The 197,250-nt window shown below is 67.8% G+C and carries 182 protein-coding genes, 1 rRNA gene and 2 pseudogenes (1 of these 185 only partly in view); 101 read left to right on the forward strand and 84 right to left on the reverse strand.

Annotated features, from left to right (window positions below; translation table 11 throughout):
• Positions 1–1,043, forward strand: partial view of a DUF2252 family protein gene (locus tag E1J61_RS17075; protein WP_133095395.1) — the 3' portion only. Its footprint begins 193 nt before the window's first position; 1,043 of the gene's 1,236 nt are visible here — the last part of the coding sequence; its start codon lies beyond the left edge, outside the window; it ends in the stop codon at positions 1,041–1,043.
• 223 nt (positions 1,044–1,266) lie between these two features.
• Complete coding sequence (locus E1J61_RS37835; RefSeq protein ID WP_205751607.1) at positions 1,267–1,644, forward strand: hypothetical protein; 378 nt, start codon at positions 1,267–1,269, stop codon at positions 1,642–1,644.
• 170 nt (positions 1,645–1,814) lie between these two features.
• Here E1J61_RS37835 and E1J61_RS17085 read toward each other — a convergent pair whose 3' ends face one another.
• From E1J61_RS17085 to gtdA, 5 genes are all read right to left on the reverse strand, one after another.
• Positions 1,815–3,158: an aromatic acid/H+ symport family MFS transporter gene (locus E1J61_RS17085; protein ID WP_133095223.1), complete on the reverse strand. Its 1,344-nt coding sequence runs from the start codon at positions 3,156–3,158 to the stop codon at positions 1,815–1,817.
• Between the two features lie 110 nt (positions 3,159–3,268).
• Positions 3,269–4,495 carry a 3-hydroxybenzoate 6-monooxygenase gene (locus E1J61_RS17090; RefSeq protein ID WP_133095224.1) on the reverse strand — a complete coding sequence of 409 codons (1,227 nt, stop codon included), beginning with the start codon at positions 4,493–4,495 and terminating at the stop codon, positions 3,269–3,271.
• 50 nt (positions 4,496–4,545) lie between these two features.
• A complete protein-coding gene (gene maiA / locus E1J61_RS17095) occupies positions 4,546–5,187 on the reverse strand; it encodes a maleylacetoacetate isomerase (protein WP_133095225.1) in 642 nt (213 codons plus the stop codon).
• Positions 5,188–5,222: 35 nt separating this feature from the next.
• Complete coding sequence (locus tag E1J61_RS17100; protein WP_133095226.1) at positions 5,223–5,921, reverse strand: fumarylacetoacetate hydrolase family protein; 699 nt, start codon at positions 5,919–5,921, stop codon at positions 5,223–5,225.
• A gap of 100 nt (positions 5,922–6,021) precedes the next feature.
• Positions 6,022–7,068 (reverse strand): gentisate 1,2-dioxygenase, encoded by a 1,047-nt coding sequence (gtdA, locus tag E1J61_RS17105; protein ID WP_133095227.1) that lies wholly within the window; start codon positions 7,066–7,068, stop codon positions 6,022–6,024.
• A 159-nt stretch (positions 7,069–7,227) separates the two neighbouring features.
• Between gtdA and E1J61_RS17110 the strand changes: the two genes are divergently transcribed.
• The 3 genes from E1J61_RS17110 (at position 7,228) to E1J61_RS17120 (ending at position 9,508) form a co-directional block, all read left to right on the forward strand.
• On the forward strand, positions 7,228–8,169 hold the full coding sequence (locus E1J61_RS17110; RefSeq protein ID WP_133095228.1) for a LysR family transcriptional regulator: 942 nt from the start codon (positions 7,228–7,230) through the stop codon (positions 8,167–8,169).
• 135 nt (positions 8,170–8,304) lie between these two features.
• Complete coding sequence (locus E1J61_RS17115; protein ID WP_133095229.1) at positions 8,305–8,493, forward strand: YjfB family protein; 189 nt, start codon at positions 8,305–8,307, stop codon at positions 8,491–8,493.
• 109 nt (positions 8,494–8,602) lie between these two features.
• Positions 8,603–9,508, forward strand: coding sequence for a YihY/virulence factor BrkB family protein (locus E1J61_RS17120; protein ID WP_133095230.1), 906 nt, complete (start codon positions 8,603–8,605; stop codon positions 9,506–9,508).
• 38 nt (positions 9,509–9,546) lie between these two features.
• Here E1J61_RS17120 and E1J61_RS17125 read toward each other — a convergent pair whose 3' ends face one another.
• Entirely contained in the window at positions 9,547–10,296 is a 750-nt protein-coding gene (locus E1J61_RS17125) for an SDR family oxidoreductase (protein ID WP_371704307.1), read from the reverse strand.
• 122 nt (positions 10,297–10,418) lie between these two features.
• Between E1J61_RS17125 and E1J61_RS17130 the strand changes: the two genes are divergently transcribed.
• Positions 10,419–11,318 carry a LysR family transcriptional regulator gene (locus E1J61_RS17130; protein WP_133095397.1) on the forward strand — a complete coding sequence of 300 codons (900 nt, stop codon included), beginning with the start codon at positions 10,419–10,421 and terminating at the stop codon, positions 11,316–11,318.
• A 29-nt stretch (positions 11,319–11,347) separates the two neighbouring features.
• Here the strand turns inward: E1J61_RS17130 and E1J61_RS17135 are convergent, their stop codons facing one another.
• From E1J61_RS17135 to E1J61_RS17150, 4 genes are read right to left on the reverse strand one after another with little or no spacing between them, the layout of a single operon-like run.
• On the reverse strand, positions 11,348–12,292 hold the full coding sequence (locus tag E1J61_RS17135; RefSeq protein WP_133095232.1) for a GTP-binding protein: 945 nt from the start codon (positions 12,290–12,292) through the stop codon (positions 11,348–11,350).
• A complete protein-coding gene (locus E1J61_RS17140) occupies positions 12,289–13,944 on the reverse strand; it encodes an amidohydrolase (protein ID WP_133095233.1) in 1,656 nt (551 codons plus the stop codon). The genes E1J61_RS17135 and E1J61_RS17140 overlap by 4 nt, the downstream gene beginning before the upstream one ends.
• A 24-nt stretch (positions 13,945–13,968) precedes the next feature.
• Positions 13,969–15,351 carry a sodium:solute symporter gene (locus tag E1J61_RS17145; protein ID WP_133095234.1) on the reverse strand — a complete coding sequence of 461 codons (1,383 nt, stop codon included), beginning with the start codon at positions 15,349–15,351 and terminating at the stop codon, positions 13,969–13,971.
• A 12-nt stretch (positions 15,352–15,363) separates the two neighbouring features.
• Positions 15,364–15,570 carry a DUF3311 domain-containing protein gene (locus tag E1J61_RS17150; protein WP_133095235.1) on the reverse strand — a complete coding sequence of 69 codons (207 nt, stop codon included), beginning with the start codon at positions 15,568–15,570 and terminating at the stop codon, positions 15,364–15,366.
• A gap of 153 nt (positions 15,571–15,723) precedes the next feature.
• Between E1J61_RS17150 and E1J61_RS17155 the strand changes: the two genes are divergently transcribed.
• Entirely contained in the window at positions 15,724–16,659 is a 936-nt protein-coding gene (locus tag E1J61_RS17155) for a LysR family transcriptional regulator (protein ID WP_133095236.1), read from the forward strand.
• 53 nt (positions 16,660–16,712) lie between these two features.
• A complete protein-coding gene (locus E1J61_RS17160; RefSeq protein ID WP_133095237.1) occupies positions 16,713–17,750 on the forward strand; it encodes a substrate-binding domain-containing protein in 1,038 nt (345 codons plus the stop codon).
• Between the two features lie 4 nt (positions 17,751–17,754).
• On the opposite strand, the gene E1J61_RS17165 is transcribed toward E1J61_RS17160, so the two are convergent.
• From E1J61_RS17165 to E1J61_RS17175, 3 genes are read right to left on the reverse strand one after another with little or no spacing between them, the layout of a single operon-like run.
• The gene (locus E1J61_RS17165; protein ID WP_116319688.1) at positions 17,755–18,462 is read right to left on the reverse strand and encodes a sulfite exporter TauE/SafE family protein; all 708 of its coding nucleotides are present in this window, start codon (positions 18,460–18,462) and stop codon (positions 17,755–17,757) included.
• A gap of 2 nt (positions 18,463–18,464) precedes the next feature.
• Positions 18,465–19,925: an amidohydrolase family protein gene (locus E1J61_RS17170; RefSeq protein ID WP_133095238.1), complete on the reverse strand. Its 1,461-nt coding sequence runs from the start codon at positions 19,923–19,925 to the stop codon at positions 18,465–18,467.
• A 19-nt stretch (positions 19,926–19,944) separates the two neighbouring features.
• Positions 19,945–21,294, reverse strand: a complete 1,350-nt coding sequence (locus E1J61_RS17175) for a uracil-xanthine permease family protein (protein ID WP_133095239.1) — start codon at positions 21,292–21,294, stop codon at positions 19,945–19,947.
• A 301-nt stretch (positions 21,295–21,595) separates the two neighbouring features.
• Between E1J61_RS17175 and E1J61_RS17180 the strand changes: the two genes are divergently transcribed.
• From E1J61_RS17180 to E1J61_RS17190, 3 genes and pseudogenes are all read left to right on the forward strand, one after another.
• The gene (locus tag E1J61_RS17180; protein ID WP_133095240.1) at positions 21,596–22,858 is read left to right on the forward strand and encodes a molybdopterin-dependent oxidoreductase; all 1,263 of its coding nucleotides are present in this window, start codon (positions 21,596–21,598) and stop codon (positions 22,856–22,858) included.
• Between the two features lie 10 nt (positions 22,859–22,868).
• Positions 22,869–23,525, forward strand: coding sequence for a c-type cytochrome (locus E1J61_RS17185; protein WP_133095241.1), 657 nt, complete (start codon positions 22,869–22,871; stop codon positions 23,523–23,525).
• Between the two features lie 78 nt (positions 23,526–23,603).
• A pseudogene (locus E1J61_RS17190) lies at positions 23,604–23,723 on the forward strand (SRPBCC domain-containing protein); the annotation flags it as partial.
• A gap of 41 nt (positions 23,724–23,764) precedes the next feature.
• Here the strand turns inward: E1J61_RS17190 and E1J61_RS17195 are convergent.
• Positions 23,765–24,601: a universal stress protein gene (locus tag E1J61_RS17195; RefSeq protein ID WP_133095242.1), complete on the reverse strand. Its 837-nt coding sequence runs from the start codon at positions 24,599–24,601 to the stop codon at positions 23,765–23,767.
• Positions 24,602–24,755: 154 nt separating this feature from the next.
• Positions 24,756–25,064 carry a hypothetical protein gene (locus E1J61_RS17200; RefSeq protein WP_133095243.1) on the reverse strand — a complete coding sequence of 103 codons (309 nt, stop codon included), beginning with the start codon at positions 25,062–25,064 and terminating at the stop codon, positions 24,756–24,758.
• 331 nt (positions 25,065–25,395) lie between these two features.
• On the opposite strand from E1J61_RS17200, the gene E1J61_RS17205 reads away from it, so the two are divergent.
• Together E1J61_RS17205 and E1J61_RS17210 are read left to right on the forward strand one after the other, a co-directional pair.
• Positions 25,396–25,812 carry a hypothetical protein gene (locus E1J61_RS17205; RefSeq protein ID WP_133095244.1) on the forward strand — a complete coding sequence of 139 codons (417 nt, stop codon included), beginning with the start codon at positions 25,396–25,398 and terminating at the stop codon, positions 25,810–25,812.
• 90 nt (positions 25,813–25,902) lie between these two features.
• On the forward strand, positions 25,903–26,127 hold the full coding sequence (locus tag E1J61_RS17210; RefSeq protein ID WP_133095245.1) for a DUF3820 family protein: 225 nt from the start codon (positions 25,903–25,905) through the stop codon (positions 26,125–26,127).
• Between the two features lie 11 nt (positions 26,128–26,138).
• Here the strand turns inward: E1J61_RS17210 and ggt are convergent, their stop codons facing one another.
• From ggt to E1J61_RS17245, 7 genes are all read right to left on the reverse strand, one after another.
• Positions 26,139–27,857 (reverse strand): gamma-glutamyltransferase, encoded by a 1,719-nt coding sequence (gene ggt / locus E1J61_RS17215; protein WP_133095398.1) that lies wholly within the window; start codon positions 27,855–27,857, stop codon positions 26,139–26,141.
• Between the two features lie 153 nt (positions 27,858–28,010).
• Entirely contained in the window at positions 28,011–28,547 is a 537-nt protein-coding gene (locus tag E1J61_RS17220; protein WP_133095246.1) for a DUF1097 domain-containing protein, read from the reverse strand.
• A gap of 38 nt (positions 28,548–28,585) precedes the next feature.
• The gene (locus E1J61_RS17225) at positions 28,586–29,854 is read right to left on the reverse strand and encodes an amidohydrolase family protein (RefSeq protein WP_133095247.1); all 1,269 of its coding nucleotides are present in this window, start codon (positions 29,852–29,854) and stop codon (positions 28,586–28,588) included.
• Positions 29,855–29,990: 136 nt separating this feature from the next.
• Entirely contained in the window at positions 29,991–30,659 is a 669-nt protein-coding gene (locus E1J61_RS17230) for a response regulator transcription factor (protein ID WP_133095248.1), read from the reverse strand.
• Positions 30,656–31,717, reverse strand: a complete 1,062-nt coding sequence (locus tag E1J61_RS17235; RefSeq protein WP_133095249.1) for a sensor histidine kinase — start codon at positions 31,715–31,717, stop codon at positions 30,656–30,658. Before E1J61_RS17235 ends, E1J61_RS17230 begins: the two co-directional genes overlap by 4 nt.
• A 223-nt stretch (positions 31,718–31,940) precedes the next feature.
• Positions 31,941–33,080, reverse strand: coding sequence for an acyl-CoA dehydrogenase family protein (locus E1J61_RS17240; protein ID WP_133095250.1), 1,140 nt, complete (start codon positions 33,078–33,080; stop codon positions 31,941–31,943).
• The gene (locus E1J61_RS17245) at positions 33,073–34,269 is read right to left on the reverse strand and encodes a CaiB/BaiF CoA-transferase family protein (RefSeq protein ID WP_133095251.1); all 1,197 of its coding nucleotides are present in this window, start codon (positions 34,267–34,269) and stop codon (positions 33,073–33,075) included. Before E1J61_RS17245 ends, E1J61_RS17240 begins: the two co-directional genes overlap by 8 nt.
• A 93-nt stretch (positions 34,270–34,362) precedes the next feature.
• Here E1J61_RS17245 and E1J61_RS17250 point away from each other — a divergent pair, with 93 nt between their 5' ends.
• From E1J61_RS17250 to E1J61_RS17260, 3 genes are read left to right on the forward strand one after another with little or no spacing between them, the layout of a single operon-like run.
• On the forward strand, positions 34,363–35,325 hold the full coding sequence (locus E1J61_RS17250) for a LysR substrate-binding domain-containing protein (RefSeq protein ID WP_133095252.1): 963 nt from the start codon (positions 34,363–34,365) through the stop codon (positions 35,323–35,325).
• Between the two features lie 54 nt (positions 35,326–35,379).
• On the forward strand, positions 35,380–36,183 hold the full coding sequence (locus tag E1J61_RS17255; RefSeq protein ID WP_133095253.1) for a BPL-N domain-containing protein: 804 nt from the start codon (positions 35,380–35,382) through the stop codon (positions 36,181–36,183).
• Positions 36,184–36,210: 27 nt separating this feature from the next.
• A complete protein-coding gene (locus E1J61_RS17260; protein WP_133095254.1) occupies positions 36,211–36,435 on the forward strand; it encodes a PIN domain-containing protein in 225 nt (74 codons plus the stop codon).
• Between the two features lie 10 nt (positions 36,436–36,445).
• Here E1J61_RS17260 and E1J61_RS17265 read toward each other — a convergent pair whose 3' ends face one another.
• The 5 genes from E1J61_RS17265 to E1J61_RS17285 form a co-directional block, all read right to left on the reverse strand.
• The gene (locus E1J61_RS17265; protein ID WP_133095255.1) at positions 36,446–37,519 is read right to left on the reverse strand and encodes a DUF2955 domain-containing protein; all 1,074 of its coding nucleotides are present in this window, start codon (positions 37,517–37,519) and stop codon (positions 36,446–36,448) included.
• Positions 37,509–38,672 carry an HlyD family secretion protein gene (locus tag E1J61_RS17270; protein WP_133095256.1) on the reverse strand — a complete coding sequence of 388 codons (1,164 nt, stop codon included), beginning with the start codon at positions 38,670–38,672 and terminating at the stop codon, positions 37,509–37,511. The genes E1J61_RS17265 and E1J61_RS17270 overlap by 11 nt, the downstream gene beginning before the upstream one ends.
• Positions 38,669–40,243 carry an efflux transporter outer membrane subunit gene (locus E1J61_RS17275; RefSeq protein WP_133095257.1) on the reverse strand — a complete coding sequence of 525 codons (1,575 nt, stop codon included), beginning with the start codon at positions 40,241–40,243 and terminating at the stop codon, positions 38,669–38,671. Before E1J61_RS17275 ends, E1J61_RS17270 begins: the two co-directional genes overlap by 4 nt.
• Before the next feature lie 18 nt (positions 40,244–40,261).
• On the reverse strand, positions 40,262–41,383 hold the full coding sequence (locus E1J61_RS17280) for an AI-2E family transporter (RefSeq protein ID WP_133095258.1): 1,122 nt from the start codon (positions 41,381–41,383) through the stop codon (positions 40,262–40,264).
• Positions 41,384–41,526: 143 nt separating this feature from the next.
• Positions 41,527–41,967 carry a bacterioferritin gene (locus E1J61_RS17285; protein WP_133095259.1) on the reverse strand — a complete coding sequence of 147 codons (441 nt, stop codon included), beginning with the start codon at positions 41,965–41,967 and terminating at the stop codon, positions 41,527–41,529.
• Between the two features lie 260 nt (positions 41,968–42,227).
• Here E1J61_RS17285 and E1J61_RS17290 point away from each other — a divergent pair, with 260 nt between their 5' ends.
• From E1J61_RS17290 to E1J61_RS17310, 5 genes are all read left to right on the forward strand, one after another.
• On the forward strand, positions 42,228–43,091 hold the full coding sequence (locus E1J61_RS17290) for an adenylate/guanylate cyclase domain-containing protein (RefSeq protein WP_133095260.1): 864 nt from the start codon (positions 42,228–42,230) through the stop codon (positions 43,089–43,091).
• Positions 43,092–43,290: 199 nt separating this feature from the next.
• Positions 43,291–43,746 (forward strand): Ohr family peroxiredoxin, encoded by a 456-nt coding sequence (locus E1J61_RS17295; RefSeq protein WP_133095261.1) that lies wholly within the window; start codon positions 43,291–43,293, stop codon positions 43,744–43,746.
• Between the two features lie 137 nt (positions 43,747–43,883).
• Positions 43,884–44,345 carry a MarR family winged helix-turn-helix transcriptional regulator gene (locus E1J61_RS17300; RefSeq protein WP_133095262.1) on the forward strand — a complete coding sequence of 154 codons (462 nt, stop codon included), beginning with the start codon at positions 43,884–43,886 and terminating at the stop codon, positions 44,343–44,345.
• Positions 44,346–44,382: 37 nt separating this feature from the next.
• Entirely contained in the window at positions 44,383–44,634 is a 252-nt protein-coding gene (locus tag E1J61_RS17305; protein WP_133095263.1) for a hypothetical protein, read from the forward strand.
• Between the two features lie 94 nt (positions 44,635–44,728).
• A complete protein-coding gene (locus tag E1J61_RS17310; protein WP_133095264.1) occupies positions 44,729–45,916 on the forward strand; it encodes an MFS transporter in 1,188 nt (395 codons plus the stop codon).
• 7 nt (positions 45,917–45,923) lie between these two features.
• Here the strand turns inward: E1J61_RS17310 and E1J61_RS17315 are convergent, their stop codons facing one another.
• Entirely contained in the window at positions 45,924–46,829 is a 906-nt protein-coding gene (locus E1J61_RS17315; protein ID WP_133095265.1) for a LysR family transcriptional regulator, read from the reverse strand.
• Between the two features lie 114 nt (positions 46,830–46,943).
• On the opposite strand from E1J61_RS17315, the gene E1J61_RS17320 reads away from it, so the two are divergent.
• A complete protein-coding gene (locus tag E1J61_RS17320) occupies positions 46,944–47,963 on the forward strand; it encodes an NAD-dependent epimerase/dehydratase family protein (protein WP_133095266.1) in 1,020 nt (339 codons plus the stop codon).
• On the opposite strand, the gene E1J61_RS17325 is transcribed toward E1J61_RS17320, so the two are convergent.
• From E1J61_RS17325 to E1J61_RS17335, 4 genes and pseudogenes are all read right to left on the reverse strand, one after another.
• Positions 47,917–48,945, reverse strand: coding sequence for a transporter (locus tag E1J61_RS17325; RefSeq protein ID WP_133095267.1), 1,029 nt, complete (start codon positions 48,943–48,945; stop codon positions 47,917–47,919). The genes E1J61_RS17320 and E1J61_RS17325 overlap by 47 nt on opposite strands.
• A gap of 138 nt (positions 48,946–49,083) precedes the next feature.
• A pseudogene (locus tag E1J61_RS38640) lies at positions 49,084–49,221 on the reverse strand (aminopeptidase P family protein); the annotation flags it as partial.
• Positions 49,222–49,443: 222 nt separating this feature from the next.
• On the reverse strand, positions 49,444–49,785 hold the full coding sequence (locus tag E1J61_RS17330; protein ID WP_133095268.1) for a hypothetical protein: 342 nt from the start codon (positions 49,783–49,785) through the stop codon (positions 49,444–49,446).
• 94 nt (positions 49,786–49,879) lie between these two features.
• The gene (locus E1J61_RS17335) at positions 49,880–53,455 is read right to left on the reverse strand and encodes an indolepyruvate ferredoxin oxidoreductase family protein (protein WP_133095269.1); all 3,576 of its coding nucleotides are present in this window, start codon (positions 53,453–53,455) and stop codon (positions 49,880–49,882) included.
• A gap of 114 nt (positions 53,456–53,569) precedes the next feature.
• Between E1J61_RS17335 and E1J61_RS17340 the strand changes: the two genes are divergently transcribed.
• Entirely contained in the window at positions 53,570–54,505 is a 936-nt protein-coding gene (locus E1J61_RS17340) for a LysR substrate-binding domain-containing protein (RefSeq protein WP_133095270.1), read from the forward strand.
• A gap of 35 nt (positions 54,506–54,540) precedes the next feature.
• On the opposite strand, the gene E1J61_RS17345 is transcribed toward E1J61_RS17340, so the two are convergent.
• Positions 54,541–54,951 carry a cupin domain-containing protein gene (locus E1J61_RS17345; protein ID WP_133095399.1) on the reverse strand — a complete coding sequence of 137 codons (411 nt, stop codon included), beginning with the start codon at positions 54,949–54,951 and terminating at the stop codon, positions 54,541–54,543.
• A gap of 282 nt (positions 54,952–55,233) precedes the next feature.
• Here E1J61_RS17345 and E1J61_RS17350 point away from each other — a divergent pair, with 282 nt between their 5' ends.
• Both E1J61_RS17350 and E1J61_RS17355 read left to right on the forward strand, forming a co-directional pair.
• On the forward strand, positions 55,234–55,686 hold the full coding sequence (locus tag E1J61_RS17350) for a cupin domain-containing protein (protein WP_133095271.1): 453 nt from the start codon (positions 55,234–55,236) through the stop codon (positions 55,684–55,686).
• Between the two features lie 583 nt (positions 55,687–56,269).
• Positions 56,270–57,121, forward strand: coding sequence for a MipA/OmpV family protein (locus tag E1J61_RS17355; protein ID WP_133095272.1), 852 nt, complete (start codon positions 56,270–56,272; stop codon positions 57,119–57,121).
• A 56-nt stretch (positions 57,122–57,177) separates the two neighbouring features.
• Here E1J61_RS17355 and E1J61_RS17360 read toward each other — a convergent pair whose 3' ends face one another.
• Both E1J61_RS17360 and E1J61_RS17365 read right to left on the reverse strand, forming a co-directional pair.
• On the reverse strand, positions 57,178–58,479 hold the full coding sequence (locus E1J61_RS17360; RefSeq protein ID WP_133095273.1) for a UDP-N-acetylglucosamine 1-carboxyvinyltransferase: 1,302 nt from the start codon (positions 58,477–58,479) through the stop codon (positions 57,178–57,180).
• Between the two features lie 182 nt (positions 58,480–58,661).
• The gene (locus E1J61_RS17365) at positions 58,662–59,723 is read right to left on the reverse strand and encodes a VWA domain-containing protein (protein WP_133095274.1); all 1,062 of its coding nucleotides are present in this window, start codon (positions 59,721–59,723) and stop codon (positions 58,662–58,664) included.
• A gap of 74 nt (positions 59,724–59,797) precedes the next feature.
• On the opposite strand from E1J61_RS17365, the gene E1J61_RS17370 reads away from it, so the two are divergent.
• From E1J61_RS17370 to E1J61_RS17405, 7 genes are all read left to right on the forward strand, one after another.
• Positions 59,798–60,721, forward strand: a complete 924-nt coding sequence (locus E1J61_RS17370) for a S1C family serine protease (protein WP_133095275.1) — start codon at positions 59,798–59,800, stop codon at positions 60,719–60,721.
• A 13-nt stretch (positions 60,722–60,734) separates the two neighbouring features.
• Positions 60,735–61,748, forward strand: coding sequence for a MoxR family ATPase (locus tag E1J61_RS17375; RefSeq protein ID WP_133095276.1), 1,014 nt, complete (start codon positions 60,735–60,737; stop codon positions 61,746–61,748).
• A complete protein-coding gene (locus tag E1J61_RS17380) occupies positions 61,726–62,724 on the forward strand; it encodes a DUF58 domain-containing protein (protein WP_133095277.1) in 999 nt (332 codons plus the stop codon). The genes E1J61_RS17375 and E1J61_RS17380 overlap by 23 nt, the downstream gene beginning before the upstream one ends.
• Complete coding sequence (locus E1J61_RS17385; protein WP_133095278.1) at positions 62,721–63,803, forward strand: VWA domain-containing protein; 1,083 nt, start codon at positions 62,721–62,723, stop codon at positions 63,801–63,803. Before E1J61_RS17380 ends, E1J61_RS17385 begins: the two co-directional genes overlap by 4 nt.
• 525 nt (positions 63,804–64,328) lie before the next feature.
• Positions 64,329–65,630, forward strand: a complete 1,302-nt coding sequence (locus E1J61_RS17395) for an MFS transporter (protein WP_133095279.1) — start codon at positions 64,329–64,331, stop codon at positions 65,628–65,630.
• Between the two features lie 2 nt (positions 65,631–65,632).
• Positions 65,633–66,865, forward strand: a complete 1,233-nt coding sequence (locus E1J61_RS17400; RefSeq protein WP_133095280.1) for an amidohydrolase family protein — start codon at positions 65,633–65,635, stop codon at positions 66,863–66,865.
• A 57-nt stretch (positions 66,866–66,922) separates the two neighbouring features.
• Positions 66,923–67,825: a LysR substrate-binding domain-containing protein gene (locus E1J61_RS17405; RefSeq protein ID WP_133095281.1), complete on the forward strand. Its 903-nt coding sequence runs from the start codon at positions 66,923–66,925 to the stop codon at positions 67,823–67,825.
• Here E1J61_RS17405 and E1J61_RS17410 read toward each other — a convergent pair.
• Together E1J61_RS17410 and E1J61_RS17415 are read right to left on the reverse strand one after the other, a co-directional pair.
• The gene (locus E1J61_RS17410; protein ID WP_133095282.1) at positions 67,822–69,051 is read right to left on the reverse strand and encodes a M20 aminoacylase family protein; all 1,230 of its coding nucleotides are present in this window, start codon (positions 69,049–69,051) and stop codon (positions 67,822–67,824) included. The two genes, E1J61_RS17405 and E1J61_RS17410, sit on opposite strands and share 4 nt — an antisense overlap.
• Before the next feature lie 8 nt (positions 69,052–69,059).
• Positions 69,060–70,064 carry a tripartite tricarboxylate transporter substrate binding protein gene (locus tag E1J61_RS17415; RefSeq protein WP_133095283.1) on the reverse strand — a complete coding sequence of 335 codons (1,005 nt, stop codon included), beginning with the start codon at positions 70,062–70,064 and terminating at the stop codon, positions 69,060–69,062.
• Positions 70,065–70,193: 129 nt separating this feature from the next.
• On the opposite strand from E1J61_RS17415, the gene E1J61_RS17420 reads away from it, so the two are divergent.
• Positions 70,194–71,105: a LysR family transcriptional regulator gene (locus E1J61_RS17420; RefSeq protein ID WP_133095284.1), complete on the forward strand. Its 912-nt coding sequence runs from the start codon at positions 70,194–70,196 to the stop codon at positions 71,103–71,105.
• Positions 71,106–71,140: 35 nt separating this feature from the next.
• Here E1J61_RS17420 and E1J61_RS17425 read toward each other — a convergent pair whose 3' ends face one another.
• Complete coding sequence (locus E1J61_RS17425; RefSeq protein WP_133095285.1) at positions 71,141–72,037, reverse strand: LysR family transcriptional regulator ArgP; 897 nt, start codon at positions 72,035–72,037, stop codon at positions 71,141–71,143.
• Between the two features lie 74 nt (positions 72,038–72,111).
• On the opposite strand from E1J61_RS17425, the gene E1J61_RS17430 reads away from it, so the two are divergent.
• Positions 72,112–72,762, forward strand: coding sequence for a LysE/ArgO family amino acid transporter (locus E1J61_RS17430; RefSeq protein WP_133095286.1), 651 nt, complete (start codon positions 72,112–72,114; stop codon positions 72,760–72,762).
• A gap of 52 nt (positions 72,763–72,814) precedes the next feature.
• On the opposite strand, the gene E1J61_RS17435 is transcribed toward E1J61_RS17430, so the two are convergent.
• The 5 genes from E1J61_RS17435 to E1J61_RS17455 form a co-directional block, all read right to left on the reverse strand.
• On the reverse strand, positions 72,815–73,837 hold the full coding sequence (locus E1J61_RS17435; RefSeq protein WP_133095287.1) for a transketolase family protein: 1,023 nt from the start codon (positions 73,835–73,837) through the stop codon (positions 72,815–72,817).
• On the reverse strand, positions 73,834–74,679 hold the full coding sequence (locus E1J61_RS17440) for a transketolase (protein ID WP_133095288.1): 846 nt from the start codon (positions 74,677–74,679) through the stop codon (positions 73,834–73,836). The genes E1J61_RS17435 and E1J61_RS17440 overlap by 4 nt, the downstream gene beginning before the upstream one ends.
• Positions 74,680–74,726: 47 nt before the next feature.
• Entirely contained in the window at positions 74,727–76,055 is a 1,329-nt protein-coding gene (locus E1J61_RS17445) for an MFS transporter (RefSeq protein WP_133095289.1), read from the reverse strand.
• Between the two features lie 83 nt (positions 76,056–76,138).
• A complete protein-coding gene (locus E1J61_RS17450) occupies positions 76,139–76,888 on the reverse strand; it encodes an SDR family NAD(P)-dependent oxidoreductase (protein ID WP_133095290.1) in 750 nt (249 codons plus the stop codon).
• A gap of 172 nt (positions 76,889–77,060) precedes the next feature.
• A complete protein-coding gene (locus tag E1J61_RS17455; RefSeq protein ID WP_133095291.1) occupies positions 77,061–77,948 on the reverse strand; it encodes a LysR substrate-binding domain-containing protein in 888 nt (295 codons plus the stop codon).
• A gap of 332 nt (positions 77,949–78,280) precedes the next feature.
• Between E1J61_RS17455 and phaP the strand changes: the two genes are divergently transcribed.
• Complete coding sequence (gene phaP, locus E1J61_RS17460; protein ID WP_165971493.1) at positions 78,281–78,676, forward strand: TIGR01841 family phasin; 396 nt, start codon at positions 78,281–78,283, stop codon at positions 78,674–78,676.
• A gap of 85 nt (positions 78,677–78,761) precedes the next feature.
• Positions 78,762–79,622, forward strand: a complete 861-nt coding sequence (locus tag E1J61_RS17465; protein WP_243736904.1) for a response regulator transcription factor — start codon at positions 78,762–78,764, stop codon at positions 79,620–79,622.
• Positions 79,623–79,683: 61 nt separating this feature from the next.
• Here E1J61_RS17465 and E1J61_RS17470 read toward each other — a convergent pair whose 3' ends face one another.
• A complete protein-coding gene (locus E1J61_RS17470) occupies positions 79,684–80,670 on the reverse strand; it encodes a tripartite tricarboxylate transporter substrate binding protein (RefSeq protein ID WP_133095294.1) in 987 nt (328 codons plus the stop codon).
• A 105-nt stretch (positions 80,671–80,775) separates the two neighbouring features.
• Positions 80,776–81,684: a LysR family transcriptional regulator gene (locus E1J61_RS17475; RefSeq protein ID WP_133095400.1), complete on the reverse strand. Its 909-nt coding sequence runs from the start codon at positions 81,682–81,684 to the stop codon at positions 80,776–80,778.
• 195 nt (positions 81,685–81,879) lie between these two features.
• Here E1J61_RS17475 and E1J61_RS17480 point away from each other — a divergent pair, with 195 nt between their 5' ends.
• A complete protein-coding gene (locus E1J61_RS17480) occupies positions 81,880–83,853 on the forward strand; it encodes an aconitase family protein (RefSeq protein WP_133095295.1) in 1,974 nt (657 codons plus the stop codon).
• A 47-nt stretch (positions 83,854–83,900) separates the two neighbouring features.
• On the opposite strand, the gene E1J61_RS17485 is transcribed toward E1J61_RS17480, so the two are convergent.
• The 4 genes from E1J61_RS17485 to E1J61_RS17500 all read right to left on the reverse strand — a co-directional run bounded on the left by E1J61_RS17485 (position 83,901) and on the right by E1J61_RS17500 (position 86,567).
• Positions 83,901–84,446, reverse strand: coding sequence for a hypothetical protein (locus tag E1J61_RS17485; RefSeq protein WP_133095296.1), 546 nt, complete (start codon positions 84,444–84,446; stop codon positions 83,901–83,903).
• A gap of 28 nt (positions 84,447–84,474) precedes the next feature.
• Complete coding sequence (locus tag E1J61_RS17490) at positions 84,475–85,299, reverse strand: DUF2092 domain-containing protein (protein ID WP_133095297.1); 825 nt, start codon at positions 85,297–85,299, stop codon at positions 84,475–84,477.
• 386 nt (positions 85,300–85,685) lie between these two features.
• A complete protein-coding gene (locus tag E1J61_RS17495) occupies positions 85,686–86,141 on the reverse strand; it encodes a carboxymuconolactone decarboxylase family protein (RefSeq protein ID WP_133095298.1) in 456 nt (151 codons plus the stop codon).
• Between the two features lie 9 nt (positions 86,142–86,150).
• Positions 86,151–86,567, reverse strand: coding sequence for a cupin domain-containing protein (locus E1J61_RS17500; protein WP_133095299.1), 417 nt, complete (start codon positions 86,565–86,567; stop codon positions 86,151–86,153).
• Between the two features lie 87 nt (positions 86,568–86,654).
• Here E1J61_RS17500 and E1J61_RS17505 point away from each other — a divergent pair, with 87 nt between their 5' ends.
• A complete protein-coding gene (locus E1J61_RS17505; RefSeq protein WP_133095300.1) occupies positions 86,655–88,070 on the forward strand; it encodes a PLP-dependent aminotransferase family protein in 1,416 nt (471 codons plus the stop codon).
• A 160-nt stretch (positions 88,071–88,230) separates the two neighbouring features.
• Here E1J61_RS17505 and E1J61_RS17510 read toward each other — a convergent pair whose 3' ends face one another.
• On the reverse strand, positions 88,231–89,736 hold the full coding sequence (locus E1J61_RS17510) for an HDOD domain-containing protein (protein WP_133095301.1): 1,506 nt from the start codon (positions 89,734–89,736) through the stop codon (positions 88,231–88,233).
• A 9-nt stretch (positions 89,737–89,745) separates the two neighbouring features.
• Positions 89,746–91,716: a bifunctional diguanylate cyclase/phosphodiesterase gene (locus E1J61_RS17515; protein ID WP_243736905.1), complete on the reverse strand. Its 1,971-nt coding sequence runs from the start codon at positions 91,714–91,716 to the stop codon at positions 89,746–89,748.
• Between the two features lie 167 nt (positions 91,717–91,883).
• On the opposite strand from E1J61_RS17515, the gene E1J61_RS17520 reads away from it, so the two are divergent.
• Positions 91,884–93,290: a 3-deoxy-D-arabino-heptulosonate 7-phosphate synthase gene (locus tag E1J61_RS17520; RefSeq protein WP_133095302.1), complete on the forward strand. Its 1,407-nt coding sequence runs from the start codon at positions 91,884–91,886 to the stop codon at positions 93,288–93,290.
• A gap of 24 nt (positions 93,291–93,314) precedes the next feature.
• On the opposite strand, the gene E1J61_RS17525 is transcribed toward E1J61_RS17520, so the two are convergent.
• From E1J61_RS17525 to E1J61_RS17540, 4 genes are all read right to left on the reverse strand, one after another.
• Entirely contained in the window at positions 93,315–95,681 is a 2,367-nt protein-coding gene (locus E1J61_RS17525; protein WP_133095303.1) for a DNA polymerase II, read from the reverse strand.
• A 45-nt stretch (positions 95,682–95,726) separates the two neighbouring features.
• On the reverse strand, positions 95,727–96,773 hold the full coding sequence (locus E1J61_RS17530) for a hypothetical protein (protein ID WP_133095304.1): 1,047 nt from the start codon (positions 96,771–96,773) through the stop codon (positions 95,727–95,729).
• Positions 96,774–96,830: 57 nt separating this feature from the next.
• Positions 96,831–98,018 (reverse strand): monovalent cation:proton antiporter-2 (CPA2) family protein, encoded by a 1,188-nt coding sequence (locus E1J61_RS17535; RefSeq protein WP_133095305.1) that lies wholly within the window; start codon positions 98,016–98,018, stop codon positions 96,831–96,833.
• Positions 98,019–98,310: 292 nt separating this feature from the next.
• The gene (locus tag E1J61_RS17540) at positions 98,311–99,522 is read right to left on the reverse strand and encodes an NAD(P)/FAD-dependent oxidoreductase (protein WP_133095306.1); all 1,212 of its coding nucleotides are present in this window, start codon (positions 99,520–99,522) and stop codon (positions 98,311–98,313) included.
• 305 nt (positions 99,523–99,827) lie between these two features.
• On the opposite strand from E1J61_RS17540, the gene E1J61_RS17545 reads away from it, so the two are divergent.
• The 5 genes from E1J61_RS17545 (at position 99,828) to E1J61_RS17565 (ending at position 103,918) form a co-directional block, all read left to right on the forward strand.
• Positions 99,828–100,412 (forward strand): TetR/AcrR family transcriptional regulator, encoded by a 585-nt coding sequence (locus E1J61_RS17545; protein ID WP_133095307.1) that lies wholly within the window; start codon positions 99,828–99,830, stop codon positions 100,410–100,412.
• A gap of 54 nt (positions 100,413–100,466) precedes the next feature.
• Entirely contained in the window at positions 100,467–100,688 is a 222-nt protein-coding gene (locus E1J61_RS17550) for a DUF2798 domain-containing protein (protein WP_133095308.1), read from the forward strand.
• Positions 100,689–100,718: 30 nt separating this feature from the next.
• Positions 100,719–101,684: an alpha/beta fold hydrolase gene (locus tag E1J61_RS17555; RefSeq protein ID WP_133095309.1), complete on the forward strand. Its 966-nt coding sequence runs from the start codon at positions 100,719–100,721 to the stop codon at positions 101,682–101,684.
• Positions 101,685–101,967: 283 nt separating this feature from the next.
• Entirely contained in the window at positions 101,968–103,296 is a 1,329-nt protein-coding gene (locus E1J61_RS17560; RefSeq protein ID WP_133095310.1) for an epoxide hydrolase family protein, read from the forward strand.
• A gap of 193 nt (positions 103,297–103,489) precedes the next feature.
• Entirely contained in the window at positions 103,490–103,918 is a 429-nt protein-coding gene (locus tag E1J61_RS17565) for a hypothetical protein (RefSeq protein ID WP_133095311.1), read from the forward strand.
• Positions 103,919–103,999: 81 nt separating this feature from the next.
• On the opposite strand, the gene E1J61_RS17570 is transcribed toward E1J61_RS17565, so the two are convergent.
• A complete protein-coding gene (locus tag E1J61_RS17570; RefSeq protein WP_133095312.1) occupies positions 104,000–104,380 on the reverse strand; it encodes a VOC family protein in 381 nt (126 codons plus the stop codon).
• Positions 104,381–104,685: 305 nt separating this feature from the next.
• On the opposite strand from E1J61_RS17570, the gene E1J61_RS17575 reads away from it, so the two are divergent.
• Positions 104,686–104,874 (forward strand): hypothetical protein, encoded by a 189-nt coding sequence (locus tag E1J61_RS17575; protein WP_133095313.1) that lies wholly within the window; start codon positions 104,686–104,688, stop codon positions 104,872–104,874.
• Positions 104,875–104,907: 33 nt separating this feature from the next.
• Here the strand turns inward: E1J61_RS17575 and E1J61_RS17580 are convergent, their stop codons facing one another.
• On the reverse strand, positions 104,908–108,171 hold the full coding sequence (locus tag E1J61_RS17580; RefSeq protein WP_133095314.1) for a bifunctional cytochrome P450/NADPH--P450 reductase: 3,264 nt from the start codon (positions 108,169–108,171) through the stop codon (positions 104,908–104,910).
• A 177-nt stretch (positions 108,172–108,348) separates the two neighbouring features.
• Here E1J61_RS17580 and E1J61_RS17585 point away from each other — a divergent pair, with 177 nt between their 5' ends.
• Positions 108,349–108,996 carry a TetR family transcriptional regulator gene (locus tag E1J61_RS17585; protein WP_133095315.1) on the forward strand — a complete coding sequence of 216 codons (648 nt, stop codon included), beginning with the start codon at positions 108,349–108,351 and terminating at the stop codon, positions 108,994–108,996.
• A gap of 21 nt (positions 108,997–109,017) precedes the next feature.
• On the opposite strand, the gene cyoD is transcribed toward E1J61_RS17585, so the two are convergent.
• The 4 genes from cyoD to cyoA form a co-directional block, all read right to left on the reverse strand.
• The gene (gene cyoD, locus E1J61_RS17590) at positions 109,018–109,443 is read right to left on the reverse strand and encodes a cytochrome o ubiquinol oxidase subunit IV (protein ID WP_133095316.1); all 426 of its coding nucleotides are present in this window, start codon (positions 109,441–109,443) and stop codon (positions 109,018–109,020) included.
• On the reverse strand, positions 109,440–110,096 hold the full coding sequence (gene cyoC / locus E1J61_RS17595; RefSeq protein WP_133095317.1) for a cytochrome o ubiquinol oxidase subunit III: 657 nt from the start codon (positions 110,094–110,096) through the stop codon (positions 109,440–109,442). Before cyoC ends, cyoD begins: the two co-directional genes overlap by 4 nt.
• Positions 110,089–112,092, reverse strand: coding sequence for a cytochrome o ubiquinol oxidase subunit I (gene cyoB, locus E1J61_RS17600; protein WP_133095318.1), 2,004 nt, complete (start codon positions 112,090–112,092; stop codon positions 110,089–110,091). Before cyoB ends, cyoC begins: the two co-directional genes overlap by 8 nt.
• 82 nt (positions 112,093–112,174) lie before the next feature.
• Positions 112,175–113,146 (reverse strand): ubiquinol oxidase subunit II, encoded by a 972-nt coding sequence (cyoA, locus tag E1J61_RS17605; RefSeq protein ID WP_243736906.1) that lies wholly within the window; start codon positions 113,144–113,146, stop codon positions 112,175–112,177.
• A 221-nt stretch (positions 113,147–113,367) separates the two neighbouring features.
• On the opposite strand from cyoA, the gene E1J61_RS17610 reads away from it, so the two are divergent.
• Entirely contained in the window at positions 113,368–114,687 is a 1,320-nt protein-coding gene (locus E1J61_RS17610) for an MFS transporter (RefSeq protein ID WP_133095319.1), read from the forward strand.
• Positions 114,688–115,165: 478 nt separating this feature from the next.
• On the opposite strand, the gene E1J61_RS17615 is transcribed toward E1J61_RS17610, so the two are convergent.
• The gene (locus E1J61_RS17615) at positions 115,166–116,116 is read right to left on the reverse strand and encodes a GlxA family transcriptional regulator (RefSeq protein ID WP_133095320.1); all 951 of its coding nucleotides are present in this window, start codon (positions 116,114–116,116) and stop codon (positions 115,166–115,168) included.
• Between the two features lie 397 nt (positions 116,117–116,513).
• Here E1J61_RS17615 and E1J61_RS17620 point away from each other — a divergent pair, with 397 nt between their 5' ends.
• Positions 116,514–116,864, forward strand: coding sequence for a hydroxyquinol 1,2-dioxygenase (locus E1J61_RS17620; RefSeq protein ID WP_133095321.1), 351 nt, complete (start codon positions 116,514–116,516; stop codon positions 116,862–116,864).
• Positions 116,865–116,952: 88 nt separating this feature from the next.
• On the opposite strand, the gene E1J61_RS17625 is transcribed toward E1J61_RS17620, so the two are convergent.
• The gene (locus E1J61_RS17625; RefSeq protein WP_133095403.1) at positions 116,953–117,861 is read right to left on the reverse strand and encodes a LysR family transcriptional regulator; all 909 of its coding nucleotides are present in this window, start codon (positions 117,859–117,861) and stop codon (positions 116,953–116,955) included.
• A gap of 148 nt (positions 117,862–118,009) precedes the next feature.
• Between E1J61_RS17625 and E1J61_RS17630 the strand changes: the two genes are divergently transcribed.
• The 4 genes from E1J61_RS17630 to E1J61_RS17645 all read left to right on the forward strand — a co-directional run bounded on the left by E1J61_RS17630 (position 118,010) and on the right by E1J61_RS17645 (position 122,030).
• Positions 118,010–119,191 carry a M20 aminoacylase family protein gene (locus tag E1J61_RS17630; protein WP_133095322.1) on the forward strand — a complete coding sequence of 394 codons (1,182 nt, stop codon included), beginning with the start codon at positions 118,010–118,012 and terminating at the stop codon, positions 119,189–119,191.
• Positions 119,192–119,215: 24 nt separating this feature from the next.
• Positions 119,216–120,223: a tripartite tricarboxylate transporter substrate binding protein gene (locus E1J61_RS17635; protein WP_133095323.1), complete on the forward strand. Its 1,008-nt coding sequence runs from the start codon at positions 119,216–119,218 to the stop codon at positions 120,221–120,223.
• A gap of 72 nt (positions 120,224–120,295) precedes the next feature.
• Positions 120,296–121,204, forward strand: coding sequence for a DMT family transporter (locus E1J61_RS17640; protein ID WP_133095324.1), 909 nt, complete (start codon positions 120,296–120,298; stop codon positions 121,202–121,204).
• 202 nt (positions 121,205–121,406) lie between these two features.
• On the forward strand, positions 121,407–122,030 hold the full coding sequence (locus E1J61_RS17645; protein WP_133095325.1) for a hypothetical protein: 624 nt from the start codon (positions 121,407–121,409) through the stop codon (positions 122,028–122,030).
• Between the two features lie 19 nt (positions 122,031–122,049).
• Here the strand turns inward: E1J61_RS17645 and E1J61_RS17650 are convergent, their stop codons facing one another.
• Both E1J61_RS17650 and E1J61_RS17655 read right to left on the reverse strand, forming a co-directional pair.
• A complete protein-coding gene (locus E1J61_RS17650) occupies positions 122,050–122,979 on the reverse strand; it encodes a glyoxylate/hydroxypyruvate reductase A (RefSeq protein WP_133095326.1) in 930 nt (309 codons plus the stop codon).
• 36 nt (positions 122,980–123,015) lie between these two features.
• On the reverse strand, positions 123,016–123,786 hold the full coding sequence (locus E1J61_RS17655) for a class II aldolase/adducin family protein (RefSeq protein ID WP_133095327.1): 771 nt from the start codon (positions 123,784–123,786) through the stop codon (positions 123,016–123,018).
• Between the two features lie 109 nt (positions 123,787–123,895).
• Here E1J61_RS17655 and E1J61_RS17660 point away from each other — a divergent pair, with 109 nt between their 5' ends.
• Entirely contained in the window at positions 123,896–124,600 is a 705-nt protein-coding gene (locus E1J61_RS17660) for a Crp/Fnr family transcriptional regulator (protein ID WP_133095328.1), read from the forward strand.
• A gap of 22 nt (positions 124,601–124,622) precedes the next feature.
• Here the strand turns inward: E1J61_RS17660 and E1J61_RS17665 are convergent, their stop codons facing one another.
• From E1J61_RS17665 to E1J61_RS17680, 4 genes are read right to left on the reverse strand one after another with little or no spacing between them, the layout of a single operon-like run.
• A complete protein-coding gene (locus E1J61_RS17665; protein ID WP_133095329.1) occupies positions 124,623–125,579 on the reverse strand; it encodes a tripartite tricarboxylate transporter substrate binding protein in 957 nt (318 codons plus the stop codon).
• Positions 125,580–125,626: 47 nt separating this feature from the next.
• Positions 125,627–126,781: a mandelate racemase/muconate lactonizing enzyme family protein gene (locus tag E1J61_RS17670; RefSeq protein ID WP_133095330.1), complete on the reverse strand. Its 1,155-nt coding sequence runs from the start codon at positions 126,779–126,781 to the stop codon at positions 125,627–125,629.
• 2 nt (positions 126,782–126,783) lie between these two features.
• Positions 126,784–127,665 (reverse strand): 2-hydroxy-3-oxopropionate reductase, encoded by an 882-nt coding sequence (glxR, locus tag E1J61_RS17675; RefSeq protein ID WP_133095331.1) that lies wholly within the window; start codon positions 127,663–127,665, stop codon positions 126,784–126,786.
• A 54-nt stretch (positions 127,666–127,719) separates the two neighbouring features.
• Entirely contained in the window at positions 127,720–128,526 is an 807-nt protein-coding gene (locus E1J61_RS17680; protein ID WP_133095332.1) for an HpcH/HpaI aldolase/citrate lyase family protein, read from the reverse strand.
• A gap of 350 nt (positions 128,527–128,876) precedes the next feature.
• On the opposite strand from E1J61_RS17680, the gene E1J61_RS17685 reads away from it, so the two are divergent.
• The 5 genes from E1J61_RS17685 (at position 128,877) to E1J61_RS17705 (ending at position 132,042) form a co-directional block, all read left to right on the forward strand.
• Entirely contained in the window at positions 128,877–129,152 is a 276-nt protein-coding gene (locus tag E1J61_RS17685) for a hypothetical protein (protein ID WP_133095333.1), read from the forward strand.
• A gap of 146 nt (positions 129,153–129,298) precedes the next feature.
• Positions 129,299–129,493, forward strand: coding sequence for a hypothetical protein (locus E1J61_RS17690; RefSeq protein ID WP_133095334.1), 195 nt, complete (start codon positions 129,299–129,301; stop codon positions 129,491–129,493).
• Between the two features lie 119 nt (positions 129,494–129,612).
• Positions 129,613–130,134, forward strand: a complete 522-nt coding sequence (locus E1J61_RS17695; protein WP_133095404.1) for a hypothetical protein — start codon at positions 129,613–129,615, stop codon at positions 130,132–130,134.
• 136 nt (positions 130,135–130,270) lie between these two features.
• Entirely contained in the window at positions 130,271–131,494 is a 1,224-nt protein-coding gene (serA, locus tag E1J61_RS17700; protein WP_133095335.1) for a phosphoglycerate dehydrogenase, read from the forward strand.
• A 188-nt stretch (positions 131,495–131,682) separates the two neighbouring features.
• Complete coding sequence (locus E1J61_RS17705; protein WP_133095336.1) at positions 131,683–132,042, forward strand: hypothetical protein; 360 nt, start codon at positions 131,683–131,685, stop codon at positions 132,040–132,042.
• A 38-nt stretch (positions 132,043–132,080) separates the two neighbouring features.
• Here E1J61_RS17705 and E1J61_RS17710 read toward each other — a convergent pair whose 3' ends face one another.
• Positions 132,081–133,076, reverse strand: coding sequence for a tripartite tricarboxylate transporter substrate binding protein (locus E1J61_RS17710; protein WP_133095337.1), 996 nt, complete (start codon positions 133,074–133,076; stop codon positions 132,081–132,083).
• Positions 133,077–133,484: 408 nt separating this feature from the next.
• Here E1J61_RS17710 and E1J61_RS38745 point away from each other — a divergent pair, with 408 nt between their 5' ends.
• The 15 genes from E1J61_RS38745 to ccmI all read left to right on the forward strand — a co-directional run bounded on the left by E1J61_RS38745 (position 133,485) and on the right by ccmI (position 147,494).
• Complete coding sequence (locus E1J61_RS38745) at positions 133,485–136,139, forward strand: LuxR C-terminal-related transcriptional regulator (RefSeq protein WP_305791058.1); 2,655 nt, start codon at positions 133,485–133,487, stop codon at positions 136,137–136,139.
• 137 nt (positions 136,140–136,276) lie between these two features.
• On the forward strand, positions 136,277–136,441 hold the full coding sequence (napE, locus tag E1J61_RS17720; protein ID WP_029044694.1) for a periplasmic nitrate reductase, NapE protein: 165 nt from the start codon (positions 136,277–136,279) through the stop codon (positions 136,439–136,441).
• Between the two features lie 86 nt (positions 136,442–136,527).
• The gene (locus tag E1J61_RS17725) at positions 136,528–136,854 is read left to right on the forward strand and encodes a chaperone NapD (RefSeq protein ID WP_133095339.1); all 327 of its coding nucleotides are present in this window, start codon (positions 136,528–136,530) and stop codon (positions 136,852–136,854) included.
• Positions 136,851–139,346 carry a periplasmic nitrate reductase subunit alpha gene (gene napA / locus E1J61_RS17730; RefSeq protein ID WP_133095340.1) on the forward strand — a complete coding sequence of 832 codons (2,496 nt, stop codon included), beginning with the start codon at positions 136,851–136,853 and terminating at the stop codon, positions 139,344–139,346. Before E1J61_RS17725 ends, napA begins: the two co-directional genes overlap by 4 nt.
• A gap of 26 nt (positions 139,347–139,372) precedes the next feature.
• Positions 139,373–139,903, forward strand: coding sequence for a nitrate reductase cytochrome c-type subunit (locus E1J61_RS17735; protein ID WP_133095341.1), 531 nt, complete (start codon positions 139,373–139,375; stop codon positions 139,901–139,903).
• A 58-nt stretch (positions 139,904–139,961) separates the two neighbouring features.
• Complete coding sequence (locus tag E1J61_RS17740; RefSeq protein ID WP_116319902.1) at positions 139,962–140,549, forward strand: cytochrome c3 family protein; 588 nt, start codon at positions 139,962–139,964, stop codon at positions 140,547–140,549.
• Between the two features lie 3 nt (positions 140,550–140,552).
• Positions 140,553–141,203 carry a cytochrome c biogenesis heme-transporting ATPase CcmA gene (ccmA, locus tag E1J61_RS17745; RefSeq protein WP_371704337.1) on the forward strand — a complete coding sequence of 217 codons (651 nt, stop codon included), beginning with the start codon at positions 140,553–140,555 and terminating at the stop codon, positions 141,201–141,203.
• The gene (gene ccmB, locus E1J61_RS17750; protein ID WP_133095342.1) at positions 141,200–141,877 is read left to right on the forward strand and encodes a heme exporter protein CcmB; all 678 of its coding nucleotides are present in this window, start codon (positions 141,200–141,202) and stop codon (positions 141,875–141,877) included. The genes ccmA and ccmB overlap by 4 nt, the downstream gene beginning before the upstream one ends.
• On the forward strand, positions 141,874–142,644 hold the full coding sequence (locus tag E1J61_RS17755; protein ID WP_133095343.1) for a heme ABC transporter permease: 771 nt from the start codon (positions 141,874–141,876) through the stop codon (positions 142,642–142,644). Before ccmB ends, E1J61_RS17755 begins: the two co-directional genes overlap by 4 nt.
• Positions 142,641–142,799, forward strand: a complete 159-nt coding sequence (ccmD, locus tag E1J61_RS17760; RefSeq protein WP_133095344.1) for a heme exporter protein CcmD — start codon at positions 142,641–142,643, stop codon at positions 142,797–142,799. Before E1J61_RS17755 ends, ccmD begins: the two co-directional genes overlap by 4 nt.
• Positions 142,796–143,266 (forward strand): cytochrome c maturation protein CcmE, encoded by a 471-nt coding sequence (gene ccmE, locus E1J61_RS17765; protein WP_133095345.1) that lies wholly within the window; start codon positions 142,796–142,798, stop codon positions 143,264–143,266. The genes ccmD and ccmE overlap by 4 nt, the downstream gene beginning before the upstream one ends.
• Entirely contained in the window at positions 143,263–145,299 is a 2,037-nt protein-coding gene (locus tag E1J61_RS17770; protein WP_133095346.1) for a heme lyase CcmF/NrfE family subunit, read from the forward strand. Before ccmE ends, E1J61_RS17770 begins: the two co-directional genes overlap by 4 nt.
• Complete coding sequence (locus E1J61_RS17775) at positions 145,296–145,838, forward strand: DsbE family thiol:disulfide interchange protein (RefSeq protein ID WP_133095347.1); 543 nt, start codon at positions 145,296–145,298, stop codon at positions 145,836–145,838. The genes E1J61_RS17770 and E1J61_RS17775 overlap by 4 nt, the downstream gene beginning before the upstream one ends.
• Positions 145,831–146,298: a cytochrome c-type biogenesis protein gene (locus E1J61_RS17780; RefSeq protein ID WP_133095348.1), complete on the forward strand. Its 468-nt coding sequence runs from the start codon at positions 145,831–145,833 to the stop codon at positions 146,296–146,298. The genes E1J61_RS17775 and E1J61_RS17780 overlap by 8 nt, the downstream gene beginning before the upstream one ends.
• Positions 146,295–147,494, forward strand: coding sequence for a c-type cytochrome biogenesis protein CcmI (ccmI, locus tag E1J61_RS17785; protein WP_133095349.1), 1,200 nt, complete (start codon positions 146,295–146,297; stop codon positions 147,492–147,494). Before E1J61_RS17780 ends, ccmI begins: the two co-directional genes overlap by 4 nt.
• A 3-nt stretch (positions 147,495–147,497) precedes the next feature.
• Here ccmI and E1J61_RS17790 read toward each other — a convergent pair whose 3' ends face one another.
• On the reverse strand, positions 147,498–148,454 hold the full coding sequence (locus E1J61_RS17790; protein ID WP_133095350.1) for an L-threonine 3-dehydrogenase: 957 nt from the start codon (positions 148,452–148,454) through the stop codon (positions 147,498–147,500).
• Complete coding sequence (gene kbl / locus E1J61_RS17795; protein WP_133095351.1) at positions 148,454–149,653, reverse strand: glycine C-acetyltransferase; 1,200 nt, start codon at positions 149,651–149,653, stop codon at positions 148,454–148,456. The genes E1J61_RS17790 and kbl overlap by 1 nt, the downstream gene beginning before the upstream one ends.
• A gap of 113 nt (positions 149,654–149,766) precedes the next feature.
• Between kbl and E1J61_RS17800 the strand changes: the two genes are divergently transcribed.
• Positions 149,767–150,363 (forward strand): helix-turn-helix domain-containing protein, encoded by a 597-nt coding sequence (locus tag E1J61_RS17800; protein WP_133095352.1) that lies wholly within the window; start codon positions 149,767–149,769, stop codon positions 150,361–150,363.
• 52 nt (positions 150,364–150,415) lie between these two features.
• Here E1J61_RS17800 and E1J61_RS17805 read toward each other — a convergent pair whose 3' ends face one another.
• From E1J61_RS17805 to E1J61_RS17840, 8 genes are all read right to left on the reverse strand, one after another.
• On the reverse strand, positions 150,416–151,582 hold the full coding sequence (locus E1J61_RS17805) for a 2Fe-2S iron-sulfur cluster-binding protein (protein WP_133095353.1): 1,167 nt from the start codon (positions 151,580–151,582) through the stop codon (positions 150,416–150,418).
• A gap of 10 nt (positions 151,583–151,592) precedes the next feature.
• A complete protein-coding gene (locus tag E1J61_RS17810) occupies positions 151,593–152,420 on the reverse strand; it encodes a xanthine dehydrogenase family protein subunit M (RefSeq protein WP_133095354.1) in 828 nt (275 codons plus the stop codon).
• Positions 152,421–152,423: 3 nt separating this feature from the next.
• Positions 152,424–154,823, reverse strand: a complete 2,400-nt coding sequence (locus E1J61_RS17815; protein ID WP_133095355.1) for a xanthine dehydrogenase family protein molybdopterin-binding subunit — start codon at positions 154,821–154,823, stop codon at positions 152,424–152,426.
• Between the two features lie 128 nt (positions 154,824–154,951).
• A complete protein-coding gene (locus tag E1J61_RS17820) occupies positions 154,952–155,578 on the reverse strand; it encodes an N-carbamoylsarcosine amidohydrolase (RefSeq protein ID WP_133095406.1) in 627 nt (208 codons plus the stop codon).
• On the reverse strand, positions 155,578–156,636 hold the full coding sequence (locus E1J61_RS17825; protein ID WP_133095356.1) for a 2,5-dihydroxypyridine 5,6-dioxygenase: 1,059 nt from the start codon (positions 156,634–156,636) through the stop codon (positions 155,578–155,580). Before E1J61_RS17825 ends, E1J61_RS17820 begins: the two co-directional genes overlap by 1 nt.
• Positions 156,627–157,481 carry an alpha/beta fold hydrolase gene (locus E1J61_RS17830; RefSeq protein ID WP_133095357.1) on the reverse strand — a complete coding sequence of 285 codons (855 nt, stop codon included), beginning with the start codon at positions 157,479–157,481 and terminating at the stop codon, positions 156,627–156,629. Before E1J61_RS17830 ends, E1J61_RS17825 begins: the two co-directional genes overlap by 10 nt.
• A gap of 9 nt (positions 157,482–157,490) precedes the next feature.
• Positions 157,491–158,243, reverse strand: coding sequence for an Asp/Glu racemase (locus E1J61_RS17835; RefSeq protein WP_133095358.1), 753 nt, complete (start codon positions 158,241–158,243; stop codon positions 157,491–157,493).
• Positions 158,244–158,263: 20 nt separating this feature from the next.
• Complete coding sequence (locus E1J61_RS17840) at positions 158,264–159,226, reverse strand: amidohydrolase family protein (protein ID WP_133095359.1); 963 nt, start codon at positions 159,224–159,226, stop codon at positions 158,264–158,266.
• Positions 159,227–159,676: 450 nt separating this feature from the next.
• Here E1J61_RS17840 and E1J61_RS17845 point away from each other — a divergent pair, with 450 nt between their 5' ends.
• The 10 genes from E1J61_RS17845 to E1J61_RS17890 all read left to right on the forward strand — a co-directional run bounded on the left by E1J61_RS17845 (position 159,677) and on the right by E1J61_RS17890 (position 169,666).
• On the forward strand, positions 159,677–161,293 hold the full coding sequence (locus tag E1J61_RS17845; RefSeq protein ID WP_133095360.1) for an MFS transporter: 1,617 nt from the start codon (positions 159,677–159,679) through the stop codon (positions 161,291–161,293).
• A 164-nt stretch (positions 161,294–161,457) separates the two neighbouring features.
• Entirely contained in the window at positions 161,458–162,675 is a 1,218-nt protein-coding gene (locus E1J61_RS17850; protein WP_133095361.1) for an ABC transporter substrate-binding protein, read from the forward strand.
• A gap of 8 nt (positions 162,676–162,683) precedes the next feature.
• Complete coding sequence (locus E1J61_RS17855) at positions 162,684–163,457, forward strand: ABC transporter ATP-binding protein (protein WP_133095362.1); 774 nt, start codon at positions 162,684–162,686, stop codon at positions 163,455–163,457.
• Positions 163,454–164,191, forward strand: coding sequence for an ABC transporter ATP-binding protein (locus E1J61_RS17860; protein WP_133095363.1), 738 nt, complete (start codon positions 163,454–163,456; stop codon positions 164,189–164,191). Before E1J61_RS17855 ends, E1J61_RS17860 begins: the two co-directional genes overlap by 4 nt.
• A 12-nt stretch (positions 164,192–164,203) precedes the next feature.
• The gene (locus tag E1J61_RS17865; RefSeq protein WP_133095364.1) at positions 164,204–165,088 is read left to right on the forward strand and encodes a branched-chain amino acid ABC transporter permease; all 885 of its coding nucleotides are present in this window, start codon (positions 164,204–164,206) and stop codon (positions 165,086–165,088) included.
• The gene (locus E1J61_RS17870; protein ID WP_243736907.1) at positions 165,085–166,131 is read left to right on the forward strand and encodes a branched-chain amino acid ABC transporter permease; all 1,047 of its coding nucleotides are present in this window, start codon (positions 165,085–165,087) and stop codon (positions 166,129–166,131) included. Before E1J61_RS17865 ends, E1J61_RS17870 begins: the two co-directional genes overlap by 4 nt.
• An 82-nt stretch (positions 166,132–166,213) precedes the next feature.
• Complete coding sequence (locus E1J61_RS17875) at positions 166,214–166,519, forward strand: non-heme iron oxygenase ferredoxin subunit (protein ID WP_133095365.1); 306 nt, start codon at positions 166,214–166,216, stop codon at positions 166,517–166,519.
• Between the two features lie 11 nt (positions 166,520–166,530).
• On the forward strand, positions 166,531–167,811 hold the full coding sequence (locus tag E1J61_RS17880) for an NAD(P)/FAD-dependent oxidoreductase (protein WP_133095366.1): 1,281 nt from the start codon (positions 166,531–166,533) through the stop codon (positions 167,809–167,811).
• Positions 167,812–167,823: 12 nt separating this feature from the next.
• Positions 167,824–169,113, forward strand: a complete 1,290-nt coding sequence (locus E1J61_RS17885) for an aromatic ring-hydroxylating dioxygenase subunit alpha (RefSeq protein WP_133095367.1) — start codon at positions 167,824–167,826, stop codon at positions 169,111–169,113.
• Positions 169,114–169,150: 37 nt separating this feature from the next.
• The gene (locus E1J61_RS17890) at positions 169,151–169,666 is read left to right on the forward strand and encodes a nuclear transport factor 2 family protein (RefSeq protein ID WP_207951223.1); all 516 of its coding nucleotides are present in this window, start codon (positions 169,151–169,153) and stop codon (positions 169,664–169,666) included.
• Positions 169,667–169,760: 94 nt separating this feature from the next.
• Here the strand turns inward: E1J61_RS17890 and E1J61_RS17895 are convergent, their stop codons facing one another.
• Positions 169,761–170,291 carry a MarR family winged helix-turn-helix transcriptional regulator gene (locus tag E1J61_RS17895; RefSeq protein ID WP_133095369.1) on the reverse strand — a complete coding sequence of 177 codons (531 nt, stop codon included), beginning with the start codon at positions 170,289–170,291 and terminating at the stop codon, positions 169,761–169,763.
• Between the two features lie 111 nt (positions 170,292–170,402).
• Entirely contained in the window at positions 170,403–171,074 is a 672-nt protein-coding gene (locus E1J61_RS17900; RefSeq protein ID WP_133095370.1) for an ankyrin repeat domain-containing protein, read from the reverse strand.
• A gap of 472 nt (positions 171,075–171,546) precedes the next feature.
• Between E1J61_RS17900 and E1J61_RS17905 the strand changes: the two genes are divergently transcribed.
• From E1J61_RS17905 to E1J61_RS17955, 11 genes are all read left to right on the forward strand, one after another.
• Positions 171,547–171,756, forward strand: a complete 210-nt coding sequence (locus tag E1J61_RS17905; protein WP_133095371.1) for a hypothetical protein — start codon at positions 171,547–171,549, stop codon at positions 171,754–171,756.
• Positions 171,757–171,790: 34 nt separating this feature from the next.
• On the forward strand, positions 171,791–172,483 hold the full coding sequence (locus E1J61_RS17910) for an intradiol ring-cleavage dioxygenase (RefSeq protein ID WP_133095372.1): 693 nt from the start codon (positions 171,791–171,793) through the stop codon (positions 172,481–172,483).
• Positions 172,484–172,868: 385 nt separating this feature from the next.
• On the forward strand, positions 172,869–173,912 hold the full coding sequence (locus E1J61_RS17915) for a TRAP transporter substrate-binding protein (RefSeq protein WP_133095408.1): 1,044 nt from the start codon (positions 172,869–172,871) through the stop codon (positions 173,910–173,912).
• 19 nt (positions 173,913–173,931) lie between these two features.
• Positions 173,932–174,558, forward strand: a complete 627-nt coding sequence (locus tag E1J61_RS17920; RefSeq protein ID WP_133095373.1) for a TRAP transporter small permease subunit — start codon at positions 173,932–173,934, stop codon at positions 174,556–174,558.
• Positions 174,555–176,471, forward strand: a complete 1,917-nt coding sequence (locus E1J61_RS17925) for a TRAP transporter large permease subunit (RefSeq protein ID WP_133095374.1) — start codon at positions 174,555–174,557, stop codon at positions 176,469–176,471. The genes E1J61_RS17920 and E1J61_RS17925 overlap by 4 nt, the downstream gene beginning before the upstream one ends.
• Before the next feature lie 37 nt (positions 176,472–176,508).
• Complete coding sequence (locus E1J61_RS17930; RefSeq protein ID WP_133095375.1) at positions 176,509–177,999, forward strand: MFS transporter; 1,491 nt, start codon at positions 176,509–176,511, stop codon at positions 177,997–177,999.
• Positions 178,000–178,529: 530 nt separating this feature from the next.
• Positions 178,530–179,933 carry an HlyD family secretion protein gene (locus E1J61_RS17935; RefSeq protein WP_133095376.1) on the forward strand — a complete coding sequence of 468 codons (1,404 nt, stop codon included), beginning with the start codon at positions 178,530–178,532 and terminating at the stop codon, positions 179,931–179,933.
• A gap of 44 nt (positions 179,934–179,977) precedes the next feature.
• On the forward strand, positions 179,978–181,339 hold the full coding sequence (locus E1J61_RS17940; RefSeq protein WP_243736908.1) for a hypothetical protein: 1,362 nt from the start codon (positions 179,978–179,980) through the stop codon (positions 181,337–181,339).
• Positions 181,340–181,341: 2 nt separating this feature from the next.
• Positions 181,342–183,303: a glycosyltransferase family 2 protein gene (locus tag E1J61_RS17945; RefSeq protein ID WP_133095377.1), complete on the forward strand. Its 1,962-nt coding sequence runs from the start codon at positions 181,342–181,344 to the stop codon at positions 183,301–183,303.
• Between the two features lie 38 nt (positions 183,304–183,341).
• Complete coding sequence (locus E1J61_RS17950; RefSeq protein WP_133095378.1) at positions 183,342–185,090, forward strand: efflux transporter outer membrane subunit; 1,749 nt, start codon at positions 183,342–183,344, stop codon at positions 185,088–185,090.
• Positions 185,091–185,359: 269 nt separating this feature from the next.
• Positions 185,360–186,172 (forward strand): EamA family transporter, encoded by an 813-nt coding sequence (locus E1J61_RS17955; protein WP_371704354.1) that lies wholly within the window; start codon positions 185,360–185,362, stop codon positions 186,170–186,172.
• Between the two features lie 14 nt (positions 186,173–186,186).
• On the opposite strand, the gene E1J61_RS17960 is transcribed toward E1J61_RS17955, so the two are convergent.
• Positions 186,187–186,786 (reverse strand): GNAT family N-acetyltransferase, encoded by a 600-nt coding sequence (locus tag E1J61_RS17960; RefSeq protein ID WP_133095380.1) that lies wholly within the window; start codon positions 186,784–186,786, stop codon positions 186,187–186,189.
• Between the two features lie 90 nt (positions 186,787–186,876).
• On the opposite strand from E1J61_RS17960, the gene E1J61_RS17965 reads away from it, so the two are divergent.
• From E1J61_RS17965 to E1J61_RS17990, 6 genes are all read left to right on the forward strand, one after another.
• A complete protein-coding gene (locus tag E1J61_RS17965; protein ID WP_133095410.1) occupies positions 186,877–187,347 on the forward strand; it encodes a helix-turn-helix domain-containing protein in 471 nt (156 codons plus the stop codon).
• Between the two features lie 334 nt (positions 187,348–187,681).
• Complete coding sequence (locus tag E1J61_RS17970; RefSeq protein WP_133095381.1) at positions 187,682–189,001, forward strand: NarK family nitrate/nitrite MFS transporter; 1,320 nt, start codon at positions 187,682–187,684, stop codon at positions 188,999–189,001.
• 107 nt (positions 189,002–189,108) lie between these two features.
• Positions 189,109–191,670 carry a nitrite reductase large subunit NirB gene (nirB, locus tag E1J61_RS17975; RefSeq protein ID WP_133095382.1) on the forward strand — a complete coding sequence of 854 codons (2,562 nt, stop codon included), beginning with the start codon at positions 189,109–189,111 and terminating at the stop codon, positions 191,668–191,670.
• Between the two features lie 26 nt (positions 191,671–191,696).
• Entirely contained in the window at positions 191,697–192,080 is a 384-nt protein-coding gene (gene nirD / locus E1J61_RS17980) for a nitrite reductase small subunit NirD (RefSeq protein ID WP_133095411.1), read from the forward strand.
• Positions 192,081–192,158: 78 nt separating this feature from the next.
• Positions 192,159–193,400, forward strand: a complete 1,242-nt coding sequence (locus tag E1J61_RS17985; protein WP_133095383.1) for an NAD(P)/FAD-dependent oxidoreductase — start codon at positions 192,159–192,161, stop codon at positions 193,398–193,400.
• A 40-nt stretch (positions 193,401–193,440) separates the two neighbouring features.
• The gene (locus E1J61_RS17990; protein ID WP_133095384.1) at positions 193,441–196,164 is read left to right on the forward strand and encodes a nitrate reductase; all 2,724 of its coding nucleotides are present in this window, start codon (positions 193,441–193,443) and stop codon (positions 196,162–196,164) included.
• 794 nt (positions 196,165–196,958) lie between these two features.
• On the opposite strand, the gene rrf is transcribed toward E1J61_RS17990, so the two are convergent.
• Positions 196,959–197,072: ribosomal RNA gene (gene rrf, locus E1J61_RS17995) — 5S ribosomal RNA — on the reverse strand.
• Between the last annotated feature and the right edge of the window lie 178 nt (positions 197,073–197,250).

Raw genomic sequence — 197,250 nt, forward strand, 5'->3', positions numbered from 1 at the left:
GCGGAGATTGCCACACCGGAAATCTCGGCCCAGTGGCCGCTGCTGACGGCAAAGTGGAGATCCAGATCCGCGATCTCGACCAGACTGTCATTGGCAATCCCATCCATGACGTGCTGAGACTGGCTTTGTCTCTCGCCACGGCGGCGCGCGGCTCCGATCTGCCGGGCATCACCATACTGCAGATGATGGAGGCGCTGGCCGAGGGCTATGAGAGTGCCTTCGGCCCTGGTGCGCAGCGCCAGGACATTAGCGAAATGCCCCCTTCGCTCAAGGTTACGGTAAGAAAAGCCTTGCACCGGACATCGCAGCAACTTGCCCGGGAGCGAATCCGTGATACCACTCCGGCAATACCGCTAGGCAGGCGATTCTGGCCCCTTGGCAGTGCGGAGCGCAAGGCACTGAAGGCGTTGTTTGAGCAAAGCAAGCTGGCCGCGCTGGCCACGTGCCTGAAAAGTCGTCTCAATGGATGCGACGTGTCTGTCCTGGACGCCGCGTACTGGGTGAAAGGCTGCAGTTCCCTTGGACGGCTGCGATATGCCGTATTGCTGGACGTCGACGGTGAGATGCTTGATGGGGACGATCTGTGCCTTATAGATATAAAGGAAGGCGTTTCAGCCGACGCGCCTCGGGTCAGGAATGCAGAGATGCCTCGCGACAACGCTGAACGTGTTGTTGCCGGCGCCGTTCATCTTTCGCCATTCCTTGGTACACGCATGTGCCCGGCACGGCTCCTGGAACGTTCGGTCGTTGTACGGGAGCTATTGCCTCAGGACCTGAAGCTCGACATGGAGCAGCTCGCACGCCGGGAGGCCATGGAAATCTCGCGTTATCTGGGCGCGGTCGTTGGAAAGGCCCACGCACGCCAGCTAGGGGCAGACGACAGGCGTGCGTGGCGAAAAGCGATGCATTCCGCCCGGTCGCGATCCACGAATATTCCGAACTGGCTGTGGAAGAGTGTGATTGAGCTGCTGGCAATTCATCAGATCGCCTATCTGGAACATTGCCGCCGGCATGCGAAAAGTTGTCTGCGGTCTTGGCCTTGAGTTCCGCTACTGTTGCTGCGGATCGCTATTTCGGCTGGGTCGCTGCGATCCCGGCCAGGATCGAAGATTGAGGACGAGGGGAAAAATGAACGCTTGGCTGTTGGCCGTGAGTCTGATTTGCCTCGCTGCATGTGACCACCGGCCCGCTGATCTAGCGCGATCCAGCGCAACAGGCTCCGCAGCATCAGCGGCGGCAGCGTCAGCCGAGGCACGTTCCCCTGCTGTGCTTGACTGGAATAAGTTCAAAGCCAAGGCTGGATTTGAAAAGGCCACTCCCGAAGAGCAAGTTCTTATCTGGGAAACCTACCGAGACCAGTTCTTGCCAGCCATTGCGGCCGACCAAGGCGTGGCCGTCGCTGAAATGAAACGCCGGTTCGACACTCACGTGCCCCGCCCGACGCAGGCCGAAGCCGGCGGTGAAAGTTTCTCAGGTTCCCGCTGCGCGCAGGACTGCTCTGGGCATGAAGCCGGCTACTACTGGGCGGCGGACAACGATATCTCAGATCCCAACGACTGCACCGGCGACTCCCAAACCTTTGTTGAGGGCTGCCAGGAGTATGTGGAGGAGCGCCGGGAGTCCAGCAGCAAGTCCGGGAATTGAATGCGCGTCTGCCAGCATCTGCTGGCGCGGCTGGAACCCCTGCCGTCATTGGCATCGGCACGAACTAACCATGCGCAAGCACGCTTCCTTTCGCCGGCGACGAGGTCTGCAATGCCACAGTCCGTCCCGCCAGACATGCCCCGGCACTATATTTAAGGACAGCAGCCAGGTCAGACCGCCAGCTTCCTCTCCGCCGCCCTTTCCCGCCTGACCACTCCCAGCGAGAACATCGACATCCCTGCCACCAGCGCCGGCACCCCGACCAGCACGAACAGCGCCGGCATCCCCAGCCCCATAGACAACATCGTCGCGCCGCCCACGGAACCCACCACGGAGCCAATGCGCCCGACCCCGTTGGCCCAGCTCACACCGGTCGCGCGGCAATCCGTCGGATAGAAACTGGCCGACAGCGCATTGGCACCCACCTGCGACCCGGAGATGCAGAACCCCGCCAGGAACACCGCAATGCCCGCGGCAACCGGCTCGGACGCAAAGCTGCCCACCGCCGCGATGCACACCGCTGCCAGCGAATAGCTGGAAGCGAGCACATAGTGCGGATTGATCCGGTCCATCAGCCAGCCCAGCGCGATCGCGCCCACGGTGCCGCCGACCTGGAACATGGTAGTGACCAGTGCCGCGGTGCGCAGCGAATGCCCGGTGCCGCGCAGCAGCGTCGGCAGCCAGCTCGACAGCAGGTAGATCACCAGCAGGCTCATGAAGAACGTCAGCCAGAACAGCAGCGTGCCGCGCAGCAGCTCGGGGCGGAACAGGTGCCGCACCGGCGAGGTGGTGGCGCGCTGCTCGCTGATTGCGAAGGTGGCGCTGCGCAGGTCTTCAAGCGGGGCGATCTTCTGCAGCGTGGCGACGATGCGCTCGCGCGACTTGCCGGTCATCACCAGGTAGCGCACCGATTCCGGCAGCATCCAGACCAGCGCCACCGCCAGCAGCAGCGGCAGCACGCCGCCGGCGACCAGCACCGAGCGCCAGCCGAAGGCGTCGATCAGCCCGGCCGAGGCCAGGCCGCCCAAGGCGGAGCCCAGCGTGAAGCCGCAGAACATGGTGGTGACCAGGAAGGAGCGGCGTTTGTCCGGGCAGAACTCGGAGGTCAGCGTGATCGCGTTGGGCATGGCGCCACCGAGGCCAAGCCCGGTCAGGAAACGCAGCAGCACCAGCGTCCACAGGTCTTGCGACCACGCCGAAGCCAGGCTGGCCGCGCCGAAGAACAGCACCGACAGCACCAGCACGCCCTTGCGGCCGAACCGATCGGCGAGCGGGCCGAACAGGAAAGCGCCGGCCATCAGGCCGCCGAGCCCGGCGCCGAACAGCGGCGCGAGCTGTGCCGGCGTCAGCTGCCATTCCGCGCGGATGGCGGGCGCGATAAAGCCGATCGCGGCGGTATCGAAGCCGTCGACGGCAACGATCAGGAAGCACAGTACGACGATGGTCACCTGGAACGCCGACAGGGGCTGGCGGTCGATGAACGCGGTGACGTTGAGCGGTTGGCTGGCAGGCATGGTGTCTCCTCCTTGTTGCCAGATTCAGGGCGAGAGAGGGCCGGCGGCTTCGTCGGCGGCCAGCTCGCTATCAGGGTTTTCAGCGCGGAAAGAAGGCCGCGTTCAGTGCTTTACAGCCAGGGTGTGGGGCTCAGGCATTTGTCGGCGCGCCAGCCGTGCAGCCATTGCAGCGCGTCGTAGAACTGCGCCTGCGTACGGCCGGTCCACAGGCTGTTGCGCACCAGGCGGTCGACGCCCTTGGCGTGGTAGACGCGGCCCATGTCGCGCGCGGCATAGAGCACGCGCGCGGTGCGCGGGATGCGGGCCTGCTCGTATAACTTGAAGGCCGCGGCGTAATCGCCATCCGCGGCTTTCACCGCGGCGCCCAGCGTCACGGCATCTTCCAGCGCCTGGCAGGCGCCCTGCGCCACGTACTGCGTCATCGGATGCGCGGCATCGCCAAGGATGGTGGCGCGGCCGAAGCTCCAGCGCTCGACCGGGTCGCGGTCGGCGGTGGCCCAGCGCTTCCATGAAGTCGGGCGGTCCAGCATCTGGTGCGGCAGCGGGTGGATGCCCTCGAAGTACGACAGCACTTCTTCCTTGCTGCCGTCGCGCACGCCCCAGCTTTCCTGTTCGCGGCTGTGGAAGGTCACCACCAGGTTGTATTGCTGGCCGCCGCGCAGCGGGTAGTGCACCAGGTGGCAGTGCGGGCCGGCCCACACCACCGGGGCGTTGACCTGCAGGTCCTGCGGCATGTTGGCCACGTCGACCACTGCGCGGTAGACCACGTGCCCGGTCACGCGCGCCTCGTCGCCGATCAGTGCCTGGCGGATCGCGGACTTGACGCCGTCGCAGCCGATCACCGCGTCGCCGCGGTGGTGCTCGCCATGCTGGTCGATCACGGTGACGCCGTGGTCGTCCTGCAGCAGTTGCTCGACCCGCGTGCTGGTGCGGAAGGTGATCAGCGGGTGGTCCTGCACCGCTTCCAGGATCGACAGGTGGATGTCGGCGCGATGGATCACCGCATACGGGTTGCCGAAGCGCTCGCGGTACGCCTGTCCGACATCGACCTGCGCGATGACGCTGGTGTCGATGGCGTCGCGCAGGCTCAGGTAGTCGGTAAAGACGGCGCGGCCGCGCGCGGCCTCGCCCACGCCGAGCGCATCGAGCGCGGCGAAGGCGTTGGCGGCCAGCTGGATGCCGGCGCCGATCTCGCCGATCTGCTCGGCCTGCTCCAGCAGTTCGATGCGGATGCCCTGGCGTGCCAGCGCCAGCGCCGCGGCCAGGCCGCCGATGCCGCCGCCGATGATGAGGACCTTGCCGGTCGCGTTATTGGTCGCGTTGAGGGTGCTGCTCATGTCTGTCTCCTGGCCTGCGCCGCTGGCGTCAGGCGGTGCTTAGGCGGTGCTTAGGCGGTGTAATCGGGCTGGCGCGCGGGCGCGGCCTGGGCAAAGGCGGGATGGACGCTGGCATGGGCGTAGACGGCCATCGCGCGCTCGTAGCGGCCGAGGTCGCAGCCCATGCGCAGCGCGTTGGCCACCTGCGGCACCAGCGAGACGTCGGCCAGTGTGGGCGCATCGCCGAAACACCAGCTGCCGTGGCCGTGGCGTGCCAGCAGCCGCTCCACCCCGGCCATGCCTTCGACGATCCAGTGGCGGTACCAGGCGTCCTTCTGCCCGGGCGTGACCTTCAGCGTGTCCTGCAGGTAGCGCAGCACGCGCAGGTTGTTGACCGGGTGGATATCGCAGCCGATCAGCATCGACAGCTCCAGCACGCGTGCGCGTTGCCCAGGATCCTGAGGCAGCAGGCGCGGCTCGGGATGGCGCGCGTCCAGGTAGTCGATGATCGCGAACGACTGGCCCAGCGTGAAGTCGCCATCGACCAACGCGGGCACGGAAGCGGACGGGTTGATACCATCGACATACTCCGCCTCACGGTGCTGGCCGGTGCGGATATTGACGCCGAGGTAGTCGTACGGCAGGCCCTTGAGCGCCAGCGCGATGCGTACGCGATAGGACGTCGAGCTGTTGAAGAAACTGTAGAGCTGCATGATCGGATTGCCTGTGTGCTGTGCGTGGCGTGAAGTCAGACCACGCGCACGGTCAATTCGCCCAGCCCGTCGACGCCGGTGACCATGGTGTCGCCGGCCTTGACCGCGCCCACGCCTTCGGGCGTGCCGGTGAAGATGACGTCGCCCGGTTCCAGGCGGAAGAATTGCGACAGGTAGGCCACGGTCTCGGCCACCGACCAGATCAGGTGGGCGACGGTGCTGCGCTGTTTGGTCTCGCCGTTGACCGTCAGCCACAGGCCGGCCTGCTGCGGGTGGCCGATGTCGCTGGCGCGGTGGATCGGGCCGACCGGCGCCGAGGCGTCGAAGGCCTTGCCGATTTCCCACGGGCGGCCCATCTCGCGCATCTTCATCTGCAGGTCGCGGCGGGTCATGTCGAGGCCGACGGCGTAGCCCCACACGTGATCGAGCGCCTGCTCGACCGGGATATCCGAGCCGCCCTTGCCGATCACGGCCACCAGCTCGGCCTCGTAGTGATAGTTCTGCGTCTGCGCGGGGTACGGCAGGTCGAGCGTGGTGCCGGCCTGCACCGGGACAATGGCGTCGGCCGGCTTGCAGAAGAAGAACGGCGGCTCGCGGTCGGGATCGAAGCCCATTTCGCGGGCGTGGGCGGCATAGTTGCGGCCCACGCAGTAGACGCGGCGCACGGCGAACTGGTCATCGCTGCCGGCAACGGGGATGGCAACGGTGGCGGGGGGCGTGAAGACGTAGGACATGGTCAAGGCTTCCAGGGATCTGTCGGGTGAGCGCCGGCACGGCGGTGCCGGCCGGCACCGCGCGCGGCGGCATTGGTCAGGGTAGTCGGGGTGGTCGGGTTCAGGTGCGCGATTCGCGCAGCAGGTTCAGCGCGGACAGCACCGGGCGGTCGGAATAGCTGAACAGCACGGCGTCTTCCAGCGCGCCGAGCTGCACCGGCGCCCACGACGGCGCCACGAACACGTCGCGCGGCTCGAACTGGAACTGCGCATCGCCGATGCGCACCGTACCGCGCCCTTCCACCACGCTGTACACGGTGGCGTCGGTGCTGCGGTAGGTCTTGCCCTGGAACCCCGCGGGCAGGTATTGCATGAAGGTGGCGATGGTCGGCATCGGCCAGCCGCCGGTGGCCGGGTTGACATAGCGCAGCTTGACGCCGTCCCAGGGATCGAGTTCGCCGTTGCGGTAGAGCTGGTCCAGCGCTTCGCGCGAACGGGCATACGGGTAGCTGAAGACAGGCGAAGTGGGATCGGTCACGCGGTGCCGCACCGGCACCATGTTGTGGCCGAAGCGGGCAAAGCTGTCGCCTTCGGCGCGGGTCACGGGCTGCTGCGACTCGGGGTAGTTCTCGGCAAAGCCGGCGTCGAACTGCTGCACCATCGGGATGTCCAGCCCATCGAGCCACACCACCGGCTCGCCGCCGTCTTCCACGGCAGGGTTGCCATGGTCATGCCAGGTCCACGACGGCGTGATGATGAAATCGCCGGGATGCATGGTGGTGCGCTCGCCGTTGACGGCGGTCCAGGCGCCCTTGCCTTCGACGATAAAGCGCAGCGCCGACTGCGTATGGCGGTGGCTGGGAGCGATCTCGCCCGGCAGGATCAGCTGCAGGCCCGCGTACAGCGTGGACGTGATGCTGGACTTGCCGGGGATGCCGGGATTCTCCAGCACCAGCACGCGGCGCACTGCTTCCTCGGCACTGATGACGCCGCCGGCCTGCATTACCAGCGGGCGGATCTGCGCGTACTTCCAGATGGCGGGAACGATCTGCGGGCGCGGCTGCGGCGGGACCAGGGCGTGCAGCGACTCCCACAGCGGGGTCATGTGGCTGCGGCCGATTTCTTCGTAGTAGGCCACGCGGGCCGGGTCTGGGGTGTGCTCGGACATGCTGTCTCCGTAACTTCGTACAGGGCGTTTTGAGAGCGCTTTAGGTGGGTGCCTGTATCACTGCGCACCGTCTGTGTGTTGTCGTTATACGCCGCGCCCTATAAGATTTGAAATGAAGTTTTCATCTTATCGATACGATTTACCGTATAGGTCACACCCATGGATTGGACCCAGAGACTGCGCCTGCGCAACCTGCAGATGCTGCTGAGCCTGGCCGAGACCGGCAATATGAGCCAGTCCGCCGCCATGCTGAACACCACCCAGCCCGGGCTTTCCAAGTGGCTGAAGGATCTCGAGGACGATATCGGCCTGCCGCTGTTCGAGCGCCAGGCGCGCGGCCTGCGGCCCACGCCCTACGGCGAGTCGCTGATCGAGCACGCGCGCCGGATCGAGGCCCAGCTCGACACCGCCCGCGACGACCTGCAGGCCATGCGCGACGGCGGCAGCGGGCTGGTGGTGGTGGGCACGTCCGGGGCCTCGGCGGCAGACACGGTGCCGCTGGCCGCGCTGCAATTGCTGCAGCAGATGCCGCGCGCCAGCGTGCGGCTGCTGGAAACCACCATGGACCGGCTGATGGGGCAGCTCGCGCGCAGCGAGCTGGACATCGTCGTGGGCCGTTCGGCGCCGGAGTTGCAGGATGCGCAGATGCGGACCGAATCGCTCTACATGGAGCCCATCCACTTCGTCGCCCGGCCACGGCACCCCCTGCTGCAGGGCGGCAAGGTGGCGTGGGAAGACCTGTACCGCCACCGCTGGGTGGTCTGGCCGCGCGGCACGCCGATCCGCAATGCGCTGGAAGGCGCGCTCGCCAGCGCCGGGCGCGCGCTGCCGGCGGACTGCGTCGAGAGCAATTCCACCGTGCTGAACCTGACCCTGTTCAACAACAGCGACATGGTCGGGCTGGCTTCGCACCGCACCGCGCGCCGGCTCGAAGAGCTGGGCGCGCTGCGCATCGTGCCGCTACGGCTGGCGGGGTTCGGCTCGGTGTCGATGTACTGGCGCGCGGACGGCGAGTCGCGCGCCGCCGTGGCGGCGATGCTGGATTGCCTGCGGCGGGCGGCGGGCGCGCAGCAGGTGCCGGCGGAGGCGCCGCTGGCGTAGGGGCGATAACCCATGGATAACCCATAGGAATGTCGCCCGTGCCCGCGGCGCTCAAGGTTGGGCGGCCGCGGCCGTCATTGGGTGTTGGCGGTCATCCCGCCGTCTCTCCCCACCTTCGCCAAGGAAACCCTCTTCATGGAAATCTCCAACGTTACCGCCGGCCTGGCTGGCGATCCGGGCGCCAATCCGGTCAGCCTGCTGATGCTGCGCAAGTCGCTGGACATGCAGGCACAAGGCGTGACTGCACTGCTGCAGGCCATGCCCCAGCCGGTCGCGGCCAGCAACCCGCCGCATCTGGGCCAGACCATCGACATCAAGGTCTGATTCCGCGCGGCGGCAAGCCGGCGCGGCGCGGGCGCCGCCGGCACCGCGGGCCGGGCACTCGGGCGCCCGCCGACGCATAATGTCGGCACCTGCCCTCTCGGTGCCCCCCATGCAGCTTCTCGACGCCCGCGTCCGCGACCTGCTCCGTCATCCGGGGCGCTTCATGTGGCGCACGCTGGTCCAGTTCCGCGCGAACCAGGGCCTGTTGCTGGCCGGAGCGGTGGCCTACTACGCGCTGCTGTCGATCGTGCCGCTGCTGATCCTGATGGTGATCGCGCTGTCGCATGTGATCGACCCGCAGCTGTTGCTGTCGACGCTGGCACGCTACCTCGAGTGGGTCGTGCCCGGACAGTCCCGCGCGCTGGTGCCCGAGCTGGCGTCGTTCCTGCGCACCCGCGCCACGGTCGGCTGGGTCTTGCTCGGCACGATGCTGTTCTTCAGTTCGCTGGCGTTCACCGTGCTGGAAAACGCCATGTCGGTGATCTTCGTCCATCGCGTCGCGATCCGGCGCCGGCATTTCCTGATCTCGGCGGTGCTGCCTTACTGCTATATCGCGGTGCTGAGCCTGGGGCTGCTGCTGGTGACGGTCGTCTCGGGCGGGCTGATCGCCATCGGCGAACGGCATGTGGAAGTACTGGGCCATGACTGGTCGCTCGACCGGCTTTCCACCACGCTCCTTTACCTGCTCGGTTTCCTGGGCGAGATCCTGATGCTGACCTCGATCTACATGGTGATGCCGGTCGGCCGGCTGTCCTTGCGGCATGCGCTGTGCGGCGCGGTGCTTGCCGCGGTGCTGTGGGAGATCTCGCGCCATGCGCTGGTGTGGTACTTCACCACGCTGTCGCAGGTGGGGCGGGTCTATGGCTCGCTCACCACGGCGATCGTGGTGCTGCTGAGCCTGGAGATCGCGGCGACGCTGCTGTTGCTCGGCGCGCAGGTGATCGCGGAATTCGAGCGCAGCGGCTGGGAGCGGCCGCCTGCTTCGGATGCTCCCACCGGCGAGTTCCATACCTGACGTGCGCCACGAGGATTGCAGGGGTGCGGCGCGGCGGCTTATGCGAATCCCCCGTTTGCGCGCAGCACCTGCCCGTTGATCCAGCCACCATCCTCGCCAGCAAGGAACGATACGACGCGACCGATATCCTCGGGCGTCCCGAGCCGTTCGAGCGGAGCGAGCCGCGCGATCTGGTCGATCTGCTGCGCACTCTTGCCATCGAGAAACAGCTCGGTGGCCACCGGTCCCGGCGCAACGGCATTGACGGTGATGCCGCGCCCGCGCAGCTCGTTGGCCAGTACGCGGACCAGCCCTTCCACGCCGGCCTTGGACGCAATGTACGGCCCATAGGACGGGAATGACCTGGCGATGACGCTGGTTGATACCGCAATGATCCGTCCACCCGCGCCGACGTTTTCGGCCGCCTGAGCCAGCACCAGGAACGTGCCGCGCAAGTTGGTCGCAATGACCTTGTCAAAGTCGGCCAGGCTGCCGGGCGCGATCGGTGCCAGCGGCATCACGCCGGCGCAGTTGGCGACCACGTCGATGCCGCCGAATGCCGCCTTTGTTTCCTCAAAAAGCCGGGCTACATCATCGGGGCTTCCGACATCGCCCCGGATCGCGATGGCCCGGCCACCGGCCGCTTCGATCGCCGCGACGGTGTCCCTGGCGTGCGCCACATGGCCGGCATAGCCGACCGCAACGGCAAAGCCGTCGGCCGCGAGACGCAGGGCCACGGCCCGGCCTATGCCGCGCGATCCGCCGGTGACAATGGCCGCTTTGTTGGTGTTCGTAGTCAGGGTGTTCATGGGAAGGCTCCAGGAGGGACAAGGCGACATGCCGTTGAAGCCAATTGTGGTTGTTCGCCTCTGCTAGATAAATGGTGCAGAATCGCCATATCAATTCAACCAGCCTCAACAATTGCCTTCCCGTGGACCGCTTCGATTCCCTGCAACTGTTCACCCGCATTGTCGAATTGGGCAGTTTCAGCCACGCTGCGGCGGCTCTCGATATGCCGCGCGCCACCGCCACCCATGCCATCAAGGCGCTCGAGACGCGGCTCGGGGTCCGGTTGCTCGAACGCACGACGCGGCAGGTCAGGCCGACGCTCGACGGCCAGGCGTTCTACGAGCGCTGCGTCCACCTGCTGGCTGAACTCGACGACGCCGAGTCGGCTCTGCAGCATGTGGCGGCGAATCCGCGTGGCGTCTTGCGTGTCGACATGCACGGTACCCACGCCACGCAGATCGTGCTGGCGCGCATCGACGAATTCCGCGCACGCTATCCGCGCATCGATCTGGTGGTATCCGGCGGCGACCGTCTGGTGGATCTTGTACGGGAAGGCGTCGATTGCGTCATCCGCGCGGGTACGCCACGAGACTCTTCACTGATTGCGCGGCGCCTGGCGCTCATGCCGCAGGTCGTGTGCGCCAGTCCGGCGTACCTGAAGGCGTTTGGCACCCCGCAACATCCCGACCAGCTCTCCCGGCACGAAGTCGTGAAATTCTTCTCGCGTAGCGGCGCGCCCGGCTATCCGGTGGAGCTGCACGTCAATGGGCAACTCCAGTCGTATTCACTGGCCGGATGGATGTCCGTCAACGATGCCGAGAACTATGTCGTGGCCGCCTTGCGCGGCTGCGGGCTGATCCAGGTGCCGCGTTTCCACGTCGACGACGCCTTGCGCGAAGGGCGGCTCGTGGAGGTCCTGAGCGACTGGCCCAGCCCGGACCTGCCGGTGTCGGCACTGTATCCGCATCACAGGCAACTGTCTCCGCGCGTGCGTGTGTTCGTCGACTGGCTGGTGGCTCTTTATGCGGAGACGTTTGGATAGTGTGAGTTCCATGCCTGAGCCCTTCTGCCTCAGGCCAGTGCCGACTCCATGCTGGCGGAAATGGCATCCGCTCCCGCGGCATCTAAGGCGCCGATGAAGACCATCGCAGATTCGCCAGCTTCGCCGTGCACCATCGGGCGTATCCGCATCCTGCCCCCGACCACGTGTACCTCGTGCAGCCGCGGATCGGCCGCCAGCCTGACCAGGCCCTTCGCACGCAGCAACCGCACGGGTAGCTTCAACAGTGCCTGGCGCAGCCGCGCCTTGTCGAAGGCGCGGCCGGTCTGGTAGGCAATGCTGCGGATGCCGGCATGTAGCGTAGGTCCGTGCCAGCCGGCATGCGACTGCAGCAAGCCGATGCCGGCCGGTGTCGGCATGGCTGCGTCGATAAAGACTGACAAAGGCAGGTCGCCATCGCACGCTTCCAGCACCGTGGCGCGCGGCGCAAGCGTACCGACGGTCCCGGTCGTTGCCGCAGCGCCACCGGCAGCGCACAGGTCGGTCTTGGTCAGCGCCACCACCGATGCTCCCGCGATCTGCTGCCGCACCATCTCGCCGACCAGCGGGTCGCCCAGGCTGTCATGCACGGCGGCGGCATCCACCGCCACCAGCACCGCGTTGAGCCGGAACGCCGGATCGAGCAGGCCGATCTGTGCGATGCGCTGCGGGTCCGACACACCGCTGGCCTCGATCACCAGCAGGTCGGGCCGCACGTCGCGGTCGGCGATTGCCAGCAAGGCCTCAGCCAGCCGGCCACCGATGGAACAGCACACGCAACCATTCTCCAGTTGGATCACATCGTCGCTGCGCGTTCGGATCAGCGCGGCGTCGATATTGATCTCGCCGAAGTCGTTCACCAGCACGGCAATGCGCAGCCCTTGCGCATTGGCCAGCAACCGGTTCAGCAGCGTGGTCTTGCCCGCGCCCAGGTAGCCGCCGACGACGGCCAGCGGGATCGGAGGCCGGGCGTTCATCGCGCAGGCGCCTGGAACACGCGGCCGCCCAGCACCGTGCCCCACACGCGCACATCCTTGAGTTGCGCAGGATCCACGGTGGCGGGATCGTCCTCCAGCACGGCAAAGTCGGCCAGCTTGCCAGGCGCGATGCTGCCGATGCGATGGTCGAGCCCGAGCGTGTAGGCCGCGCCCATCGTGACCGCATGGAGTGCGTCCGCCACCGTCAGCCGCTCGGCCTCGCCCATGTCGCGGCCCGAGGCGCTATGGCGCTGCACCGCGCACCAGGCGGTGAAGAGCGGGTTCAAAGGCGTGATCGGCGCATCGGAATGGATCGCGAACGGAATGCCGAGGCGCCGCGCGGTGCCCGCAGGGTTCATGCGCGCAGCGCGCTCCGGGCCCACGGTCTGCGTGGCATGGGCATCGCCCCAGTAGTACAGGTGGTTGGCGAAGAAGTTGATGCACAGCCCCAGGCGCTTCGCCCGCGCCAGCTGCGCCGCATCGGCAAGCTGGCAGTGCTGCAGCGTATGGCGATGGTCGGCGCGCGGATGGCGCGACAGCAGCGCTTCCAAGGTGTCGAGCACGACCTCGGTGGCTTCGTCGCCGTTGGTATGGATGTGCAGCGGCAGCCCGGCCAGGTGGAACGGCGCGAACGCGTCCAGCAGCTGCTCGGGCGGGATCAGCCACAGGCCGTTGGGCTGGCCGCCGGCGTAGCCGGGTGCGCGCAGCCGCGCGGTAAAGCCCTGGATCGAGCCATCGACGATGAACTTGACCGGGCCGAAGTGGAGCTTGTCGGAGCCGGCGGCGGCGGCCTGCTGAACGCGTGCCGGCCCGCCCCGCGCGTCGCGCTGCGGCGCGAACGCGGGCACGATGCGCAGCGGAAAGCCGTCATCCGACGTCACCGCATGCAGCGTTTCCAGGCCCCTGGCCGAGAGGTCGTTGACCAGGTCTGTCGCCGTGGTCACGCCGGCCAGTTGCGCCACACGCCCGAAGCGGCGCACCGCCTCCGCGTCCTCCGCCGCAGCCAGCGACAGGCCGCGCCCGATCACGCGCTGCACCGGGAACATCGCCGCGAACTCCTGCAGCTCGCCGGTGGGCTTGCCGCCCGCGTCCTTGTGCACGCCGTCGATGTCGGTGTCTTCATCGATGCCGGCCAATGCCAGCATCGCCGAATTGACATTCATCAGGTGCACGCTGGCATGCATCACCACGACTGGCCGCGTCGCCGATATGCGATCCAGCTCACGCACCGACAGCCGCGCGGTGCCGAAGTAGATGGGATCGAAACCCCACGCCAGCAGCGGCGAGTCGGGGTCTTGCAGCCTGCCGGCGGCATCGGCGAGGCGTTCGATGACTTCGTCCAGCCTGCGCAGCCCATGCCAAAGCCTGCCATCGGGATCGCGGCGGTCGAAGTAGCCGACATAGACCGCGTCCCACATCGCGCCTTCCATCAGGTGGCAGTGGCCTTCGATCATGCCGGGCATCAGTACCTTGTCGCGGAAAGTGTCGACCACCACCGCGTCAGGCCATGGCGTCATCTCCGCCGCGCCGCCGACCGCAAGGATCTGCCCGTCGCGTACCGCGACATGGGTCGCTTCCGGCTGAGCCACTTCCATCGTGAGGATCTTGCGCGCGACGAATACCTGCGTGCGCGCCGTGTCGTTGTGGGTCATCACTGGTTGCATGAGTCGTAAGGATCAGGCCGGCTGCACGCGCGCCAGGCGCGGCGTGTAGTTCGCCACCACGGTCACCAGCAGGTTGACCGCAAGGCTGACCAGGCCGAGGTTGATGCCGCCGAAATCGGCCTGCTGCGCGTACAGCGCGATCGCCAGCGCCTGCCCGCTAAGGATCCCGAGCGCAATCGCCATCGGCCGCACCTTCAGCGAGAACAGGATCACGATGACGCCGGGGAAGAACTGCGTCACGCCGTAGTAGGTGGTGTTGATCAGCGTCAGCATCAGGTTGGGCGTGGCCAGCGTCATCGCGATCGACAGCACCAGGTACACCACGATCACTACTTTGGCGCCCTGTTTCTGGCGCTGCTCGGGCATGCCCGGCAGCAGGTTGCGCGTAACGATCGGGCCAATCGCCAGGCAGATGCCGGCCAGCACCAGCAGCCCCGACAGCGCGGCGCCGGCCGTCACCAGCCCGAGCAGCCAGTCCGGCAGCAGCCGCACCGCCGCCGCGAAGAAGGCTTCATTGGGCGAGGCCAGCTGCAGGTTCTGGCTAATCGCGTAGTACGACGCGAGCACCAGGAACGGGTACATCAGCATGTACAGCGGCATCGCCACCTGCGTGCGGCGGATGGTGTTGGCGCTCTTGGCGGTGAAGAAGTTCTGCACCGCGAACGGCATCACGTAGAAGCCCAGCGCCTGGAACAGCATGGTGCTCATCGAGAAACGCAGCTGCGTGTCGTTCATCTGGTTGCTGACCTGCAGGCTGGCGGCATGGAAGACATCGCCCACGCCGGCCTTCCAGCCGACCGCAACGCCGGTGGCGACGATCGCCACCACCATCAGGATGTCTTTCAGGATGGCGATGTAGGCCGACGCACGCACGCCGGAGATGGCGATATAGGTGAAGGCCAGCGCCGCCGAGATCAGCACCAGGTATACGGGATCGAACTCCCAGCCCAGCCCCTTGAGCGCCGCCACCAGACCGGTGAACTGCAGCTGGCCCCACGGCAGCAGGAACAGGATGGAAGATCCGGCGACGATCAGCTCGAGCGCGCGGCTGCCGTAGTGGCCCTTGAACAGGTCAGGCAGCGTGATCGCGTTGTAGCGCGCGCCGGCTTGCCAGATCTTCGGCCCGAGGAAATAGCCGAGCGGGTAAGCCAGCAGGATGTACCCGAGGAACCAGACGCCATACGTCGGGCCCTTGGCATAGATGCCGCCGGGAAAGCCCACCATGGTGCCGATGCTGTAGATCTCGCCGGCCGCCAGGAAGAACACCAGGTAGGCGCCGAACTGCCGCGAGGCGACGAAGAAGTCATGCACGCTCTGTGCGCCGTGGCCCTGCTTCGAGCGGATGGCGAGATAGAGCGAGAAGACTATAAAGCCGAGGAATACCGCTGTGGTCATGGCTGCTCTCCCTCACGCTTCATGGGCCGCGTCGGCGGCATGGCGGTCGTACAGCAGCCAGCACGCTAGCATGCAGCCCGACGTCAGCACGAACCAGGCGAAGATCCAGGCATAGATAAAGGGCACGCCGAGCACGAAGCGCTCGACGGTCGCCACCCAGGGCAGCAGCCCGATGACGCCGATGAATGGCAGGCCGAGGCCGATAAACAGCTTGAGCATGATGTCTCCGGTTTCCGATGGACGGTGGATGGCGGGTGCCGTGTGTGCTGTCACCGGCCCGCTCTTGTGTTCCGGTCATCATAGGGAGCGCCGATGTATGATTCAAATGCAAATATCGAACCGCTCCCATAACCAACACGCATGGGATTCCGCATGGACACCCAGAAACTTCTGCACCTGCTCGCCATCGTCGAGCACGGCACCTTCTCCGAGGCCGCGCGCGCGGTCCACCTGACCCAGCCGGCGCTGAGCCGCAGCATCCGCGCGCTGGAGCACGAGCTGAAGGCGCCGCTGTTCGACCGCGGCGCTCGGCGCGCGCGCCTGACCGTGTTCGGCGAACTGGTGGCCGACCGCGCGCGCCGGATGCGGCTGGAGGAACGCCAGCTGCGCCGCGACCTGGAGCTGCTGCGCGGGGGCGAGGAAGGCTCGCTGACGATCGGCGTGGCGCCAGCGCCGGCCGCGCTGCTGCTGACGCCGTTCCTGATCCACATGGCGCAGGCGCATCCGCGCATCAAGGTGCGCACCGAGACCGGCGCCACCAACGCGCTGCTCGACGCGCTGCGGCGCGAGACCATCGACGCCATCGTCGGCGACGCTTATGTACTGCGCGCCGCCGACGATGTCGACATTGAACCTCTGGGCGAGTTGCCAGCCGGCCTCGTGTGCCGCGCCGGCCATCCGATCCTGCGCAAGCGCCGCATCGATATCGAGGCGATCCGGGCCTACCCGGTGGCGACCACCACGCTCAGCACCATCGTCAGCCGCCAGCTGGCCGAGCTATGGGGGCCCGAGGCCGCGCCCGACAAGCTCTTCACCCTGCACTGCGACAACCTCGACATGCTGCGCAGCGTGACACTGGCCACCGATACGCTGCTGTTCGGCGTGCTGTCGATCACGCGGCAGGAACGCGCCGCGGGCCTGATGGCGGAAGTGCAGATGCCCCCCGACCCGCGCCGCTGCGGCCGCTACGGCATCGCGCGCATGGCCGCGCGCTCGCTGTCGCCGGCGCTGGAGACGCTTTACGCCTTCACGCGCGAGCACTGGAAGGAATTGTCGTCGGCGCCGGCCAGGCAGGGCGCGCGCCGCTGACCTGCCCGTCACCGCTGATGTATGCTCCCGCTGATTCCCAGCTCAAACCCGGCATGACCGATTCCACGCCAGACCGCCCCCGCCGCCTCACCATTCACGACGTCGCCCGCGCCGCCGGCGTGTCGCTGACCACGGTCTCGCACGCGCTGAACGACCGCGGCGTGCTGGATCCCGCCACGCGCGCGCGGGTCAAGCGCATCGCGGCGGAACTGGGCTACCGGCCCAGCGTGCGCGCGCAGCGGCTGCAGTCGGGCCGCGCCAACTGCATCGCGCTGCTGTCGTCGATGCCGTTCGCGGTGGCGGGCGGGACGTCGCGGCTGGGCTTCATGATGGAAGTGGCGGCGATCGCGGCGGAAGCGGCGATGGGCCGCGGGCTTGGCGTGGTGCTGGTGCCGCCGCTGGAAGGCGCCAGCGGATTGCTCGATACGCTCGATATCGACGGCGCCATCGTGATCGAGCCGATTGCCGCCGATCCGCATATCGCGCGGCTGCGCGAGCGCGGCGTCAGTATCGTGTCGATCGGACGCGAGCCGCTGACCGAGACGCCGGTGCCCTGCGTCGACCTGCAATCGGCCGAAACCGCGCGCCTGCTGCTGGAACACCTGCACGGCCGCGGCCGCCGCCATATCGGCCTGATGATCGGCGCCGCGCCGCGGCAGTCATATGTGGAAACCGAGCGCGCCTATCGCGAGTTCACGCAGGCCGCCGGCCTGCCCTGCCATATCGTCAAGGCGCCCGAGGAACGCGGCGAAGCCGGCGGTGCCGATGCCTGCGCGCAGCTGCTGGCGCAGATGCCGCAGCTCGATGCGCTGTGCGCGCCGGTGGATGCGTTCGCGGTGGGCGCGATGGCCCACCTGCAAAGCCTGGGCAAGCGCGTGCCCGACGACGTGCTGGTGGCCACGCGCTACGACGGCATCCGCGCCCGCGGCGCGCAGCCGCCGCTCACCGCGGTCAACCTGCATCTGGAAAGGGTGGCGTCGCTGGCGGTGGAGCTGTTGTTTGCCCACCTGTCCGGCGACCGCAGCCGCACGGTGATCGCCGGGCCCGCTCCTGAACTGGTGATACGGGCCTCGTCTACGCCGGCTGCCTGACCATCTAGCCGCGCAGCAGCACCACCGCGCCCGACACCAGCGCGAACACCAGCACGCCGATGCGCAGCATGCGCTGGTTGATGCGCCGGTGCACCAGGTGGCTGGCCACCATGCCCACGCCCAGTACCGGCAGCAGGCCAGCGGCGTAGAACACCTGCTCCATGCCGAGCTTGCCGCTCAGCGCCAGCACCACCAGCGAAATCACCTCCCCCACCAGGAAGCACAGCGCCACGGTCGCGCGCAGCGTTGCCACGGGCGCGTGCTGGTAGGCCAGCGCCAGCGGCGGCCCGCCCACGCCGGTTGCGGTCTCGGTCACGCCGGTGATCAGCCCGGTCGAGGCAAACGTCAGCCGCCCCGGCGTAAAGGCCGGCGCCAGCAGCGACGCCAGCGCGGCGGCGATGGTGCTGCCGCCGACCAGCGCGTTGAGCCACGCCATCGGCATCGCCACCAGCACCCACAAGCCGCCGAAGGTGCCCGCCAGCCGCCCGGCGCTGATCCAGCCCGCGCCGCGCAGGTCGATGGCATGGCGCTCGCGCCAGGCCACGTAGGCGTTGAGCGGCAGCATCGCCAGCAGCAATGCCCCGGGCAGCATCGCCGGCGCGGCCAGCGCCAGCACCGGCACCACGATCAGCGCGAAACCCATGCCGGTCGCGCCCTGGATCAGCGCGCCGGTAAAGACCGCCACGCCGACGCTGAACCACGTCATGTCCATCGTCACGCTGCCTCGCCGGTTGCGACGCCGGCGGCATGGCGCGCGCGGTGCACGTCGGCCGCTTCGTGCAGCTTGCGGATCGGCGCGTTGGCGACGGTATCCGCGGCCATTGCGTGGATGGCCTGCATCAGCGCGCGCGCATCCCAGTCGGTGGGCCAGCCTTGCCACAGGCGCAGGCTGCCATCGACAAAGACCGCGCGGATCTGGTCGCGGTTGGCCAGCCGCACCAGTTCCCAGGTCAGGTCCCACGACGGCGCCAGCTCGGGCACGTCCAGGTCGACCAGCAGGAAGTCAGCGCGCTTGCCCGCGGCGATCTCGCCGGTCAGCGCGCCCAGTCCCGCGACCTCGGCAGCATCGTGCGTGGCCATGTCGACCCAGCGCCAGCCGGCGCCGCACGACGAATCTCCCACGCCGATGCCGAAGGCAAAGCGCTGCGCCGCTTCGGCGTAGTCGAGCAGGCGGAAAGCGTCGCTGCGGGTGCCGTCGGTGCCGAGGCCCAGGCGCACGCCGAAGGTCGCCATGGTTTCGGCGGGCGCTACCGCGTTGCCCTTCCAGGCGCTGGCCACGGGGTTGTAGGCCACCGCCGCGCCGGTATCGGCGAGCAGCCGGATCTCGTGCGGCGTCACCAGCGTGGCATGCGCCAGCAGCGCCGCCGGGCCCAGCGCGCCGACCGCGGCCAGGTGTTCGATGGGCCGGCGGCCGCAGGCGTTGAGCGAGCGCTCCACCGCCACCAGGTGCTCGTTGGCGTGGGTCTGGAAGATGCGGCCGGACTCGGCGCAGAGCTGGTAGACGTGGTGCAGCATCGCGTCGGAGGCCGCCTCGGGGATCGAGATTGCCAGCGACGGCGCCACCAGCGGGTCGCCGGCGTACTTGTCGAGGTGCGCGGCGGCGCGGCGCAGGATCGGCGCGGCGTCGAGCGTTTCGGCGCCCGGCTTGTCGTTGCAGATCAGGCCCAGCACGCAGCGCACGCCGGCATCGGTGACCGCGCGCGCGATCGCATCCAGCCCCGCGTCGCTGCGCGTGCCGGCATCGACCACGGTGGTAAAGCCGCCGCGCAGCGATTCCAGTGCGGCCAGCTTGGACGACAGGTACAGGTGCTCCGTCGTCAGGCTGCCCTCCAGCGGTACCCACACCCGGCGGAAAATCTCCGACGGCTCGCCGAACACCAGCGACTTGCCAAAGGACTGGGTCAGGTGATGGTGCGTGTCGATCATGCCCGGCATCAGCAGCATGCGCGGCAGCGGCAGGGTTTCCAGTTCCGGGAAGCGCGCCTTGACCTCATCGGCGCTGCCCACGGCCGTGAAGCGGCCCTCCTCCACCACCACCGCTTGCCCGCGCACTGCGCCCTGGCGCAGCAGCGTCCATTCCGGCAGCAGGATGCGGGGTTGCCTGAACAGGTCCGGCTGCAGGGCCGGCACATTTTCGCCGGGCCAGGCCGGCAGGGTTGCATCGTGTCGAGTCATTGCGATTCAGGAAGCGGGATCAATGCGTGGCGGCGGCATCGTCGCCGACCGCCGGGGCCGGTGCCGCGGCACGCAGGCCCGTGTGGAAAAACAGGAAGTTGAGCAGCGCGGCGGTGATGGCGCCCATCGCCACGCCGTTGCCGACCAGGATGCGCAGGTTGGCCGGCAGCCCGCCGTAGATGCCGGGCACCAGGATCGGCAGCAGGCCCACGGCCAGCGCCACCGCGACGACATACATGTTGGCGTGATGGCGCAGGTCGACCTTGCGCAGCATGTCGATGCCCATGGTGCCGACGATGCAGAACACCACCAGCCCGGTGCCGCCCACCACCGCCTCGGGGATCGCGCTGATCAGCGACGACACCGGCACCAGCAGCCCGAACACCACCAGGATCGCGCCCGACACCGCGGTGACGAAGCGCGAGCGCACGCCGGTGGCGCGCACGATGCCGATGTTCTCGCCGCTGGTGATGATCAGCGAGGTGCCGAACATCCCGCCCACCAGCGAGGTCAGGGCATCCGCACGGATGGTGCGCGGCACGTCGCGCTGCTGGTCCACCGGCTTGCCGACCGCGTCGCTGATCGCCAGCGTCTGGCCGGTGGCCTCCACCATCGAGATCACCGCGAACACCATCAGCGGGATCGCGGCCACCACGTCGAAGGTCGGCATGCCGAAGGGGAACGGCGTGGGCAGCGCAATCACCGGCGTCATCGACACATGGCCGACATGGAAGGCACCCGTCAGCACCGCCACCAGCGCGCCGCCCAGCAATCCGAGCAGGATCGCCAGCTGCGCGAGCATGCCCGTCAGCAGCCGCGACGCGGCGACCGTGCAGGCGATGGTGGCAAACGCCAGCAGCAGGTTGAGCGGATCGACCGTGGTGCCCGCTGCCGGATGGCCCGCGATGAGCCGTCCCGATACCTGCGCCAGGTTGATCGCCACCAGCAGCAGCATCGTTCCCACCACCACCGGCGGGAAATAGCGCAGGCAGCGCCGGAACACCGGCAGCACGCAGAAGTAGAAGACGCCGGTCAGGATCACCGCGCCGGCCGCGGTCTGCACGTCGGTCTGCTGCGCGATCAGGATGAACAGCACGATCGGCGCGCCGCCGGGCAGCATCACGAACGGCAGCCTGGCGCCGATGCCGCGCTTGCCGAGCGACTGCAGCAGCGTGCCCAGGCCGCAGATCACGAAGGTGGCGCTGAGCAGCTGCACCGCCAGCGCCGGCGGGAAGTTGAGCGCCTTGCTCATCAGGAACACGGACGCGATCGGCGACGCGGCCATGACAAGGACATGCTGGAGGCCGAAGACGAACAGGCGCCGCCATGGCAGCAGTTCGTCCACCGGCGCGGGGGCGGCGTGGGACATGAATAGGCTCCTCGTTTGGTGTACGGGCGTTGTGCGGTGGCCGGCGGCCAGCCGCTGCGTCTGTGCGCAGTTCGCCTCGGATAGTATGGATTTCCGCTAACAAAAACGTTTTTGTTAGTGTAGGGAAACGGAATCTGCGTTGCAAGCGGTTTCTCCGGCCGTCGCAGCGGTATTTCCCCTATATCGACTTAATCGATAAGCCCTAGCAGGAAAACCCGTTTCACAAGCTAACTGCCGTGAGGGCAAAGTGAGCGCCACAACGCATCGCGCACGCCCCCGCGAGCGCCAAGGAGACGCCCCCATGCGAGACAAAAACACGCCCGCCGGCCTTGCCGGCGCCCCCCAGCCTGGCCCCACCCGTCGCCGCTTCGTCCGCCATGCTGGCGGGCTCGCGCTGCTCGCCTCGCCGCTCGGCGCCCTAGCCGCAAAGGCGACCGACGGCGTCACGCTCGCCGACGGCCCGCGTCCGCTGGTGCGCTATCCGGGCAAGCGCCCGCTGGTGCGCGTCAGCACCCGCCCGCCGCACCTGGAAACGCCCTTCTCCACGTTCAACGAGGGGCCGATCACGGCCAACGACGCCTTCTTTGTGCGCTATCACCTGGCCAACATCCCGCTGTCGGTAGACCTGAACACTTACCGGCTGAGCGTGGGCGGCCATGTCGGCAAGCCGTTGCGGCTGTCGCTGGACGAGCTCAAGAAGCTGGCCGATCCCGTCGAGGTGGTGGCGGTGAACCAGTGCTCGGGCAACAGCCGCGGCTTCAGCGAGCCGCGCGTGTTCGGCGCGCAGCTGGCCAACGGCGCGATGGGCAATGCGCGCTGGACCGGCGTGCCGCTGCGCAAGGTGCTGGAGCATGCGGGCATCAAGGCTGGCGCCAAGGTGGTGACCTTCAACGGCATGGATACGCCGGTGCTGCCGAGCACGCCGGACTTCCGCAAGTCGCTCGATATCGCGCATGCGATGAACGGCGAGCCGCTGCTGGCCTGGGGCATGAACGGCGAAGACCTGCCGCTGCTCAACGGCTATCCGCTCAAGCTGGTGGTGCCGGGGTATTTCGGCACCTACTGGATCAAGCACCTGTCCGAGATCGAAGTCCTTGACCACCCGTTCGAGGGCCATGACGCGTTCTTCATGACCAAGGGCTACCGCGTGCCGGACAACGATTGCCAGTGCGTGGCCCCCGGTACGCCGGCCGCCAAGACGCGGCCGATCTCGACGCTGGCCGTGCGCAGCTTTATCACCAGCGTCGAAAACGGCGGCAGGCTGCCGGCCGGCCGTACCGTCGAGCTGAAGGGCATTGCCTTCGACGGCGGCTCGGGCATCCGCACGGTCGAGGTTTCCGTCGATGGCGGGCAGAACTGGCAGGCGGCGAAGCTCGGCGAGGACCTGGGCCGCTTCTCGTTCCGCGCGTGGCACTTGCCGGTGAAGTTCGCCCGCAAGGGCCCCGCGGTGCTGATGGTGCGCGCCACCAGCAACAAGGGCGAGACCCAGCCGGCCAAGGCCAACTGGAACCCCGCCGGCTACCGCCGCAATGTCATCGAAGCCACGCCGGTCACCATCGCCTGAGGAACGCGCCATGAAAGCAACCATCGCCCCCGCGCTGCTGGCGCTCGCCTTGCTCGGTGCCGGCCATGCCGGCGCCGCGCCGCAGGACATCAAGCTGCCGGCGGAAAACGTCAAGCTCAAGCCCGCCAGGCTGCCGGGCTACGGCATCGCCATGCAGAAATGCGCGATCTGCCATTCGGCCGACTACGTCTCCTACCAGCCGCCCGGGCTAAGCCTGGCGCAGTGGACCGCCGAGATGAAGAAGATGCAGCAGGCCTACGGCGCGCCGATCGACGATGCCGAAGTCGAGCAGCTCGGCGCCTACCTGGCCGTGGCCTATGGCTCGGCCAAGGCGAAGGATCCCGAGATCGTAGCGATCGCGCAGAAGGCCGGCAAGCCGGCTGCAGCGGCGCCTGCTCCCGGCGCCGCGGCCGCGAGCGTCGACGTGCAGGGGCTGCTGGCAAAGAATGCCTGCCTGAGCTGCCACAGCGTGACGCAGAAGGTGGTCGGACCAGCCTACCATGAGGTCGCCGTGCGCTACAAGAACGATGCGCAGGCCCAGGCGAAGCTCGAAACCAGCATCCGCGGCGGCAGCAGCGGCAAGTGGGGTGCGGTGCCGATGCCGCCGTTTGCCAGCCTGAAGCCGGAAGAAGTGCGCGCGCTGGCGGCATACGTGCGCCAGCAATAAATTTCCACCTGCCAACTCGCGCCCCGGCCATTGCCGGGGCGTTTGCATTTTTCTCCTTGCCAGACGCGCCGTCGCCACGAAGACGATGGCACGCGCTACACCGCGCGCGTGATGCATCCGGACGAAGCCACGCGCAAGCAGCATGAAGAGCTGGGCTTCCACGAGGGCTGGAATACCTGCATCACGCAGCTGAAGTGAGCCGGCAAGGAGGTTGCCGCAGGCGTGCGGCGGCGCGCGCTTCAGTGCGAGAACAGCACCGGCACGGTCATCGACTGCAGCAGCACGCGGGTCACGCCGCCGAGGACCAGTTCGCGCAGCCGGCCATGGCCGTAGGCGCCCATCACGATCAGGTCGGCGCCAAAGTCCGCGGCGCGCGACAGGATCAGCTCGCCAATGGTCAGGTCAGCGCCGCCGGGGCCGTGCTCGACTTCGACCGAGGCGCCCTGCCGCTCCAGCACCCGCTGCGCGTGGCTGACCGGCGTGGCATCGGCACGCAGCTCCTTGGCGGGGGTATGGGCGCCGAGCATGCGGACTTGCGCGCCAGCCAGCAGTGGTAGCGCGTCGTGCAGGGCGCGCGCGGCCTCGCGGCTGCCGTTCCAGGCCAGCAGCACGCGCGTGCCGATGGTGCTGAACTCGCCGGCGCACGGGACCACCAGCGTGGGCCGGCCGGATTCCAGCAGCAGCGCTTCCAGCAGCTGCCGGGCCACCGGGCCTTCGACGTTGTCGCCATCGTACTGGCCGGACACGATCAGCCCGGCCTCGCGCGCTTCGCGCAGCGCCAGCGTGACGGGGTCGCGATCGACCGCGCGCCAATCGGCCACGACCCCCAGTTCGCGGGTGGCGGCCTCGAAGGCGCAGTGCATGTCTTCGCGCTGCAGCCGGCGGCGTTCCTGGTCTTCGGCCAGGCAGCGCTGGGCATTGTCCATGCGGTAGGACCAGCCGGGGTCGGGCACGCGCCCCGCCAGCAAGCCGATCAGCGGGCAGCCGGCGGCGCTGGCGAGGCGGCCGGCAAGGTGCAGGCGGCGGGAGGACTGTGGATTGCCGTCCAGGTGGACCAGGATGCTGTCGTAGGCCATGATGCCCTCGCTTCGGTCTTGCTTGCATCCAGTCTAGGCCGCAAGACCGATTGGGCCTTGACCCGAGTCAAGGCGGCCGGAACCCGCGCTTAATCCGGCCGGCACGGAAAGCGACAAGAAACGGACGGCAGGCGCCATCTGCCACCAGCATCACTCAGTCGTCGTGGTCTTCGTGCCAGCGGCGCCATTCACGCTCGCGCCGCCTTTGTTCGCGCCATTCGCGCTCGCGCCACTTGCGCTCCCGCCATCGTTGTTCGCGCCAGTCGTCGTAATAGGCCGGCGCCACGACCACCGGCTGCGGCGGCGCCAGGTAGACCGGCGCCGGCTCGTAGTAGACCGGGGGCGGCGCCACGGCATAGCCGGGAATGCCGATGCCGATATCGACGTTGACGCGGGCCTGGGCGGTGCCCGGGCCCATGACTGCGATGCCTGCCAGAGCGCAGGCGGCCAGGATGCTTCGCATGGTGATGTCCTCCTGGCCGGCAATGTAACGGTGCGCCGCGGCGGCAGGTGTTCGCAGAAGGTTAGGCACGTAGCAACGTGTAACCGCACCGGCGCTTTTGCGGCGCTGGTGGCGGCCCGGCGCGCTGTCGCACTCCCCGTCGGGCAGCACGCGCACTTCGGGCTCAGGGGGGAGGGGCAAGCGGTGGCGCTGGCATCGCGCGCGTAATTAACCCGCTCACGCGTGCCTGGCAAGGCTGGTAAATCACCGTTGCAAAAACAAACAGAATGTCAGGTGCCTCGGCGCTAAAGTGGTCTTTCCCATGCCTGAAGGCTAATTTGGAGGTACACGCATGAAGCAACATCTGGCGAAATCCCTGTTGATGGCTGGCGCGATGGTCGCGTCCTACCCGCTGTTCGCACAGCAGGCCCAGCCCCTTCAACCGGCCCAGCCGATGCAAGCCACGCAACCGATGCAAGCCACCCAGCCGGCGCCGTCCGCGCAACCGATGCAAGCCATGCCGGCCGCCGCACCGTCCGCACAATCCGCACCATCCGCACCATCCGCCCAGGTCGCACAGGCCCCGGGCGCAGCCAGCCCGTACGCACCCGCAGGCCAGCCCGCGCAACCGGGCATGGCGCCGGCCCCGGTCGACCCGATGCAGGCAGCCGCACCTGCCGGCGCCGCCGATCCCGCCAGCATGAGCCTGGCCCCCGATGCGCTCGGCACCCGCCTGGGCCAGCGCAGCGGCTTCCTCGACGGCGCCTGACGCCAGTCCCCGCGCGCTAACGCGCGGACCGGTGGCGGACCGGCGGGCGCAAGCTGTGGTAGCGTAGCGCCCTGCCGATTTGACGCCACCATGACTCCGTTCGATTCCGACGCACTGAAGCGGCTGGTCAGCGTCGCCATGCCCTATGGCAAGCACAAGGGCACGGTGATTGCCGACCTGCCGGGCAACTACCTGAACTGGTTCGCCCGCGAAGGCTTCCCGCCAGGGGAGATTGGCGGGCTGCTGGCGCTGATGCACGAGCTCGACCACAACGGCCTGTCGCACCTGCTCAAGCCGTTGCGCGGGCGCGGCTAGCACCGCGCCGGCTACAGCCCCAGCGCGCGGCCGTCGCTGCGCGGGTCGTGCGCGCCGGCAAGCTGCCCTTTCGGTCCGATCCGGATCGCGCCCGGATGCCCGGCCAGCTGGCTCTGCGCCGGGATCGGGCTCAGCTGGTGGCCGCGCGCCGCCAGCTCACTGAACACCTGCCTGCCGGCGTCCTGCTCCAGCTTGAGGCTGTCGCGGCTGTCGGAGAAGGTCTTGCCCAGCAGGAAGCGCGGCCGGCCGAGCGCGGTCAGCGGGTCCATGCCGTAGTCGATCATCCGCGTCAGCACCGCCGCCAGCGTCTGCGGCTGTCCGTCGGCGCCCTGCGTGCCATATAGCAGCCGGGGGCGGCCGTCCTTGAGGTAGATGCCCGGGTTCAGCGTGTGGAAGGGCCGCTTGCCGCCCTGCAACACGTTGGGGCTGGCGGGATCGAGGCTGAACGATGCGCCGCGGTTGTGCCAGAGTACGCCCGTGTCGCCCACCACCACGCCGCTGCCCCAGTCGAAATACACCGTCTGCAGCATGCTGACGCAGCGGCCCTCGCGGTCGGCCGCGCCGATGTACACCGTATCGCCGGGCTGGTACACATGCGGCCACGGCATGGCCCGTGCCATGCGGATGCGTTGCGCCTGCGCATCGAGGTGCCGGCGCGACAGCAGCCGGTCCACCGGCACGTCGACGAAATCGGGATCGGCGACGTAGCGATTGCGATCCAGGAACGCCAGCTTCACGGCTTCGACCAGCAGGTGGTAGTAGTCGGCGCTGCCCTCGGGCACGGCCGACAGGTCGAAGCGGTCGAGGATCCCCATGATCTCCAGCGTCGTCACGCCCTGCGTGGGCGGACGCAGGCCCAGCAGTTCGCCGCCACGGTAGGCCACGCGCAGCGGCACTTCCTCGCGTGCCTGGCAGCGCGCCAGGTCATTGGCGCGCAACGGCGAGCCGGCCTGCGCCAGCCCTGCCGCAAGCCGGCCGGCGATGTCGCCCTCATAGAACTCCCGCCCGCCCTGCGTCGCCAGCCGCTCCAGCGTGCGCGCCAGTTCGGGCTGGCGGAACATTTCGCCCGGCTTCGGCATGCGCCCGTCGGGGGCGAACACGCGGCCGAAGCCGCCCCAGGCCGGCAGGTCCGCGGCGCGGAACTCCTGCCAGAAGCATTGCGACGGCGTGACCGGGAAGCCGTTGGCGGCGTACTCGGTGGCGCGCCCCAGCAGCGTCGACCATGACTGGGTACCGCCCCACTGGCTCTTGCCGAAGGCAAAGGCGCGGTCCCAGATCGCGACCGTCGCGGCCGCGGTCAGCGCGGCGCCCGGCCCGCGCAACGGGATGGCGCCGCTGTAGCCCGGCGTTTCGGCGGCGGCCTGCCCGATCCCGGAGAACGAGCGCACGTTGCCGTCGCGGTCGCTGGTCACCAGGAAGGCATCGCCGCCCAGACCGGTGAAATGCGGATAGGTCACGCTCAGCACCGCGCCGATCGCAATCGCTGCCTCGATCGCATTGCCGCCTGCCTTCAGCACTTCCAGTCCCGCCTGGCTGGCGAGCCCATGCGGGCTGGTGACCATGCCCGCATCCGAATGCGCCAGGACGCCGCGCGCCGCGGGCGCGGCGTCCTGCGCCGCCTCGGCGCTTGCGGGCGCCAGGATCGTGCTGCCCGCCAGCGCTGCTGAACTTGCCAGGAAAGCCCTGCGCGAGGTGCCGCCGCAGGGATCGACTTCAATCGTATGTTTCATGCCGCTGTTTTCCATGCCGCTGTTTTCCATGCCGCTGTTTTCCATGCCGCTGTGTTCCATGCCCTTGTGTTCCATGCCCGTTCCCCCGGAAAGACCGGCTGCCCCGTGCTGTCGCCGCGCGGGCAGCCGCGATGATGACGATGCGATGGCGGCTCAGGCTTCGCGCTTGTGCGCCTGCCACGACCGCTCGACCAGGCTTTCCGGCGCCGAGTAGCGCGCCTTGATCCAGGCATAGGCCGGGCCCATTGCATTCATGGCAATGACGGCACCCAGCGCGGTGACGGGATCGCCCGGCGTGGGCCCGAAGCCCCCGAACAGCGTGGCGAAGTACGAGGCAAAGCCGAAGAACATGCCGGGAATGAAACGCAGCGTGTAGAACACGCGCGCCAGGAACATCATGCCGGCGTTGAGCATGAACAGGATCACCATCTCCGCCGCGATCAGCGCCGGCCCCGAGTACTGCTCGGCGGCCTGCCGGAAGCACAGCACGATCACGAACGCGAACAGCGACCCCACCGGCAAGGTCGGCCAGATCTTCTTCAGGTTCTCCGGCGTGGGCCCGCCCATGGCAAAGGTGGCGGCCCAGCTGATAAAGATGGCCCACGGCGGCAGGTGCGACGCATGCGCGGCAATGGGAACGGTGGTGATGGCCAGCAGCGAGGCCACGACTTCGGCAGGCAGCTTCTTCATGATCGTCTCCTGGAAAGCCTTGAAAGGGTTGGGGCGGTTCAGTGCGCGCAGCAATGGTGCCGGCGGATGTCGCAGCGGTGCTGCGTCACCACCGTGATCCGCCCGCGCTTGACCACCCACAGGCGCGGCGGAATGTCGATCAGCGCGTCCGCCACCTTGAAGGTGTCGAGGATCACGATATCGGCCTGCCGGCCCACTTCCAGGCCATAGCTGTCCTGCAGCCCGATCGCGCGCGCGGCGTTGTGCGTGCCCATGCCGAGCACAGCGAGCTGGTGCTCCGGCACGCCGAACTGCGCCACGTGCGCGAGCATATTGCCGATCTGCAGCATGTCGGCCTTGCCGAACGGCGTGAAGGCATTGCGGATATTGTTGGACGAATACGCGACGTTGACCCCGCCGTGATGCAGCGCCTTCACCGGCGTCAGCCCGCGGCGCTGGTTCTGCGCGTCCTTGCGCCCGCCCAGGTACAGGTCGGTCGCGGGCAGGGTCACGATGCTGATGCCGGCGTCGCGCAATTGCGCCACCAGCGGCTCCAGCTGCGCCGTGTCGAGCGCGCCCAGGCTGGTCACATGGCCGAGCGAGACGCGGCCCTGGTAGCCGCATTCGATGGTCTTGCGCGCGATGTAGTCGACCGCGGCAAAGCGCTGGTCGGCGGTATCGTCGGCAAAGTCGGCATGCATGTCGACCGGCGCGTCATAGCGTTGCGCCAGCTCGAACACCATGTCGATATGGCGCACGGTATCGGCCCAGCTCAGTTCGTTGTAAGGGCAGCCGCCGACCACGTCGGCGCCCATGTCCATGGCCGCGATCATCAGCTCGCGCGTGCCCTGCGACTTCAGGATGCCCTCCTGCGGAAAGGCCACGATCTGCAGGTCGAGCAGGTCGTGGTACTCCGCCTTGAGCTCCAGCAGCGTCTCCACCCCGATCAGCCCCTGGATCAGGTCGACGTCTGGGTGGGCGCGGATCGCGACGGTGCCATGCCGGACCGCCATGTCCAGCACCTGGCGCGAGCGGTCGAGCACGTCGTGCCGCTGCTGCTTGCTTTTCAGGATGCCGGTGACGCGGATGGCCTCGTCCAGCGTGCCCAGCCGGGCGGGCAGCCGGCGATGCAGCAGCGCCTTGTCCAGGTGCAGGTGCGGTTCCACCAGGCCAGGGATGGCGGCGCGCCCGCCGGCTTCGATCACTTCGTGCGCCGGCGCGTCGATGCCGGGTTCGATGGCGGCAATGCGCCCGTCGCGGATGGCGATGTCGGTCAGGGGCGCGTCGTCGCGGACGCACGCATCCCGGATCAGCAGGTCCAGCTGCATGGCGTGTCTCCTCAGGTCTTGTCGTTCTGCCGGAGCCGCTGCCCCGTGACCTGAAGCGTAGGTGCCGGCGCGCGCCGGCTGCATCAGGATCGGCTGAATTCGACCTAAGGATCGGCCTAGCTGCGCCGCAGCAATGCTATGGGATAACGCTCGCCTCCCCGGGCTCGCCCGCTTCCGCCAGCAGACCGTGCCGGATGGCGTAGTGCACCAGCCCGGCGGTCGACGAAAGCTCCAGCTTGGCCAGGATGTTGGCCTTGTGCGTACTGACCGTCTTGCCGCTGAGCGACAGCGTCAGCGCGATCTCGTTGATGCCCTGCCCTTCGGCCAGCATCTGGAACACCTGCAGTTCGCGCGCGGTCAGCCGCGCATGCGGCAAGGCCGCCAGCGGCTGGCGCGCCTGCCCGATCAGCTTGTCGGCGATCGCGGCCGAGACCGCGGTGCCGCCGCGCGCCACCTTGCGGATCGCACTGATCAGCTGGTCCGATTCGACATTCTTGGTGAGATACCCGGCAGCGCCGGCGCGGATCGCCTGCACCGCGTACTGCGACTCGCGGTACATGCTCAGTACCAGCACGGGCAGCGCCGGATAGCTGGCCTGCAACTGCTGGATCAGCACGATGCCGCTGCGGCCCGGCATCGACATATCCAGCAGCAGCACGTCCGGCAGGCCGGCGCGCAGCAGCGCGAGCAGTTCGTTGCCGTCGGCGGCCTCGGCCACCACCTGCATGTCCGGCACGGTGGACAGGATCTTCTTCAGCCCGTCGCGGATGATGGTGTGGTCATCGGCCAGCAGGATGCGGATCATCTGCTGTCTCCGCTCGCAATACCGGCATCGCGCGGAACCAGCGCCTCGATGCGTGTGCCGCGGCCTTTCTCGCTGCTCACCACCAGCTTGCCGCCCAGCATCAGCGCGCGCTCGCGCATGCCGAGCAAACCCAGGCTGCGGCGGCGGCCGGTGACGGAAGTATCGATGCCGCAGCCATTGTCGGCGACCACCAGCCGCAGCATGCCGCCCGCCTCGGCCAGCTCGACGCGCACGCGATCGGCCTGGCCATGGCGGCAGGCATTGGTCAGCGCTTCCTGCGCGATCCGGAAGACCGCGGTGCTGACTTCCGCACCGAGGTCCGCCACCGGCTGGAGCGCCTTCTCGCAGGCAATGCCAGTGCGCTCCGACAATGACTCGACCAGCCACTCGATCGCCGAGGCCAGCCCCAGTTCGTCCAGCACCGGCGGGCGCAGGTCGGCCGCAATGCGCTGCACGGCTTCCACGGTCGAATCGGCGATCTCCTTGAGCATCTGCACATGCTTGCGGTACGCGTCGTCGGCAGCCGGGCCCTGCTGCGCCTCGATGTAACTAAGCCCCAGGCGCAGCGCCGTCAGCGACTGCCCCAGCTCATCGTGCAGCTCGCGCGAGATGCGGGTGCGTTCCGCCTCGCGCACGGATTGCAGGTGCGCGGACAGCTCGCGCAGCTGCGCGCGCGAGGCCAGCAGCTCCTGCTCGGAGCGCTTGCGGTCGGTGATATCGCGCGAGATCCCCACCGTGCCGATGACCTCGCCGCCCGGGTTGTGGATCGGCATCTTGATGGTGTCGAACCAGCGCACGCTGCCGTCCTTGCCATGCCGGCTTTCTTCGTAGCGGCGGCGCACGCCGCTGTCGACCACCGCCTTGTCGGTATCGAGGTAGACCTGGCCCCATTCCGCCGACCAGACCTGGTCCGGCGTGCTGCCCACGATCTCGGCCTCGGTCCGTCCGCATGCGGCCATGAACGCGTCATTGACCAGCACGTAGCGCGAGCCGGCATCCTTCAGCCAGGCCTGGTCCGGGATGTTGTTCAATATGGCGCGCTGCAGTTCGACATCCATGCCTCCCCCTTTGCAAGGCAGCCCTCCGCCCTGCCACTCCGGTCCTTCGGATTGATTCGGGACGCGCATGCATTCATGCCGATTGCGCATAAATTGCGCAATCGGCGCGCTGGCAAGCCCCGGCCCTCGCAGACTATAGCCAGCGGCGGGCGGCTGCGCCCTTGTCGTTTTCCTGAATGGGCGAGAGCAACGGATGCAGTCGGGGCGTCTTGCGGCGCACGCCCTACGCCAGCACCGCGCGCGCAATCACCGTGCGCTGGATCTCCGACGAGCCTTCGTAGATGCGCAGGATGCGCGCATCGCGCACCAGCCGCTCCAGCGGCATCTCGCGCGTGAAGCCGTAGCCGCCGTGGATCTGCAAGGCGGTATCGGTGACGAAGGCGACCGTCTCCGAGGCATAGAGCTTGGCCATCGATGCATGCTCGGTGAAGGGCTCGCCGTCGCGGCGCCGCACCGCGGCCTGCAGCGTCAGCAGCCAGGCGGCTTCGAGCCGCGTGCGCATGTCCGCGAACATCCACTGCAGGCCCTGCTTGCGCGCCAGCGGCTCGCCGCTGACCTGGCGCTGCCTGGCCCAGTCGACCGCGCACGCCAGCGCCGCTTCGCTGATGCCGAGGCTGGTGGCGGCCACGTCGAGGCGGCTGTTGTCGAGCACCTTCATCGCCGTGCGGAAGCCGCTGCCTTCCGCTCCCAGCCGGTTTGCCGCGGGAACGAAGCAGTCCAGCGCCACCTCGTGCGCCGGCGCGCCGCGGATGCCCATCAGCTTCTCGGCGGGCGCGACCTCCACGCCGGCGCTGTGCCGGTCCACCACGAAGGCGCTGATGCCGCGCGTGCCGGCCGCGGGATCGGTCTTGGCGTAGACGACGATAAAGTCCGCGGCGTCGGCGTTGGAGATGAAGTGCTTGACGCCGCGCAGGCGGTAGCCGTCGCTTTCGGGGGTGGCGCGCGTGGCCATGTCGGCGGGGTTGGAACCGGCGCGCGGCTCGGTCAGCGCGAACGCGCCAAGCTTGCGGCCGGCGGCGGCGTCGGGCAGGTAGCGTGCGCGCAGGCTGTCGTCGCCGCCGATCAGGATGGAGTCGGTGGCCAGGTAGTGCGCGCCGATCATCGACGAGGTCGACGCGCAGGCCTTCGCGACTTCGGCCAGCGACAGGATCAGCGCGACCGGCGAGGTCTCGGTCCCGCCCCAGCGTTCGGGCAGGTTCATGCCCATCAGGCCGAGCTCGGCAAGCTGCGGCACGTAGCGCGTGGTGGAGGTTTCGTCGCGATCCACCGCGGCGGCGTTCGGGGCCAGCTCGCTCTGCGCGAAGCGGCCGATCGCGTCGGCGATCTCCAGGTCTTCCGCTTCGACGCCCATTCGCTTATGCATGTTGCTTCTCCTTATTGAAATTACTGAAATCGTGCGCGGCCAGGATGGCCCCGGTGTGCTGGCCCAGCGCCGGCGCGGGCGTCACGCGGTTGGCGCCGTAGGCAGAGAACTTGACCGGCTGCGACGGCAGGCGCACCGTGCCGCCGTCCGTGCCGGGCACCTCGGTCAGCAGGCGGCGATGCGCCGCGTGCTCGCTTTCCAGCGCTTCCTTGACATTGCGGATCGGCGCGACCGGGATGCCGGCGGCGCCGAGCACGGCGTTCACCTCCGCCACCGTGCGCGTCGCCGACCAGTTCTCCAGCATGGCGCGCAGGTCGGACTCGAAGCGGCACCGCGTCTCGTCATCGGCAAAGCGCGGGTCGTGCGCCATCGCGGGCTGGCCGATGGCGTCGGCCAGCGCCTGGAACAGCTTGTTGTTCAGCACCGCCACCACGTAGAAGCCATCCGCGGCGCGATACGCGCCGAACGGCGCCGACGACGGATGGCGGTTGCCCACGCGCCGCGGCGCCAGCCCGGTGGCCGCGTAGCGCGCGACCAGCGTGGCGCTGAGGCTGAGCGTGGCATCGAACATCGACACATCGACATGCGTGCCGCGCCCCGTCTTCTCGCGCGCCAGCAGCGCGGCCAGCACGCCCCACGAGGCGAACAGGCCGCTGACGGCGTCGGACACGGCCTCGCCGAGCATGGTCGGCGCGCCGTCGGGCGCACCGGTGGCGTCCATCAGCCCGCACATCGCCTGCAGGATGATGTCGTAGGCCGGGCGGTGCGATTCCGGGCCGGTCTGGCCAAAGCCCGACACGCTGGCATAGACCAGCGGCGGGTTCAGTTCGCGCAGCGCGGCGTAACCGATGCCGAGCTTGTCCGCCACGCCGGGGCGGAAGTTTTCCACCACCACGTCGGCACCGCGGCACAGCGCGCGGGCGACAGCCAGGCCGTCGTCCGTCTTCAGGTCGATCACGATGCTCTGCTTGTTGCGGTTCATCGCCGAGAACAGGCCGCTCTTGCCGTCGGAGAAGGGACCGACCGCGCGATAGTCGTCGCCGCCGGGCGGCTCTACCTTGATGACTTCGGCGCCGAGGTCGCCGAGCAACGCGGTGCAATACGGGCCGGCGAGCACGCGCGAGAAATCGATCACGCGCAGGCCGGCTAGCGGGAGATCGGGCACATCAGGCAGGTTCGAATGCGTCATGGTCTTGCTCCTCAAGGGCTGGTGGGCCGATTCTGCGCAGCGCAGGCTATCAAGTAAAATATTGATTTCGAGTAGCACCTATAGGATTATTTAATGGCATCGCAGCCATCGCCTTCGCGCATCTCGCTGCGCCTGTTGCGCTACTTCGCCGCCACGGCGGAAACCGGCAGCACCGCCGCCGCCGCGCGGCTGCTCAATGTCTCGCAGCCTTCCATCTCGGTCGCCATCCGCGAGCTGGAAGCCTTGTTCGACGAAGCCCTGTTCGCCCGCGATGCGGGCACCAGGCTGGCGCTGACCCGCTTCGGGGCACGCAAGCTGGCGGAAGCGCGCCGGATCCTGGGCGCGGCAACGGCATTCGAGATCGACCAGCGCGGCGACGGCGACGCCGGCGAGGTGCGCATCGGCGTGTTCCGCACGCTGGCGCCGGCCTACCTGCCGGCGGTGCTGCGCGTGGCACGCGAGCGCTATCCCCGGCTCGCGGTGCGTTTTGTCGAAGGCGACCTGGCCCAGCTCGAAGACTGGCTGCACGGTGGCCAGATCGAGCTGGCGCTGACCTACGACGTGGGGCTGCCTGTCGAGATCGGCCGCGAAGTGCTGGCGGAACTGCGGCCCTACGGGCTGGTGCCGGCCGGCTCGAAGCTGGCCCGCGGCAAGGCCGCAATCTCGCTGCACGCGCTGGCGCGCGAGCCGCTGATCCTGATCGACCTGCCGCACAGCCGCGAATTCCTGATGGCGCCGTTCTGGCAATTCGGCCTGCAGCCGGAGGTGCGCTACCGCGCCACGTCGCTGGAACTGGCGCGCAGCATGGTGGCGAACGGGCTGGGTTCCGCGTTGCTGATCACGCAGGCGCCGGCCTCCGGCCAGTCGGCCAGCGTCGTGGAAAAGCCAATCCTCGAGGAAACCGTGCGCCAGCCGCTGGTGATCGCGCAGGCGGGTACCGGCCAGACGCGCGCGGCGGCGCTGCTGGCGGAATGCGTGCGCGAAGCCGTACGCGAAACGATGGCGGCGCGCGGCCCCAGGAAAGCCGGTACTGCGCCGTCGCGAAAACTAGGGTAGAAAGCAAGCGATAAGCGTTGCCTGTGCCACCCGCCCCCAACCGCCACGACCAGCATGTCCAAGCACAAGATCCTGACGTATGTCGACGCCGGCGCCTCCGACTGGACCGCCTGCCTGATGCGCACCATCGGCCACCAGCTGCAGGCCGGCGCCTACGAAATCCGCGCGGTCATGGCCGACGATATCCGCCACGACCCAACGCTGTTCGACGACGCGGTGATGTTCGTGATGCCGGGCGGCGCCGACCTGCCCTACTGCGCGGCGCTCAATGGCGCACCCAACGCGCGCATCCGCAGCTTTATCGAACGGGGCGGCGTCTACCTGGGCATCTGCGCCGGCGCCTACTACGCGTGCCGGGAGCTTGCTTTTCACGCCGGCACCTCGGGCGCGATCTGCGGCGCCCGCGAGTTGCGCTTTGTCGACGCGGTGGCGGTCGGCTCGCTGCCCGACCTCACCGGCGGACGCTTGTACGACGGCACGCCGCGCACCGCCGCGGCCGTGGAGATCCGCACCACCGATCACCTGACACCGACACCGGTCTCTCTCTACATGCACTACCACGGCGGCTGCATGTTCGATTTCGGGGGTGAGCCCGGCCCGGGTACGCAGGTGCTGGCGGTCTACACCGGCATGGCCGGCTCCCCGCCTGCGATCGTGTCCGCGCGCGTGGGCTACGGGCGCGCCATCCTGACGGGGGTCCACGTGGAGATTTCCGAGCGCGAGTGCAAGGACGCGCTGCGCGGCCACAGCGACATGGATGCCCACGTGCACGTGTGCCACCGGCTGGCCGAGACCGGCGAAACCCAGCTGGCGGTCTTCCGCCAGTTGCTGGCGCATGGCGGGCTGGCGCTGGGATAAGACTTTCTACGTGATGCCGCACTGAAGATGCTCGACGAGGAGTTTGCCGAGCGGGTGCTTCCGTTCGACGAGAACGCCGCCGTGCACTATGCCGCGCTCGTTTCACAGCGAGAGCGCAATGGTCGTCCGATCAGCATGGCAGATGCGCAGATTGCTGCCATTTGCAGGCATAACGGCGCCACGCTCGCCACGCGCAACGGAAAGGACTTCGAAGGGACCGGGATCGTTTTGGCCAACCCCTGGGTGGATTGATGCCGGGCATCTATTGCGACGACTGCGGTTGCCCTCTGCGCATCGCGCGCGGCTGGTCCAGCAGCTCGATCATCAGCCACGCGTACAGCGTGACGCCGATAAACAGCCCCATGCGCACGACAAAGGCGGTATAGACGTCCTTGCCGGCCGCGCTGTCCTGCACCGACTGCCCCAGCAGGATGACCAGCGTCACCAGCGTATTGAGCCAGAAGCCGGGCGCCTGGCGCGAGGGGCTGAGCCCATAGAGCTTGCGCGCCACCAGCAGCGCAAACAGCAGCATCCACAGGAAATACATCCACAGGTGCACGAACAGGCTGAGCGCGCCCCAGAATGCGATCGCCAGCAGGCCGCCGAGCAGCGTCGAGCCCAGCAGCTCGCGGCCCGCGTTGCGCGCAGAAGTGGTGCAGCTCTGCCGGCCCAGGCTGACCGCCTTCATGATGATCGGCATGTAGGTGGTGGGATCGGTCATCGTGAGCAGGAAGGCTGGCATCACCACCAGCGCCGCGCGCAGTGCGACCCACGCCGCCAGGTCGTCCGGCAGCGCGCTGGCCGGGGGCGCCGCCGGTGTGCCCGCGGGCTCGGGAAAAAGCCAATGCCCGAGCGCCAGCGCCAGCACCGCCAGCAGCAGCCCCTTGACCAGCGCGGCAATGACCGTCACGGCCAGGCCGAAGTCGAAGGTGCCGGCCGACGAGATCATGGTCAGGCCGACCACCAGGAAGGTCGACACCAGGTTGTTGCCGCCGCGCAAGCCGTAGCGGAATGCCAGGAACAGGCACAGGCCGGTCAGCAGCACGCCGCTGACCGGGTAGTGGCGCAGCAAGGGAATCAGCAGCAGGCCGCTGCCGGTGGTCAGCATCACCACCAGCGCCAGGCCCACGCCGGTCTTGAACGCCAGCGGACGGTTCATGCCGGCGAGCAGGAATATGGCCAGCACTGGCGCGAGCATCGGGATCGGCAGGCCCAGGCCGAAGCTGGCCGCCAGGCACCACGCGGTGCCGCCGGCCAGGCGCAGCGCGCGCCGTGCGCGCGGCGAGGGCGGCGGCCGCGATGCCGCCGGTACCGTCGCCGGGCTGTCAGTAGACATAGGACAGCCAGCTCATCAGGTACAGGAAGGCGCGGCCGAGCGGGTTGAGCGGATTGCCTTCCGTCGGAAACGCCATGACCTCCGCCTGCCCGCCCACGCGCACGCCGCGCAGCGACGACAACTGGCCGGGATCGAATTCCACCGTCACCGGGAAACGCTGGGCCGGGCGCAGCCAGTCGCGGCTGTTCTGCACCGTCGGCAGGCTGCCGGGCTGCGTGGGGGGGCCGCCGACACTGACACCATAGCCGACACTGCGCACGCGCCCGGTGAAGACCCGCCCCGGCAGCGAATCCAGCACGATCGCCACCGGCGTGCCGGGCACCACGTGGCCAAGGTTGTTCTCGGTCATCTCCGCGTTGATCCATACGTCGTGGATGGTGATCAGCGTCATCACCGGATTGCCCGCAGCGGCAAACTGGCCGGTCTCGGTGCGCAGATCGGTGACCAGCCCGGCCGAGCGCGCGCGCACGCTGGTATTGGCCAGGTCCAGCTCGGCCTTTTCCAGCGCGGCGGCGGCGCTGCGCAGCTTGGCGTTGTCTTCGGCGCTGCCGCCCTCCTGCTCGCGCGCGCGCTGGACCTCGGCGCGGGCCGCGGCCACCTGCGCGGTGGCTGCTTCCAGGCTGGCACGCGCGATCTCCAGCCGGCGCAGCGATATGGTGCCCTGGTCCTCGCGGTACAGGCGCTCCAGGCGTTCGCTGTCCTGGCGCGCCTTGACCTCGTTGGCGCGCGCTGCGCGCAGCGCCGCCTGCGCCGATTCGATGCCGGCGGTGCTGGCGCCGATCTGCCGGCGCGTCGACTCCAGGTCGGCGCGCGCGCGGTCGGCGGCGATCCGGTAGTGCTGCGGGTCGACCTCGAACAGCACCGTGCCGGCCGCCACGTCCTGGTTGTTGCGCACATGGACGCGGGTCACGCGCCCCGCCACCTCCGACGCCACCGGCACCACGAAGGCCTGCACGCGCGCCTGCTGGGTATAGGGCGTGAGCCGGTCGGCCAGCAGGTACCACACCAGGCTCACGGCGATCAGCACGAGCACCCAGCGAATGCCTTTCCTGGCCGGATCGGCGGTCGCTGCCGCGGCGGGCGGCGGCGGCGGCGGTGGCGGTGGCGATGCTGGCTCCGGCGGGACTGCTGCGGGCTGTGGCGTGTCGCTCATCGGGCCTCCGCGTTGGATACCTGCCGTGGTGTCGCCGGAACGCCCGCCCCCGCAGGCGCGGCCGGCCGCGCGGCTTCTTCGAACAGGTCGCCCCAGTTGGTGCGCTGCTGCATCTGCTGGCGCGTCGCCGGGTCGACCAGAGGCAGTTCGCTGTGCCAGCCGCCGCCCAGCGCCTTGTACAGCGCGATCAGGTTGCTCACGGCGCTGCTGCGGTTGAGCACGTAGGCATCCTGCTGGGCTGCCAGCGCCCGCTGCGCGTCCAGCACGCGCTGGAAGTCGGAATAGCCCTCGCGGTAGAGCGAGTTGGCCAGCGACAGCGAACGGTTGGCGGCGACCGTGCCTTCGCGCAGGATCTCTTCGCGCTCCAGCGACTTGAGCAGGCCGCTGGCGGCATCGTCGGCTTCGCGCGCGGCCTGCCGCACCGCGTCCTGGTAGGCCACGATCAGCTGCTGCAGGCGTGCGTCCTGCACCCGCACGTTGTTGCGGATGCGGCCATAGTCGAACACGTTCCAGCGCAGGCTGGGCCCGCCCACCAGCGCCAGCGTGTTGGGCGTGCCGGCCAGCGTGCTGGCGGACCAGACGATGCTGCCCAAGAGCGACAGCGACGGGTAGAGATCGGCCTCGGCCACGCCGATCAACGCCGACTGCGCCGCAATCTGCAGCTCCGCGGCGCGCACATCCGGACGGCGCACCAGCAGGCTGGCCGGCACGTCCTGCACCACGGCGCGGTCGAGCAGCGGGAGGGCCCCTTCCCGCTCCGCGAGTTCGGGCAGCTCCGGCAGCGCGCCGGGAGGGTGGCCCGCCAGCACCGCCAGCGCATTGCGCGTGCGCAGGATCTGGCCCTCGAACTCGGGGATGCTGCTGAGCGTGCCCAGGTACTGCGTCTTGGCTTGCTGCAGGTCGAGCTCGTCGGTCTCGCCGCTGCGGAACAGCCGCTCGGTGATTTCAAAGCTGCGCTGCTGCAGCCGGGCATTGTCGCGGGCGATGCGCAGCCGCGCCTCGGCGGTGCGCAGCGCGAAGTAGGTCTCGGCCACCTGGGCGCGCAGCAGCACCAGCACATCCTCGTGGTTGGCGCGCGCGGCAAAGTACGCGGCATCGGCCGATTCGATGGCGCGGCTGAAGCGCCCCCAGAAGTCCAGCTCCCAGCCGATGTCGAAGCCCGCGCTGAACTGCCAGAAGCGGCTGTTCTGCGGGTTGCGCCCGCCGGCCTGGCGGCTGGAGGTGTACAGCGCATCGGTGCTCACCTGCTGCAGCTGCGGGTAGCGGCCGCTCTGGGCGATGCCGAGCTGCGCGCGCGCTTCCATCACGCGCAGGCCGGCGATGCGCAGTCCTGCATTGTTGGCATCGGCCTCGGCGATCAGGCGCTCCAGCGTCGGGTCGCCGAATACCTGCCACCACTGCCCCAGGTCGGGCGCCGGGCGCCGTTCAGTCGCGCCCTGCAGCGCCGGGCTGTCCCATGAGGCCGTCCACGCCTCGCGCTGCGGCTGGAAGTCGGGGCCCACCCGCGCGCATGCGCCCAGGCACAGCACGCCGGCCAGCAGCATTCCGTTCGGCCGGTTGCGCACGGGCATGAGGCGAACCGGCCTGCACTATTCCGCGGTCTGCTCGATCGATTCGGGCACCGGCTGCGCAGGCTGCGGAGGCGGCTGGTCTTCAACCCACTGCCAGAACAGCCGGTAGGCCACGGCCAGCATCACGGGACCGATAAACAGCCCGATGACGCCGCCTGTCACCATCCCGCCCAGCGCGCCGATCAGCACCACCGGCATCGGCACGTCCACGCCGCGGCCGAGCATCAGCGGCTTGAGCACGTTGTCGGCCAGTCCCGCGATAAAGGTGTAGACGGCAAAAATCACGGTCCCCCCGGTGGCACCCTCGGCGGCAAAGACAAGGATGATCACCGGGACGGTGATCAGCGTCGCCGGCAACTGCATGATGCCGAGCAGCAGCACCGCCAGCGCCAGCAGGCCGGCACCGGGAATACCCTTGACCACGAAGGCAACGCCGATCAGCAGCATCTGGATGAAGGCGATGCCTACCACGCCCTGCGCCACCGCGCGGATGGTGGCGGTGCACAGCATGGCCAGCCGCGGGCCGCGCTCCGGGCCGAACACGCGCGAGGCGATCTGCCTGGCGCTGTGCGTCCCTTCCTCGCCATAGGCCATGATGATGCCGGCGATGATCAGCGCGAACAGCAGGACCAGCAGGGCCACGCCGACGCCGGCGAGCTTGCCCAGCAGCGCCAGGCTGACGCCCTTGAGTTGCGGCATCAGCTTTTCCATCACCGCTGTCATGTCGGTGGCAGCCTGCAGCCAGAAATCGTAGAGGCGCTGCCCGACGACCGGCCACGCGGCGACCGACTCCGCCGGCATCGGGATATGCACGCGGTCGTCCCGGACCATGGCGATGGCGTTCTCCACCGAATCGACCAGTGCCTGGCCCAGCAGGTAGGTCGGCACCAGGATGATGGCAAGGACCAGCACGACGATCAGCGTGGCGACACGCCCGTCATGCCCTCCCATGCGGGCGCGCAGCCTGACCTGCAGCGGGTATATGGTGACCGCCAGGATCACTGACCACAGCAGCAGGTCGACGAACGGATGGAAGATCTGGAAGCAGAAAACCGCCAGCACGGCGATCAGCCCGGCGCGGATCAGGACGTCAAGCAACCCGCGGGACAGCGCCTTCTCGGAAATGGGCGTGGGCAACATCGAGCGTCTCCCCGCGGTACAAGCCGCAAAGGTTCACATCGGTACGCCAGGCTTGTACTCAGCGCCGGCCGAAATCCAGTCTAGGCGAGCCCGGGGGCTCGGGCAACCTTTTCGTCACCCGGGCCACAAACCCGCCCATCAACTTAGGGCTGTCCGGGCTTGCGCAGCATCTTGTCGACCTCGCCGGCATGCAGTTCCTCCAGCTGGATCGACTCGCGCGCATATTCTTCCAGCGCCACCGAGCGGCCCTCGACCAGGGTCAGCAGCTGGCGGTACAGGTCCAGCGCCTGCCGCTCGGTCGCCAGCGATTCGCGCAGGATGGTGCCGATGTCGGTGGTGTGGCTGTCCAGCAGCGCCGCGATGCCGAGCGAGGGATACGCGCCCAGCGTGGTGATCCACTCCCCGGCCTGCTGCGCATGGAGCAACGATTCGTTGGCCTGTTCGCGCAGCCAGGACACTACGGGAATGCGGCCGAAGCCGAACACCAGGAAGGAATAGTGCGTATAGCGCACAACCCCGGCGAGTTCGGCTTCCAGTATCTGGTTCAGCACCCCGACGACCTTGTCTTTCTCGATTTCCGCCATGGCATCTTCCTCCCGCGATACAGAGACAAAACAGAGGGACAAACACAGGCTGATTCATTCTAGTCGGCGCCACGCCACACCTGAGGCTTTGCGCACCGGCGGCGAGCGCGTGCGGGCCAGCAATCCGCCAGTGGAATTCCTATCATGCAGACGTGGCGCGTGCCCGCAGCAGCCCGCGCTGCCCGCCCGGAAAACTGACAACTTCGCCGGTGATGCAAAAGGATCCAGGTTCGCCAGCCGACCAATGCGACGGCGCCGTGATGTTCGCGGACATCTGCGACAGCACGCGGCTTTACGACAAGGCCGGCGACGCGGTGGCACTCGCCGCCATCCGCCAATGCCTGGCGCTGATGAAGGCGCGCGCCGCGCTCGCGCAAGGGCGCGTGGTCAAGACCATCGGCGACGAAATCATGGTGCTGTTCCCCGCCGCCGATCACGCGATGCAGGCCGCACTCGACATGCAGGAGGGCGTGGCCGGGCTGGCACCGATCGCCGGCATAGCCTTGTCGATCCATATCGGTTTCCACCATGGCCCGATCCTGTCGGACGAAGGCGGCGACGTGTTCGGCGACACGGTCAACCTGGCCGCGCGGCTGGTCAAGCTGGCCTCGCGCGGACAGATCATCACCAGCAAGCATGCCGTGGAGCAGCTATCGGCACCGCTGCGGCAGATGACGCGCGCGCTGTATCCGATCCAGGTGCGCGGCAAGCTGCAGCTGATCGAGCTGTACGAGGCGATCTGGCAGCAGAACACCGAGCTGACCCTGGTCGCCCCGGTTGATGTCGCGGCGCGCCGCTCGCTGTTCCTGTCGCTGCGCTACCGCGACACGCTGTTCGAGATGGACGCCACCTCGGCGCCGCTGACCATCGGCCGCGACAGCACCATGAGCATCGTCATCCTCGACCGGCAGGTGTCGCGCTTCCAGGCGACTGTCGAGCCGCGCGGCGGCCGCTTCGTGCTGATCGACCGCAGTTCCAACGGCACCCATGTCCGCATCGACGGCGAAGACAGCCTGATGCTGCGCCGTGACGAGATCACGCTGCGGGGCCACGGCTGGATCACGTTCTCCGCACCCGGCGATGCCGGCCAGGAGGCGATCGAGTTCTTTGTCGAGGAAGACTGAGGCGGCTCCCGCACAGTTGCACGGTGGCGTGGAAATTCTCCTTGACTTCAGCCGGTCCGTATCCCATCATGCTTTCCATCGCATGCGATTGAAGCGTTTGCGATAGATCAGCGAGAGCTGATTGTTTTTCCCCATACATATCGTATGCGATGTAATCGCACAAGATATAAATACCACCTGACCGAAAGGAACCCCCGCCATGAGCAAGATCGACAAAGTCCTGGCCACCGGCAAGACCTACACCACCCTCAGCGCCGCCGGCAACACGCCCCGCGGGCATGACGGCACCGTCGACATGCGGCTGTCGTCGCCCGGCAGCGAAGCCAACCCCAACCATGTCTTCGATGGCAGCGATGCGCATCCCACCGCCGAGCGCCTGTTCGCGGCCGCGTGGTCGGCGTGCTACATCAGCGCGGTAGGCCTGGCGGCCAAGACGCACAAGCTGACCCTGCCGTCCGACCTGGCCGTCGAGATCGAGGTGGACCTGGGCCAGACCGGCCGCGAGTACCTGCTGCAGGCCCGCCTGAACGTGCGCATGCCCGGCGTGCCGCATGACGTGGCGACGGCGGTGGCCCATGCCGCTGACGAAATCTGCCCGTACTCCAAGGCCACGCGCGGCAACATCGACGTGGCGATCAACGTCATCACCGGCTGACGCAGCCGCGCGGCCCCGGTCCGTGCCTAAAAGGCACGGACCGGGGCCCATGGGTCGCATCCGGTTATCGCATCCCCGATACAATCGCATACGACCTATAATTTCCCGCAGCGTCATCCAGACACGGGAGCCAGACCATGAAAGCCACCGACAAGGCCGCCGCCGCGGACCCCAAGCTGTCCGATTTCCTCTGCTTCGCCGTCTATTCCGCCAACCTGGCGTTCGGCAAGGCGTACAAGCCCGTCCTCGAACAACTGGGGCTGACCTACACGCAATACATCACCATCGTGGCGTTGTGGGAGGAAGACAACCAGACCGTGGGCAGCCTGGGCGAGAAGCTTTTCCTGGAATCGAACACGCTGACGCCGATCCTGAAGAAGCTCGAAGCCATGGGATACGTGGAACGGCAGCGCGATCCCGAGGACGAGCGCCAGGTGCGGATCAGCCTGACCCGCACTGGCCGCCGCCTGCGCGAAAAGCGCCTCGAAGGCAGCCTGGCCGAAGCCACCGGCCTGGCGCCGGACGAATTCGCACGCCTGCAGAAGGCGGTGGCGACGCTGCGCAACAACCTGATCCGGTCGGTCAGGTCCGGCGACTGAAGGCGCCGGCCACCGCCCTGCATTACGAGCTACTGACATGAACCAGGCATCCACCCCGTACAGCCCGATCAGCTGCGAATTCCACGACCTGCTCGAAGCGCTGGCCACCGTGCGCCGGCCCGCCGTGATCCGCTATCGCGACCAGGATGGCGCGGCGCGGCAAGTGACGGCGACGATCACCGATATCTTCAGCCGCGAGCGGGTGGAGTTTGTCTCGCTCGGCACGGGCGAGGCGCTGCGGCTGGACCAGCTCGTCGAGGTCAACGGCGAGAAGCTCCGCGACTACTGAGCCCCGCTCCCGGCCCTACTCCCGGCCCTACCCCCGGCTTTACCCCCGTCCTTGCCCTATCCTTCCAGGGAATACACCGGGCAAGGTGGGCCGCATGCGCGCATTGATCTTCTGCTCCGTGCAGTTCCTGCTGGCGGTCACGTGGACCCTCTACGTGGCGTTCCTGCCGCAGCTCGCCACGCAGGCAGGCATCCCGCGCGCGCAGGTTGCGTGGATCCTGGTGATGGACCAGGTGATCTTCGTCGCCATGGACCTGGCGCTGGGCATCGCCGCCGACCGTGTCGCCAACGGCATGCGCCGGCTCGGCGGCTGGATCCTGGCGCTGTCGGTGGTTTCCGCGCTGGCGTTCGTGCTGCTGCCTTCGGCTTCCTCGCCGGTGCTGCTGCTTGCCCTGACCGCGTTGTGGGCCGCCACCTCTTCGGCCCTGCGCGCGCCGCCCATGGTGATCATCGCGCGGCGGCTGCAGGGATCGGCTTCGTCGTTCCTGGTGTTGGCGTCGCTGCTCGGCATCGGCCTGGCCGGCGCGGTGGCACCGGTGCTGACGGCGCGGCTGCGCGAGGCTTCGCCGTTGATCCCCTTTGCCGCGGCCAGCGCGGCACTGGTGGTGGCCGTGGTCGCGCTGCGCTGGGTTGAATTGCCGCCGGCAAGCCAACGGGCTGACGCGGCGCCGATTGCCAGTGCCGGCCCGCGGCGCCTGTGGCTGCTGTTCGCAGCGGTCTGGCTGCTCGCGCTGGGCTTCCAGGTCCACACCGCGATCAACTCCGGACCGGCCTACCTTCGCTTCGTTGCCAGCGCCGAGCTGGTGCGGGTGATGCCGGCGTTCTGGATCGGCTTCGCGCTGTGCGTGCTGCTGCCCGAGACACCATGGCTGCGGCGCTTTCCCGCCTGCGTGCTGCTGCTCGCCGCGTCGGTGCTGGGCGCGCTGGCCTTGTCCGGGTTCATTGCCGCCGCTTCGCTGCAGGCGGTGCTGGCCGCGCAATGCCTGGCCGGCGGCATGTGGGGAATCATGTTTGGCGCGGCGGCCAATGCCGCGCTCGATGCCGGGCGTGTGGGCCGCGAAGGCAGGCTCACCGGGCTGGTGTTTGCCGTGCTGGCCATCGCCGCTTTCCTGCGCATCGCCGCGGTGGCCTCCGGCGCCGCCAAGGGCGCGATACTGGCCAGCCTGATGCCGTGGGTGCCGGCGCTCGCATGGAGCGCGGGGGCGCTGCTGCTGGCGTTCTTCGTCGCGGCAAACCTGCCCTATCTCGCCACGCGCGCTCAGGTAGCAAGGCCACCGGCGTGATGCCGGACTAAGGCCCCATCGTCGCCGTTCCGGCGTAGTCGCGAAGTCCTGCGACCAGCGCGGCAAACGTCGCCGCGCAGCGCGCGCTGCCGCGCAAGTCCTCGTGCATCGCTACCCAGGTATCCATCGCCACCGAAAACTCGCTGCGCAACACCCTGACCAGCCCCGGGGCGCGCGCCGCGAGCGCGGCATGGCACACGCCGATGCCGAACCCGGCACGGATCGCGCCCAGCTGGGCCAGGTCGCTGTCGGCGCGAAAGGCCAGGCGCTGGCGCGAGAACGCCGGAAAGCGCTCAAGCAAGCGGCGGATGAACAGCGTCTCCCGGTCGAAGCCGATCATGGCAAACCCCGGCAGTTCCTCCAGCGACTGCGGCACGCCGTGCGCGGCCAGGTAGCGCTCATGCGCATGCAGCCCCAGTTCGATGCCGCCGACGCGCTGGGCCACGAGCGCATCCTGCTCGGGCCGGAACATCCGCACGGCGATATCGGCTTCGCGATGCAGCAGGTCGTCGACGCGGTTCGACAGCACCAGTTCGATCTCCAGCGCCGGGTGGGCTTCGCGCAGTGCGGCCAGGATCGGCGGCAGCACTTCGACGCCGACGACCTCGCTCGCCGACAGCCGCACCGTGCCGCGCACGCCGGCACCGTGCCCGCTGGCCGCGCGCCGCATGGCCGCGGCCGTGGCGGCGAGTCCGGCGGCATAGGGCCGCAGCGTGCGTGCGGCGTCGGTCGGGGCGAAGCCGTCGAAGGAGCGCGTGAAGAGCTTCAGGCCCAGCGCGGCCTCAAGACTGTCGATATGGCGGCCGACGGTCGGCTGCGTCAGGCCCATGGCGCGGCCGGCAGCCGACAGCGAGCCGGTTTCCAGCACGTGGAGGAAGGTGCGGTACCACTCCCAGTTCGGTTCGCCGGCCATGCCTATGCATTTTTGTTTAGCAACCAGCCGATTATAGGCAATTTTCTTTTTGCCGAGATGCCCGCAAACTGGCCTGCATCAGACCACGACAGCACCCATGCCAAGGAGATTCCCATGTCCAGGATCGCGCTGTTTGGCGCCGCCGGCGCCATTGGCCACAGCATCGCCGCCGCACTGGCAGGCCGGGGCCAGCCGTATCGCGTAGTCGGCCGCGACACGGCGCGCCTCCACCAGGCCTTCGGGGCCGACCCGCTCGCCGAGATCGTCGCGTGGGACCCCGATTCGCCGGCCTCCGTCCAGGCCGCGGCGAGCGGCATCGACACGCTGGTCTACATGGTCGGCGTCGACTACTGGCGCTTCGACCTGCACCCTGAACTGCTGCGCAAGACACTGGATGGCGCGCTCGCAGCGGGCGTCAGGCAATTCATCCTGATCGGCACCGTCTACCCCTACGGACGCGTCCAGGGCGGCAATCCGGTCAGCGAGGACCACCCGCGCGCGCCGCATACCTTCAAGGGCCGCATGCGCAAGGCGCAGGAAGACCTGCTGATGCAGGCCGACGCCGCCGGGCGCATCCGCGCCACGGTGCTGCGGCTGCCCGACTTCTACGGCCCGGGCGTGCAGGCCAGCCTGCTGCACCGCGCCGCGCAGGCTGCCGTATCCGGCGGCACCGCGGACATGATCGGGCCGATCGATGCGCCGCACGAGTTCGTCTATGTGCCGGACGTGGGGCCGGTGGTGGCGCGGCTGGCGGATACGCCCGCGGCCTTCGGCAGGATCTGGCACCTGGCCGGCGCCGGCGCCACGACACAGCGCGAACTGGTATTGGAGATGGAAAGGCAGACCGGCCGCCGGCTCAGGCTGCGCATCGCCGGCAAGGGCATGCTGCGCCTGCTCGGGCTGTTCAACCCGTTCATGCGCGAACTGGTCGAGATGCACTACCTGATGACCGATCCGCTGATCCTGGACGATGCCGCGCTGCAGCGGCTGATCGGGCCGATCCGCAAGACGCCCTACGCCGAGGGCATCCGGCAGACGCTGGCGGCATGCCAGCCTGGCCGGCACGCCGCCAACCTCGCCAACGTCGCTAACCTGCCTGCTTGCGAAACGCCCAGCGCCCCGCCAGCACAGTGAAGCTGGCCACCAGCGCCACCAGCACCCAGAAGCCGTGCGGATGCTCGGCCAGCGGGATGCCGCCCACGTTCATGCCAAAGAAGCCGGCCACGATATTGATCGGCAGCGCCAGCACGGTCACCAGCGTCAGCGTGAACAGCGTGCGGTTGGTCTGCTCGTTGAGCTTGGCGGCGATCTCTTCCTGCAGCAGCTTGATGCGTTCGACCAGCGCGGCAAGGTCGTTGAGCACCAGCGAGAACTCTTCGGTCGATTCGCGCAGCTCCTGCAGGTCGGCTTCCTGCAGCCACGCCGGCGGCCGGTTCAGCAGCCGGAACAGCGCGCCCGGCTCCGGCGCCAGCAGCCGTTGCAGCCGCACCAGGCCGCGCCGCATCGCGCCCAGATCGGCGCGGTTGCCCTGCAGCCGCTGCGACAGCAGCTGGTCCTCGATCTGGTCGACGTTCACGCCGGTCTCACGCACGATCTGCACCAGCACGTCGGCCTGGTCGCGCAGCAGGTGCACCATCAGGTCCGCCGGCGAGCGGAACGCCTCGCCGTGCCGCACCGCCTCGCGCAGCCGGTCCACCGAGCGCAGCGGCCGCGCCCGGGCCGTGACCAGCAGGCGGTGGTCAGCGTGGGCGCACATGGTCGAAATGTCCGTCGATGAGACGCCGAAGTTGTAGATCACATCGTTGACCACGGCCAGCAGCGCGGTGTCCAGACGCTCGATCCGCGTCGAGCGCGAGCCCTGGCGCAGCGCCTCGAAGTATTCGTCCGGCAGCCCCAGGTGCCCCTTCATCCAGCGTTCGCAGGCGCTGTGGGACAGGTTGAAATGCAGCCAGACGAAGGAGCGCTCGTGCGCGGCAGCCGGCGGCGCCTGCTGCAGCCAAGCCGCCGCGCCCCGCGAATCGATCTCGCGCATGGCCCCGCCGGGCGCGAACAGGAAACCGCTGACCAGGCCGACCGGGTCCGATCCATAGCCCGCCTCGACAATGCCCGCTTGCATGCCTGCTCCCTTCACATGGAATTTGCCTCGCGCGACGTTATCACGCCGCAATGACAGTGTCGGAAAATGAAGGCGCGGGTGGTCCCGGGTCTGGTCTGTGCGTTTGCGGCTTCCGGCGCCGCCCTGCCTTGCCGGGCCCTACAACACCGTCGCGTACTCCAGCGTCTTCGGCATCTTCACGATCACCTCGGGCACTTCCCCGACGATGACCGTGTCATCGAGCCGGAATCCGCCCAGCCCGTAGACGTACAGCCCCGGCTCCGACGAATACACCTCTAGTTGGCCAGCATCGCCACGCCGGTCAGGTCCTTCGACGGGTTGTACGGCAGCTTCGGATACAGGAAAGGATTGAAGGCAAGGTTGGGAGTGAATCCTGTGGAAGCCGAGCTAAATAACTTTCCCGCCGAAAGATAACGATGCGCAACTCGCCGGCATTTCTCCCCCGGCAGTGATCGCTGCGCTATTCATGCCGATGGTTCTTAAAACCCGATAGCCGGGTCAGCGCTGGCCGGCATCGAAGGCCTTCTGCCAGACATCGTGGTCTGGCGGATAGACCGCGTCGAAATGCTCGCGCAGCGCGGCGATCTCCTGCACGATCGCGAACGAAAAGCCCTGGCGGCCGCCGCGGTCGTCGAACTGCAGGCAGTTCAGGTAGTGCCGGCATCCGACCGCATCGAACCACTTGGCGGCGACGGTATTGACGATGCGGGGGAAAGCCCGCCCCAGCTCTACCGGACGGACCGCGTCGGGCAGCTCGGCCATCCAGCGGATGGTCTCGCGGCGCAGCGTCAGGTCATCGTCCGTGGCGGTCTTGCGGTGGAAGGCGGGGTCTTGCGTCAAGGGAGTCTCCGGGTGCAGCCGGGAGGATAGCCGATTGTGGCCGGACCATGCCAGGTCCGGCCAGCCCGGGCTTTTCCCGGTTGCACGCCGGCGCTCAGGCCGCGGCCCGGCGCGCCGCCCCGCGATACTCCGCCAGCAGTGCTTCGCGGCGCGCGGCCGCAGCCTGCATGCTGGCTTCCTTGACATGGCCGTAGCCGCGGATGTCGTCGGGCAACGTGGCCAGAGCCAGCGCGGTGTCGAGCTTGTCGGCGCCCAGCGAGGCGGCGAACTCGTCGACCATGGCCAGGTAGTCGGCCACCAGCGCGCGCTCGGCGCGACGCTCCGCGGTCTTGCCGAACACGTCGAACGCGGTGCCGCGCAGGCCTTTCAGGCGGGCCAGCAGGCGGAAGGCGGTCAGCGTGCGCGGGCCGAAGCGGCGCTTCACCGGATGGCCCTTGCTGTGGGTCTTGCCCGCATTCGTCAGCGTGGGCGGGGCCAGCCAGAAGTTGAGCTGGTAGTCGCGGCCGGGCTCGCCTTCGAACTGCGCGCGCAGCTTGTCGAGGAAGGCCGGATCGGCGTACAGGCGCGCCACCTCGTACTCGTCCTTGTACGCCATCAGCTTGGCCAGGTTGCGCGCCACCGCTTCGGTCAGCGGCAGCTTGCGGTCGGCGCCCAGCTTCTGCTCGGCGGCGCGGATACGCTCGACCGCTTCACGGTAGCGGCTGGCGTACGCGGCGTTCTGGTAGTCGGTCAGCATCGACTCGCGCTTGCGGATCAGCGTGTCGAGCGTCTGCGGCAACGCCACCACGTGGGCCGTCTGCGCGGGCGCATCCGGCAGCAGCGCCTTCACGGCAGCCTCGCCGTGGTGCGCGAGATACCGGCCCCATTCGAACGCCTGGCGGTTCTTGTCGACCGACACGCCGTTGAGTTCGATCGCGCGCAGCAGGCTGGCATGCTGCAGCGGGATCCAGCCTTTCTGCCAGGCAAAGCCGAGCAGCAGCGGGTTGGAGTAGATGGCATCGGCCAGCAGCGTCACGGCCCAGGCGCTGGCGTCGATAAACGCGCTGGCCTCGCCCACGCTGTTGCGCAGGTCCTGCTCGGCGCTGGCGCCGGGGAACTTCCACTTCGGGTTCTTGATGAACTCGGCGGTCGGGGTGTTGGCGCTGTTGACCACCGCAGCGGTCACGCCGTGCCGGGTCTTGGACAGCACCTCGGCCGAGGCCGAGACGATGGCGTCGCCGCCGATCACCAGCCGCGCGTCGCCGGTGGCGATACGCGTGGCATGCAGGTCATGCGGCGCCGGTGCGATCTGCACGTGGCTGATCACCGCCCCGCCCTTCTGCGCCAGGCCTGCCATGTCGAGCACGGTGACGCCCTTGCGCTCCAGGTGCGCGGCCATGCCGAGCAGGCCGCCGATGGTCACCACGCCGGTGCCGCCCACGCCCGTCACCAGCACGCCATACGGCCGTTCCAGCGCGGGAAGCGTTGGCATCGGCAGCGCCTCGAAATCGGCGCCGGCGCCCTTGCCGCCCGCCGCCGCGGGCTTGCGCACCTGCGCGCCCTCGGCGGTGACGAAGCTGGGGCAGAAGCCGTTGACGCAGGAGAAATCCTTGTTGCACGACGACTGGTTGATCCGGCGCTTGGTGCCCAGTTCGGTCTCCAGCGGTTCCACCGACAGGCAGTTGGACTTGGCCGAGCAGTCGCCGCAGCCTTCGCACACTGCGTCGTTGATAAAGGCGCGCCTGGCCGGATCGGGATACGTGCCGCGCTTGCGGCGGCGGCGCTTCTCGGTGGCGCAGGTCTGGTCGTAGATCAGGATGGTGACGCCCTCGGTGTCGCGCAGCTCCAGCTGCACGGCATCGAGCTGGTCGCGATGGAACACCGTCACGCCGGACGGCAGCATGCTGCCGTCACCGTACTTCTGCGGCTCGTCGGTGACGACGACCAGCTTCTTGGCGCCCTCGGCCAGCACCTGGTGGGCAATCTGCGGCACGGTCAGCACGCCGTCGATCGGCTGGCCGCCGGTCATCGCCACCGCGTCATTGAACAGGATCTTGTAGGTGATATTGGCCTTCGCCGCAATCGAGGCGCGGATCGCCAGCAGGCCCGAGTGGAAATACGTGCCGTCGCCCAGGTTGGCGAACACGTGCTTGTCGCCGGTGAAATGCATCTGGCCGGTCCACGCCACCCCTTCACCGCCCATCTGGCTGAAGGTGTCGGTATTGCGGTCCATCCACAAGGTCATGTAGTGGCAGCCGATGCCGGCCAGCGCGCGCGAGCCTTCCGGCACGCGCGTGGAGGTGTTGTGCGGGCAGCCCGAGCAGAACCAGGGCTTGCGCTCGGCCGAGATGCGCGGCTGCGCGGCCTCGCGCTCCTTGGCCTCGATCACCGCGACGCGCGCGGCGATGCGGGCGCGCACGGCTTCCGGCAGGTCGAAGCGCTCCAGGCGCCTGGCGATAGCCTTGGCGATCAGCGCCGGCGACAGCTCGTAGTGCGCCGGCAGCAGCCAGTTGCCGCGCGGCACCGACCATTCGCCGCCGTCGTTGCCGCGCTGGTCGAACTTGCCGAACACCTTGGGCCGCACGTCCTCGCGCCAGTTGTACAGCTCTTCCTTGAGCGCGTATTCCAGGATCTGGCGCTTCTCTTCCACCACCAGGATTTCTTCCAGGCCGGTGGCGAATTCACGGGCCCCGTGGGCCTCCAGCGGCCACACGCAGCCTACCTTGTAGACGCGGATGCCGATGCGGGCGCAGGTCTCGTCGTCGAGGCCGAGGTCGGCCAGCGCCTGGCGCACGTCCAGGTAAGCCTTGCCGGCGGTCATGATGCCGAAGCGCGCATTGGGCGAATCGAGCACCACGCGGTTCAGGCGGTTCGCGCGGACATAGGCGAGCGCCGCATACCACTTGTGGTCGAGCAGGCGCGCTTCCTGTTCCAGCGGGGTATCGGGCCAGCGGATATTGAGGCCGCCGGCCGGCATGGCAAAGTCTTGCGGCAGCACCACCTGCACGCGGTCGGGGTCGATCTCGACCGAGGCGGTCGACTCGACCACATCGGTGACGCACTTCATCGACACCCACAGGCCGGAATAGCGGCTCATGGCCCAGCCGTGCAGGCCGTAGTCGAGGTATTCCTGCACGTTGGCCGGATACAGCACCGGGATGCCGGCGGCCTGCAGCACGTGCTCGGACTGGTGCGCGACGGTGGAGGACTTGGCGGCATGGTCGTCGCCGGCCAGCAGCAGCACGCCGCCATGGCGCGACGAGCCGGCCGAATTGGCGTGCTTGAGCACGTCGATGGACCGGTCCACGCCCGGACCCTTGCCATACCACATCGAGAACACGCCATCGCGCGAGGCGTTGGGGAACAGGTTGACCTGCTGCGACCCCCACACCGCGGTGGCGGCAAGGTCTTCGTTGACGCCGGGCTGGAACACGACATCGTTGTCCGCCAGGTGTTTCTTGGCCTTCCACAGCGCCTGGTCGACACCGCCCAGCGGCGAGCCGCGGTAGCCGGAGATAAAGCCGGCCGTGTTCAGGCCGGCGGCGCGGTCGCGCGCCTTCTGCAGCATCGGCAGGCGGACCAGCGCCTGGACCCCGCTCATGTAGACGCGGCCTTTGTCCAGGGTGTACTTGTCGTCCAGGCTGGCGCTGGCGAGGGTGTCGAGGAGGGTGTGGGGTAGCGGTGCGTTCACGATGTCTCCGTGCTTATTCTGGTGTCCGGAGCAGTGTAGGAATCCCGCTGGTTATCGTAAAATCAAGAATTCCCACACCTGATATCTGCAAAACGGATATCCCCGGAGACATACATGGCCAAGGCGCGCGAGAGCTCGGAGAGACTTGCCAAGGAAATCACATTGCGGCAGTTCCGCTACTTTGTCGCGGCGGCGGAAACCGGGCAGTTCTCGATGGCGGCCACGGCCGAGCATGTGTCGCAGTCGGCGGTGACCAACGCCGTGCTGGCGCTGGAGCAGCGGCTGGCCGTGCGGCTGTTCGAGCGGCGCCCGCACGGCGTGACGCTGACGGCGGAAGGCCACCTGTTCTACCAGCATGCGCGCCAGATCCTGGATTCGGTCGAGGATGCGCTGCGCGAGCCGCGCTTCCAGGTGCACGGCCTGCAAGGCAGCGTGCGCCTGGCCGCCTCCTATACCGTGCTCGGCTACTTCCTGCCGGGTTTGCTGGCGCGCTTTCGCACCAACTACCCGGACATCGAGCTGGACCTGCTTGACATGGACCGGCCGGATATCGAGCGCGCCGTGCTGGCGGGCGAGATCGAGCTGGGGATCGCGCTGCTGTCCAACCTGGAACGGCCGCAGCGCTTCAAGCGCCACACGCTGATGCGCTCGCGCCGCCAGCTGTGGACCTCGGCCAGCCATCCGCTGCTGGACATCGAGCGCCCGTCGCTGCGCGACGTCGCGGCTTACCCGTACATCCTGATCACGGTCGACGAGGCCGAGGAATCGACCATGCGCTACTGGCGCAGCCTGCGGCTCTCGCCCAATATCGCCTTCCGCACCGGGTCGATGGAGGCACTGCGCGGGCTGGTCGCGCACGGTTTCGGCGTCACCGTGCTGTCCGACATGGTGTACCGGCCGTGGTCGCTGGAAGGCAAGCAGATCGAAGCCCGGCCCATCGCCAACGCGGTGCCGGACATGGAGGTCGGCATGCTGTGGCAGCCGGGACGCAAGCTGGGCAAGCCGGCCGACGCGCTGCGGGAGTTCCTGATCCACGCGTGCGGCAGCTGAGGGCTCGCCGGGCCGGTCGTCCTCACGGTTGCGCCCTACTTCACCGGCGTCAGTATCGGCGCCCCCTTGTTCTTCAGGAGCATTACCAGGAACTTCGCCGGCTGCGTCTTGCTGGCGTTGTGCCCCACCGAGTGGATATCGTCAGGGCCTTCGTGCCAGGTCTGGCCGGCGGTCAGCGTAACTTCCTTGCCGCCCCTGACGCCCATCACGATGGTTCCTTCCAGCACATAGATAAATCCATGCGCATCGTGGCGATGTACCGGGTCGGCACCCCCGGGCGGATATTCCACCATGATGATCTGCACCTCCTTGCCCGGGTATTGCGGCAAGGGCTCGGTCGTCAGCAGCGTGACCTTGGCTTCCGGGGGTGCCGCCACCGCCGGCTGCAGGGCCAGCAGTCCGCTGAGCACCAGCGCGACGATGCCGTATGGTCTGGCGCGCTTCATGCCGTTGAACAGCTCGTGCGATTGCTTGATGTTGTGGATGCGCTGCGGCATGGTATCTCCTGCTGGATGGGGACTGCGGTGCCTCGGCGGCGCCTGCAACAAAGCGTAGTTGGCTGGCATGGCCGCCGCCAGTGCATGCCGACCCAGGCCGGCACCGATGCGCATGGAGATCCACTAGGACAGCCCGTTTCCCGCGCCTAGAATAGGCTGACACCACGGCACCCCGGCGCGGGCGCCGCTGCCATTCCCGGATCCAGGTCCCGACAAACGGAGGCGCGCATCATGAAGCCAGAACCCTTTGTGGTAACGCCGGACGCCTATGCGCGCGCGCTCAACGTAGTTGGAGAGAAGATCACCGTGCTCGCCTCCAACGCCGCCACGCAGGGCTACGAGGTCTTCCTGCAGCAGGGCGACGAAGGCACCGGCCCACCGCCGCATTGCCATGACTGGGACGAATCGTTCTTCGTGACCCGCGGGACGATCGAGATCGGCTATGGCGGGCAGGCTTTCCAGGCGGTCGCCGGCACCTTTGTCCATGTGCCGGCGGGCACGGTCCACTACTTCCGTTTCGGCGCCGGGGGCGGCGAAATGGTTTCGGTCACCAGCCACAACGGCAACGCCTCGCGCCTGTTCACGCGGCTGGATGAGGAAATCGCGCCCGGCGCACCGGATTTCGACAAGCTGCTGGCCGTGGCGCAGGAATGTGGCGTGACCGTGCCGCCACCGGAGCACTGATGCCGCTGGCCCCGCTGCTACGTTGCACCGACCTTGGCCGCCCATCGCCGCTTGCATATGGTTCTGCGTACACCTTCATTCCCCTGCAGCCATGGCTCGACTATGGTGGAAGCGTTCCCCCGGGCATGCCAGTCACCGGGGGCCGCAAGGAGGGTTATGGACCTGCTCGACTGGATCACCGCCGTGGCAGCCGTGGTTCTGGTGTATGCCGCGTTGCGTCATCCGCTCTATCCGCCCGGCTGGAACGGCCGGAAAGACGACCGCTCGTGACGGGCCGCCGCTGGGCGGCCCTTTGTGATTTTGCTCATGCCACTGACAGTGTGTAGGGAATGAAGCCCTGACGCCGCCGCGCGAGTGGGTACGGCACTTGCGCCTGCGCTGGCACATCGGCCCGCAGAGGAGAGTTATCGTGCGCACACCTGCCAGTATTGCCAAACACCCGATTCCAGGATGGCTGGGCGGGAAGATGGTGCATGTGCATGGCGTCAGCGGGGTGACGCCTCCCGACCCGGTGCGCTGAAAAGGGCCGCACGGCCTGGCAGGCGTGTAAATTTTGCAGGGCGCGCAATCTCCCCGGTACGATATGCGGCGATGCAGGCGGTGCGGCGCGCTGGCGCTCGCCGCCGCGGCATTTGGCACGACCTGCGCGGCACAGGATCTCGATGAGGTAGAACGACCGCTTTGGGAAGTCGGGCTCGGCCTCGGCGGCATCACCGTGCCGCACTACCGTGGCTCGGACCAACGCGCCAGCCTGCTGTTTCCCGTGCCCTATTTCATCTACCGTGGCGAGCACCTGCGCGCCGACCGCAATGGCGTGCGCGGCAAGCTGTTCGACAGCGACCGCGTCGAACTCAACGTCAGCCTGGGACTTTCGCTGCCGGTGGAAAGCGGCGACGACGAAGCGCGCCGCGGCATGCCCGACCTGAAGACAGCGGTGGAAATCGGCCCCTCGCTGAACCTGACGCTATGGCATTCCGACTCGGACCGCACCCGCCTCGACCTGCGGCTGCCGGTGCGGCTGGCCCTGACAGTGGAATCCTCGCCCCGCTCGATCGGCTGGATCTTCTCGCCAAACCTGCATCTCGACATCGCCGACCTGGGCGGCTTCGCGGGCTGGAACCTGGGCGTCACGGCCGGGCCGCTGTTCGCCACCGCACGCTACAACCAGTACTTCTATGCCGTCGAGGCGCAGTTCGCGACCGCTACGCGGCCGGCCTACGCGGCCCATGGCGGCTACGCCGGCAGCATGGCGATGGCGACGCTGTCGCGCCGCTTCCGCCATGTCTGGCTGGGTGCCTTCATGCGCTATGACCGGCTGGACGGCGCCACCTTCGAGGACAGCCCGCTGGTCCGGCGCAAGGACGCGTTCGCGGCCGGCGTGGCACTGACCTGGATCTTCGGCGAATCTACGACGCGGGTTCCCAGCCGGGAATAGCGGGTAATAGCGCGGCGGGTAAGAGCACGGCAGGTAAAAGCGCGCGCGCACGACGATCATTCCTCGCTGGTCCACTCGACATGGACGCCGAGGCTGCGCAGGTTCTCGACAAAGCGCGGATGCGCGCGCCGGATCGGCGTGGCGTTGCGGATTTCCGAGCGGCCTTCGATGCTGGCCGCGACCATGAACAGCGCGATCGCGACGCGGATGATGTACGGGCTTTCCACCACCGCCGGCGTCAGCGGATTGCCGCCGAAGGTGATCAGCCGGTGCGGGTCCGACTGGAACACATGCGCGCCGAACTTCGACAGCTCGCCGGTCCAGCCGAGCGCGCCGTCGTAGATCTTGTTCCAGAACATCGCATTGCCCTGCGCACGCACGCCCAGCGCGATAAAGATCGGCAGCAGGTCGACCGGGAAATACGGCCACGGCGCGGCCTCGACCTTGGTCAGCACATTGCTGGTAAAAGGCGTCTGCACCTTCAGCGGTCCCTGCAGCAGCGCGCGCGACCAGCCGTCCTCGTGCACTACCTGCACGCCGAACTTGGCGAAGGTGCGGTCGATCAGCGGGAAGTTGCCCGGCGTGCTGTTGCGCACCACCACGTCGCCGCCGGTGATCGCGCCCAGCGCGAGGAAAGTGGTGATCTCGTGGAAATCTTCCTCGAAGGTGAACTCGCCCCCGCGCAGCCGGCCGCCGCCGCGCACGGTCAGCCGCGAGGTGCCGATGCCGTCGATGTCGGCGCCAATCATCTGCATGAAGCGGCAGAACTCCTGCACGTGCGGCTCGGACGCGGCATTGGTCAGCGTCGATTCGCCTTCGGCAGCGGCCGCGCACAGCACGAAGTTCTCGGTGGTGGTCACCGAGGCATAGTCGAGCCAGTGGTGCGTGGGCTTCAGCGGCTCGCCGCTGCGCACCAGCAGCGAGCCGCTGGCGCGCTCCACCGCGCCGCCGAACGAGCGGAAGATGTCGACGTGCGGGTCGATCTCGCGCACGCCCAGCGTGCAGCCCTTGACGTTGTCTTCCAGCCGCGCCACGCCGAAGCGGGCCAGCAGCGGCGGCACCAGCATGATCGACGAGCGCATTTCTTCCGGGAGCCGGTGCGTGGCTGCGTCGAAAGTGGTGTCGCGGTGGTGCAGGTCGAGCGTACCGGTGGCTTCATCGAGACGGACATCGCTGCCCAGCATGCGGAAAATATCGAGGATCTTGCGGACATCGGTGATGTCCGGCACGCCGTGCAGGCGCAGCGGCTGGTCGGTCAGCAGCGTGGCGCAAAGCACCGGCAGCACTGCATTCTTGTTGGCCGAAGGGATGATGCGGCCGCGCAGGGGCGTGCCACCGTGGACGATGAGATTGGACATGGGCGATGCGGTCGGGTGGCGGGAAAGGCAGATCCGGCAGATCCGGTAAAACAAGCGTCCGGCATTGTACTGCCCCAGCGCACCACACCGGCTCGTGCAGAGAAGCGCCGCTGATTCCGCAGGCTATGAAGTGACCGGTACGCCCGTCACCGCGTGATGCGGCCTGCGCCTGCCGGCGCCGGTCAGCGCCGGAACCACAGCAGCGACAGCCCGGATGCCAGCACCAGCAGCAGCACCGCTGCCGCCGACAACAGCGCACTCAGCTCGGTTTCCCGGCGCTCCAGCGCGAAACGGGCGCTGAGCTGGCGATAGACCCTGGTCAGGTCGGCGGCCGATCCTGCCTGGAAGTACTCGCCGCCCGTCAGCGTCGCCACCGCGCGCAGCGCCGGTTCGTCGAGCTGCATGAAGTACGCCAGGCTCGACTCCGGCACGCCGCCGCCCTGGGGCGAGCCGAAGCCCACGGTATAGACGCGCACGCCGCGCTCGGCCGCCATGCGCGCGGCATCGATCGGGTCCGGCCCGGTAGTGCGGCGGCCGTCGCTGAGCAGGATCACCGCGCCATGCCGGTATGCGCCGGGCTGCATCGGCTGGCGTTCCTGCCCGCGCTTGCGCGCGGCCTCCGCGGCGGCGGCCTCGTCGAGCGACGGCGGGCGGCCGAACGGGGTTGCGCTGTCGCTGAAGAGTATCGCCTCCAGGTCGATGCCGTCATCGGGAAACAGCACCGCCAGCGCCTGGATCAGCCCGCTGCCGGTGGCGGTGCCGCGTTGCAGCTGGACCCGATCGAGCGCGTCGAGCATATCCTGGCGATTGCTGGTCGGCGGCAGCACCACGGTCGCGGTGGCGGCAAAGGACACGATGCCGAGCCGCACGCTGGCCGGAAGTCCCACGACCAGGTCACGCGCGGCCTGCTGCGCCGCGGCGATGCGCGTGGGCGGCACATCGGTGGCCTCCATGCTGCGCGAGATGTCCATGGCCAGCACCAGCGTGATCGTGTCGGACGGCAGGGTGACGGTCGCGGTGGGCCGCGCGCACGCCAGCAGCGCCGCGCCCAGCGCGACCAGGAACAGCATTGGGGGGATGTGACGCCGCAGCCGTTGGCGCCGGCCCAGCGCGGCGCGGGGCAGCGCAAGGCTGGCATACAGCAGGGCGGATTTCTTGCGCCGCGCGAGCAGGTACAGGTAGGCAGCTGCCAGCACCGGGAGCGCCAGCAGCAACCAGAGCATCTGCGGCCAGAGAAACTGCATGCCCTGCTCCTTGGCGCGTGGTTAAGAGGATGGTACTGTATTTTTTAAGGCGGGACGGGACCTCGGGGGCAGCGATGAAACGGGTGACGATCTACGGGCTGGCCTCGGCGGCGGTGGTCGTGGTCATCGCGGCGGGCGCGGCCATCGCCTGGTGGTCGCAGCCGCCACCCCGCGTGCTCAAGCAGGCAGATATCGACGCCGCGGTGCTGCACACGCTGCGGACCAAAAGCCTGCCGTCGCGCACCGCCAGGGCAGCAGAGGCGGTGCGCGAATCGGTGGTCGAGATCCGCAGCTATACGCCGGCGGAGGATCCCGTGGAAGCGGCCTCCGTGCCGAAGGCGAAGCGTGATCCCCCTGCCACACGCCGCAAGTCGTCACCAGCCTCGCAACCTGCGCCACAGGACGAGCTGGCCAAACGCGAACCGCCCGACGGCAAGGACCCGGCCGGCGGCAAGCGCGAAGCGCGCCACATCGGCTCGGGCGTGGTCGTGACCGAAACCGGCATGGTGCTGACCAGCTACCACGTCGTCGCCGATGCCAAGCGGCTGGAGGTCAGGTTCCACGACGGCCACATGGCCGAAGCCACCGTGGTGCAGGCCATCCCCGAGAAAGACCTCGCCGTGCTCCGGCCCAAATCCATTCCCGACGACCTGCCGGCGGCGACACTCGGCTCCAGCCGTGATCTGGCGCCCGGCAGCGAAGTCGTGGCGGTCGGCTTCCCGTTCGGCATCGGCCCGTCGGTGTCGGCCGGCGTGGTCTCCGGGCTCGACCGCCATTTCGTCTCGCCCGACCGCAAGCAGAGCCTGGACAAGCTCATCCAGTTCGACGCGGCCGCCAACCCGGGCAACTCGGGCGGGCCGCTGGTGAACATGGACGGGGAAGTGGTCGGCATCGTCACTGCCATCCTCAACCCTAACCAGAGCGGCACTTTCCTCGGGATCGGCTTTGCCGTCACCATCGAGAGCGCCGGCGTTGCCATCGGATCTTCTCCTTTCTGAAACGTGGGGGCCTATGAACGACCAAGCCAGGGACGCTGCCGACAGCGCAGACTTGATGGAACGCCTGCTGTACGAGGTGAAGCGCGTGGTCGTGGGCCAAGACCACTTTCTCGAACGTGTGCTGGTGGCGATGCTTGCCGGCGGGCACCTGCTGGTCGAAGGGGTGCCGGGGCTGGCCAAGACGCTGACGGTCAACACGCTGGCGCGGACCATGAGCGGCACGTTCAAGCGCATCCAGTTCACGCCCGACCTGCTGCCCGCCGACCTGATCGGCACGCGCATGTATAACCAGGGCACCGGCGAGTTCTCCACCGTGCGCGGCCCGGTGTTCGCCAACCTGCTGCTGGCCGACGAGATCAACCGCGCGCCGGCCAAGGTGCAGAGCGCGCTGCTCGAGGTCATGCAGGAGAAGCAGGTCACCATCGCCGGCGAGACCCACCGCGTGCCGTCGCCCTTCCTGGTGATGGCCACGCAGAACCCGATCGAGACCGAGGGCACCTATCCGCTGCCCGAGGCGCAGGTCGACCGCTTCATGATGAAGGTGCTGGTGGGCTACCCGAGCGAGGAAGAAGAGGTCGTGATCGTCAACCGCGTCACCGGCCCGCGCATCAACGTGGGCGCGGTCGCCACGCCCGAGCACCTGGCCGAGCTGCAGGAGGCGTGCCGCAGGGTCTATGTCGATCCCGCGCTGATCCAGTACGCGGTGCGCGTGGTGGCGGCCACGCGCAAGCCCGGCAGCTACGGCGTGGAGGACATGGACCGCTATATTGCCTTCGGCGCCAGCCCGCGCGCCACCATCGGCCTGATCGAGGGTGCGCGCGCACTGGCCTTCCTGCGCGGCCGGCACTATGCGCTGCCGGAAGACGTTGCCGACCTGGTGCCCGACGTCCTGCGCCACCGCCTGGCGCTGTCTTACGAGGCCATGTCCGATGGCGTCACGGCCGACCATCTGGTCGGCCGCATCCTGCAGGCGCAGCCGGTCCCCGAGCGGCCGCTGGAATCCCATGTTCGGGCGGCTGAGCGCTAGGCGCCGCCGGGAGGCGGAGGCCGCGGCGCAGGTCTCCGCTGCCGCCAACGCGGCAGTGGCCGCGGTCGGGTCCAAGCAGACCGAGGCGCTGCTGCGACGGCTCGAATGGACCGTGGTGCGCCGCCTCGACGGGCTGCTGCAGGGCGACTACCGCACGCTGTTCCGCGGCTTCGGGCTGGACCTGGCCGACCTGCGCGAATACCGCCCCGGCGACGACGTGCGCCATATCGACTGGAACGTGACCGCGCGGCTGCAGACCCCGCACGTGCGCGAGTTCCAGGAAGACCGCGACGTCTCGGCGTGGTTCGTGCTGGACCTGAGCGGATCGGTCGAGTTCGGCTCGGGCGCGGTGCGCAAGCGCGACCTGCTCACCGACTTCACCACGGTGATGGCGCTGCTGCTGACGCGCTACGGCAACCGCGTCGGCGCCGTGCTCTATGGCGGCGCCACCGAAAAGGCCGCGACCGTGATCCCCGCGCGCTCGGGCCGGCGCCAGCTGCTGCACGTGCTCGACCGCATGCATGCCACGCCGGCGGCCTGCCCTGGCGAGACCCGACTGCGCGACCTGCTGGAGCAGGCACGCCTGGTTGCCAGGCGGCGCTCGGTGGTGTTCGTCGTGTCCGACTTCATCAGCGCGACCGGCTGGCAGGCGTCGCTCGGCATGCTGGCGCGGCGCCATGAAGTGGTGGCGGTGCGGCTGGTCGATCCGCTCGAACTGGCCCTGCCCGACCTGGGCCTGGTGGTGCTGCAGGATGCCGAGACCGCCGAGCAGATCTTCGTCGACACGCATGACCCGGCCTTCCGCAAGCGCTTCGCCGCCGCGGCCGAGGCGCGCGAGGCCGAGCTGCACAATGCCTTCGCGCGGGCCGGCGTGCAGTGCCTGACGCTGTCGACCTACGCCCGGCTGGACCTGGCGCTGCTGAGTTTCACGCGCCAGCGGCGCCACCGGCAAGGAACCGCCAGGGGTGCGGCATGACCGAAGCGATAACCCGCCTGCCCGTCTTCAGCTTCCTGTGGCCGAGCATGCTGTGGGGGCTCGCCACCGTGCTGGTGCTGGCGGGCGGCTACCTGTGGCTGGATGCGCGCCGCCGGCGCGCGACCGTGCACTACCCCGCGCTGAAGTCTGTCGGCGTGCCCGTCCGCGGCGGCGCGGGCTGGCGCCGCCATGTGGCACCAGCCCTGACGCTGCTGGCGCTGACCGCGCTGATCGTCGCCATCGCCCGGCCCCAGGCCCTGCTGACGCTGCCCTCGCGCATCAAGACCGTGATCCTGGTCATCGACCTGTCCGGAAGCATGCGCGCGAAGGACATCAAGCCCACCCGCATCCGCGCGGCGCAGCAGGCCGCCCGGGTCTTGCTGGAAGACCAGCCCGCGAGCGTCAGCGTCGGCGTGGTGGCGATGGCCGGCACCGCGGCCGTGGCGCAGGCCCCAAGCCGCAGCAAGGACGACGTGGCTGCCGCCATCGAGCGCCTGAAGCCGCAGGGCGGCACGGCGCTGGGCAATGGCCTGCTGATCGCGCTGACTGAGCTGCTGCCGCAGGCCACCAACGAGGCCGAACGCCTGATGAACGACGACAGCCCGCAGCCGAAGAAGCCGGCGGTCCCGGGCAGCGCCTCCTCGTCCCCCGACAGCGACACGGAGCCGGTCTCGCCCGGCTCGTACAGCGCGGGCGCGATCGTGGTGTTCTCCGACGGCGAGAGCAACGCCGGCCCGGGCGCGCTGCAGGCCGCGGAGCTGGCCGCCAACTACGGCGTGCGCGTCTATACCGTGGGCGTCGGCACCCCCGAGGGCGTGGTGCTGTCGGTCGACGGCATGTCGTCCCGCGTCAGGCTGGACGAGAAGGTCCTGAAGCAGGTCGCCAACGCAACCGGCGCCGAGTACTTCCGGCTGGAAGACACGGCCCAGCTGAAGAAGGTGTACAGCGCGCTCAACGCCAAGCTGGCCTTCGACAAGCGCGACCAGGTGGAGGTCACCGCGTTCTTCACCGCGCTGGGCGCGCTGCTGGCGGCGATGGCGGGGCTGCTGTCGCTGTGGTGGTTTGGCCGGGTGATGTAGTGCCGCGGCTTAGGCCAGGCGTTGCGCGCCGGGCGCTGTGTCAGGCGCTGAATCAGGAGCCTCCGGCGCCAGCGCCCGGCATGCCGCCGCGCGCGCCGCGTCGAATTCCTGCCGCGTGCGCGCCACCAGTTCTGCCACCGACTCCACCTGCGCGACACCCGACACCGAGTGCCCCGCGCTCCAGATATCGCGCCAGCATTTGATGCGGCGCCCCGGGCCGAGGCATGCGCGGAGCGCATGCCCTGTTGCCGGCATCAGGGCAAACCCTGATATCCGATGCCTTGCCCTTGCCGGCGGCGCGGCACAAGGCTTTGCGCCCCGCTGCCCGCCAGCCTTGGCCCGGCGCGGCTTTGCCGTGATCCCCCGCCCGCTTCGCCCGCCTCGCCATGCGCTGCGCGCATGCCTCCATGCGCAGATATCGTTTTTTTTATCATCGGGCCGACACCTATCATCGGCTTGCCTACCGATGCGCCCCGGCATCCCCGTAGCCCCTAGCCCCCGATCTGTCGCCTGGAGTGGAGTGACATGCAAGCCAGCCCAACCCTTGACCGCGTGAGCGCGCCGATCGGCGCCAGCCAGCGGCGCCGCGCCATCGTTGCCACCGTGATCGGCAACGGTCTCGAGTGGTTCGATTTCACCGTCTACAGCTTCTTCGCGGTCATCATCGCCCGGCTGTTCTTCCCCACCGGCGACGAACTGTCGTCGCTGCTGCTGGCCGTCGCCACCTTCGGCGTCGGCTTCTTCATGCGGCCGGTGGGCGGCATCATCATCGGCATCTATGCCGACCGCGTCGGCCGCAAGGCGGCGCTGTCGCTGACCATCCTGCTGATGGCGGTGGGCACCACGCTGATCGGCATCGCGCCGACCTACGATCAGGTGGGCCCGTTCGCGCCGATGCTGATCGTGCTCGCGCGCCTGCTGCAGGGCTTCTCCGCCGGCGGCGAAATGGGCGGCGCTACCGCCTTCCTGACCGAGTACGCACCCGAGCGCGAGCGTGCCTACTATTCCAGCTGGATCCAGGCCAGCATCGGCGTGGCCGTGCTGCTGGGCGCGGCGGTCGGCACCTTCGTCACCTCGTCGCTGCCGCCCGAGGCGCTGAACAGCTGGGGCTGGCGCCTGCCCTTCCTGATCGGCATGCTGATCGGCCCGGTGGGCTACTACATCCGCCATCACCTCGATGAGACGCCCACGTTCCAGCAGACCAAGGACAAGACCGATTCGCCGCTGAAGGAAGTGCTGCGCGACTACCCGCGCCAGACCGCCGCCAGCTTCTCGATGGTGATCCTGTGGACGGTGTGCACTTACGTGCTGCTGTTCTACATGCCGACCTACGCCGTCAAGGTGCTGAAGGTGCCGCAGTCGTCCGGCTTCGTCGCCGGCATGGTCGGCGGCATGGCGATCCTGGTGTTCGCGCCGCTGGTGGGCCGCCTGGCCGACCGCTTCGGCCGCCGCATCCTGCTGTCGGGCTCGGCCGCGCTGATCTTCGTGCTGGCCTGGCCGATGTACGTGTACATCAACCAGGTCCCGGGCCTGTTCTCGCTGCTGGTGTTCCAGCTAGTCTTCAGCGTGCTGATCGCCGGCTACACCGGCCCGATCCTGGCGGCCTTCTCCGAACTGTTCCCGGCCAAGGTGCTGTCGACCGGCCTGTCGGTCGCCTATAACCTGGCGGTCACCATCTTCGGCGGCTTTGCCTCCTTCATCATCACCTGGCTGATCGCCACCACGGGCAGCACCATGGCGCCCGCGTTCTACGTGATGATCGCCGCCGCCATCAGCTTCGCCGGCACGCTGCTGGTGCGCGAACCGGCCTATCTCCGCAAGCCATGACCATGAACCAGATCCTGTTGAAGGGCGGCAACGTCCTGGATCCCGCCCGCGGCACCGCGCTGCCGCGCGCCGATGTGCTGATCGAAGGCGAGCGCATCGTCGAAGTCTCCGCGCAAGGCATCGTGGCGCCGCATGCGCGGCAGATCGATGTCGCCGGCAAGACCGTGATGCCCGGCCTGATCGACTGCCACGTGCACGTGCTGGCGTCGCTGGCCAACCTGGGCCTGAACGCGGTGCAGCCCAACGTGCTGGTGGCCTTCCGCGCCATGCCGATCATGAAGGCGATGCTGGAGCGTGGCTTCACCACCGTGCGCGACGCCGGCGGCGCCGACTGGGGCCTGTCGCAGGCGGTCGCCACCGGGCTGATCCCAGGGCCGCGCATCTTCCCGTCCGGCAAGGCGCTGTCGCAGACCGGCGGGCATGGCGATTTCCGCCCGCGCGCCGACGTGCTCGAGCCCTGCTCGTGCGCCTTCCGTGCCGGCGCCATCGCGCGCGTCGCCGACGGTGTCGACGCGGTGCGCCTGGCCGTACGCGAAGAGATCCAGAAGGGCGCCACGCAGATCAAGATCATGGCGTCGGGCGGCGTGGCTTCGCCGACCGACCCGATCGGCAACACCCAGTACAGCGAGGACGAGATCCGCGCGATCGTGGCCGAGGCCGAAGCCGCGCAGACCTACGTGATGGCGCACGCCTACACCGGCCGCGCCATTACGCGGGCGATCCGCTGCGGCGTGCGCACCATCGAGCATGGCAACCTGGTCGATGCCGCGGCGGCGCGCGTGATGCGCGAGCACGGCGCCTTCGTGGTGCCGACGCTGGTCACCTACGACGCGCTGGCCCGCGACGGCGCGCGCCTGGGCCTGCCGCCGGAGTCGGTCGCCAAGATCGAGACCGTGCGCGAGGCCGGCCGCAACTCGCTGGCGATCTACGCCGAGGCTGGCGTGCCGATGGCCTTCGGCTCCGACCTGCTGGGCGAGATGCACCACTACCAGTCCGACGAGTTCCGCATCCGCGCCGAGCTGCTCGGCGCGCTCGAGACCATCCGCTCGGCCACCTCGATCGCCGCCGCGGTGCTGCAGCGCGAGGACGAGCTGGGCACGGTCAGGGCCGGCGCGCTGGCCGACCTGCTGGTGGTCGACGGCGACCCGCTGCAGGACATCGGCCTGCTGTGCGGCCAGGGCGAGCATATCTCGCTGGTCATGCAGGCCGGGCGCATCCACGCGCGGCAGGGGTGAGCCTTCCGGCTTTCCCTTAAGATGGGCGGCTGGTTCCCCGACCTCCGGCCGCCCCCCATGCGCATCTCCCCGCTTCCTCCCCTTCCCTGCCTGGTCGCCTTCGAGGCGGCCATGCGGCACGGCAACTTCACCCGCGCGGCCGCGGAACTGCACCTGACCCAGAGCGCTATCAGCCGGCAGGTGGCGCAGCTGGAACGCTTCCTCGGCAAGAAACTGTTCGAGCGCGGGCCGCGCGCGCTGAGCCTGACCGTCAGCGGCCAGCAATACGCCGAGCAGATCCAGCGCCTGCTGGTCGACTGCGCCGAAGCCACCGAAAGCGTGATGCGGCGCAAGGGCAGCACCGAGCTGACGGTGGCGGCGTCGTCGGGCGTGTCCACGCTGTGGGTTGCGCCGCGGCTGGCGCAGTTCCGCGCCGAGCATCCGGACGTGCAGGTGCGGTTGTTCGTCAGCGACGGGCTGGCGTCGCTGGTCGACACCAGTTTCGACGTGGCGCTGTACTACCTGCGCGAAGGCCCGCCGCAAGGGCTGGCCGCGCAGCGGCTCTACGACGAGGAAGTGATACCGGTATGCGCGCCCGGCTACCTGCGCGGCCGGCGGCTGGCCGTGGCCGACCTGCCGGCCGAGACGCTGCTGGTGCTGGAAGACGCGCAGCGCCAGTGGATGTCGTGGCCGGCGTGGCTGGCGCAGAACGGGCTGGGCAAGGCGCGCGTGCAGAATACGGTGGTGTCGAACGCCTACCCGATCCTGGTGCAGCTGGCGATCGAAGGCCACGGCATCGTGCTGGGCTGGCGCCACATGATCGACGGCTGCCTGAAGGACGGCCGGCTGGTACGCGCGTGCGAGGCCACCGCCACGCTCGGCGGCGGCTACTACGCGCTATGGCACCGCGACCGCGTGGAGACCTCGGTCGCGCGCACCTTCCGGCAATGGCTGGTGCAGCAGAGCGGCAGGCCGGCCTAGGCGTTCGCCGCGTTCGCCGCGTTCTCCATGTGCTCCACGTGCTCCGGCCACGGCTGGTCCACCAGGAAGCGCTCGCATAGCAGCGCCCAGTACGCCGCGCCAACCGGGATATTGCCGTCGTTGAAGTCGTAGCCGGGGTTGTGCACCATGCAGCCCCCCTCGGCCCCCTCGCCGTTGCCGATCCACAGGTAGCAGCCGGGCACCTCATCCAGCATGAAGGCGAAGTCCTCGCTCGCCGCGATCGGCGGCGCCTGGCAGTCGACGTGGCCGGGCCCCAGCAGCTCCAGCGCAACCTGGCCGGCAAGCGCCGTTTCCGCCGGCGTGTTGACCAGCACCGGGTAGCCGCGCGCGTAGTCGATCCGCGCCGTCACGCCATAGCTTTGCGCCTGCGCGAAGACCAGTGCGCGGATGCGCTGCTCGAGCTGGTCGCGCACGCGGCGGTCCAGCGCGCGCACGCTCAGGCGGAGCACGGCCTGCGCGGGAATGATGTTGGAGACGGTGCCGGCCTGGAACGCGCCCACCGTGACCACCGCCGTTTGCAGCGGGTCGACATTGCGCGCCACGATGGTCTGCAACGCCATCACGATCGAAGCGCCGGCCACGACCGGATCGGCCGCGTTGTGCGGGAACGCCGCATGGCCGCCGATGCCGGCGAGCGTGATGGTCACGCTGTCGGCCGAGGCCTGCGCCGCGCCCTGGCGCAGCAGCAACCGGCCCGGCGCCGTGCCGGGGACATTGTGCATGGCGAAGACGGCATCGCACGGGTACTTGTCGAACAACCCCGCTTCCATCATCCGCTTTGCCCCGCCCAGCCCCTCCTCCGCCGGCTGGAAGATCAGGTTCAGCGTGCCGCTGAAACTGCCGTGCCGCGCCAGATGCCTGGCGGCGCAAAGCAGCATGGCGGTATGCCCGTCGTGCCCGCACGCATGCATCACGCCGGGATGGCAGCTGGCATAGGGCAGCCCGGTGGCTTCGGCCATTGGCAGCGCGTCCATGTCGGCGCGGATGCCGAGACTGCGCCTGCCGCTGCCCCGCCGCAGCCGGCCAACGACGCCGGTAGTGCCGAGCCCGCGTTCCACCTCGTAGCCCCATTCGGCGAGCAGGCTGGCCACGATGTCGCTGGTGCGGTGTTCCTCGAAGCCGAGTTCCGGATGGCGATGGATATCGCGGCGGATGGCAACGAACGCTTCCGCGCTGTCCCGCAACGCTGACAGGAGGGGATGCATGGCGTCCTTCATTGCGGCTGCAGGCCGATGGCACGCGCGATGCCGCGGTACTGGTCGATGCTCTGCTGGTACGCCTTCTGGCTTTCCGCCAGCGATGCCGGACGGGATGCGGGCAGGTTCGCGGCATCCAGGCTGGCACGCACCGCCGGGTCGGCCAGCGTCTGCGCCAGCGCCTTGTGCAGCGCCTGCACGACCGGCTCGGCGGTGTCCTTCTTCACGAAGACACCGGCCCAGGTCGAGTAGTTGAAGCCGCGCAGCGCCTTGCTTTCATTGACGCTCGGCACGGACCTGACCGCGTCGAGCCGCGTCGGCGACAGCACCGCCAGCATCCTGACCTGGCCGGTGCGCATGCGCTCGATGTCGGGCTTGCCGAACGGCGAGATAAAGATATCGACGATGCCGCCCACCAGGTCCTGGATCACGGGCGCGCCGCCCTTGTAGGGCACGTGCGTCATCGGCGCGCCGAGGGTCTGCGACAGGTGCGCCCCGAGCAGGTGGTAGAGCGACCCGATGCCGACGCTGGCATACGTCAGCGGCTTGCCCGCCCGTGCTGCCTGCGCGGCATGGGCCGCGAGCTCATCGACATCCTTCACCGGCAGGTCCTTGCGCACCAGGATGGCCAGGTCGACCGCGCCGACCATGTGGACCAGCCGGAAGTCCTCGCTCTTGTACTTGATGGCCGCGTTCGCCAGCGGCGTCGTGATCAGTTCGCCGGGGCCGGCCTGCAGCAACAGGTGCCCGTCGGCCGGCGCATGCAGGACCTTCTGCGCGGCGATCGCGCCGCCGGCGCCGCCCAGGTTCTCGACGATGACCGGCTGGCCGAACTGCCGCCCCAGCGGCGCATTGAGGTTGCGGGCGACCACGTCCGACAGCCCTCCCGCCGGGAACGGCACCAGCAGCGTGACGGGCCGGTCGGGGTAGGCGTGGGCCGGCGCCAGGCCCACGCACAGCAGGCCGGCCACCGCGCCGCGCAGCAGCCGGCGGGCAATGTTCTGGAATCGGATTCGGGTCATGGCAGTCTCCTCGGCGCCTTGCGTCGCTTCGTGTGGGTGTTGTGCGACGGATCGTATCGGCCAGCCCGCTATGTGTCCAATGCATTACTCGTCTAAAATTTATTCATAAAACTCATCCACAAGGCATCGATGCACCTCAAACACCTGCGGCACCTGCTCATGGTCGCGGACGTGGAATCGTTCAGCCGCGCCGCGCAACGGCTGCACCTGACCCAGTCGGCGCTGAGCCGCAGCATCCAGGCGCTGGAGGACGAGCTTGGCGGCAAGCTCATCGACCGCCATGGCCGGCGCAATGTGCTGACCCCGCTGGGCGAACTGATCGCCGAGCGGGCCCGGCGCATGCTGTTCGAGGAAGCCGAGCTGCACCGCAGCGTCGAACTGTTCCACCGCCATCACCTCGGCGCCATCCGCGTCGGGCTGGGCGCTGGCCCCGGCGCGGTGCTGATGACGCCGTTCCTGCGCCACATGGCCATGCACCACCCCGGCATACAGGTGGCGGTGTCGCTCGGCACTTCCGACGCGCTGATGATCCAGCTGCGCCAGCGCACGCTGGACGCGGTCATCGTGGAGGTCACCAGCGTGGCGCCGGCCACCGACCTGCGCCACGAATTGCTGGCGCAGCTGCAGGGCCGCTTCATCTGCCGCGCGGGCCATCCGCTGCTGCTGCAGGCCGCCGCCGGCGAGGCCGTGACCTTCGACGATGTCATGCGCTATCCGCTGGCGTCGGCACCGCTGAGCCCGGAAGTCGCGCGCGGGCTGGTCAAGCGCTTCGGCCCGCGCGCCGATCCCGAGCATTGCCTGAGCCTGCGCTGCGAGAACGTGCGCAGCCTGGTCGAGGCCGTGCTGGTCTCGGACGCGATCCTGTTCAGCATCGTCGCGGCCGTGCGGACGGAAATCGCCGAGGGGAAGCTGTGCGAACTGGCGACCACGCCCGCGGTCGACGACGGCCCCCGCTACGCGTTCTTCACGCTGGCGGGCCGGACCGAGGCGCCGAGCATGGCGCTGTTCCGGCGTTTCGTGGACGAGCACCTGCACGACTGACCCCGGCACGCCGCCGGTGGCTTACCGCTGCCAAGTCAGGGCGCCAGCAACGCGGCGCGGCCGGCCGCCAGCACCTCGCGGCTCAGGCCGTCGAGCAGGCCGGACGCGGCGCGCGCGTATTGCCAGTGCAACGGCACGTCCAGCGGCGTGCCCGGCACCAGCTCGACCAGCGAGCCGTCGCCGAGATGCTGCGCGATCAGCGACTGCGGATGCAGCCCCCAGCCCATGCCGGCCAGCGCCGCAGTCACGAAGGCCTGCGAGGAAGGCAGCATGTGCCTGGGCAGATCAACATGCCGATGGCACAGCCGCCGCGCCCAGCGCACCTGCAGTTCATCCTTGGTGTTGAACAGCAGGCTGGGGGCCTTCGCCAGCGTGCCGGCTCCCACGCCGCCGGCAAAATGCTGCCGCACGAAGGCCGGGCTGGCGGCCGCCAGGTAGCGCATGGCCCCCAGCGGCTGGCTGTTGCAGCCTGCCGCCGGGCGCGCCGTCGCGGTCACGGCGGCCAGCACGGCGCCGCTGCGCAGCCACTCGGTGGTGTGATCCTGGTCGTCCACGGCGACTTCCATCAGTACGGGGCTGGCCGCGGCGAAGGCCGCGATGGCCGGCACGGCCCAGGTCGCAAGGCTGTCGGCATTCACCGCGATCGGCAGCGCGACGCGTGCGATGCCCTCCGGCGCCAGCGCCGGCAGCGCCCCCTGCAGATCCTGCTCGAGCAGCCGCACGCGGTCGACGTGCTGGCACAGCCTGCGGCCCGTCTCCGTCGCGCGGCAAGGCTGGTCGCGCACCACCAGCGCGCAACCCAGCCGCTCCTCCAGCAGCCGGACGCGCTGGGAAATGGCCGACGGCGTGACATGAAGCGCGCGCGCGGCACGCTCGAAGCTGCCTTCGCGTATCACGGCGGCCAGTGCGGAGAGGGCCGAATAGTCCAGCATCGCCTTAAGTTTTCCTAAACCAGATAAAGGAAAGATAGTTTGTCTTCATCTGCGCGGCCAGGCAAGCTGCCCCCATGATGACGCCGCTCGCCACTTCCTCCCTCTCCTTGTCTGTCTGGCTCCAGGGTATGGCCCTCAGCCTGGGCCTGATCGTCGCGATCGGCGCCCAGAACGCCTTCGTGCTGCGCCAGGGCCTGCGCCGCGAGCATGTCGGCAGCGTGGTGCTGTTCTGCGCCGTCGCGGATGCCCTGCTGATCGCAGCGGGGGTCATGGGCATGGCCCGGGCGCTGGGCGAGAACCCCGGCCTGGCGCGCGCGCTGGCGCTGGCCGGCGCCGCGTTCCTGGCGCTATACGGATGGCGAGCCCTGCAGCGCGCGCGCCAGTCGCACCAGCTGCGGGCGGCGGCAGGACAGGAGGGCCTCAGCCGCGGCGCCGCGCTGGCGCAGGCGGCTGCGTTCACGCTGCTCAATCCCCATGTCTATCTCGACACGGTGCTGCTGGTCGGCAGCATCGGCGCGCAGCAGCCGGCGGCGCTGCGCGGCTGGTTCGTGGCGGGCGCGAGTTCGGCCAGCCTGTTCTGGTTCGGGCTGCTGGGATTCGGGGCGCGCTGGCTGGCGCCGTGGTTCGCCTGGCCGTTGGCCTGGCGCGTGCTGGACGGGTTGATCGGCGTGACGATGTTCGTGCTGTCGGCACTGTTGCTGCATCACGCCGTTGCTGGAGTCTGAAGGTCATTCCCGCGGCAGCGGAAATGACCATGGGGGATGCGAAAGACGGCCGTCAGGCGATCCAGTCGCGGATCGATTGCGCCATCACGCCCGCCGAGATGCCATAGCGGTCGTGCAGCGTGGGCAGTGCGCCGGCATCGAGGAATGCGTCGGGCAACCCGACCTGCCGGAACGGCACCATGGTGCCCGCCTGCATCAGCGTGGCCGCGACCGCCTCGCCCAGGCCGCCGATCACCGTGTGGTTCTCGGCCACCACCACCAGGCGCCCTTGCCGCTTCGCTTCGCGCACGATGGTTTCGGTATCGAGCGGCTTGATGGTCGGCACGTGCAGCACCGCCACGCCGATGCGGTCCTTCTCCAGCGCCTTGGCCACCTCCAGCGCTCGCATGGTCATGATGCCCGACGAGATCACCAGCACCTCGGCGCCATCGCGCAGCAGCTTTGCCTTGCCGAGCTCGAACTTGTAGTCGTACTCGTCCAGCACCACCGGCACGTTGCCGCGCAGCAGGCGCGCGTACACCGGGCCGTTGTGCGCGGCAATGGCCGGCACCATCTGCTCGATGTCGATCGCGTCGCACGGGTCGATCACGGTCATGTTGGGCATGGCGCGCATCAGCGCCAGGTCCTCGGCGGCCTGGTGGCTGGGGCCGTAGCCGGTGGTCAGCCCGGGCAGCGCACAGACGATCTTCACGTCGAGGTTGTCCTCGGCGATGGTCTGGTGCATGAAGTCGTAGGCGCGGCGCGTGGCGAATACCGCGTAGGTGGTGACGAAGGGCCGTGCCCCTTCATGCGCGAAGCCGGCGGCGGCACCCATCAGCAGCTGTTCGGCCATGCCCATCTGGTAGTAGCGCTCGGGGAACGCCTGCGCAAAGATATGCAGGTCGGTGTACTTGCCCAGGTCGGCGGTCATGCCGATCACGTCCTGCTTCTGGCGCCCCAGTTCCACCAGCGCGTGGCCGAATGGCGCGGATCGGGTGGCCTGTCCTTCGCCGGCGATGGAGGCGATCATGGCCGAGGTCTTCAGCTTAGGCTTGGTGTTGGTGTTGGTGCTGGCGGTGGCGATGGTATTGCTCATGCTTGTCTCCCGGCTTCCAGGGCCTGCAGTGCGAGTTGCCATTCGTGGGCATCCACGCGGATAAAGTGGTTCTTCTCGCGCTGCTCGAGGAACGGCACGCCGCACCCCATGCGCGTATCGCAGATGATCATGCGCGGCTGCGCGCCGCTATGTTCGCGCGCCGCACGGAAGGCGGCAGCCACGGCGTCGATGTCGTTGCCGTCGACGCGCTGCGTGAACCAGCCGAATGCTTCCAGCTTCGGCACCAGCGGCTCGAACGCCATGATCTGCGTGGACGGGCCGTCGGCCTGCTGGTTGTTGACATCGACGATCGCGATCAGGTTATCCAGCTTCCAGTGCGCGGCGGACAGGATGCCTTCCCAGATCGCGCCCTCGTCCAGCTCGCCGTCGGAGAACAGCGTGTAGATGAAGTTGCCGGAGCCCTTGCGCCTGAGGCCCAGGCAGCGGCCCACGGCGATGGTCAGGCCCTGCCCCAGCGAGCCGCCGGACATTTCCATGCCGGGCGTGTAGCTGGCCATGCCCGACATCGGCAGGCGGCTGTCGTCGCTGCCATAGGTCTCCAGCTCTTCGGCGGGCAGGATGCCGGCCTCAAGCAGCGCCGCGTACAGCGCGATGGCGTAGTGGCCGTTCGACAGCAGGAAGCGGTCGCGCCCTTCCCATTCGGGATCTTCGGGGCGGTAGCGCATGGCGTCGAAGTAGGCCACGGCGAGCACGTCGGCGATATCGAGCGCCTGGCCGATATAGCCCTGGCCCTGGACTTCGCCCATCAGCAAGGCGTTGCGGCGGATGCGGTAGGCGCGTTCCCGCAAGGACACGGCCTTGTCGGTGGTTGCTTGTTGCATGGTGTCTCCAGCAATCGGTTCGATCAACAATTCAGGAAAGGAAGGCATCAGCGGTTCACGGACCGGCCCGGAACCAGCAGGACCAGCAAGGCGCCGAAGACCACGGTGGCCGAGATGAACACCAGCCCGGCGGTGGACTTGCCGGTCAGGTCATTGAGCCAGCCCACGATGGCGGGCGAGAAGAAGCCAGCCAGGTTGGCCACGCAGTTGACCGCGGCGATGCCCGCTGCGGCCGACATGCCGCCCAGCAGCGCGGTAGGCAACGCCCAGAACTGCGACGACGAGGCCAGGATGCCGGCGGCGGCGATGCACAGGCATACCAGCGATGCACTGACACTGCCCAGCAGCGGCAAGGTGGCAAACCCGGTGGCGGCGACCACCATCGGCACGATCAGGTGGAAGCGGCGCTCGCGGCGGCGGTCGGCGCTCATGCCCACCAGCGGCAGCGCCACGATCGCGCACAGATACGGCAGCGCGGTGTAGATGCCCACCCACAGCGGATCGGCGACGCCGGCCTTGCGGATGATGGTCGGCAGCCAGAAGGTCAGCCCGTACTGGCCCAGCACCACGCAGAAGTAGATCGCTGCCATCAGCCACAGGCGGCGGTCCGCCATGAACGAGCGGATCGACATGTGTTCCATCTTGTGCACGTTGTCGCCCTCGATATTGCGCTTGAGCAGGGCCTTCTCGGCGTCAGTCAGCCAGTGCGCGTGGTCGATGCCGTTGTCGAGGTAGAACAGGATGGCCACGCCCAGGCACAGCGAAGGCAGCGCTTCGATCAGGAACAGCCACTTCCAGCCGGCCAGGTCGCCCACGCCGTGGAAGGCATGCATGATCCAGCCCGACAGCGGCCCGCCCACGATGCCGGCCAGCGGGATCGCCATGAAGAACATCGACAATGCCTTGGCACGCCGCTCGGAGGGGAACCAGTACGTCATGTACAGGATCACGCCCGGCGCGAAGCCGGCCTCCGCCACGCCCAGCAGAAAGCGCAGCACGTAGAACTGGGTTGGCGTGGTGACAAAGGCGAAGCACGCCGAGATCACCGCCCACGTCAGCATGATGCGCGCCAGCCAGCGCTTGGCGCCGACCCGGTGCAAGATCACGTTGCTCGGCACTTCGAAGAGGAAGTAGCCGAGGAAGAAGATGCCGGCGCCGAGGCCGTAGATGGTTTCGCTGAACTGCAGGTCGCTCAGCATCTGCAGCTTGGCAAAGCCGACATTGACCCGGTCCAGGTAGGCGCCCAGATAGCAGAGCATCAGGAACGGGATCAGCCGCTTCACCACCTTGGCGTAGGTGCGGGTCTCGAAGGTGGCGGAATCGGCGTGCAGCGTCGCTTCGCCGCAGATGGGCGAAGCCGCGTATTTGGTCTTCATCGGTTGTCTCCTGCCTGGTGGCGCCGCGCTGCGGTGCCCCGGCTGTTGAAGGCTGCGCCTCTGTCGGGCGGCTTCACTTGAATTTAGTGGATCAGCATGCCGCCGTTGACGTCCAGCGTGATGCCGGTCAGGTAGGCGGACATGTCGCTCGCCAGGAACACGCAGGCGTTGGCCACGTCGGCCGCGTTGCCCAGCCGGCCCAGCGGGATGCCCTTGATGATGTCGGCGCGCATCTCGGGAGTGAGCTTGTCGCCGGTGATGTCGGTCTGGATCAGGCCCGGCGTGATCGAATTGACGCGGATGCTGTCGGGCCCGAACTCGCGCGCCATGGCGCGCGCCAGGCCCAGCACGCCGGCCTTGGCGGCGCTGTAGTGCGGCCCGCCGAAGATGCCGCCGCCACGCTGCGCCGACACTGACGACATGCACACGATGCTGCCGCGCTTCTGCTCGCGCATCTGCGGCAGCACCGCCTGCGACATGTACAGCGTGCCGCGCAGGTTCACGTCAAGCACGGCGTCGTAGTCGGTCGCCTGGATATCGAGCGTGCGCACCGGCTGGGTGATGCCGGCGTTATTGACGAGCGCGTCGATGCGACCGTAGCGCTGCAGCACGGTCTGCGCCGCGCGTTCGCAGGCGGCCTTGTCGGTCACGTCGCAGGCCAGGCCCAGGTGGCGGTCACCCAGCTCACCGGCGGCAGCCTGCGCGTCTTCGAGGCGCAGGTCCAGGATCACCACGGTGGCACCCTGCGCGGCGAAGGCCCTGGCGGTGGCCCTGCCGATGCCGCGCGGCGAGGCGGCGCCGGTGATGATGACTACGTTGTTCTCGACCAGCATCTTTGTCTCCTTGCAATTGGACTTGGGATGTGTCGAGTTTTGTCGCTGGCGGCCTGACGATCAACGCAGTCTGCCTCAGCTATTGCTGAGAAATTTTCAAACATCGGCAGACGGTCGCCTCGAAGCGCGCCGTCTCGTTCACTTCATCGGCCGCGCATGTGGCATCGCGCGTTCAGCGCGGCGCCGGCAACTGGCGGTCGAGCCAGGCCAGGAAGCGCGCCACACGCGGCAATCCGGCGTTCTGCGCCGGGCAGACCACGTGGTGGCTGCCCACCTCCAGCGCGTGGCTGTCGTCGAACACGGGCATCAGTGCGCCCTTGCGGATCTGCACCGATGCCAGCAGCGTGCTTTCCAGCGCCACGCCCAGGCCCAGTGCGGCGGTCTCCAGCGACATGTAGGAGCGGTCGAAGCTGAAGTCGAAGGTCTTGTGCGAAGCCGGCACGCCGAACCGCGCGAACCACTGTTGCCACTGCACCAGCGGCGTTTCGGAATAGATCAGCCGCTGCGCCAGCAGATCCTCGGGCGTACGGATCGGATGCTTTTCGAGATAGGCAGGAGAAGCCAGCGGCGCGATCGTCTCGCGCCGCAGCGTCTTCACCTGCAGGTCGCGCCAGTGCGCGTAGCCATGGCGGATATCGACATCGTAATAGCCGCTGGTGAACGATACGTCTTCATACGAGCACGACAGGTTGAGCTGGATATCGCCATTGTCGGCCTGGAACGATTCTAGCCGTGGCAGCAGCCACATCAGGCCGAAGCTCGGGCTCGAATGGACGCGCAGGATCTCGATATTGGCCGGGCTCGAGGCGCGTTCGGTAGCGCGGTTGAGATCGGCCAGCACGCCGGTGATATCGCGCAGGTACTGCTCGCCCACCGACGTCAGCGCCAGCCCGCGCCCTTGCCGGAAGAACAGCGGCTGGCCCAGGATCTCTTCCAGGTTGCTGAGCTGGTGGCTGACGGCGGAAGCGGTCAGGCCGAGTTCTTCAGCGGCGCGGCTGACGCTCTTGGTCCTGGCGACGCTTTCGAAAGCGATGATGGCCTTTACCGGGGGAATCCGCATGGCATGTCGAGGGGATGGAGTCGCAGCGATTCTACTTGCCGCTATGCCGATCGCCTCCGTCATTCGTCGCGCATTGCGGCTGTGTTCCGGAACGCGCCGGCCGAAATGCCAAACGAAAACGAAAAAACAAAATCGTACAGAAACGCTGAAGCCATCGGGGAATCCCCCTAGGCCTGCGGATCACATTGTTTAGAGTGCTTACTCTAAAATTGGGCGCGAATGATGCAACGCAGCACGCCGGGCGTCTTGTCCGACGCACTCCTCCGGTCGTGCGTTCACCCGCCAACCTGTCGTCGGGCACCATGCCCCGGCGGATCCAAGGAAACCATTGCATGCCCGATTTCGCGCCCGATCAGTTCGCTGCCAGTCACGGCAGCGGCTTCGCTGACTGCTTCGCCTACTCCAGCATCCTGTTTGCCGGCTTCCAGCGGATCGCCGAGCTGAACCTGCAGACCGCGCAGGCAGCCTTCGACGAAAGCCAGCAGCGGATGCAGGCGCTGCTGGCCAGCAGGGACCTGCGCAAGGTCCTCGACATGCAGAACGGCCTGACGCCCGTTGCCGCAGACAAGGCCTGCGCCTACACGCGGCAGCTGTATGAAATCGCGTCCGAAACGCAGGCCGGGCTTGCCCAGCTGGCGCAGGCCCGCTTCCAGCAAGCGGTCGAGCTTGCGCAATCCAGGCTGAGCCACGCCACCATGTCGCCAGTCGCAACGCGAGCCGCCGCATAAATCACGGCCGCCGGACGTACGATGCCGCATGCCGCTCCCTGCCGCGGCCGCGGCGCCGCGTCCGCGCGCAAGAGAGACATGTGCAATGAAGGTGCTGTTGATTGAATCCCACGCTTTGCTGCGGGTGGCGTTGCGCAGGACACTGGAAAACGTCGACGCCGTCGGCGAGCTCGTTACCGCCGACCCGGCTGAACTCGCGGGGCACTGCGCTGCCGGCGAAGGCATCACATTGGTCGTGCTGGGGCTGCCGGACGATCCGGAGGCTGCATGGCAGCTGCTGTGCCAGGTCGGCAGGATTTGGCCCGCGGCGCGGCTGCTGGTACTTTGCGACATCGCGCCCCGGAACTGGGTCGATGACAAGGTCACGGCGGGCGTCGTGGGTTGCCTGCCGAAATCGGTGCAGCCCGATGTGCTGGAAGCAGCGATCCGGCTGGTCGGCAGCGGCTACCAGGTCAGCCTGAGGCCGTTCAGCCGGCGGGCGGCGCTGGAACCGGATATGGCACCGGATACTGCGCCGGCATCGCACGATGGCATGCGCCAAGGCAGCGCCGGACGAAACGCGGAGCGCCGCGCCAAAGGCGCCTTCACTGCAAACGACGACACGGTGGCCGACGTCCGTTCGCCCGGCGAGGCCCACGCGCTCGGCCTCACGCCGCGCCAGTACGAAATCCTCGTACTGCTCGCACGCGGCTATCCCGCCAAGACCATCAGCCGGCAGCTGAACGTTTCAGTGGCGACGGTCAAGTGCCATTGCAACGCCCTTTACAAGGCGCTCGGCGTCCGCAGCAAGGGCGAAGCCGTCCATGTGGCGCTGCAACGCGATGCGCGTCTGGGACAGGCCCTGGCTCCCGGCCCTGGGCAACCGGCACCGAAGCCCGTGGCAAGCACAACCAAGCCGGTGCCGCGTGCGGCTGTCGCGGATCCGGAAGACTGCGCCGCGCTGTAGGGAGTGCAAAAGGAAAAGGACCCGCCGCAAGCGGCGGGCCCCCGGTGTCAGGCACGTTGCCTTAGTTCAGCGTCGCGCCCGCCTGCCTGACGATCCTCGCATGCTTGTCCAGCTCGCTGCGAAAGAACGGCACGGCCGCGTCGGCACCGGTGGCCGCCACGACCACGCCCTGCCCCGCCAGATGCACCTGCACGTCGCGCTCCTGCAGCGTGGCCTGGATCTTCGACTGCAACGCCGACACGTTCGCCTTCGACAGGCCCGCCGGGCCCACGATCGCCAGCCAGGCATCGAAGCTGTAGCGCGGCAGGCCCGACTCCGCCAGCGTCGGCACGTCCGGCAGAGCCGGCACGCGCTGGGCGGTCGACACGGCGATGGCCTTCAGCTTGCCGGCCTTCAGCAGCGGCAGCACCGCCTGCACCGTCAGGAAGCCGACCTGCACCTGGCCGCCGACAAGGTCCGTAGTGTAGTTACCCGCGCCCTTGTAAGGTACATGCCGGATATCGACCTTCGCTTCGCTGGCAAACAGTTGCCCGGCCAGATGCAGCACCGTGCCGTTGCCCGACGAGCCATAGTTGAGCTCGCCCGGCTTCGACTTGAGCAGCGCGACCAGTTCGCGGGTGGTTTGCGCGTTGACGGCAGGATTGACGACCAGCACCAGCGGCAGCGTGCCGATCACCGTGATCGGCGTGATGTCCTTGAGCGAGTCATAGGGCAGGCTCTTGTAGATAAACGGGTTGATCACGTGGTTCGACGAGATCAGGCCCAGCGTCGAGCCGTCTTTCGGCGCCCTGACGATCTGCTGCGTACCCGGCACGCCGCCGGCACCGGCAATATTCTCGATCACCACCGACTGGCCCAGGTGCTTGCCCAGCGGCTGGCTCAGCGCACGCGCCACGGCGTCGGCCTGCGATCCCGGCTGGGTTGGCACGATCAGCCTGACCGGCCTGGTTTCCTGGGCGTTGACCGCGCCAGGCAGGCCGCCCAGCATGGCCAGTGTGGTGATACCCGCAAGCGCATGGCACGCCCGCCGAAACAGCGTTGTCCGCATTCCTTGTCTCCGTTTATTGAAATCGCACCGTGGGCGGTGGCCTTGGGTCGGAGTGTAGGGCTGCGTCGCTGCGCGGCAGAGTGCTAATCCGCTGGACCGGCTATCTCAGCCCGGCATAGCCTCCGTGGTGCCTGGCTGGAGCGCGCGGATCATGGCCGCGATCGCGCGCAGCCGCGGCTGCTTGTAGGGCGCGTAGATCAGCAGCTGCCGCTCGCGCCACGGCTCGTCGAGCGGCACGCGCACAAAGCCGCGCGTGCCGGCATAGGCAGCGCCGGCACTGGCCGGCAGCACGGCGATGCCCAGGCCGGCCTCGACCATGCGGCATGCGGCTTCGAAGCTTGACACCGTCACGCTCTGGTTGAACGGCAGGCGCAGGTTCGCCGCCTGTTCGCGCAGCTCCTGGTCGAGCGCGCCGCCGGGCTGCACCACCACCAGCGGATGCTCCAGCACTTCGGCATAGCGGATGCGCTTGCGCCGCGCCAGCCGGTGCGACGACGGCAGCACGACATTGAGCGGATCGCTGGCGAACGGCCACGACTCCAGCCCAGCAGGCGTCTTGGCCTCGACGCCGATGCCGATGTCGACGCGGTCATCGAGGCAGGCGCGGATCGATTCGGCAGTGGAACGTTCGTACAGCGCGATCTCGACCAGCGGATGCGCCGCCTTGAACGCATGCAGCCGCTCCGGCAGGAAGCCGATGATGGCCGACGGACTGGCCGACACGCGCACCACGCCGGCCACCTGGTCGCCGAGATCCTGCACTTCGCGCGCGAAGCTGGCGATGTCCTCATTGAGCTTGCGGCCCAGTTCGAGCGCGCGGGCGCCAGCATCGGTCAGCACCACGCCGGCGGGCGAACGCACGAACAGCACCACCCCAAGGCTGCGCTCCAGTTCGGCGATGCGCCGGCTCAGCGCCGACTGCGCAATGTGTTCGGTCTCCGCCGCGCGCTTGATCGAGCCTTCGCGTGCCGCGGCCAGGAACAGCTGGATATTGACGGGGTCGATGCGGTGCATGGTCTTCAGGATGCCGGCGGCGAGCCGCGTGTCGCCGAATACTAACGCCTGCGCACATGCCTGCCGCATGCACCACGCCGAACACATGGGTTAACCCTGATATGCCACCCGCAGATAGCAGACATGCCGGATCAGCGCTTCGTGCCGGCGCGATGCAGCCAGTAAAGTGCGGCCAATATGCCACTGGAGACCCGCATGAGCGCCCAAGATTTCGCAGGCCGCATCCTGTTCCTCGCCGACTCGGCGGATGCCATGGCGCGCCAGCTGCAAGGCGAGGCCCTCACGCCTGAGCAAGCCGGGCCCCTGCGCGACGACGTGTCCACCGACGAGATCACGCCGGTGCCGATCCTGACGCACTATGACGACAAGCTCGGCCGCTACCCCTATACCGGCTACAAGGTCGGCGGCACCTGCCCGGTCGCGCCCGGCGCGATCCGCGAGGGCGGCTTCTCGGTGACGGTCGCGGGCAACCGCTACGGCAAGGGATCGTCGCGCGAGCATAGCCCGGCGGCAGAAAAGCTCGCCGGCATCCGGCTGGTGATCGCGCGCAGCTTCGAGCGCATCTACCGACAGAACGCCGACAACATCGGCCTGTTCACCTCGACCGACTTCGGCCTGCTAGCGCGCCTGCAGGCCGGCGAGCCGATCGCCGCGCAAGCGCTGGTGGCCGGGCGCGACGCGCTGGCCGCCGCCATCCTGCTGAGCGGCGGGCTGCTGAAGTTCGGCCGGCAATACCTGGGCAAGGTCGAACCGGCCGCCGCGACGCCGCCCGCGGCACCGCAAACCCTCTTTGAGAAGATCGTCCACCGCCACCTGCTGGCGACGCCCGTGACGCCGATATCCCTGGCGGGCCCGGAACCGGGCGACGGCATCTTCGTGCGCGCCGACTGGCGCTTTATCCACGAGTACTACACCGGCATGTGCGCCCACATGCTGCACGCCACGTTTGGCAGGCCGCTGCGGCTTGAGGATCCCGAGCGCATCGTGGTATTCGAGGACCATACCTCCTACGTCAATGAAAGCCCCGCGCATGTGCGTGGCGGGCTGGTCGACAACATTGCCCGGATGTGCGCGGCACAGCGGGAGTTCGTCGACGCCTACCAGCTGCGTTGCCACCGCACGCTCACAGAGGAAGCGTCCCGCACCGACGACGGCAGCCACGCCGCGGGCATCTCGCACGCGATGATGGCCGAGCGCTATGCACTGCCGGGACAGGTCGTGGTGGGCACCGACTCGCACACCCCGCATAGCGGCGCGCTGGGCTGCGTGGCCTTCGGCGTCGGCACGACCGACATGGCCAATGCGTTCGTGACGGGTGCGGTGCGCATGACCATGCCCGAGGGCATCCGCGTCGCGCTCCACGGGGCACTTGCGCCTGGCGTCACGGCCAAGGATGTGGTGCTGCACCTGCTGGCGCAGGCCGGGGTCAAGGCAGGCGCCGGGGTCGGCAAGGTGTTCGAGTTCACCGGTCCCGTCGTGCGCGCGATGTCCATCGACGAACGCGCCACGCTGACCAATATGTGCGCCGAGTTGGGCGGCTTCACCGGCATCGTCGCGCCGGATGCGCAGACGGTGCGATTCCTGAGGGAGCGCCGGGGCATCGATTTCGTGATCGAGCCGTGGATGCGCAGCGATGACGATGCCGCCTTCGCGGCCACCATCGAACTGGACTGCAGCACGCTCGGCCCGATGGTGGCCCGCCCCGGCGACCCCGGCAACGGCTTGCCGCTGGCCGCGCTGGACCGGCGCGTGCGCGTGGATATCGCCTACGGCGGCTCCTGCACTGCCGGCAAGCGCGAGGACTTCGACCTGTATCACGAGGTGCTGCACTGGGCGGTGCAGCGCGGCCTGCGGCTGCCGCCGCATGTCACGCTCTACCTGCAGTTCGGCACCACCGACGTCCGGGACTACTGCATCCGCCAGGGCTACATGGAAACGTTCCATGCGGTCGGCGCGCGCATCCTGCAGCCATCGTGCGGGGCGTGCGCCAACTGCGGCCCGGGTTCGTCGGAACGGGCCGGGCAAGTGACAGTGAGTTCGATCAACCGGAATTTCCCCGGGCGCTCGGGTCCCGGGCAGGTGTGGCTGGCCAGCCCGCCCACCGTGGCCGCCAGTGCGATGGCCGGCGAGCTGGTGTCATTCCATGACTTGCAGCGGCGCCATGGGTAAGCCCGCCGGGCCGGCGAGGTAGCCCGCCGGCGCGCCCAGGCCTGTCGTCAGTACGGCGGATTGACCACGACGTACTGCGCGCCCTGCGGCATGTACCAGGTACTGCCGCACTGCTGGTAGACCATGCCGCCGTAGTTGACCGGCACGCAGCTCGGCGGGACCGAGCGCACCATGGAACCCACCACCGCCGACGTCACGGCGACAGTGGCCGTGACCGCAGCGGCCGTCGCCACCGGGTGGTAATCGTTGTCCCAGCCGCAGCAGCCGCCATGACTGTCGACGTTCACGTTGACGTTACGGCTCGTATTGACGTTGACGTTGCGGTTGGCGTTGACGTTGTTGACGCTGGTGTTGCGGACGTTGTTGGTGCGCGCGTCGGCACGCTGGTTGTTCACCTGCCGCGCTTCGCGGTTGGCGCCGCCGGCAGCGGCGCGCTGGCCGCCGGCAGCGTGTCCACCGCCCGCGGCAGGTCCGCCACCGCCGCCATGCCCGCCGCCACCGCGGGCGGCCTCGGCCACCGGTGTCCAGCCGGAGGCCACCAGCACGAGCGCGGCCGAGCACACTGCGAGCGGCTTTGCGAATGTGTAGGTCATGGCAATGCTCCTTTTGTCCATGGTCCCGTTACCGGGTGGCCTTCAGTGGAACGAACTCCGCCTTCCTGGCGTCCTTGGGCGGCGTGAAGGCGAACGCCGAATTGCCGAACTTCGGATTGAGGTTCCACTTGTACAGCGTGACCGATTGCGGCCTGGCCTCGTCGGCCCGGTTGGTGATGACGAGCTTGCGCGGCAGCGGACGGTTGCCGCTGGCGATCCATATCTGCCAGTCGAGCTGCCCCTGGCGGAAGGCATAGTGGTCGCACAACTCGCCGCCGACGATGTCCTGGCCGGCGTTCATCGCCGATTCCATGTTGTCCAGCGGCGCCGCAGGCGTGCCCCACAGGAACAGGTCGGCCGACGGAATCTCCACGCCGAAGCGTTCTCGCAGCCGCTGCGCCAGCACGCCCAGGTTGTCGCTGAAGTTGACCTGCGAGTACGACTTCTGCGCGGGCGAATACAGCGTGACCTGCTTGCCGTCATAGATCAGGTCGCGCTGCGAGCGCGCGCTGCGCATCAGCGCGCGCAGCCGGTCCGGCCGCTGCACATCCAGGTCCGCCGTGGCGGTGTGCTGCAGTTTCTGGCCGTCCTGCAGCACCCGTTCACCAGACAGGTCGATAAAGACCTCGAACTGGCGCAGGGATTGCAGGTACTTGCCCATGTCGTTGAGCGCCTGGATCGTTGCAGGGTCGACTGCGTTCGGCTGGGGTTGCGCCTGTGCCTGCACGTTACCGGCCGGTCCCGCGGCGGATGCGGCCGATGACGCGGGCGTTGCGGGTGGCGGCGCGGGCGGCGTGCTGCTGCAGGCCGCCAGCGCGATGACAAGCAGGGTCAGGGCCGGTATGCGTGCCATGGTGAACTCCCAATTGACTGGACAATCGCCCGGCCGCATGCGGCTTCAGGCCGGAGATGGAGATGCTGGGGAATCTTCTATGACGGAAGGTGGGAAGTGAAGTGAATCTTTTTGTGGGAGCGGTAAGCCGTGTTGTAGTGGGGGTGCAGTGGGTCGTACCGGCGGGCGGATGGAAGCCGAGCCAGACTGGAATGCCGTGCAAGTCATTTCGGATTCACCCCAGGAACGAGGAGGCGGTCAAGAAAAGCGAAATTCTTCGTGCCAGGGCTGTTGCTGCTGACCAGGAAGCCGCCGAAGGAACTGCTGGCGGCAATCAGGAAAAAACGCGCCAGGACAGGCGCGTTTCCTGGCAACCGGCTCCGCTCGATACAGAGGGACGACAGGCCTCAGTCTTGCGCAGCCAGCGCGGAATCCGGTGCGCGGCGAAAGCTGATGGCAAGCCGGTTATAGGCATTCATCAGGCTGATCGCCATCGTGAGGTCAGCGAGTTCTTTCTCGCTGAACACCGCGGCCGCGGCCTTGAAGTCCTCCTCGGGCACATGTGTGTCCGCCACCAGGGTGACCGACTCAGCCCATGCGAGTGCGGCCTTCTCGCGGTCGCTGAACAACGGCCCTGCTTCATGCCAGGCTTGCACGAGCGCGAGCTTTGCAGGGGTGATGCCCTTCTTGATCAGGTCACGGGTATGCATGTCGAGGCAATAAGCGCACCCGTTGATCTGGCTCACGCGCAGATAGACCAGTTCGACGAGCACGTCTTCAAGGCCCGATTGCATGACATAGCCGTACACGCCGCCAAATGCCTTGACACCGCCCGGCGATGCTTTGGTGTAATCCAGTCTCATTTCAAACTCCTAGTTGTCGTTGATCGTCAGTTCCTTGTCGGCCGAGTCGACCACGAACACGGCCAGCAGCTTTGCCGGCTTTGTCTTGCTCGCGTTGCGGCTCACCGGATGGCGGGAGCCAGGCTCCTCGAAGAAGCTCTCCCCCGCCTTGTACACACGTTCCGGTTCGTCATTCACCTTGCTCGCGATGCTGCCCGAAACGACGTATGCATAGATGAACGACGATTTGGCATGGCTATGCGGCAGCGAAGCGCCACCCGGCGGATAGAAAACCTCCACGGCAATGAGCGACTTGCCTGGGATATTGGGAATCTCTTTCGAGAAGTTGGGCTTGACCGTGTCGCCCGCGCCGTGGGCCGAAGCGACCCCGGTAAAGGCCATGCCCGTAGCCGCCACCAGCGAGAGAAGAAAGCGTTGCAGTTTCATGTTTGGCTCCTTGGAGGCTAGAATCATGCGCTCCACCTGGTTCACAAAAAAGAACCAAAAACGCAATTTCTGAATGCACCAGAGGCGATGACGAAGATCCTGGGGCTGAAGCTGGACCGTGCGTCCAGGACTTCACTGGCGGAACAGATACGGCTGGGTATCACCGCTGCCATCGAGAGTGGCGTACTCGTTCCGGGCGCCAGATTGCCTTCGTGGATGGACCTCGCTGCCCAGCTTGGAGTGGCTCGAGGCACCGTCAAGACAGCGTACGAGCGGCTGACCGATGCGCAACTGGTGGTCTCGTCGCGCGCCGGCGGGACCAGGGTTTCCGACCATACCGCGGTCGCAAGGCCTGTCGCGGAACAGGCGCGCTCGGTCGAGTCGGATCTGCGCTCGGAGCTGTACCAGCACTTCCTGCCCGGTCCCGCGGTCTTTCAGATGGGCGTGCCGGCATCGGATTGCTTCCCTGCCACCTTGTTCGCGCGGCTGCGATCGCGTGCGGCACGTGACGAGGTGGAGGCGCCGGCGGCCTACCCGGATCCGCGCGGCGAGCATGAACTCCGGCGGGAAATCGCCGCACACCTGGCCTTGTCGCGAGGTATTGAATGTCAGCTCTCGCAGATCTTCATTACCACAGGCTTTTCGGGGGCGCTCGGTGTAACGCTGCGGGTGATTCAGGCCGAGGGCCGAAAAGCCTGGGTCGAGAACCCCGGATTTATGCCCAGTCGCAGGGCCATGTCACTTTCCCGGCTCACGACGGTTCCCGTTCCTGTGGACGAAGATGGCATCGACGTCAGCTATGGCGAAGAGCATGCACCGGATGCCGCGGTGGCCCTGGTCACCGCAGGGCAACAGGCGCCTCTGGGCCCGACACTGTCGCTCGGTCGTCGCGTGCAACTGCTCGAATGGGCAAGCCGCGCGGGTGCCTGGATCATCGAAGACGACTACCTTGGCGAACTCCAGCTGAGGCGCCGGGCGGCTCCCGCACTGGCATCGCAGGATCGGGCGGGACGGGTCATCCATATCGGGTCTTTCAGCAAGACGCTCAGCCCGACGCTGCGGCTCGGCTTCGTCGTCGTGCCGCCCGGCCTGGTATCGCGCTTCGATGAAGTCGTCGCCTGCCTTGCTTCCGCGCCCGGGCCGGCGGTGCAGATGGCGACGGCCGAGTTTATGCGCGATGGGCACTATATGCGGCATCTGCGTCGAATGAAACGCATTTACGCAGCCCGCAGCGATGCGCTTCTGGCGGCGCTCAGTGCCAGGGGATTCCAGGCCTATCCGGCAGGCCTTGCCGTAGTGGTGAGGCTGCCGGACGGCGCCGACGACAAGAGGATCGCCCGGGAAGCCTATGCCTACGGGCTGGCGCCCGCACCGTTATCGGGCTGGTACTGCTCTGCCTCCACGCAGCGGTCTGGCCTGCTTCTTGGTGTCGCGACAGCGATTGAACACCAGGTCCCGGCCGCCTGCGATCGCTTGCAACACCTGATCCGCAAGTTTTCGTAGGGCAAGGGCACTGGACCCGGCGCCGCGGCCTGGCCGCCTGGCTGGCGTGGCGGCTGCATTCCGTCTATGGCACGCCGTGGGGCGACGCCGCCTGGAACGGGCTGTTCCAGGCCATTTCCCGCGTGAGCGCGGCGCCGCCAGCCGCGCCTGCCCTGCCCGCCTATCGCGCCGGCGCCGACCGCAGGAAGCCGGCCGAAATCTCCGCCGCCAGCTGGACGATCGCGTCGGCCTCCTCCGCGCTCAGCGCACCGGTGAAGCGCGCGTCGCCCCAGTCGCCGCAGATCAGGGCCACGCAGCGATTGCGCACCCGCACCGGGATCAGCAGCAGCGCGCGGGCATCGGGCATGGCTTCGCGATACCAGCGCGGCACGCGGTGCGCGGCCTCCCTGTCAAAGGTGTCCTCGATCAGCAAAGGCCGGTCCGCCAGCGTGGCGAAGTGGAACACGTCCGGAACGAAGCCCTCTTCGAAGGACAGCTGGTCGAGCTTCTCGCGCATGCCCTCGCCAAAGCCGAGCCGCGCGCCGAAGCGCCTGGCCGATGGGTTGAGCAGCATCAGGAAGCAGCGCGAGAAGTTCAGCGCGCGCATTGCCGACTCCAGCGCAAAGGGCGCCAGCTCGGCAATGGACATCGCCCCGCCCTCCTGCCGGACTTCCGCGACGGCGCGCTGCAGCCTGGCCAGCGCATCGGCGGGCTTGCTGCCTTGCTGGCCGGCGTCGTCGCCGGCCTGGCTGGCGGCGTCCGTGGCTGCCATCGAGGTCGTCAGCGCCCTGGCCTGTGCCAGCGCCTGCCCGAGATGCGCCGGCTCCAGGCCGAGCCGTTGCGCCGCGGCCAACAACGGATTGGCGGCCTGCAGCGGACTGTCGGCGCGTAGGGAACTGTTGGCCCGAACAGGGCTTTCGGCCAATGGATCATCCTGCCCCGCCAGGATCGAAGCGGCCGCCTGCGACGACAGCCGGGCAACGGCGCCCAGCCAGCCGGCATGCGTCTCCGGCATGGCGCCTTCCGGCAACGGGGGCGCGCTCATGGCGCCGGCGATCAGCGGAGGCAGGCGCCATTTGACGGCAGCCGCCCGGGCGATCTCGCCGAGCGACACGCCCAGGACTTCGCGGCAGGCATCGTCCTCGCCGATCTGCGCGCCGGCCTGCTCGCCGGCCTCGCACATGGCGGCAATGCGGTCCCACGCCTCCGGCACATACAGGACCAGCAGCAGCCGGCTCACATGGTGCATCAGCGTGCAAACCACGGCCTCTTCCCCGTCGGCGATGCCGCGCGCTTCGGCCAGTGTCCGGGTGAATTCCGCCGCCACCATGGCCTGCTTGAGCGCTTGCGCGGCCCGTGGCCGGTTTTCCGGCATGGTCTGGAAAAAGTCGAGCACGCGCACGCCCAGCGTCAGGTGGATGACCGTATCCACCCCCAGCACCATGATCGCGCGCGAAACGGTGGTGACCTCGCCGCCGAACGACCGGTACATGGCGGAATTGGACAGCCGGATGATCTTCTGCGACAGGCTGAAGTCCGACAGGATGCTGCTGGCCATTTCGCCGACGTTCCGCTCCGCATCGAGCGAACTGAAGACATGATCGATGCAATACTGCAGCGTCGGGAAATCGCCCTGCTCGGCGAGCCTGGCCCATAGCTGGTCGAGGAATGCCTCCTGCTTATCCATGGCCATGCCTCACCGCGGCAACAAGGTCGGGGCGTCCAGGCGCCACCTGCCCGCGGCGAAAGCCGCCTCGAGGTCGGCGGGACTCATCGCGCGCCCATAGTGCCAGCCTTGCGCCATCTCGCAGCCCTGCGCGGCCAGCAGCTCGCGCTGGCATGCCGTCTCGACGCCTTCGGCGATTGCCGCCAGCCCAAGCTCGCGCGCCAGCGAGAGCACCGCATAGACGATGGTCTGCGCGTGCGGCGAGTCGGCCATGTCGGCGACGAAGCTGCGGTCGATCTTCAGTGCCGACAACGGAAACCGGCGCAGATACGACAGGCTGGAGTAGCCGGTGCCGAAATCGTCCACGGCAAAGCGGATGCCCAGCGCCCGCAATTCGGTCAGCACGCTGCCCGCCGCTTCGGGATCGATCATCAGCGCGCCTTCGGTAATTTCCAGCACCAGCCGGCCGGCGCTGACACCGGTATCGCGGATCGCGCTGCGCACCTGGTCGGCGAAGCCGGGATGGCTGAACTGTACCGGCGACACGTTGACCGACACGTAGCCGACCTGCGCACCCTTCGCATCCCACATGGCAAGCTGGGCGCAGGCGCAACGCAGCACCCAGGCGCCGAGATGATGGATCAGGCCGTTGTTTTCCGCGACCGGCACGAAAACCTCGGGAGACACGGCGCGGCCGGCCCGCTCCCATCGCATCAGCGCCTCGACCGCGCACAGGTTGCTGCCGTCGAGGCTGACGATGGGCTGGTACTGCAGCGACAATTCGCCGTGATGCACGGCCTCGAACAGGTCTTGCTCGATGCGGAACTGCTCGTTCAGCTTCTCGTCGAACTCCGGCGAATAGCGGAAACAGCGATTGCCGCCCAGCGCCTTCGCCTCGTACATGGCCCGGTCGGCGCGTCGCAGCAACTCGGCGTCGGAATCCTCGCCGCCGGTGGCGAAGGCCAGCCCGATGCTGGTGGTGACTCGGATCTGGCGCGCCGATAGCTGGAAGGGCTGCCGGCAAATCCGCATGACCTGGTCCAGGATGTCTGCGGCGGCCTCGTCGGTTGCGATGTCTTCCAGCAGCAGGACGAATTCATCGCCGCCCAGCCGCGCCACGGTGTCCGTCCCGCGCAGCACGCCGCGCAAACGGGCCGCCATTTCCTTCAGCAAGGCATCGCCGGCGCCATGCCCGAGGGAATCGTTGATCTTCTTGAACCCGTCCAGGTCCATCAGCGCGACAGCGAGCCGGTGTCCCGCCGGATGCTGCCCGGCCAGGTACTGTTCAATCCGGCCGCGAATGAGGTCGCGGTTGCCGATCCCGGTCAATGGATCGATCTGCGACTGTTCCGTCAGCTGCTGCAGCTTCTGCGTCCACGCCGTGACATCGGTCCCGAACAGCAGCAGCGACGCCTGCCCCGCCTCGTCGGCGTCGCGGCGGATCCGCATATCGAGATAGCGGCTTCCCGCCGAGGCATCCGTGAACCGGACGGTGGTCCGGCGGGCCTGGCCATCCAGCAGGCAGGCCTGCCACAGCGCGGCGGTGCGTTTGTATTCGCCCAGGGGAAGAATGTCGCGCATGGCCGCACGGGCCAGGTACTCGTACGGAAGGCCCAGCAGCGCCCCCGACGCACGGGTGGCGTGCAGGATCTGGCCGGTCGCGCTGACATGCAGGGCCAGTCCTTCCGACGCTTCCAGCAAGGCCCAACCGTGCCGCCCGGCGGGGGATGGCGGCGCGCGATCCGCCTCGTCGTCGCGGGCCCATTCCGCTTCGTCATTCGCCAGGACGGCGTCATACGTGAATGCGTGCATACGGTGAATCGACCCGCCCTGCCCGGCCACGCTGTCGCCGGGAATCGTTGTCATGCCGGGACCATGACGACAGGGCGCGTCAAGCCTGTCGGTACCCCGCACGGTATTTTGTAAAGGCCCGATTCTATTACGGCGCAAGGCGAATAAGGAAGCACACGAGCCGGGCTGTGGAAACGCCGCGACGCCCATGCGGCCAGCGGCGCTCGCGGCCGGATTGCCGGCAACGCGCCGTATGCCGAAAAACCGGATCTAACGTACAGTGAGCCGTCCCGGCGATGGACAAACCGTTGTGGATTGCCGAGACTTGACCAGGTCCGCGTGCGTCGCCCTTGATTACCCCTGTGCCGTCCTCTGCCATGCCACCGTTGCCCGCACCTTCCCTACTCGATGCAACGCTTCGCACCGTCGCGCGCCGCTACCGCCTGCCGGCCAGTGCCGCTGCAATTTCCGAACGGCAGTCGCCCAGCCCGGCCACCACGCTCGCGCTCGCGATCGAACAGGCGCGCGCCACCGTGGCACGAGGCGAAGCACCCGCCGCGGCACTGAAGGAACGCTTCATCGACGCGCTCGCGCAACTGATCCGCGAAGCGCTGCGCGCGGATGCGGGCGACCCGGTGTTCCTGGCCATGGTCATGCGGCACCGGGCGCCGCACGTGCGCGAGTACGCCTCGCTGTCCGCGGGCGCCGACCAGGACCGCCGCGAAATCCGGGCCGCCGTCAATGCGATCGCCCATCCGGGCCGGCAGCAACGCCTCGTGCCAGGTCCGTGGCGCGAGGCATTGGCCCGGCTCCACGCCTGCGCCGCCGCGTCATCGTGGTCCGCGCTGCACGATGCCGTGCGCAGCCTGGCCGATCTGCCGGAGATCGCGAACGGGGCCCCGGGCCTCGCCAGGCTGCTCGACAGTCCCGCGCTGAAGCGCTTGCAGCGTCTTGATGCGCTGGCGTCCGATGACCAGGTGCACCAGTACCAGCTGCTGTGGGAACGGCATGGCCCCCGCTCCGGCAGCGCCGGCGCCAGTGCGCAAGGCGTTGCCGCCCGCCAGCGGGGCGCTGCCACCGAAGCACAGACCGCACAGGCACTGGAGGCACTGGCGCAGCGACTCAATGAGGCCGAGCGAGCGAGCGCGTCATACCGCGTCGTGACCTCGATGCGCGTACCGGCTTCGATCCCCGCCGAGCATGAACGCGCCAAGACCGAATGGGATGCGGTCCTGCTCAGGCAGCTGCCGCCGATCGAGGAAATACCGGTTTGGGAGATCTGCCTGCTCGCGGAGGCCAAGGCCTCCGTCGATGCCGCCACTACCGACCTGCCCAAGCTGCTGCGCGGCTTGCGCTTGCTGGCGCATGCCGACAAGGACGCGGTCTATGCGTTCGAGACGCGGCAAGGAACGGTACGCCTCCATGGTGCCTCGCTGAGCGCGCTGCGCGCCGACGCGGCCGGCGTTGCCGGCACGGTGCTGTATTGCTGTGATGCGCCAGCCGAAGCCGGACCGCGCCTGCTCGGTGCCGCCAGCCGGATGCAGCTGCTGTCGGCGCACGCCAGCCTTGAATTCGCCAGCGCGCTGGCGCTCGCGCAAACTGCGCAAACCTCGGATACCGCGGATACCGCGGATATGGCCGTACTTGAGCCGGTCTGGCACCAGCTATTGGAATCGCCCCGCTGGCACAGCGTGCTCAACCAATATCCCACGCTGTGGCAAGTGCGCGAACTGATGGTCCATCCTGATGACCTGATGGCCGCGATAAACAGTATCCGCGACTGACGTGCCCGGGGCGGCAACGCTGCCCTACTGCGCAAACAACGTCATCTGCCCCGTCAGCAGCCGCTCGAAATCATCGTCCAGGAACGGCAGGATCGCGTCGGCAATCGGCTGCAGCTGCTTGCCGACGTAGTGGTCGTAGTCAATCGGGGCCGAACGGCACTCGAGCGGCTCCGGCCCTGCCATGGTCATCACATAGCTGATCCAGCCGCCCTGCTGGTACTGGCGCGGGCGCCCGTGGCGCTGGTTGTAATCATCGGCGATGCGGGCGGCCCGCACGTGCGGCGGCACGTTGCGCTGGTACTCCTCCAGCTTGCGCCGCAGCCGCTTGCGATAGACCAGCTGCGCGTCGAGCTCCCCCGCCAGCGTGCGGCGCACGATGTCGCGCACATAGTCCTGGTACGGCTCGCGGTTGAAGACCTTTTCATAAAGCGTCTGCTGGAACTGCTGCGCGAGCGGCGACCAGTCGGTGCGCACCGTCTCGAGCCCCTTGAACACCATCTCGACCGTGCCGTCTGGCCGCTCCACCTGGCCGGCGTAGCGCTTCTTGCTGCCAAGGTCGGTGCCGCGGATGGTCGGCATCAGGAAGCGGCGGAAGTGGGTCTCGAACTGCAGTTCAAGCGCGCTTTCCAGGCCATAGGTCTGCCACAGGTGGTCGCGCCACCAGTCGTTGACGTAGGCCACCAGGCTGCGGCCGATCTGCTGCGCATCGGCTTCGGTGCGCGCGCGGCGCAGCCACACGAACGTGGAATCGGTGTCGCCATAGATCACCTCGTAACCGCGTGCCTCGACCAGCGCGCGCGTCTGCCGCATGATCTCGTGCCCGCGCATGGTGATCGACGAGGCCAGCCGCGGATCGAAGAAACGGCACCCGCTTGACCCCAGCACGCCATAGAACGCATTCATGATGATCTTGAGCGCCTGCGCCAGCGGCTTGTTGCGGTCGCGCTTGGCCGCCTCGCGTCCCTGCCAGACCCGCGCGACGATCGCCGGCAGGCAGTGCTTCGTGCGCGAGAAGCGGGCGCCGCGAAAGCCGGGCACCGAGTCGGCATCGTCCGGATGCGCCAGTCCCTCGACCAGGCCGATGGGATCGATCAGAAAGGTGCGGATGATCGACGGATAGAGGCTCTTGTAGTCCAGCACCAGCACCGACTCATAGAGTCCCGGGCGCGAATCCATGACGAAGCCGCCGGGGCTTGCCTCCGGCGCCAGCTCGCCGAGGTTGGGCGCGACATAGCCCTGGCGGTGCATCAGCGGCATGTAGAGATGCGTGAAGGCCGCCACCGAACCGCCACTGCGGTCCGCCGCCAGCCCCGTGACCGTGGCGCGCTCCAGCAGGAACGACAACAGCTCCGTCTTTTCGAAGATGCGCGTCACCAGCTCGCAATCGCGCAGGTTATAGCGCGCCAGCGCCGGCTTGTCCTGCTCGAACATGCGGTCGATGGCATCCATGCGGTCGTACGGATTGTCGATCGCCTTGCCCTCGCCGAGCAGCGCCTGCGCCACCGATTCCAGGCTGAACGAAGGGAAGCTCCACGTGGCCGACCGCAGCGCCTCGATGCCATCGATGATCAGCCGGCCCGGCGCGCTGGCGAAATAGTGCTGCTGCGCGTTGTGCTCGCGCCATTCCATCTCCGCGCCGCCGCGGCCGAGGCGCAGCGGTAGCTGGAACCGCCGCGCATGCTCGACCAGCACGCGCAGGTCGAACTGGACCAGGTTCCAGCCGATGATCGCGTCGGGGTCGTGCCGGGCCAGCCACTGGTTCAGCTTCTCCAGCAACTCTGGCCGTGTCGCGCAGTATTCAAGGGAGAAATCGGCAGCGGCCGGCTCCTGCGGCGCAGCGCCCAGCATGTAGACCTGGCGCTGGCCGCAGCCTTCGAGCGCAATCGAATAAAGCTCGCCAAATGCATTGGTTTCGATATCGAGCGACACCTGCCGCAGCGTGGGCCGGTAGTCCGCCGCGGGTTTCAGCTGGGCGCTGCACAGCACGCCGTCGCTGTCCGGTTCGCCCTCGAACCAAACCGGCGCCGTGATGAAGCGCTCCATCAGGTAGCGCTCGGGCGGGCGGATATCGGCTTCATAAACGTCGATGCCGGCGTCGCGCAGCGAACGGCCGAGCTGGATCAGTTGCCGGTGCTGCTGGCAATACAGGCCCATGACCGTCCTGCCGCGAAAGTCCTGCAGCTTCAGCGGGCGCAACTCGACCTCGCGCTCGCGGCGTAGCAGCGCCTCGGCACGTTCGCGCTGTGCCTCGGGGATGAATGCGATCGACGGCTGATACGGCAGGCGCAGCCGGCGCGGCCCCTCGTCGGTGGCCAGCCAGACCTCGACCTCGGTGCCGGCCGGGGTATCGCGCCAATGCCGGGTAAGGATGAAACCCTGCTGGAGTGCCACGCTTAGGCCTTCTGTGATGAAACCATGATCGAGGCGATTTTAGCGTCACAGCATGCGAGCAGCCTCGTCGAGCAGCTGCATCGGCGACAGCATCCCGACGCGGGCCACGCACACCAGCGAGAAAGTGCGAACCAGCGGCGGATTCCCCGGAACCCGCGCGGTCATCAACTGGAGGTCCGCGCCGGGCCCGGCACTGCCCGGCGGCACGACGATGTTCATGGGGCTCAGCCGCACCGCCTCCCGCTCCACCGCGAAGCTGGCTTCGGCATGCGTCAGCACGTCGACCAGCGCCTGCAGCTGCCTGTCCGGCATGCCGGCCCGGCCGCCCGGTGCGTCAGGCGCTTCAGCTTCACTAAGGGCGGCGAGCGCGGCCTCGTTCTGTGCCACCTGCTCGCGCAGCCGCTCCGACTCGTCGGCTTGCGTGTCGGCGCTTTCGCCAAGCACGCTGCGCATGCCGACGCCCTGCTTCTCCAGCAGGTGCAGCCGCGTGGTCAGCAACGCCTGTTCGCGCTCGATGCGGTCGCGGCGGGTCGTGCCGCCGGCGACCTCGGCCAGTGCCTGCAACGCGAACTGGTCCAGCATGCGGCAGGCGATTTCCTCGCGCAGCGCCGCTTCGGTCGCTGCGCAGATCCTGACCCGGTGATCGACGAAGCTGACCGTGGTCTGGGGCACCTCCGTGCGCATCACATCGCCTTCCAGCGCCACGCCCAGCGTGCGGCGTTCCTGCTTTTCCATCCCGAGCACGCAATAGGCCTCGGTGGCGGACGCCGAGCCGCTGAAATAGTCGCGCAGGTCCGATGACCGGCTGAATACCGGCATGACGTCCTGGGCCGTGGCAAAGAAGGCATGGATGTACGGATCGCTGTTCCAGGTGGCTTCGCTTGCTGGCGAAGCCGGCGGCAAACCCGCCACGACATCGCGCACGTACCGGTCTGCGATGGCCAGCGCCGGGGCAAGCCGCTTGCGATAGCCGCCGACCAGCCGCACGTAAGGACAGAGCCGGGTCACGCGCTCCGCCAGCGCGGCGCGCTCCGCATCGCGCGCTCCATCAGAATGCTTGCCGCGACGGCGCAGCCAGTTGAGGACAGTCATCGCATGGCACCTCCATGGCGCGATCGGTTGGCTTGCGGCGCAGGCAAGCCCGGCAGGCTACTGGCCATCCGCTTCGGCCTGCCGCGGTGCCGCGCGAGTGCGGGGCAGCTTGCGGTGGGCGAGCAACAGCAGCGGTGTCGTCGCCATCGACAGCGCCACGACGACCGTGACGACGGAGAGCTGCTCGGCATCGATCAGGTTCGCCGCCTGCGCGGCGCCCATCACGACAAAGGCGAACTCACCGCCCTGCGACAGCAGGATGGCGAAGTAGACGCGATGCTGGCGCGGCATGCCGATCTGGTTCGCCAGGTACATCAGCGCGAGGAACTTGCCCACTACCAGCGCGACTACCAGCACCGCCACCAGCAGGGGCCTGTTGGCCAGCACCGAGAAATCGATCGACATGCCGACTGCGATAAAGAACAGGCCGAGCAGGATGCCCTTGAACGGGGCCATGTCCGATTCGATCTCGTGGCGGCATTCGGACCCGGCCAGCAACAGGCCGGCCAGGAAGGCGCCAAGCGACATCGACAGGTGGACCACATGCATCAGCAGCGCGATGCCGATGACCCACGCCAACGCAAAGATGGTAAAGATCTCGCGGGTGCCGCTGCGCTGGATCATGCGCAACACGTACTTGAGCACGAAGCGCCCGACGAGGACGACCGCCGCGATCATGGCCAGCGCCTTTGCCGCCGAAACCCACCCGCCCGACATGCCGTCGCCCGCCGCAACCGGCGCAAGCAGTGGCAACAGCGCGATCATCGGGATCGCGGCGATGTCCTGGAACAGCAGGATGCCGAAGCTGGATTGCCCGACCGGCGCCTCCATCAGCCGGTTCTGCTCCAGGATCGCGATCACCATCGCCGTGGAAGACAGCGACAGCGCGAAGCCGGCCGCCACGCCCACGCGCCACTGCACGCCGAAGACAATGAAGATTACCGCCAGCAGCGCCGCGCACAGCGCAACCTGGATCCCGCCGTAGCCGAAGATGGAGCGGCGCATTGCCCACAGCTTCTCGAAGTCCATTTCAATGCCGATGATGAACATCATCAGCACGATGCCCAGCTCGGACACGTCCAGGATCGAGTTGACGTCCGTGACCAGCCTCAGCCCCCAGGGGCCGATCACCGCGCCCGCAACCAGGTAGCCCAGCACGGAGCCAAAGCCGAAGCGCACCGACAGCGGCACGGCGATCAGCGCCGCGGCGAGGAAGATTACCGCGTCAACCAGCAGTTGTTCCACATTCCCCTCCCGAGGAGATGACGGGGCGATAGCCCGCGTCGTTTCGTGGTTCCCCGCTGCAAGTCGGGCACAGGCCGACCTTTGCGCGAGGTAACGGCTTGGATACGTATTACATCATCCACGGCGAAGTATAGGCCGGACGGCGCTCGCCGGATCGCGTTCCGCTATGCGCCCGGCGGCACACGCGGCTGTCCTGGCCGGTGTCACCGCTCAGTCCAGCCGGTCGAACAAGGGCTGAACCAATGCAAAGAGGGCGACCCACCGGATCGCCCTCTTCTCTTCCTGCGCCCCGTCAGGCGACAACGATCCGGCGCGGGTCAGCCAGCGCCAGCGCTTCGGCGCGGTCCGCGCTCGGCGGGTAGATCCACTCGGAATTGATCCGCGTCTTCAGCGCCTTGGCGACGCCTCCGGTCAGCTTGACTTGGCGGTTCCAGCCTTCCGTGTAGACAGCACCCCACGGCCCCAGGTCCAGGCAGGTCACATACTTCGGCTGGCTATACGGGATCAGCGTCTCACCCACGAGGTCCGCCGCCACGTTATGCCCTGCCGAACGGCCGAGGTTCATCGCATGCTGGCAGGACATTGCTGCAAAGTTGCCTTCGTCATCGGTCGCGGCGTAGGCGCAATCGCCGGTGGCGAACACCGACTCGACACCCTTTACCCTGAGATCGCGGTCGACGTGCAGCCGGCCAAGGCCATCGCGCTCGCCCGGAATCTGCGCGGTGAGCTCGCTGGCGCGGGCGCCGGCGGTCCAGATCACCGTATCCGCCTCGATGCGCTCGCCGTTCTCGAGGGTGACGCCGGTCGCATCGACGGCCGCGACGCCGGAGCCGAGCTTCCAGGTCACGCCCAGTTCGGTCAGCGCCTGCGTGATCACCGGCCGCGGCCCCGCGCCCAGGTCAGGTCCGACCTCGGCATTGCGCTCCACCATGATCACGTTCACGGCGGCGTCCTCGCCCAGGACTTCACGCAGGCGGGCCGGCATTTCCGCGGCAGTCTCGATGCCGGTGAAGCCGGCACCCGCGATCACCACGGTATTGCGACCGGCGCGCTCCGGGCGGCTGGCCAGCCCATGCAGATGCGATTCGAGCTCCGCGGCGTCGGCGATCTGGTCGACATTGAACGCATGCTGGTCCAGGCCGGGAATCTGCGGACGGAACAACCGGCTTCCCGCTGCGAGCACCAGGCGGTCATAGCCGACGCGCTGGCACGAGCCATCCCCACCGGCGGCCGCAATGCTCACTTCGCGGCTCGCGACGTCGATGTGTTCCACCTTGCCCCGGATAAACCGCACGCCCACGGCCTTGAAGATCTCCTGCAGCGGCGCCTTCATCCCGTTCGGGTTCTGCTCATAGAGACGCGGGCGGACGTGCAGTTCGGGTTCCGGTGCGACCAGCGCGATTTCCACGTCGGTGCGCCCGACCTGGTCAAGCAGACGGGCCGAAGCCAGTGCGCTCCACATGCCGGCAAAGCCGGCGCCAATGACAAGAATACGTTTCGACATCCTCAAGCTCCTGAATCAAACCTCGGTTTCATGTAACAGGGCCGGTGCGAGAAGCGACGACCCTTAACTACGATCATATGAGTCGTAGTTTAAATGCGCAAGATCTTTTTTCGCCGGTGACGCAAAGCGAACCCGCGCGCCGGGCTTGCGCTTTTGCGAACGATCCACTGAAACGGCGAAGGAGGAAGGGAGCGGGAAATGAGACTGGACTGCGCGTGTGTCGGCAAAGCCTTATGCGGCATGTACCCGCCTTCACATTGGCGCCTGTCCTTGACAAAAATACCGATTGGTATATTCTGGCCTGCATGAACAAAGCCGAACGCACCCGCCAGCTGATCGTCGAGAAGACAGCGCCCATTTTCAACACGAAGGGCTATGCCGGAACATCGCTGGCAGACATGACCGCGGCCACCGGCCTGACCAAGGGCAGTGTCTATGGCAACTTTGCCAACAAGGAAGAGGTAGCGCTGGCGGCATTCGACCACAATTGGAAGCAGGCGCAAGCCGCGGTTCGGGACCAGATGGCCACCAAAAGCACCAGCAAGGAAAAGCTGCTTGCCCTGACTGGCGTGTTGGGGAATCTTCCTGCGTGCTTCCCGAAGGGAGGATGCCCGCTGCTCAACACTGCGATTGAAGCCGACGACACCCACCCTGCCCTGCGCGACAAAGCCATGGAAGCGTTCCGGGGCTGGAAGGCGAATCTCGTCTCGGTCATCAAGGCCGGCATTGCCTCCAGCGAGTTCCGGAAGGACGTCAACCCCGAGGAGACTGCCATCACGCTGATCGCATTGATCGAAGGCGCGATCATGATCTCCCGGCTCACCGACAACGCGGCCTACAACCAGGCCGTCATGTCGGCGGTGAAGAAGACCGTCATCGATCTCACCTGATTTTTTTTGGGCAAAAATATACCAATCGGTATTTTTTACGGAAAGGAAGTAGCCATGAACGTGCAACTGAAACGGAAAGTCGCCTTCGCGCTGTCGATGGGTGTCGTGACGACGGGGATCATCTCGTTCGCCCTGCTTGCCCTCAACATGGGATTCTCGGAAGGCTTTGCGCTGACCTGGCTGCGCTCGTGGGGCATCGGCTATGTGATCGTGATCCCCGCGATCCTGCTGGTCGGGCCGCGCCTGCAAGCGCAGGTCGAGCGCTGGGTCCATTGATGCCGCATGCCGTTTCCACGAACTACTGACATGCCCAGACCCCTGCTGCAGCGGCTGCTTGCCTTCGTGTTCATCCTTGGCGCTGCCATGGCGTCGGCCATCGCCCATGCCGCCCCCGGCGCCAGGATGCCTGCGCCACAGCCCGAAATCGGATGGATCGAAATTGACGCGGACATTTCGCTGAGACGGATGGTCGTGCACCAGCCCGGCGCCAAGGGAACCGTCCTGTTCCTGCATGGATTCCCGGAAACGCTGTACGCATGGAAGGACATCGCCCAGTCGCTGGGCGACGAATTCGAAGTGCATGCCATCGACTGGCCTGGCTACGGGCTCTCATCGCGTCCAACTGCCGACAGGTTCTCCTATGCGCCCCGGGACTATGCCCGTGTCCTGCAGGCATACATCCGCAAGGCTGGCATCGACACGTCGCAGCTGGTCATCTACGCCACCGATATCGGCGCGCTGCCGGCATTGCTGCTCGCGCTCGAGGCGCCGGACATTGCAAGAGCGATCATCGTCGGCGACTTCGCCCCGTTCGACAGGCCGCAGTACATGTACGAAAGCCTGCAAAGCCTGAAATCGCAGCAGTCGGCCGAACTGGCTCGCGTCCAGCTGAACAAGAACCGCGACGATGTCCTCAGGAACGCCTACCGGCGCGGCCTGCCGGCACACGAGCAGTTCGACATCCCGCCAGAGCTCCAGGACGACATGGCGCGCGGATGGAGCCACGGCGCGATGACGTCTGCCGACGCCTTCTATCACTACTACTCGCACTTCACGCGGGACCAGGCGTACCTGGAGACGAACCTGCACCGGCTCAAGACACCGGTCAAGGTGGTCTGGGGCGAGAAGGACCTCTATATCCGGAAAGAAATGGGCATCGAATTCGCGCAGAAGGCGCATGCGGAATTCACCGTTCTGCCAGGCATCGGGCACTACCCGCATCTGCAGGATCCCCGTCGAACCGAGGCAGACGTTCGCGCCGCATTTCGTTGAATCGCATCAGCAGGCGGCACAAGTCAGCAGTCCGATCCAGTCCGCCTGCATCGCGCCGCCGGTACGGCCACCCCGGCGACGCTCGACTCCGCGTGGCAAACCAACTCTCACTCTGGACCATCCTGTTCCAAACCTGCCTCATGAACATGTCCCGACTTTTCCGCCCTGCCAATTGCCGGCGGCAGCCTGCCCATGCTGAACACGCAGCCCCATACCGATATCGAGCGCTGCTGGTACCCGCCAAGCCGTCCCGCCCGACGAACGCGCAATGAAAGAGCATTCCATGAACGCCAAATCGTCGAATAACGCCACCGACCCGTCGCGCCGGTCCCTATTGCTGGGCGGCGTGGCAAGTGCGGCGCTCTCGCTGTTTTCGTCACGCCTGGCTTTCGCCGCGCAGCCCGCGCCAGCGCGCGCCGTGGCGTCGGATGCGATCCGCCCGTTCCGCGCACGCATTCCGCAGCCGGCGCTGGACGATCTGCGCCGCCGCCTGATGGCGACGCGGTGGTCCGATCCGGAAACCGTCGCGGACCGGTCCCAGGGCGTGCAAGTCGACAAGCTGCGGCCGCTCGTGCGCTACTGGGCCACGGGGCATGACTGGCGCAAGGCCGAGGCAAGGCTGAATGCCTGGCCCCAGTTCGTGACGAACATAGACGGTGTGGACATCCACTTCATCCATGTTCGCTCGCGCCATGAGAACGCGCTGCCTCTGGTCATGACGCACGGCTGGCCCGGCTCCGTGTTCGAACTGCTCGACAGCATCCGCCCGTTGACGGATCCGACCGCTTACGGCGGCAGCGCGGCCGATGCGTTCCATCTCGTGATCCCATCGCTGCCGGGCTTCGGCTTTTCACAGAAGCCCAAGGACACCGGCTGGAATGCGGACCGCATCGCCCGCGCGTGGGACGTGCTGATGAAGCGGCTTGGCTATGCGCGTTACTTGTCGCAAGGCGGCGACTGGGGCGCGATCATCTCCGACGCACTTGGCCGCGCCGCGCCCGAAGGGCTGCTCGGCATCCACGTCAACCGAATCGAACGCGGCACGACGCTGCCGCCCGCGCTCGCCATGGCGCTGAAGACCGGCGAGCCCGCACCCTCTAACCTGAGCGCCGGGGAAAAGCAGGTGTTCGACGAGGCCAGGGATTTCCTGAACAAGGGATTCGGCTACGCCGCCCTGATGCAGACGCGTCCGCAGACCATCGGCATTGGCCTGGCCGATTCGCCGGTGGGGCTGGCGGCCTGGATCTATGACAAGCTGGCCGACTGGGTCTACACGCGCGGCGATCCCGAACGGGCGCTGGGCCGTGACGCGATCCTCGACAATATCTCGCTCTACTGGCTGACGAACACCGGCGAATCCAGCGCACGGATCTACTGGGAAACGAGCAACACACCGGCAAGGACCGGCCCCGTTACCGTTCCGGCGGCAGTGACAGTCTTTCCCGGCGAGGTCTACCGGCCACCGAAGGCCTGGCTGGCGCGGGCGTATCCCAACCTGGTCTATTACAACCAGGTCGCCAGGGGCGGTCACTTTGCGGCCTGGGAAGAGCCGGAGTTGTTCAGTGCGGAGGTCAGGTCGGCATTCCGGCCGTTGCGCCAGACAGCCCAATAGATCGGGATAGGCCGTGTCGTGACCTGGTCCTGTACTGCATTTATGCAGCCTGTGACTGTCCCGGCACGGACTGGCTTCTGGCCGCCCTCAGGCCCGGGATGGAGTCCTATGGTAAGGTTGGCAGCATGATTTCACGGACTTCGACTGGTGATGTATGGGGCGCATTTGTTTGGTGCCGGGAGAGTGATGCAGCGTGAGTGATGCGAAGCGGGAAACGCAGCGCACGCTGGCCGAGAAGGTTTCAACCAGCAGGGCCTTGCGCCTGAGCGTGCCGCCAGAGGCCAGGCCCGCGCCGGTCAACCGGAGGGACTGGCTGCGCCAGAGGAAAGAGCAATTGCAGGCTGCCCGCGCCGCCGCAAGGAAGAGGCGCGAACTGCTGAGGGCCGAAATCATGTCGGCCGTGCAGGATATTGCCCGCGAAGAGCGCGCAGCCGCGCGGCTGGAAGCCGAACGCCTGAAGGCGGAAACCAGGACCGCGCAGGCGTTCGCGCGCGAGGACGCGCGTGCCGCCGCCAAGTTCGAGCGCGGCCAGCCAGCCCGCCCGACGAACAAGCGAAAGACGCTTTCCAATGAGAAACGCAAGCTGGTCTCCTACGGCGACCTGTTGCGGATGCGCGGGTGATCGGGCAGAAGTTTCGACAGAGCGGAAGCGGGCTTCTCACCCATCGCAGTCCTGCTCATCCCGCGGGCTCTGCGGGATAGGCTACGTCAGCGCTCCGGGCTCCTGGCAAACCACTTCGATGTTGTGCCCGTCCGGGCCAATGACAAACGCTGCATAGTAGTTCGCGTGGTAGTGCGGGCGCAGGCCAGGCGCTCCATTGTCCTTGCCGCCCGCCTCCAGCGCCGCGCGATAGAAAGCATCGACCTGCTGGCGATTCTCGGCCGTGAATGCCAGGTGAAGATGCGCGGGCTTCTCCTCGGTCTGGAACAGGCACAATGAGGCCTTGCGCTTCGAGCTAAGCTCGACACCATACGTCGGCACCCCCTCCGAGACCACAGCAACACCGAGCGGTTCTAGTGCCTTGAGGAAGAACGCCTTGCTCGCTGCATAGTCGCTGACGCCGAACTTGACGTGGTCAAACATGAGTTCTCCTGCGGTCTGTGGGCCTGCGCGAGGATTCTAACCCTTCCATCCAGGGACTCAGTGCCGGCCAGGGCGCCCGCTTGCTGGCCGTGCCGGAGACGGGGAGCGAACACGCCGGTGTTGGTACTCCGCCCATCCCTGATCGCACCAGTGTACGGCGCCACCCAACACCGCATGGGATGCGCGCGCCGTCAGCATCACCCCCGAGCCGCTGGCATGTTGAAAGCTGCGCCAACCCCCGACAGGCACGATGATTGCGATTCCCGGTCAGAGCGCCCCGCTCGCCAATCCTTGGGAGAACTGCCATGAGTACCCTGATCATCCGCGACCTTGCCGGTTACCGCACCCTCGACACCAGCGCCATGTCTTCGATTCACGGCGGCATCTATCGCACGCCGCCGCAGATCCTGGCGTTCGAGCTCACCCATCTGCCGGCGACGCCGGATGGCCGTGTGCTTGGCACCGATGGCCAGTTGCATGTCCCTGTGATCTGACGGCTTTCGCCCGGGGGCGGGTACGTACGCTGGTCAGTTGAACACGTCCTGCCGATAACGCCCCGCCGCAACCAGCGCCGCGAGCCAGTCCGAAGCCGCCGCTTCCGTCATCCCGCCCTGCTCCGCGGCGATCCGGATCAGCGTTTGCCTGACCGCCGGCGCCATGTGCCGGCCGTCGCCGCAAACATAGAACACAGCGCCTGCGTTCAGCTGCGCCCAGACGTCCGCCTGCCGCTGCCAGAGCAAATCCTGCACGAAGCACGGGGCGCCATCGACGACCGAATACGCCGCATGGACTTCGGCCACGCCCTGCTCTTCCCAGCGCGCGACGTCGTCACGGTACAGCCAGTCGTGCGCAGGGTGCCGGCAGCCGTAGTACAGCTGCACCGGCCTCACCGCCTCCCCCGCGGCCTGCTGCGCCGCGCGTTCCTCCAGGAAGCCACGGAACGGCGCGATGCCCGTCCCGGGCCCGACCAGGATCATCGGTACGTCCGGCGCTTCGGGTGCGAACGGCGGATGGGGCGTGCGGATCGCGCCCGCTACCACCGCGCCCGGCGCCAGGCCCTGCAACCAGGTGGACGCGACGCCACGGAACAGGCCACGGCCAGACAGCGCCGGCGCGCAGACCGTGCCGACGGTGATGGTGGCCACATCCGGCGAGACCAGCGGCGACGACGCGATGGAGTAGAACCGTGGCCGCATCGGCACCGTGCAGGCGAGCAGGCCGGCCAAGGCCAGTCCGATCGCAGGGAACCGGTCGAGGATGTCGCCCAGGCCCAGCCTGCGCTGCACCACCTGTGCGGCATAGCCAGCCGCTTCATCGTCCGAGGCAAGCTGCTGCAGCGACTGCCGCGTGAACGGGCAAGGCGTTGCCTGTGCGAGGCTGCGCAGCGTCTGGCGAGACACCACGTCCTGCAGCTCCACGAAATGCGTCAGCAGCTGCCGCGCGGAGAGCGCCTCGCCAACCGGCAGCCCGCGCGCCGCCCCTGGCGCGGCGGACAAGGTGACGATGGCGTCCGGGTCGACATCGATCCGCTCGCAAATCGCCGTGACAGTTTCAGGCTGGTTCTGCGGATAGACGGCCAGGTGGTCGCCGGTGTGGTAGCGCACGCCTTCCGGCAAGCGCAGCCGGATGTCGCGCGTGGATGTCCGCGGCGCCTCGCGCGCGAAGTCCCACAGGCCGTCGGGATCGTTCACCAGTTCGGTGTTCGATAGCACAGTGAAGCCCTGCGCATTGGGCGGCAGCGTCGTCGCGCGGATCTCAGCCACGCCGCGCAGCTGTACCTGCACTGCTGGCACTTGCGGCAAGGCGCTGGCGGCGTCGCCGCCCTGCAGCGCCTGCCACAGCAACGCCAGCCAGCGTTCCGCGGCCTGGTCGAAGTCGCCGTTGCCATCGGCCTCGCCACGCGGCAGCAGTGGCGTGGCGCCGGCGCTGGCGAAGAATTCGAATACCCGGCGCGGGAAGGCCTGGTACGTAGGCCATTGCGAATTGCCGCAGCCCAGCACCGCAACGCGCAGGTCCGGTGCGCGGTAGTCGCTGGCTGCGCCGCTGTTGAGCAGGTCCTCGAAGCGGCGCGCCGAGTCCGGCGCACGGCCGTTGTAGGTGGCGGCAACGATGACGGCCAGGCCGCTGGCCGGCAACGCATCGGCAATCTCGTCGAGGTCGCGCAAGGTGGCGTCGAAGCCCGCTGCAAGCGCGCCGGCGTGGACCTGCTCGGCCAGTTCGCGCGCGGTGCCCAGGCTGGATCCGCACAGCACCGCAAGCGCCCGTCCCGCGCCCCGCACTTCCGCGCCAGCCGGCGGCGCCTGCTCTGCTCCGGCGACCGGCATGCCGACGATGCGCTCGTGCGGCCGGCGACGGCGCGCGCGCACGGTGAAGCCGTCAGGCTTGATCGTCAGCGTTTCCTTGATGCGGAACTGGTAGTCGTGCGCATCGGTGAACTGGAAATTGCGCAGCATCAGCGCCAGCGCCAGCTTGGCCTCGGTCAGCGCGAACTGGCGGCCGATGCAGGCGCGCTCGCCATTGCCGAACGGCATGTAGGCGTGGCGCGGCAGCCTGGCTTCGTTATCGGGCAGGAAGCGGTCGATGTCGAAGCGTTCGGGATCGGCCCAGACCCTGGGGTCGCGGTGCAGCGCGGTCAGCACGACGGACACGCGGCGGTCCTTGCGGATCAGGTAGCGGCCGCCGAGCAGCGTGTCCGCGTACGGCGCGACGGCGAAGGCGGGCGCGGTGGGCCACAGGCGCAGCGTTTCCTTGAGCACGCGGTCGAGCACCGGCAACCGCGCCAGGTCGGCATACACCGGCGCAGCGTCGCCGGGCAATACCGCATCCACCTCGGCATACGCCTGCGCCATCACGCCGGGATTGCGCAGCAGCTCGTACAGCGCGAAAGTCAGCAGCCCGCTGGTGGTCTCATGGCCGGCGATCAGGAAGGTGATGACCTGGTTGCGGATGTTCTCGTCGTCCAGGCGCTGGTCGGTGTCGGGATCGCGTGCTTCGAGCATCAGCCCGAGCAGGTCCATGGCGGTGCCCTGCCGCCCGCCTTCGTCGGCGGCGCGGCGGCGCCTGATCACGTCGTCGACCAGTTCGCGCATGAAGCGCGTGTCTTCGTCGAACTTGCGGTGCGCCGCGTGCATGAAGCGGTCCTGCAGGCCAAGGCGCGTGAGCCTGGACATCGCCTCTCCCAGCGCGCCGACCATGGCCTCGATAAACGGGTGCAGCTGCGCACTGGCGAACGAGTCGAAGTCATAGCCGAAGCCGGACAGCGCGATGGTGTCGAGCGTCAGCCGCGTCATGTCGTCGGCCACGGCGATATCAGCGTCGGGGCCCTGCCGGTCCCATTTATCGACCAGCCGGTTGGCCACGCGCAGCATCACCTCGAAATACCCCTTCATCGCGCGCTGGCTGAACGCCGGCATCAGGATGCGGTGCGCCTTGCCCCAGTTGGCCTCGTCGGTGTGCGCGGTGAACAGGCCGTCGCCGGCCATGCCGCGCAGGTAGGACAGCGGCGGGCCGATGTATTTGCGGAAACGCGCCGCATCGCACACCTCGGCCGCCAGCGCGACCGACGTCACGAACGGCACGCACCGTCCGGCGAAGTCCAGTTCGAAGATGCCGTCATGGTGGCGGCTGCGCGCCAGCAGGTGCTGCCCCACCGTGCCCGGCTTGATCTGCAGCAGGTTGCCGACCAGGGGCCAGCCGGGATCGCGCGGGATCGGCTCGGGCGCGGTCGGGGCGGCGGGATGCGCTGGCTGGGCAAGGGCTTCGGTGCCCGGTGACACGGTAGGCTGCGGCATGACTCGGGGGCGATCTGCGCTATTTGTAGTGAGGTCCGGGGGCCGGCGGGGCGATTGCCATCTGCCGCCGCTTCGTCTAACGTAGACAATTGTCTACACCCGGCGAAGGGTAGACAAGCGTAGACACCGTGTCAACGCAGCGTGTCGACCAAAAACCGAGCATCACTACTAATCCGCATGGAAGCCATTGCCGACGGCAAACGCCGCCTGATCGACGCCGCGCTGAAGCTGGCCGCCGCCAAGCGCAGCTTCGCGGCCCTGAAGCTGCGCGAAATCGCGCGCGAAGCCGACCTCAACCCCAATACCTTCTACCGGCATTTCCACGACATGGAAGACCTGGCGCTGACTGCAGTGGCCGAGGCCAGCGCCGAGTTGCGCCCGATGCTGCGCTCGGTGCGCTGGGCCGCGGCGCGCGACAACCCCAACGAGGTGGCCAGCCGCGCGTGCGAGGCGCTGTTCCTGTATGCCCGGCGTCACCCCGATGCGTTCGTGGTTGGCGTCTGCGGCATCACCGGCCCGCAGCCGGCGCTACGTGCGGCAATCCGCGCGGTGCTGCACGACATCGCCGCCGAGATGGCCGACGACATCGAGCGGCTCGAACTCTGTCCGCAGCTCTCGCGACCGCTCGTCGATGAATTCTGCGCCTATGTCGTGCCCCACCTGTTCCACCAGTGCGTCGACTACATCGAAGCCGACAGCGCCGGGCGCCGCCGGCTGATGGAGCGTTCGGTGCAGCTGTGCTGCTGGCTGCTGGTCGGGGCAGCGGGAGCCCACGCGGCGAAGCCGCGTACGCAAGGCCGCGCACAGAAGGCAGCGGCCCATTAGTTTGCAAGCGGGACTACGGGGCTACGGGGTCTTGGGCGGCACGATGGTCGCACCGGGCTCCACGGTGCGCTCGTGATGCATCTTGGGCATCATGTTGCTGTTCAGGTGGAACATCACCCACAGTGACCCGGTCAGCGTGATCACCACCAGCGTCAGCGTGAACATCAGCGACAGCATGTTCCATCCGCCTTCCGATTTGGCGTTCATGTGCAGGAAGTAGATCATGTGGACCACGATCTGCACCGCACCGATCAACAGGATGACGATGGCCGTGGTGCGGGATTTTTCGAACACTCCGCCCATCACCAGCCAGAACGGTATCGCGGTCAGGAAGACCGACAGCACGAAGCCGGTCAGGTAGCCGCCCAGCGTGGCGTGCGGCCCCACGTCTTCCTCGTGCTCGTGGCCATGCCCGTGGCCGTCCAGCGTCTCGTCGTGCGCGCTCATGGCAGGGCCCCCATCAGGTAGACGAAGGTAAAGACGCCGATCCACACGACGTCCAGGAAGTGCCAGAACATCGACAGGCACATCAGCCTGCGCTTGTTGGCGGTGATCAGCCCGTGCCGCGCCACCTGCGTCATCAGCACGACCAGCCAGATGATCCCGAAGGTCACGTGCAGCCCGTGCGTGCCGACCAGCGCGAAGAACGAGGTCAGGAACGCACTGCGCTGCGGGCCGGCGCCCTGGTGGATCAGGTGCGCGAACTCATACAGCTCGACCGCCAGGAAGGCCGCGCCGAAGACGCCGGTGATCGCCAGCCAGATCTGCGTGCCGGCGATCCGGTTCTGCTGCACCTGCAGCATGGCAAAGCCATAGGTGATCGACGACAACAGCAGGAAGGTGGTGTTCAGCGCCACCAGCGGCAGCTCGAACAGCTCGGCCCCGGTCGGCCCGCCCGCGTATTCGCGGCCCAGCACGCCATACCCCGCGAACAGGCACGCAAAGACCAGGCAGTCGCTCATCAGGTAGAGCCAGAACCCGAGCAGCGTGCCGTTCTGCGGGTGGTGCTCTTCGGTCAGGTGGAAGGTGAAGCCCCCCGGCGGCATGTCATCCGCCGCGGAGGTGCCGCTCACGTACTGGGGATAGGTGGTCTCAGCCATGGCCAGCCATCAGTTGTGTGCGCGCCGATTCGGTCCCGACCACCTGCTCGGCCGGAATGTAGTAGTCGCGCTTGTAGTTGAAGGTATGGATGATCGCGCCGATGATGATCGCCGCGAACGACGCCACCACCAGCCACCAGATGTGCCAGATCAGCGCGAAGCCGCACAGCGTGGACAGCCCCGCCAGCACGATGCCGGCCGCGGTGTTCTTCGGCATGTGGATGGGATTGAAGCCCTGCAGCGGCCGCTGGTAGCCGTTCTGCTTCATGTGCCACCAGGCATCGGTATCGTGCACCACCGGCGTGAAGGCAAAGTTGTATTGCGGCGGCGGCGACGAGGTGGACCACTCCAGCGTGCGGCCGTTCCACGGGTCGCCGGTCAGGTCGCGCAGCTCATCGCGGCGCAGGAAGCTGACCACCAGCTGGATGATGAAGCAGGCGATGCCGATGGCAACCAGCGCGGCGCCGAAGGCGGCGACCTGGAACCAGATCTGCAGCGACGGATCGTCGAAACGGTTCATCCGGCGCGTCACGCCAAGCAGCCCCAGCCAGTACAGCGGCATGAAGGCAAAGTAGAAGCCGGTCAGCCAGAACCAGAACGAGGCCTTGCCCCAGGACGAGACCAGGCGATAGCCGAATGCCTTGGGGAACCAGTAGTGGATGCCGGCCATCAGCCCGAACACCACGCCGCCGATGATCACGTTGTGGAAGTGGGCGATCAGGAACAGGCTGTTGTGCAGCGAGAAGTCCGCCGGCGGCACCGCCAGCAAGACCCCGGTCATGCCGCCAATGACAAAGGTGACCATGAAGCCGATGGTCCACAGCATCGGCGCCTCGAAGCGGATCTTGCCGTGGTACATCGTGAACAGCCAGTTGAAGATCTTGGCGCCGGTCGGGATCGAGATGATCATCGTCGTGATCCCGAAGAACGAATTGACGCTCGCGCCCGACCCCATGGTAAAGAAGTGGTGCAGCCACACCAGGTAGGACAGCACCGTGATCACCACCGTGGCGTAGACCATCGACGCATAGCCGAACAGGCGCTTGCGGCAGAACGTGGCGACCACTTCGGAGAAGATGCCGAACACCGGCAGCACCAGGATGTAGACCTCGGGGTGGCCCCAGATCCAGATCAGGTTGACGTACAGCATCGCGCTGCCGCCCTGGTCGGCGGTGAAGAAGTTGGTGCCGACGTAGCGGTCGAGCGACAGCAGCGCCAGCGCGGCGGTCAGCACCGGGAAAGCGGCGATGATCAGCACGTTGGTGCACAGCGCGGTCCAGGTGAAGATCGGCATGCGCATCAGCGTCATGCCTGGCGCGCGCATCTTGACGATAGTCACCAGCAGGTTGATGCCGGATAGCAATGTCCCGACCCCGGCCACCTGCAACGACCATATGTAGTAGTCGACGCCGACATCCGGACTGTGGATGATGCCGGACAGCGGCGGATACGCCAGCCAGCCGGTGCGCGCGAACTCGCCGAGGAACAGCGACATCATCACCAGGATGGCGCCGCCCGTGGTCATCCAGAAGCTGAAGTTGTTGAGGAACGGAAACGCGACGTCGCGCGCGCCGATCTGCAGCGGCATGACAAAGTTCATCAGCCCCGTGACCAGCGGCATGGCCACGAAGAAGATCATGATCACGCCGTGCGCGGTAAAGATCTGGTCGTAGTGGTGCGGCGGCAGGTAGCCTGCGTTGTCGCCGAAGGCGATGGCCTGCTGGATGCGCATCATGACCGCGTCGGCAAACCCCCGCAGCAGCATGATGATGCCCAGGATCACGTACATGATCCCGATCTTCTTGTGGTCGATGCTGGTGAACCACTCGCGCCAGAGATAGCCCCACAGGCCGTACTTGGTCACCGCGCCGACCAGCACCAGCCCGCCCAGCACCACCACAGCAAAGGTGCCGATCAGGATGGGCTCATGCAGCGGGATGGCTTCCCACGTCAGCCGTCCGAAGATCAAATTGGCGAGTTCCGAGCGCTCGGGCATGTTTGTCACCTGGGGCCTGAAGTAACCAACCGTGGCCGATGGTAGCTGGCCAGTACCGCTGGGAGAAAAGGGGATCCGCGCCTTACTGCAGCAGCAGCCGGCCCTCGTTGCGTGCAGTGCCGTCCGCGAACGCAGGCGCAACCGCCTGGGTGTTGCTCGCGGTGCAGATCTCGCGTGACGGGTCGAACTTGCCGCGGCTGCGGTCGAGTGCCATGGTGTCGGCCAAGCACCGGCCGCCGCCCACGCAGCGGTTCAGGATCAGGTCATAGAGGCCGGGCGCCACGCTGGCGTAGCGCTGCACCGGCACACGCTCGCTGGGCTGCGCGAGCTGCAGGTAGGCATCCGTCGACAAGCCCTGGCCCGAGGACTTGACCTGCTGGATCCAGCGGTCGAAGTCTTCGTTCGACAGCCCGTGGAACTTGAAGCGCATGTTGGTGAAACCCTCGCCGCTGTAGTTGGCCGACATGCCCTCGTATTCGCCGGGCTTGTTGATCACGGCGTGCAGCTTGGTTTCCATGCCGGGCATGGCGTAGACCATGCCGGCCAGCGACGGCACGAAGAATGCATTCATCACCGAGGTGGCGGTGATGTGGAAGGCAATGGGCCGGTCCACCGGCGCCGCGACCTCGTTGACCGTGGCGATGCCCTGCTCCGGATACAGGAACAGCCATTTCCAGTCCATCGCCACCACCTGCACCGGCAGCGGCTTGACGTCTGCGGTCACGGGCCGGCTGGCGTCGATGCGCGTGAGCGGTCGGTAGGGATCGAGCTGGTGGGTGCTGACCCAGGTCACCGCGCCGAGCGCGATGATGATCAGCAGCGGCGCGGCCCAGATCGCCAGTTCCAATACCGTGGAATGGTCCCAGTCCGGGTTGTAGGGCGCGTCGGTCGCGCTTTCACGGTAGCGCCACGCGAATGCCAGCGTGAGGATGATCACCGGCACGATGATCAGCAGCATCAGACCGGTGGCGATGATGATCAGGTCGCGCTGTCGCACGGCCATGTCGCCGGATGGCGAAAGCAGCACTGCATGACAGCCGGACAAGCACGCCATGATGACTACCGCGCCACATCCTTGCAGTAGTCTTCTCGGTACACGGGAATGCGGGACTGCAGTGTCGAAGTGGCCCATAGTCACAGAAGTGGCGTCTGAGGAATATCGGCATGCACCGATGAATCCACCTTTCGATTTTCTATGGCAGTTTAGGCGCTATTCTTGTGACTGTGCGAGTTTAAGTGCAGTATCGAAGCACTCCTGTCGAGAGGAGACTGACGATGGCCAGCCTGACCCACCAGCACCGAGCGTCGCCGACTGCACCTCCGGCCCCCGGCCACCATGATGTGGCACCTGCCGAAATCGCCACTGGCGTGGTGATCGGGCGGGCGTCGGAGTACTTCGATTTCTTCGTGTATGGCATTGCTTCCGTGCTTGTCTTCCCGGCGGTCTACTTTCCGTTCGCGAGCGAGCTGGCCGGGCTGCTGTACAGCTTCACGATCTTTTCCTTCGCGTTCATCGGGCGGCCGTTCGGCACCGCCCTGTTCATGCGCATCCAGCGGCGCTGGGGGCGCGGCATCAAGCTGACCGCATCGCTGTTCCTGCTTGGCACCGCCACGGTGGGCATTGCGTTCCTGCCGTCGTACGCATCGATCGGAGCCGCGTCGATCTACCTGCTGGCACTGTTCCGCTTCCTGCAGGGCATCGCCTTCGGCGGTTCATGGGACGGCCTGCCGTCGCTGCTGGCGCTGAACGCGCCGGAAGACAAGCGCGGCTGGTATGCAATGGTGGGCCAGCTTGGCGCGCCCTCCGGCTTTATCATCGCCGGCGCGCTGTTCCTGTTCCTGCATACCAGCCTGACCCCGCAGGAGTTTATCGAATGGGGCTGGCGCTATCCGTTCTACGTGGCCTTCGCCATCAATGTGGTGGCGCTGTTCGCGCGGCTGCGGCTGGTGGTCACGCACGAATACACGCGTTTGCTGGAAGAAGACGAACTGGAGCCGATCAGCACGCTACAGATGGTCAATGCCCAGGGCTTCAACATCTTCCTGGGCGCGTTCGCGGCGCTGGCCAGCTATGCGCTGTTCCACCTGGTCACGGTGTTCCCGCTGTCGTGGGCGGTGCTGCACCAGGAGCAGACGATTTCCGCGGTGCTGGCGGTGCAGATCGCGGGCGGCTTTATCGCGTTTATCGGCACGCTGATCTCGGGCTGGCTGGCGGACCGCATCGGCCGCCGCACGACGCTGGCGACGATGGCGGTGCTGATCGGTGTTTTCAGCCTGGTCACGCCGTGGCTGCTGGGTGGCGGCGCCACTGGCCAGAATATTTTCATCCTGGTCGGATTCGGCCTGCTGGGGCTGTCGTACGGGCAGGCGGCGGGCGTGGTGACTTCCAACTTCGAACCCCGCTTCCGCTACACGGGGGCCGCTCTGACCACGGATTTCGGCTGGTTGTTCGGCGCGGCGTTTGCGCCGCTGGTGGCGCTGGGGCTGTCGTCGCTGTTCGGGCTGGTGGCGGTCAGCCTGTACCTGCTGTCTGGCGTGATCAGCACGCTGGCGGCACTGCGCATCAGCCGGGCGCTGGGGACGCCGGAACTGTAAGGGGGCGCGCCCGGTACGCGCCCTTTTGAAAAAAGGGAAGGAAAAGAAATGAAGACGCCGGCGCTGCGCACGCGGTGACGAACCGCTGGCAGCGCCATGCGATTGCCAGCTCTGGATCAGCGCAGGCCGAAGAAGCTGAGCACCGCGAGGATGATGACAACCGCGCCAACTAGCCAGACGATATTCATGGCGGCTCCTTGGTGATGTCCGTAGGGACGTGGACGAGGTGACGGGCCGGATGGCTCACCTGCCCTTGTCCAGCAACAAGCGTGCCGTAGCTGCGCAAGCACTATTTCACGTTGCGCGGGCAGTATGCTGCGCCGGCGTGGGGGACGCGCCGCCAGCGCGCCAGGGGCCAGTGCAATGGCGTGAGGCGGTTATTACAAAATCGTTTCAACCGGCGTGACGGATGCGGCGCGGGCTCAAGAGCCACCCGTGGCCGCAGTTGTCAACGCGCCCGGCCTGACTGGCCCGAGCGCTACGCAGCCTGCGGCTCGACACCGCGCGCCAGGCGCCGGATCGCCTGCGGCGGCTGGCCATAGGCCCGCAGGAAGGCCCGCCGCATGCGCTCGCGGTCGCCGAATCCGGTATCCCGCGCCACCACATCGATGGCATGGCGCCCGCTCTCCATCATCAGCCTTGCTGCCTCGACGCGCAGGTGCTCGACCGCCTTCGCCGGCGTCTGGCCGGTCTCGTCCCGGAAAGCGCGCGCGAACTGCCGCGGGCTCAGGTGCGCCGCCTCCGCCAGCTGCTCCACTGAGAGTTCGCTTTGCAGGTTCTGCCGCGCAAAGTCCAGCGCGGCACGGATGCGGTCGGAGCGCGGCTCGAGGTCGAGCAATGCCGAGAATTGCGATTGCCCGCCGGCACGGCGGTGGTACACAACCAGCTTTTTCGCCACGTCGCGCGCGACCGCGCCGCCGGCGTCTTTCTCCACCAGCGCCAGCGCCAGGTCGATGCAGGCCGACATGCCGGCCGACGTCCACACCGGGCCGTCGATGATGAAGATCCGGTCCTCTTCCACGCCCACGTTGGGAAAGCGCCGCCGCAGCTGCTCCGCGTAGTACCAGTGCGTGGTGGCACGGCGGCCATCCAGCAGCCCGGCCTCCGCCAGGTTGAAGGCACCGGTGCAGGTGGCGCCGATGCGCCGCGAGGTACGCGCCGCACGCTGCAGGAACCTGACCAGCGCCGGCGGGGTGGGCGTGATGTCGTTGTCGCCGACCACCAGCACGGTGTCGAAGCGGCGCCTGCCGAATGGCTCGGTGCTGACGGCGAAGCCTCCGGAGCACATCACCGGTCCGCCCTGCTCCGAGAGCAGATGGACCTGGTACAGCGGCGTGCCGAGGGTCCGGTTGGTGAACTCCAGCACCGTTGTCACTGCCAGGTTCATCGCCTGGAAACCAGGGTACAGGGCGAGCGCTACGTGATGCATGATCGGCGTCCTTAAGTGGCAGGAAAGGTGGCATATTCAGTTTTGATGCCACGCCATTGTGCCCCCGATCACGGGATGGCGCGCGGCGGTCCGCTGCTCTCGGCTGAATTCAGGACTGCCAGCCATTCGAAGCCGCGCGCAGCGCACTTCCGCCGGACTCTCGCGTGGCGTGGACGCGGCTGAATGCCGCCCGCAAACGGCATCCCGGGCACGTGTTTGTACCGCTTTGTATCCGCCGCCAGCGTCGATACGAGTCCTGACAGAATCGCCTTAGACCCGCTACAGGGCAGATACACCGGTCTCCTTTAATGCTTCTCGTGGCCGGCGGCAAAGACAAAGCCCCGGCCGCGCAGATACGCAAACCCAGGCAGATCCACTGACATAAAGGAAACCGATCATGGCTACCCAATTCACCCAACGCATCATCTTCGCCATCGCCCTGGCCGCTGCCGCCGCCGGCGCACAAGCCGCACCGGGCGCACGCGACCCGTTCAGCGAAGGCGCACGCGCCGTCCAGGATGCACGCAGCCCGTTTGCCGATGGCGCGCGCAGCGTGCAGGACGCTCGCAGCCCGTTCACCGATGGCGCACGCGGCGTGCAAGACGCTCGCAGCCCGTTTGCCGATGGGGCACGCATCGTCGATCCGTACAGCGACGGCGCACGCACCCTTGCTGGCCTGGACCGCACCGGTCCGTCCGCCGATCCGGCGCGCTCGATCGATCCCTACCTGGACGGTGCGCACGCGTGAGGGCGCGGCATGCGCCGTCGCACATCAGTGCATGACAAGAGGGCAGGCTATCCGTTGCATCCGATGCAACGATGCCTGCCCTGCCCCTTCAGATCTGCGGGAACGCCTTCATCACGTGCCGCAGCATGCTGCCGGCCACCGGCGAAAGATGCCTGCCCGCCCGCGTGATGATATGGATGCGGCTATTGTTCAAAATCGGGTTGGCCAGCGGCAGCGACACCAGTTGCCTGAACTGCGCGCCCTTCAGCGGCACCGAGCGCGGCGTCAGGATGTAGCCGAGCCCCATCGCGGCAAACTCCCAAAGCACCTTGAATGAGTTGGTCACCAGCATCGGCTTCAGCGTGATGTGCTCGTCCAGCTCGGCCGCCTGCACGTGCTTGCGCACGCCGAACGATTCCGCCAGCGCCGCGCCCTGGTGCGCGGCCAGGTCCGCCAGCGTCAGCGCGCGCCGGCGCCGCGCGAGCGGATGGTCCTTGCGCACATGCACGCGGATCGGCGACAGCCGCGAATAGTGCGAGCGCAGCCGCACGTCGTCGGGCGGCTGGAAGGCGAAGCCGATATGCGCCAGGTCTTCCAGGATATGGCGGACGGTTTCGTCGGTGCCAGCCACCTGGATGCTGCAGGTGACGTCCGGGTGCTTGCTCAGGAAGCCTTGCAGCACCGGCTCCAGCACGAGGTCCACGAAGCCCTCGCCGAATACCAGCTCGACATGGCCGCGCTGGGCGTTCTTCAGGTTGTTGACCTCGGCCAGGAAGGTATCGTTCAGATCCTGCTGGCGCCGCGCGAACAGCGCCAGCAGGCGCCCCGCGTCGGTGGCGACCACGCCGCGCCCGCGCCGCTCCAGCAGCGTCAGGCCGGTGTCCTGCTCCAGCTTGGCCACGGCGCGGCTTACCACCGAGGGGTCCAGCTCGAGGACCTCGGCCGCGCCGCGCACCGTGCCGGTTTCAATGATCTGCAGCAGGCACATCGCCCGCTTGCGGTCCAGCACGTCATCCATCTTTGCTCCCCTTTGCGTGGTCATGCCCGGTCATGCCGGGCCGTTTTTGGATTGTTGCTATTTATACAACGTTTCTGCCACAACATTGTCATGGATGCCGCGACCAAGGGCGGAGAGAATAGGCCAAAGACCACGTACGCCGACAACCATGACCCAGTCCCCCACCGCCAGCCTGCGGCAGGCCGTCCAGGCCATCGCGCCCGAGTTTGTCCGGATCCGCCACCAGATCCACGCCCATCCCGAACTCGCCTTCGAGGAGCGACGCACCAGCGACCTGGTCGCTGAACAACTGGCGGCGTGGGGCTACGCGGTGCATCGGGGCCTGGGCACGACCGGGGTGGTCGGCACCCTGCGCAAGGGCGACGGCAGCAAGGCCATCGGCATCCGCGCCGACATGGACGCACTGCCGATCCAGGAGCAGACCGGCCTGGCCTACGCCAGCACCATCGCCGGCAAGATGCACGCGTGCGGCCATGACGGGCATACGGCGATCCTGCTGTGCGCGGCGAAATACCTGGCCGAGTCGGTCGATTTCAACGGCACGCTGAACCTGATCTTCCAGCCGGCCGAGGAAAACGAAGGCGGCGCGCTGCGCATGCTGGAGGATGGCCTGTTCGAGCGCTTCCCGTGCGACGAGGTCTACGCGCTGCATAACTCGCCGGGAATGCCGGTCGGCCAGATCGGCGTGATCGCCGGCCCGGCGATGGCATCGTTCGACCGCGCCACGGTCACGCTGCGCGGCCGCGGCGCGCATGGCGCCATGCCGCACCACGGCATCGACCCGATGCAATGCGCGGCCAGCATCGTGCTGGGCCTGCAGTCGATTGTCAGCCGCGAGATCGATGCGCTGAAGTCGGCGGTCATCACGGTGGGCTCGATCCAGGCCGGCAGCACCTACAACGTCGTGCCGGAAAGCGCGACGATCAAGATCGGCGTGCGCACGCTCGATCCCAAGGTACGCACGCTGGTGGAAACGCGCATCCGCGAATTCGTCACGACCCAGGCGCAAAGCTACCAGCTCCAGTCCGATGTGGTCTACGAACGCAAGTACCCGGTGCTGGTCAACCATGCCGCGCAGACTGAATACGCGCGCGAGGCCGCCATCCGGCTGGTGGGCGCTGACAACGTGGTCGAGCGCCCGCCGGTCATGGGCAGCGAAGACTTCGCCTACATGCTGGAACAGCGGCCCGGCGCCTATATCAGGCTCGGCAACGGCCTGGGCGAGGACGGCGGCTGCATGGTCCACAACCCCCTGTACGACTTCAATGACAAGGCCCTGCCCGTGGGCGCCGCATTCTGGGCGCACCTGGCGCAGGGCTACCTGGTTTGAGCATCGCTATTTTCGGGAGTCTTCATGCATTCACTGAACCGCCGCCGCTTCCTGCAACTGGCCGGCTGTGCCGCCGGCAGCTCGGCACTGGGCACACTACCCGCGCTTGCCGCTGAAAGCTTTCCCGCCCGGCCGCTGGCGCTGGTGGTGCCGTATCCGGCCGGCGGGGCCAGCGATACCTCGGCCCGGATCTTCGGCGAATCGATCGGCAAGAGCGTCAAACAGCAGGTCGTGGTCGAGAACTACGGCGGCGGCACCGGCCTGATCGGCGCCAACAAGGTACTGGCCGCACCGGCCGATGGCTACACCTTCTTCCACGGTTCGATCAATGAAGTGTTCCTGGCCCCGCTGCTGAACCCGGCCGCGCGCTACAAGCCGCAGGACTTCATGCTGGTCGCGCCGATCAGCGATGCCAATATCGTGCTGATGGCCAGGAACGGCCTGGCCGCCGACAGCCTGGACAAGTTCCTCGACCTGGCGAAGCAGAGCAAGGCCAAGCCGCTGACCTATGCGACCGTCGGCATCGACTCGATCTATCACCTGATGGGCGACGCGCTCGCCGCCAGGCTCGGCGCACCGGTGCTGCACGTGCCGTACAAGGGCGGCGCGCCGGCGCTGCAGGGCCTGGCGGGCGGCGAAGTCGACTTCGCCATCCTGCCCTACCAGTCGAGCTTCGACGCGATGCAGCAGCAGGGCCGGCTGCGGATCCTGACCAGCTTCTCCAGGGCGCTGCCGCCGGCGCTGAAGCACGTCCCGCTGATTTCGCAAAGCAAGCAGATCCCCGACTTCGAATACACCATCGGCGGCGGCTATTTCGTCAAGGCCGGCACGCCGGCGGACCGCGTCACGGTGCTGCGCAAGGCGATCGGCGAAGCGCTGGTCAAGCCGGATATCCTGGGCAAGCTGGAGGCGGAAGGTCGCACCGTCGCCAAGCCCATCGACAGCCAGGCGCAGGCGAACCAGGCGTTCGACCAGTACATGACGCGGGTCACGCAGCTGATCCGCAGCGTGGGGCGCAAGACCAACGCCTGATTTGCGGTCCCGCCGCTGCGGACCATGCCGGTGTTGGCGGATAATGCGCGATTCGCCAACACCGCCTTCGCCATGCAAGCAAGCCGCGCCGGCTCCGGACGCATCGACTGGACCACCCTGTTCCTGCTGACTTTCCCGCCGCTGAGCTGGGCGGGCAACGCCATCGTCGGCCGCCTTGCAGCGGGCACGGTGCCGCCGATCACGCTGAATTCCGTACGCTGGGTGCTGGCCGGCCTGCTGCTCGCGCCATTCGCCTGGCGCGGTTTGCTGGAGCATCGCGCGGCGCTGCGCCGGCACGCCGGCGTCATCATGGCCATGGGCGTGCTGTCCATCGGCAGCTATAACGCGCTGCAGTACCTGGCACTGACCACGTCGACGCCGATCAACGTGACGCTGATCGGTGCGTCCACGCCGCTGTTCCTGATCGTGATTGGCGCCCTGTGCTTCCGCGAGCGGGTCAAGCCACTGCAAGTGGCGGGCGCGCTGCTGTGCCTGGTCGGCGTGTCCTTCGTGCTGGTGCGCGGCGAGCCGGCACGGTTGGCCCAGCTCGACCTCGTGCCCGGCGACCTCTACATGCTGGCCGCCACCATCGCCTGGAGCGCCTATACCTGGCTGCTGCGCAAGCAACGGCCCGACGTACCGCTGCCGGTCCTGCTGTTTGCCCAGATCGTCGCCGGCGTACTGGCGAGCGCGCCGGTGACGGCATGGGAACTGATGGCCCAGGACCAGCCCCTGCCCTGGAACGGCAAGGTCGCCGCGATCCTGCTCTACGTGGCGACGATTCCTTCGCTGCTCGCCTACTTCGCCTGGGACCGCGCCATTGCCCGGGCTGGCGCGCAACTGCCGGTGTTTTTCATCACGCTGACACCGGTGTTCGCGGCGCTGCTGTCCACGCTGCTGCTGGGCGACTGGCCGCGCTGGTATCACGGGGTGGGGCTGGCGGCGATCGGGGCGGGGATCTGGCTGGCGCAGCGGCGGTAGGCGGCTGCGTGAAGATTACCCTGGCGGCTTGCCCAGGGCCTCACATCGATACCCGTCACCGCCATCGCCTGTCGCGGCCCGAGCCGGCGGGCGCACAGCGCTATTAATTGCAGGCCGCCGGCCTACAGGCGCGCTCGGGAAAGCCGTAGAATCCGCGGTGACCTATCGATCCCGCCACGCAAATCCGTCCAGCACCCTGAAGATGAAGAAAGCTTTCCCCCACTGCGCCGCCCTGATGGCCGCGTTTGCAGCATTGGCCGCGCATGCCGCCCCGCAGGCAGCGGCCACCGCCCCCACGACTACCGTCACCACCACCGCTGCCGCCTCCAATACCGCGGCACCACTGGGCCTGGAGCTTGGCAAGTCGACATGCGCACGGCTCGCCCCGGCGGAAAACCATGCCCGCACCGGCAAGTCCGAATGGGCCGGCGGCGATACGGTTGAGCTCAAGCGCCTGGAGCGCTTCCACCTCGCCGGCCTGACACGCGTGACGCTGAACTGCGACGCGCAGGATACGGTGGCACTGATCACGATGACCTTCGACCGTGCGGCGCTGGAAGACGTGCGGGGCAAGCTCGATGCGCGCTACGCGTCGCTGCGCAAGACCGAAGCCTCGGCGGAGAACGGCTATGCGGAATGGGCCGCGGCCAATGGCAGCCTGGAACTGCTGTACGGCCGAGACGGCAAGCACTTCACCGTGGCCTACTGGGCCCGCAACGCCAAGGCAAAGTACTTCTCCTACAGCGGTGCCGGCAGCAAGCCGGCCGCTGCGGCCGCTGCGGCTGCACCTGCAGCGCCGGCAGCGCCGCAGCCCGCGCCGCTGTAATGCAACGCGGGCGCTCCGCTCAGTAGCCGGCCCGCCGGTCGACCTGGTTCAGCAGCGGCCGCCCGTCGCGCGCGCGGCGCAGGTTTTCGATGCACTGCTGCGCGACCAGCTCGTACGACGGATCGGCGGCGATATGCGGCGTCGCCTCGATGCGCGGGTGGGTCCAGATCGGGTCGTCGACCGCCGGCGGCTCCTTGGCGAACACATCCAGCGCCGCGCCGGCAAGGTGGCCTTCGTCGATCAGCGCGAGCAGGTCGGCTTCGACCACATGCTCGCCGCGCCCCACGTTGATGAAGTAAGCGCCCTGCGGCAGCCGCGACAGCGTCTTGCGGTCGAGCATGCCGTTGGTCTGCGGCGTCAGTGGCAGCGTGCAGACCAGGATATCGGTCTGCGCCAGCATGGCGTCCAGCCCGTCGTCGCCGGTAAAGTCCGCCACGCCGGGCAGGTGCTTGGGGCTGCGGCTCCAGCCCGCCACCGGGAAGCCGATGGCCGCGAACATGCGCGCCACCTCGCTGCCGATCTCGCCCAGCCCAAGCACGCCCACGCGGCAGCGCGACAGCGCGCGCCCGCGATGGCGTTTCCATTCGCCGCGGCCCCGCTGCTCGGCATACACCCCCAGTTCGCGGGTATGGCGCAGCGCCATGGCCAGCACGAAGTGGGCGATGCCGGTCTGCTGGCCGGGATCGACGATGCGCGTGACCGGCATGTCCTGCGGCAGGTCCGGCGCGGCCAGCAGCTTGTCGACGCCGGCGGTCGCGGCGCAGACCAGCCGCAGCTTCGGGTAGGCGGGCAGCACGCCCGGCTTCAGGCCCCAGGCGATGATGGCCTCGACCTCTTCCGGCACGGCGGCTTCGCGGCCGTTCCAGATGGTGATGTCCGGCGCTTGCTCGCGCAGCAAGGCCGTGATGGGGACCGCCATGAACGACGGCAGGTGAACAAGAATGGCCATGGTCAGGTGTGGCTAAGTTGCGGCTCAGTTGCCGGCTCAGTTGCGATAGTCGGGGTTGATGCGATCCAGGCGGCGCAGCAAGCCGGGCCAGGCCAGGTTAGAGCCCTTGCCCTTGGTCGCCTGGCGCGCCTGCTGGCCCATGTTGGCGCTGGCGGCTTCGGGCACCATGGTCAGCGGCGTGCCGCCGCTCTGCGCCAGGATCTGGATGCGGCAGGCCGACTCCAGCGTGTACATGGTCAGGAAGGCATCGGACACGGTGCGCCCGCACGTCAGCAGTCCGTGGTTGCGCAGGATCATCTGCTTGCAGCGGCCGAGGTCGGCCACCAGCCGCGCCTTCTCGTCCTCGCGCAGCGCCACGCCTTCATAGTCGTGGTAGGCCAGCCCGGTCAGCGCGAACATCGATTGCTGCGAGATCGGCAGCAGGCCCGCCTGCTGCGCCGAGACGGCGACGCCGTGCGAGGTATGCGTGTGCATCACGCAGCCGACCTCGGGGCGTGCTTCGTGAACGGCGCTGTGGATGATGAAGCCGGCCGGGTTGACGTCGTACGGCGTCTCCAGCACGGGCTGGCCCTCGTGGTCGACCTTGACCAGGCTCGACGCCGTGATCTCGTCGAACATCATGCCGTACGGATTGATCAGGAACTGGTCCGGCGCATCGGGCACGCGCGCCGAGATATGCGTGAAGATCAGGTCGTCCCAGCCGAAGTGGGCCACCAGCCGGTAGGCCGCGGCAAGGTCGACGCGCATTTGCCATTCCGCGTCGGAAACGCGGTCTCTTACTGAATCGACGAGCTGGATCTGCGCCATCTGCATGGTCTCCCGGGGGTGAGGTGTGTGACTGGACGCAGGCATTGTCGCGGCGCACCGTGCCAAAGTCTGTTAAGTATTGGACAATCTCGGCTCAACCGGAACGGCAATGAGAAAGCAGGTGGCCAGCAAAGTGAAGCGCATCGAACCCGTGCGGGCGCTGCCGCGCGGCGTGCTGGCCAGCGGCTGGCTGCGCAATGCGCCGCCCCGTGTGCTCGACGCCGTGGCCGGCGCCGCACGCCGGCTGCGCTTTGCCGATGGCGAGATGGTGTTCGCGCGCGGCGATCCGCCGACTTACTTCTGCATGGTGGTGTCGGGGCGCGTGCGCATGAGCCGCGTCAGCAGCGGCGGGCGCGAGTCGGTGTATTCGGTGATCGGGCGCGGACGCTGGTTCGGCGAGATCTCGCTGCTCGACGGCAAGCCGCGCACGCATGACGCCTTCGCGGTCGGCAATACCGAGTTGCTGGTGCTGGACCGGCGCGCATTCGACCGGATCCTGGCGCAGCATCCGGAGGGGATGCACCTGATCGTGCAGCAGATCTGCGCGCGGCTGCGCGTGGCCTTCGACCACGCCGAGAGCGCGGCGCAGGCGCCGGTCGATGCGCGCATGGCGGCGCGGCTGCTGGAACTGGCCGACCGCACCGACCATGTCGTGCAGATCAGCGCCGAAGACCTGGGCGACATGGTCAACCGCTCGCGCCAGACGGTAGCCAAGTACCTGCAGGCATGGGAAGACGCCGGCTGGATCCGGCGCCAGTACCGGCAGATCGAATTGCTGGAGCCGGGCGCGCTCAAGCGGCTGGCGCGGCGCTGAGCACGCCCCGGGATAGCTCAGCTCAGTCGGCCGTGATCTTGCCCACCTCGATCACCTTCTTCCAGCGCGCATACTCCGACGCCTGGAACGCCGTGAACTGCTCCGGCGTATTGGCGACGATCTCGAAGCCCAGGTCGAGCAGCTTGGGCTTGACCGCGGGATCGTTGAGCGCCGCCACCACGGCCGAATGCAGCTTCGCCTTGATCTCCGGCGCCAGCCCCTTCGGCGCCGCCACGGCCTGCCACGAGTAGACCGTCACGCCCTTCACCCCGGCTTCATCCATGGTCGGCACGTCAGGCAGGATCGGCGAGCGCTTGCTGCTGGTGATGGCCAGCGCGCGCAGCTTGCCCGCCTTGATATGCGGGATCGCGGTGTTGATGTTCATGAAGGTGGCATCAACCTGCCCGCCCAGCAGATCGTTCAGCGCGGGCGCGCCGCCCTTGTACGGCACGTGCAGGCCGGCGGTGCCGGTCTGCTGCCAGAACAGCTCGGCGGTCAGGTGGTCGCTGGTGCCGTTGCCGGCAGAGGCGAAGGTCATCTTGCTGGGATGGGCCTTCTCGTAGGCAATCACGTCCTGCAGGCTCTTGTGCGGCGAGTTGGCGGGAACGGCCAGCACATTGGGCGCCTGCACCGCCACGCTGATGTAGTCGAAGTCCTTGAGAGGATCGTAGCCGGCGTTCCGGGTCAGGTGCGGCCCGATCACGAACGGGCCCAGCGACGACACGAACACCGTGTAGCCGTCGGCCGGCGCACGCTTGACCATGGCGGCGCCGATCATGCCGGCCGCGCCCGGCTTGTTGTCGACCACGAAGCTGCCGCCGAACTGCGACTGCATCTTGGCGCCCAGGATGCGGGCGACGTTGTCGCTGGAGCCGCCCGCGGGGAACGGCACCAGCAGCGTGACGGGCTTTTCCGGCCAGGCGGCGTGCGCGGTGGCCATGGCTGCGCCGAGCAGCAGGGATGCGATCAGCTTTTTCATGGGTTGTCTCCTGTTTGCTGTGTGTCTTGTATATGGGTTGTTCGGGGTTACGGCTGCTGGCCGAATTCCGCCTGCTGGCGCGTCCAGGCCCTTGCCTGCTCGCTCAGGCTCAGGCCCAATCCCGGCGCGGTCGGCACCTGGATGCGGCCGTTGCGGATCTGCAGGCGCTCGTTGAAGAGTGGCTCGAGCCAGTCGAAATGCTCGACCCACGGCTCGCGCGGATACGCGGCGGCAAGGTGCACGTGCAGTTCCATCGCAAAATGCGGCGCGAGCATCAGCCCCGCATGCTCGGCCAGTGCCGCCACCTTGAGGAAAGGCGTGATGCCACCGACGCGCGGCGCATCGGGCATCAGGTAGTCCGCGGCGCGGTGGCGGATCAGGTCCCAGTGCTCGGCGGCGCTGGTCAGCATTTCGCCGGTGGCGATCGGGGTGTCGAACTGCGTCGCCAGCGCGGCGTGGCCTTCGTGGTCGTAGGCGTCGAGCGGCTCTTCGATCCACACCAGGTTGAACGACTCGAAGGTGCGGCACATGCGCTGCGCGGTCGGGCGGTCCCATTGCTGGTTGGCGTCGACCATGATCGGCACCGCGTCGCCCAGGTGCTCGCGCACCGCGGCCACGCGCTTGATGTCGAGCGCGCCGTCGGGCTGGCCCACCTTGAGCTTGATGCCGCCGATGCCGCGCTCGACCGACGCCGCGGCATTGACCTTCAGCTGGTCCAGCGGCGTATGCAGGAAACCGCCCGAGGTGTTGTAGCAGCGCACCGCGTCGCGATGCGCACCCAGCAGCTTGGCCAGCGACAGGCCGGCGCGGCGGGCCTTGAGGTCCCACAGCGCCACGTCGAAGGCGCCGATGGCCTGCGTCGACAGGCCGCTGCGGCCGACCGACGCGCCCGCCCAGCACAGCTTGTCCCACAGGCGCGCGATATCGCTCGGGTCTTCGCCGATCAGCGCCGGCGCGATCTCGGCCGCGTGCGCGAATTGGCCGGGGCCGCCCGCGCGCTTGCTGTAGCTGAAGCCCAGCCCCTCGTGGCCGTTGGCGGTGCGGATCTCGGCAAACAGGATCGCCACCTCGGTCATCGGCTTCTGCCGGCCGGTCAGCACCTTGGCGTCGCTGATCGGCGTGGCCAGCGGCAGGTAGCTGGAAGACAGCCGGATCCAGGCGATGCTGTCGGCGGGTTGGGTGGACGATGTGGTTGCAGTCATGTTCAGGATCCGATTTCGTGGTTGGCCAGCAGCTCCAGCGCGCGCACCAGCGCGGAATGGTCCCAGCCAGCACCGCCGTGGCTCACGCAGGCGTTGAACAGCTCCTGGCAGATCGCCGTGTTGGGCAGCGACACGCCCATTTCGCGCGCGTTGGACAGCGCGAGGTTCAGGTCTTTCTGGTGCAGCCCGATGCGGAAGCCGGGCTCGAAGGTGCGCTTGATCATGCGCTCGCCATGCACCTCCAGCACCTTGGACGAGGCAAAGCCGCCCATCAGCGCCTGGCGCACGCGCGCGGGGTCGGCGCCGGCCTTGGCGGCGAACAGCAGCGCCTCGGCCACGGCCTCGATGTTCAGCGCGACGATGATCTGGTTGGCGACCTTGGCGGTCTGGCCGGCGCCGTTGTCGCCGACCAGCGTGATGTTCTTGCCCATCAGCTCGAACAGGGGCCGCACGGTCGCGAAGGTTGCTTCGGGCCCGCCCGCCATGATCGAAAGCGTGCCGTTGCGCGCGCCGACCTCGCCGCCGGACACCGGCGCATCGAGGTACCGGCAGCCCAGCGCGTTGATGCGGCTGGCGAAGCCCTTGGTGGCGATCGGCGAGATCGAGCTCATGTCGACCACGATCTTGCCCTCGCTCAGGCCGGCGGCCACGCCGTCTTCACCGAACAGTGCCGCTTCCACATGCGGGGTGTCGGGCACCATCAGGAAGATGATGTCGGCGCCCTGCGCCACTTCGCGGCCCGACGCGCAGGCGATGCCGCCCAGGTCGACCAGCGCCCGCGGCGCACCGCTGCGGCTCGACAGCCTGACTTCATGCCCGCCGGCGATCAGGTTCTGCGCCATCGGGCTGCCCATGATGCCAAGGCCAATGAATCCGAGTTTCACGTTTTGCTCTCCTTGCGTTCGGTACGGTTCGGTGTTGTTTGTGGCCAGGCGGGCCTAGTAGCCGCTGCTGCCGGGCGCCGGGGCCGCGGTCTGCCGTGGCTGTCCGGCGCGCATCTCGGCCATGACCTGCTGCGCGCCTGCAGCCATCAGCCGCGCATCGGAACTGACCGTGACGAAGCCGAAGCCTTGCCCGATGCGGCGCAACGCGGCCGCCGGCGCGCCGTTATGGACGCCCGCGAGACGCCCGTGCGCCCTGGCTCGGGCAACCACGTGCTCGATGGCCTGTGCCACGGGCGGGTCGACGTCGTCGAAGGTCGGCCGGCAGCCCAGCGCGAGCGACAGGTCGGACGGGCCGATATAGACGCCGTCGAGCCCGTCGACCGACAGGATCTCGTCCAGGTTCTCCAGCCCTTGCCGGGTCTCGATCATCGCCAGCACCACCACGGTGTCGTTGGCGTGCTGCGCGTAGTCGGCGCCGCCGTACAGCAGCCCGCGGATCGGACCGAAGCTGCGCGCGCCCAGCGGCGGGTAGCGCGTGGCGGCCACCAGGCGCTCGGCGTCGGCGCGGGTATTGACCATCGGGCAGATCACGCCATACGCGCCGGCATCGAGCACCTTCATCAGGATGCCGGGCTCGTTCCACGGCACGCGCACGACCGGCACGGTGTCCGTGGTCGAGATCGCTGTCAGCAGCGCCAGTGCATCGGCGTAGTCAAGCGCGCCATGCTGCAGGTCGATCGTGAGCGAGTCCCAGCCCTGGTGGGCCATGGTCTCGGCGGCAAAGGCGCTGGGGATGGACAGCCAGCCATTCACCACGGCCTGGCCCGCCGCCCACATCTTCCGGATCCGGTTCTCGCGCATCTGGGTCTCCCTTGGCATTCGTAATACGTTGTCGTACAACATTCTATGAGGATACGACAAAGATTGTGCTGGGGATTACCCGGTATACTTGGTACTTCAGTCGGAACAATGTGCCGTATATTGGCCTACAACGTTGCAAATTCCGCCGGTTTAAAACTTGAGTCCGCCAGAATCCGCCAAGGCGTCGAATTGCTCAATGTTATATGATGACTGATGATAACTAGGTGGCGACCGAGTAACAATCAATTACACCCACGGCTAGCAAGCTCGGCTATGCTCCCGTCGCCCGCACGAAGCCGCGACACATCCGTCTGCCACGTGCCGTACGGCACCGACGACCGGAATCTTCCATGCCTCGACTTCCTGCCCTCCCCCTTGTTGCCGCCGCGCTGCTGGCCGCGGCTTCCGGCATCGCCCATGCGCAGCACGTTACCGGCGGCATGGGCGAGCCCGTCAGGATCGGGGCATTTTCCGCGCCGGCGGAGCGCATCGACGGCGACCGCCGGCTGACGGCGCCTCGCGGTACCGGGCAGGCCAAGGCCGGCCCGGCACGCCGGCAAGGCACCGCGGCCGCCCGCCCAACCGGCGCGCCGGCATCCCGGCTGCCCGGCCGGCACCTGCCGTAACGTCGCGGCTCGAATATTCCAGCACGCATCCGGGCGCCATCCCCGGCGCCGGGCGCGGCTCGTCTATTCACTATTCCTTACAATTGACGACAGGCCGACGCACTATCCTGCTGCGCATTCGGATCCCCCACAACAAGGAGAAATCGATGAAATCCGTCCTGGCATTGCTCGTTGCCTGTAGCGCCCTGCTCGGCGGCTGCGTGGTTGCCCCGTATGACACGTATGGCGGCGGGGGTCCCGGCTGCCCCCCGGGCCAGGCCAAGAAGGGCAATTGCCGCGTCGACCCGTACGGCAACGAATCCTTCTGTCCGCCGGGCCAGGCCAAGAAGGGCCGCTGCTGATCGTCCCGGCGGCGCCCGGCGCCCCGGCACGTCGGGCACCTGTTGCGCCGGGCATCGCACTGGTCAGAGAATGGCGGATGCGGGCATGACGCCCGCAGGAGAACGCCATGCAGCTTCGCATGCAACTTCGGCTCGCCGGCCGCCTGTGCGCGGCCGCATGGCTGGCCGGCACGCTCGGGGGCTGCGCCACGCTGCAGCCCGTACAGACCGGACAGAAGTTGATCGGCAGCCCGGAAAGTGCCGTGCGCCAGACCTTCGGGCCACCCACCGAGACTTTCCGCCTGGCCGACGGCACCACGCGCTGGCTGTGGTCGCGCCAGCCCTTCGGCCATGAGGTCTACGCCGCCGATTTCGATGCCGGCGGCAGGCTTACCAGCTACCGCCAGATGCTGACCGAAATGGAGGTCTATCGTGCCCAGGTCAATGTCTGGACCAAGAAAGACATGCAGGAGCATTTCGGCCTGCCCCGCGAACCCATCCAGTACTATCCCCTGATGAAGCGCGAGGCGTGGTCGTGGCGGATGTACAAGGACGGCCTGCAGAGCGCGCATTTCAGCGCTTACTTCGATGACGGCGGAGTGCTGCGCCAGACCATGATCATCGTCGACCCGCTCGGCGGCGACTCGCGCCGCTCGCGCTGAACCGGCACGGGGCAACGCACGGGCGCGTTGTCCCAGGCATGCCGGTGTCATTGCCGGCAGCAGGGACTCCCGGGGTCCCGTGCCGTTTTGCGCGCAGAATGGAGGCTATACCCATCCCTCCACGCGGAAAACGAACGTGACCACTGCGATCCTGCTCGAGAACATTCACCAGAGCGCCACCGCACGGCTGGCCGAAGCCGGCTTGCAGGTCGAACGCCGGACCGGTGCACTGGCCGGTCCTGAATTGCGAGAAGTATTAACCAGCCATGACATAGTCGGCATCCGCTCGGCCACGCACCTGCGCGGCGACGATATCCGCAGCGCCCCGGGGCTGCTGTCGATCGGCTGCTTTTGCATCGGCACCTCGCAGGTCGACCTGGAGGCCGCCACGCATGCGGGCATTCCGGTATTCAACGCGCCCTTTTCCAACACGCGCTCGGTGGCCGAACTGGTCGTGTCCGAAGCGGTGATGCTGCTGCGCCGGATCCCCGAGAAAAACACGCTCGCGCATGCCGGCAAGTGGGCCAAGGGGGCCAGCGGCGCCTTCGAGGCGCGCGGCAAGACCATCGCCATCGTCGGCTACGGCAATATCGGCTCGCAGGTCGGCGTGCTGGCCGAATCGATGGGCATGCGCGTGGTCTACTACGACGTGCTGGCGCGGCTGTCGCACGGCTCGGCGCGTGCCGCGGGCTCGCTCGAAGAAGCGGTGTCGCAGGCCGAGGTGGTGACGCTGCATGTCCCGGCCACGCCGCGCACCAGGAACATGATCGATGCGAGCGTGCTGGCCGCGTTCAAGCCTGGCGCGATCCTGATCAATGCCTCGCGCGGCAGCGTGGTCGACATTGGCGCGCTGGCCGCGGCGCTGCGCGAAAAGCGCCTGGGCGGCGCCGCCATCGACGTGTTCCCGCAAGAGCCCAAGACCAACAACGATCCGTTCGTCAGCGAACTGCAGAACCTGCCCAACGTGCTGCTGACCCCGCACGTCGGCGGCAGCACCGAAGAGGCGCAGGAGAATATCGGCGCCGAGGTCGCGGCCAAGCTGGCGCACTTCCTGGCGACCGGCGGCACCATCGGCGCGGTGAACTTTCCCGAGGTCGATCCAGGTCCCCTGCAGGCACCGGCGCGGCTGCTCAACGTGCATGGCAACGCGCCGGGTGCGCTGGCCGCGCTCAATACGCTGCTGGCGCAGGAAGGGGTCAACATCACCGGCCAGCACCTGCAGACGCGCGGCACCACCGGTTATGTGGTAACCGATCTCGACCGCGTGCCGTCGGACCAGCTGATGCAGGCGCTGCGCACGCACGCCGGTTTCGCGCGCTCGCGCCTGATCCTGCGGGAAGGCACTGGCCAGGCTGGCTGATGCTGTTGCAGGGCGCCCTGCGCCCCGCTCGCCGGAGCAATGGTCACAGCATTGTTCCAAGTCCCAAGAAATCGCTATTGCGGCCACTATCATCAAGTGGCGCATGTTCTGCCCCTACCGTTCGCGCAGTGGCAGCACCGCATCGCTCGGGGCTTGCATCCGCACCACACCGACAGCGGAGTGATGACATGAGATCAATGAAACGAAGCGGGGCAGTTCCCGGCATCACCGGGCAGCTGATAGTGGGTGGAGTCCTGGCGCTGGCCCTGGCCGGCATCGCGGTGGCGCAAACGGGCACGATCACGTTTCGCGGGGCCATCGTCAATCCGTCATGCGGCTTCACGCCCACGGCGGCACAAGTGCACGCGCGCTGCGTCGATGCTACGGGACGGACGGTCTCGGCACCGGTGCCGATGCCGCCGGTGCGCGCCGGCGCGCACGCGCGTGTCGCCACGGCGACGATGCGCGTGGAGCCGGTGTTCCGCAGCCTGCTCGGCGGGCGGCGCGGCAGGCCGGACGGCTACATGATGGTAGTGACTTACCAGTAGGCGTGGCACACGGGCGGCGCGGCCGCCCGTGCTTTCGTTCAATCGAGCCGGATATCCGAGGCGCGGATCGCCTCGGCCCAATAGGCCTGCTCCTGCTTCACTACGTCGGTGAACGCCGCCGGCGATGAACCCTTCAGCAAGATGCCGAGGTCAACCATGCGCGTGCGCAGGTCGGCGTTGGTCAGCACGCGATTGACGTCGACCGACACCTTGTCGACGATGGCGCGTGGCGTTCCCGTTGGCGCGAACAGGCCGATCCATCCCTGCCGCTCCAATCCCGGCACGCCGCCCTCCTGGAACGTCGGCACGTCGGGCAGCAGCGGCGAGCGTGCCTGCCCGGCAACGGCGATCACCTTGAGCTTGCCGGTACGCGCATGCTGGCGCGCCGACACCGCGGCCACCATGGCGGCAGGCAGCTGGCCGCCGAGCAGGTCATTGAGCATCGGGCCCTCGCCCTTGTACGGCACGTGGGTCAGCGGCACGCCCGCGTTGCGGCCGAAGATCTCCATGTAAAGGTGTCCGCTCGAGCCCAGCCCGTACGAACCGTACGGCAGCGGCTTGCCGAGCTTGCGAATGTAGTCGACCAGCTGCCTGATGCTGGCGGCGGGCACGTCGGGCTGCACCACCAGCGCGAGGTGCGACGTTGCCAGTTCGGAGATCGGCGCAAAGTCCCGCACCGGGTTGAATGTCGCCTTGGTATAGAGGCTGGGCGCCTGCACCAGCCCGGTCAACGCGAACAGCAGCGTATAGCCGTCGGGCTCGGCCTTGGCCACCATGTCGGCACCGATCATGCCGCCGGCGCCGGGCCGGTTGTCGACCACCACGGCCTTGCCCCAGGCCTTGGCCAGGCCGTCGGCGATGGCGCGCGCGACCACGTCGCCGGTGCCGCCCGCCGCGTACGGCATCACGATGCGCACCGTGCGTGCCGGATAGGCCGCGCCTTGCGCTCGTGCCGTCCAGCCGGTGCCCGCCAGGGCCGCGCCCGCGGCGCCAAGACCCAGTTGCCGCAGTACCCTGCGCCTGCCTTGCTGCATTGCTTGTCTCCTTGGTTTCCTGTCATGGGGCCGGTGGCATCCAAGCAGCGCCCGTGCCGGCCTGTACTGCGCCACGCTGCCGGCCGGCCTCTGCGTGCCGTTCCGGGCAGGTGCCGGTATGGCTCCCTGCTGCGCGCCCAGCGGCGCGTGCGGGCCACTTTAGGCGCCGCACGCGGCGGTGTCGTCCATCGAAAGGAGCAAAATCCCACCGGCCGCCAAAATCGTCCAAACGAACTAGGACGCAACCCTGAGGCACGTGGAAGAATCGGCCGCACTCAAGCCCCGCCCGCGCCATGGCGCCCCAGGAACGTCTTGCACCCGCCTGCCCTTCACGCCACCGCCGGGGCCGTCCGGCCCCGGCCCGCCGTCCTTGCCTCCAAGCTCGCCCCGCCGGTGGCGCATGCGGCCATGTTGCACCGCCCGCACCTGGTGGCGCAGATGGCCGAAGCGCGCGCGGCACGCGTGATCGTGCTGCGCGCCGCCGCCGGCTTCGGCAAGACCACGCTGATGCAGCAATACGCCGCGCATTGCCTGGCGCAGCACCATGCGGTCGCCTGGCTGCGCCTGGACGCCGGCGACAACGACCTGGAGCGCCTGCTGGTGCACCTGGAAGCGGGCCTGGCGCCATTGCGCGGCAAACGTGGGGCGTCGGCCGAGACAGGTGACAGCGGCCCGCGGCTGGCGCACGCCCTGCTCGAGCGGGTGGGCAGCGCGTCACAGCCGTTCGCGATCGTGCTGGACGATCTCGAAACGCTGCATGGCGCACCAGCGCTCGACTTCCTGCAGCAGCTGATCGCGGCTCTGCCACAGTGCGGCACTCTGGTGGCCGGGTCCAGGGCCACGCCGGAACTGGGCCTGGGGCGCCTGCGCGCGCGCGGCCAGCTGCTGGAGATCGCGCCGGCGGCGCTGCGCTTTTCCCTGCAGGAGACCTCCGAGCTGCTGCGCGGCCGCTGCGCCCTGCCGCTGCGCGACCCCGACATCGCCACGCTGCACCGCGGCACCGAGGGCTGGGCCACGGCGATCTACCTCGCGGCGCTGTCGCTGCAGCAGCGCAGCGACCACGCGGCCTTTGTCGCGTCGTTCTCCGGCACGCACCTGGAACTGGGCGAGTTCCTTGCCGAAGACATCCTCGCGCGGCAGTCCGACGCCTGCCGCGCCTTCCTGCTAGACACCAGCGTGCTCGGCCAGCTCAGCGCACCGCTGTGCGATGCCCTCACCGGCCGCGACGACGCGCGCCAGATGCTCGACCACCTCGAGCGCGCCAACCTGCTGCTGTTCCCGCTCGACGCCGAGCGCAACTGGTTCCGCTACCACCGCCTCTTCGCCAGCTTCCTGCAGCACCGGCTGGCAGCGCAGGCACCGGGCCGCGCGCCGCAGCTGCATCTTGCCGCCGCGCGCTGGTACCTGGCCAACGGCTACCCGGTACCGGCTGTTGACCACCTGCTGCAGGCAGGCCGCCACGACGAAGCGCTGGCTGCAATCGCCAGCGAATCGGGCGCGCTGCTGGCCACCGGCCGCGTGCGGCTGCTGCTGCGCTGGTTCGACCAGGTTGCACCGGCGGCGCTGGGCCGGTTGCCCACGCTTGCGCTGACGCGCGCCTGGGCGCTGCTGCTCAACCGCCGCCACGGCGAGGCCATGGCCGCGGTCGAGCCCTTCCTGGCGCAGGCAGCGGTTGCCGACACCAGCGTGGCCGTGGAGGCGCAGACGCTGCACTGCGTGGTGCTGGCCATGGCCGACCGGGTCCGGGCCTGCCGCGACGCCGCCACGGCCCACCTGCACCGGCTCGCGCCGGACGACAGCTTCCAGTACTGCATCCTCGCCAATTCGCTGGCCTATGCGCTGATCTGCACGCACCGCTACGACGAGGCCCGCAGCGTGCTGTCGCGCGCCATGCAGCGCGCGCCGCGCCCGCTGCCGATGCGCGGCATCACCGACAGCCTGGAAGGCGTGATCGATCTGGTACAGGGCCGGCTCGGCAATGCGCTGGCACGCTTCCGCGCGGCCTCCGGCGGCAGCTGGGGCGGCTGGAGCGCGACGCCCGGCGAAGTCACCGGCGGCAAGCCTTCCAGCGACATCTGCTGGGCGCAGGCGCTGTACGAGCACGATGCCATCGACCATGCCGAGCGGCTTCTCGCCGGCGCGCTGCCCTACAGCAAGGGCAATGGCCCGCCCGACGCACTGATCGCCTGCCACGTGCTGAGCGCCCGCGTGGCGCTGTTGCGCGGCGACCGCGGCCAGTGGCTGCAGCGCCTTGCCGAACTCGAGCAGCTCGGCCAGCAGGCCGGTGCCGCGCGCGCGGTGTGCTCGGCGTGGCTGGAGCGCGCGCGCGTCGCCACGCTGGAAGGCCGGCTCGAAGCCGCCGCCCAAGCCGTGCGCGCCGCGCAGCTGTACGGCGCCTGGGAAGCCGGCGACGCCGCCGGCCACGCCAACGATATCGAGCGGCCGAGCGTGGCGCGTTGCCGCCTCGCCATCGCGCAAGGCGAATTCGCCCACGCTCGCGACCTGCTCGAACCTGCCATCGCCACCGCGCTGGCACACCAGCGCTACTGGCGCCTGATCCGCCTGCGCCTGCTGCGCGCCGCCGCGCTCGACGGCCTGGGCCAGCGCGATGCGGCACTGCAGGATGTCACCGAGGCATTGCGGCTGGCGAGCCATGAAGGCTTTGTGCGCAGCTTCCTGGACGAAGGCGAGCGCGTGGCCGCGCTGCTATGCGGCTGGGCTGCCACGCACCTGCCGCAGGCTGCGGCGCTGGGTGTGGCGGCGCCGTTCGTGGCCGGGCTGCTGGCACGGCTGCAGCAAGGCCGTGATGCCGGCACGCAGGCAAGCCCGCCCGCGGTTGAATCGCCCACGGCCAGGGCTGGATCGGCCGATCCGCTGACCGCGCGCGAACTCGAAGTCCTGCATATGCTGTCGGCCGGATACCGCAATCGGGTTATCGCGCAGAAACTGTTTGTCTCGGAACTGACGGTCAAGTCGCATCTGCGCCGCATCCATGCCAAGCTGGGCGCGCAGAGCCGCACCGAGGCCGTCGCGCTGGCGCGGGCGCGCGGGCTGCTTGCGTGAGCCATCGCACCAGATCTTGCAAAAGCCGCCAGAACGCCGCACGAGTGCAGTCTTGACACCTTCGACCGCGCTTCCTTTAATGGTGTTACGCATCAGGTGCATTGCCTGACCACTTTCACCGATTACTTCAAGCCATGATGGAAACCGGGGAAGTCCACGATCCGCAGCGCAAGAAAGAAGAACTGCGCAGCTTCCTGTTCCTGACCGCCGTGATGGTGCCGGTGCTTTCCGTCATCGTCGTGGCAGGCTATGGGTTCATTGTCTGGATGACCCAGCTGGTCAGCGGCCCCCCAACGCACTGAACGCGTGGCGCGCCTTTGGCGCCATTGATGTTAGATAAGAACAAGCTGCAGCACAGACTGAAACGGCATTGAACCGGAGCTTCCGCATGCCCGCAGCCAGATGTGCGATCCCCATCCAGCCGCTGCCAGCCAGCGACGAGTGGCATATTGCCGGTATCGTCGTGCATGCGCATCCGGCCAGCGTGGCGCAAGTGCGCAGCGCCATCGAATCCCTCACCGGCGCAGAGGTCCACGCCGCCAGCGATGCCGGCAAGCTCGTGGTCACCATCGAAGCGCCCACTTCGCGCGCCATTGCCGCGCACCTCACCTACCTCCACCAGCTCCCCGGCGTGCTGTCGGCCGCGCTTGTCTACCAGCACAACGAAGACGCCGATGCCATGAGCGAGACCATCTACGAGGAGGGCGCCAGATGAACATCTCCCGCCGCGATTTCATCAAGCAGACCGCCGTCGCCGCAACGGCATCGGTGGCCGGCGTCACGCTGCCGGCCGGAGCCGCCAACCTTGTCACGGACAGCGAGGTGACAAAGCTGAAATGGTCCAAGGCGCCGTGCCGCTTCTGCGGCACCGGCTGCGGGGTCACGGTGGCGGTCAAGGACAACAAGGTGGTTGCCACGAACGGCGACCCGCAGGCCGAGGTCAACAAGGGGCTGAACTGCGTCAAGGGCTATTTCCTGTCGAAGATCATGTACGGCCAGGACCGGCTGACCAGGCCGCTGCTGCGCATGAAGAACGGCCAGTACGACAAGAACGGCGAATTCGCGCCGGTCACGTGGGAGCGCGCCTTCGACGAGATGGAGCGCCAGTTCAAGCGCGTGCTGAAAGAGAAAGGCCCGACCGCGGTGGGCATGTTCGGCTCGGGCCAGTGGACCGTGTGGGAAGGCTATGCTGCGTCCAAGCTGTACAAGGCCGGCTTCCGCTCCAACAATATCGATCCCAATGCACGCCACTGCATGGCGTCCGCGGTGCAGGGCTTCATGCGCACCTTCGGCATGGACGAGCCGATGGGCTGCTATGACGATTTCGAGGCGGCCGATGCCTTCGTGCTGTGGGGCTCGAACATGGCCGAGATGCATCCCATCCTGTGGACCCGCATCACCGACCGGCGCCTGAGCCATCCCAAGACCCGCGTGGCGGTACTGTCGACCTTCACCCACCGTTCGTTCGACCTGGCCGACATCCCGGTCATCTTCAAGCCTCAGACCGACCTGGCGATGATGAACTACATCGCCCACTACATCATCAAGAACAACAAGGTCAACAAGGACTTCGTCAACAAGCACACGGTGTTCAAGGAAGGCGTGACCAACATCGGCTATGGGCTGCGTCCCGAGCATCCGCTGCAGAAGGCGGCCAAGAACGCGGCCGATCCCGGCGCCTCGCGCCCGATCACGTTCGACGACTTCGCGCGCTTCGTGGCCAAGTACGATGCCGATACCGTCAGCAAGCTGTCGGGAGTGCCCAAGGCCAAGCTCGACCAGCTGGCCGAGCTCTATGCCGATCCCAACATCAAGGTGATGTCGCTGTGGACCATGGGCTTCAACCAGCATACGCGCGGCAGCTGGGCCAACAACATGGTCTACAACCTGCACCTGCTGACCGGCAAGATCGCAACGCCGGGCAACAGCCCGTTCTCGCTGACCGGACAGCCGTCCGCGTGCGGCACCGCGCGCGAGGTGGGCACCTTCTCGCACCGGCTGCCGGCGGACATGGTGGTGACCAATCCCAAGCACCGCGAAGAAGCCGAGCGCATCTGGAAGCTGCCGGCGGGCACCATTCCCGACAAGCCGGGCTACCACGCCGTGCTGCAGAACCGCATGCTCAAGGACGGCAAGCTCAATGCGTACTGGGTGCAGGTCAACAACAACATGCAGGCGGCGGCAAACCTGATGGAAGAGGGCTTGCCGGGCTACCGCAATCCCGCCAACTTCATCGTGGTGTCTGACGCCTATCCCACCGTCACCGCGCTGGCGGCGGACCTGATCCTGCCCAGCGCGATGTGGGTCGAGAAGGAAGGCGCCTACGGCAATGCCGAACGCCGCACGCAGTTCTGGCACCAGCTGGTCGATGCGCCGGGCGAGGCGCGCTCCGACCTGTGGCAGCTGATGGAGTTTTCCAAGCGCTTCAAGGTCGAGGACGTCTGGCCCGCCGACCTGATCGCTAAGAAGCCGGAATACCGTGGCAAGACCCTGTTCGACGTGCTCTACCGCAACGGGCAGGTCGACAAGTTCCCGCTCAAGGAAGTCAGCACCGAGTACCACAACGCCGAGGCGAAGGCCTTCGGCTTCTACGTGCAGAAGGGGCTGTTCGAGGAATACGCCACCTTTGGCCGCGGCCATGGCCACGACCTGGCGCCGTTCGACGCCTACCATGAGGCGCGCGGCCTGCGCTGGCCGGTGGTCAACGGCAAGGAAACGCGCTGGCGCTACCGCGAAGGCAGCGATCCCTACGTGAAGGCCGGCACCGGCTACCAGTTCTATGGCAACCCCGACGGCAAGGCGGTGATCTTCGCCCTGCCCTACGAGCCGCCCGCCGAATCGCCCGATCAGGAGTATCCGTACTGGCTGGTCACGGGCCGCGTGCTGGAGCACTGGCATTCCGGCTCGATGACGCGCCGCGTGCCCGAGCTGTATCGCGCCTTCCCCAACGCGGTGGTGTTCATGCATCCCGAGGACGCCAAGGCCATGGGCCTGCGCCGCGGCGTGGAAGTGGAAGTGGTGTCGCGGCGCGGGCGCATGCGCTCGCGCCTGGAGACCCGCGGGCGCGACGCGCCGCCGCGCGGGCTGGTGTTCGTGCCGTGGTTCGACGCCAGCCAGCTGATCAACAAGGTAACGCTGGATGCGACCTGCCCGATCTCGCTGCAGACCGACTTCAAGAAATGCGCGGTCAAGATCGTCAAGGTCTAGCGCGGCCGATACCACAGGGAGACGCCATGAAACCGAGTCGATCCTGGCTGCCACTGCTGGCCTTGCTCACGCTGCTGCTGGCGGTGCTGGCGGCGTTGCCGCTGCCGGCGCGCGCGCAGCAGCAACAGCAGCAGGGGGTGGTCGATGCCATGCGCGGGCCCACCCCCATCGCCAACGAAAGCAAGGCGCCGATCCTGTACCCGACCGAGAACAAGGACATCCGCCGCAACCGCAACTACACCATGCAGCCGCCGACGATCCCGCACAAGATCGACGGCTACCAGCTCGACAAGGACTTCAACCGCTGCATGTTCTGCCACGCGCGCACCCGCACCGAAGAAACCCAGGCGATCCCGGTCAGCATCACGCACTACATGGACCGCGACAACAACGTGCTGGCCGAGGTGTCGCCACGCCGCTATTTCTGCACGCAGTGCCACGTGCCGCAGGCGGACGCCAAGCCGCTGGTGGGCAATAGCTTCATCGATGTCGAGCAGATGCTCAAGCGCAAGCCCGGCGCCAAAGGAGCGGCCGACACCAAGGGAGCGGCCAAATAAGGGAGCAACCAGATAGCAGCGCCCGGCCCCGACCTCAACCTCATTGCGGATGCGCGCCATGCTCGACCTGCTCAAGCGCTACTGGCGGACCATCAACCGGCCCAGCGCGTATTTCAGCCTGGGCTTCCTGACGCTGGGCGGCTTTATTGCCGGCCTGGTGTTCTGGGGCGCGTTCAATACCGCGCTGGAACTGACCAACACCGAGCAGTTCTGCACCGGCTGCCACGAGATGCGCGATAACGTCTACCAGGAGCTGCAGGGCACCATCCACTTCACCAACCGCAGCGGCGTGCGCGCCAAATGCTCGGACTGCCACGTGCCGCACAACTGGACCGACAAGATGGCGCGCAAGATGCAGGCGTCCAAGGAGGTCTGGGCCAAGATCTTCGGCACCGTCGACACGCGCGAGAAGTTCCAGGCGCACCGGCTCACGCTGGCGCAGCATGAATGGGCCCGCTTCAAGGCCAACGATTCGCTGGAATGCCGCAACTGCCATGACTACCAGTCGATGGATTTCACGCGGCAGAGCCCGCGCGCGCAAGCCATGCACTCGACCTACCTGGCCAACAAGGAAAAGACCTGCATCGACTGCCACAAGGGGATCGCGCACCACCTGCCGGACGTATCCAAGGCCGAGGAGAAATGACGCGTGCTGCCACCCGCCGCCCGGCCCGGTTCGATCCCTCCCGCGCTGAGCGGTGAAGGGCTCGGGCTGTCGCGCGCCGGCCGCCCGGTGCTGCGCGGCATCGACCTGGCGCTGTCGCCCGGCTGCCTGCTGCAGGTACTGGGCGCCAATGGCAGCGGCAAGACCAGCCTGCTGCGCGTGCTGTGCGGCCTCGCCGTGCCGGACCAAGGCACGCTGCACTGGCACGGCCGGCCGCTGCGCGCCGGCGATCCTGCCTACCTGCAGGCGCTCGCCCATGTCGGCCATGCCAATGGCATCGATCCGGACCTGAGCCCGGCTGAAAACCTGCGCTTTGCCGCGCGCATGGCCGGCACCGACGCGGCCGGCACGGTCGCGAGTGCCCTGGCCGCGCAGGCGCTGGAGCGTGTCGCGCACACGCCGGTGCGCGCGCTGTCGCAAGGGCAGCGGCGGCGCGTGGCGCTGGCGCGCCTGTCGCTGGCGCGGCGCGCGCTGTGGCTGCTCGACGAACCGGTGGCAGCGCTGGATGCCGACGCCTGCGCGCGCTTCGACGCGCAGCTCGACGCGCACCTGGCAGCGGGCGGCATGGCCGTGATCGCCACCCACCAGCTGCTGCGCGCCGGCGGCACGGTGCTGCGGCTGGAGGCGATGGCATGACCCGCACCCTGGCCGCCATCGTCGCGCACGACGTGTCGCTGTCCTGGCGCCGGCGCGCCAGCCTGCTCGGCAGCGTGGTGTTCTTTGTCATCGCGGCGAGCCTGTTCCCGCTGGCGATCGGTCCCGAGCCGCAGCAGCTGCGCGCGCTGGCGCCCGGGATCCTGTGGGTCACGGCGCTGCTGGCGTCGATGCTGTCGCTGTCGCGGCTGTTCGCGCAGGAGCACGCCGATGGCAGCCTCGACCAGCTGCTGCTGTCGCCGCATCCGCTGGCGCTGCTGGTGCTGGCGAAGATCGCGGCGCACTGGCTGACCAGCGGGCTGCCGCTGTTGCTGCTGACACCGTTGCTGGCGCAGCAGTACGGGCTGCCATGGGGTGCATCGCTGCTGCTGTCGGCCTCGCTGCTGGTTGGCACGCCGGCGCTCTCCCTGATCGGCGCAGTGGGCGCCGCGCTGACGCTGGGCGTGCGCGGCGGCGCGGTGCTGCTGTGCATCCTGGTGCTGCCGCTGTGCGTGCCGGTGCTGGTGTTCGGCGCCAGCGCCGCGGCCGCGGCCGACGCCGGGCTCGACGTGGTGCCGCAGTTCTCGTTGCTGGGCGCGTGCCTGGCGCTGTCGCTGTTCCTGTGCCCGCTGGCCACTGCCGCGGGGCTACGCATCGCCATGGAGACACCGGCATGAGCCGGCCGCTGCCATCGCTGCCCACTGCCGGGGCGCCGCGGGCGCGTTTTGCCTGGACGGCATACGCGGCGCCAGTACGGTTCTATCCGCTGGCCGGACGCATGGCGCCGTGGTTCTTCGCCGCGGCGGCGGTGGTCGCCCTCGCCGGCTTGTATGTCGGCTTTGCCCTGGCGCCCACCGACGCGCAGCAGGGCGAGGTCTACCGCATCATCTTCATCCACGTGCCGGCGGCATGGATGTCGATGTTCATCTACCTGGTCATGGCCGGCTACTGCGCGCTGGCGCTGGTGCTGCGCACACGGCTGTCGTCGATGGTGGCCTCGGCGCTGGCGCCCACCGGCGCGCTGTTCACGGCGCTGGCGCTCTGGACCGGTGCGCTGTGGGGCCAGCCGACCTGGGGCACGTGGTGGGTCTGGGATGCGCGGCTGACCTCCGAGCTGATCCTGCTGTTCCTGTACCTCGGCTTTATCGCGCTGGAATCTGCCATCGACGAGCCGCGCCGCGCCGAGCGCGCCTGCGCGGTGCTGGCGCTGGTGGGCGTGGCCAATATCCCGGTGATCTACTTCTCGGTGCAGTGGTGGAACACGCTGCACCAGGGCGCTTCGGTCAGCCTGACGGCGGCGCCGTCGATGGCGGCCACCATGCTGGCGGGCATGCTGCTGATGACGCTGGCGTGCTGGATGTACACCATCGCCGTGGCGCTGGTGCGCGTGCGCTGCATCCTGCGCGAGCGCGGCGAAGTGCCGGTTACCGGAGAGACATCATGACCCATTCGCTGCTCCCGCAGGTGCTGCCATACGGGCACCATGGCCTTTTCATCGCCGGCGCGTTCGGCATGAGCGCGCTGCTGCTGGCGCTGGAACTGGTGCTGCTGGCGCGCCGCTGCCGCGCCAGCGCGCGACAGGCCAGCACGCGCCAATGACGCCGCGCCAGCGCCGCTTCGGCATGCTCGCCGCGGCCCTGGCCTGCGGCGGCATCGCGCTGGCGCTGGTGCTCAATGCCTTCCGCTCCAACCTGGTGTTCTTCTTCAGCCCGAGCCAGGTGGCCGCGCAGGAAGCGCCGGTGGCGCGCAGCTTCCGGCTTGGCGGACTGGTCGAACCCGGCTCGATCCGGCGCGAAGGCGACGGCATGACTGTGCGCTTCGTCGTCACCGACACCGCGCGGCAGGTGCCGGTGCGCTACCGCGGCCTGCTGCCCGACCTGTTCCGCGAGGGCAAGGGCGTGGTCGCGCGCGGCAAGCTGGAAGCCGACGGCACCTTCGTCGCCAGCGAGGTGCTGGCCAAGCACGACGAGAACTACATGCCGCCCGAAGCCGCCGATGCTCTCAGGCAGGCTGAACAGGTGAACCGCCGCATGGCCGGGGCGCCGACGCAGGGAGCGCGTCAATGATCGCCGAACTGGGGCACTTCGCGCTGATCGTCGCGCTGCTGGTCGCACTGGTGCAGGCGGCAGTGCCGCTGGCCGGCGCGGCAAGCGGCAGGCTGGCGTGGATGGCGGTGGCGCGGCCGGCGGCGCGCGTGCAATGCGTGCTGGTGGCATTGTCGTTTGCGGCGCTGGCATGGAGCTTCGCCGCCAGCGACTTCAGCGTGCGCTATGTCGCCGCCAACTCCAACAGCGCCCTGCCGCTTGCCTACCGCATTGCAGCGGTATGGGGCGGGCATGAAGGCTCGATGCTGCTGTGGACGCTGATGCTGGCGCTGTGGTCGCTGGCGGTGGCGCGCTACAGCCGGCAACTGCCACTTGCGGCGGTGGCGCGCGTGCTGGGCGTGATGGGGGCGATCAGCGCGGGCTTCCTGCTGTTCCTGCTGTTTGCCTCCAACCCCTTCATACGGTTGCTGCCGCCGGCGATGGCGGGGCGCGACCTCAATCCATTGCTGCAGGATCCCGGCATGGTCTTCCACCCGCCGCTGCTCTACATGGGCTATGTCGGCTTCTCGGTGACCTTTGCCTTTGCCGTGGCGGCGCTGCTGGCCGGGCGCGTCGACGCCGCCTGGGCGCGCTGGTCGCGGCCGTGGACCACGGTGGCGTGGGCGTTCCTGACGCTGGGCATCATGCTGGGCAGCGCGTGGGCATATTACGAGCTGGGCTGGGGCGGCTGGTGGTTCTGGGATCCGGTCGAGAACGCCTCGTTCATGCCATGGCTGGCGGGGACCGCACTGATGCATTCGCTGGCGGTCACGGAGAAGCGCGGCGCGTTCCGCGCGTGGACCGTGCTGCTCGCCATCTTCACGTTCTCGCTGAGCCTGCTCGGCACCTTCCTGGTCCGCTCCGGCGTGCTGACCTCGGTGCATGCGTTCGCGGTCGATCCCAGGCGCGGCATCTTCATCCTGGCGCTGCTCGGCCTGCTCACCGGCATCGCGCTGGCGCTGTACGCATGGCGCGCCCCGCGCTTGTCGTGCGTGTCGCGGCGGGCCGAGTTTGCCGCGGTCTCGCGCGAATCGCTGCTGCTGGCCAACAACGTGCTGCTGGCGGTGGCGGCGGCGACGGTGCTGCTCGGCACGCTCTACCCGTTGCTGGTCGATGTGCTGGGACTGGGCAAGATCTCGGTCGGCCCTGCCTACTTCGAGCAGGTGTTCGTGCCGCTGATGGCACCTGCGGTGCTGCTGATGGGCGCGGCGCCGCTGGCGCGCTGGCGCCATGGCAGCCTGCCCGACATGGCACGGCGGCTGCGCTGGGCCGGCATCGCCAGCGTGGCCATCGGCCTGGGGCTGCTGCTGGTGCTGCGCAACGCCTCCGCCATGACCGGGCTGGGGCTGCTGCTGGCGGCATGGTGCGTGCTGAGCGCGGTGGCGAGCCTTGCGGCCCGGCTGCGCCACCAGCAGGGGCGCAGGTTCAGCGCGCTGCGCCAGCTCGCGCCCAGCTACTGGGGCATGCTGCTGGCGCATGCCGGCGTCGGCATCTTCATCGCGGGCGTGACGCTGGTCACCGGGCAGGAAAGCCTGCGCGAACTGCCGATGCGCGCGGGCGATACCATCAGCGTCGGCGGCTACGACTTCCGCTTCGCCGGCGTGAGGCAGGTCGCCGGTCCCAACTACGACGCGCTGCGCGGCACGCTGTCCGCATCGCGCGACGGCAAGCGCGTGGCGGTGCTCTATCCCGAGCGCCGCATCTACCGCAGCCAGGACATGCCGACCACCGAGGCCGCGATCGACAGCGGCCTGACGCGCGACCTGTATGTGGCGCTGGGCGAGAACGTGGCCAACAGCGTCGATGGCAGCGCCTGGGCCGTGCGCATCCACGTCAAGCCCTTTGTCGACTGGATCTGGGCCGGCTGCGTGCTGATGGCGCTGGGCGGATTGGTGGCCGCGTGCGACAAGCGCTACCGGCTGCGCCGCCGCGCCGCGGCCGAAGCCGCGCCGGCACCGGTGACTGAACCTGCCGCGCCCGCGCTGGCCTCCACGCGCGAGGAGACGCCGGCATGACCCGCTTCCTGCTGCCGCTCGCCGCCTTCCTCGCGCTCGCCGTCGCGCTGGCGGCGGGGCTGCGCCACGATCCGCGCGAGCTGCCCTCGCCGCTGGTAGGCAAGGCCGCGCCGGCCTTCACGCTGCCGCTGCTGGAACCGGAAGGCCGCACGCTGGCGTCCGCCGACATGCGCGGCAAGGTGTGGCTGCTGAACGTGTGGGCCTCGTGGTGCGCGGCCTGCCGCACCGAACATCCGGTGCTGGTCGACTTCGCCGCGCACGCGCCGGTGCCGCTGTACGGCCTGAACTACAAGGACGAGGCCGGCGCCGCACGCGACTGGCTGCAGCGGCTCGGCAACCCCTACACCGCATCGCTGGTCGACGCCGACGGGCGCGTGGGCATCGACTACGGCGTCTATGGCGTGCCCGAGACCTTTGTCATCGACCAGCAGGGCGTGGTGCGCTACCGCCAGGTCGGCCCGGTCACCCGCGAGGTGCTGGAGCAGAAGCTGATCCCGCTGATCGAGCGGCTGCAGCGCCAGGGAGGCGGCCATGCGTAGGCTGCGCGCTGCGCTTGCCCTGTGGCTATGCTGCCTGCCGCTGCTGGCGGCTGCCGCGCCGACCGAGGCCGAGCTCGATGCGCGCGTGCATGCGCTGTCCAATGAACTGCGCTGCCTGGTGTGCCAGAACCAGACGCTGGCCGATTCCAACGCCGACCTGGCCGTCGACCTGCGCCGCCAGATCCGCGAGCAGCTGCGCGGCGGCGCCAGCGACCAGGCGGTCAAGGACTACCTGGTGCAGCGCTATGGCGACTTCGTGCTGTACAAGCCGCCGCTGCGGCCGCTGACGTGGCTGTTGTGGTTTGGTCCGCCGCTGCTGGTTGCCGGCGTCGCATGGGCAATCGTGCGGGCTCGCGCGCGTCACCGCGGCACGGGCGCTGCACTTGACGACAGCGCGCGGCGCGACCTCGAAAGCCTGCTCAACGCCTCCGCCGATCCTGCCCGCCCCAGACAACCATGACGACCTTCTGGCTGCTCGCCGCCGCGCTGATCGCCGCCGCCATGGCCGGACTGCTGTGGCCGCTGCTGCGCCGCCACGCCATTACCGACCCTGGCACGCCGGAGCGCACGCTGCTGGTCGACCTGTACCGCGACCAGTTGCGCGAACTCGACGCCGACCTGCGCACCGGCACGCTGAGCGCGGCCCGGCATGCCGAAGCCCGCGACGAACTCGGCCGCCGGCTGCTGGATGAAGCCGCGAACACCGCCACCGGCACACCCCGCGCGAGCACGTCTGCACTGCTCGCCGCGGCGTTGCTGGCGGCGTTGCCGAGTGCCGCCATCCTGCTCTATCTGCACCTGGGCAACCCCGTCGCTCTCTGGCGCGCCGGCGACATGCCTGAGGCCGGCGGCAGCCAGCACCAGCTCAGCGGCGCGCAGGTAGAAGGCATGGTCAACCAGCTGGCGCAGCGGCTTCGCGAAGCGCCGGCCGATCCCGCAGGCTGGGCCATGCTGGCGCGCTCCTACAGCGTGCTGGAGCGGTATGCCGACGCGGCCGCGGCCTACGCCCGCGCCGTCGAGCTGGCGCCCGAGGTGGCATCGCTGCGCGCCGATTACGCCGACGTGCTGGCCAGCCTCAACAACGGCTCGCTGCAAGGCGCGCCCATGGCGGAGATCAGCCGGGCACTGGCGCTGGATCCGGATGACCCCAAGGCCCTGGCACTGGCGGCCAGCGCTGCGGTGAAGCGCGGCGACCAGCAGGCGGCGATCGGCTACTGGGAACACCTGCACCGGCTGCTGCCCCCGGACTCGCAGACCGCGGCGCGCGTGGCCGCCAACCTTGCCGCGGCGCGTGGCACGTCCGCCGCGCAGCCGGCGCAGATTACCGGCATGGTCACGCTCAGCGAAAAGGCCGGGCGCACGCCGCAGCCGGGCGACACCCTGTTCGTCTACGCCCTGCCCGCCGACGGCTCGCGCATGCCTCTGGCGGTGCTGCGCCGGCAGGCGCGCGACCTGCCGCTGACGTTCACGCTGGACGACGCGATGGCGATGCGGCCCGACCGCAAGCTGTCGGCACACACGCAGGTGGTGGTGGAGGCGCGCATTTCCGCGAGCGGGAATGCCTTGCCGCAGTCGGGCGACCTGGTCGGGCGCAGCGGTCCGCTGGCAGTCGGCAGCGAAGGCGTGCGGATCGCCATCGACGCCGCCGTGCCATAGCGCTCAGGCGGCCAGCGTCGCCCTCAGGTTGGCCAGCATGTCCGCGACCATTTCCTCCAGGCCGTACTGCGCCTTCCACCCCCAGTCCGCGCGCGCCACCGAATCGTCGATCGAATCCGGCCAGCCTTGCGCGATCGCCTGGCGGTAGTCGGGTTCGTAGCGGATCTCGAAGTCCGGCACATGCTTGCGGATCGCCGCGGCGATCTGCGCTGGCGTGAAGGTGGTGCCGGCGATGTTGTAGCTGCCGCGCTCGCCCAGCCGTTCCGCCGGCGCCTCCATCAGTTCGATGGTCGCGCGCAGCGCGTCGGGCATGTACATCATCGGCAGGGCCTCGTCTTCCTTCAGGAAGCACGTGTAGGGCTCGCCCTTCACGGCTGCATGGAAGATGTCGACCGCATAGTCCGTGGTGCCGCCGCCCGGCGGCGTCTTGTGCGAGATCAGTCCCGGATAGCGCACGCTGCGCACGTCGACGCCGTGGTTGGCGTGGTACCAGCGGCACCAGCCCTCGCCCGCCTGCTTGGAAATGCCATAGACGGTGGTCGGCTCCATCACGGTCTTCTGCGGCGTATCCACGGCTGGCGTGGTCGGTCCGAACGCAGCGATCGAGCTGGGCCAGAACACGCGCTCCAGCCCGGTCTGCCGCGCCAGCTCCAGCACGTTGAGCAGGCTCGTCATGTTCAGGTTCCATGCCCACTGCGGCGCCTTTTCGCCGGTGGCCGACAGCGCCGCCGCCAGCAGGTAGACCTGCGTGATGCCATGGCGCTCGACCACGGTCGCGAGTTCGCCGCGGTCGGTGGCGTTGAGCATCTCGTGCGTGATGTGCACGTGGCGGCCGGTCGGCACTACGTCGGAGGTGATGACGCTGGTACGGCCGTAGCGCTCGGCCAGCGCCAGTGCCAGCTCGGAGCCGATCTGGCCGTTGGCGCCGACGATCAGGATCCTGGGAGTGCTGTCGGCCATCAGATCAGCCCCAGTTCGCGGCCGGCCGCGCCGAACGCATCCAGCGCCGCCTGCAGCGCGGCCTCGTCATGCAGCGCGCTCATCTGCACGCGGATGCGGGCCTGGCCCTTGGGCACCACGGGGTAGAAGAAGCCCACCACGTACACGCCCAGTTCCAGCAGCCGCTGCGCGAGCTGCTGCGCCTTCTCCGCGTCGTAGACCATGATCGGAATGATGGGATGCTCGCCCGCCTTGACGTCGAAGCCCAGCTTGTCCAGCCCCGCGCGGAAGAACTTCGTGTTGCGTTCCAGCCGGTCGCGCAGCTCGGTGCTGCCTTCCAGGATATCGAGCACCGCGATCGATGCCCCGACGATGGCCGGCGCCACGGTATTGGAGAACAGGTACGGCCGCGAGCGCTGGCGCAGCAGCGCCACCACTTCCTGGCGCGCGCTGGTAAAGCCGCCGGACGCGCCGCCCAGCGCCTTGCCCAGCGTGCCGGTGATGATGTCGATCTTGCCGAACACGCCGCGCAACTCATGCGTGCCGCGCCCGCGCGCGCCCAGGAAGCCAGTGGCGTGGCATTCGTCGATGCCAAGCAGCGCGCCATGCTCGTCGCAGATCGCGCGCATCTCGTCCAGCCGCGCGATGGTGCCGTCCATCGAAAACGCGCCGTCGGTAAATACCAGCACGAAGCGCGCGCCGTCCGCGCGCGCCTGCGCCAGCTGCCCGCGCAGGTCGTCGAGGTCATTGTGCTGGTAGCGGTAGCGGCGCGCCTTGCTCAGGCGGATGCCGTCGATGATCGAGGCATGGTTGAGCGCATCGCTGATGACCGCATCCTCGGCTCCCAGCAGCGTCTCGAACAGCCCGCCGTTGGCATCGAACGCCGAACCATAAAGGATGGTGTCCTCGGTGCCCAGGAACGCCGACAGCCGCGCTTCCAGCGTCTTGTGCAGGTCTTGCGTGCCGCAGATAAAGCGCACCGAACTCAGCCCGAAGCCATGCGTGCGCAGCGCCTCGTGCGCGGCCTCGATCACGCGAGGGTGCGACGACAACCCAAGGTAGTTGTTGGCGCACAAATTGATCACCTCGCGGCCGTCGGTGGTGCGCACCCGCGCGCCCTGCGGCGTGGCGATCACGCGCTCCTGCTTGAACAGCCCGGCCTCGCGGATCGCGTCGAGTTCGGTGCGGATGGATGCGTAGAATGCCTCGGCATTCGACATGGCTGGCTCCCGGTGAGGTGCAGTGGTGTGCTGGGGATATGCTACGATTCGATCGATAAATCGAACGTGTTCTGTATATCGAACATTTTGCGCAATATAACGAACATTCATCCATGACGCAAGCCCCGGTCCAGACTCCGCAAGCCGAAGGCCCGCCGGCAGTCGGCCTGGCGCTGCAGGCATTGCGCCAGCAGCAGCGGCTGTCGCTCGACGAACTGTCGCGCCGCGCCGGCGTATCCAAGTCGATGCTGTCGCAGATCGAACGCAACCTGGCCAACCCGACCGTTGCGGTGCTGTGGCGGCTGGCCAATGCGCTGGGCGTGAGCCTGGCCGACTTCCTTGCTGGCGGCGCCGCCGAGCGTCCCGGCGCCGGTATCACCGTGCTGCAGCCGCACGCGATCCCGTCGCTGAAAAGCCCCGATACCCGCTGCGACCTGCGCATCCTTGGCCCGATCGAACTGGCCGGGCGCTTCGAGTGGTATGAACTGACCATCCAGGCCGGCGGCGTGCTGGCCTCCGAGCCGCACGAGGCCGGCACGCAGGAACACCTGACGGTATTGGGCGGGTCGATGACGGTGCGCGCCGGCGCCGACGAGAAGAAGCTGCGGCACGGCGAGACCGCGCGCTATGCGGCTGATGTCGCACATGCGATCTCCAATGGCGGCAAGACCACTGCCACCGCACTACTGGTTGTAGTGCATCCGGGGTAAGGCGGGCAAGGGAGGCCACGCCCCTACCTTCCCCCAACCCGGCCAGCGTTGTTCAGCGGGCGCCGAACAAGCGCTTCACACGCTCCCACAGTACGCCGAAGAACACTGCCACCGGATTCAGGCGCACGGCCTGGTTCCGTTCGGCGTCGGAGAGCGTCGGGTCCATCCTGCGCGATACCGATTTGCCGAAGTCGGCGATCATCCGCCGCACGAAGTCCCGCACCAGCCCCGAGCGCGAGAACTGGGCCAGCGGCCCTTGCAGCGAATACTGCAGATCGACCGCGACTTCGGTCCCGCCGGCGGACAAGGCCCTGAGCTGGTAAGCGATATCGCCCGCGGCCTTGGAATTGCTGAGCGAGTCCTGTCCCGCACCCTTCAGCACGCCGCGCTTGTTCGCATCATCGCGCTGCAGGCGCGCGGCCCCCTCGAACCTTGCCGACATGGGGCCGAACTTGATCGCGATATGACCCCTTACCTTCTCCCCGGCCACTTCCGTCAGCACCGCGCCGGGCAGGCAGCCGGCCACGGCCGGCAGGTCCGCCATGAAGGTCCATACCTCGTCCAGCGCATAGGGCACGTTAAAGCCGCCTTCGATGCGCGACCAGCCCTTGCGGTCGGCCGAGCGCTCCGGCTCGGCGCTGCCCGCCCCAGCCAGGTGCGGCTGCGTGCCGAGCGCCTCGTCCGCGACCGTGAAGCCCGCGAACGGCAGCGGTGCGGCGGCCGCGCCGGCATGCCGCGCGATCACGCCGGCGGCCGCGCGGCGCGCGTCCAGCACCGAACGGATCGCGGCGACGATGCCCATATAGCCGGTGCAGCGGCACAGGTTGCCCGACAACTCATGCCGGATGGTGGCTTCGTCGGCATCGGGCAGGCGCAGCACGATATCGCGTGCGGTGGCCAGCATCCCGGGCGTGCAGTAGCCGCATTGCAGGGCGTGGTGCCGGTTGAAGGCGGCGCGCAGGTCGGCCATGACCGCGTCGTCCTCGTAGCCCTCCACCGTGACGATGTCGGCGCCCTGGCAGGCGGCGGCAAAGGTGATGCACGAGCGCACCGGCTTGCCATCCACCAGCACGGTGCAGGCGCCGCACACGCCATGCTCGCAGCCAAGGTGCGTGCCGGTCAGACGATGCGTGTCGCGCAGGTAGTCGCCCAGGTGCGTCCGGTCCGCGCACGCGCCGGACACCCGGCGGCCGTTGACGGTGAATTCGATGGTCTGCACGGGGTGCTCCTCAGTTCAGCAGTTGCGCGACGCAGCGCGTCACGACGGTTCGGTACAGCTTGCGGTCGATGGCGTCCTTGCCCGGCGCGGCTTGCGCGACGGCTTCGGCGACGGCATCGGCCGTCAGGGCGGCCGCGCCCTGCGCCGCGACGGCGCGCGTCAGGCCGGCCAGCACCATGGGCGGGCCGTCCAGCGCGCCGAGCACGATGCGGGCAAAGCGGCGGCTGGCGTCGAAGTACGCGGCGCAGCTGGCCTCGGCGAATTCGCCGGTCTTGCGGCACAGCTTCTGGTAGCCCCAGCGGCTGTGCGCGGTCTTCGGCGGCACCCGCACCGCGGCGATCAGTTCGCCGTCGGCCAGCACCGTGGTGTAGGCGCCGAGCATGAACGACTCCATCGGCACTTCGCGCGTGCCGGCGGCGGACGCGATCTCGATATGCGCGCCCAGCGCGGTCATGGCCACGACCCAGTCGGCCGCGGGGTCCGCATGCGCGAGGCTGCCGCCTACGGTGCCGCGGTTGCGGATCGCCCGATAGGCGATGCCGCCGGCAACGGCCTGCAGCATGGTGCCGCGCAGCGGCTCGAACACGCCGTCCTCGATCTGCGCGTGGGTCACGCAGGCGCCGATGCGGATGCCGTCGGCGGTTGCGGTCACGTCGCGGAGTTCGCGCAGCGCCGACACGTCGACCACCGTATCGGGCCGGGACAGGCGCAGGTTCAACATCGGCCCGAGCGATTGCCCGCCGCCCATGGCCTTGGATACATCGGTGCCCGCGCCCAGCCGGGACAGCGCCTCCGGCAGCGAGCCGGGTGCGTGGTAGGAGAATGCAACGGCTTTCATCGGTCAGGCTGCCTTCCGGTTATGCGCATCGGCCTCGGCCGCTTCCAGCGCTTCCAGGATCTTGCGCGGCGTCAGCGGCGTCTCCTTCAGCTCAACGCCGAAATCGCGCAGCGCGTCGTTGACGGCATTGAAGATGGCCGCCGGCGGCGCGATCGCCCCGCCCTCGCCCATGCCCTTGGCGCCAAACTCCGTATGCGGCGACGGCGTCTCGAAATGATGGGTGCGGATCGACGGAATCTCGGTCGGCCCCGGCAGCATGTAGTCGGCCAGCGTGGATGCCAGCGGCTGGCCGTTGCCGTCGTAGTGCATGGCTTCGAACATCGCGGTGCCGATGCCCTGCGCCACGCCGCCGTAGGTCTGCCCTTCCACCACCATCGGGTTGATCATGGTGCCGCAGTCCTCCACCACGACGTAGTCGAGGATCCCGACATGGCCGGAATCAATATCGACTTCCACTGCCACGGCATGCGTGGCGTAGGTGAAGCTGCCGGTGTCGACGGCAGGCTTGAAGCCCATCGTCACTTCAAGACCTTGCGCGTCGACGTCCGGCGGCAGCAAATGCGGGTTGATGTACCAGGCGTTGGCGATGCGCGCGATATCGGCTGCGGTGCCCGCGTTCCCGGACGCCACGGCGCCATCACGGAACGCCACGGCATCCTGCGGCTGGCCGAGCATGTGCGCGCCGATCTTCAGCAGGCGGGGCAGCAGCGCCTTGCATGCGCGCGACACCGCACCGCCCGACATCACCAGCGAGCGCGACGCATATGTGCCCGTCGAGAATGGCGTCAGGCCGGTATCGCCGTGCACCACCTTGATCCGCGCGATATCGATGCCAAGGATCTCGTTGGCGATCTGCGCGAAGGTGGTCTCCATGCCCTGCCCGTGCGAATGCACGCCCACGCGCACCTCCAGCCCGCCGTCCGGCGTGATGCGTACCGTCGCCGAATCGAAGCCCGGGATCACCGGCGTGCCCCACGCGGCAAACACCGAGGTGCCGTGCGCCGATTGCTCGGTGTAGGTGCCAAAACCCACGCCGACATAGGTGCTGCCCTGCGGCCCCGCCTGCTGGCGCGCGCGGATCGCGGGCAGGCCGATCATCTCCATGGCCTTGCGTACGCTGGCCGGGTAATCGCCGCCGTCGAAATGCTTGTTGGTGACGTTGACATAGGGCATCGCTTCGGGCGGCACCAGGTTTTCGCAGCGCACCTCCCACGGTTCGCGTCCCACTTCGCGGGCGATGGCGTCGATCATCAGTTCCATCGCAAAGCAGACGCCGGTGCGCGCCACGCCGCGATAGGGCACGAAGCCCGGCTTGTTCGTCGCCACGCAAGTGGTCTCGCAACGGTAGCCGTCAAAGGCGTACGGCCCCGGCAGGTTGCCAATCGCCTGCCCGGGCTCCAGCCCGATGGTGAACGGCCACACCGAATAGGCGCCGCCATCGATCACGATCTTCGCATCGAGGGCCAGCAGGCGGCCGCGCGCATCGGCATACGCGGTCAGGTCGTAGTGATGCTCGCGCGAGTTCGCGCCGGCGGTCAGGTGCTCGCGCCGGTCCTCGATAAAGCGGAACGGGCGCTTGTACGTCAGCGCCAGCCACGCGACGCACAGCTCTTCCTGCTGCAGCACGCACTTGTAGCCGAAGGCGCCGCCCACGTCGGGCGAGATCACCCGCACGCGCTCCTGCTCCAGTCCCAGGCAATGCGCCAGGATCGTGCGGATCATGTGCGGCACCTGCGTCGCGCTATAGACCACCAGCTGGTCGAACTGGTGGTCCCAGTAGGCCAGCACCGCCTTGCCTTCCATCGGCACCATGCACTGGCGCGCCAGGTCGATCTTGCGGCGCACCACGACCGTGGCCTCGTGCTGGCGTGCCTCGAAGTTCTTGTCGGCGGTCAGCGTCAGGAAGGTGTTGTCGCGCCAGTGCTCGTGCACGCGCACCTCGCCGGCGAGCTGGCGCGCCTGGGTCACGTCGGCCAGCGCGGGCAGTTCGTCGAACGACACGGCAACCTGCTCGGCAATGTCTTCGGCCTCGGCGCGCGTAGGTGCGAACGCCATCGCCACCGGCTCGCCGACGAAGCGCACCTTGCCGCTGGCCAGCGGTGGCTGCGCCGAGGGCTGGTAGGACGGAAAGGCCGAGTCGGCAACGATGTCGCTGGCCGCCGCCATGTCTTCACGCACGATCACCGCGGCGGCGTGATTGGACGGCTTGGTCACCGACAGCAGCCGGGCGTGCGCCACCGGGCTGCGCAGGAACGCCACTTCCTGCAGGTCCGGCATGGCGATATCCGCGACGAAGCGGCCCTTGCCGTGCAGGTGCCGCGCGTCCTCCTTGCGCGCCACGCGGGCGCCGACCCCCTGGCCGCGCGGGCTTTCCGGGTGATCCGGTTCCATCGACGATGTCATTGCCCTGTCCGTTCCGATGATAAGCGTGGTTTATTCAGCATACTGACCAAAATCCTATGGAAATGCGGGCGGCCCTGTCAATTGCGGCTTTACCGCATCCCGGCGGCCGCCCAGCGCCATTCAGGCGGCTATTCCCGCACGCCGATGGCGGCAAGCCCCTCGGCACGCGTGGCGACGGTTGCGTACTTCTGCGCCATGTCGAACAGGTTGGCCTCATGCGGCCCCAGCGCGCGGTCGCCCACGCAGTCGGACAGCACGAGCGGGCGGAAGCCGTACTGCATCGCATCGACCACGCTGGCGCGCACGCACCCGCTGGTCACGGCGCCGGCCACCACCAGCGTGCGCACGCCGCGCTGCGTCAGCCACGCCGCCAGCGACGTGCCGAAGAACGCCGACGGCACAGTCTTGCGCACCACCAGTTCGCCCGGCTGCGGCGCCAGTTCCGCCACGGTGGCGCTGTTGAAGGCATGCTCCTTCAGCGTCAGCATGTTCGGCACCTTCATCGAGAAGACGTTGTGGTCGGCACCATCGTCGGCATAGACGATGCGGCTGTGCGCGACCGGCCAGCCTTCGCGCCGCGCCACCGCGAGCAGCGGCACGGTGCTGGCGATGGCGTCGCGGATATTGCCGCCGCCGAAGACCGCCGGATCGGCAAAGCCATTGACGAAGTCCACGATCAGCAGCCCGAAGGGCCCATCCATCTCCAGCGCATTGCCGAAGCCCTGGCGCTGGTACGCGCCGATTTCCTTGTGCATCACGACTTGTCCTCCGGGTAGCGGAAACCGTCGGTCACCTTGCCCGCCGTCACCACGTCGACGCCGTCCAGGCGCACGGTGCAGCGCCGCACCGGGATGTCGATATGGCAGGCCGTGGTGCGATGGCCGCCGGCCTCGTTGTTCGGGCCGAGCGAGAACAGGAAGTTGCCCTCGAACGCGCGCGCATCCATGCCGATGGTGGCCTCGCGGTCGTAGAGGCTCAGCGTCGACCAGTGCGCGCGCGGCTGCAGCCCGCAGCCGATATGCGAGATCGCGTACGCTTCCGGGTCATTGAACGACGCCATGTACTCGCTCAGCAGCTCGGCATGGAGCCCGCCTTCGATGCGCGTCGCAAAGCCCGCTTCGACCGTCAGGCGGATCGGTTCAGTGACGTAGGTCTTCTGCGGCAGCAGGATGTCGCCTTTGTCCAGCACGATGGTGCCGTGGGCGGCGCCTTCGTTCGGCCAGGTGAGCGCGAAGCCGCTGGGCCAATGGTCCCAGCGTCCGGGCTCGTCGACAAAGCCGTACTCGCTGATGGCAGGGAATTCACCCAGCGGGCAGCGCAGGTCGGTGCCGGCGGGCGAGACGACGTGCATTTCCTGCGCGCTTGCCAGCCGCTGCGAGGCCGCCTTCACCCGTTCGCGATCGGCCTCGCAGGGCACCATGCGGGCCAGCACCTCGGGCGGCTCGACGGCCAGCAGGATTTTGGTGCCGCCCTGCAGGATCTCGTGCTGCTCGGGCGAGAACAGCAGCGTCATCAGGTCCAGCACCAGGTCGCTCGCCTTCAGCGCGGCGATGGCGGCCGGGTTGCCGGTCAAAGGCGTGGTGCCGAGGTAGGCGAGCGCATCGCGGCTCAGCGCCTTTTCGCCGTTGACGGGCGGCAAGTCAAGCCGGTTGACGATGGCGCCCATCGACTGCGTGGCGGTAAGCGCCGTGGACAGCGTCTGCGGGTGGGTGGCGGCGCTGGTCAGGATGGTGACGGTCTGTCCCGGCTCCAGCCGGGACAGCCGCAGCACCTTGCGCCAGGCCTCGATCATCTGGTGATCACTTACCGGCATGTCGGCTCCTTGCTCGCTGATTGCGCCAGTGGCGCGCCGAGAAAATCATCTAGCGCCGCGTAAAAGCCCGCTTCGTCGTCCCACGGGATCATGTGGCCGGCATTGGCGACGTGGCTGACCAGCACGCCGGGCAGCAGCGTGCGGATTTCCGCGACGTCTTCGGGCCGCACCACGTCGCCACGGCCCGCGGTCATCAACAGCGTGGGCACCCCGACCCGCGGCATGTCGGCGTGGATGTCGTCACGGTGGAAGTCCTCGAAGCTGCGCACCACCGCGTCTTCGTTGCAGGTGTGCAGCCATTCGGCGCGCAGGCGCAGTTGCGCGTCGGTCCAGCTCGGGCAGAAGCGGCGCATGCCTTCCAGGTCGGTGCCTTCCCGGGACAGCCGGATCGAATCGACGTACCACGGCAGTTGCGCCGGATATGGGCGACGCCCGGGGCCCGAGACAGGCGGGTCGACCATCACCAGCCGCGCCAGCCCGTGCGGCTTTCCCGCCGCGGCACGCAGGCCGATCCGTGCGCCCATCGAATGGCCGATCACGCTGTAGCGTCGCAGGCCCAGCGCTTCGGCAAAGGCGACGACGTCGCGCGCCTGCGCATCGAGGCCATAGTCGAGCCCCGGCTCCGCCGACGACAGCCCGCGGCCGCGCACGTCGAGGATGTAGGTGTCAAAGCGCGTGCCGAACTGCTCGCCGACAAAGCCCCACGTGATCGCGGGGCTGGTGATCCCCGGCACGATAACGACTGCGTCGCGCTCGGCACGCCCGCCCTCATTGCCGCCGTAGCGCAGGTAATGCTGGCGGATGCCATTGGCGTGGACGTGGCCTCCGTATTGGAACGTACTCACGGCCGCTCCTCAATAAGCGCCGGACAGCAGCGCACCCGCGCCCGGCACGACCGGCTCGAGGTCGAGCGCACGCAGCATCGCGTAGGTAGTGGCAATGGCGGCGGTCAGCACCGGCTTGCCGGTCATCGCCTCGACCTTCGCCACGGCCGGCAGCGACGGCATCTGCACGCAGGCAGATAGCACGATCACGTCGGCATCCCGCGTGTTCATCTGCGCGACGATGCCCGGCAGCCGCGCTGGATCGTGCCGGCCGACTTCCAGGTTGTCGGGGATTTCCAGCGCGCGATAGTCCACGACTTCATAACCCTCGTTGCGGATGTAGTCCACGACCAGTTCGGTCAGCGGCTTCATGTAGGGCGCGACCACCGCAATGCGCTTCGCGCCCATCACCTTCAGCGCATCCACCAGCGCGCCGGCACTGGTGATGACTGGCGCGTCGCCGCCGTTCGCGGTGGTATGTGCCTTCAGTCGCTGTTCGGATTGCCGGTGGTAGCCACGGCCCATCGCCATGATCGCGACCAGGCAGGCGTAGCCGAGCACGTCAACGCGGGCATCGCTCAGTTCCACCGCGCAGCGGTCAGACTCGGCATCCATTGCCGCCAGTTCTTCCTTGACCACCTTCTTCATCCGCATGCGGCTTGAATGGAAGGTGAAGCGTTCCGGGCGGATCTGCTGGCGCGCCATCAGCATGGCGGGGATTTCGGTTTCCATCGTCGTGTTCGAGCTGGGGACGATCTGGCCGATACGAAAGACTTTTTGCATGGGGTTTCCAGGTTGTGCGATCAGAGCTTGAGCAGGCGTTGTGCGTTGCCGTGGCAGACCAGTGCGCGCGTGGTGCCGTCGAGCGGCGCGCTGTCGATGAACCGCGCAGCCACTTCGGTGGATTCATAGGGATAGTCGACCGAGAACATCACCGCCTCGGGTCCCAGTTCGGCGATGGCGCCCATCAGCGCGCCGTGCGAGCACACACCCGAGGTGGTGATGACGATATTGCGGCCGATGTACTCGGACGGCGCGCGCTCCAGCTTGACGCCATGCGAATAGACCCCAAAACGGCTGTCGAAGCGCCAGCGCTGGTAAGGCAGGCCCTCGCCCATATGGCCGAGGATCAGCTTGAGGCGCGGGAACCGGTCGAACACGCCGCTGAACAACAGCCGCAGCGCGTGCGAGGCGGTTTCCACACCCCACCCCCACGCGGCCCCGGCCAGCTCCGGATGGCCGGCGAGCACTTGCGGCGACACGAAGGCATCGGTCGGATGCAGGTACATCGGCACGTCCAGCGCCTGCATGCGTTCCCAGAACGCGTCATACGCCGGGTCGTCGTAATAGCGGCCATGCGTATGGCCGTTCACCAGCGAGCCCTTGAAGCCGAGCTGCAGCACGGCGCGCTCCAGTTCGGCCGCTGCCTGTCCGGGATCCTGCATCGGCAGCGCGGCAAAGCCGGCATAGCGCGTCGGATGTCGGGCGATCTGCGCCGCCAGGAAGTCATTGCTTTCGCGCGCCCGTGCCAGCGCCAGTCCGGTATCGGCTTCGCCCTGCACGCCGGGTCCGGTTTGCGACAGCACGGTGATGTCGATGCCGCACCGGTCCATCTCGGCAAGCCGCTCCTCGTCGAAATCGGCAAGGCGGCGCCCAAGCCCGGCGAACACCGCCGGATCGATATGCTGTGTGAACCCTTTGGAATAAGCCTGGAAGCCGGGGGTCATGAAATGCTCTTCCAGGGCGATCTTCTTCACGTTGGTCATGCTGGTGGGGGCTCCTGATGAGTGGAATCGCTGCGTGCCGAGCTTGTCCCGCGTGCGCAAACGCGTTGCTTCGTTAATTGCTCAGTACACTGATTAGTTTCGGATTCTAGTCAGCGGATTTTCAAAAGTCCAGACGCCGTGCGGAGGGTTAACACCTATAACGATGGCCGGGGGCGCTCAGTACACTGATTCCAGATGCTCAGTATGCTGACAATATGAAATAGCCATTTAATTCGGGCTTTCCGGCGCCTTCGCAAGACACCAGGCGGCGCCGGTGTTGGCCCGCATTTTGCTCAGCATACTGCGTATCTCATCAGCATACTGACTGATGCACCGGCAGGATGCGGCGCTGCACATTGGCGGGTCATGAATGACCCTCACCACCGGCGCCGGCACCTCCGGGAAGCAAACAAACAATAGAGACAACGGCCTGACCAAGGAGCCCCCGCCATGACGATCAGCCTGACCCGCGCCAAAACACGCGCCGAAACGCGCGCCCCCGCCTCCGGCATGACCGCCGAAGAACGCAAGGTCATCCTTGCCTCATCCTTCGGCGCCCTGATGGAGTGGTACGACTTTTACATCTACGCGGCGCTGGCGGTGTACTTCGGCGCACTGTTCTTTCCGCCGGGCAATGAAACGGCCGCCTTCCTGGCCAGCCTGGCCACCTTCGGCGCCGGCTTCCTGATCCGGCCGGTGGGGGCGCTGCTGTTCGGCCGCCTGGGCGACCTGATCGGCCGCAAGTACACCTTCCTGGTCACCATCCTGCTGATGGGCGTGGCCACGGTGGGCGTGGGCGTGCTGCCGACGTACGGGCAGATCGGCATCACTGCCACGGTGCTGCTGGTACTGCTGCGCTTGCTGCAGGGCCTGGCGCTTGGCGGGGAAGTGGGCGGAGCGGTCACCTACGTCGCCGAGCACTCGCCAACAAGCAAGCGGGGCCTCTACACCAGCTCGCTGCAGACCACCGCCACGCTGGGGCTGCTGTCCTCGCTTTTCGTGGTCTACCTGCTCAAGACCTTCCTGACCGAGGCGGAGTTCCGCGCATGGGGCTGGCGTATCCCGTTTATCGTGTCGCTGGTGATGCTGGTGATCTCGGTCTATATCCGCGGCAAGCTGCATGAGTCGCCTGTGTTCGCGCGCATGAAGGCGGGCAACGCCACCTCGAAGTCACCGATCCGCGAAAGTTTCACACAGTGGCAGAACCTGAAGTCGGTGCTGCTGCTGTTCGTGGTAGCCGCCGGGCTCGGCGCGATCTTCGGCACCGGCCACTTCTACAGCATGTTCTTCCTCAACAAGACGCTGCACGTGCCCATCGAAACCGTGCACAAGCTGATCGCGATCGCACTGGTGGTGGCCACGCCCTGCTACCTGTTCTTCGGCTGGCTGTCGGACCGCATCGGCCGCAAGTACATCATGATGGCGGCATGCCTGCTGGCTGCGCTGTGCACCCAGCCGGTGTTCAAGGGACTGACTCACTACGCCAATCCGGCGCTGGAGCAGTTCCAGCGGCAAGGCACGGTGCAGGTGACCGCCGGCGACTGCAAGGCGCGCCTGTTCGGCGAGCCGGTGTCGGCCTGCGACAAGATCCGCGGCTACCTGACCGACCTGGGCGTGGGCTACACCTTCGTGCCGGCCAGCGACCCGGCCCAGGCGGAAGTGCGGATCGGCGAGCGCACGCTGCAGGGCTTCGACCGCGCCGCCATCAAGGGCGCGCTGGTCGAGGCCGGCTGGCCGGAGCGCGCCGATCCCGCCAGGATGAATACGCCGATGGTGTTCATGCTGCTGCTGGTGCCGATCCTGTTCCTGGCCATGGTCTATGGTCCGATGGCCGCCTTCATGGTCGAGCTGTTCCCGGCCAGGGTGCGCTACACCTCGCTGTCGCTGCCCTTCCACCTTGGTGCGGGCTGGGTCGGCGGCATGCTGTCGTTCGTGGTCACGGCGATGAACGTGTCCAGCGGCGACGTGTACTTTGGCCTGTGGTATCCGGTGGTCATCGCCGGACTCGCCTTCGTCATCGGCATGGTGTTCGTGCCGGAGACGCGAGGGCGTGACCTGTCCACCTGAGCTGCTTCCCGGCGCAATTGCAGGGCGGAGAAATCCGCCCTTTTCATCGGCACATATTCAGCATACTGACTTGTTTCCCGAGCGAGCACGGCGATGGCGCCCGCGTCGGGCGAATGCAGCCGTCGCCAACTTCCATCCCTTCGCGCAGACAACCTGGAGCCCCCATGTCCACCTCTCGCATCCTCCGCACCCTTGCCGCGTCATCCGCCCTGCTCGGCCTGGCGCAGGCCACGCCCGCCCTGGCCGACGCCAGCGGCGTGAAGATCGGCGTCATCACCGATATGTCCGGCTCCTATGCCGACCTGTCCGGCAAGGGCTCGGTCGTCGCCGCCCAGATGGCCGTCGAGGAGTTCGGCGGCAAGGCGCTGGGCAAGCCCGTCACGGTGCTGTCCGCCGATCACCAGAACAAGGCCGATATCGCCTCGTCGCTGGCGCGTCGATGGTTCGATACCGACGGCGTCGACATGGTGATCGACTTCCCCAACTCATCGACCGCGCTGGCGGTGCAGGAAGTCGCGCGCCAGAAGCAGAAGATCGACATCGTCTCCACCGGCGGCGCCATGGCGCTGACCAACCAGAACTGCTCGCCCACGGGGTTCCACTGGGCCTGGGACACTTACTCGGTGTCGTATCCGCTGGTCCGGCGCCTGATCGACCAGGGCCGCAACAGCTGGTACTACATCACGGTGGACTACGCCTTTGGCCAGTCGCTGGAAGCCGATTTCCGCAAGGCGGTGGATGCCGGCGGCGGGAAGAACGTGGGCAGCACGCGCCATCCGCTCAATGCCAGCGACTTCAGCAGCCCGGTGGTCGCGGCCTCGGCGTCCAGGGCCAAGGTAGTGGTGCTGGCCAATGCCGGCAATGACATGATCAACGGCGTCAAGGCCGCCGGCGAGTTCGGCCTGATCAAGGCGGGCCAGACGGTCATCACGCCGTCCACCTTCATCACCGATATCAAGAGCCTGGGCCTGCCCGCCGCGCAGGGCCTGACCTATGTCGATCCGTTCAGGCTCGACCTCGACGCGAAGTCGAAGGATTTCGTCGAGCGCTACTACAAGCGCCACAAGGCGTATCCCACGCACGGCCAGATCGGCGTCTATTCCGGCGTGCTGCACTACCTGAAGGCCGTGGAAGCCGCCAAGACCGTCGAGGCCCCCGCGGTGGCGGACAAGATGCGCGCGCTGCCCGTCAACGACGCCTTCGTGCGCAATGGCAAGGTCCGGATCGATGGCCGCATGGTGCACGACATGTACCTGGCCCAGGCCAAGACGCCGGCGGAATCGAAAGGCCCGTGGGACCTGGTCAAGTACATCGGCACGATCCCCGGCGACGAGGCCTTCCGCCCCCTCTCCGCCAGCGAATGCCCGCTGGTCAAGAAGTGAGCGCGCCAATGCCTGAGCAAGACGTGATCCTGCGCACGCAGGGGCTGACCAAGGCGTTCAAGGGCTTTACCGCCGTCAGCGATGTCAGCCTGTCGGTGCGGCGGGGCTCGATCCATGCGCTGATCGGGCCCAATGGCGCCGGGAAGACCACCTGCTTCAACCTGCTGACCAAGTTCCACGCTCCCTCGTCGGGCTCCATCCATTTCAACGGTGCCGACATCACCGCGCTGCGCCCGGCGCAGATCGCCCGCATGGGCGTGATCCGTTCGTTCCAGATTTCCGCGGTGTTCCCGCAGCTGACCGTGCTGGAGAACGTGCGCATCGCGCTGCAGCGCAAGCTGGGCACGTCGTGGCATTTCTGGCGCGGCAGGCGCTCGCTGTCGCAGCTGGATGCGCGCGCCATGGAGCTGCTGGACGACGTGGGCCTGGCCGGCTTCGCGCACCTGGGCACGGCCGAACTGGCCTATGGCCGCAAGCGCGCGCTGGAGCTGGCCACCACGCTTGCCACCGATCCCGAGCTGATGCTGCTGGACGAGCCCACGCAGGGCATGGGCCATGAGGACGTCGAGACGGTGACCGCGCTGATCAAGCGCGTGTCGGCGGGACGGACCGTGCTGATGGTGGAGCACAACATGAGCGTGGTGTCGTCGATCGTCGATCGCATCACGGTGCTGCAGCGCGGCGCCGTGCTGGCCGAGGGCACGTATGACGAGATCTCGCGCAATCCGCAGGTGAAGGAAGCCTATATGGGAACCACGGAAGACCAGCAGGAGGCCGCATGACCGCAACCGCCACCCCAGCCCTGGAACTGCGGGGCCTGCATGCCTGGTATGGCGAATCGCACATCCTGCACGGCGTCGACCTGTCGGTCCAGCCGGGCGAAGTGGTGACGCTGCTGGGCCGCAACGGCGCGGGACGCACCACCACGCTGCGCGCCATCATGGGCCTGGCCGGCACGCGCAAGGGGTCGGTACGCGTATTCGGCAAGGAAACTATCGGCATGAAGACGCACCGCATCGCGCCGCTGGGGCTGGGGTATTGCCCGGAGGAGCGCGCCATCTTCGCCAGCCTGTCGTGCGAAGAGAACCTGATGCTGCCGCCGGCTTTCGAGGCAGGGCCGGGCGCGACGGGGCTGCGCGAGCCCATGTCCGTTGCAGAGATCTACGAAATGTTCCCCAACCTGCATGAGCGGCGCAAGAGCCAGGGCACGCGCATGTCGGGCGGCGAGCAGCAGATGCTGGCGGTGGCGCGCATCCTGCGCACCGGCGCCAGCGTACTGCTGCTCGACGAGATCTCCGAAGGGCTGGCGCCGGTGATCGTGCAGAAGCTGGCGAAGATGATCGCCACGCTGCGCCGCCGCGGCTACACCATCGTCATGGTGGAGCAGAACTTCCGCTTTGCGGCACCTCTGGCGGACCGCTTCTTCGTGATGGAGCACGGCCGCATCGTCGAGGCCTTCGGTGCCGGAGAACTGGAACGGAAGATGCCCGCGCTCAATGCCCTGCTGGGCGTGTAAGGAGACCTTGTCATGGAATTGTTTGGAGTGCCCCTGCCCGCGCTGCTGAGCCAGCTGCTGCTGGGGCTGGTCAACGGATCGTTCTACGCGATCCTGAGCCTGGGGCTGGCAGTGATCTTCGGCCTGCTCAACGTCATCAACTTCGCGCATGGCGCGTTGTTCATGCTCGGCGCTGTGCTGGCCTGGATGGGACTGAACTACCTCGGCATCAACTACTGGGTGATGCTGCTGCTGGCGCCGCTGGTGGCCGGCGCGCTCGGCGTGGTGCTGGAGCGCACCATGCTGCGCCACCTGTACCGCTTCGACCACCTGTATGGGCTGCTGCTGACGCTAGGCATCTGCCTGCTGATCGAAGGCTTGCTGCGCTCGGTCTACGGAGTTTCCGGCCTGCCCTACCCTACGCCGCAAGCGCTGACCGGTGTCAGCCAGCTCGGTTTCATGGTGCTGCCCAACTACCGTGCCTGGGTCGTGGTGGCTTCGCTGGCAGTGTGCTTTGCCACCTGGTACATGATCGAGAAGACCCGGCTGGGCGCGTACCTGCGCGCCGGCACCGAGAATCCGCGCATGGTCGAGGCCTTTGGCGTCAACGTGCCGCTGCTGGTGACGCTGACCTATGCCTTCGGCGTGGGCCTGGCGGCGCTCGCCGGCGTGCTCGCCGCCCCGGTGATGCAGGTGTCGCCGCTGATGGGGCAGAACCTGATCATCACGGTGTTCGCGGTGGTGGTGATCGGCGGCATGGGCTCGATCCTCGGCTCGATCTTTACCGGCCTGGGGCTGGGTGTGTTCGAAGGCATTACCAAGGTCTACTACCCCGAAGCTTCCGCGACCGTTGTCTTCGTCGCCATGGTCTGCGTGCTGCTGGTGCGGCCGGCCGGTTTGTTTGGAAAGGAGAAATGATGGCAAGCCCCACTTACGCAACGCGGCCGCTGCTCGCGTACGGACTGGTGCTGGCAGCACTGCTGCTCGCGCCCGGGCTGGGCGCCTACCCGGTGCTGGTGATGAAGCTGCTGTGCTTCGCGCTGTTCGCCTGCGCCTTCAACCTGCTGCTGGGCTATACCGGGCTGGTGTCGTTCGGCCATGCCGCCTTCTTCGGCGGCGCGGCCTACGCCTGCGGCTACGCGATGAAGTCGCTGCAGCTCACGCCGGAACTGGCGCTGCTGGGCGGCACCGCCTTCGGCGCCCTGCTGGGGCTCGTGTTCGGCGCGCTGGCGATCCGCCGCCAGGGCATCTACTTCGCCATGATCACGCTGGCGCTGGCGCAGATGTTCTACTTCTTCTGCCTGCAGGCACCGGTCACCGGCGGCGAAGACGGCATGCAGGCGGTGCCGCGCGGCGAGCTGTTCGGCGTGTTGCCGCTGGCGTCCGACCACACCATGTACTACGTCGTGCTGGCGATCACCGTGGCTGCCTTCCTCGGGATCATGCGCATCGTCAACTCGCCCTTCGGGCAGATCCTGCGGGCGATCAAGGAGAACGAGCCGCGCGCGGTCTCGCTGGGCTATGACGCGGACCGGTCCAAGCTGCTGGCGTTCGTGCTGTCCTCGGCGCTGGCGGGGCTGGCGGGGGCGCTCAAGACGCTGGTGCTGGGCTTCGCCACGCTGACCGATGTCCACTGGATGATGTCGGGCTCCGTGATCCTGATGACCCTGGTCGGCGGCATGGGCACCCTGTCCGGCCCGCTGGTCGGCGCGCTGGTCATCGTCGCGCTGGAGAACAAGCTGGGGGATGCGGGCAACGCGCTGGCGGCGATGACCGGGATCGGCTGGTTCGATACGTTGGGCGAGTCGGTGAGCATGGTGACAGGGCTGATCTTTGTGGTCTGTGTGCTGACATTCCGCCGCGGCATCATGGGCGAGATCCTGGCGCGGTCGCAGGCACGTCCGACGCTGCAGCACAATGCCGCGGCTACGCCAGGGACGGCACGCACCAGCCAGGGTTAACGAGGATATTTCACGCCCAAAACATCAGTACACTGATCTCATATATTCAGCATACTGACAAATTAGATTTACGGAGATGACCATGGCATGGATTCACATCGATGCGGCCGACACGCTGCAGAACGACGAGGTGATGCCGCTGACGCTGGGCGATCGCCAGCTTGCCGTCTATCGCAGCGATGACGCGTACTTTGTCACCGACAACGTCTGCACGCACCAGTACGCGCTGCTGTCGGACGGCTACCTGGAAGACGGCTGCATCGAATGCCCGCTGCACCAGGCCCGCTTCGACATCCGCACCGGCAAGGCGATGTGCGCGCCCGCCACCGGCGATATCCGCACCTACCCGGTCAAGATCGAAGACAGCCGGGTGTGGGTCGAGCTGTAACGGAGCCGGTCATGACACAGCACACGACCATCCTGATCGTCGGCGCCGGCCAGGCCGGGGCCATGGCCGCCGCCGCGCTGCGCGGCCTTGGCTATGGCGGCCGCATCGTCATGGCAGGCGGCGAACGGCACGCGCCGTACGAGCGCCCGCCGCTGTCCAAGTCCGTGCTCGCCGACGCCGGACAGGACGGCAAGATCGGCGTACACCCCGCCAGCTTCTATGCCGACCAGGGCATCGAGATGCGGCTCGGCACCTGCGTCACCGCGCTCGATGCCGCGCGGCAAGTCGCGCACCTGGCCGACGGCAGCGCCATCGGCTATGGCGCCTGCCTGCTCGCCACCGGCGGCAATGCCCGCGCGCTGCCCGCGCTGCCGCCCGGCACGCCCCATGTGCATTACCTGCGCTCGCTGGACGACGCGGCGCGCCTGCGCGACGCCATGCAGCGCGTTGGCGAGTTGGTGGTGATCGGCGGCGGTTTCCTTGGCCTGGAGACCGCTTCGACCGCTGCAGGCATGGGCCTGAAGGTCACGCTGGTCGAGAGCGCGGACCGCCTGCTGGGTCGCGCGCTTCCGCCGGAGCTTGGCGCATGGCTGGCGGATCGGGTGCGGGCGCAAGCCGTGACCCTGCGTCTTGGTTGCGGCATCGCTCACTGCGATGTCCAGGGCGATGGCGTGCAAATGCGGTTCGACGACGGCTCCGCGCTGCCCGCTCCGCTGGTGGTGGTCGCGATTGGCCTGATACCGGAAGTGGCGCTCGCCGCCGGCGCTGGCCTGGCGCTGCATCCGCAGAATGGCGGCATCCAGGTCGACGAACAGTGCCGCACCAGCGCGCCGTCAATCTATGCCGCTGGCGACTGCTGCAGCCAGTACCAGCCGCTGTTCGGCGCCGAGATGCGGCTCGAGTCCTGGCAAAGCGCCAATGAACAGGCGCGCATCGCGGCGGCGGCGATGCTGGGCGTGGCGGCGGAGCCCGCGGCGCTACCGTGGTTCTGGACCGACCAGTTCGGATGCAACGTGCAGATGCTCGGCGCCGCGCATCCGGATATCCGCTATGCCTGGCGCGGTATCGCGGCCCACGATGCCGCCGCCCCGAAGTTCATGCTGCTCGGCACCCGCCACGGCCGCCTGCGCCATGCCATTGCCGTGAATGCCGGCGGCGACCTGCGCCAGCTGCGCACACTGGTCGGACACGACGTCTCGGCGCATCTGGCACGCCTGTGCGACGACACATTGCCGCTGCGGCAGGTCGTCCGCGAACGGCAGGCGGAAGCAGACAGCTCCATCACACTCTGAGAGGACTCCCACATGTACCAGACACAAGCGGTGATCCAGCACACGCTGGGCAAGAAGAACCCGGGACTGGATGAATGCCGCTGGCCCGAGGACGGACTGCACTACATCCCGGACTGGGTCTACACCAGCCAGGCCGTCCATGACCTGGAGCTGCAGAAGATCTTCCGCGGCCGCTCATGGAACTATGTCGCGCTCGAAGCCGAGATCCCGAACGCCGGCGACTTCAAGCGCTCGTATGTCGGCGCGACGCCGGTGGTCGTGTCGCGCGCCGAGGACGGCTCGATCCATGTCTTAGAGAACCGGTGCGCGCACCGCGGCGCGGAGTTCTGCCGGCACAGCCAGGGCAACACCAAGGAATTCGTCTGCCCTTACCACCAGTGGTCCTATGACCTCAAGGGCAACCTGCAGGGCGTTCCGTTCAAGCGCGGCGTCAACCGCGCCGGGGGCATGCCCCGGGACTTCCGCAACGAAGACCATGGGCTGGTGAAGCTGCACGTGGCAACGCGCAACGGCGTGATCTTTGCCTCCTACGCAGCTGACATGGAAAGCCTGGAAGACTACATGACGCCAGAGATCCTGAAGGATTTCGACGTGGTCTTCAACGGCAAGCCGCTCAAGGTGCTCGGCTACTACAAGAACGAACTGCCGTGCAACTGGAAGATGTACCACGAGAACCTGAAGGACCCTTACCACGCCACGCTGCTGCACTCCTTCCTGGTGGTGTTCGGCCTGCTGGTGGCGGGCAACGAGTCTGCAATGATCGCCGACCCCGTGCACGGCCGCCACGGCACCATGGCATCGGCCAAGAAGGAAGACAAGTACGCGGCCGTCAGCGACGAGAACAAGAAGGAGATGCGCTCGTACCACGAAGGCATGCGCCTGGAGGACGAGCGCTTCCTGGAGTACGTGCGCGAGTTCGACTCGCCGTGGTCGGTAACGATGCAGACGATCTGGCCGAACCTGATCGTGCAGCGCGAGATGAACACGCTGGGCGTGCGCCAGATCGTTCCCAATGGCCCCGACAGCATGCTGATGCTGTGGACCATGTTCGGCTACGAGGACGATACCGACGAAATGACGCAGCACCGGCTGCGCCAGGGCAACCTGATGGGCCCCGCCGGCTTCCTCGGTCTGGAGGACAACGAGGCGATGAAGTTCGTGCAGGAAGGCGTGCGCCGCTCCAGCAGCGACCTCAACGTGCTCAAGCTTGACGCGCAGCAGGTCGGCACGTCCAGTTCCCTGATCTCCGAATCCGCGATCCGCGCGATGTACCAGTACTACCGCGGCGTGATGGGGTTCTGAGGGCGGCCTGACGGGAATCCAAAAGCATATGAAACCAATGAACTACTCCCTCTATCGCGAGAGCACCCTCGGCACCGCGCGCGCGATCGAACTGCGGCTGGAGATCGATGCCTTCCACGCGGACTATTGCGCGGCACTGGACGCCGGCGTGGTCGAGCGCTGGCCGGGCTTCTTCACCGACGATGCGCTTTACCGCATCACCGCGCGCGAGAACGCCGAACGCAACCTGCCGGTCGGGCTGGTCTATGCCGAAGGCATCGGCATGATGCGCGACCGCGCCGCGGCGATCGCCAATACGCAGATGTTCGCGCCGCGCTACAACCTGCACCTGGTGACCAATACGCGGGTCAGCGATGAAACCGCCGACGGCGACATCGTGGCGCAGGCCAACTTCATGCTGTTGCAGACGCTGGTGGAGGGGCCCACCACGATCCATCTCGCTGGCACCTATCACGACCGCTTCCGCCGCCAGGGCGGCAGGCTGCTGCTGCGCGAGCGCCAGGTGGTTTACGACACCACCATCATTGCGAACGACCTGGTCTATCCGGTCTGAGGCAGCTGACAGGTCAAACCGGCGATGGTGGTCTCCCCTCTCCCGCAAGCGGGAGAGGGGAGCAAACCGACGCCCGCCGTTGTTGCTTACTTCATTACATGCTCCGCAGCACCGTGCGGCTGTACTGGTTGTTGGCTTCCACCAGCGTCGCCAGCAATTCCATGAACACCTCCCGCTGCGCCGGCTTCAATGGAGCCAGCATGCGTTCCTGCGCGCGCGCCATGTCGGCGCGCAGCGACGTGACCACGCTCTTGCCTTCGCGCGTCAGGTGGACATGGCGCGTGCGCCGGTCCGCGGGGTTCTCGCGGCGCTCGACCAGGCCGCGGTCCTCCAGCCGGCGTACCACGTCCATCGTCGTGGTCCGGTCCAGTCCCACTTCCTGTCCAAGCGAAGTCTGGTCCAGTCCGGGCAGCACCGACAACACGGTCAGGATGGCGTACTGCACCGGCGTGATATTGGGCGCCTTGCACTCCTCGAAGAACATCGCCACGTGGATCTGATGAAGCCGCCGCACAAGAAACCCGGGACGTGCCCAGAGCAACTCCTTGGCCGGATCCGCTTCCGGCACCGCAGTTGCCGTACTGCCGTTTTCACTCGTTGCGCTGCGCTTTGCTCTCGGAGACATCGCCTTCACCATTTTGTATGCACACTGACAGTATATATGAGGCACGGTGGAGACGACTCGCCCTGAACGGGCCAACAGCGCGTCGCGTGGATGGCCCGAAGCGCCGGCGCCTCAGCGCGCGCCAGCGGCGCTGAGAATGCGCTCGATCTGCGCATGGCCGCGCTGGCGCGCATGCTGCAGCGGGGTGACGCCCTCGCCGTCGGCGAGATTCACATTGGCGCGCGCCTGCACCAGCAGGCGTACGATCTCGGTATGCGCGGCGCCGCCGTTGCCGAGGATGATGGCCTCGAGCAGCGCCGTCCATTTCAGCCGGTTGACATGGTCGACGTCCACGCCCGCCGCGATCAGCATGCGCACGGTCTCGACATGCCCGCGCTCGGCGGCGGGAATCAGCGCGGTGCCGCCGTAGCGGTTGGTGCTGCGCAGGTCTGCGCCGTGGGCCAGCGCCATGCGCAGGATCTCGTTGTGGCCGCGCGCGCCGGCGTAGAGGTAGGGGCTGTCCTGGATCGCATCCTTGGCATTGACGTCGGCGCCGGCCTCGATCAACGCCTTTGCCGCCTGCACCTGGTTGTGATGCGTGGCGACCAGCAGCGCGGTACGTCCCTGCGCGTCGCGGGCGTCGATGGTAGCGCCGCTGGCAAGCAGCGCGCGCACGCGTGCGGCGTCGCCGCTGGCAGCGGCGGCATGGAGTTCGGTGGCCGGCAAAGCGCCGGCCGCGGAGGAAACGTGGGTCAGCATGGCAATGACAAAGGCAAGGCAGAGGAGCAGGCGCGCGGCCAGCATGCAAGGAACTCCGTGCGAAATGAGAAGGAGAAGATAGCGGCCATGGTCGCGCAGCAGGAGCGGCCTGGCCGCGCATTCTGTCACGCCGGCACCGCGCGCCGGAAGTTAAGGTTCTGAATGGGATCCAGTGCCAAAGCGAATGGCTGGCCGCGTGTGCCACTGGCCAAGCCCACGCCACCGGCATGGCCATCACACTGTCATCGTCGCTGGCCGATAATGGCTCCGACACCGGTGCCCGCGAGGCAACTTGTAACGGCAAGTACTGGCAAGGAACCGTGCGCCACCGGTGCCGTCAAACAAGCTAGCCGCTTGAGACCGGACATGCCACCGGGCACCGCGCTGCAGCATTCGTGCCGCAACGCAGCACGCACGGCCGCACGTGCCAGGGTCTCCATGGCGCGCTTCTTCGCGCGGGCGCCGCGTGCGCCCTGCAGACTCCCAGCAAACGCCCCCTCTAGCCAAGGAGATGAACGTGCTGAGCCCGCATGAATTTGCCACGCTATTGCTATTGAGTGACGGCCCCGACTCCCTCGATTCGAGCGATTCCCGCCAGATAGATCCCACCGACCTGAAGGCCCTGGTCGAAAAACAATTGGTCCAGCTGGAAGTCCTGCACGGTTGCCGGCAGGAACCGCGCATCACCAGCCACGGCTACTCGATGCTGAAAGCCATGGGACGCTGAGGCGTCCCGCCCATCACCCAACCGGCTGACCCACATGGACGTGCGCCCTGCCGCCGGTATTGCCGGGACGGCCCATTCCGACACCGCGCGCCGCCGCTTCCTGCAAGAACTTGCGGGCCTGCTCGCGCTCGTCGGCGCCGGCACCGCAGGAGCGCAGGCGCCGGCAGCGTGCCTGCTCACCCCCGAGGCAACCGAAGGACCCTTTTACCTTGACGACGCGCTGCTGCGCGCCGACATCCGCGACGGCCGCCCCGGCCAGCCGCTGCGGCTGCGGCTGCGCGTGGTCGAGGCACGGCGCGGCTGCGCGCCCGTCCAGGGCGCGCTGGTCAGCGTGTGGCACTGCGACGCCAGTGGCAGCTACAGCGGCGAAAGCGCCACCAATCGCCAAACCCGCTACCTGCGCGGCGTGCAGCCCACCGGCGCCGACGGCGTGGCGACGTTCACCACGATCTATCCCGGCTGGTATCCGTCGCGCGCCATCCATATCCACTTCAAGGTGCTGCTGGCGCACGCGGAAGTCCTGACCAGCCAGCTGTATTTCGACGATGCGCTCAGCCGCCAGGTGCTAGGCAGCCACCCTGCCTACCGCGCGCATGGCGTGCCGACGCGCCCAACCACAGGGGATCCGATTGCCGGCAGCAGACCCAGCACTGTGCGCGTGAACCAGCCCGGGGAAGCCGGCGGCGCGCTCGAGGGGGAGTTCACGATAGGGATTGCGCGCGCCTGAATCTTGCGGCAATGCCGCATCGGCGTCCGCGCTGCAACGCCAAAGTGAGCCAGCCCTCACCGCCCGGGTAATCCCTACATTGTGGTTCTCTGTCCATTTCCTACCATGAAGGGAATCAAGGGCCACCCTGCGCAGCGCGAGCGCGGCCTCCTGGTCCAGCGCTTTCCCGATTTTCCCGACTTTTCCGGTGTTCAATGCAGTGGCGAGCTGCCTCGGCCCATGGCCGGCGCTCGCGGTCATCCACCCACACATGGAGGCAATCATGGCATCCAGGACGAGGAAAACCCAGGCGAAGCAGGCTGCTGCGGAGACTGGCGGCGGGGGTGGCGTCTCGCGGCGCGGCTTTCTCGGCGGCGCCGCCGGGGCAGCTGCCGGCGCTGCGGCAATGGGATTCCCCGCGGTCGTCAAGGCACAGGGCCCGATCACCATGCGCTGGCAGAGCACATGGCCGACCAAGGACATCTTCCACGAGTTTGCCGGCGATTTCGTCGCCAAGGTGAACAATATGTCGGGCGGCGACCTGAAGATCGAACTGCTGCCCGCCGGCGCGGTGGTCAAGGCGTTCGACCTGATCGATGCCGTCAGCAAGGGCACCCTCGACGGCGGCCACGGCGTGATCGCGTACTGGTACGGCAAGAACTCCGCCCTGGCGCTGTGGGGCTCCGGCCCCGCCTGGGGCATGGATCCGAACATGCTGCTGGCCTGGCACAAGTACGGCGGCGGCAAGCAGCTGCAGGAAGAGATCTACCGCAGCCTGAACCTCGACGTGGTCTCGTTCCTGTACGGGCCGATGCCGACGCAGCCGCTGGGCTGGTTCAAGAAGCCCATCACCAAGCCGGAGGATTTCAAGGGACTGAAGTTCCGCACGGTCGGTCTGTCGATCGATATCTTCACCGGGCTGGGCGCCGCCGTGAACGCGCTGCCCGGCGCCGAGATCGTGCCGGCCATGGACCGCGGCCTGCTCGACGCCGCCGAATTCAACAATGCCAGCTCGGACCGCGCGCTGGGCTTCCAGGACGTGTCCAAGGTCTGCATGCTGCGCAGCTTCCACCAGGCCTCGGAGCAGTTCGAAATCCTGTTCAACAGGAAGCGCTATGACGCGCTGCCCGCCAAGATGAAGGCGCTGATCGCCAACGCGGTGGAAGCGGCCTCGGCGGATATGTCGATGAAGGCGATCGACCGCTATTCCAAGGACTACCAGGCGCTGCAGGCGCAAGGCGTGAAGTTCTACGCCACGCCCAACTCGGTGCTGCAGGCACAGCTCAAGGTCTGGGACGAGATCGTGGCGCGCAAGGAAAAGGAAAACCCGATGTTCAAGAAGGTCAACGACTCGATGAAGGCCTTCGCGCAACGCGCCACCCGCTGGCAGAACGACACCAACGTCGACTTCCGGCTGGCGACAAGCCACTACTTCTCCAAGCGCAGCTGAGCGGCGCCGGGGCACCATCGTGCAACGCCTGCTGTTCGGCATCGACCGGGTCAGCACCTTCGTCGGCCAGGCCGGCTCGTGGCTGATCATCGCGCTTACGCTGATGATCAGCTACGAGGTGTTCTCGCGCTACGCGCTCGGCGCTCCGCACGCGTGGGTGTTCGATGCCAGCAACATGATGTACGGCACACTGTTCATGCTGGCCGGCGCCTACACGCTGGCCAAGCGCGGGCACGTGCGCGGCGATATCCTGTATGGCTTCCTGTCGCCGCGCATGCAGGCGGCGATCGACCTGGTGCTGTACCTGGCCTTCTTCTTTCCCGGTGTGATCGCGCTGGCCTGGGCCGGCATCGACTTCTTCGAGGTCTCGCTGGCGCAGAACGAACACTCATCGATCGCCGCCGACGGCCCGCCGATCTACCCGTTCAAGGCAGTCATCCCGATTGCCGGCGCGCTGTTGCTGTTGCAGGGAGTGGCCGAGACTATCCGCTGCATCCTGTGCCTGCGGCGCGGGCAATGGCCGCCGCGCGAAGGCGATGTCGAGGAAGTGGACGTCGACAAGCTTAAGGAAATGGTGCAAGGCACGCCGACCGCCGAGCTGGTTGACACGCCCCCGCCACCCCACCGCGAGGACGCCGCGCGATGAGAAAGGAACTCTGGTTCGGCGTGACGCTGATGGCGCTGATTGTCGGCGCCGTGATCTGGTTCATGCCCGCGCCCGGCGACTGGACCAACGGGCATCTCGGCCTGCTGATGCTGGCGCTGATCGTGGTGGCGATCATGCTGGGCTTTCCCACCGCGTTCACGCTGATGGGCATGGGCGTGCTGTTCTCATGGCTGGCCTATCGCCACGCCAACCCCGAGATCGCGGTGCAGCAGACGCTGGACCTGATGGTGCAGCGGGCCTATGCCGTCATGACCAATGACGTGCTGATCTCGATCCCGCTCTTTGTCTTCATGGGCTACCTGGTCGAGCGCTCCAACCTGATCGAGAAGCTCTTCCGCAGCCTGCACCTGGCGCTGGCCTGGATTCCCGGCTCGCTGGCGGTGGCCACGCTGGTGACGTGCGCGATCTTCGCGACCGCCACCGGCATTGTCGGCGCGGTGGTCACGCTGATGGGCCTGCTGGCATTTCCCGCGATGCTGCGCGCCGGCTACAGCACGGTGCTGTCGGCCGGCGCGGTCACTGCCGGCGGATGCCTGGGCATCCTGATCCCGCCGTCGGTGCTGCTGATCGTGTATGGCGCCACGGCGGGCGTCTCGGTGGTGCAGCTCTATGCCGGCGCGTTCTTCCCGGGGCTGATGCTGACCGGCCTCTACATCCTGTACATCCTGCTCATCGCCAAGCTCAGGCCGCAAATGGCGCCGCCGCTGCCCGAAGACGAACGTGCGGTGCCGCTGCCGGCACTGGCCGGCACGCTGCAGGCTGGCGGCGCGGTGCGCGCACTGCCCGCCTTCGGCGCCGGCATGCTGCGCGCACTCAAGGGCCCGCGCAATGCAGACGTATCCACCGCGGCGTTCGCGCGCCAATTGGGCATCGTCTTGCTGCCCGCGCTGGCCGTGGCAGTGATCATGGGCACGTTGTACGAGGCCATCACCGCGCCCGCCGCCAGCGTCGCCGCCGAAGCGCCGCTGGCCTTGGGCGGTGCCGAGGAAAGCAGCGCGCCGCTCGATGAGCTGCAGGCGCCCCCGGAGGAAACTCCGATCCCACCGGGGACCGTGCCGGCACCGGCGGCGGATACGACCGCCGCCGCGGCTTCCGCGCCGCAGGATGTACAGCCGGCGCCCGCAGCGGCCGCGGCATCACCCGCGCCGCGCTGGTTCTGGGTCACGCTAGGTGTGGTCGTGGTGCTGATGGTCTATTTCTACTGGCGCTTCAGCTTTGCCCGGCTGGAGATCTTCAAGATGCTGCTGTCGTCGTTCTTCCCGCTGGCGCTGCTGATCCTGGCGGTGCTGGGCTCGATCGTTTTCGGGCTGGCCACGCCGACAGAAGCGGCCGCGGTGGGATCGCTGGGCGGCGCGTTGCTGGCAGCCGCCTATCGCCAGCTCAATTTCCGCGTGGTCAAGGAATCGGTACTTCTGACGGCCAAGACCAGCGCCATGGTGTGCTGGCTGTTCGTGGGCTCGTCGATCTTCTCGGCGGCGTTCGCGCTGCTGGGGGGGCAGGCGCTGGTCGAGCAATGGGTGCTGTCGCTGAACCTGTCGCCGGTGCAGTTCATGATCCTGGCCCAGATCATCATCTTCCTGCTCGGGTGGCCGCTGGAATGGACCGAGATCATCATCATCTTCATGCCGATCTTCATCCCGCTGCTGGATAACTTCGGCATCGATCCGCTGTTCTTCGGCCTGCTGGTGGCGCTGAACCTGCAGACCGCGTTCCTGTCGCCGCCGGTGGCAATGGCCGCGTTCTACCTGAAGGGCGTGGCGCCGCCGCACGTGACGCTGAACCAGATCTTCCTCGGCATGCTGCCATTCATGGGCATCCAGCTGATCGCGCTGGCAATGCTGTACGTCTTCCCCGGCATCGGCCTCTGGCTGCCCACGGTGCTGTACCGCTGAAGCCGGGGGGGCGCCGCGGCGCCTATACTGGTTGGCAATGCCGAACGCAACGCCAGCCGATAGCGCGCTCGCCACCCTTCCGCTCGATACCGCATTCCGCACCGACATCCCCGGGCGGCTGGACCGCTTGCCTTGGTCGCGCTGGCACTGGCGCGTCACCATGGCGCTGGGCATTGCCTGGGTGCTCGACGGGCTCGAAGTCACGCTGGTGGGTTCGGTCGGCGCCGTGCTGGAGCGTCCGGACACGCTGGGGCTGAGCGCGACGCAGGTCGGCTGGACCGGCTCGCTCTACATCCTCGGCGCGGTCATCGGCGCGCTGGTCTTCGGCCGCATGGCCGACCGGCTCGGGCGCAAGCGGCTGTTCCTGACCACGCTGGCGGTCTATATGCTTGCGACGCTGGCCACCGCGTTCGCGCCGGGCTTTGCCTTCTTTGCCGCTTGCCGCTTCCTGACCGGGCTGGGCATAGGCGGCGAATACGCGGCAATCAATTCCGCCATCGACGAACTGATCCCCGCGCGCGTGCGCGGGCGCGTCAACCTGGCGATCAACGGCAGCTTCTGGCTCGGCGCGGCATTGGGCGCGGGCCTGAGCCTGCTGCTGCTCGATGCGCGCGTGCTTGGGCCGGTATGGGGCTGGCGCGCCTGCTTTGCGCTGGGCGCGCTGCTGGCAGTGGCGATCGTGCTGGTGCGCCGGCACGTGCCCGAGAGTCCGCGCTGGCTGGCCACGCACGGACGTCTGGAGGAAGCCGAGCGCGTGGTCGCCACCATCGAAGCCGAGGTGCGCGCGAGCCATGGGCCGCTGCCGCCGGTTGCTTCCGATTGCGCCGCGGTCGCGATGCGCCGGCGCGCTGCCCCCGGCGTGGGCGAGGTCTTGCGCCTGCTGCTGCGGCGCTATCGCCAGCGCAGCACGATCACGCTGGCGCTGATGGTGGCGCAGGCGTTCTTCTACAACGCCATCTTCTTTACCTATGCGCTGGTGCTGACGCGCTTCTACCACGTGCCGGAAGCGAGTGTGGCGCTCTACATCTTCCCGTTCGCGCTGGGCAATGCCGCCGGGCCCTTCCTGCTGGGCCCCCTGTTCGACCATATCGGACGCCGGCGCATGATTGCCGCGACCTATGTGCTTGCCGGCATCGGGCTGGCGCTGACCGGCTGGGCCTTTGTCGAAGGCTGGCTCGATGCGCGCGCGCAGGCGTTGTGCTGGTCGGCCGTGTTCTTCCTGGCTTCGGCGGCAGCGAGTTCCGCCTATCTCACCGCCAGCGAAGTGTTCCCGCTGGAAATGCGTGCCCTCGCGATCTCGGTGTTCTACGCCCTCGGCACGGGCACCGGTGGCTTTATCGCGCCATTGTTGCTGGGTGCGTTGATCGAGAGCGGCAGCCGCGAGGCGGTGGCAGCGGGCTATGGCCTCGGTGCGGCACTCGTCACCATCGCTGGCCTGTTGGCGTTGCGTTATGGCATCGATGCCGAACGGCGTCCGCTGGAACAAGTCGCGCCGCCGCTTGCTGCGGATGATCACCCGCAACGGTAAGCCAGCGCTTAGTCAGCGCCTGTCCGAAAGTCTGCAGCCCGCGCCAGACAACGTTCCCGGCCCCTGCGCGCGCCCGTCGCGTCTTGCTGTCGCAACTGCCATTATGAAGGCCGTATTAAGCAGGACTAGGACCTCCCCTTACACATTCTTACAGCAAGCCAAGGGGCAACTGACTAGCCTTAACTCACGCGCGGCGGCCTGAGTGCATGAATCTTAGCGTCAACAGGCTGCCACCTCGTGGCCATCGCCTTGCTGCTCGCAGCAGCGATCGGCCATTGTTCAACGCTGCCCGAAACAGACCGGGCAAATCCACGGACCGGACCGAGGTCCGATGCAAAGTGCGCCGCAGCGGCTGACTGCCTCAGCGCGCGTGCTGCAGACAACAAGCTGAATTGGGGACTAGCAGGCCCGGGCATCGCGCGACAGCTCTTGCGCGACGCCACGCGCTTGCCTGCGAATTTGCTCGTCCGGCATGCGTTGCGTGCAGCCGGAAGGGACGCTTTTGACTTGCTTGCCGGAGAACAACGACCATGGCCGACCAGCGCAACAACCCACCTCCGCCTTCCACACACCCGCCGCGCAACACGCTGGCCCCCGCATCGCAGCGCCAGCCGCACGGTGACGGGGTGGTCCAGCGCCAGCAGCCGGTCGCCATACCGCTGTGGCATATCGTGCCGCGCATGGCCGGCTATGGCGTGGTGCTGTTCATTGTGTGGGCGGTGCTGACGATTATGTTTCCGAATGTGTTTACGCGTTCGTCGGAGCGTGCCGTGATCAATAGTCCCGTCAGCCTGGTGACCTCGCCGGTCGAAGGCATCGTCATGCAGCAGAAGGTGGCAGCGGGCCAGAGCTTCACCGCCAACCAGCCGCTGATGGTGGTGCAGAACCCGAACATCGACCGCTCGCTGCTGGTCGAGCTGACCGGCAAGAAGCTCGATACGCAGCAGCGCTACGATTCCGCGCGGGCGCGGCTGGAATCGAACCGCCGGCTGATGGGCGCCACCGAGCAGGACCTGCAGCGCTACAACAGCGCCGCGCAGCGCGAGCATGCGACGCGCGTGCGTGCGCTGCAGGCGCGGCTGGCGTCGGCCACCGCGCAGGAGGACCAGCAGCAGGAGGTCGTCAACCGCAACCAGAACATGCAGTGGGCAGGCGCGGTGAGCGAGGCCTACACCAATGCATCGCGCTACCAGTTGTCGATGCTTACCAACGCCAAGGCCGCGGTGAAAGCCGAACTGGACAGCGCCGTCGGCGAAAGCGAAGCGTCGCGCAACAAGGTCTATGCCTCGTCGGCGGACGGCCCCAGCGCTTCTCTGTCGCAGCGGCGCCAGGCGCTGAGCGCCGAATCCGCGCAGCTGACCGCCGAACTGGAGCAACTCGAGGCGTACGGCAAGTCAGTCGACGAGCTGCTCGCCACCGAGCAGCAGCGCATCGACCGGCTGTCCAACCTTGAGATCCGCTCGACCGAGGCCGGCACCATCGAAGACCTGATCGCGCAACCCGGCATGCGCGTGGCAGCGGGCGCCACGCTGGCACGCGCCAGCAACTGCGCGCAGACGCGCGTGGTGGCGGTATTCCCGCGCAGCCTCAGCGACAACCTGTTGCCGGGGGCGCGCCTGAACGTGCATGTCGACGGACTGCCGGCGGCGCTGCCGGCATCGGTGGCGGAGGTCCTGCCGCGCGCGCCCGACGGCGACCAGGCGCGCTACTTCGTGCCGTTCCCGCCGATCGAGAAGAACGAGATCTACGTCATCGCCAAGCTCGACCGGCCGCTGGGCAAGCTGCCGGACAAGCCGAATGCGTCCGCATCGGCGACCACGGCCAGCGCGGGCGGTACCGCACCGGCGACCTCGGGCCACTGCGGCATGGGCCGCTGGGCACGCGTGACGCTTGATCAAAGCTGGCTGGGTCAGCTGCGGGCATCGCTGACTTGAGCCACCGACCTGAACGGGCCTGAACGGACACCACGGAGACGAGCATGATCCGACGACCGTTGCCTCCACCGCGCATGCGCCGGCTAGCCGCTGCACTGTTGCTGCCGGCAGCGCTCGCACTCGCCCCGGCCGCCGCGCATGCGCAGGCGTCGCAGCAAACCCTGCTGGCCGAAGGCTGCAAGGTACTGGCCGAGCGTGTCGGCCGTGAAGCCGGCAACGGCCCGGTCTTCCTCGCCAGCTATGAGCCCGCGCCGGGCGGCGAGCCGCTGGTGCCGGCGCTGCGCAACGCCGCCTTCGTCTACGACAACGCGCTGGCCGGCATCGCGCTGGTGGCGTGCAAGCGTCCCGCCGAAGCGCGCCGCATCGCCGACGCCGTGCTGCAGGCGAGCCGGCAGGACCGCCACTATCGCGACGCACGGCTGCGCAACGCCTATCGCGCCGGCCCGCTGCCCGCAGGGCCGGCACCGTTGCCCGGCTGGTGGGACGAGCCCAGCAAGCGCTGGTTCGAGGACGCCTACCAGGCCGGCACCGCCACCGGCAACGTCGCCTGGGCCGCCCTGCTGCTGCTCGCCGTGCACGAAGCCACGCGCGACGCACGCTACCTGGACGGCGCCGCTGCGCTGATGGGCTGGGTCCACGCGAGCGTGCCCGATACCGGTGCGCCCGCGGCCTATACCGGCGGTTTCTTCGGCCACGAGCCCAGGCAGATCCGCCAGGGCTGGAAATCGACCGAGCACAACGTCGATACCTATGCCGCCTTCAGCTGGCTCGCCAGCCTGCGCAACGACCCGCGCTGGCGCGACGGCGCGGCGCTGTCGCGCGGCTTTGTCAATGCCATGTGGCAGCCGCGCGAGGGCCGCTTCGTGATCGGCACCAAGGACGACGGCCGCGGCCTCAATGCCGGCCCGTCCGCACTCGATGCCGTGCTGTGGCCGCTGATCGCCCTGCCCGATACGCCGCGGGACTGGTACCGCGCGCTGGGCTGGGTCGATGCACGCCATCGCGCCGGCGCGGGTTACGGCTTCAAGGCCAGCCCGGACGGCATCTGGACCGAAGGCACCGGCCAGGCCGCGCTGGTGCTGCAGGCCGCTGGCCGCGCGCAACAGGCGCAGCCGTTGTGGCCGCTGCTGCTGTCGCAGCGCGCTCCCTCGGGCATGCTCTACGCCACGCCCGATGCGCGCATCAGCACGGGGCTGTCGATCGGGCCCACGTCGACCACCGAAGACTTCCACTACTTCCACCTGCCGCATCTTGGCGCCACCGCGTGGGCCGTGCTCGCGGCAGCGCGCTGGAATCCGTTCCGCCCCGGCGGCTGCCTGGACCCGTCGTGCCCGCCGCCTGCCATCGCCGCGGCCAATACCGGCACCACCAACGCCACCAACACCAACGCCCCCGGCAAGGACTGACGATGTTCACCCTCTTTCTCGAGAACCAGTCGCTGCTGGCCATCAACGGCGGCGTGTTGCTGGCGATGGTGCTGCTGACGCTGCTGTGCCGCCAGGAGCGGCCGGCTGACCGCATGCTGTTCGGCGGCATCACCTTCCTGCTGCTGATGGTCTACGTGACCTGGCGCGTGCGCGAGACGCTGCCCCCATGGCAGCCGACCTTCGCCAGCGCATGGGCGCATGTGTTCTTCGCCTTCGAGTGCATGACGCTGGCCTACACGCTGCTGTCGATCGTGGTGCTCAGCCGCAACAGCAACCACTCGCCCGCGGCCGACGCCGGCGAATCCGCGCTGCGCCGCGCCGCACACGTGCCGCGCGTGGACATCTTCATCGCCACCTACAACGAAGGACTGGACATCCTGGAAAAGACCATCGTTTCGGCGCTGGCGATCGACTATCCCGATTTTCGCGTCTGGGTGCTCGACGACACGCGCCGCGACTGGCTGCGTGAATTCTGCGGCCGCGTCGGCGCTTACTACGTGACCCGCCCGGACAATGCGCACGCCAAGGCCGGCAATCTCAACAACGGCCTGCGCCACAGCGCCGATGCCGGCGGCGCGCCGTACATCCTGGTGCTCGACGCCGACTTCGCGCCCCACCGCAACATCCTGCTGCGCACCGTGGGCCTGTTCGACAACCCGCGCGTGGGCGTGGTGCAGACCCCCCAGTTCTACTACAACGCTGACCCGATCCAGTACAACCTGCGCGCCACCGAGTGCTGGGTCGACGAGCAGCGCGCGTTCTTCGACGTGATGCAGCCGGCCAAGGACGCGTGGGGCACCGCGTTCTGCATCGGCACCTCGTTCGTGGTGAGGCGCGACCTGATCGAACACATCGGCGGCTTCCCGACCGGCACCGTGACCGAAGACATCCACCTCACCTACCGGCTGCTGCGGCACGGCTATATCACGCGCTGGCTCAACGAGCGGCTCAGCGTGGGACTGTCCGCCGAAGGGCTGCCCGAGTACATCAGCCAGCGCAGCCGCTGGGGGCTGGGCACGGTGCAGGTGGCGCTGACCGCCGACGGGCCGCTGCGCGGTCCCGGCTACACCGCGGTGCAGCGGCTGCACTACGTGCACGGGCTGCTGCACTGGATGTCGCGGCCGTTCACGCTGATGCTGCTGGCGGGGCCGCTGCTGTACTGGTATTTCGGCGTCTCCACGCTGTACGGCGAGCCGCTGCAATTCCTCGCCTACGGCCTGCCCGCGCTGGTGGCGTACTGGGCCTACAGCATCTGGATCACCGGCCAGCGCGCGCTGCCGATCTTTACCGAAGTCACGCAGATCGTCGCGTCGCTGGCGGTGACAGTGTCGCTGGTCAGCGCGATGTTCAAGCCGTTCGGGCGGCCGTTCAAGGTCACCAACAAGGGACTGGACCGTTCGAAGCTGGTGATCCACGGCAAGTTCGCGGCGCTGTACGCGAGCCTGCTGGCGTTATCGGCGCTGGGACTGGGGCGCGCGCTGGTGGTCGATGCCGATGCGCAGGGGCTGGCCTTCAATACGATATGGACGGGCGTGGCGCTGATGCTCTATCTGGCTTCGTTCCTGGTCTGCGTGGAGCTGCCGCGGCCGCGCAAGGAAGAGCGTTTCCCGCATCGCGCCGCGGCCTTGCTGCGCGTGGACGGGCGCGAATACCGCGTCACCACGCACGACCTGTCCTGCAACGGCGTGGCCGTGACGACGCCGCTGGCCGCCGCCTTCCACCCTGGCGCCGAAGGCGCGCTGTGGCTGGCGCAGACCGGCTGGATTCCATGTCGCGTGGTACGGCGCGATAACCAGTTGCTTGGCATCGCGCTGCATGCCGACATGGCGGCGCGTCACAGCCTGATCCGCCTGCTGTTCAGCGATCCCGCGCACAACATTGCCCGCCAGGGCCAGCCGCGGCTGGCGATCTCGCGCTTCATGCGGCGCGCGCTGCTGGGCTGAACAAAGACTGCCTTTCCCTGACTCTCCGGAAACCCTTCATGCGAAGCCTGAGCCGCCACTCCTCCCCTGCACAACGCTTGCTGCCCCGCGCCTCGGTGTTGGCGCTGTCACTGGCGCTCGCAGCCTGCACGCTGGAGCCGCAATACCAGCGGCCCGACGCGCCGATCCCTTCGGCGTTTCCGGATGGCGCCGCCTACCGCACGCCGCAGGCCGCCGCCGGCCAGCCTGGCCAGCGTGCTCAGGCGGTACAGCCGCCCGGGCCTTCCGCCGCCGATCTCGGCTGGCGCGATGTCTTCGTCGACCCGCAGTTGCGCCAGCTGATCGAACTCGCGCTGGCGAACAACCGCGACCTGCGCATAGCCACGCTTTCCATCGACGAAGCCCGCGCGCTCTACCAGATCGAACGCGCGGCGCAGTTCCCGACGGTGGAGGCCAATGCCGGCATGGCGTCGCAGCGCCTGCCGTCGCGGGTGCGTGCGCCGGGCCAGTCGCAGCAGATCACCACCTACAACGCCGGCATCGGCTTCACCGCATTCGAACTCGATTTCTTCGGCCGGGTGCGCAGCCTCAAGCATGCGGCGCTGGAGCAATACCTGGCCACCGAGGAAGCGCGCCGCAGCGCGCAGATTGCGCTGGTGGCGGAGGTTGCCAACGCCTACCTGACGCTGCGCGCCGACCGCGAGCTGCTGCGGCTGTCGCAGGACACGCTGAAGACGCAGCAGGAAGCGGCCGAAATGGTGCGGCGCGGGCGCCAGGCGGGCGCGATGGCGCAGCTGGACCAGCATCGCGCGCAAACCCAGGTGCAGACGGCGCAGGTCGGCGTGGAACAGTACACGCGGCAGGTGGCGCAGGACGAGAACGCGCTGACACTGCTGGTCGGCACCCAGTTGCCCAAGTCGATCGCCGAGGGGGGCAACCCGGCCGCGGGGGCGGCGGCAGACCCGCTCGAGCCGCGCACGCTGATGCAAGAGTTCCCGGAGGGGCTGCCATCGAGCCTTCTGACGCGGCGCCCCGACATCCTCGACGCCGAGCACCAGCTCAAGGCCGCCAACGCCAATATCGGCGCCGCACGCGCGGCGTTCTTCCCGCGCATCTCGCTGACTGGCGCGCTGGGCGTGGCCAGCACCAGCCTGGCGGGGCTGTTCTCCGGCGGCATGGCCTGGCTGTTCGCGCCGCAGCTGACGGTGCCGATCTTTGATGGCGGACGCAATCGTGCCGGGCTGGATGCCGCCAACGTGCGCAAGGACATCAACGTGGCCAACTACGAGAAGACCATCCAGACCGCCTTCCGCGAAGTGGCCGACAGCATGGCGGCGCGCGCGACCTACGAGCGTCAGGTCAAGGCGCAGGAAGCGCTGGTGCGCGAAGGCAGCGAGACGCGGCGGCTGTCGGAGATGCGCTTCAAGAACGGGGTCGATGACTACTTCGGCGTCTTCGATGCGCAGCGCCAGCTCTATGCCGCGCAACAGTCGCTGGTCACGTACAAGCTGGCGGGGCTGACCAGCCGGGTATCGCTGTACAAGGCGCTCGGCGGCGGCTGGCGGGAGGTAACGGACAACGGGGGCAATGGCGCCCGCCCTGCGCCACCCGGACCGGCGGCACCGGCCGCGCCGCGGGCGCCGGCTGCGGCAGCGCCACGCCCGGCGCAAGCACCGGTCCCGGTAGCTGCAGCGCCACGTGCGGCGCAGGCGCAGGCACCGGCAGCCGCACCGGCCCCTGCACCTGCACCAGCACCAGCACCTGCACCTGCACCAGCACCAGCTCCAGCACCTGCAGCGCCACGCTGAGCGGCACGGCGGCAGATTGGCAGAGTTGCCGGGGCGCTGCCCCCGACTGCGCGCGCAAGGCGGTGCTTAGCCATCGAGCGCGGGCGGCGGGCCGGAACAACTGTACAGCGCCGCGCACCAAAACCTGTATATGGCGGCCCGGAGGAACTTGCCGCATGATGCGGCTGCATCGCGCACCAGACGCGAGCGTTCCCCCAGGACTCCAATTGCCGCACACCACCTCCGGAAAAAGCTCGACCCTTATTGCTGTCCTGGCCCTGACCGGCTCGATGGCCTCGCTGTGCGTCGGCACGTCGTTCGCCAAGCATCTGTTCGACGCGCTCGGCGCGCAAGGCACCACGGCGCTTCGCGTCAGCTTCTCGGCCCTGATCCTGCTGGGTGTATGGCGGCCGTGGCGCATCCCCCTGACGCGCGCCAATGCGCTGGCGATCACGCTGTATGGCGCGGCGCTGGGCGCGACCAACCTGCTGTTCTACATGTCGCTGCGCACGGTACCGCTGGGGCTGGCGATTGCCATCGAGTTCACCGGGCCGCTGGCAGTGGCGGTGCTGTCGTCACGGCGCGCCATCGACTTCCTGTGGATTGCGTGCGCGGTAACGGGCCTGCTGCTGTTGCTGCCGATTGGCGAGGCGGCCGGCACGCTCGATCCGGTCGGCATCGGCTACGCGCTGGCCGCCGGCGTGGGCTGGGCGCTCTATATCGTGTTCGGGCAGAAGGCCGGCAACGCGCACGGCGGCCAGGCTACCTCGCTGGGACTGACCATGGCAGCGCTGGTGGTGCTGCCGTTCGGGGTGGCGCACGCCGGCAGCGCGCTGCTCAGCCCGCCGCTGCTGCTGGCGGGGCTGGCGGTGGGCGTGCTGTCCAGTGCGATTCCGTATTCGCTGGAAATGGTGGCGCTCAAGCGCCTGCACCGGCGCACCTTCGGCATTCTGCTGAGCATGGAGCCGGCCATGGGCGCGCTGGCGGGGCTGGTGTTCCTGCACGAACAGCTGAGCCCGCTGCAGTGGCTGGCGATTGCCAGCATCATCACCGCTTCGGTCGGTTGCACGGCGACTTCGCGCGGCAAGCGCGATGCCGGCTGAGCCTGGCGTAGCGCTCAGTACGCGCCGAACCAGTCCGCCGGCAGCCGCTGGCCGCTGCCCGCTTCCTCCCGCAGCGTCATCGAGACTTCGTGCAGGAAGCTGTCCTCCGGATTGCGCCGGCTGCTGAAGCCCAGGCCCCGCAGGATCGCCAGCATGCGGCGGTTCTCGCTGAGCACGTCGCCGCGCATGGCGCGCAAGCCAGCCGCGCGGGCATGGTCGCGCAGCCGCGTGATCAGGCGCCGGCCCAGGCCCTGCCCTTGCCAGCCATCGGCGACGACCACCGCAAATTCGGCGACACGGCCGGTCACGACGTATTCGGCGCTGGCGACGATCGCCGGCGTCCCTTGCGCGTCGGGCGCGACTACCACCAGCGCCACGCTGCCCGGCGCGGGCCGGGCCAGCCCGTCGACGACCTGGTCGACCACCCGCCCACCGGTCAGGAAGCGGAAGTAGCGGCTTTCACGCGACAGTCCATCGATCATGGCGCGCAGCGCGCCGCGATCCTGCTCGTGCGTGCGGCGCACCATCACCTGCCCACCCCGGCCCACCGGCCAGCTTTCTGCCAGTGGTTCGCTGGCTGCGTGCGCTGTCGTCGATCGGCTCCTGCCTGTCATGCCATACCCCTGAATACACTATTCGTAGCCAGAGTATAGGCAATAACCTGACTTTTGCAAATGAAGTCAGCGTGCTAAGCTTCCGGCATGATGAACGCCACCGCGTCTGACCTCCGCCAATGCTCGATCGCCGCCACGCTTTCGCTGGTCGGTGAAAAGTGGACGATTCTTATCCTGCGGGACGTATTCCACGGCGTCACGCGCTTCGACGAGTTCCTGCGGCGGCTCGAATGCTCTCCGGCCGTGCTGTCCGCACGGCTCAAGACGCTGACCGAAGCCGGCCTGCTGCGTAAGGTCAGCTACCGCGAGCCCGGCGAACGCGAGCGCTTCGAGTACCGCCCCACGCGCGCCGCCGTCGAGTTGTTGCCGGTGTTGATCGGCCTGATGCAATGGGGCGACAGGCACATGACGTCCTGCGGCGAAGGCCCGGTCCAGATCCGCTCGCAGTCCAGCGGCAAGCTGGTGCGCGCGGCGCTGGTCGACGAGGACAATGTGCTGGTGTCTCCGCGCGACATGCAAGTCGTTCCCGTTGCTCCACGCCGCACCGAAGGCAAGCAATAACCCGCTGCCGTCCCTTGCTGCGCCGCACCGGCGCGGCACACCGCACTGCACCATGACTGTGCCGGCGGTCCGCCAACCGCCCCAGCACAGCGCATCGGGGCTTGCCGCCGGCGCCACTGCGCGCTCCAAACCCCCATTCACCGTCACTTCGCGTTCTGGCACACCCCTTGCGTAATGTGGTCCGGGCCCGTCAACGGCGACCGGCCCATCCCACACAGCGCAGCGGCTATCCCATGTAGCGGCTGTCAGGACAACGGCGTCCCCTGAACTGGCTCATCAGACCATCGATGTGCCGGCTCGCGGGACGCCATTTGTTTTTTTGGAGCAAGTGACGATGACCGGCAAAGCCACCCGCATCGAGCTGCTGAGCTTGAGCACCCCGCAGATGCGCGCCTTCCACCTGACCTGGATGGCGTTCTTCGTCTGTTTCTTCGCGTGGTTTGCCTGCGCGCCGCTGATGCCGGTGCTCAAGGGCGAGTTCGGCCTGACCCCGGGCCAGATCGCCAACATCAACATCGCGGCGGTGGCCGTGACCATCCTGGTGCGCCTGGTGATCGGGCCGATGTGCGACCGCTTCGGCCCGCGCAAGACCTATACCGGCCTGCTGGCGCTGGGCGCGCTGCCCGTGCTGGGCGTGGCGCTGGCGCAGAACTACGAGACCTTCCTGGTGTTCCGCCTGCTGATCGGCGCGGTCGGCGCCAGCTTCGTCATCACGCAGTACCACACCTCGGTGATGTTTGCGCCCAACGTGGTCGGTACCGCCAACGCGGCCGCGGCCGGCTGGGGCAACGCCGGCGGCGGCGCCGCGCAGGCCATCATGCCGCTGCTGCTGGCCGCCGTGCTGATGATGGGTGCGGATCACGCCTTCGGCTGGCGCATCGCGCTGCTGGTGCCGGGCGTGCTGATGCTGGCGATGGCAGTGGTCTATTACCGCTTCACCCAGGATTGCCCGGAAGGCAACTACTCGGACCTGCGCGCTCAAGGCATCGCTATCAGCGGCAAGGATGGCGGCAAGGGCGGTGGCTGGGCCAGCTTCCGCGCCGCCAGCGCCAACTACCGTGTGTGGCTGCTGTTTATCACCTACGGCGCGTGCTTCGGCGTGGAAATCTTCATCCACAACATCGCCGCCATGTACTACGTCGACCAGTTCGGCCTGAGCCTGAAGGCCGCAGGCATGGCCGCGGCAAGTTTTGGCCTGCTGGCGCTGTTCGCCCGCGCACTGGGCGGCTGGCTGTCGGACAAGGCGGCGCGCCGCCGCGGGCTGGATGCGCGTACCACGCTGCTGTTCGTGCTGATCCTGGGCGAAGGCCTGGGCCTGCTGTGGTTCGCACAGGCCGGCAACGTGGCCATGGCCGTGGTCGCGATGCTGATGTTCGGCCTGTTCACCCACATGGCCTGCGGCGCGACCTACGCCCTGGTGCCCTTTATCGATCGCAAGGCGCTGGGCGGCGTAGCCGGGATCATCGGTGCCGGCGGCAACGTCGGCGCGGTGGCCGCGGGCTTCATGCTCAAGGGCCTGGGCAACGTGCAGCAGACGCTGACGGTGCTGGGCGTGCTGGCCACCATCGCCGCCGTCTGCGCCATCGCCATCCGCTTCAGCGCCGAGCACAAGGCCCGCGAACAGGCGCTGTACGACAGCGCGCTGGCCAACTGAATTTGGTATCGCCCCACAGCACTGCAAGCACTACAAGCACTTCAAGCACTACAAGCACCACAAGCACCACAAGCAGCAAAGACTGACTACCGGACAAGGAAAGCATCATGAAACTGATCATCGTCGGCCACGGCATGGTAGGTCACAAGTTCCTGGAATCGCTGGCGGAAGCCGGCGCAGACAACCTGGAAGTGACCGTCCTGTGCGAAGAACCGCGTCCCGCCTACGATCGCGTGCACCTGTCCGAGTTCTTCTCCGGCAAGTCGGCCGAAGACCTGTCGCTGGTGCCGGCGGGCTTCTTCGAGCAGCACAACAATATGCTGCTGCGCCTGAACGCCCGTGCGGTGGAGATCGATCGCGCCGCGCGCACGGTCAAGGTCTCCACCGGCGAGACCCTGTCCTATGACAAGCTGATCCTCGCCACCGGCTCCTACCCGTTCGTGCCGCCGGTGCCGGGCAAGGACCGCAAGGACTGCTTCGTCTATCGCACCATCGAAGACCTGGAAGCGATGCAGGAATGCGGCGCGCGCTCGAAGACCGGCGTGGTCGTCGGCGGCGGTCTGCTCGGCCTGGAGTGCGCCAAGGCGCTGCGCGACATGGGCCTGCAGACGCATGTGGTGGAATTCGCGCCGCGCCTGATGGCGGTTCAGGTCGACGAAGGCGGCGGCCGCATGCTGCGCCAGAAGATTGCTGGCCTGGGCGTGACCGCGCACACCGGCAAGAACACCGTCGAGATCGTCGACGGCGAGGACGGCACGCATCGCATGGTGTTCGCCGACGGCACGCATCTGGACACCGACATGATCGTGTTCTCGGCCGGCATCCGCCCGCGCGACGAGCTGGCGCGCGCCAGCGGCCTGGAAGTCGGTGCGCGCGGCGGCATCTCGGTCGACAACAACTGCCGCACCTCCGACCCGGACATCTACGCCATCGGCGAATGCGCGCTGTGGGACGGCAAGATCTACGGCCTGGTGGCCCCGGGCTACGACATGGCCCGCGTGGCCGCGCGCCACCTGCGCGGCGAGGCGGCCGAGTTCGGCGGCGCCGACATGAGCACCAAGCTCAAGCTGATGGGCGTGGACGTGGCCAGCATCGGCGACCCGCACGGCACCGTGCCGGGCGCGCGCATCTACCAGTTCAGCGACGACCGCAAGGAGGTCTACAAGAAGCTGGTGGTGTCCGATTGCGGCAAGTACCTGCTCGGCGGCGTGCTGATCGGCGATGCCAGCGAGTACGGCACGCTGCTGCAGATGATGCTCAACAAGATCGAGCTGCCGGAGTCGCCGGAATTCCTGATCCTGCCCGACAGCAGCGGCAAGGCCAAGCCGGCGCTGGGCGCCGACGCCCTGCCTGACACCGCGCAGATCTGCTCGTGCAACAACGTCTCCAAGGGCGAGATCTGCGGCGCCGTGTGCGATGGCGCCACCAGCATCGGCGCGCTCAAGAGCTGCACCAAGGCCGGCACCGCCTGCGGCGGCTGCGTGCCGCTGGTCACGCAGATCATGAAGGCCGAGATGAAGAAGCAAGGGATGGCGGTCAACAACCACATCTGCGAGCACTTCCCGTTCTCGCGCCAGGAGCTCTACCACCTGGTGCGCGTGGGCAAGTTCAAGACCTTCGACGCGCTGCTGGAAGCGCACGGCAGCGGCATGGGCTGTGACATCTGCAAGCCGGCGGTGGGCAGCATCCTGGCTTCGTGCTGGAACGAATTCGTGCTGAAGGAAGAGCACGCCAGCCTGCAGGACTCCAACGACTACTACCTGGCCAACATCCAGAAGGACGGCACCTACTCGGTGGTGCCGCGCATGCCGGGCGGCGAAGTCACGCCCGAGGGCCTGATCGCCGTCGGCCAGGTGGCCAAGAAGTACGGCCTGTACACGAAGATCACGGGCGGCCAGCGCGTCGACCTGTTTGGCGCGCGCGCCGAGGAGCTGCCCTTTATCTGGGAAGAGCTGATCGCCGCGGGCTTTGAATCGGGCCATGCCTATGGCAAGGCGCTGCGCACGGTGAAGTCGTGCGTGGGCTCGACCTGGTGCCGTTATGGCGTGGGCGACTCGGTCGGCCTCGCCGTCGAGCTGGAGAACCGCTACAAGGGCCTGCGCGCGCCGCACAAGATCAAGTTCGGCGTATCGGGCTGCACGCGCGAATGCGCCGAGGCGCAGGGCAAGGACGTCGGCGTGATCGCTACGGAAAAGGGCTGGAACCTGTACGTGTGCGGCAACGGCGGCATGAAGCCGCGCCACGCCGAACTGCTGGCCAGCGACCTCGACCACGACACGCTGGTGCGCTACATCGACCGTTTCCTGATGTTCTACGTGCGCACCGCCGACCGCCTGCAGCGCACCAGCGTCTGGCGCGACAACCTCGAAGGCGGCCTGGACTACCTGAAGGCCGTGGTGCTGGACGACAAGCTCGGCATCGCCGCCGAGCTGGAGACCGAGATGCAGCACGTGGTCGACACCTACGAAGACGAGTGGAAGAAGGCCGTGACCGATCCCGAGACGCGCAAGCGCTTCCGCCATTTCGTCAACAGCGACCGCCGCGACGACAACCTGGTCTTCATCGAAGAGCGCGGCCAGATCCGCCCGGCCACGCCGGAGGAACGGAAATTGCAGCGCTCCCGGCTGGGCCACATTCCCGTGGTCGCCGTGCCCGCAAAAGCAGCCTGATCGTGCAAGCATTCAAGGAGAACGTGATGAGCCATCCCCACCATCCCGACACCTGGACCGCGGTCTGCACCGTTCGCGATATCGTGCCCAATACTGGTGTATGCGCGCTGGTCGACGACAAGCAGATCGCCGTGTTCCGCATCGGCCGCGGCGAAGAGGTCTATGCCATCGATAACTTCGATCCCAACTCGCAGGCAGCGGTGCTGTCGCGCGGGCTGGTTGGCAACCTGGGCGAGCGCCTGGTGGTGGCCTCGCCCATCTACAAGCACCACTTCGACCTGCGCACCGGCGAATGCCTGGAAGCGCCGGAGCAGTCGGTCAACGCCTATGGCGCGCGCGTCTACGACGGCAAGGTGTGGGTTGCCGCCAGCGTGGCAATGCGCGAGGCCGAGGAAGAACTGGCCGCCTGATCCGCCCTTTATCCAACTTCTTGGTCGCGCCCCCCGATGCTCACCACCGCCTTCACGCCCAGCCCCGGAGATGCCGGCATGACGCCGTCCGATTCCACCCAGGCCCGTCCGCGCCTGGTCGTCGTCGGCAACGGCATGGCCGGAATGCGCACCGTCGAGGAGCTGCTCAAGCTCGCCCCGGACCTGTACGACATCACGGTGTTCGGCGCCGAGCCGCATGGAAACTACAACCGCATCCTGCTGTCGCCGGTGCTGGCTGGCGAGAAGACGGTGGCGGACATCATGCTCAACACGCGCGAGTGGTATGACGAGAACGGCATCGAGCTGCTCGCCGGCGACCCCGTGGTGTCGATCGATCGCCCGCGCCGCGTGGTGCGCTCGGCCTCGGGACGCGAGGTGCGCTATGACCGCCTGCTGCTGGCCACCGGCTCCAAGCCGTTCATCATCCCGGTGCCGGGACACCAGCTCGAAGGCGTGATCGCGTTCCGCGACATCCAGGACGTCGAGACCATGCTGCATGCCGCGCGCAATCACCGCCACGCGGTCGTGATCGGCGGCGGGCTGCTCGGACTGGAAGCTGCCAACGGCCTGCTGCGCCAGGGCATGGACGTGACCGTGGTGCACCTGGCCGACAGCCTGATGGAACGCCAGCTCGACAAGCCCGCCGCGACGCTGCTCCAGGGCGCGCTGGAACGCAAGGGCCTGCGCTTCCTGCTGGGCGCGCAGACCGCGGAGATCCTCGGTACCGAGCGCGTCACCGGCGTGCGCTTCAAGGACGGCAGCGAAATCCCCGCCGACCTGGTGGTGATGACCGCGGGCGTGCGCCCCAATATCGAACTCGCCGCCGGCGCGGGCCTGCACTGCGAACGCGCCATCGTCGTCGACGACACGCTGCAGACCTATGATCCGCGCATCTATGCCGTCGGCGAGTGTGTCCAGCATCGCCAGGCCACCTTCGGGCTGGTCGCGCCGATCTGGGATCAGGCGCGCGTGTGCGCCGCCCATCTCGCCGGCGCCGGCCATCGCCGCTACGTGCAGCAGGCCACCGCGACTAAACTGAAAGTGACCGGCGTCGACCTGTATTCCGCCGGCGATTTCATCGGTGCGGAAGGCTCCGAAGACCTGGTGCTGCGCGACGCGCGCCGCGGCGTCTACAAGCGCCTGGTGCTGCAGGACGGCTGCCTGGTCGGCGCCGTGCTGTACGGCGACGTGCAGGACGGGCCGTGGTATTTCGACATGATCCAGCGCCGCACGCCGGTGGGCGCGCTGCGCCAGCGCCTGCTGTTCGGCAAGGCGCAGTGCGAAGCGCTCGCTGCCTGAGCCTTACCAAAGCCATATAACGCCCCCGCACGGAGAACGCGTGAACCTGTCCGACATCCCGGTTGTATCTGCAACCCTGACCACTACCACCGCCACGACCTGCCCGTACTGCGGCGTCGGCTGCGGCGTGCGTGCCACGGTGCGCGCCGACGGCCAGGTCGAGATCGAGGGTGACGCGCAGCATCCGTCCAACCAGGGCCGGCTCTGCGTCAAGGGCTCGGCACTGGGCGAGACCGTGGACCTGGAAGGCCGCCTGCTCCATCCCAAGCTGCGCGATGCCGACGGCCAGCTGCAGCCGGTGTCGTGGGACCGTGCGCTCGATACCGTGGCGCAGGGCTTCAGCGACATCATCCGCCGCCACGGCCCCGACTCGGTCGCGCTCTATGTCTCGGGCCAGTTGCTGACTGAGGACTACTACGTTGCCAACAAGCTGATGAAGGGGTTCATCGGCAGCGCCAATATCGACACCAACTCGCGCCTGTGCATGTCGTCGGCCGTTGCCGGCCACAAGCGCGCCTTTGGCGAAGACCTGGTGCCGGGCAGCTATGAAGACCTGGAACTAGCCGACCTGGTCGTGCTGGTGGGTTCCAATACCGCGTGGTGCCACCCCATCCTGTTCCAGCGCCTGAGCAAAGCCAAGGAAGCCCGCCCCGAGATGAAGATCGTGGCGATCGACCCGCGCCGCACCGCCACCTGCGAGCTGGCCGACCTGCACCTGGCGGTTCGTCCCGGTACCGACGTCTGGCTGTTCAATGGCCTGCTCAGCTACCTCGCGCGCGAAGGCCATACCGATGCGGCCTTCATCTCCGCAAGCACCGCGGGACTGGATGAAGCGCTGCAGGCGGCCGCCGTCGATTGCTCCGACCCGGCCGCCGTGGCCCGCGCCTGCAAGCTCGGCGTGCAGGACGTGCTGGACTTCTATGCGCTGTTCGCCGGCACGGAAAAGACCGTGACCGCGTTCTCGCAAGGCGTCAACCAGTCTTCCGCTGGCACTGACAAGGTCAACAGCATCATCAATTGCCACCTGCTGACCGGCCGCATCGGCCGGCCCGGCATGGGCCCGTTCTCGCTGACCGGTCAGCCCAATGCCATGGGCGGGCGCGAGGTCGGCGGCCTGGCCAACATGCTGGCCGCGCATATGGAGCTGGCCAATCCGCTGCATCGCGATGTGGTGCAGAGCTTCTGGCAGTCGCCAGTAATGGCGGACCGCACCGGCCTGAAAGCGGTGGAGCTCTTCGAAGCGATCGAAGCCGGCCGCGTCAAGGCGGTCTGGGTGATCGCCACCAATCCCGTCGTCAGCCTGCCAGATGCCGACCAGGTGCGCCGCGCACTCGCCAGGTGCGAACTGGTGGTGGCCAGCGACATCATCGAACGCACCGATACCAACGCGGCCGCGCACGTGCTGCTGCCCGCGCTGGGCTGGGGTGAAAAGGACGGCACCGTCACCAACTCGGAACGCCGCATTTCGCGCCAGCGCGCCTTCCTGGCCGCGCCGGGCGAAGCGCGCGCCGACTGGCACATCCTCTGCGACGTGGCACGCCGCATGGGCTTCAATGGGTTCGACTATGCCGGGCCGCACGAGATCTTCGACGAGCACGCGCGGCTGAGCGCCTGGCGCAACGACGACGCGCCGCGCGTTTTCGACATCGGCGGACTGGCTGGCCTGGACAAGACCAGCTACGACAGCCTGGAGCCGATTCAATGGCCGGTGCCAGCCAATGGCGGATCCGACTCGCAGCGCCTGTTCGGCGATGGCCGCTATGCGCACGCCGACGGCCTGGCCCGCTTCGTCGCCACGCCGACGCGCGCACCCGCCAATGCACCGGACGACGATTTCCCGCTGATCCTCAACACCGGCCGCGTGCGTGACCAGTGGCACACCATGACGCGCACCGGCAAGTCGGCACGGCTCGCAGACCACCTGCCCGAGCCCTTTGTCGACATGCACCCGCAGGATGCGCTGCTGTGCGGTGTGGGCGAAGGCAAGCTGGCGCGTGTCAGCACCCGCTGGGGCGCGATGGTGGCGCGCGTGCGTCATGGCGGCGGCATCCCGCGCGGCAGCGTATTCGTGCCGATTCACTGGAATGGCCAGTTCAGTTCCGATGCGCGCGTTGGCGCGCTGGTCAATCCGGTGGTCGATCCGGTTTCGGGCGAGCCGGAGTTCAAGCACACGCCAGTGCGGGTCGAGCCGTTTGGTGTCAGCTGGCACGGGTTCGTGCTGAGCCGGCGAGAACTGCCTGCGGAGGCGCTGACCTACTGGACCCGCGTACAGGGCCGTCAATTCCAGCGCTATGAGTTTGCTGGCCGCGAAGTCGTCTCCGAGCGTGCCACCTGGGCGCGCGAGTTGCTCGGCGTGCAAGATCCGGAAGCGGACTGGCTCGAATACGAGGACCGTACTGCGGGCGTTTATCACGCTGGCTATGTCGTCAACGACAAGCTCGAAGCCTGCGTCTATGTGTCGACCCGGCCCGAGTTGCCGTCGCGGTCGTGGCTGTCAGGCTTGTTCGGTCGCGAGCGGCTGGAAGATGCGGATCGTATCGGATTGCTACTCGGCCAGCCGATGGAAAAAGGTGCTGATGCCGGGCCGACGGTTTGCTCGTGCTTTGGCGTGGGGCGTAACACCATCTGCGATGCAGTGCGGAAGCACGATCTGAAGACGCCGGCTGAGATCACCGCCTGCGTCAAGGCTGGTGGCAACTGTGGGTCTTGCGTGCCTGAGCTTAAGAAGTTGTTGGTGGAGATACGGGTGGTTGAGGTGGCATGAGGTGTTTTGGATTGCGGCTGGTGACATGCTGGCGGCGGCTTTTAGCGCCCGCTGTCGCTGTTGATGACATGCTCTCGGCCGTTGAACCGTCTGGTTCCGCCCTGCTGGGCGGGTCACTTTTTGCCCGAGCGGCAAAAAGTAACCAAAAAACGCGTTTACGGCCCTGCGGGCGGCCGCTCTTATCGTAGTGTTCCGGGGCTTTCGTACGGGGCTTTGCTTCGTTGCAGGGCAGGACTGCCTGACGCCGTGGTGCGCCACGGTGGCCTGGGATTAAAGCGATGTTTGAACGAGCCCAGAGCTGGGCATGGCCCCTGCTGCCGGCGGCGACGTAGGAACGCCTACGGCTGCGCTGCGCGCCGGCCCTAAGGTGGCGGGCTGCGCCCACGTCCTCGCCCCAGATTCGGCCCCGGCGTCTTTCACGACGGCGCTGTGCGAGCGCAGCGATGCACTCCGTGCCCGATCCCCCGACCTACGATACCGAGCGCGCGCAGCGCAGCCGTAGGCGTCCCCGCGTTGACGCGAACCACCAGCCACATCGAACGGAAATCACCACCGCCCGAACCACCGACGCCGATGAATCGATAGCCAGCCGCTCAGGCGACGCGTTTTTTGGTTACTTTTTGGCGCTCGGACAAAAAGTGACCCGCCCAGCAGGGCGGAACCAGGCGCTTCAACGGCCGACAGCTGTCACCAGCAACGCCAGCATGGCGCCAACCACCTTGTAGCAAAAATCAAAACTCAAAAAGCAAAAACCCCTCGCAGCACACGCTGTCGAGGGGTTTTGCACAATAAGAGCCTGGCGATGACCTACTTTCACACGGGTAATCCGCACTATCATCGGCGCGGAGCTGTTTCACCGTCCTGTTCGGGATGGGAAGGGGTGGTTCCAGCTCGCTATGGTCACCAGGCATGAGGGGTTGTGGCGCTGGGGTTCAAGCCAGCGTCACGAATCGGGATGTAGTTGGGGTTGTGCGTATCTGGCACAGACACGATCACACACACCAGGTGAAACACACTGGTTATAGGATCAAGCCTTACGGGCAATTAGTACTGGTTAGCTTAACGCATTACTGCGCTTCCACACCC

It is taken from the genome of Cupriavidus sp. L7L, assembly GCF_004353535.1.
GTDB lineage: Bacteria > Pseudomonadota > Gammaproteobacteria > Burkholderiales > Burkholderiaceae > Cupriavidus > Cupriavidus oxalaticus_A.

Excerpts from the sequence above, each read along its gene's own strand:
- E1J61_RS17085 (WP_133095223.1), bottom strand. The coding sequence starts at position 3,158 with ATGCCTGCCAGCCAACCGCTCAACGTCACCGCGTTCATCGACCGCCAG.
- E1J61_RS17090 (WP_133095224.1), bottom strand. The coding sequence starts at position 4,495 with ATGAGCAGCACCCTCAACGCGACCAATAACGCGACCGGCAAGGTCCTC.
- maiA (WP_133095225.1), bottom strand. The coding sequence starts at position 5,187 with ATGCAGCTCTACAGTTTCTTCAACAGCTCGACGTCCTATCGCGTACGC.
- E1J61_RS17100 (WP_133095226.1), bottom strand. The coding sequence starts at position 5,921 with ATGTCCTACGTCTTCACGCCCCCCGCCACCGTTGCCATCCCCGTTGCC.
- gtdA (WP_133095227.1), bottom strand. The coding sequence starts at position 7,068 with ATGTCCGAGCACACCCCAGACCCGGCCCGCGTGGCCTACTACGAAGAA.
- E1J61_RS17110 (WP_133095228.1), top strand. The coding sequence starts at position 7,228 with ATGGATTGGACCCAGAGACTGCGCCTGCGCAACCTGCAGATGCTGCTG.
- E1J61_RS17115 (WP_133095229.1), top strand. The coding sequence starts at position 8,305 with ATGGAAATCTCCAACGTTACCGCCGGCCTGGCTGGCGATCCGGGCGCC.
- E1J61_RS17120 (WP_133095230.1), top strand. The coding sequence starts at position 8,603 with ATGCAGCTTCTCGACGCCCGCGTCCGCGACCTGCTCCGTCATCCGGGG.
- E1J61_RS17125 (WP_371704307.1), bottom strand. The coding sequence starts at position 10,296 with ATGAACACCCTGACTACGAACACCAACAAAGCGGCCATTGTCACCGGC.
- E1J61_RS17135 (WP_133095232.1), bottom strand. The coding sequence starts at position 12,292 with ATGAACGCCCGGCCTCCGATCCCGCTGGCCGTCGTCGGCGGCTACCTG.
- E1J61_RS17140 (WP_133095233.1), bottom strand. The coding sequence starts at position 13,944 with ATGACCCACAACGACACGGCGCGCACGCAGGTATTCGTCGCGCGCAAG.
- E1J61_RS17145 (WP_133095234.1), bottom strand. The coding sequence starts at position 15,351 with ATGACCACAGCGGTATTCCTCGGCTTTATAGTCTTCTCGCTCTATCTC.
- E1J61_RS17150 (WP_133095235.1), bottom strand. The coding sequence starts at position 15,570 with ATGCTCAAGCTGTTTATCGGCCTCGGCCTGCCATTCATCGGCGTCATC.
- E1J61_RS17155 (WP_133095236.1), top strand. The coding sequence starts at position 15,724 with ATGGACACCCAGAAACTTCTGCACCTGCTCGCCATCGTCGAGCACGGC.
- E1J61_RS17160 (WP_133095237.1), top strand. The coding sequence starts at position 16,713 with ATGACCGATTCCACGCCAGACCGCCCCCGCCGCCTCACCATTCACGAC.
- E1J61_RS17165 (WP_116319688.1), bottom strand. The coding sequence starts at position 18,462 with ATGGACATGACGTGGTTCAGCGTCGGCGTGGCGGTCTTTACCGGCGCG.
- E1J61_RS17170 (WP_133095238.1), bottom strand. The coding sequence starts at position 19,925 with ATGACTCGACACGATGCAACCCTGCCGGCCTGGCCCGGCGAAAATGTG.
- E1J61_RS17175 (WP_133095239.1), bottom strand. The coding sequence starts at position 21,294 with ATGTCCCACGCCGCCCCCGCGCCGGTGGACGAACTGCTGCCATGGCGG.
- E1J61_RS17180 (WP_133095240.1), top strand. The coding sequence starts at position 21,596 with ATGCGAGACAAAAACACGCCCGCCGGCCTTGCCGGCGCCCCCCAGCCT.
- E1J61_RS17185 (WP_133095241.1), top strand. The coding sequence starts at position 22,869 with ATGAAAGCAACCATCGCCCCCGCGCTGCTGGCGCTCGCCTTGCTCGGT.
- E1J61_RS17195 (WP_133095242.1), bottom strand. The coding sequence starts at position 24,601 with ATGGCCTACGACAGCATCCTGGTCCACCTGGACGGCAATCCACAGTCC.
- E1J61_RS17200 (WP_133095243.1), bottom strand. The coding sequence starts at position 25,064 with ATGCGAAGCATCCTGGCCGCCTGCGCTCTGGCAGGCATCGCAGTCATG.
- E1J61_RS17205 (WP_133095244.1), top strand. The coding sequence starts at position 25,396 with ATGAAGCAACATCTGGCGAAATCCCTGTTGATGGCTGGCGCGATGGTC.
- E1J61_RS17210 (WP_133095245.1), top strand. The coding sequence starts at position 25,903 with ATGACTCCGTTCGATTCCGACGCACTGAAGCGGCTGGTCAGCGTCGCC.
- ggt (WP_133095398.1), bottom strand. The coding sequence starts at position 27,857 with ATGAAACATACGATTGAAGTCGATCCCTGCGGCGGCACCTCGCGCAGG.
- E1J61_RS17220 (WP_133095246.1), bottom strand. The coding sequence starts at position 28,547 with ATGAAGAAGCTGCCTGCCGAAGTCGTGGCCTCGCTGCTGGCCATCACC.
- E1J61_RS17225 (WP_133095247.1), bottom strand. The coding sequence starts at position 29,854 with ATGCAGCTGGACCTGCTGATCCGGGATGCGTGCGTCCGCGACGACGCG.
- E1J61_RS17230 (WP_133095248.1), bottom strand. The coding sequence starts at position 30,659 with ATGATCCGCATCCTGCTGGCCGATGACCACACCATCATCCGCGACGGG.
- E1J61_RS17235 (WP_133095249.1), bottom strand. The coding sequence starts at position 31,717 with ATGGATGTCGAACTGCAGCGCGCCATATTGAACAACATCCCGGACCAG.
- E1J61_RS17240 (WP_133095250.1), bottom strand. The coding sequence starts at position 33,080 with ATGCATAAGCGAATGGGCGTCGAAGCGGAAGACCTGGAGATCGCCGAC.
- E1J61_RS17245 (WP_133095251.1), bottom strand. The coding sequence starts at position 34,269 with ATGACGCATTCGAACCTGCCTGATGTGCCCGATCTCCCGCTAGCCGGC.
- E1J61_RS17250 (WP_133095252.1), top strand. The coding sequence starts at position 34,363 with ATGGCATCGCAGCCATCGCCTTCGCGCATCTCGCTGCGCCTGTTGCGC.
- E1J61_RS17255 (WP_133095253.1), top strand. The coding sequence starts at position 35,380 with ATGTCCAAGCACAAGATCCTGACGTATGTCGACGCCGGCGCCTCCGAC.
- E1J61_RS17260 (WP_133095254.1), top strand. The coding sequence starts at position 36,211 with ATGCTCGACGAGGAGTTTGCCGAGCGGGTGCTTCCGTTCGACGAGAAC.
- E1J61_RS17265 (WP_133095255.1), bottom strand. The coding sequence starts at position 37,519 with ATGTCTACTGACAGCCCGGCGACGGTACCGGCGGCATCGCGGCCGCCG.
- E1J61_RS17270 (WP_133095256.1), bottom strand. The coding sequence starts at position 38,672 with ATGAGCGACACGCCACAGCCCGCAGCAGTCCCGCCGGAGCCAGCATCG.
- E1J61_RS17275 (WP_133095257.1), bottom strand. The coding sequence starts at position 40,243 with ATGCCCGTGCGCAACCGGCCGAACGGAATGCTGCTGGCCGGCGTGCTG.
- E1J61_RS17280 (WP_133095258.1), bottom strand. The coding sequence starts at position 41,383 with ATGTTGCCCACGCCCATTTCCGAGAAGGCGCTGTCCCGCGGGTTGCTT.
- E1J61_RS17285 (WP_133095259.1), bottom strand. The coding sequence starts at position 41,967 with ATGGCGGAAATCGAGAAAGACAAGGTCGTCGGGGTGCTGAACCAGATA.
- E1J61_RS17290 (WP_133095260.1), top strand. The coding sequence starts at position 42,228 with ATGTTCGCGGACATCTGCGACAGCACGCGGCTTTACGACAAGGCCGGC.
- E1J61_RS17295 (WP_133095261.1), top strand. The coding sequence starts at position 43,291 with ATGAGCAAGATCGACAAAGTCCTGGCCACCGGCAAGACCTACACCACC.
- E1J61_RS17300 (WP_133095262.1), top strand. The coding sequence starts at position 43,884 with ATGAAAGCCACCGACAAGGCCGCCGCCGCGGACCCCAAGCTGTCCGAT.
- E1J61_RS17305 (WP_133095263.1), top strand. The coding sequence starts at position 44,383 with ATGAACCAGGCATCCACCCCGTACAGCCCGATCAGCTGCGAATTCCAC.
- E1J61_RS17310 (WP_133095264.1), top strand. The coding sequence starts at position 44,729 with ATGCGCGCATTGATCTTCTGCTCCGTGCAGTTCCTGCTGGCGGTCACG.
- E1J61_RS17315 (WP_133095265.1), bottom strand. The coding sequence starts at position 46,829 with ATGGCCGGCGAACCGAACTGGGAGTGGTACCGCACCTTCCTCCACGTG.
- E1J61_RS17320 (WP_133095266.1), top strand. The coding sequence starts at position 46,944 with ATGTCCAGGATCGCGCTGTTTGGCGCCGCCGGCGCCATTGGCCACAGC.
- E1J61_RS17325 (WP_133095267.1), bottom strand. The coding sequence starts at position 48,945 with ATGCAAGCGGGCATTGTCGAGGCGGGCTATGGATCGGACCCGGTCGGC.
- E1J61_RS17340 (WP_133095270.1), top strand. The coding sequence starts at position 53,570 with ATGGCCAAGGCGCGCGAGAGCTCGGAGAGACTTGCCAAGGAAATCACA.
- E1J61_RS17345 (WP_133095399.1), bottom strand. The coding sequence starts at position 54,951 with ATGAAGCGCGCCAGACCATACGGCATCGTCGCGCTGGTGCTCAGCGGA.
- E1J61_RS17350 (WP_133095271.1), top strand. The coding sequence starts at position 55,234 with ATGAAGCCAGAACCCTTTGTGGTAACGCCGGACGCCTATGCGCGCGCG.
- E1J61_RS17355 (WP_133095272.1), top strand. The coding sequence starts at position 56,270 with ATGCGGCGATGCAGGCGGTGCGGCGCGCTGGCGCTCGCCGCCGCGGCA.
- E1J61_RS17360 (WP_133095273.1), bottom strand. The coding sequence starts at position 58,479 with ATGTCCAATCTCATCGTCCACGGTGGCACGCCCCTGCGCGGCCGCATC.
- E1J61_RS17365 (WP_133095274.1), bottom strand. The coding sequence starts at position 59,723 with ATGCAGTTTCTCTGGCCGCAGATGCTCTGGTTGCTGCTGGCGCTCCCG.
- E1J61_RS17370 (WP_133095275.1), top strand. The coding sequence starts at position 59,798 with ATGAAACGGGTGACGATCTACGGGCTGGCCTCGGCGGCGGTGGTCGTG.
- E1J61_RS17375 (WP_133095276.1), top strand. The coding sequence starts at position 60,735 with ATGAACGACCAAGCCAGGGACGCTGCCGACAGCGCAGACTTGATGGAA.
- E1J61_RS17380 (WP_133095277.1), top strand. The coding sequence starts at position 61,726 with ATGTTCGGGCGGCTGAGCGCTAGGCGCCGCCGGGAGGCGGAGGCCGCG.
- E1J61_RS17385 (WP_133095278.1), top strand. The coding sequence starts at position 62,721 with ATGACCGAAGCGATAACCCGCCTGCCCGTCTTCAGCTTCCTGTGGCCG.
- E1J61_RS17395 (WP_133095279.1), top strand. The coding sequence starts at position 64,329 with ATGCAAGCCAGCCCAACCCTTGACCGCGTGAGCGCGCCGATCGGCGCC.
- E1J61_RS17400 (WP_133095280.1), top strand. The coding sequence starts at position 65,633 with ATGAACCAGATCCTGTTGAAGGGCGGCAACGTCCTGGATCCCGCCCGC.
- E1J61_RS17405 (WP_133095281.1), top strand. The coding sequence starts at position 66,923 with ATGCGCATCTCCCCGCTTCCTCCCCTTCCCTGCCTGGTCGCCTTCGAG.
- E1J61_RS17410 (WP_133095282.1), bottom strand. The coding sequence starts at position 69,051 with ATGCATCCCCTCCTGTCAGCGTTGCGGGACAGCGCGGAAGCGTTCGTT.
- E1J61_RS17415 (WP_133095283.1), bottom strand. The coding sequence starts at position 70,064 with ATGACCCGAATCCGATTCCAGAACATTGCCCGCCGGCTGCTGCGCGGC.
- E1J61_RS17420 (WP_133095284.1), top strand. The coding sequence starts at position 70,194 with ATGCACCTCAAACACCTGCGGCACCTGCTCATGGTCGCGGACGTGGAA.
- E1J61_RS17425 (WP_133095285.1), bottom strand. The coding sequence starts at position 72,037 with ATGCTGGACTATTCGGCCCTCTCCGCACTGGCCGCCGTGATACGCGAA.
- E1J61_RS17430 (WP_133095286.1), top strand. The coding sequence starts at position 72,112 with ATGATGACGCCGCTCGCCACTTCCTCCCTCTCCTTGTCTGTCTGGCTC.
- E1J61_RS17435 (WP_133095287.1), bottom strand. The coding sequence starts at position 73,837 with ATGAGCAATACCATCGCCACCGCCAGCACCAACACCAACACCAAGCCT.
- E1J61_RS17440 (WP_133095288.1), bottom strand. The coding sequence starts at position 74,679 with ATGCAACAAGCAACCACCGACAAGGCCGTGTCCTTGCGGGAACGCGCC.
- E1J61_RS17445 (WP_133095289.1), bottom strand. The coding sequence starts at position 76,055 with ATGAAGACCAAATACGCGGCTTCGCCCATCTGCGGCGAAGCGACGCTG.
- E1J61_RS17450 (WP_133095290.1), bottom strand. The coding sequence starts at position 76,888 with ATGCTGGTCGAGAACAACGTAGTCATCATCACCGGCGCCGCCTCGCCG.
- E1J61_RS17455 (WP_133095291.1), bottom strand. The coding sequence starts at position 77,948 with ATGCGGATTCCCCCGGTAAAGGCCATCATCGCTTTCGAAAGCGTCGCC.
- phaP (WP_165971493.1), top strand. The coding sequence starts at position 78,281 with ATGCCCGATTTCGCGCCCGATCAGTTCGCTGCCAGTCACGGCAGCGGC.
- E1J61_RS17465 (WP_243736904.1), top strand. The coding sequence starts at position 78,762 with ATGAAGGTGCTGTTGATTGAATCCCACGCTTTGCTGCGGGTGGCGTTG.
- E1J61_RS17470 (WP_133095294.1), bottom strand. The coding sequence starts at position 80,670 with ATGCGGACAACGCTGTTTCGGCGGGCGTGCCATGCGCTTGCGGGTATC.
- E1J61_RS17475 (WP_133095400.1), bottom strand. The coding sequence starts at position 81,684 with ATGCACCGCATCGACCCCGTCAATATCCAGCTGTTCCTGGCCGCGGCA.
- E1J61_RS17480 (WP_133095295.1), top strand. The coding sequence starts at position 81,880 with ATGAGCGCCCAAGATTTCGCAGGCCGCATCCTGTTCCTCGCCGACTCG.
- E1J61_RS17485 (WP_133095296.1), bottom strand. The coding sequence starts at position 84,446 with ATGACCTACACATTCGCAAAGCCGCTCGCAGTGTGCTCGGCCGCGCTC.
- E1J61_RS17490 (WP_133095297.1), bottom strand. The coding sequence starts at position 85,299 with ATGGCACGCATACCGGCCCTGACCCTGCTTGTCATCGCGCTGGCGGCC.
- E1J61_RS17495 (WP_133095298.1), bottom strand. The coding sequence starts at position 86,141 with ATGAGACTGGATTACACCAAAGCATCGCCGGGCGGTGTCAAGGCATTT.
- E1J61_RS17500 (WP_133095299.1), bottom strand. The coding sequence starts at position 86,567 with ATGAAACTGCAACGCTTTCTTCTCTCGCTGGTGGCGGCTACGGGCATG.
- E1J61_RS17505 (WP_133095300.1), top strand. The coding sequence starts at position 86,655 with ATGACGAAGATCCTGGGGCTGAAGCTGGACCGTGCGTCCAGGACTTCA.
- E1J61_RS17510 (WP_133095301.1), bottom strand. The coding sequence starts at position 89,736 with ATGGATAAGCAGGAGGCATTCCTCGACCAGCTATGGGCCAGGCTCGCC.
- E1J61_RS17515 (WP_243736905.1), bottom strand. The coding sequence starts at position 91,716 with ATGGGCGTCGCGGCGTTTCCACAGCCCGGCTCGTGTGCTTCCTTATTC.
- E1J61_RS17520 (WP_133095302.1), top strand. The coding sequence starts at position 91,884 with ATGCCACCGTTGCCCGCACCTTCCCTACTCGATGCAACGCTTCGCACC.
- E1J61_RS17530 (WP_133095304.1), bottom strand. The coding sequence starts at position 96,773 with ATGACTGTCCTCAACTGGCTGCGCCGTCGCGGCAAGCATTCTGATGGA.
- E1J61_RS17540 (WP_133095306.1), bottom strand. The coding sequence starts at position 99,522 with ATGTCGAAACGTATTCTTGTCATTGGCGCCGGCTTTGCCGGCATGTGG.
- E1J61_RS17545 (WP_133095307.1), top strand. The coding sequence starts at position 99,828 with ATGAACAAAGCCGAACGCACCCGCCAGCTGATCGTCGAGAAGACAGCG.
- E1J61_RS17550 (WP_133095308.1), top strand. The coding sequence starts at position 100,467 with ATGAACGTGCAACTGAAACGGAAAGTCGCCTTCGCGCTGTCGATGGGT.
- E1J61_RS17555 (WP_133095309.1), top strand. The coding sequence starts at position 100,719 with ATGCCCAGACCCCTGCTGCAGCGGCTGCTTGCCTTCGTGTTCATCCTT.
- E1J61_RS17560 (WP_133095310.1), top strand. The coding sequence starts at position 101,968 with ATGAACGCCAAATCGTCGAATAACGCCACCGACCCGTCGCGCCGGTCC.
- E1J61_RS17570 (WP_133095312.1), bottom strand. The coding sequence starts at position 104,380 with ATGTTTGACCACGTCAAGTTCGGCGTCAGCGACTATGCAGCGAGCAAG.
- E1J61_RS17575 (WP_133095313.1), top strand. The coding sequence starts at position 104,686 with ATGAGTACCCTGATCATCCGCGACCTTGCCGGTTACCGCACCCTCGAC.
- E1J61_RS17580 (WP_133095314.1), bottom strand. The coding sequence starts at position 108,171 with ATGCCGCAGCCTACCGTGTCACCGGGCACCGAAGCCCTTGCCCAGCCA.
- E1J61_RS17585 (WP_133095315.1), top strand. The coding sequence starts at position 108,349 with ATGGAAGCCATTGCCGACGGCAAACGCCGCCTGATCGACGCCGCGCTG.
- cyoD (WP_133095316.1), bottom strand. The coding sequence starts at position 109,443 with ATGAGCGCGCACGACGAGACGCTGGACGGCCACGGGCATGGCCACGAG.
- cyoC (WP_133095317.1), bottom strand. The coding sequence starts at position 110,096 with ATGGCTGAGACCACCTATCCCCAGTACGTGAGCGGCACCTCCGCGGCG.
- cyoB (WP_133095318.1), bottom strand. The coding sequence starts at position 112,092 with ATGCCCGAGCGCTCGGAACTCGCCAATTTGATCTTCGGACGGCTGACG.
- cyoA (WP_243736906.1), bottom strand. The coding sequence starts at position 113,146 with ATGGCGTGCTTGTCCGGCTGTCATGCAGTGCTGCTTTCGCCATCCGGC.
- E1J61_RS17610 (WP_133095319.1), top strand. The coding sequence starts at position 113,368 with ATGGCCAGCCTGACCCACCAGCACCGAGCGTCGCCGACTGCACCTCCG.
- E1J61_RS17615 (WP_133095320.1), bottom strand. The coding sequence starts at position 116,116 with ATGCATCACGTAGCGCTCGCCCTGTACCCTGGTTTCCAGGCGATGAAC.
- E1J61_RS17620 (WP_133095321.1), top strand. The coding sequence starts at position 116,514 with ATGGCTACCCAATTCACCCAACGCATCATCTTCGCCATCGCCCTGGCC.
- E1J61_RS17625 (WP_133095403.1), bottom strand. The coding sequence starts at position 117,861 with ATGGATGACGTGCTGGACCGCAAGCGGGCGATGTGCCTGCTGCAGATC.
- E1J61_RS17630 (WP_133095322.1), top strand. The coding sequence starts at position 118,010 with ATGACCCAGTCCCCCACCGCCAGCCTGCGGCAGGCCGTCCAGGCCATC.
- E1J61_RS17635 (WP_133095323.1), top strand. The coding sequence starts at position 119,216 with ATGCATTCACTGAACCGCCGCCGCTTCCTGCAACTGGCCGGCTGTGCC.
- E1J61_RS17640 (WP_133095324.1), top strand. The coding sequence starts at position 120,296 with ATGCAAGCAAGCCGCGCCGGCTCCGGACGCATCGACTGGACCACCCTG.
- E1J61_RS17645 (WP_133095325.1), top strand. The coding sequence starts at position 121,407 with ATGAAGAAAGCTTTCCCCCACTGCGCCGCCCTGATGGCCGCGTTTGCA.
- E1J61_RS17650 (WP_133095326.1), bottom strand. The coding sequence starts at position 122,979 with ATGGCCATTCTTGTTCACCTGCCGTCGTTCATGGCGGTCCCCATCACG.
- E1J61_RS17655 (WP_133095327.1), bottom strand. The coding sequence starts at position 123,786 with ATGGCGCAGATCCAGCTCGTCGATTCAGTAAGAGACCGCGTTTCCGAC.
- E1J61_RS17660 (WP_133095328.1), top strand. The coding sequence starts at position 123,896 with ATGAGAAAGCAGGTGGCCAGCAAAGTGAAGCGCATCGAACCCGTGCGG.
- E1J61_RS17665 (WP_133095329.1), bottom strand. The coding sequence starts at position 125,579 with ATGAAAAAGCTGATCGCATCCCTGCTGCTCGGCGCAGCCATGGCCACC.
- E1J61_RS17670 (WP_133095330.1), bottom strand. The coding sequence starts at position 126,781 with ATGACTGCAACCACATCGTCCACCCAACCCGCCGACAGCATCGCCTGG.
- E1J61_RS17680 (WP_133095332.1), bottom strand. The coding sequence starts at position 128,526 with ATGCGCGAGAACCGGATCCGGAAGATGTGGGCGGCGGGCCAGGCCGTG.
- E1J61_RS17685 (WP_133095333.1), top strand. The coding sequence starts at position 128,877 with ATGCCTCGACTTCCTGCCCTCCCCCTTGTTGCCGCCGCGCTGCTGGCC.
- E1J61_RS17690 (WP_133095334.1), top strand. The coding sequence starts at position 129,299 with ATGAAATCCGTCCTGGCATTGCTCGTTGCCTGTAGCGCCCTGCTCGGC.
- E1J61_RS17695 (WP_133095404.1), top strand. The coding sequence starts at position 129,613 with ATGCAACTTCGGCTCGCCGGCCGCCTGTGCGCGGCCGCATGGCTGGCC.
- E1J61_RS17705 (WP_133095336.1), top strand. The coding sequence starts at position 131,683 with ATGAGATCAATGAAACGAAGCGGGGCAGTTCCCGGCATCACCGGGCAG.
- E1J61_RS17710 (WP_133095337.1), bottom strand. The coding sequence starts at position 133,076 with ATGCAGCAAGGCAGGCGCAGGGTACTGCGGCAACTGGGTCTTGGCGCC.
- E1J61_RS38745 (WP_305791058.1), top strand. The coding sequence starts at position 133,485 with ATGTTGCACCGCCCGCACCTGGTGGCGCAGATGGCCGAAGCGCGCGCG.
- napE (WP_029044694.1), top strand. The coding sequence starts at position 136,277 with ATGGAAACCGGGGAAGTCCACGATCCGCAGCGCAAGAAAGAAGAACTG.
- E1J61_RS17725 (WP_133095339.1), top strand. The coding sequence starts at position 136,528 with ATGCCCGCAGCCAGATGTGCGATCCCCATCCAGCCGCTGCCAGCCAGC.
- napA (WP_133095340.1), top strand. The coding sequence starts at position 136,851 with ATGAACATCTCCCGCCGCGATTTCATCAAGCAGACCGCCGTCGCCGCA.
- E1J61_RS17735 (WP_133095341.1), top strand. The coding sequence starts at position 139,373 with ATGAAACCGAGTCGATCCTGGCTGCCACTGCTGGCCTTGCTCACGCTG.
- E1J61_RS17740 (WP_116319902.1), top strand. The coding sequence starts at position 139,962 with ATGCTCGACCTGCTCAAGCGCTACTGGCGGACCATCAACCGGCCCAGC.
- ccmB (WP_133095342.1), top strand. The coding sequence starts at position 141,200 with ATGACCCGCACCCTGGCCGCCATCGTCGCGCACGACGTGTCGCTGTCC.
- E1J61_RS17755 (WP_133095343.1), top strand. The coding sequence starts at position 141,874 with ATGAGCCGGCCGCTGCCATCGCTGCCCACTGCCGGGGCGCCGCGGGCG.
- ccmD (WP_133095344.1), top strand. The coding sequence starts at position 142,641 with ATGACCCATTCGCTGCTCCCGCAGGTGCTGCCATACGGGCACCATGGC.
- ccmE (WP_133095345.1), top strand. The coding sequence starts at position 142,796 with ATGACGCCGCGCCAGCGCCGCTTCGGCATGCTCGCCGCGGCCCTGGCC.
- E1J61_RS17770 (WP_133095346.1), top strand. The coding sequence starts at position 143,263 with ATGATCGCCGAACTGGGGCACTTCGCGCTGATCGTCGCGCTGCTGGTC.
- E1J61_RS17775 (WP_133095347.1), top strand. The coding sequence starts at position 145,296 with ATGACCCGCTTCCTGCTGCCGCTCGCCGCCTTCCTCGCGCTCGCCGTC.
- E1J61_RS17780 (WP_133095348.1), top strand. The coding sequence starts at position 145,831 with ATGCGTAGGCTGCGCGCTGCGCTTGCCCTGTGGCTATGCTGCCTGCCG.
- ccmI (WP_133095349.1), top strand. The coding sequence starts at position 146,295 with ATGACGACCTTCTGGCTGCTCGCCGCCGCGCTGATCGCCGCCGCCATG.
- E1J61_RS17790 (WP_133095350.1), bottom strand. The coding sequence starts at position 148,454 with ATGGCCGACAGCACTCCCAGGATCCTGATCGTCGGCGCCAACGGCCAG.
- kbl (WP_133095351.1), bottom strand. The coding sequence starts at position 149,653 with ATGTCGAATGCCGAGGCATTCTACGCATCCATCCGCACCGAACTCGAC.
- E1J61_RS17800 (WP_133095352.1), top strand. The coding sequence starts at position 149,767 with ATGACGCAAGCCCCGGTCCAGACTCCGCAAGCCGAAGGCCCGCCGGCA.
- E1J61_RS17810 (WP_133095354.1), bottom strand. The coding sequence starts at position 152,420 with ATGAAAGCCGTTGCATTCTCCTACCACGCACCCGGCTCGCTGCCGGAG.
- E1J61_RS17815 (WP_133095355.1), bottom strand. The coding sequence starts at position 154,823 with ATGACATCGTCGATGGAACCGGATCACCCGGAAAGCCCGCGCGGCCAG.
- E1J61_RS17820 (WP_133095406.1), bottom strand. The coding sequence starts at position 155,578 with ATGCACAAGGAAATCGGCGCGTACCAGCGCCAGGGCTTCGGCAATGCG.
- E1J61_RS17825 (WP_133095356.1), bottom strand. The coding sequence starts at position 156,636 with ATGCCGGTAAGTGATCACCAGATGATCGAGGCCTGGCGCAAGGTGCTG.
- E1J61_RS17835 (WP_133095358.1), bottom strand. The coding sequence starts at position 158,243 with ATGCAAAAAGTCTTTCGTATCGGCCAGATCGTCCCCAGCTCGAACACG.
- E1J61_RS17840 (WP_133095359.1), bottom strand. The coding sequence starts at position 159,226 with ATGACCAACGTGAAGAAGATCGCCCTGGAAGAGCATTTCATGACCCCC.
- E1J61_RS17845 (WP_133095360.1), top strand. The coding sequence starts at position 159,677 with ATGACGATCAGCCTGACCCGCGCCAAAACACGCGCCGAAACGCGCGCC.
- E1J61_RS17850 (WP_133095361.1), top strand. The coding sequence starts at position 161,458 with ATGTCCACCTCTCGCATCCTCCGCACCCTTGCCGCGTCATCCGCCCTG.
- E1J61_RS17855 (WP_133095362.1), top strand. The coding sequence starts at position 162,684 with ATGCCTGAGCAAGACGTGATCCTGCGCACGCAGGGGCTGACCAAGGCG.
- E1J61_RS17860 (WP_133095363.1), top strand. The coding sequence starts at position 163,454 with ATGACCGCAACCGCCACCCCAGCCCTGGAACTGCGGGGCCTGCATGCC.
- E1J61_RS17865 (WP_133095364.1), top strand. The coding sequence starts at position 164,204 with ATGGAATTGTTTGGAGTGCCCCTGCCCGCGCTGCTGAGCCAGCTGCTG.
- E1J61_RS17870 (WP_243736907.1), top strand. The coding sequence starts at position 165,085 with ATGATGGCAAGCCCCACTTACGCAACGCGGCCGCTGCTCGCGTACGGA.
- E1J61_RS17875 (WP_133095365.1), top strand. The coding sequence starts at position 166,214 with ATGGCATGGATTCACATCGATGCGGCCGACACGCTGCAGAACGACGAG.
- E1J61_RS17880 (WP_133095366.1), top strand. The coding sequence starts at position 166,531 with ATGACACAGCACACGACCATCCTGATCGTCGGCGCCGGCCAGGCCGGG.
- E1J61_RS17885 (WP_133095367.1), top strand. The coding sequence starts at position 167,824 with ATGTACCAGACACAAGCGGTGATCCAGCACACGCTGGGCAAGAAGAAC.
- E1J61_RS17890 (WP_207951223.1), top strand. The coding sequence starts at position 169,151 with ATGAACTACTCCCTCTATCGCGAGAGCACCCTCGGCACCGCGCGCGCG.
- E1J61_RS17895 (WP_133095369.1), bottom strand. The coding sequence starts at position 170,291 with ATGTCTCCGAGAGCAAAGCGCAGCGCAACGAGTGAAAACGGCAGTACG.
- E1J61_RS17900 (WP_133095370.1), bottom strand. The coding sequence starts at position 171,074 with ATGCTGGCCGCGCGCCTGCTCCTCTGCCTTGCCTTTGTCATTGCCATG.
- E1J61_RS17910 (WP_133095372.1), top strand. The coding sequence starts at position 171,791 with ATGGACGTGCGCCCTGCCGCCGGTATTGCCGGGACGGCCCATTCCGAC.
- E1J61_RS17915 (WP_133095408.1), top strand. The coding sequence starts at position 172,869 with ATGGGATTCCCCGCGGTCGTCAAGGCACAGGGCCCGATCACCATGCGC.
- E1J61_RS17925 (WP_133095374.1), top strand. The coding sequence starts at position 174,555 with ATGAGAAAGGAACTCTGGTTCGGCGTGACGCTGATGGCGCTGATTGTC.
- E1J61_RS17930 (WP_133095375.1), top strand. The coding sequence starts at position 176,509 with ATGCCGAACGCAACGCCAGCCGATAGCGCGCTCGCCACCCTTCCGCTC.
- E1J61_RS17935 (WP_133095376.1), top strand. The coding sequence starts at position 178,530 with ATGGCCGACCAGCGCAACAACCCACCTCCGCCTTCCACACACCCGCCG.
- E1J61_RS17940 (WP_243736908.1), top strand. The coding sequence starts at position 179,978 with ATGATCCGACGACCGTTGCCTCCACCGCGCATGCGCCGGCTAGCCGCT.
- E1J61_RS17945 (WP_133095377.1), top strand. The coding sequence starts at position 181,342 with ATGTTCACCCTCTTTCTCGAGAACCAGTCGCTGCTGGCCATCAACGGC.
- E1J61_RS17950 (WP_133095378.1), top strand. The coding sequence starts at position 183,342 with ATGCGAAGCCTGAGCCGCCACTCCTCCCCTGCACAACGCTTGCTGCCC.
- E1J61_RS17955 (WP_371704354.1), top strand. The coding sequence starts at position 185,360 with ATGGCCTCGCTGTGCGTCGGCACGTCGTTCGCCAAGCATCTGTTCGAC.
- E1J61_RS17960 (WP_133095380.1), bottom strand. The coding sequence starts at position 186,786 with ATGACAGGCAGGAGCCGATCGACGACAGCGCACGCAGCCAGCGAACCA.
- E1J61_RS17965 (WP_133095410.1), top strand. The coding sequence starts at position 186,877 with ATGAACGCCACCGCGTCTGACCTCCGCCAATGCTCGATCGCCGCCACG.
- E1J61_RS17970 (WP_133095381.1), top strand. The coding sequence starts at position 187,682 with ATGACCGGCAAAGCCACCCGCATCGAGCTGCTGAGCTTGAGCACCCCG.
- nirB (WP_133095382.1), top strand. The coding sequence starts at position 189,109 with ATGAAACTGATCATCGTCGGCCACGGCATGGTAGGTCACAAGTTCCTG.
- nirD (WP_133095411.1), top strand. The coding sequence starts at position 191,697 with ATGAGCCATCCCCACCATCCCGACACCTGGACCGCGGTCTGCACCGTT.
- E1J61_RS17985 (WP_133095383.1), top strand. The coding sequence starts at position 192,159 with ATGACGCCGTCCGATTCCACCCAGGCCCGTCCGCGCCTGGTCGTCGTC.